The sequence below is a fragment of the Chryseobacterium herbae genome (genome assembly GCF_025154075.1).
GTDB classification, from domain to species: domain Bacteria; phylum Bacteroidota; class Bacteroidia; order Flavobacteriales; family Weeksellaceae; genus Chryseobacterium; species Chryseobacterium herbae.
Map to the genome: position 1 here is coordinate 114,872 of NZ_JAOAMU010000002.1, position 191,486 is coordinate 306,357.

Here is a 191,486-nt window from a genome sequence, read left to right on the forward strand (position 1 = left end):
AGAAAATATCATTCCGGTAACCCTTGAGTTAGGTGGGAAATCTCCAAACGTTTTCTTCAGCTCCGTAATGGATGCAGATGATGCATTCCTGGATAAAGCGATCGAAGGAGCCGTGTTTTTTGCCCTTAATCAGGGAGAAATCTGTACATGTCCTTCAAGGCTGTTGGTTCAGGAAGATATTGCAGATGCATTCATTGAAAAAGTAATTGAAAGGGTAAAAGCCATCAAAGTGGGAAATCCATTGGATAAAACGGTGATGATGGGTGCTCAGGCTTCCCAGATTCAGAAAGATAAAATCCTTTCCTACATCCAGCTTGGAAAAGAAGAAGGGGCTGAGGTTCTTGTAGGCGGAGAAGTAAATAACGTCGGAGATGACCTTGAGGACGGATTCTATATCCAGCCGACTATTTTCAAAGGTAACAACAGAATGAGAATCTTTCAGGAAGAGATCTTCGGACCTGTGTTGGCATTCACGACTTTCAAAGATGAGGAAGAAGCTATAAAAATTGCCAATGATACCATCTATGGACTTGGAGCGGGAGTTTGGACCAGAGATGCACACCAGTTATACAATGTTCCACGTCAGATTCAGGCGGGAAGAGTTTGGGTGAATCAGTACCACTCATATCCTGCAGGAGCTCCTTTCGGAGGATATAAGCAGTCGGGAATTGGTAGAGAAAACCACAAAATGATGCTTGACCACTACCGTCAGACCAAAAACATGCTGATCTCCTACAACAAGAACAAATTAGGTTTCTTTTAATTTTTAAATATTAGGGCGTGCCCGTTTGCCCCGGCTCTGCCGGGGCAAAACGGTCGGGCTATTCCAGGGCTTCACTGCGTTTCGGTGCTCCATTTCATTCCGCACCGGCTCGTTCCTCGCCGCCCTTCCTATCCCTCACGCGAAAAGACGTCCTTACCGGAAATATTTCGGGTAAGCAGGAATTCTGTTACCGTGATAGAAAGTAAAGTTTTAATGTGAAAAGTCAATTTTGCTTCGCAAGTGAAAAGTGAATGATAGACTGGTAGTAGATTCACAATTGACAATTCACCATTCGCAAAAACTTCAATGTGAAAAGTCAATTTTGCTACGCAAGTCAATAGTCAATGATGATGAGCCAGTAAAATTCACCATTGACAATTTACCATTCACAAAACTTCAATGTGAATTGTCAATTTTGCTACGCAAGTGAAAAGTCAATGATAGACTGATAGTAGATTCACCATTGACAATTCACCATTCGCAAAAACTTCAATGTGAAAAGTCAATTTTGCCATGCAAGTCAATAGTCAATTTACCATTGACCATTCACAATGATATTATTGCATACCTCAGAATAACAGCAGTATACAATTTTATCGCAGATAAAATTTTTGCGCCTTAAAACAGAATGAAAATAAAAAACTTTAGCGCCTTTGCGTTAAAAAACATACAGGCAGTAGAAAACAAATATTAATCAAAATCTTCGTATCTTAATACAAACAAACCTGTTTAATTAAAAGAAAAAATGGAAACCACAATATCCCGATTATCAGCAACAGAAAAAGCACTTGATGTCATTTATCAACTGGAAGATAAATATGGTGCATTGATGTTTTACCAGGCAGGTGGATGCTGTGAAGGTACCCAACCGCAATGCTTCGAGAAAGGCGGATTTTTTCCCCGGATGAATGATGCCATGATTGGTACCATCAACGGCTATGAATTCTGGATAGATCGCGATTTATTCGAATACTGGAAATATTCTCACTTTACACTGGATGTTACAGATGGTTTCGGACCGGGAGGATTTTCTCTGGAAACTCCACTAGGCAAAACATTCAAGGTCAATTACAGGCTCTTCACCAAAGAAGAATATGAAAACCTGGAACCTGTACAACGTAGCGAGTAAACAAACACAATCAGCATGATGCGTTTGATCTGCAGAAAATAATAAAAATTAAATCATTAAAGATTTTTAAGCTTTTAAGAATATTAAAGTTGAACTTATCTTTTAGGAGATACAGCTAAAAAAAATCATTTGATTTTCCTTAACTTTCCTTATCAACTTCATTGATCTTAATGGTTAAAGCAACGGTTTAAAATAGCAATTCGTCGATAATTGTCAGACTTTTACAAACCGGTTCACAAACATTGCTGCCACAATATCTCCTACAGCATTCAGAACAGTGGCCAGCGGATCTACCAGCGTTCCTATGATCATCACTGCCGGAATAGCTTCCTGTGGTAATTTATAGACCGAAATCATCAGCATCTCACCAATATATCCACCGTTTGGAATTCCACCGGCTACAATGCTTACAAACACTGTGATTCCCAGGGCAAGCAGTAAATTGGCCGGATCAAAAAAGTCTTTTCCAATAATCAGAAAAGCGACATATATCTTGATAATAGAGGACATGGAAGATCCGTTCTTATGCAATGTAGTTCCGATAGGGATCACCAGATTCGCAATGGAATTCGGAATACCAATCTTCGACGCAGCCTGAAGATTTGCCGGCATCGTAGCAAAGCTGCTACAGGTACTCAGAGCAGTTAGAGTAGGATAGACTGCATTCTTCCAGAAACTTTTAATCCCCTTTTGTCCGTCTGCCATAAAAGCATACAGTGAAAAGAAGACAAAGAAATAAATGATTCCCGCGATATAATAAAGTCCTAATGGTTTAGCATAAAATCCAAAAAGCTGAGGTCCCAATGTTGCCACCTGATAAGCAAAATAAGCCCCAAGACCAATAGGAGCAAGCTTCATAATCAATAAAAGAAGTTCCTTCATAACCTCATATCCGGAAGAAATAAAAAGCCTGAATGGCTGACCTTTTTCTCCAGACTTTCTGGCTGCAAATCCAGTCATAAAAGCGAAAATTAATAGAGCCAGCATATTTTGTCTTGAAAAAAGCTGAGTAAATTCTCCAACGGTGAAGAAACTTACGATCCTGTTTCCCCAGCTGTCCTCACTGGCAGCTTCAGAAATCATTTCCGAACTACCGGAAACTCCCGAAACAGGAAATACATAAACGGCACAAATCGTGAAAACTGCCGCCGTCAAAATAAAAAACAGAAAAGTGAAGGACATCACCAGAATGATTTTTCCAAACTTAGACTGCTGTTCCAGAGAAGCAATAGAATTGGAAACGGCAAAAAATACCAACGGGACTACACTCACAAAAAGCAGGTTCAGGAAGATATCACCCAATGGTTTAATATATTCCACAATACCCGGCGCAGTAATGCCTATAATGCTTCCTGCAACAATTCCTAAAAGTAAAAGTATAATTCCTGAGTAGTTATTCAGTACCTCTTTCATTCAACGCTTTTTATCAAAGATAGGTTTATTTTTAACATTGTCTTATATAATTTTCAGGCGCAAATTTCATAAATTTGAGTAAATATCGTTTCTATGGCTTATATAGATTACTATAAAATTTTAGGCGTAGATAAAAGCGCAACACAGGATGACATCAAAAAATCTTACCGAAAAATGGCGAGAAAGCTTCATCCTGATCTCAATCCGGACGACAAAGAATCCGAGAAAAAATTCAAGGAGCTGAATGAAGCCAATGAAGTGCTCAGTAATCCAGAAAACCGTGCCAAGTACGACAAATACGGAGAAAACTGGAAACATGGTGAAGAATATGAAAAGGCTCAACAACAGCAAAAGCAGTACCAGCAGCAGAATTACGGCGGTGGTGGCGGATTTTCCGGTGCGGATTTTGGCGAAGGTGAAGATTTTTCAGATTTTTTCCAGGGTATGTTTGGTGGTGCAGGTAGCGGTTTTGGAAAGAATTCAAGAGGAAGTTCTTCCGGGAAATTCAAAGGGCAGGATGTCAATGCTGAACTGAATCTAAACTTGAAAAATGCTGCGCAGACTCATCCGCAGACTTTTGAGATCAATGGTAAGAAAGTGAGAATTACGATTCCTGCGGGTGTATACGATGGCCAGCAGATCAAACTGAAAGGTCATGGAAGCCCCGGATTTAATGGAGGCCCCAATGGAGATCTGTACATCACATTCAACATTCCGGTAGATCCTGATTTTGAAAGAATCGGGGATGATCTGAAAACGAAAGTGTCCATTGATCTGTATACTGCACTTTTAGGAGGCGACGTAAAAGTGAATACATTGGACGGAAGTGTTAACCTTAAAGTAAAACCTGAAACACAGAGTGGAACAACGGTGAGGTTAAAAGGAAAAGGCTTTCCGGTGTATAAAAAAGAGGGACAGTCTGGAGATCTTTTCGTGACTTATGAGGTAAAGCTGCCAACGGATCTTACAGACCAGCAGAAAGAACTTTTTGAACAACTTAAAAATTCCTAAGCCATGAGTGAAAGAATATCGCGAGAAGAACTCGTAAAAATATACAATATAGAGATCACTTTTTTTGATGAACTGGTGGACGTTGGTTTACTGAACGTAGAAATGGAGAATGAAATCCGGTATTTATTATACGAAGATCTGCCTGTTTTCGAAAGATTTACCAACTGGCATTACGATCTGGAAATCAATCTTCCCGGGTTGGAAGTCATCAGTGATATGCTCCGGAAAATGGAGGATTTAAAACGCAGAAACCGTGATCTGATGAATAAACTTTCTGCAATAAATGATCAATATGAAGATATTTAATTTAGTTTTGTACATCTTTAAAACAAACTAAATATTTCTAAAAAATGAATGGAGAGAAAGTCATTAAATTAAATGTAAACAGAAAGGATTTTGAAGAAATTTATTTCAGTGGTAACCAGGGAAGTTTATTTTTTTCACAGACAACCAAAGGAAAAACGGTTACTACTGTAGTTGTAGGATTAATTCTATTGATTTTATTCTTTTTTAAAGGGGATCTAAGCAAAGAAAAGTTTGGGATCCTTTATTTTGTCAGCTTTTTATTTCTGCTGTGTACGGTGTATCTTTCTTTGAGCATCAATAAAGTTTCCCGTTGGAAAAAAGAAGTGAACAGGTATTTAAAGTCTCTGGAGGATTCTGAAATTTATGAGATCAGATTTAATGATGAAATTTTTAATGTGAATCTTAATCATCAGGAAGAGTTGAGTAAATGGGAAGATTTTAAGTACTTTGACGTCAATGATGAATTTCTTTCTTTAGAAGGAAAGTTCAATTATATGTTTCCAAAGAAATCCATGAGTAAAGCAGATTACGATACGCTCAAACAGGTAGCAAAGAAAAATATCAAACAATAAAAAAATCAGAGCAATTGCTCTGATTTTCTATTTATATAAAAGAAATTTACCTTTTCGTTTTGATTAATCTAACCAACCCATTTCTTTCATCCACTCATCATTGTAGATTTTTCCCACATATCTTGAACCGTGGTCATGAAAAAGAACTACGATCACATCATCTTTCGTGAACTGGTCTTTCATCTGGATCAGAGAAGCGATCGCACTTCCTGCAGAATATCCACAGAAAATTCCCTCTTCCTTAGCCAGTTTTCTTGCATAGATAGCACCATCTTTATCCGTTACTTTTTCGAAATGATCAATAACAGACATATCGTAGTTTTCAGGAATAATATCTTCCCCGATGCCTTCCGTAATGTATGTATAGGCATGATCATAATGAAGTTCACCCGTTTCATGGAATTCCTTCAGAATAGAACCATACGTATCAACACCGATTACTTTAATATTTGGATTTCTCTCCTTGAAGAATGTTCCGCAACCTGTCACTGTACCACCTGTTCCGGCACCTGCCACGAAATGGGTAAGCTTTCCTTCCGTCTGTTCCCATATTTCAGGAGCTGTAGATTCGTAGTGGGCAGTTCTGTTGGATAAGTTGTCATATTGGTTCACATACCATCCGTTTTCCGTTTCCTTAGCCAGTCTTTTAGACACTGAATAATAAGAACGCGGATCTGTAGGCTTCACATCGGTAGGGCAGACAATAACTTCTGCTCCTACAGCACGAAGGATATCACATTTCTCCTTAGACTGCTTGGAATTGGTTACAAAAATACATTTGTAGCCTTTGATGATGGCTGCAAGCGCCAGTCCCATTCCCGTATTTCCTGAAGTTCCCTCAATAATGGTCCCTCCGGGCTTTAATCTGCCGTCTTTTTCGGCATCTTCTATCATTTTAAGAGCCATTCTGTCCTTTACAGAATTTCCTGGGTTGAATGTCTCTACTTTGGCTAAAACTAAGGCAGGAAAGTCTTCTCCTAATACTTTGTTAAGTTTTACAAGAGGTGTATTCCCTATCGTTTCAAGAATATTTTTTGCGTATTTCATAAATGTTTTATAAGCGGTGCAAAGATAATGCTTTAAAATTTAGTTGCGTAAATTAAAGATTATGATTGATAAAGTCAATGGTGAAAGGTTAATGGTGAATTTTGTTAACGAAGATCCTTTTGAATATCATTGTGAATGGTGAAAAGTCAATAGTGAATTTTTTAACGACAATAAAATTAATTACTGTCATTCATCATTGACTATTCACAATTGACCATTGACAACTCATCATTCTTCCTAGTTGTACTTAATCGCCTTCACCGGAGAAATCTTACTAATCAGGTAACTCGGAATAATCAGAGCCAGCCCGGAAATAATAAGAATCCCTACTGAAATAGAAATAATGGCGACCGGATTTAAATCCACCGGAACCGTACTTACGTAGTAGTTTTCAGGATTAAGTTTAATAATACCGAAGAATTTCTGAAGTAAGATAAGGCCTAGACCGATGGCATTTCCGTACAGAAGTCCCGGGATCATAATGATCAGGGTATAGTTGATGAAAGTCGCTCGTATCTGTGAATTGCTGGCTCCAAGGGTTTTTAGAAGCCCGATTGAATTGGTCCTTTCGATGATCAAAATAAGAAGCACCATAATAATATTGATGACCACCACGATCAGCATAATAATGATGATCAGGGCGATATTGGTGTCAAAGATGCTTATCCAGTCATTGATTTGGGGAAATTTTTCCGTTGCTTTTTCAGCATAGTTTTTATAGCCAATCAGTTTTTCAATTTCCGGGAAATCTTTGTCGATGTCATTGACGTTTTTAAAGAATATATCGATGCCGCCTATTTCGTCCGGCTTCATTTCCTGAATTTTTCTTACATGATTGATTCCACCGATAACGAACTGTTCATCAATCATCTTGATGTCCGTTTTATAGATTCCTATAATTTTGAATTTACGGTAAATCGGTTTCTGGTCAGCCTTTGAAAATACGGTCACAATGCTGTCATTCACTTTAAGGTGAAGATCATTGGCGATCTTCTGTGAAACTGTCACATCGTTATTAAATCCTTTCTCCGTTACTTTTGGAGTGGTTCCTGCTACCAGAAATTTTTTGAATCTCAGGCTGTCGAAATCCTTTCCGATTCCTTTGAAAATAATCCCTGAAAAATTGTGCTCATTACGCATAATTCCGGTTACCGTAGCATATTTCTGAACGCTTTCTACATCCGGAATTTCTTTGATCTTTTGAATATTTAATCCCTGATTGTCAAGAACCGAGGTGTTGTAAGAAGAATTGGATCTTGTAGACCGTACGGTAATGTGTCCGCTGAAATCTGCCAGTCTCTCTTTGATGGCTTTCTTTGAACCGAAGCCTGTAGATACAGTAATCAGAGAAACAATGATCCCCAAAGCTACAGAAAGCCTGCCGATGAAGATGATAACTCTTGAAAGGTTATTTTTGTTATCTTTGGAAAACGCTATTTTTCTAGAAAAATATAAAGGAAATTTCAAGCTTATGAATTTAGATTTCAAAATTAAAAATTTACTTCTGATTTGCCTAATTTTTTTAGGAGTATTCAACCAATATTATTCTCAGGTTCAAGTAAAACCGGATTTTAAAACAGGAGCCGACCAATCCGAACTTTATCTGCCCCTGTTAAAAAATAAAACAATCGGGGTGGTCACGAACCAAACCGGGCTGATGAGTGATAAAAACCATGTCGTAGATTTTTTAGTTAAAAACAATATTAAAATCAAGGCGATATTCGCTCCCGAACATGGCTTCAGAGGAGATGCAGATGCCGGAGAAAAAGTGAAAAACGGAGTAGATACCAAAACAGGAATCCCGATTATTTCTTTATATGGAAACAATAAAAAGCCGAAACCTGAACAGTTAAAAGGAATTGATATTGTAGTTTTTGATATTCAGGATGTGGGGGTGAGATTCTATACTTATATTTCAACTTTGGCTTATTTAATGGAAGCCGGAGCCGAAAACAATGTTGAAATAATGGTGTTGGACCGTCCGAATCCACACGATGGCTACACAGACGGACCGGTTTTAAAAAAGAAATGGTCAAGTTTCGTAGGAATGCACGAAGTTCCTGTAGTCTACGGATTAACGATAGGAGAGTATGGGAAAATGGTGAATGGCGAAAAGTGGCTGAAAAATGGAGTTCAGGCAAAATATACGCTGATCCCTATGAAAAATTACCACAAAAAACAGCGTTATTCGATTTTAGATAAACCTTCGCCGAATCTGCCAAACGATAAATCAATCAATTTATATCCCAGTTTATGCTTCTTTGAGGGAACTCAGGTTTCTGTTGGAAGAGGAACAAATCTTCCGTTTCAGATCTATGGGTCTCCATGGACGCAGGGATTGCCTTATCAGTTTACACCAAAACCTAACTTTGGAGCAAAAGATCCTTTCTTAAATGGAAAACTGTGCTATGGCGAAGATCTTTCAGCTTATTCGAAAGACCTGAGAGACTTGAATCTTGAATGGTTGATTAAATCTTATAAAAGCTATAAAAACCCACAACAGGGATTCTTTCTTGAAAACCTGTTCTTTGATAAACTGGCTGGGACTGATGAGTTCAGAAAACAAATCATAGCCGGAAAATCTATCCAGGAGATCAGAACTTCATGGAAAAGCGATCTGGAAAAATTTGAAAAGATTCGTACCAGGTATGTTATGTATCAGGACTAATTTTTTGAAAGTCAATAGTCAATTTGGCTTCGCCGGTCAGTAATGAATCTATAATTCATAAAAAATTCACTGGCAAAGCCAAATTCACAATTAGCAATTCACTTTTTGATCAGTCGAAATTCTGTGGAGGATTCTTATCGTTCTTACCTTTATTAAGAATGAAAAGCCCCAGAGATAATCCTATAACCCCGGCAAAAGCTGTCATCAGCGCTCTTTCAAGCTTGTCAGGCAGATCATTTCCGATGTAGTTCATTAAAAAAAGGATCACAAAAGTGATCACTGAAATGATAATATGATTTTTTCCGAACAGTTTCATGCTGTTATTTTAGTTTATAAGAGATCATCACACCACCTCTGTATGGCAAAAACTCTCCACTTTTGTTAAATTTCTGAGCCGATTCGTAACGTTGCCCGGTAGTTTTGTCATATCCTTTATAGAAATCTTGGGATGTGCCTACTGTTGCATAAACATCAATATTCCATCGGTCTGATACTTTAAACTGGTAACCACCTGTAATACCTACGATCAATGAAACTCCTTTTTGATATAAATTTGATGAAACAAATACTTCGTCTTTGTCATTTATATAAGGAGCATCACTCCAGTAATTCCATTTTTGAAGGACAAATGCTGAAGCTGCGATGTTGGCTCCTATATACCAACGGCTAAATGCTTCATTGAAATAGTATCTTCCTTCCAAGGAAAGAGAATAATATTGAAGTTCATGTCCGGCAAAAGATTTCCATGGAGATACCAAAACGTCACCTTGTAATGTGTACTTCTGACTTATTTGTTTTTCCACACCTACATTAATTACTCCAAGCGGAGCCAAAAGTGCGTTTCCTTTAATGTACAGACTTTTTTCCTGTTCTTGTTCCTGAGCGGTTAAAGCTCCTACAGAAAGGAGTGCGATAGACGTCGTAAGAAATTTGTGTTTCAGCATTATTTTATTTGTTTCAGTAATTCTTCTGCGAGTTTGGAGTCTTTACCTGTCTGAGTAGCCATATTTTTGGACATTTCAGCGTAGTTTTGGGCCATTTCCTTGTTTCCGGTTAGGAAATAAAGCTTTGCAAGAATATAAGTGTTTTCCGGCGTTTCACCACGCATCACTGATTTCTCAGCCCATTCTGAGGCTTTCTTTAATGATGCAGGATTTTTAATGTGGTCACCGAATACCCATGCCGCTCTAAGCAGTTCATTAGGTTCGAATGCATCGGAGTTTTTGTAATATTCCAACGCCGCTTTTTCAAATTCAGGGAAATTGGCATTTTGCTCGTAGTAACTGAGTTTCGTCTGGTTTAGTTTAGATTGAGCGAGTTGTTTTCCTACTAATGGCTCAGCCGTTTTCAAGAAATACTCCTCGTTGATTCTCTTATTTTTATCATCAATAGATTGCTCTACGATTTTTGAAAGCTTAAGTTGATTATCAAATTCGTTATAGGTTTCTTCGGGTAAATATTTGATGATATTCGCTTTTCTGGAGGTAAATGTACCGTAGTTTTTGTCTTCCGTAGACTTTACAAAGAATAAAAGAAGGCCTATTTCTTCTTTAGAAATTTCTTCCGTTTTCTTTTTGTTTTCGAAATAGCGCTCTGAAGCTTTTTTGGCAAAATCATAATCTGAAGAAGAGTTCAGCTTCATAATATTGGTAAGGAATTCAGGATCTTTTTCTCCTTTGGCAAAACGCTCTTTTAAAGAACCTTTTGAATTCCCTGGTGAATTGATGTCTTGAGCCATAGCGACAAACATACTTTCCTCCATGTACCCGGTGTTTTGGGAAACAAGCTCACCTTCACCATTCAGGAAAAGGTAAGTAGGATAGGAGCGGACTCCATATTTGGCTGCTATTTCTCTTCCTTCGCCTTTCTCCATATCGAATCTGGCATTCACAAAATTCGCATTGAAATAATCCCCGACAGATTTTTTAGTAAATACGTTCTTTTCCATCATCTTGCATGGTCCGCACCATGTCGTATAAGCATCGACGAAAACCAGTTTTTTTTCTTTTTTTGCCTTTGCTATAACGTCTTTGAACGGTAATTCCTGAAACTGTATAGCTTCCTGAGCCATGATAACGGCAGAGCAGAAAACAAATACCCCGGAGATGATCTTCTTCATTTTCAAATTAGATTTGTAGGCGAAGATAGTTATTTTCCAAATTGTAGACGACGATTTTATGTCCGAAGGCTCTATATTAACGAATTTTAAGACAGCCGGGATGTCCTTAAAATAAAATAAACAGGCCGAAACCTGTTTATTATATTTTCTTACTTTTAAAATCAAAAGCTCATTAAGAAACAGCTTCCACCGCTTCTTTGATCAGTTCTGTGATTTCCTTTGGATGCGTAGCCAATGAAGCATGACTGGCATCAAGATGGATGATTTTCTTAGCGTTCATTCTTTCTGCCATTTCCTGTTCCGTAGCAGGTGGGATCATTCTGTCATTGTCAGAAACCTGGTACCAGCTTGGTTTTGTTTTCCATGCGGGTTCTCCGGCTTCAGCAGCGAAAATACTTCCGTGAATTGGTTTTTGAGATAAAGACATCACCACTGAGTCTTCAGGATTTAGGTCCTGAGCAAAACTTTCATGGAATTTGTCATATTTAATCCATAGAAATCCTTTTTCGTCTGGAACGATATTAGCTCCTCCAGCTGGCTGTTCTCTACGTCCAAAGATGCCTCCTAAACTTTCTCCTTTATCAGGTGCAAAAGCAGCAACATAAACCAATCCTACTACTTTATCATGATTTCCGGCTCCTGAAATAACAGCGCCACCATAAGAATGTCCTACCAAAAGAACTTTTCCTTCCTGTAAATCAATCAGGTCTTTTGTTTTCTGAATATCCTCATCCATAGAAGTCAATGGATTCTGAACACTTCGTACTTTGTAGCCTTCGCTGTGAAGATTTTCAATAACGTGTCTCCAGTGAGATCCGTCTCCCCAAGCTCCGTGAACTAAAATGATTGTTACATTTTTGTTTTCCATATTTTTATTCTTTACATTTTGTATCACAAATTTAGGAGTATACTTTCTAAAAAATGTTCACTTTAGTTAACGTTTTAAAGTTCTGTTTCGGATTCTGCTTAATGATTGAGGTTTTACTCCGAGATAACTTGCAATGTGCTTCTGGGCCACCAATTGAAAGATTTTTGGATTTTCAGTCAATAGATTGTTATACCGTCTTTCAGGAGAATAATAGAGGAGTTCTTCGATTCTTTTTTTCGCATTCAGATAAATCACTTCTGTCATTTTTCTTCCGAATTCCTGCCAGTACGCATCCTTTTTATAAAGCTTCTGAAGATCATCTTTATGCAGCAACAGAACTTCTGAATCTTTAACCGCTTTGATATTCATTTTGGATCTGGTATGACAAAGGATGCTTTCATAATCTGTGAAAAAATAATTGTCAAAATGAAAATTGAAGTTCACATCCTCGCCGGCTTCATTAATATAGAATGTTCTCATAAAACCGGTTTTGAGAAAGCCCAGATACTGGCATTCTTCACCTTCTTTCAGGAAAAAATCAGTTTTTCTGTAAACAGTTTCACGTAAATAGCTGCAGAATTCTTCATAGTGTTCTTCGTCCACCAGAAACAGCGGGCCGTATTTAGAATATTCGTTCAGAATGTTTTTCATATTGTAAAGGCATGGGTAATGATATGCTTAATGATTTTAATAAAAACCAACATACTTCAGAACTAAATTATTAAAAACTAAATAAAAATCAGGATAAATGGATGAATTAATAGAAAATAATAGAGTGATTGGTCAATGGTGAATTGTCAATGGTGAATTTTACTTGCGGTCCATCCTCCAATTGACTATTGACTTGCAAAGCAAAATTGACAATTCACATTAAAGTTTTTGTGAATGGTAAATCGTCAATGGTGAATTTTACTGGTAGTTGATCATTAACTATTGACTTGCGGAGCAAAATTGACAATTCACATTAAAATGTCCTGTGAATGAATTTGCTTTAAAATAATATCTATTTTTACCGTGACACTATTAATCATATTTCACTTAATAAAATATTGAAGCTTTCCTATGCTTTTCCTGTCCGGAGTTTTTCTAGCCTTCTTTTTAGCTTTTCTTTTAATCACCAAAAGAAATAAAAGTACTGCAGATTTTCTGCTGTCAGCATGGCTTTTGGCAATCGGACTGAATCTGGCAGGGCATTATATGCTTCTCACCAATCAGTATACGCTCTATCCGTCGTTTATATTTTTTGGATTTTCACTTCCCTTGGTGTATGGTCCGTTTTTATACCTCTATATCAAAAGACAGACCTCTCCCGACCCGTTTTCGTGGAAATACCTGCTGCATTTTGTGCCGCTTTTGGTATGTAATCTTTTATTTCTGTCATTTTACATGGCTCCCTTTGAAGAACGCGTGGAAATATTCGGACATCACGGAAGGGAATATAAGACGGAAATGTTTTTGAAACTGTATTCCATTTATCTTTCAGGGATTGTTTACGTCGTTCTTTCGTTCTCGGCTCTGTATCGATTCAGAAAAAATATGGTTCAGCACTTTTCCAACACGGAGAAAATCAATTTTAAGTGGCTGCTGTATCTGATTATTTGGATTGCAGTGATCTGGGGACTGGTTCTTTTTACTGAGCAGGTGAATGTTATTTATGGAGCAGTAACCATATTCATCCTTTGGCTGGGGTATTTTGGGATCAAGCAGGTTCAGGTGTTTAATCAGTCGACATCTGTTTTAGCAGGTAATCCTGTAAATTCAGACCTTATTTTTGAAAATAATAATGAAGAAGAACCGCTGGTTCTAGTTGAAAAGAAATATCAGAAATCAACCTTGACAGAAGAAAACATTGATGATATTCACTTAAGGTTAATGAATCTTCTGGATGATGAAAAACCATTTATTAATCCCAACCTTACATTGAATGAACTTTCCACAATGTTGAATATCCATCCGAATTATCTTTCACAAGTCATCAATTCTAAAGAAGGGAAAAACTTCTATGAACTGATCAATGAAAAAAGGATAGAGGAATTCTTAAACAGGATTTCAAAACCTGAAAGCAGGCAGTATACATTACTTTCCATCGCTTTTGAATGCGGGTTTAATTCCAAAACATCTTTCAACCGGAATTTCAAAAAATATACGGGAGTTACTCCCAGTGAGTATCAGAAAACTCCATGATCTCAGGTTTCAACTTTCAGGGGAAAGGTTTCATGTTTCATAAGTATTTTTAAATCAAAATCTTACATAGTTGTTTTAATGTGTCTCAACTTTCCTGTTGGGGCGATTGGCTGTGGGGAATGATGAATCTTTGCATCATAATTTTAAACCCTAAAGTATGACAGCTTTTAAGAAAAGGAACGCCGTTCTGGCAACCTTCACCATTTTTACTTTATTATTTTCCTGTACCGATGGACGTACCATTGACGGCCCTGGAAATCTGGTTCCCAAAACAGTGGATCAGGATTCTTCACTCCCATCAATATATGCTAATGGTGCGATGCTTCATTCCGAGGCTTTCGGCCCTGAAAACGGGACGATTGTTATTGCACTTCATGGCGGTCCCGGAGGAGATTATCGGTATCTTCTCAATGGAAAAGATCTCGCTGCGGAAGGTTTCCGTGTAGTATTTTATGATCAGAGAGGCTCAGGACTTTCCCAGCGGTTTTCCAAGAAGTCTTATACATCTCTGGGAGCGGGAGCAATGGATTTGATTTATAATGAATTGCACGCGGTCATTGCCCATTACCGCAAAACTCCCGGGCAGAAAGTGGTTCTTTTCGGGCATTCCTGGGGAGCGATACTGGCTTCCGGATACGCCGGGAAATATCCGGACGATATTCAGGGACTTATTTTATGCGAGCCAGGCGGACTTAAATGGAATGATATCGAAGATTATGTGAAAGAATCCAGATCGTTCAAGCTTTGGAGTGAGATTCTCAATGATGCAGCTTATATGGATCAGTTTATTTCAGGAAAAGAAGATCAGCATGAGATCCTGGATTATAAAATGTCAATGCTTGCCTCTAAAAATGATATTACGGGAGAAGGAGATTTTGATTCCAGTATGAGCTGGAGAAGCGGTGCTGTGATTATGGATGCGCTTTTTGATATCGGTGAGCAATATAATATTGATTTTTCCCAAGGGATTCAAAATTACAACGGACCTGTGTTGTTCTTTTACAGTGAAAGAAACAAAGCCTATCCGGATTCCTGGGCTCAAAAAATCACGGCAAGTTATCATAATCCTTCTGTTGTCAAAGTATCAGGAGTAGGTCATGACGGGATTGTTACTAATTCTACTGCCTGGAGCAATCAGACAAAACCGAAAATAATTAACATGATTAATGGTCTTTAATACAACACAAATGAAAAATACGATATATAAAACAGCCCTTTTTTTGGGATTGATGCTGAATACTGTAAATGCGCAGGTCATCAATTGGGGGAATACTGGCAAAGAAAAGCATATCCTCAATGCCAATATTGGAGCTGAATACGGAGTAGTTTTCGGTCTTGGTTATAGCTATAAACTGAATGATAAACTGTTTCCGATGACGGTCGGTGCTGAATTTTCCATTCCTTCCGGGAATACACTTTTGGATGATTATAAAGCAAAGGCCGGAGCCAATGTAAGATGGATCAAGGTTCACGACTTTCAGTTTTCCACAAGAGTTCAGGGTGTTTTCAGACGGTTTGAAAATGAAAATGCAGCCATAGCGAATTTCGGACTGGATATGGCCGGAGTCATAGGATATTACAGACCCAGATGGTTTGGTGGAGTGGAAGTGGGATTCGATAAAGCGATCGTTACTCATTTTAAGCATTCCGAGCATTACAAAGAAATTTATCCTGAAGTCAAAAACGGATGGTACGAACCGGCGACGGGTGGGAATTTTTACTACGGCGCCCAAGGAGGATATTCTTTCAGAAATCAGGATATCTATTTAAAATTCGGTAATATGGTTTCGCAGGATTTTAAAACCAAACCTTTGCTTCCTTTTTACGTTCAGATCGGATACAATTATAAACTATAGCACAAACTCACAAAAGGAGAACTGGGAAAAAATTGATGGACATGGCTTTTATTCAAAATATCAGACTTTATTTTGTGGGCATTTTTATGAGATAACCCGGAAGTGTAACAGTTAGTGAATGCGAAGACTTTCTCTGAAATTGCAATAGATAATTATTAATCCGGAGCCTTAGTCGAATTTGAGCATGGTTCATTTTTAAAATCATCAATCTAAAGCTACTTTGAGCTTGATTATCAGTCAATCGTAGTTTTACTACAATTTAAAAGATTTAATGAAAATTTAAAATAAGTAGTCTATTTTTTATCTAACTTAGGTGACATAATACCAAATAAAACGCACCAAATATTATGAAAAATACCTCAAATTCTGAGAAAGTTTCAGAAAACCATATTTCGGGGATCAACCGTGTGGTAAAACTGGAAATTGTGGTTGAGGGCAAGGCTGTCAATCACTTTAAGCACTTTCGTTTGCAACAGAGTGCAAGAAAGCACCATGATTTCGAACTGGTATTAGCTTATGACTCTTTAGGCGAAGCACAAAATCACAACCTTGAACAGGCCCAAAAGTTTTTAGGAAAAAGAATCACCGTTGTTTTTAGATATAAAGATGCTGAAAATGAAAGCCCCGAAAGAACATTTGTGGGTCTCATTACCAAAGTGGCATTCAGCCAGGAAAAAATGAGTCTGGGAAATATTGTCTTAAAAGGAAAAAGTCCCACTATTCTGATGGATTCTGCTCCACATACCCAAAGTTTCGGAGGAGATAAGGAGGTGAATACCAATATAATTGCCAACCGAATTATCAATGAGACATTAGGGTCAAACAAATTTGATTTCAGGATAGATACCCAAAACAAAAGTTATATCAGTTACAGTTCACAATACAACGAAACCCATTACAATTACCTTACGCGGATTGCGGAAGCCTACGGAGAACAGTTTTATTATGACGGTGAAATCCTTCATTTCGGAAAGCTCCCCACTTCTGAAAAACCTATCCTGCTGGTATATGGAAGCAATGTCAATGATGTGAATGTGGAGCTAAAAGCCGTTCACACCAAACCGGAATACTTTGGTTATAACAGCAGCAGCCATACTAAAATGGTTGGCGTTGATGATCGTATAGAGCATTTAGGAGCACTATCTTCCAAAGCTTATGAACTGAATGACACTATTTTTACAACCCGGTCATTGACGCCTACTCCTATCAATGCTAATATGTTCCGTGATGTGGATGATTCCCAAAAGAGTGCAAGGGGAAGCAAAGCGGTAGAGGTTTTCACCGTTTCGGGGCATACAACAGTTCCGTTTCTGTATATCGGCTGTGTTGCAGATTTAGCCATGAGAAAGACTGACAGCAATGACACCTCGCATTTTACAACGCTTATGATTACAGAGGTGAGTCACGAAGTGGATGCCAGAGGATATTATACAGGAAGCTTTGAAGCCATCGCTGAAGGGACCGGTTTTATGCCAAAACCTGATTTTGAAATGCCTAAAGCAGAGCCTCAGGTGGCCACCGTGATCTCCAATGTAGATCCATTGAATCAGGGCAGAATACAGGTCCGGTTTGACTGGCAGTTAAATGATACCACCCACTTTATCAGAATGATGAGCCCTGATGCAGGCGGAACAGATGCCATAACGCAAAACAGAGGTTTTGTAGCTGTTCCTGAGATTGGCGATCAGGTCATGGTGGGATTTGAATACCACAACCCCGATTTTCCATTTGCAATGGGTGGAATGTTTCATGGGCAGGTAGGTCTGGGCGGAGGAGTGAACAATCATTTGAAATCTATACAGACGAGAAGTGGTATTAAGGTTTTAATGAATGATGCAGATAAAAGTGTAACCATAAAAGATCCTAGTGGAAATACATATTTTATGGATGGTCAGGGTAATATTAATGTTACTGCGCCGAAGAATATGACTTTTACAGCAGGGGAAGATATGCACATTTCAGTGGGACGAAATATGACTACTAAGATTGGGAAGGACAGCACCATGCATATTGGAAATGACCATACTGAATCTATTACAAAGAGATATACCCAAACATCTGAAAATAAAATCATTACCGTTAAGAAAGATCAAACAGAAAGCACAGGTAATACATTTAAAAGTATTTCCGGAGAAGCCGATATACAGACATCTAAAGGCGATTTAAAACTAAGAGGATCATCATTGGCCGTATTCCAGGGAGGAAAAGATGTTAAAGTAAGTAAAGGCTAAATTTATCACAGGTGATGAAAGTACATTTTCATTTGTTGGCGACGAATGTGATTCCGATCTCAACAATTGAATCAAATCCAAATTATTAACACATGGAAGATCAAAATACTTCGGCGCATGATCAAAAACTCTCTGAAAAACGGGCAGAAAAGGAAAAAAAATCCAATGAGGATACCCCTGTAGAAAAAAGAGAAGTGGTGATGCATGGAGCAAAGTTGAATTGTCCCTATGCTCAGGCGGCTGGAGATCTAAAAGTTACCTCTAACGAAATAAAGCTTCAGGATCAGTTATGGGCAACAGATGGCGATGGAAACAATATGATAAACCTTCAGTTTAAAGGAAATTGCGGACACCCAAAATGGCCGGCAAGAAATATGTCTCCTCCTCCCTGTATGAGCGTTATAAAATTAAGTCCCTGGCAAAATCTTGGAACTTCTACTGTACAGGCACAAAAGGTTTTGGTGAAAGAATCTTTTATCACTTGTGATCCTGAGTTTAATGCTGCCGCTGCAAAACCAATTCCACAGGTGGAAAGTATAAAAAGTGAGATTCAAAATGATGAAGCTCCTAAAATTATTGACGCCTATTTTGTTAAATGGAGTTCAGAGAAAGGTGCTCCTGTTGAAAAGGAAGAGGAAGTGTACAACAAAAAACTGGGTAAGAAAGTTTCTGTAAAAAAGAAAATAGAGACCACGAAAATAGCTACAGAAAAAATATCAGAACGTGGATTAAGTTATCAGGTTGCTTTAATTGTTGAGACTGAAGGTCTTACAGGCAAAAAAGTAAAAGTAAAGATTAAAAGCGGAAAAAATAAAGTCTTAACAGATGTAGATGGTGAGCTGAGTTTAATTGATCTAAAGGATGTAGAAAAAGTTACAAATCCCACTAAATATGCGGATATAAAAGCAAAAAGTGAATTTGAAATAGATGTGGATAATTTTGCCAATGATCCCACCATAGAAAATTCAGCTCAGTTCAAAAACAAAGCTGTTGTCAAGCTGATGCTCAATCAACGGGCTGATGATCTATCATTTAATTTAGCAAAACTCATAGCAGCAAGCCCTGACAAAGAAGCATCGGTATATATTGAAGTGACTTCTGATGAACCCAAAATAGAATATCTGGGTACGGAAGGAAGCAGCAGCTTAAAAAACACCTTTTTAAATGGAAACTACTTTAAAATAAAATATTTTGAACAGCCATGGATTGTTAAGGCCCGTGAAGAACAGGAGTTGGGCGTTTCAGAAGCCACGCATTGTAAGAAAATAATAGATGAATATCATGCAGTAAATCGACAGAATAAACCAACGGCCTGCGCCAATACCGATAATAGTTCCTGGTGTGCATCCTTTGTGGGTTGGTGTTTAACAAACAGCGGATATTCTGCCCAATTAGATCCAGGTGCCTATACATATGGATATGAAAAAACCAGATACAGGGCAGGGATTAAGAAAAACCCAACAGATAAAAAACGTTTGGATAAAGAAGAATTCAGTGAGCCCATATGGGGAAAACTGATAGCGGGTAATCAGCCTTTATTAGGGTCGATATGCGTTTTATTAAATGGTCATCACGTCAGTATGGCTGTTGGAAAGAGTAATGACGGTAAAACAATATATTATCTGGGAGGAAATCAGGGAAACAAAGTTTGTGTGGGAACTTTTGGACAAAGAACCTCTACCATATATCCCACAGAATATACTAAAAAAACGGAAGATGATGAATTACCAATTTATTATACAAAAGATGAAAAACTTAGTAACTAGTTTTATATTATTTTTCTTTATTCCTGTTTGCGGGCAAAAGCCTGTTCCTGATAGTATGAAAATTTATTATCAGGATTCATTGATTGTCAATAAGAATTTTAAAGACGGAACCGTATCCAATAAACTTACCGTAAAAGTAATTAATCCCTGCAATGCTGAAAAAAACAGATTTGATGGGGCTGTAACCATCATCAGCGCCACTGTTAAAAATAAAAATTACAGTGATAGTATTGTTTACAATTACCCAAACGCACAATCCGGTTTAATTAATTTAAAGACCAGTAATATATCCAATTACGACATCAATAAGCATCAGGCAGTCTTAATACCCTTTACGTATTGCGGGAATTGGGATAATGATACAAAAGTCTCCTACATTATATTGTATAACCATAAAAAATATCTGTATCATATAAAATACCATTGTGGAGAAGACAGTACATGTAAAATAAATGATAATCTGAAGACAAAATTAAAAGACTTACCTCCAAAATTAAAATTAAAAGTTATTAAAGACTTGGAAACGAAATATAATAAGTCAAATGATTTTTACTAATGAGCTCAAAATAAAAAGTTATGAGTGAAGAACCGGAAAAAAAAGATTACTCTGCAAATCCCAATCAAAAGGTTTATGATATGCCTCACCAGGTGGATCATGAAGTGAATGTGGTGAAGATATATTTTGCTAAACAAGTTCCTAAAATGAGTTGGGAAAAGAAAGAAGAAACTTATCCTGTGAAAAGCGGAGGTCTGGTATCTGCTGTAAAAAAGAAGTTTGAAAAAAAAGGAAGAAGGAACATCGAGGCCGATAAAGAAGATTCTGTAAAATTAAAAGCAAAAGAAGAGGTGAAAATTACCTGGGAAGAGGAAGTACAGGAAATGAAAGAGGGTAAACCCGTTTTTGATTATGAAAAAATCGATAAAACAACCGTTAAAAAGAAAGTATGGGTTGTAGTCGATTGTCAGGGAACCAGCGGAAAACTCTCGGTTGAGATCCATGAAAACAAATTGCAAAATGCAGAAAACGTTTATGAAAATCCTGTCAAGTTTTTAGAGGGCGAGGAGGAGAAAAGCAAAATTGAATTCACTATCAATGGAACAATGGTTTATGCTAAAGAAATTACTTTAAGGCCTAAGAGTAATGACGATTTAAAGAAATTGGTAGAAAAATTTATTAAGAGGGAGAAGGCAAACGCCTTTTTATATTTCAAAGGTGAAGTCACAGGAACAGAAGATGTAGTGAAATTTCCGGATGATACACATGAGTTTTTAAATAAAGACAGCGAAAGGTTTGAGATTTCAGGAACTCCATGCTACTGTAACAGAGATATCACCGTTGATGAGATGATAGAACTAATCTACCATTTAAGGGATAAACAAAATTACAAATCAAAAAGAGATTCATTTTTTGACAGTGGCAAAGAAAAAATAATCGCTATTGGTATTACCAGCGGAAAGATCTCTGAAAATAGAGATAAAATAAAACTATTTACCGATGAGATGAATACGATGTTTAAGAAATTCAAAATTTTAACCTGCAAAAGAAAAATTCATTTCTTAGGTCAAATGTATCTGGAAACCATAAGTTTTACTTATACATTCGAAAGTAGAGACTCTGTACCTGATAATTATAAAGGTGGTGTAGATTTCCAGGGAAGAGGAATGAAACAAATAACTCATGATTATAATTATCTGGCCTATTACGACTATGTTAACACTACCACTCACTCAGAAACTTATATGAAATTCAGGTTGGGGTTTGAAAGCGTTGGCGAGTGTGCAAAAAACAGACCTAAAGCTAAGGAAAAAGGACTGAATGAAGCCTTTTATGAAGATTTAAAAACATTTGCTAAAAACATTTCAGAAAATTTATTCCATGCTTTTAATTCTGCCGGCTGGTTTTCCACTATTTATAAAACAGCGACTATTAATGCGATGGATGAAGGATTAGAGGATGCTAATGTTACCAAGGTAACAATTGCTATTAATGGAGGAGAAAACAATGTAGCTGAAAGAAAGAATTACACCAAATGGACCAGAGAATTTTTTAAATATGATACAGAATGCGTAAACAAATAATATACCTGTTTTTCATCCTTTTTTATTCTCTGCAAAGCTGCCAGAGTATGTCAGTGAGCAACGACATTCCGGTTTTACAGAATAAGAAAAAAGTAGGTCTTCTAAACCAAGTCACTGATTTTAAATGTGACAGTTGCTACACTTTAAAAACGATGAAAGTAGCTGACAAGAATCTTACCTTCAAGATCCCTGTTTCTTTGAATACTATTAATAGTAAGAACATTTTTCAGGAGGACTATGAACTTTTATCAGATCAGTCGAAAGACGGTTTGCTGATCAAGTATAATAGCATTTATAATTCTGCCTCATACATTTTCAAGATTGGAAAAAATAAAAATAATATTGTAATTACTAAAATAAGTAAAATCAGTTCTTCTGTCAATCATCATAAGATTGCTGAAAATGATTATGTTGATTATCCTGCAATTTCAATATGTGATAAAGAAGGTGGTAATGTATATCTTCAAAATCGGGAAATTAATCTGAATCAGTATTTTATAAATTCTGATAAGAACTGTTTTTTGTGTCCCTCCAATTACAGTGTGGAAGAATGTTTGGAAAAAAAGAAAACAAATGCAAAGTTTAATTGGCAATAGTAAGTTGTAAAATGAGTGAAAAATTATGGAGCCAGTGTTTCCCATAGATATTAAATTAAACCTTTTCCAAGGAAAGAAATTTTATCGCTATTCCTATAATGAATATACCACCATCCATGGAGAAACTCATAGAAGCGAACTCAATAAAAACTTTCATGTTACGCTGAAGCTTTTAGAAAAAGAAAGATTTGAATACCATATCGAAATTTTTGACAGAGTTCATAGAGATAAAGAACTGTCACTGTCCGAAAAGGATTTTTTAGCCAGAATTGCAGAGATCAATGATAATGTAGTGCTCATAACAGACGAATATGGTCGTTTGAAAAACGTACAGGGATTGTCAGTTCTTCAGCATAGAGCAGAAAAAACGGTAGAAAAGCTCTCCCGATCCTATGTTGGTAAACACGCAGAAGATTCTTACACGTTTTTAAAAGCATTTTATCAAAAGGAAAATGTAGTGTGTAAAGATTTTTTAAAAAATAATCATTTTGGAATGATCCTCCATAAATTTTATGGAAGGTATGCGCAGGACGATAAGACAAAGCATAGCGTACGCTACCGTAATTTTATGGCCAATACCGTAATAGATATAGACGAGAGTGTACAACCGGAAGCCATGCGTTGTGATGATGAATTATTATTGTTACAGTATGTTGGAAATATTCCTTCAGATAAAAACTGGGAGATGTTTTATGGAGAAATGAAAAGAAAAGAAATAGCTTATAACAGGGAAGTAGATTTTCCAAAACTGGACAAATATAAAGGGCAGATCTTATCAGATTTTAAAACTAAAGAAGTTTTGGAGCATAAACTGACCATAGAATTTTCCCTGGGAGAAAACTACCAAAAGAAAATCATCTATCATATAAAAGAAATAAGCTATGAAGAACTATAAGAAAATAGGATGGAGCTGCAGAACCAATTAGATGAAAAATTTAGCGGCGTGAGCCTTATTTAAAGAAAATAAAATCACGAATCATCCTCGTCAGGAAATATTAAAAACTCCCGTATTAAATAAAGAAAAATTTTAAAATGGCGACACGTATTACAATAACAGATTCCGGGCAAACACAAACTTTAAATGGGCCATTGGCTCCGGATACTCCCGATGACTCATTGCAGCGCATCAGTGACGTTTATTTTGCCAAAAAAACGACAACAGACAATGGAACAAGAGTCAATTTCACAAAAGTTGATTCTGCTCATGTGCAGCAGGATCACCTGAATCAAAATATTCCATACGATGCCATATTAGGAAAAACGGTGTATCTGATCATAGAGACCAGTAATATGACAAATTTGAGTATCGATGCGGTGATAAGACCTTCAGCAAATACCATGACAGAAAATACAGATACCCTACAATTAATGCGTTTTGTATCTCCTAACCGATATGAGGCACAGAGGTTGTTTACTGTACAGGTAGGAAATTTTGACGCTCTTAACAATAGGGAAGGTAGCCACGGACATTACACTAATTTACAAAGCGACCATATCAATAAAGCTATTATTAAGCTACAACTAAGGCCTGATTCAAGAGCTACTTTTGATGAATGGACCAGAAGATTGGCAGATGCCAGTATTAATTTAGAAGTGGCAGTAGAAAGAACAGATAATAATCCCTGTGCTTATAAAGATGGACAGGAAGAAGTAAATGGAGCCGGTATTTTCTTAAATGATGATACAGGGAGACTAAGAGTGGTCAATAAAAACATATATACCATCCATCATGGCAGTAATACATACAATACTTTAGCAGTGATTAGTACAAATCCGGAAAGGAGAAGAAGGATTCAAAAAGTTCGAAATACTCATTCTACTGAAGTTATCTTTTTTTATTATGACCAAAATGATAATGAACACAGGATCTGTGCCAGAACTAAAGAAACTGTAACAAGAAAAGCAAGAGTCAATACCATTCCAACGGTAGCCCAAAGAGGAACTCTTTTACAAACAATAGATTACACGGCGAATATAGCTGCGGGAGAACATATAGATGCTCGTCGTTTATTGATTTATTCTAATGGAACCCTCGGTGATGGTACAGCTGACAAGTGGTATGCCAATCAACAGGAAAATGTCGAGCTGGTCAATATGGATATTTTAGAGAATGCAGGTGTAGGACCGCAGATTTTTGAGGCATTCAATTATAATCAGAATGGAGTCAGAATCCGGTTTGGATTTCAGCATACCAGAAGAAGAAGCATTCAGCCGGATTTATTTGCCGGTTTCTTAGGGTCATTGGCGCAATTCAGACAGGAAGGGCACAATCATTATATCGTATCTCAGGGGTTTTCATATGCTGATGCCTCATGCTATCCTAGCATAGAACATGTGAACGGAGCAGCGGGAGATTTGAATTTATTGACAACTCAGCAAAATGGGACCAATACAATTCTTACGGCAGCGGATTTTGATTATGATAATGAGGTCATTCTTCGAAATATTCTTTTTGATTTTGGATTTGTATTAGGCCGGTCAGAAAACTTCTCCAATACCGGAAATGCCAGTACAGCAGACAATGCTAATACACGCTTACCACACACGACCCATACCGCCACCCCAAGACATAATAACCATTTGCATATTCACGGTTTTGCTCAAATATCAGATATATATGTTTAAAATTAATATAGCTTTTTTCACCAGTTTGTTTTTCCTTTTCTCCTGTTACAGTAAAGCTCAGACAGAAAATAAGGCAATAAAAACAGAAGCACATTCAACAGATAAAGGATCACCTATTTTTAACACCAATAAAGCGGATTGTATTACGCTGCCATTTGGATATTCAGATATTTCAAAACGAAAAACCGTTGATTCTATTCTGGCTGCTGTACAGGATGAAAATAAACTGAAAGAACTTAATGCACTACAATTTGAGAAATCAATCAAAAAAAATCTTGTATTACTTCCTGAAGAATACGATGTCTTTCTGCCATTCAGCAATAATGTCAATGAAAAATATGACCAAATTAAAATAGCCTCTCATTTTGTGTGTTACGAAGACTATTCACTATATTTTATGGCAGTTTATAATACCGTTCAGTACGCCCAACCTTTTATTGAAAAAATATATTTACTTTCAACCAAGGACGGGAAGCTCATCGATATGAAGAGAATCTATCTTAATCATCAGGGAGAAATGGGATTTACCAACTATACGCTATTTAATATCGATAAAAATTACATCATTTCTCTGCAGGATTATGAGTTGACTGAAAATCCTTTTCAATTAAAATCTTTACAGAAATACCAGATTCTGCCCTCCGGAAAATTTGCCAGATACTATGATCATGATGGTCTTTATAAAAATGATGAAGAACAGGGCATGGTGAAAAATCACCATAAAGAAGGAAAATGGATAGAATCCAAAGCAAATGGCTCTGTAGATTTACAAAAATATCCTGAATTTACAGATCCATACACTTATCTGGAAGCGGAGTATAAAAATGGGTTACCTGTTGGAACATGGAAATTTTATAAATTATTGCAAAAATATAATGACGAAACGGGCGAACCTCTATTCAATACAAGGAAAAAAGGACAATTGATCTATACTGAAATGTATAAAGAAGGAATATTAGGAAAATGAGAATTTCACTAGTTGATATAAAGCAAGGGAATTTACCTAAATCATACGGGAAATTAATTTTGGGAAAGACTATCCAGAAATACGACAAACTATCAGCTATAGACAATGAAAAAGCCCCTTAAATAGGGGCTTGAAGAGATTTTACTCTCAAATGAAGTGGTTTCTCCAGGAATCGAACCAGGGACACATGGATTTTCAATCCATTGCTCTACCAACTGAGCTAAGAAACCAATTGTTTTGTTGTTTAACGTGGGTGCAAAAGTATAATATTTTCCAATACCACGCAACTTTTTTTATTATTTATTTTAAAAAACCGCCTTAAGTAGAGCGGTTTTATATTTTAATACTTTGGTCATCAGTTATTTGGATTCACTTAAAATTTTCTTTGCATTTTCATTTTCAGGATTCAATTCTAATGATTTTTTATAATTTTCCAAAGCTTCCTTCTTTTGTCCGACTTGTAAAAGCGTTTCACCATAGCTGTCATACGTGTTCCAGGCATTCGGATAAAGCTGAATATTTAATTTAAAAATTTTCAGAGCATCATCTGTTTTTTTATCACTAATCAGCTGGTAACCGAAACTATTGATCCCGTTTTCGCTGACATTATATGCAGCCTGTATTCCTTTTTTATATTCAGCATTGATAAGGGTGATGAGTTTGTCAACAGATTTTTCAGAAGCGTATGCATCATTTAAAGATATCTGGTTCATTTCCCTTTCTTTTTGTTCCTGTTCCTTTAGGGTTTCTACACGGTAATATTTCCTCTGTTCATCGGTGATTTTTGAAGGATCCATCTTGTATCTGGCCCATTTGGCATTGGTGGTTTTATCTTTGATAAACTGTGTTCCGTAGATCTGGGGCTTTTTTCTGTACATAAGATCTCTGTCTGCGGCGGCGGCATACCACCATCTGTCCAGACTAGGATCCATTTTCAGTGCCTTTTCAAAGCTTTTGACCGCCATTCCGGAAGAAATGGTATCTCCGCCATGCTGGAAGACGATACCGGAGTTAAAATGGTCTTTTGCGGTCTTTACTTTGTCTTCCTTCAATAGCGTAAAAATTCTGACACGTCTCAGACTGTCTTCCTTGCTTAGGACTTTCCAGTTGATTGGGCTTGTTTTTCTTGCATTCTGGTCATCGTCTGCCATTTTTTGAAGTTCAGGATTGTCAGTGGCTTGTGAAAATGTTTTTACGGCAAATAGCAGCAAAAGAAAAGTCAGGAAGTGAATCTTTTTGTTCATATTTTGAATTTGATTATAGTTTGGTGAGGTCAAATCTATGAAAATATTTAAATTCGGAAGAACAGAATGTGTTAAAGATGAAAATCGTTGATTTTCAAAAAAACTTAGTGTACTTTTTTATGGAGATATTATGGACTTAAAAAACTGAAGTGTCCAAAAAGCATTTGCGTCTTTTGTAATGTTTCGTTTTTTTTTAAACATTAAGATAAATTAAGGATGCAATGTTAGTTAAGGAAAAATCAAATGATTTTTTAGGCTGGACGCCTTGAAGCAAAGCTAAAACTTAATATTCTTAAAAGCTTAACAGAATCTTAATGGTTTGAATTTTTGCTTCCACAGATGATAAAGCAGATTTGCAAAAGTAAGAATTTGCATCATCTCCATAATCTGAACGAAATATTAAAATTATATAATCTGTATCCATTTCCTTCATCAGAATCGATGAATTTGATTCCTCCTTTGCTTCCCTTTATAAATTGGATCCTCATTTTCTTTGCGTGGTAAAAACTTTATTTGCTCCCCCAAGTATTGCAGGTGATCCAAAAAAATAAAAAATGTCATAATTAATAAGCACAAAAAAACCTCTAAAATAAATTAGAGGTTTTAAAGTGGTTTCTCCAGGAATCGAACCAGGGACACATGGATTTTCAATCCATTGCTCTACCAACTGAGCTAAGAAACCATTATATTTTTGTTGACTTACTTCGTTGTTTTAAAGTGATGCAAAAGTAGTAAGTTTTCCCATATGAAGCAAGTATTCGCCGTACTTTTTTTCAATAAAAATAAAACTTACTGATTTTCAGCCGAATTATTTTCCTGTTCTTTTCTGATATGATCGCTCATCTCCTCCAATACAGGCTTGATCGTGCTTTCCGGAAGATCGCTGATCCGGATATACATCAATCCGTCGATAGCATCATTGAAGTTCGGGTCTACATTAAAAGCAATCACTTTAGCGTTCTGCTTGATGTATTTTTTGATCAGAACAGGCAGCCTTAATTCAGGCTCAAGGTCATCAATGATCTTGTCCAGCTTATTCAGATCAGATTCCATTTCCTCAAAGAAAATATTTTTATCCCTGTCGCGCAGCTTTACTTTATACTCATTTTTAGGTGTGATATATTGTGCTACTGCTGAATCGAAATAATTCGAACGCATGAACTCAATCATCAGAGATTTGGAGAATTCTGAGAACTTATTGGAAATACTTACACCGCCCATCAGGAATTTATGATCGGAATTTCTTAAGCATACATGCACAATTCCTCTCCATAAAAGGAAAAGTGGAAGTGGTTTCTGCTGATATTCCTCACAGATATAAGCACGGCCCATTTCGATCACTTTTTTGAAAAACGGGTGGATGTCCTGTTCAAACTCAAATAGAGAGCTTGTATAGAATCCTTTGATGCCGTACTTCTTCATGACCTCTTTACCCAAAGCCATTCTGTAAGCTCCGGCAAGTTTCTCAGCACTGCTGTCCCAAAGGAATAGGTGATGATAATGCTTGTCGTATTCATCCAGGTCAAATGGAAGGTTACTTCCTTCACCTACAGCACGGAAAGTGAGCTCTCTCTGGCGCCCGATTTCTCTCATAACCGAAGGGATTTCCTCATAAGTCGTGAAATAAATCTCGTAGTTTCCGTTACTGAAAAGCATTTTATCTGTTCCTTTCAGTCTGTTGATATCCTTAAGAATGTCTTCTTTAGGGGTTTCGTCAATGATATTCTGAACTATGTTTTCTTCTTTTAAAAGAGGAAATTTAACGGTTAAATTTTTAAGATTGATGCTCTGTGCCAGTGATTTTCTCTTTTCGTAGTAAGATTTCATCATATACACTTTACGCTTCAGAAACTCACCCAGCTCTTCAATGGTTTCGCTTTCATCCATAGCTTTCACAGTGATGGGTTTTCCAATCCTGATTCTGATAGGTTTTTCCCTGTCATTCATCATTTCGGCAGGAAGCATCAGCGTCTGTAAACTTGGATGAAGTTTGGCCACCTGATAAAAAAGGCGGCTGTTTTTAGCATGGAAATATAAAGGAACTACCGGTACTTTAGCCATTCTGATCAGCTTAAGGGCTGGTTTTTCCCATTCTCTGTCCAGGATTTCTCCGTAAGGATTATTTTTATTGGAAACTTCTCCGGCAGGGAAAATACCTACACAGCCTCCGTTCTGAAGGTGTTTCAGCGTTTCACGCATTCCAGAAGTACTGCTGTACGCATCTTTTCTGTTCTCAAAAGGGTTCACAGATATCACGTACGGTTCCATCGGTTTGATCTTTTCCAGAAGGAAATTTCCCATCACCTTAAAATCCGGACGTACTTCCGATAGGATTTTGCACATTAAAATTCCGTCGATGGCACCCAGCGGGTGATTCGAAACCAGAATAAACGGTCCCGTCTTGGGAACTTTTGCAAGATCTTCCTCAAAAGCGATATAACTTAAATTTCTTTCTCTTACAAATGAGTCGAAAAAGTCTTTGCCTTCTTTATCTTTTAGTTTATCGTATAATCTATTAACTTCATTTATTTTGGCAATGCTCATCACGGCAGATGCTACCGGGTTTTTCAGGAACCCGATTTTGCTTAAGCCGGAAGCTGTGATAAGATCGTTTTTCGAAATTAAACTCATATGTGTTTAGTCGCAGTTAAAATTATTGTGTTACCATTTGAACCGTATTTTTAGAAATCTGTTCCAATAATACATTTTTTTCTTGGTAAAATTTGTCAATATGATCCATTTTCGCATTTCTTACTGTGAATAAAGATACATTTTTAACCGCTTTGGTTTTAAATATTTTTTGAAGTTCTTCATTAAACTCATCTACATTGTCAAATTTATCTTCCAGACACAAAGCCAGTGAGATAGCGGAATTCTGCATCAGAGACACTTTTATTTTATATTTGGAAAGGTACCCGAAAATAAGACTCATATGATCTTCTGCAATGAATGAGAAGTCTCTGGTAGATATTTTTAGCAGGACCTGATTTTCTTTTAAAATATAAGATTCTTCGTGTTGATTATGATCTGAAGCTCCTACTTTAGTCCCTTCTTTTGTAGGATCTACGAAAGATTTCACATAAAAAGGAATTGCTTTCTGCTGAAGTGGCTGTAATGTTTTAGGGTGAATGACACTGGCTCCGTAATAAGCCAATTCAATCGCTTCCTCATAAGAAATATGGGAAAGAAGAGTCACATCACTGAACTTTCTCGGATCTCCTGTCATGACTCCCGGTACATCTTTCCAGATCGTCATGGCATCTGCATTCAGGCAGTAGGCGAAAATAGCTGCAGAATAGTCAGAACCTTCTCTTCCTAAAGTCACGGTGAAATTATTGTCATCAGAACCAATAAATCCCTGTGTTACATAACAGATTTCAGGATTTAAAGTCGCAATAAATCCCTCTGTTTTTGCCCAGTCTACAGCACCTTCCCGGTAAGAATTATCAGTTTTGATATAATCTCTGGCATCTAACCACTGATTGGTAAACTGAATTTCGTTCAGATATTCGCTTAAGATTTTTGTAGAGATCATTTCTCCACAGCTTACCACCTGGTCATAGACGAAGCTGTAATTGGGAGATTTGTTTCTTCGTAAAAAAGAATCGATGTCATCGAAAAATACATTGATCTCAGCAAAAACAGCATGGTTTTCAGGAAACAGACCATCTGCAATCTCAATGTGTTTTCGTTTTATCTTTTCAATCTCAGTTTGATAGTTATCCTTCTTGAAATAAAGTTCTACAACCTTTTCCAATTCATTCGTCGTCTTGCCCATTGCTGAAATAACCAGCAAACACTTAGCAAATCCCTGGCTTTGTAAAACCATAGACACATTTTTTACACTCTCGGCATCTTTCACAGATGCTCCACCAAACTTGAAAATTTTCATTAATTTGTTTAAAATAAAATTGTTAGATTAAAAATTACATGAGTTTTTTACGGAGGTCAAAATTATAAATTTACAACGAGATATGAAAGTATCCTGCGATTGGAAGAAATTAAGATTTTATTAAAATTGAGACTTGATGTGGATTATCAGAATTTTATTGATTTATTGTCATCAAATGGGGATTAATAATGCAATTAAAAATTTAAGCGTACCTCATAGATGTATTTGTATTGTGTTGGTATACAGTGATTAAGGTCTTTTGTAATAAAAGCTTTATTTCTCGGATAAATTTTCCGAAATTTGGGGAAAACGTAAAAAGAAAAATATGTCAAATCAACCATTACAGACTTTAGGAGAATTTCTTATAGATAAGCAGGACGATTTTCAGTATTCTACAGGTGAATTTTCCCGTCTTCTGAGCGCTATAAGATTGGCTTCGAAAGTGGTAAACAGAGAAGTAAATAAAGCCGGAATTGTAGATATTACAGGAGCTGCCGGCAACCAGAATATTCAGGGGGAAGAACAGCAGAAACTTGATGTAATTGCCAATGAAATTTTTATTACGGCTTTGTCTCAGAGAGAGGTGGTTTGTGGTATTGCTTCTGAGGAAAATGATGATTTTATTGACATTAAGTGTGGTGAAAACGGTCATTTAAGTAAATATGTAGTACTGATTGATCCTTTAGACGGATCTTCAAATATCGATGTAAACGTTTCCGTAGGAACTATTTTCTCTATTTACAGAAGGGTAACGGAACCCGGAACTCCGGTTCAGCTGGAAGATTTCCTTCAAAAAGGAATCAACCAGATCGCAGCAGGATATGTGATCTACGGTTCTTCTACTATGATCGTTTACACGACCGGAAATGGAGTGAACGGATTTACTTTGGATCCATCACTGGGAACCTATTATCTTTCTCACCCGAATATGACGTTTCCTGCCAGTGGAAAAATTTACTCCATCAACGAAGGAAACTATATCAAATTTCCTCAGGGCGTAAAAAACTACCTTAAGTATTGCCAGATGGAGGAAGGTGACCGTCCTTATACTTCAAGATATATCGGTTCTTTGGTGGCAGATTTTCACAGAAATATGCTGAAAGGGGGAATCTATATTTATCCTTCTTATTCTCAGGCTCCGAATGGAAAACTGAGATTGCTGTATGAATGTAATCCTATGGCGTTCCTTGCTGAACAGGCCGGAGGAAAAGCTACAGACGGATTCAGAAGAATTCTTGAAGTAGAGCCTACAGAACTTCACCAGAGAATTCCGTTTTTCTGCGGAAGCATCAATATGGTGGAAAAAGCTGAGGAATTTATGAGGATCGACAGTGTAAAATAATGACAGGAAAATATTCCAGATATTTATTAGAATTCAAACGCCCGAGCGGAACATCTCGCGGCGTTTTGCATGAAAAGGAGACCTTTATTCTCGAAGTTGAAGACAACGGGAGAAAAGGAACCGGAGAGTGCGCCGTGTTCAGAGGACTGAGTTTCGATGACCGGCCGGATTATGAAGAAAAATTGCAATGGCTTTGTGAAAACATCAATCAGGATGTTTTGTATTTAAAGGAAGAACTGAAAGCATTTCCATCCATTTGGTTCGGATATGAGCAGGCGGTTTTGAATTTGAAACATGGAGATCATCTTTATTTCCCAAGTGAATTTACGGAAGGAAAATCAGCTATTATGATCAACGGACTGATCTGGATGGGAGATGTTCACTATATGGAAGAGCAGATTCGAGAAAAGCTTGAAAGCGGTTTCCATTGCATCAAACTCAAGATCGGAGTAGATTGGGAATCTGAACATAAGGTTCTTCAGAAATTAAGAGAGAAATTTTCAAAAGATCAATTGGAACTTCGTGTAGACGCTAATGGTGGGTTCAATAGAGAAGAAGCAGAGGTTGTTTTGCAGCAGCTTGCTGAGCTTCATATTCATTCTATCGAGCAACCTATAAAAGCCGGGAATTGGGCTGATATGGCATCATTGTGCGTGATAACGCCAACTCCTATTGCTTTGGATGAGGAATTGATTGGGATTACGGATCTTGCTGAAAAGAAAAAGCTTTTGGAAACCATCAAGCCACAATATATTATTCTGAAGCCGGCTTTGGTTGGCGGTTTTACAGGTTCAGACGAATGGATTTCTCTTGCAGAAGAACATAATATCGGTTGGTGGATTACTTCCGCCCTGGAAAGCAATATTGGGCTTAACGCCATCGCACAGTATACTTTCACAAAAAAAAGTCCGATGCCACAAGGTTTGGGCACCGGATCTTTATTTGTAAATAATTTTGAATCTAGCTTAGAATTGAGCAATGAACTGCTCAGGTTTAAGACGATCTAAGAAAGAAAATGAATTAAAGCTCAGGGCATACAGGATTGTTCATGTGCTCGTCATCCCATGCTCTGCAGCATCTTTTTCTTGGGTCCCAGCTGCTGCAGCCGATCGGGATAATCCCTCCTTTGATGGTTTTTAATTCTCCCTTTTGAAGTTTTCTCATGTTGTCGGTTAGGTTTTTCATAATAAAGATTTTAATTGGATTGGTATCGTAAATATCAATCTCTTTTTCTTATTATACAAGAATTTAACTTAAATTAACTAAATTCACCTATCAGGGATATGCTAATTGTATAATGTTGCCTTCTTTATCAGAAAATCATAGATGATATAGTAAAAACAGATTTGGCTTCCATACATAAAACGGAAGTGAGACGGTATTCGAAGGTAAGGTAAAAGTAGTATTATGGTCGGATAGTTTTTTGTTTTTTTAAGGGTTAATGTTGTTCAATTAAATCACGTCTTTTACGAAAATTGCTTTCTTAATATAATTCAATAAATAAGAAAACTTGCTTTTTATTCTTTTCATGATGAAATTTATATTTCTCTGTTTAATGAAAATTTACAATCTTTATGCCAATTTAAACACAAGTTTAAAGTTTAACATATGATTCATCTCATGGGCTTTTTTTTAATATATTGTTAAGAAATAATTGTGAATGTATTCTCGTTATTCTTTGATCTACCGGTAATTAGATTCCGGTCTACACCATATAAATTCTGGTAAATATCCTTTTGTACCATTGAACTGGAAAGGTATCCCCAATGGTTTCCCACTTCATATTTAAAACTGTTCAGCACATCATCCTGTACAAAAGTGCAGTCGATGACGGAAACAATATCTTTGAATTTTTCAAGATCGCCGGGTCCGTTTTTACCCAATCTTGGAGTCAGAATATTTTTGGTGAACTGTGAAATTCCCAATATGGTATCTTTCCTGTTTAAATAGATGGAAACACGATTCGCCAGCAGTGGCAATTTATTGAAAGAATCTTCCGAATCTTCAAACACTTTATAGGTTACATCCGCATTCAGAAGAAGTACCTGATCAATCACCCGCAGGATATTTTCCTTTTTTAAGCTGTACAGCATACTTTGCAGGACTCTGTTTCCCATAGAATGAGCCATCAGGTGTATCCTTTGGTTGCAGGGAGCCAGATCACGGTTCGAAAAAATGTCCTTTAAAAACTGGGTGTAAAAATAAAATAGTCTCATCAGCGAAGATCCTGAATTGATGCTTGATGCCTTGTCATCAAAATAAGTCAGGGGAACGATACTGCTTGAAGCCGGCCAGCTTACGAACAGAATATGCTCTACCGGTGATGCCGGATTATCGATAAACAGTTTTTTAAGGTCAATCATGGCCTTTAATTCATCATCAAAATCATATGCATAACCATGGATAAAGATCAGAACATCGCTTCGGTCTTTTGTGGAAGACATATTTTTATAGAGTTCATAGAACATTCGCTGGGTTCCGCCGAGATTATTGGCTGTAAGAGCCGATTTTTTAATGCCTTTTTCGTTCTGTAAAACTTCCAGAACATCCTGGTAGCCTTGTTTTTCGGGCTCAGAGAATAATTTGTAGTTTAAAATGTTTCTGTTGGTGTAATCTTTCTTCTTTTTGGCCGCTGCGGTAGGCTCAATGTAAGTGTCAAAATCACATTTTGCGATCCTGAAATTGGGAATAGAGTATTCATCATTGGAAAATGAATCTGCTTTTTCGCCTTTATGACGGACGATCTTACGATTGCTTAGGATATAAACAGCCATAGTCAGTATTTTTTACAAACGGTTTTTAGTCTTCCCTAAATTAATAAAAAATATTGAATTATCATCAGTTTCGCTTTTAAATTATCATTTTCGTAAGCCCTAAATTTTCCTTAACTTTGTAAAACTTTTTTTGCATACAATAAAAGCTAATTTAATAATGGAAGAAGAAAAAAAATCACTCAATTTTATTGAGCAAATTATTGAAGATGATATGGCAAACGGTCTGAATAAAGACAAGATCCGTTTCCGTTTTCCCCCTGAACCCAATGGATACCTGCATATTGGCCATACAAAAGCTATCTGCATCAACTTTGGTCTGGGTGAAAAATACAACGCTCCCGTAAACCTTCGTTTCGACGATACGAACCCTGAAAAAGAAGAACAGGAATTCGTAGATTCTATCAAGAAAGACGTTGAATGGCTAGGTTTCAAATGGGACAAAGAGCTATATGCATCCGACTACTTCCAGCAGCTTTACGAATGGGCAGTACAGATGATCAAAGAGGGGAAAGCTTATGTAGATGAGCAGCCGTCTGAGGTGATCACTGAGCAGAGAAAGAATCCTACAGAACCGGGAATCGAGTCGCCGTTCAGAAACCGTCCGGTAGAAGAATCCCTTGATCTGTTTGAAAGAATGAAGAACGGAGAATTTGAAGAAGGTTCAATGTCTCTTCGTGCACAGATCGATATGGTTTCCCCGAATATGAACTTACGTGACCCCGTGATGTACAGAATCCTGAAAAGGCCTCACCACAGAACCGGTACAGCATGGAAAATTTATCCTATGTACGACTGGGCACATGGTGAATCCGATTATCTGGAGCAAGTGTCGCACTCATTATGTTCATTGGAATTTGAAAACCACAGACCACTTTATAACTGGTATCTGGAGCAGGTATACGACGAATCTAAAGTAGCCCCGAAGCAGAGAGAATTCGCAAGAATGAATGTATCTTATATGATCACGTCTAAAAGAAAATTACAGAGGCTTGTTGCTGAAAATGCCGTAACCGGTTGGGATGATCCAAGAATGCCTACCATCTCAGGAATGAGAAGAAAAGGATTCACGCCGACATCTATTAAAAACTTTATTGACAAAGTAGGTGTTGCGAAAAGAGAAAACCTGATCGAGATCCAATTGCTTGATTTCTGCGTACGTGAAGACCTGAATAAGGTAGCGAAACGTGTGATGGCAGTGGTAGATCCGGTAAAACTGGTCATTGAAAACTATCCTGAAGGCAAGGAAGAATGGCTTGAAACTGAAAATAATCCTGAACAGGAAAATGCAGGGACAAGAGAAGTTCCTTTCTCCAGAGAATTATATATCGAAAGAGAAGACTTTAAAGAAGAAGCTAATAATAAATTCTTCAGACTGAAACTAGGCGGAGAAGTTCGTTTAAAATCAGCATACATTATTAAAGCGGAAAGAGTAGAGAAGGATGAAAACGGTGAGATCACTACGATCTATGCTACTTATGACGAAAAGAGCAAGTCCGGAAGCGGAACGGAAGAAAGTTTGAGAAAAGTAAAAGGTACGCTTCACTGGGTGTCTGCTACTCATGCGATCCCGGTAGATGTGAGGATTTATGACAAACTCTTTACAGTAGAGCAACCAGACGCCGAGAAAGATGTAGATTTCCTTAATTTCATCAATCCGGAGTCTGTAACGACCATTAAAGGATTTGCTGAGCCAAGCTTAAAAGATGTAGCCATAGGAGAGCCACTTCAGTTCCAGAGAATCGGGTACTTTACAAAAGATCAGGATTCTACGGATTCTAATCTGGTATTTAACCGTACAGTAACGTTGAAAGATTCTTTCAAACCGGAATAATCTTACCATGATCAATATAAAAGCAGGACTTGAAAAAGTCCTGCTTTTTTGTTTTAAGCCTAAATTCGTCGAATAGTTAAAAATTGATGTCACGATCAGGCTGGAGCTAGAATATTATCGAGTGTAGTCAGATATCATATATTTTAATTTCTATTAATATAATTGATAAAAGAAGATCCTTTTAAAGGGCTTTCCGGACCAATTTGCCTAAATTTGCATCTTACTGGATTTTCTCCCCAAAAAATAATAGTGTGAAATTAATTAGCGTATATACGAGTTCTTTTAAAGAACTCTCAGAAGAGAGCTGGATGTTGGCGCTGGTCATGCTCATCAATCGTGCAGGTTCTATGGTGCTTCCTTTTTTAGGGGTGTACATGACGGGTCATCTGCATTTCAGTATAGAAAATTCGGGAATTATTCTGAGCTTTTTCGGGATAGGTTCCGTACTGGGTTCATGGATCGGTGGAATGATTACCGATAAGATCGGAGAATACCGTGTACAAAGTCTGAGTCTGCTGCTGAGCGTGCCTCTGTTCTGTCTGATTCCGCTTTTTAAGACAGAAGTGGGATTGGCTGCTATTATTCTTATTCAGAGTATTGTCAGTGAAACTTTCCGTCCTGCGAACTCTGTAGCGATCACTAAATATGCTAAACCTGAAAATATCACCAGAGCTTTCTCCCTCAACAGGATGGCTGTAAACCTTGGGTTTTCCATTGGTCCTGCACTGGGAGGAATATTATCTGCCATTTCTTATGAATTTTTATTCTTCAGTAATGCTTTAGCCGCACTGCTGGCCGGTTTAATGTATATCCGGTTCTTCGGAAAAAGAAATAAACGGACATCATTGAAACCGAAAAAAGTAAAAGAAGCTATTGCCGTTAAAAAAGAAAATTCTCCATACCGCGACGGAAAATTCTTGCTTTATAGCTTCTTTTGTATGCTGTTTTCTATTTGTTTTTTTCAGTTATTCAGCACACTGACTATATTCTATAAAGATACGGCACATTTAAGCCAACAGAATATCGGGTATATCCTCGGTTATAGCGGTTTCCTCATTGTTCTGCTTGAGATGGGCTTTGTACAAATCGCTGAGAAGTATTTCAGTCTGGCCTTTACGCTGCTCATAGGAACTGTTTTATGCGGTATTTCCTATGCCATGCTCGCCTTTGATTATTCCATCCTTACCCTTATTGTTTCCATGACATTGCTGTGTATCGGTGAGATCTGGACACTGCCTTTTATATCTACAATAACCGCCTTACGCTCCGGTGAAAACAACAAAGGCGCCTACATGGGAATGAACGGGATATCAGTTGCCTTAGCGTTTATTATTACACCTTATGTAGGAACTATGACTGCAGATAAACTTGGTTTCAGCACACTGTGGATAGCAACCGGTATATTGTCGATAGGTATTGCACTTGGGTTCTATTTTGTAATCCCGTGGATGCTGAAGAAGAGAGTTAGAGAGTCTTAGGGTTGTAGAGTTTTAGTGTCTTAAAGTTTGAGTGTCTTAGGGTTTTAGAGTATAAAGGGTTTTCGGATGAAAAAGAAAGATGGAAGTTATGAAAATTTGAGATCTTTGATCCAACACCGTGTCTAACATCTGAAATCTAACCTCTATTCTCTATTTTTTTTAAACGCAAAGACACAAAGTTTTACAATGATACTGCGTTAAGACGCAGGAAAATCAAAGACTTTCAGCAAGGCTAACCGTATAAATTTTGAACAGTAGTTTCCTTTCGATTAACCAATTTTGTATAGCTTAACTAGAATATCTGACGTCTAAAATCTTACATCCAAAACCTAAAATCTAACCGAGCTATCCTCAATCAATTTTATCGTAGATAAAATCCTTGCGCCTTAACAACGTAATATATTCAAATGTCTTGCGCCTTTGCGATTTAAACATTTTTTTTTTAAACGCAAAGACACAAATTTTTACAATGATACTGTATTAAGACGCAAAATCAAAGACTTTCAGCAAGGCTAACTGTATATATTTGAGTGGTAATATTCTTTTGATTAAACAGCTTTGTATAATATAACAAGAACGTCTGAAATCTGACGTCTGAAATCTGATATCTAAAATCTAGATTCTCTCTCCAAAACAATATTCCTCACAATCATCTCCGCATGAATACGCGAGTTCTCAATAAACCAAAGATGCGTATCCTTTCCTCCACAAACAACGCCTGCCAGGTATAGATTCGGGACATTGGTCTCCATGGTTTCGGGATGATAGAGTGGATTCAGGCAGTCGCCTTGCAATTCGATTCCTGAATTTTTGAGAAAATCAAAATCTGGAAGATAACCGGTCAGGGCGAGAACAAAATCATTTTCAATCTCTTTGATTTGTCCGTTTTCATCTTTAAAAATGACGGTGTTTTCAGTGATCTCTGCTATTTCTGAATTAAAATACGCTTTGATACTTCCTTCCGCAATCCGGTTTTCGATATCCGGTTTTACCCAATATTTAACGTTTTTTGAAACCTCAGAGTGGCGGATGATCATCGTTACATCGGCCCCTTTTCTATACGTTTCCAAAGCCGCATCCACCGCGGAATTGCTTGATCCTACCACAACCACTTTCTGTTTTGCGTAAGGATAAGGTTCCGTATAATAATGTCGAACTTTCGGAAGGTTTTCACCCGGAATATTCATCACATTCGGGATGTCATAAAATCCTGTGGAAATAACGACGTTCTTTGCTTGATAGGTTGATTTTGAGGTTTCAATATCAAAAATACCCCCGCTTTTGGAAACTTTCAGAACTCTTTCGTAGAGGTTAATATTGAGTTCCCTGTGTCTTGCAATCCCCTGATAATACTCCAAAGCTTCCTGTCGACCGGGTTTTGGCGCTGTAGAGATGAAAGGAATACCGTCTATCTCCAGTTTTTCAGCAGTGGAGAAAAAACGCATGTATAAAGGATAATTGTATAAGGAATTGACGATGGTTCCTTTTTCTATGATCAGATGGGTTAAATTATTTTTCTGGGCTTCAAGGGCACAGTTAAGACCAATGGGTCCGCCTCCGATGATGAGGATGTCTAAAATTTCCATAGAACAAATTTACTTAAAACCACGATATGAAGCGGAAAATAGGTAACAGAACTTATCTATGAAGACGATTGTATTGGCACCAGTTTTGGTGTTTCTTCAGCATTAAAAATTTGAAAAGATGAAAAACCTTATTATCCCAATATTCGCATTAGCTCTTTTGACAGGCTGTAAGAAAACCCCGGAAAAACCTGTTCCCAATGTGGTAGATTCTATGGCTCTGGCTAAGGAAAAGAATATTGAAAATACAGCACAAAAGAAAAAAACAGATGAGGCAGCTGTAAAAGTAGCTAATGATTTGATTCTACAGGCTTTAAAAAATAAAGATTATAAAACTTTTGCATCATTCATTCATCCTGAAAAAGGAATTAGTTTTTCAATGTATGGATTTGTAAACACTAAGGAAGACCAACATTTTTCCAAAGAAGATTTCGAAAAGTTTCAGCCGACAAAGACTTTATTTACATGGGGAGCTCAGGATGGTTCAGGAGATCCGTATAAAGCCAGCATCAATGATTATCTGACGAAATGGGTTTTCTCTAAAGATTTCACAGGATCACAATATTCATTAAATAAATTCCAGGCTGGCGGAAATTCACTTAATAATTTAAAGGAAATATACCCCGGCAAAGACTTCACCGAAAACTACATAAAAGGCACCGAAAAGAATGGTGAAATGGATTGGAAAACCATCCGTTTTGTATTTGAAGAATTTCAGGGTAAGCAGTATCTGGTAGCTGTTGTGAATGACCAGTGGACGATCTAGTAAATTACACAGAAGACTGTAATTTATCAGTATAGTTTATTTAAGAATGCTTCGACTTCGCTCAGCATGACATCTCTAATATGTAACGTAAAGTTTACTAAGTGTCATGCTGAGCGAAGTCGAAGCATCTATTATATTTTGCTCTTATTTGGTGCCGTATTAACCTAAAATCTCAGCAAGCTTTTTAGTCAGATTTCTTCTTGAGAACTGCTCTATATTCTGAGTGTTTTCAAGGAGATCTCCTTTTTTCCACAGTTCATATTTCTCAAGGATAAAATCTTTGACAGCTTTAGAATCTTCGTAGCTGAAGTGTTTTCCTGCTACTGTTTCATCCAGTATTCTCGATACATCCGCTTCATCCGGACCAAAAGAAATAATTTGTTTTCCGGTTGCCAGATATTCAAATATTTTCCCGGGAATAATTCCTTTCGAAGACTCATTCGGGAAATTGGTGATCAGTAACAGATTGGAGTTCGCCATCTCTTCCACAGCTTTGTCATGGGAGATATAGCCCAGATTCAGGATGTGGTTTTTCAGGCTTGAACTTTCTATGGACTGAAGAATTTTATCATCGACTCTTCCTGCAAATTTCAGGGTAAAATGGTCTGCAAAGTCTTTATTTTCCTTAACTAATTCATCAAGAATTTTCCAGAGATTTTCAGGATTTCTTAACTGCTCAAGAACTCCGATATAGCTTAATGTGAAAGATTCACTATTGGGTCCGTTCGCTGTTTCAATAGGTGAAGAAGAAGCATCACTTTCATCAAAACCATTCGTGATACAAACTGCATTTGCTCCCGCTTTTCTGAAGTTTTCAGCATCGGTATAGCTTGTCGCCAGAGTGATATCAGCAGTTTTAAAAACGGCACTTTCAAACTGACGGTGTTTATTATCGGAACTTTTGGTAAGTTTTAAATGTTTGTAATAGGAAATCTCTGTCCATGGATCACGGAAGTCGGCGATCCATTTCAGGGCTGGGAATTTCTTTTTCAGCCCGAGACCGATCATATGAAGAGAGTGGGGCGGCCCGGAAGTCACCACCACATCTATTTTATTTTCTTTTAAATACTGTTCTAAGAATTTAATGGAAGGCTTTACCCAAAAAACTCTGGCATCCGGAATGAAGAAATTTCCTCTCACCCAGATCGAAAGCCTGGATTTCCAGCTTTGGTTTTTACCGACATCAAACTGACCGGCTTTGAACTTTTTATTGCTTTTGTTCAGCTTTTCAGCCAGCTGGTAAGGTTCCCAGATTTTGGTTTTTACAATCTCTATATTTTGCGGAACGTCTTTTAAAAGACTTTCATCGAGTAGGGGATAACTTGGATTTTCGGGCGTGTAGATCACCGGACTCCAACCGGATTCGGGCAGATATTTTGCAAACTTCAGCCATCTTTGAACACCAGGACCTCCCGCAGGAGGCCAGTAATAGGTGATGATCAGTATTTTTTTTTGTTCCATTAACCTTGAACAATAACTTTTAAACGTTAAACAGTTTTCTCAACGAGCTGTTCTTTTTTCTTATTCTTATTCGTCCAGAAGATCCCGAATGCACTCAGCGCGATAAACAGTCCGAAGCATAATAGCGACAGCCATTTCCCTTTTTCAATTACTTCCGGTTCAAAGACCATTCTGATGTTGTGAGTTCCTGCAGGAACGTGTACGGCACGTAAAAGATAATCAGCCTTGATATAAGGAACTTCTTTTTCGTCTACAAACATTTTCCATCCGTGAGGATAGTAGATCTCAGAGAATACAGCCAGCTGAGGGGTTTTTGATTGAGATTTGAATTCCAGTTCGTTCGGCTGATACTTCGTTAAATTGATAAATGCCGTTGAATCTGCCTGCACTGTTTTCCCAGTGAAATAGGCTTTATCTTCTGCTGCCATCACAGCTGTTTTCTTACTGTCGATGACGCCGATAGACTTGATTTCTTCGTCAGGGGTGTTCACGAACTTAAGGTCGCTTACAAACCATGCATTTCCGTTGGCTTTGGCATTCGGCATGGCCTGAGGCTTGTCCGGACCGCCCATTACCCAGTATTTTGCGTTCAGAAGATTAAGGATATTCGGTACCTTTACAGAGTCCATAACCTGGAAATATTCATTGATCACGTCATCATATCTTCTCAGTTTTACGGCATGATAGCCTCCGATTGAAGATTTGAAATAAGAGGTATTCGTCTCGCTGAATGTCCCTAAAATATTATTGAAAACTCTGTAGTGTGTTTTGTCTTTTTCGGCAATGGTTTCAAGCGTTTTATTAACGTTCACATTGGCCACGATAGATTCTAAATTCGGATTTCCCTGAACTTTTTCCGCCAGAAGATCTGAACTTTCTGTCTGGAAAGGATTTTCAGCGAATACTTTGTCTACATAATTTTCATCATTCAGATAACGTTTGTTTACCGTCCAAAGATCAAATAAACTCACAGCTCCAATGATGATCAAAGCGATGTTCTGGCTCAGTTTCTTCTTCATGGTCATGAAAAGAACTGCGGCCGTTATAGCTACATAGAGCAATGCTTTTATAGCATCAATTCTGAATAACTTGAATCTTTCCTCAGCAAGATAATCTAACAGGAAAGGAGGGAAATAGGTTTTTTCACCGTCTGTATAAAAGCCCAGCAGTGATTTTCCAAAAATAAGAAGGATCAGAAGAAAACCCAAGGTTCCTCCACCTACATACATCAGGATTTTCTTTTTATATTCTTCCGTTAATTTTTCATCAGTAAAGAATCTGTAGATCCCGATAATAGCAATGAGAGGGAATAATAATTCCACAACAACCAAAATAGAAGATGGTGCTCTGAATTTGCTGTAGAAAGGAACGTAGTCGATAAAGAAGTCGGACAGCGGCATAAAGTTGCTTCCCCACGCCAGTAAAACAGTCAGAATAGACGCTCCCAGAATCCAGTAGCGGTATTTTTTCCATGCAAAGAAGAATCCTAATAAAGCAAGGAAACATACAACGGCTCCCTGATAGGCAGGTCCTGAAGTTCCCGGCTGGTCTCCCCAATAGGTCACCCCGTTGAACCCTTTTGAAATTCTGTCCATTTCAGCCTGTGAGCCTACGTTTTCCTGAATAAGTTCCTGAACTTTAGTCATCATTTCCTTAGCTTCTGGCTCCTGACTTCCGCCACCCATTAGCCTTGGAATGAAAAGATTTAAGGTTTCCAGTTTTCCGTAGCTCCACATCAGAATGCTGGTTTTATCCAGTCCTGATTCTCCTGAAGTGTGGCTGTCATTGGTAAGGATCTGCTTTCCACGTACCGTTTCTTTGATGTACTCGGAATTGGCCATAATCCTTTGAGAATTCATCCCGACACCTATCGCACATGAAGCAGCGATAATTCCGGATGAAATCAGAAAATGCTTCATCGGAATTTTTTTCTGAATCGCTCTTACCAGCTCGGAAAGGAATAAAAATCCTAAGGCCAGGAAGAGATAATACGTCATCTGCGGGTGATTGGCTGCAATCTGAAGTCCCATAAACAGGGTCGTTGCAATGAAGCCCCAGATATATTGTTTCCGGATATAAACCAATATGATTCCGGCAAGAAGCGGTGCAAAATACTCGATGGTATTCACTTTACCGTTGTGTCCTGCCGCAATAATGATATAAAAATAGGTAGATAAGCCAAAGAAAGTGGCACCCAGTAAGGCGTACTTCCAGTTTCTGACGGCTACCATTCCAAGGAAGAAAAATCCTGCGAAAAGGAGGAAGAGATAATTGACCGGTCTTGGCAGGAAGTTCAGGTTGCTGTCGATCTTTTTGATGATGTCACCTTTGAACTGGCTTCCCATCTGATAGGTGGGCATTCCGCCAAACATGGAGTCACTCCAGTAGGTTTCGTTTCCGGTATCGGCTCTGTAATCGAGGAGTTCTTTTGCGCCTCCTCTGTACTGTACGATATCATGCTGAAAAAGCTGTTTTCCTGAAAAAACAGGGGTGGAGTATAAAAATGCTAAAACTATAAATACAACGAGTGAAATTGCAATATAAATTAAGTTTTTATTTTTAGCCATGCTGGTTATTATCTTTTATTTCTTGGAATATTTACCTTTTATCTTTACTTTCTTTTACCTCTTCATAGTCAACTGTTTCTGCATCCCAGTTGAGGTTCTGTTTATTCTTATTCGAGTTGTCGAGATCCTGCTGCTTATTACTATCATTATTGTTATTGAATCTATAACTATAAAAAGCTTTGTGAAATACCCGTCTCAGGATATTCCAGACAAAGAAAATAACGATGGCTGAGAGTACTAACTCAAGAATGTACTTCATAATTTCTAATTTAAATTCAAGTGTATGGTTTAAAGCATAAAATTTAAAATTCAAGGGTATAAAATGATTCCGAAAGTAATTATCAACGATAAAAACCTCCTCTCACACTCTGATACCCTTTCACTATCAAACCTTCCGACTCTAAAACGTCTTTAATTCAATTATTTTGCAGAAGGATTGATCATCACAGAAGATTTTGAGATGCTTTTCATAGACTGTGACTGTTTTCCGTCTGAAATAGTCTCGGTCTGTGTTGTTTTTACATCAATATTCTGGTTCGAGATCCATCCTGTGCTTTGGTCAAACTTAATCACACCGTTCTGAGCAAGCTCGCTGCTAAGGCTGTGCGTGATAGGTCCCTGCGTTTTCTTTTCTGTTTTCTTAGGAATTCCTCCTGTTACAGAAATTTCTGCAGTTCCGTTTCCTACACTTTTCAGAATATAGTTTGAAGTTACCTTCATGGTTCCGCTTGCATCTGCATTTTCAGTAGTGGTCCATTTTTCTCCGATTTTTGCTCCCTTTTTAGGGATAATCGTTAAGTTTTTAGCAAGTTGCTCCTTCAGTATTTTTTCGTTGAAAGTTTCCTTAAGACTGGCTACAACACTTGCCTTTTGGTTGGCATCTTTAATAAGAGTTCCTACCGCAGTGGTCACTTTGGTATAAACTGCATCAAAACCTGTAATGGAGATCACATTTCCTTTCGTGTCCATTTTCATGTTAAGCTTGTTACCCGTAAGTGCTCTGTTGATATTCCAGATCATTTTCAGATCGTCTTCCTTAGGAATAGCCTGCTTGGTATCTACGATTACCGTTTTACCCTGTGCACTTTGTGAATTTCTTTTAGCTACAAGATTAAGTGTCATGTCATATACATTTCCCTTGATATCATTTACCGTGAAATTCATTTCGTCTGTAGACTCACTGGTTGCCGTGATTGATTTTCCCTGAGGATCTTCCATCGTTTTTACGTCTCTCTGGTAAGTCGTAAGAGGATAAGTCTTCCCTTTTTCCAGTTTGAACGTCTGAGTGAAAACTCCCGCAGAATCTTTGATCGCCGGGTTTTCCGCCACTTTAGCTACAGAATCGGCAGGAACTTCTATCGTAACTGTTTTTCCTGTTTTAGGATCTACTTTAGTGATGGTTGCCGTTTCTTTTTTACAAGATACAAGAGCTATAGATGAGATAAGCATTAATGCTGCTACGTTTTTCATTTGAAATTTTTTAAGTTTAAATTTTACTGATATTTCCGTTCTGTGTATCAATAACGATACCATAAAACATCATCATAAAACACTTCTGCCCCTACAGATTACAGATTGGGAGCCGCTACGATTTTCTGTCTTACCGCTTCATACAAAATCGCTCCGCATGCTACAGAAACGTTCAGTGACTGTGTTTTCCCTTCGATCGGAAGTTTTATTTTTTCGTCCGAATGATGCATCACTTCCTTAGAAATTCCTGTTTCTTCATTCCCCATCACGATAGCACAAGGCTCCGTGAAATTCACATCATAGATCAGTTTCTGAGCCTTCTCAGTCGCTGCAAATACAGAAATACCGCTCTGCTGAAGGAAATCTACCGCATGGGCAAGATTCGGTTCCTTACAGATTTTGATATTGTAAAGTGCTCCTGCAGACGTTTTGATGGCGTCAGAGTTAATCGGTGCTCCCCCTTTTTCAGGAATAATAATGGCATCTACCCCAACACATTCTGCTGTTCTGCAAATCGCCCCGAAGTTTCTCACATCTGTAAGTCTGTCAAGGATTAAAAGGAAAGGTGTTTTTCCTTCCTCAAACAATTGCGGAACAATATTTTCCACTCTATGAAACGGAACATCTGAAATAAAAGCAACTACACCCTGGTGATTTTTTCTTGTAAAACGGTTCAGTTTTTCAATCGGAACAAAGTTGGGACGAATTTTATGTTGGGCTAAAATAGTCTTTAGCTCAGCATAAATAGGACCCTGAAGTGCGTTCTGCACAAAGATCTTATCAATCGTTTTTCCCGCTTCAATAGCTTCTATTACAGGACGAAGTCCGAAAATGAAATCGTCTTTTTTGTTTTCGTTTGTCAAAATTTATTTTTTCTGTTGTTAAACTTAGTCAAGGCAGGGAGGTTCTTCTACTGTTTTGTACTTGCTTTCAAAGCCTGAATCTGTAGTCGTGATCTCCGTTAATTTTCTTACGTCATTATAAACACTCCATACTGCCTGGTTGTTATCCTTTATATCCAATGTATAATTTACATTTTCCTGCCCTTTTTCTGCATTTTCTTCATGCAGTTCAAAAAGGTATGTACTTCCTTTTTTGGTAATATTTTTGATCTCAAAATAATAAGCATCCTGCCCAATAATATGTTCCAGTGCATATTTTCCATCATGACTCAAAATTATCTTTTGATTTTGATAATCACATGGAATGTAGATGATGTATCCTGAGTCTTTTTTGGTAAGCATTGTCCATTCTTTTGGAACAGATTTGAAAATGTCTTTCCAGTTTTCAGGGCTTTTTATTTCCGGCTGATGAACCTCTGCAACTGTATCAGCTGATGGCTTGGATAGGCTGTCAGCAGACTGCGTTTTTACCGTATCATTTTTAGGGGAACAGCTCACCATACTGATGATGAGTACTCCTAAAAGGAAAAGCTGTAAAGAGAAAATTTTCTTCATCAAAATACTAATATTTTTCGCCTAATATTGCTCTTTTCTGCGCCATGATATAGCCATAATGCAAGCTTTCATGCATATTGTTAAAGATGATTGCATCCTGAATACTTTTCAGATCCATTCCGAAACTTGTGGTGTACGGTGTGTAGTCTGAAAAGAAATCGCTGTCATAATCTTTCATCAAAATCTTTGAAGTTTCAGTGAGTAAAAACTCAAGGTCTTCCACTTCAGATTTTTGTACATTCAGGTTCGGAAGAGTTCCTTTTTTATAGGTTTCGATCCAATATTTATCAATTCTGAAGGGGTTTCCGCTCAGATAATAATGCAGCAGCTGCTGGGTAGCAACGGTGTGTGCAATATTCCAGTACATATTGTTGTTGAAACCATCAGGAATCAACAGAAGATCTTCGTGTGAAGTGTTCTGTAAGATGCCTAAAAGGTTCTTTCTCACCTGTCTGTGTGCTTGAAAATGATAATTCATTTTACAAATTTTTTTAATCACCAAAAATAGTCTAATAAACTGGAAGTGACAATTTTTTGGTTAAAGGATTAAATTAAATGTTCTTAAATCGTGAAAAAAGATGTTATATGGGTTCCGAGTTTCGAGGTATGGGTTTGAGAGTCGGAGAGTTTTTAGGTTGTAGAGTTGAGTAGAAGTTTGATAGTGCCGGTTGGTTTAAACCTCGAACCAATAAACCCGCGTCCATAAACAAAAAAAACTCCCTTGAAAAATATTCAAAGGAGTTGATGTTGTTTCTCAGATTAGTAAATCTGAATATATTTTTAGCGTACTTATTTTTTAATGATCTTATGTTTGAATGTTATTCCATCCTTTAGAACAATATTCAGCAAATAGACTCCTGCAGGATACGTTGAAATATTAATTTTATTTTCTCCGCGGGTTTCGGCTAATTTTTTTCCTTCTATACTGAAAACACTTACCGAAGCTACATCCGACTTGGATCTTATGTTCACAAAATCTGAAGTAGGATTGGGGTAGATGCTTACATCCACGGTCTTGATATCCTTTACATCCAGTACTGCACTGCTTTTGCCCTGCATGTAAACAGATAAAAACACATCTCCCTGCTGTTGATTGAAAACAGCTGTCGGAATGGTATGCTTTAAAGTATGATTTCCTGCAGTTATGGTAGGCATAGTAAATCCTCTGATCGGAACTGAATTACCTGGACACCAGTTATTCCACGAAGTCCATTCTGCAAATGATTTCACCGCCGCCCCATATATTCCGTTACCCTGTGTATTGTATACTCTGAACGGTTCACAGGAAATTCCTCCGGGAGTATAAGTAAGCATTTGCACATCATCTATATAAGTGTAATTCTGTCTTCTTACATATTCTTCACCACCTGTATTAGCACCATGAGGAGTGGATATCACGTAAAAACGTGCGTTGGTAACGGCACTCGGAAGGTTGAAATTAACAATTCTAACGGTTTCACCAGGAACATCCGTGTTGTTATAGTTATTGAGTGTCTTATACGTTAATATAGGAACAATAGAATTCTGGTCTGTGATGGTAGCGCCTGTATCTGTTGAGAAGAACGTAAGATTTCCTGAGAAAACATCAATCCTCCCGGCGCATCCGGCAACCTGTGTCTGGGCCGCGTAAGGAACCCCGAAAACATCCAGTTCCATGTACATATCATAAGTTGTACGTAATGTAGCATCATGAAATACATTGTACATATTGCTTAAATCATACGTATAAGGAACCTCATTAGGAGTACGGTTTTTACTCATAAACGGGGTGATGTATCTGCCAACTTCAATTCTTTTTACATTCGCATCATTCATGGTATAGGTAGGCTGATTTTTTGGAACCATCGCTAAATAAACACTTCCCAAACGGTCATAGTTGTCACAAAGAGCTCCTATGCTCACCCTCATGGCAATTTTTGCTTTGAAAGAATTGAGTTCAGCATCTGTAAGTTTCCTTGCATATCTGGTGTTTCCCAGCCTGATAAGACCTGCAGGTACCGGATCGGATACCGTAGCAGCGTAACCGTCATAATAAACTGCATCTGAAATCAGATTCATCCGGTTGGTCTGTGATTGAAAAAGGCTCGCGAGAAAAAGGCTGGCAAAAAATAGCTTTTTATACATATGATTGGCATTTGTTACAAATATATTAAAATATCTATTTAAAGTTGTTTTCTGATTGATTAATTTTAAAATATACATTGCTTTTTTATTAATTGTGTAAATAGGTTGCAAATGATGGTGAATGGTTTTTATGAAATAAACAAAATGAATTATTTTTATACATCAATTAATTGACAATGGTTTAAATAATTCACTCAACAGGTTAAATGATCAGATTTATTATAAATATCAAAACTTTATTATTAAATTAGCAACATTGTTATTGATGACTTTATTAATTATGAAAAGAATTTTACTTTTATCTTTGTTATTGATAGTTTCACTGTCTAACGCTCAAATCAATTTAAATATCACAAGCACCAATGTCGGAACTGCACCTATAAGCAGTTTTTTTTCCTATTCATATGTTCAGCAGATCTATCCTAAACAGGAGTTGAATGCTACAGCGGCAGGAGATATTACAGGTCTTACCTTTTATGTGGATCCGTCAGCTACAATCAATGATTCATCGGACTGGACCGTTTATGTCGGACATACTGCAAAAACAGCATTTACTTCCGGTACAGACTGGATTCCGGCGGCACAGCTGACCCAGGTTTTTACAGGGACTGTGACCAAAGCTAATAATAAAGTAGAAGTGACTTTTACTACACCATTTGCCTATAATAACACGGATAATTTAGTGATCGCTGCCAGGGAAAATTCTCAGAGTATCGATATCAATAATTTTGACGAAGCTTTCCGTGTGTATCCTCATATTCCGTCTTCTACTCTTTATTACAAGGGAGACCGTGCGGTAGTTGATCCTGCAACGCCACCGGGAGGAATAAGAGCAGATTACAAGTCTGCAGTTACCATTTCAGGATTAACGCCTAAGCCGGGGCCTTCGTGTCCTTTTGTGAATTACCCCACAAACGATACTCAGTTTGTATCTCTACTTCCTAATATCAGATGGCTGGCAGTTGTCGGAGCGGATTCCTATAAAATTTCACTGGGAACTACGCCTGGTGGGACAGATATTATTAATCAGCAGTCTGTGACAGGGGTTAATTTTACTCTATTAACGGCCCTTAACCGAGATACAAACTACTATTTAAAAGTGATTGCAGTTTCAGCCGGCCTTGAGTCTTTAGGCTGTGCGGATATTGCATTTAAAACCATTCCTCCGATCCCTGCCAACGATGCCTGTTCAGGAGCTTTAGCAGCATCTGTTTTCCCTTATGAATACACGCAGAATGATGCAGTATCTGCCACTAATAACAATGGATTCATCACATCATGTACCGATGCAATGAATGACGGAACGTGGTTCAGATTTACAGGAGACGGTGGTCAGTTTAAGGTGGGAATAACAATGCCTGTGGGCAGTGCTTATGATCCGCAGATGGATATTTATAGCGGTACATGCAGTGGATTAACATGTGTAAAAGCAGTAGATGCCGGCGGTGGCGGTGCTGCGGAAACGTATACTTTCACCACTACGGCGGGAACTGAATATTTTATCAATGTCGGAGCTTATGAAGAAACAGTTGATATGCCGGAAAATGTATTTACCATTAAGATCATTAAACTTTAATAGAGGTGAATGATCAATGATGAATAGTGAATGGTCAATAGTGAATTTTTACCAGTAGTGAATCTTCACCATTCACGATTGACTTGCGAAGCAAAATTGACCATTGACATGAAAATATCGTGAATAGTGAATTGTCAATAGTGAATCTTTAGAGATAACCATTCACCATTGACTTGCGAAGCAAAATTGCCCTTTCACATACAAAATTCTTCATTTAACACTCTGTTTTATAAGAAAATATTACCGTAACTTTCACTGTATGAATTGATTTTATACAGTGAAAGTTGTTGTATATGGGTCTTATTGCTGTATAAATCCCGGAATATTTAACAAACTTTAACTCAAAAATGGCATTCATTATGTTGATTAATGCCAGTATTTATCAGAAATTTACCACCTATTTTAATTAAAGCTATGTCAGATACATATCAAGCCGAAGATATCCGCCAGTTGACGGAAAAAGTAAAAGAAAAAAACTACTTATTTTCTCTTCTGAGACAGGAAATCAACAAAGTGATTATTGGACAGGAATACATGATAGATCGCCTATTGGTGGGTCTTCTGGGGAATGGTCACGTTCTTTTGGAAGGGGTTCCCGGACTGGCAAAAACCCTAGCCATAAAAACCCTGGCAGAAGCTGTTCACGGTGAATTTTCAAGGATACAGTTTACTCCCGATCTACTTCCGGCCGATGTGGTGGGAACCATGATCTTCAATATCAAAGACAATGATTTTTCCATAAAAAAAGGTCCTGTTTTCGCAAATTTTGTACTGGCAGATGAGATCAACCGTGCGCCGGCAAAAGTTCAGTCGGCACTGCTGGAAGTGATGCAGGAAAAACAGGTGACCATTGGTGATGAAACGATGAAACTTCCTAAGCCGTTTCTGGTACTGGCTACTCAGAACCCGATTGATCAGGAAGGAACTTATCTGCTTCCAGAAGCTCAGAGTGACCGTTTTATGCTAAAATGTAAGATCGATTATCCTAATTTTGAAGACGAAAGAACCGTGATGAGAATGGTTTCAACCTCTCACCAGCCTGTTGTCAAGCCTGTGATCTCATTACAGGATATAGTAGATGCTAAAGAACTGATCAATCAGATTTATCTGGATGAAAAGATCGAAAAATATATTCTGGATATGGTTTTTGCAACCCGTTATCCTGAAAACTACGGACTTTCCGAACTTAAAAACTATATCGGATTCGGAGCTTCTCCAAGAGCATCCATCAACTTAGCGATTGCATCCAGAACCTATGCATTCCTAAAGGGGAGAGCTTTTGTTATTCCTGAAGATGTGAAAGCATTGGCACAGGATGTATTAAGACACAGAATTGGTCTTACGTTCGAAGCGGAGGCGGAAGAAATTACGTCGGAAGAGATCGTCAGCAGAATACTGGCTAAAATTCAGGCGCCGTAATGAGTGAAGTTGTTATCAGAAAAGCGATTCAGGAAGATTGTGGTCCCATGCTGGAGCTGATCCGTGAACTGGCAGAATATGAAAAAGCACTTCATGAAGTGACTTTAACTTTAGATGAATTTATCGAGGATGGCTTCGGAAAATCTCCGGTTTGGGGAGCTTTCGTTGCTGAACTCAATAATGAAATTGTTGGAATCTCGCTTTATTACGACAGATTTTCAACCTGGAAAGGAAGAAGACTGTACCTTGAAGATCTGGTAGTGACTGAAAAAATGAGAGGAAAACAGATCGGAAAACTTTTGTTTGATGCCACTTTGGAATACGGAAAATCAAACCAATACAGCGGAATGGTTTTTCAGGTATTGAACTGGAACGAACCAGCCATTAATTTTTATAAAAAATACAGTCCGAAATTTGACAATGAATGGCTTAATGTTTCGATTGAACTGAAGGATTAGAAGAAGGGAAGCTAGAAGCTAGAAGAATGAAGATGGAAGCGCGGCACAAACCACGTAACCCGAATCCCAAAAACCCGAAACTCGAAACTCGAAACCGCCCCCACATTATGGAAATAAAAGATATTGTAAAAAAAGTAAAGCAGATAGAAATCCGTACCCGAAAGAAGACGGAAGCTTCGCTTATGGGACAGTATCACAGTGCTTTTAAAGGCCAAGGAATGACTTTCTCGGAAGTACGTCCTTATCAGTTTGGAGACGAAATCAGAAGAATCGACTGGAACAAAACGGCCAGATTCCGTGAGCCTTTCGTTAAAGTAATGGAAGAGGAAAGAGAGCTTACCATGATGATCGTGGTAGATATTTCCGCTTCTATGGACTATGGAACCAAAAACCAGTTGAAAAGGGAGTATGTAGCTGAAATTGCTGCCAGCCTTGGATTTTCGGCGGCCGGAAACAATGATAAAGTAGGACTGATTCTGTTTGCTGATAAAGTATATAAAGTGATTCCGCCACAGAAAGGCAGAAAACATATTCTTTCGATCATCAGTAATATTCTGACGGCAGATTATGTGCCTGCTGTATCAAAGATTGATAAAGCGATGGAATATATGATGGGGATTTTCAAAAGGAAATCTCTGGTTTTTCTGTTCTCAGATTTTGAAGATACGTATGACTCTAAAATGTTGAGAGTAGCATCCAAGAAGCATCAGCTGCTCGGGATGAGGATTTTTGACGAAAAAGATAACGAAATTCCAGATGTTGGTTATGTCCTTCTGCATGATGCCGAAACCGGAAAAGAAGTTTGGGCCAATACGTCCAGCGCAAGGTGGAGGTATACTTTTGCCGAAGCCCAGAAACAAAAAGTCCGGGCTTTGGAAGAAGATTTTGCTAATAGTTCGGCCAGTTTTATGAATATGAGCACCGGTGCTGATTATTCTAAAATGCTGTATAATTATTTCCAGAAGAAGTAATTTTAATAACAAACTTTCTGCTATTGAATAAAAACACCTTTATACTATTGCTTTTGCCCGCTGTATTTTGTTTTGGACAAAACAAAACGGTAACTGCTGAAGTATCGGTAGTGGAGCCCGAGATCAGTAATAGTTTGAAAGTTCCGGTTACCCAGTGCAAATATGTAATGGAGCCGGTATATCTCCGTAATGAAAATAACGTGATTTATCACGATTGCAATACCAGAAAATACCTGCCGATAAAAGGAAAGGATCTCACCATTCCTAAAAACAATTCTGAAGGCTTTTTTGCATTAGATAAAGAAGGGGTTTATTACAAAGGAGATTATATTAAAATAGATACAGCCGGATTCAAAATAGTAGGACAGATCGGCAATCATCAGGAGGCTCTTTGGAAAGTAAAGGGAAAAGTTTATAAAAACTTTACACAGATTCAGGTTTCAGATCCGGATACTTTCATGCCGGCTTATTGCGGGAATGGTGATTATTATAAAGATAAAAACTTCATCTATTACCGGGATAAAAAGATGCCGGATGCAGATGTAAAGACTGCATTTGAGGCCTGCAGAGAATATTTTTATGACAAAAACTATTTGTACTTTAATGGAAAAATAGCCAGAGTGAATAATGAAGTATTGTTTTCTGTAAACGAAGCCCTGGCAAAAACTAAAACTAAAGTATATTCCAGAGATATGATGCCGCATCCGGAAATGGATGCAAAAACAATCCGGCCGCTTTCAAGAAGGTTTTCTGTGGATGCAAAAAATGTCTATTATAATCTGGAGAAACTACCGATAAAGGGAGATTTCAAAAACCTGAAAGCATGGGGTCAGGTTAATTCCTCCTATCTTTCAGACGGTCAGTCGATATGGACGGCGGATGGAAAACAGGATACTGATCTGGATGCGAAGACCTTCGGAATGCTTCCCCACTCAGATTTCTTTTATGACAAAAAAGGAGTGTACAAAAAAATATATTCAGAAAAACTGAAGAAGGCTGTGAATGAAAAATTCCCTTTTGATTATACAGATAATGTTTCAGAACAGAATCTTTTTATAACAGATAATTCCTGGTACATTGTCTATAAAAATCAAGCGTACGACCCATGGAATAATATTATTTATAAAAACCTTACAGATGAGCAGCTGGCTACGGCAAGACAAAATACCCTGAACTTGTCAAAAGAAATAGAAAACAGAAAAATAGAAAAACAGTTTAGCCAGAATCTTTATCTGGCAGACGGGAAGATATATTGTCATGGCGAAGAAACAGATGCAGATGCGGGAAGCTTTACCAGTGTAGGTGCTAATTGGAATTTTTATAAAGATTCAAAACATGTATACCGGTATATCGGATATGGCGAAAACAGTAAATTGACAACAATAAAAGGAATAGATCCGCAGACTGTGGAAACTTTCGGAAATTTTTTAAAGGATAAAGATTATATTTATAGTGGGAACTATAAAATGATAGACAATAAGAATGCTCAGCTCTTGGGCGTGTTTACAGGATACAGACCCGGATGTGGGTTGGACAAAAATCCTTCATCAAGCTATTATTTATTCAGAAATGATTCAGGATTTTGGCTTGTAATGATATCTGATAAAGTAGTAATACGGAGTTTAGGAATGGAACTTCCCGGAGGATGGCATGACGGAATTAAAGAATTTGAATTAAAGCCTGCTGTTTATTAGCAGTAAGGCAGTATTGATATAGAGAATGAAATTGCAGAACATATTTTTAATTATATTTTTTCTTATCGGTGGAAATGCATTTTCACAGATATTGTCCTCGAAGCTCGAAAAGAAGACCCTTGCTTTGGGTGAAGTGAATCGTTTAACGATTAAAATTGACAATGTGCATGACCTGCAGGTCGTTGCTGCGCCTAAAAATGAGCTCCTGCCTTTCCATTTTGAGGAGATTAAGGACAGTATCGGACAGAACCAGAGTTCATACGAAAGAAAAATTGAGTTTTCAGTGTATGACGAAGGTAAATTTACCATTCCCGAACTGGAATTCAATGTAGGAGGAAAGATTTTAAAAACCATTCCTTATGAAATTGATGTGATCAATACCGCTCAAAAGGCCGATCAGATTAATGATATCATGAATAATAAGGAAGTAAAGCTTGAAACCAAAGATTATTGGGAGCTCTATAAATTTTATATTCTCGCTGCCCTCGCAGTTATTGCGCTGATTGTTGCCGTTATTATGTTTATCAAATGGGGCAGAAAATCGAAAAGCTCACCTGCGGTTGCAACCAATCAGACATTGAAAGAGCTCGATTCCTTAAAAAAGAAAAAATACATTGAAGGCGGTAATTTCCGTTCCTTTTATGTTGAATTAATAGAGATATCAAGAACATTCATCGCCAAGCAATACCATCTTCCGGCAGATGTTCTTCTTACCGACGATCTTATTGATGTTATGAAAAAGAACAACACCATTTCTCAGGAAAACGAAAAGATTGTGGAAGATGTATTTTTAAGAGGAGATTTGGTGAAATTTGCCAAGACTTTCCCCGATCAGACTACCATGGAAAAAGATTTTGCAGATATCCGCGATTTTGTGAAGAGATCATCAAAAGATTTAGAATTTGAAAACTTAAGAAAGGATGCCTGATTTTGAATTTTACAGTCCGTGGTTCCTGCTGCTTTTTCTGCTCTTCATTCCCCTTTTTATTAAAGATGCAGGCGGAAAGCAAAGGAAAGGCATAAAAGTCCCTACCATTCAGAATATGGGCGAGAGTGGAGGAATCCGTGCGGTGCTTATTTTGCTTAAACTTTCGAAATATATCATTCTTTCTGCCCTGATTATTGCGATGGCCAGGCCAAGAACATTTACTGTCTCGCAGGACCGGGATGATACCAAAGGAGTAGACATTATGCTTTCGATAGACGTTTCGCTGAGTATGCTTGCCAAAGACCTTAGTCCGGACCGTATTACTGCATTAAAAGATATCGCCATCAAGTTTGTTCAGAAGCGCCCGAATGACAGAATAGGGGTGGTAGCTTATGCTGCAGAGGCATTTACCAAAGTACCGGTGACTTCAGATCATCAGGTGGTGATCGATGAAATTAAAAACCTTAATTCTGCAGGCCTTGAACCCGGAACAGCAATAGGGGAAGGACTTTCCGTAGCAGTCAATCACCTGACCAAAAGCAAAGCCAAAAGTAAGGTGGTGATTCTGATGACAGACGGGGTCAGCAATATTCAGAATGCGATACCTCCGCAAGTCGCTGCAGAGCTGGCCAAGAACAATAATATAAAAATATACTCCATAGGGATCGGAACCAATGGTTTTGCACTGATGCCTACTTCACAGGATATTTTCGGGGATCTGATCTTTACGGAAACGGAAGTGACGATTGATGAAAATACGTTGAGGGAAGTGGCGCAGACTACGGGAGGGAGGTATTTCAGAGCGACTTCCAACAGCAGTCTGGAGGAAATTTATGATGAGATTAATCAGTTGGAAAAATCTGATATCAAAGTTTCCAAGCTGTATAACTATGATGAATATTTTAAAATCTTCCTATGGATCGCGTTGGGAATGCTGTTTTTAGATGCATTGCTGCGATGGGTATTATATAAATTTTTAAGCTGATGAATTGGTCTTTAGGAAATTACTGGTATTTATTCTTGCTGCTGCTTTTGCCGCTGCTGTCTTTCTTTCTGGTCCGTTATCTGAAGTGGAAAAAGAAAAAGAGAGAGATTTTTGCAGACAGCAGGTTTCACGATAATTTATTTGAAAACAGATCGGGATTTACAAAGTTTTTCCCTGTTTTATATCTTTTGGGAACACTTTTTCTGATATTTTCCATTATCGATCTGTTGAATGGTTCTGAAGAAGTAAAAACCAATCAAAGGCTTAATAATGTGATATTTATGCTGGATGTTTCCAATTCTATGAATGCGGAAGATATTGATCCCAGCCGTCTCATGGAAGCAAAGAATCTGATGTTGAGTACCATGCAGAAGATGAAGAATGATAAGATCGGAATTGTGATTTTTGCAGGTGAAGCGGTTTCTATTATGCCACTTACGACAGATTACGGGACTGCGGAAACTTACATAAGTGCTTTAGAAACTAGTTCGATGAAGGTTCAGGGAACGGATTTTCTGAAAGGAATGCAGGCCGCAGCAGAAAAGTTTAAAAATGTAAGCAAAGGTTCAAGAAAGATCATCCTGCTGAGCGATGGTGAAGATAATGAAGGAAATGATAATGCAGCCATCCGACTGGCCAATAAAGAAGGAATCTCCATAACATCAGTAGGAATTGGAACAGACGAAGGTGCACCGGTACCGGAATATGTTTTCGGACAGCTGATGGGCTACAAAACAGACATGGATGGTGGAACCGTTATTTCCAAAAGACAGACAGAAGCTCTTAAAAAGATGGCAGAATCTACTGGAGGTGATTATATCGACGGAAATAACATCAATGAAGCGCCTAATAAGATCATCGATGCCATGAATAAAAAGGCTTCATCCGCACAGACTTTGGTGAGATCTCAGAACGCAAATCATTATTATCAATATTTTTTAATAGTATCCATTTTCTTCTTCTTTTTAATTTATATATTGAACCCGAAAAAAGATTTCAACGTATAATATTTTATTCTTTGTTTATCAAGATTTTAAATAAATACTTTAACCGAACTTTAACAAATAGAAGTCTGTTTATTAACATATAAACGAATAATTTTGCATTTGATGAATACTAAAATCATTTTTTTATCGTTTCTTATTGCTTTGGCGTTCTCAAACCTCATGTTTGGGCAGGAAAACTACCGTACACTGGTGTATGAAGGCAATCAGAAATTCAACGGTAAAGATTATGATGGCGCATCTTCCAAGTATATGGAGGCGGTAAAAAAGAATGAAAAAGATTTTACGGCTCACTATAACCTGGGGAATGCACTGTATAAAGGTAAGAAGTATGAAGAGGCCAAAGCAGAATTTGACAAAGCCCAAAAGCTTTCACAGACCCTGCCTGATAAAACAGCGGCTCTTCACAACCTTGGAAACACGTATATGCAGATGAACCAGCCGGAAAAAGCGGCTGATTATTATAAGCAGGCCCTGAAACAGGATCCTTATAATGAAGCAACGAGAAAGAACTTTGAAATTGCTAAGCTGAAAGAAAAAGAAAAACAGCAGCAAAAGAACGAGAAGAATAACTCAGGAAAAGGCGGTGGCGGCGGTGATGATCAGAACAAAGGGGATGATCAGAAAGGCGATAAAAAAGATCAGAAGCAGGATCAGGGCAATGGCCCGCAGAATGAAGGGAAAAGCGATCAGGGGAATACTCCTAAGCAGGACCAGAACAATGAAGGGAAGATCCCTAAAGACTTGGAAAATGCCATATTAGATAAAGTAAGCGAAAAAGAAAAAGAAACCGCCAGAAAAATCTTAAATAAGAACTCTTATTCGACGCCTCAGAGCAACGAAAAAGATTGGTGATGCAGCAGAAATTAATTTACATATTATTTATTTTTGCATCCGTAATTTCTTACGGACAGGTTAACCTGTTTATGGAATCTGATAAGGCAGATTATAATGGAAAGGATATTGTGAACCTTACGATTATTCTCGAACTTAATGGAGTAGACCTTGAACCACAGACCCGTTTTCAACTTCCAGATCTTTCAAAATTTACCATTATTGGAAGCGGATCAGTAACCAATACCGTGATCGACCCGGCTACGAATACGCTTATTACTCAAAAAGTGACCAGAATTGCTCTTGAGCCTAAGAAAAAAGGGAAGGTAAAAATTGGTTCCGTACTGGTAACGGTTAATAATAAGATTTACAAGACAGAACCTTTTGACGTCAATATAAAAGATATTATTGAAAAGAGATCTCTTGCCACTAATATCGCCAGCGAGATGTATCTGAATATGGAGATCGAAGACCGTGAGGTGTATCAGGATCAGCCAACCATAGCCGTTTTGAGAGTGTACTCTAAAAGTATGGACAATTTCAGAAAGGTGAAAGACGTCCATCTTCCGCATCAGGATAACATCAATGTACATGCAATAAGCATGAGTAAATCGGAGATTGATCCATCAGGTGCAGGAAATATGGCTTCGCAGACTTTGGCTGTATTCATGGTGTTTCCTAACGAAGCAGGCTATGTAGAAGTTCCTTCCGTATCAGCATCGGTAAGTTCTTATGCGAATAAAAATAAAATTGTTTCCAATAAAGTAAAGCTTAATGTAAAAAAGCTTCCGGAAGGATCCCCTGAATGCTTCAAAAATGCAGTAGGGAACTTCAGTGTGAATGTTTATAATGCATCAAAGGATAAGATAGAGGTTGAAAAGCCAATTAATGTGATTGTCAAAGTCTCGGGAGAAGGAAACCTTCCGGATATGTATCTTCCAAAGATCTTAGCGTCTCCGGACTATGAAGTTTTTACCCCAAAAATCACCTCTAAAGTAGCTCCGGGAACAACTGGAATGAAAGGGGAAATGTTTGCGAATTATGTGGTGATTCCTAAAAAAGCGGGGCCTATCTCCATTCAGACTGAGCAGTTTGCCTTCTTTGATCCGGCCAGCCGTGAATATGTAGATCTTGGACAGGAAACCCTGGCCTTGAGTGCATTTTCGCATGACCAGATCCTTGAATCCCGTACAACGGTTGAAAAGGTAAACGAATATACCAACACACTGTTAGAAACTGTAAATACGCCGGTTCTAAAGACAACTACATTTAAAGTAAAAGAGAAAAGTAAATTCCACTGGAACATTCTTTTAACCAATATTGCCATTCTTGTAGGATTATTTTTAATATATCTATTATTCAAGACTTGGCAAAAAAAACGAGCGTTAGTTAGAGAAACAGCATCTCCGAAACCACTTGGTTCTGTGGCAGAAACAGAAAAAGAAATCAGAGAAACACTGAAGACGGATATCAATGATTATTTCAGCTATCTTGAAAACCTTAAAGATAACGGAGATTATCCAAAGTTCTTTGATACGCTGGAAGAAATGGATCTTGAAGTAAGAAACCAGTATTTCAAGAGTTCTTCAGAGGAGTTCAGAACATTCCTGGAAAGTCATAAAGGGTCTTCCGTTGCAGAAGAGTACAGAAATCTGTTGCAAAGAATTCAAATGGAGAAATACTCACCTTTGAAATCTGCAGAGGGAATGGATGAACTTTTAAAAGCAGTTGTTAATTTGTATTCACGAATTAGCAAATAATCAATTTTTTTTCATATTTTTGCGAAATTATTAATTACAAATAGATGGAAATATTTAATGATTTCTCTATTAAAGAGATCGTTACCTGCTTTATGGTTCTTTTTGCCGTGATCGATATTATAGGCTCCGTTCCTATCGTGGTAAGCCTTCAGCAGAAGTTTGGCCAGATAGAAGCCGGAAAGGCATCCATAACCGCCGGAGTGATCATGATTGTTTTTCTTTTCGTGGGAAACAAAATTCTAAAACTTATCGGAGTAGACGTCAACTCATTTGCCATTGCAGGAGCTTTTGTGATTTTTATCATAGCGCTTGAAATGATTTTGGGAATCGAGATCAATAAAACCACTGAAGCAAAAGCGGCATCCATTGTCCCTATTGCGTTTCCGCTGGTTGCAGGTGCAGGAACCCTTACCACAACGCTGTCTCTGAGAGCTGAATTTCATGACATTAATATTATTTTAGGAATTGTTCTCAATACAATTTTCGTATATTTGGTGCTGAAATCAGCGAAGTGGCTGGAAAACAAAATGGGAGAAGCAACTCTGTCTATTCTTCAGAAAGTTTTCGGGATCATTCTTTTGGCGATTTCAATAAAATTATTCACCGCTAACTTTGCCCAATTGGTGCAGAACTATATTAATTTTTAAGAATCATGCAGAAGTTTTATAAAGTATTTCTAGTTGTGTTTATCGTTTTTATTGCCATCAATCTTTATGCATTAGACTGGCAGACGGATCTTTTATCAGAAGATAACCTGAAGTTTGTATTTTCAATCGCTTCAGCAGTTCTCGGTTTGATTTTGCTTTTCGTGTTAGATACATGGAGCAGAATTGGAGTGAAGAAATAATCTCAGAATCACATTATTCTATATAATAAAACCTCTTTCGCTTGAAAGAGGTTTTTTGTTTTTTCTTGCTGGTGGCTTCGAGGGCCTCAGCCACCAGTCTGTATGATATTGGTGAATGTGGCTTCGAGGGCCTCAGCCACCAGTCTGTATGATATTGGTGAATGTGGCTTCGAGGGCCTCAGCCACCAAGTGCGCTTTATAAAATTAAGTGTACATCCAGGAATAATAAGGCAAAAATCTCTGGGTGGCTGAGGCACTCGAAGCCACCTCTCACCCTAAGAAATCACAAGATTCTTTAATACAGCCTCCGATTTCAGCTCTGTTTCACGCCACTCTTTTTCCGCGTCGCTCTGTGCAGTGATACCGCCACCTACAAAAATGTGTACGGAATCTCTATAAAGCCTTGCGCATCTAAGATTGACAAAATACATGACATTTTCATCGGTTTCTACTTTAATGAAGCCGGCATAAAATTCACGTGGAAATTTTTCAAACTTCTGAATGTTTTGTTTGCAGAAATCTTTTGGAATTCCACACACTGCCGGAGTAGGATGGAGATCATGAATAAGGCTGTCGAGATCTTCAGGTTGTATACGGGCCTTGAAGTCTGTCCTGAGATGTTTGATATTTCCTGAGATATGATCGTAAGTTTCCGATACTTCTATGTTCTCCGAGTAATTTTCAAGAATATCCTTGATATAAGAAGTGACGGGTTTTTGCTCTTCAATTTCCTTTTCCGTCCATTCTTCAGATACCGGAAGTGTTCCGGCAAGACTCATGGTTTCAAACTGATGCGTTGTTTTATTGAATTTCCCCAGAGTCTCTGAAAAAGCACCCATCCAGGCATTCTGTCCGTCATTGAAGATATATCTGAATGCGTTGGGATAAGACGTACAGAGCTTTTTAAAACTTTCCTTAAAATCGATTCCGTTAAAGGCGATGAAGATTTTCCTTCTTGCGTAGACCAGTTTAGGAAGCTCATGGTCTTTAATGACCTCAATGACCTGATGAATAGTTTCTATATATTCGTCTTTGGTCTCTTCATTGAAATGGCTTTCATCTTTCAGCAGGGTTTCATTAGTAATGGTATCATGCTCAAACTGCCCGGAAGCATTGATGATATTACCTTCAAAAATAATCTGTCTCAAAAGATCAAAAGACTGAAAACCCACGGATTCTTTGTCTTGTTTCTGATCTGTTGAATATAATTTTTCGTCGAAAGGAAGTTTGAAATAAATCATTAATTATAGATAGATTTTGAAAATCACCAGCTGGAAATAGTATAGGAAATTCCCAGGTTGATTTTCCTTTCAGCAAAGGTATTATTAGTCTTAAAAATGTCAAAATTAAATGCAGAGTTTTTTAACGAAATATTCCTCATTTTATATTCCTGATACTCTAAAGACAGAAGAAATTCGCGCATGATCCGGTATTGTATTCCAAATGAATATCCGAAGTTGATTTCTTCAGACTTAAAATCATCAAGCTTGTTCAGAACATTGTTTTCAGGAACCATAAACTGCATCTTGTAGACATTCTGATTGGCCAAAATACCTATAAAAGGTCTGAATTTTTTCCATTCATAGAATAATTTCAGCTGTAATGCGTATTCCAGATGTTTATCATTAAATTTTTGGAACAGAAGCGGTTGTTTGTCTTCTGTAAAATAATAGCCGTCCAGCCAGGTTTCTGCTTTATTGGCATCGAGGTCAAAAGTAGAATTCCAGTAATAAACATGCGCGGAAAGCATCATTGAAAATCGTTTATAAATACTTCTTGAAATCCAGATTCCTGCATTGAATCCTGTTTGCTGGCTGTTTTCAGATGATTCTCTAGCCCAGCTGCTGTTTTTTAACCCGATTCCGGCCTCCACACCAAAATCGAATTTTAGTGTTTTAACGATTATTCCTTTTGTTGTGTCTGTAATTGTAATGTACTTATTATCTGCGGCAATGGGATCAATAATCGCAGAAGTTTTGGAATGGATGCCAACCGGTTTTACCTTTAGGGCTTTTTCTAAATAAATGGTGTCATAAACAATGACTTTTTCATACACATAAAGCGTATCTGTCTTTTTTCTCTGGGCATTAAGAGGATACAGAATAAGAAAAGAAATGATGAAGATTAATTTTTTTACAGGCATAATGGGTTTATCTCTCAACATAAATAGTGTCTCTCTGAATGATTTTTTTTACAACAATCACTTTATGAGAAGCGGAATCAGCGGAATCTTTTTTTATTATATTTTTTGAAGATACTATGTTTTTTGTCTTAATAGTAGAGGAATTATCTGTTTCTGCATCTTTCTTGGTTTCTGAATTTGATTTCTGAGAGATTGAGGTATGTTTTAAAGCTTCTTCCGGATCTGTTTTAGTTTCATTATCTGTTTTAGCTTCAGGGGGTGAGAAGTATCTTTCTTCTGATTTAGAATCTGAGATATTGGATTGAAGTGCTTTCACTAAAGAGTTTTTTGGACTAAATAATAAAACAGATCCAACGATAATAATGAAAAGAGTAGATCCGATAATCATTTTTTGTTTCCAAAAATTATTTGATGTCAATGAGATCGTATTAAGCGGAATATCAGAGGGGATTTCAAAACTTTTGGATGGCGAAATAGCAAAATCTGAAAACTTACTTTTAAAAGTCTGCGCCCACAATAGTCCTCCAAATCCCAAGAAAATTAAAAGCTGAGAAGTTTTGTTTTTTTGAGTTTCACTGCTGATAAAATGGGTCGTCAAATAATTTTGAACAAATTTTTTTGCCCTCATTAAATGTGACTTTGAGGTGTTGACAGGAATTTTCAATACGCTTGAAATCTCCGCATGTGAATAGTTTTCAATATAATATAAGTTGAAAACCGATTTGTGATGAGGAGGCAGGCTGTCTATAGATTTTAAGAGCTCTTCTCTTGTAAAATTGTAAGCTAAAATGTGGTTTGTTTCGTCAATTACAGAGGATGCAATCATTTCGGTAGAGGTATCTGAGATTTCTGATAGTTCGCTGGTAAGGAAAACTTCTTTACTGGATTTTCGGAGATATTGTAAAGCATTATTCACTACAATTTTTTTAAGCCATGCAAATAGAGTCTTTTCATCTTTAAGCTGATGATTTTTCTGTATGGCAGTAATGAAACTATCCTGCACAATATCTTCAGCCGTGCAAACATCCTGTACATATCTACGGCAAATCCCCAAAAGTTTTGGGGAATTTTCACGATATATTTTTTGCCAGTTGAATTGCATCAGTTTTGTACCACAAAAATAGATGTAAAAGCATTTCCCAAAGGAACGTTATTAGCTGTATGTACTATATGTTGTGTTTCTATTCCATTTATGAAAACCTTCTGGGCAATATTAATCGAACCTACTTGAGAAAGCATTTGACAAATCATATATGTATTACCTGCTAATACCTTTAAATCTGCTATATCATTATATCCATTAGGATTATTTATTGGAATTGTATTTCCATTCTTATAATAAGCCTGTCCAAAAAAAGAATAGATATCATTATTGTCTAACACTATATTTACCCGGCCTCCGGAAGATGTATAATGATTAGTATTAGTAAGCAGATTTCTATAATAAGAAGCATGGGCATTTGTATTATGGATAACCATAAATACACCGTTCGTATTAGATTCTATACCATGAGCTAATGAATTATTTTGTATAATGGATGTATAATTATTATTTTTATAGTAACCGATTTCTGAATTATTAGGAGCCGGATATTTTATGACAGGAACATAAACATCACTGTTATGGACCGTGATATCAGTAAGGTATCCACCGGTATTAGAGTTTGTCTCTGTGATTAATACATTTTTTACTCCATTTTTCCAATAACAATGTTCAATGGGATATATAGCTGTTCCTCTTATATTTCCTACTACATAAATATCATTATTTTTAACATAAAAATTTCTGATTTGTAATATACTATTAGATGGCACGCCTAAATAGGAGTATAAGTCATATTTTGTGTTATTCTTCCAGAAACTTCCATCTGCAAAAACGTACACATTGTTATTTTCAACAATTATTTTTTTTGGATCAATATTATTACCATTTACCAAATCTACTTTAACATTATTTTTCCAATAACAAGCTTTATTATTTTCTCTGCCTGCAATATAAACATCAAATGATGCCACATTTTTTTGCACGGGATCAGGATCAGTATCTTGGCACGAAATCAGAAAAGTAAGTAACAAGAGTAAAAATAAGTTTTTCATAATCTTTTTTTCTTATAAGATGACAAAAAAGAAAAAGGTTGCAGCAAGTATATAAAAAAAGACTCAAAAAAATTGAGTCTTCTATTTTTAATTGAATTTTTTCTACTTCAGAATGATATTATTCGTCATCGTAGTATGATTAATGAGTATTCCTTTTTCATCCCTGATTTCAATTTCGGAAACGTGCATCGTCTTACCTTTTCGGATAAAACGGGCTGTAGCCGTCACTATTCCGTCTTTTTTGCTTTTAAGGTGATTAGAATTGATATTCGTTCCTACGCCATAATATTTACTGCCGTCGATAAAAATATTAGACAGGCTTGATCCCAGTGTTTCTGCCAGCACACAGCTTGCTCCTCCGTGCAGAATCCCGAACGGCTGATGTACTTTTGGCTGTACCGGCATTGTAGCGGTCAGGGTTTCATTTTCAACGTCGATATCGATGAATTGTATTTCAAGTGTTTTGGCTAATGTTACCCCGTTTCCCCAACTGTTTAGGAAAACAAGGAGCTCTTCTTTAGTCTGACCTTTCATGAGTATAAATGATAAATAATGAATGATAATTGATAATCGGAAGATGCCTTTTGGCTTCTAGCTTTTGGCTTCATCTTCACTGCCTGTTCCCATAATATTCGGGTTCCAGTTAGCAGGGATTTTGGGTCCGATATCATTTTTAATGTAATAATTCTGGATCTCTTCCATAATCTCGGAAAATGGAACAGAAGCGATTCTTTCGTAAGGAATGGTATAGCCCAGATAAACAATATTTCTTTTGAAATCTCCTGCTGCCAGTACAATTGGGACTTTTGCCGCTAATGCCATATGGTAGAATCCTTTTCTCCATTTCGGAACCCAGCTTCTGGTTCCTTCCGGCGTAATTACAAGACTGAAGTCTTCTTTTTCAAACTGTTTGGCCACGAAATTCACCAGGTCATTTTTCTGACTTCTGTCGATTCCGATACCTCCAAGTCCTCTTACCACACTTCCGTACCAGGCTTTCGTATGGGAATCTTTGATGATGATTTTCAAAGGCCTTTCTAAAGACCAATAGGCAAGATTTCCCAATAAATATTCCATGTTGTGGGTATGTGGTGCCACCACGAGGATACATCGGTTCAGGCTATTTACATCGCCCTGCAGGACGACTTTCCAGCCCAGCATCTTTAACATTAATTTACCTATCAGTTTTCTCATATATCTTTAGATTAAAACAAAAAAGTATAACCAAACAGGTTATACTTTACAAATATATTGAAATATTATCGCTCTTAAAACAAACCGCTGATTAAATCTGCGATCTTCATTACAATTTCTAATGCAACTTGTACCATGGCTAAGGTGTTTTTTTAATGATTGGTTAATTTTTTTTAACTACACGAATGTATAACATTTTTTTAACATAGCGAACTAAATAATGATATTTTTTTTCAGGTTCTGAGAGAAGAAGAGTGTGAATTTCAAACGGTTGCCTTCCATTCACACCTCCTGCACTCTCTGAAGTTAATTATTTAGTTTGTATGGAGATTTCTTTCCCGTCTTTGATTTTGATGTCTACATTTTTATTCATCTTTTTGATGCTAGACTTCATAGAATCCATCACTTCATCAGCTTGGGAGCTGGGAACTTTTTTCCCGTTGATGATGATGCTGTCTTTATCGTCAGAGTTGTATTCAATAGTAGAACCGTTTACAGAAATCTTATTTTTTTCGATTCTGATGTGTCCGTCCTCGTCTCTGTCCTGATCGTCATCATTGATACCGTCTCCGTTAAGATCTCCGTCGAAATCAATTCCGTCTTTTTTCACTGGAATCACCACTGCACTTTGAGGAATGACAAGTTCGTAGTCTACTCTGTAATGTCTGAATCTGTGCTCGTAAGGATACTTGATGTAGTTAGGAAGCATTACCTTATTTCCTACGATTTCTACAGGTACGTTGATCTGAACAGGAACATTATAACCGTTTCCTTCTTTTTTAATGATCAGGTAAGGCGTTTTCACTTCAGGTTTTCTCGTTACTTCTACAGAGATATAATCTTCTTTGTAAACCGTTTTCTTATCAGAATAAATATCGTCGTCGTAAGCGGTGAAGTTTTGTGGAATATTGACTTGTTTCACATCTACATAAAGCGTGTCAGAAGTTGTGTTGATGGCAATATTTTCCGTGTCTTCTTTGCTTCCTTTGTAGATCAGGTTTTTCTTAGCCATACTTACTCCGAAATAAGTTCCAAGTCCGATAAGCAGAAGGAAAAGTCCTCCGATTACCCATCCGATATTTCTAAGCTTGGTTTTTGGTGAAAATATACGGATACTCAATAAGCTGAAGAGAATAGTAGGAATCAGACATCCGATGATCATAATAGCGACCAGCACTTTGTCCAGACCATTGTCATCCATATAGAATCTCATTTCATTGGCTCCTGGAAAATCTGCATCCATACCGAACAGTCCGAAGATCACAAATATACCGATGATGCTTCCTATCGCCATAAGTACAAAGATTGATCCTACAAAGTATTTCAGGATATTCCATACTCCGCTTCCTGCATTATCAATATAAGGCTTGGATTCAGTGTACATTTCTCCGACTCTCTGAGTAGATTCGTTCGCAAACTGAACCAGTTTGTTGGATTCACTTTTAAGATTGTCGAAGTTCATAGGCTTTCCCTTCATTTTCAAAAAATCTGCAGCTGTTTCTGCTCTTGGAAGTACAATCCAAAGAATCACGTACAGAAGGCCGATCAGTGAAGAAGAAATCGCTGCTGTGAAAATACCCAGTACGAAGATTCCCAGCCAGATAGCTCTCATTGCCGTAATATCCATTCCTACATAGTGAGCAAGTCCTGCGCATACTCCGGCGATTTTTTGTCTTTCCGGATCACGGAACAATTGTTTTTTGTCTGTATATTCAGCACCTGCCTGGTGTGTTCTTTTGGTATTCTTTTCAGAATAGTAAGCTTCTTCCTGTTCTTCGATTTTTTCAGGAGATCCGATCTGTGCGATTACTTTTTCTACGTCGGTATCGTTGATCACTTCACGTTTTCCTAAAGAATCTCTGAAGATTTCTACCATTCTTATTTCTATATCATGCATTACCTCCTCCTCCTCTGAAGCATCCAATGAGCTTCTCAGTGCATTCAGGTAATCGCTGAGCTTTATATATGCGTGTTCTTCTATAGTGAAAGAAAAACCTGCGAGTCCTATTGAGAGTGTCTTGTTCATAGCTTTGTTTTTTAAATTTTTTGAGTGATTTGGTTTACTGACGCTGTCAGTTCAGCCCATGTATTTTGAAGTTCGTCCAAGAAAAGCTTTCCTTTTTCTGTGATCTGGTAATATTTTCTTGGTGGTCCTCCTGTAGATTCTTCCCATCTGTAGGAAAGGAACTCGCCGTTTTTCAGTCTTGTAAGGAGAGGATAGAGGGTTCCTTCCACTACATCCAGTTTTCCTTTTTTAAGCTCATCGATTAAGTCGGAAACATACATTTCACGAAGGTTGATGAGACTTAAAATACAGAATTCCAGAATCCCTTTACGCATTTGCGCTTTGGTATTTTCAGTATTCATCTTTAATAAGTTTTGTTAATTAGTTATATTTTCAGAATAATGTTCCTAGCTAGATGAACCTATTCCGATTTTACATTACAAAGATATGTAATTAAAATGGTAATATGCAATACAAAGTAGTGAAATTTTTAAAAGAAATAGATTAAGTAATTGATTTTCAGTTAAATAAATTTTAAATCAAAATTTGGATAATTGAAGATCAGGTTAAAATCACCCAAAAAAATGACAAATTGTGGCTGGTGATTCGTATTTTTGTTCTTAATTTTCAGGAGATATTAAAATTAATGTTATACCAAATGACAAAAACCTCTTTACTTTACCTGCCTTTATCCGCATTACTGCTGTTGGGACCGCTGTGCTTCGGACAATACCGCTTTGCTGTTGAAGACGCCTCCAAAAAATACAACGCCGAAATTAATGTAGAAGAATGTCTTACCGATCAGTGCAGGCATAAAGCAAACGTTACCCTATTCAATAAAAACGGAGAAAAAATACAGACACTCGTTTCAAATGATATGGTTTTGTATTTTAAAGAAGATTTCAGACCTTCAAAAATAGAGGTAATGCCAATTACTTCCGGATTGATGCATGACGATCCCTTGGTGTTTGATGATTTCAATTTTGACGGGACGGAAGATTTCGCCCTGAGAAACGGCAGTGGAGGAAACTACGGAAGTGCTTCGTATGATGTTTACGTTTTTAATTCTACCAGAAATCAATTTGTCTTAAGTAAAGAACTTACCGAAATTGGCAGCTCCTACCAGGGAATGTTTGATGTAGATCCCAAACGTAAAAGATTAACCACTTACGCAAGATCCGGCGCTTCTTTACTGTACACCTACGAATATCAGGTGATCCCAAATAAAGGACTCGATCTGGTTTACGAAAAAATAAGAGATATGAGCGAGGAACCGGCTAAAGTCACTATAAAAGAGAAGATCAATAACAAATGGGTGGTTAAAAAAACAACCGAATAGTCTGAACTAGAGTTGGAGAGTCAGAGAGTTTTCGAGTTTCGAGTTGACCGGTTTTGAGAGTAGTCAGGTTTTAGTGTTGAAAATACAAATCACTGTTAATCTTTCTCTCAGCCTTTACCTCAGTCTCAACCTTATTAATTGAGGTTACCAAACTCTCTGATACCACATAAAACAAAATACTTTATCCCAATTCGGATTAAATAATAAAAAAGAAATGAAAATACAGAAGGAGATCGATTTTATCCTGGCAGTAGATGCCTTGAAAAACGTACAGCGAAGAAATTACAATGCCGATGATTCCAGAAGAGAAAATACAGCAGAACACTCATGGCAGATCATTATCCTGGCGCAGATTCTTTATCCATACGCTAAAAACCGCGCGGATATTGATCTTTTAAGGGTCATAAGAATGCTCTCCATCCATGATCTGGTAGAAATAGAAGCCGGAGATACTTTCCTTTTTGATGAAAAAGCCATGGTCGGGAAATTTGAAAGAGAAAAGATTTCAGCTCAGAAAATCTTTGGAATCCTGGATGAACCTTTACGTACAGAGTTCTTTGAATTGTGGCTGGAATTTGAGGAAGAAAACACGCCGGATGCTATTTTCGCGTGCTCTATTGACCGTATCATGCCATTCATCTTAAATTCCCACACTTCAGGAAAAAGCTGGACAGAAGCCGGTGTGACTGAAAAACAGATCAGAAATATGCTGGAAAATGCCATTACAAGAGCATCTGATGAGATGGGAGAGGCTTTTGAAACGCTGCTGAACAGAAGTTTGGATACAGATAAGGTAGTCAGATAGATTGATTGAAAAGCAAAATAAGGATTGTTAAATTGCTGTTTTTGCAGATTATAGAGTGTTTCAGGGCGGCCGCAGGCCGCCCTGAAACACTTAGACATCATTGAATTCTATTAATATAAAAGGTAGTCCATTTATTTGCAGACTCAAAACCGACCTAAGAAACTGTAGCGTTAAAAAAATGAATTCTGTGAACGTTAAGAAAACTCTTTTGTTTGAGTGCGGAACAAAATGTGATTCTTAATATAGATGGCTACCGCACGAGTTTAGAGTTTTTAGAGAACAGATTTCATTTTTAGTGCAAGTTTCTAGTCTTGAATTTTTGGTTCATTTTGCTTCAAGGCAAAAGAACAAATTAAAATGAATTTAATCTAGTAATGGTTTCAGGGTGGCCGCAGGCCGCCCTGAAACCCATCAATTATAGTATTCTGATTGGCTTCTTAGATTCATCAATCGCCACAAAAGTAAAATCCCCCACAATGGCTCTTTCTCTTTCATAAGAGTACATTTGCTCCGTGTAGATCTCTACATTCACCTTCATACTGGTTTTTCCAACGTAAGAAACCTTCCCGATCAGTTCTACAATAGTTCCTGCCGGAATGGGCTTTTTAAAGTCGATTTTATCGCTGCTTACGGTAACCACTCTTTTTCTGGCAAAACGGGTAGCTGTGATAAAAGCTACTTCATCCATCAGCTGCATGGCCGTACCTCCGAAAAGAGTATCGTAATGATTGGTTGTGTTTGGGAAAACCGCTTTAAAAATTCTGGTTTCGGATGCTGCAATTCTTTCTTCTGTAGTCATATTTCATTATTATATTAATGCGAAATGAAATAGATCAAAATAACAGAACAATGACAGGAATCATAGAAATTCCTGAAGCAGTCCATCAGATCAATAAACTTCAAATCGCGAAAGTTTTTTGTTTAAAGAAATAGGCAGGTCTCCTGACTTGTAACATCTTTTATCTCCTTCCCGTGCCCTGCACAGTGGATTCTTGATAAAGACTTCAGTTACTTACAGTTGCGCGACAGTCCGTGATTTTCACACGGTTCCCTTTTAATCTGCGTTAAGCAGAACCAGTTTCTGTGATGAATAAGCGTTAAACTTTTTCAGGGCAAAAATAAGAATATTACAGCGAAAAACAGTAATTATTCCGGACTATTGTAAATAATCTGGCTCATCACCCTTCCTTCCTTGATGGCCCAGAGCGTGACATACCTGTTCTCACCGGAACCATTGATCATATAAAGATAGATGTGATCATTGTCAAGAGCCGTTACCCCGACATTACTGAAATCCATAGTAGGCTGGAACATATTTTTAATAGCTTCCCTTACAAAAACAGAACCTCTTCCTGGCTGCTGAATTCGGATCGATTTAATCTCCGTCATTCCTTCAGGAAGCGTGTCCTTGATTCCCCACGGTTTTATTTTATCAATGGTAAGGATCTTTCCGTCCGTATCTTTTTCCTGCTTTCTGTAACCTGCATTAGAAGGATAAACATCGATCACCACTTTGGTTCTTTGAGATGTTGGTATTTTAGGATTGCTGTTATCGGTAAAAATAAGTGATTTTCCGTTCTTGGATTTCGAAGGCGTAAATTGAGGCAGCTGGTCAATAAAGGCAATACGCTCTTTATTAACCATCCCTTCCTTCTCAAGATTCTCATATCTCACGAAAGGTTTTTCTTCATCCTGTTTTTCCGGATATTTGATCCAGATCCATTCCGTTTCTCCCGGAGCAGGTTTTACATAAACAAATACATCCCCCTTACGCATACGGATCTTGTCTACGATTTTTCTGTAGTTATCCTTGTGGACACGCACATTGGCGTAGCCTTCCTCAGCTTTTACAACACCGAAAGGAACTTTATTCTGTCCTTTGACAAATGTTAAAGAAAAAAGACTGAAAGCGGAGAGGTACAATGCTCTGTTTACGGAAATCATCTGATGAAATTTTTTGATCCCTCAAATATATAAATTAAATGTTTTTTTGATCAGTAAAATATAACAGGATTTAATTAAAATTATCAATTTGCTCTGAAAAACTTATTTCCTGATCAAATAATACTTAGTTGTTTTTATGTAAATGCAATAAAAATGTAATGATATGTGAATAATTTGAATTATTTTTCAGAACAAAATCCATAAACAAAATAAAAATGATAAAAAATCTACTTTTTATACTTCTGCTTTTTTCAACAGCAGTACAATTTCAGGCAGCCGGCAGAATGGAAAATATTCGCACAAAATCTGCCTTCACTATACCGACGAACTTGGTGGCTTCCAACATTACTTTTACTTCTGCTGATATCACGTGGGATCCTATACCCGGAGCTACAGGGTATACCGTAAGATGGCGGGCTACAACATCCGGGGTTTGGCTAACGATGAATATTCCCGCCGGGATCAACTCTGTTAATCTGAACGGACTTACCCCCTGTACAGGACAAATAGTTCAGGTGATTGATAATGCGTCCGGAGATGTATCTTTTCCGTTAGGTTTTTATACCCATCTGAATTACTGCCAGTCCAGATCTTTAACTCTGGGAGCACTGTATTTATCGAACGTTACGGTAACTCCTTCCGGAGGACTTCCTGCGATGGTAAATCCCTCAGTGACTTCCAATTATACGGATTTTCGTATGAGCCCACCAACCCATATACAGCTTGGGGTGGGCTCGTTAAATAATATTTTATCCGTAACACCCACCTGGGCAGGTATACCGGAGACAGCTTATGTAAAAGCTTGGATAGATTTTAATGCGAATGCAATTTTTGAAGCTTCGGAAATGATAATTTCTACTACTGTAGACTCTACCAATCCTAAAGCCTTTACATTTAGTGTTCCTCCTTTGGCCAATATAACCGAATGCGGAACAGCAATGAGAGTTATACTCAGCCAAACAGTAGTGGCTGATCCATGCGGAACATTTGCGTATGGAGAAGTGGAAGACTATAAAGTAACTTTTGTGAACACGAATCTTGCTGTAAATGAAACTACGAAATCCAAAGACATCACCATCTATCCAAATCCTGCTTCAGAAAGTTTACATATTTCAGGGCTTTCATCAGACACGTGCTATGAGATTTTTTCAGCTTCAGGTCAAAAAACAGGAGAAGGCAGAACATCTGAGAATACGGTAGATATTCGTCATCTTGCTAAAGGAATTTACTTTATTCAGCTTAAAAATAAAGAAAATACAACCCGTCTGAAATTCATCAAAAAATAAAGAAAAAGTAAAAAAAATAAAATAGCGCTGAAAAATTCAGCGCTATTTTTTATAAAGTTAAAAGTCGTAAAATCCACAAAAAAGTAAATCCTCAACCTATCATTATCAAATCATCTTATTACCCCACATCATCACATCACCGAATCGTCGCATCAAATCCTCTCCAACTCATCCGCATTAATCGTCGTCTTAAAACTACCATAATTCACGGTCACCTTATTTTTGGAAATTTTCTCAATGGTTCCTACGCTAGTGCTTCCCGGAATACGGACACGCTGTCCTTCTTTCATCCATACCGCGCGGTCAGTTTTGCGTTTCTCTTCCAGTTTTTCATTGGTTTCAGCAATTTTTTCAATCACATCTTCCTTTTTAAGCTGTTGGGTGATTTTTCTTTTAACCACCTGAAGACGTTTTGACTCGTCTTTATCAGCTCCGGTTTTTCTGAATTTCTCCTGCTCAAGAATTTTTACAAAGTCTTTTACAACATCTTTTCTGGATCTCCCGTTGACATAACCGTCGATGAATGTTTCAATTTTATTTCCGAACTGAAGCTTACGGTGTTCCTCTTCATACAGTTTTTGGAAATTAAACAGTTTCTGTTGCAATTGGTCATTCAGTTTCTGAAGGTTGTCGCGTTTGTCTTCTACAGATTCTTTTCGTTCGGCAAGATCGGTTTTCAGTTTTTCAACTTCAAATTTTTCCTGCTGAAGTTTTACAATCGTTTTATCAAGATTGACGATATCATGTTCAACTTTCTTTTTAGCCGCATGAATAATAAATCTTGGAATTCTGTTTTTTTCTGCTACCTCAAAGGTGAACGAACTTCCTGCCTGTCCCACTTCCAGCTTATACATCGGTTCCAGTGTTTCTTCATCGAAAAGCATCGCTGCATTTTCAGCATTCGGAAGCTCTTCGATAACAATTTTGATATTCGTGTAGTGCGTTGTAATTATAGCAAAACTCTTTTTATCATAGAAATACTCCATGAAACTTTCTGCCAGTGCACCACCAAGCTCAGGATCTGATCCCGTTCCGAATTCATCGATAAGAAGCAGCGTATTAGCATCAGCTTCACGAATGATTCCTGCCATTTTCTTAAGCCTTGACGAATAGGTAGACAAATGGTTCTCAATAGACTGATTATCTCCGATATCTGTCATGACCTTTTCAAAAAAGAACATCTCAGATCTTGGATGCACAGGGACCAGAATTCCACTTTGGATCATCAGCTGAAGTAGTCCGACTGTTTTCAGAGTGATGGATTTTCCTCCTGCATTCGGTCCGGAAATACAGATGATTCTGTTGTGATCCGTCAATGACAGGCTCTGGGAGTGAATCGTTTTGTTTTCTGCTTTATTTCTGAGCCATAACAGTGGATGAAAAGCATCTTTCAGTTTTAAAGTTCTGTGACGGTTGATCTTTGGAAGAATTCCATTGACCAGTTCTGCAAATTTTGCTTTGGCTCTCGTCAGGTCAAGATCAAAAATATAAGCCTGGTATTGCCATAGCTGAGGTTGGAATTCTGCCAGTTCAGCAGTGAGTTTTCGTAGTATTTTATCTATTTCTTTTTTCTCTTCCTCTTCACTTTCCTTCAGCTTGAAGTAATGTTTTACAACACTATCCGGCTGCATGTAGGTAATAGAACCTGTTTTTGAAATTCCTAAAATCCTTCCGGCCACTCTTTTCTTAAACCCGGATTTTACAGCTAAAACCCTCATGTCTTCAATAATCGTTTCCCGGATATCATCCAGAAATTCGCTTTGTCCATAGTTGAATAGCGCACGGTTGAAATTTTCCTGAATCGCTTTTTTCGCGAGCTGGATTTCAGCCCTAAGTTCTTTCAGAACAGGAGAGGCATCACTTTTCACTTCTCCGAACCGGTTAAAGACCTTATCTACCTTATCAATGATTTCTTTTTTAAACTCCAGCTCAGAAACGTCGCCTAGCAAAGTAGGGAAGGTGTCCGGCATGGTTGGGAAAAATTTCTGTAGTTTTCCTATCTGCTCAGTTAAAGTTTTTATTTTGATGAAAGCACTGTTTTCCAGACGGTAATTTTCAATCAGCATCACTTTCAGCTCACTTTCGATATCTTCATACTCATCGAATGGAATTGCATTTGAACTTTCAAAACTCGAAAGATATTCCGACGTTTTTTTTAATAAAAGTTCCGCCTCGTCAATTTCCATGGGACGAAGTTGAAGAATTTTTTCTCTCGTTTTCGGAGAAAAGGCAAATGGAGAGATCTCCGCGAGCAATTGCGGAAACTCTAATTCGTTTAAATCTTCTTTATTTATATACACAGTGCAAATTTAGTGAGAAAATGTGAATGTTAATTTGAAAATCAATTAATTTGAGAATTTGGAACCAGGGTAATGCATTCATTTTAGTAAATTTGGAAGATGAAACTGGAAACCGAACGCTTAATTTTAAAAAACATCAACGAAACCCATGTTGAGGATATTCTGAGAATTCGCAGCAACGAAGTCACTAATCAGTTTGTGAAAAGGAATTCTCCCAAAAACAATTATGATGCTCTGCAGTTTATTTTAACGATAAAAGAGAGAACGCAGAATAATCAGACTGTTTATTTTGGAATTAGCTTTAAAGATCAGCTCAATCTTATTGGAACCATCTGTCTCTGGAATTTTTCAGAAGACAGGAAAACGGCTGAGGTAGGCTATGAATTATTACCCGATTATCACAGAAAAGGAATAATGTCTGAAGCCTTAAAAACGGTTTTGGCATATGGTTTTAATGAAATACACTTACAGGAAATTGTAGCCATTACCAGCAAATTCAATGAAAACTCGAAAGGTCTTTTGCTAAAGCATCATTTTGTTTTGGAAGAAGGAAAAGTAGATGAAGGTTTTCCGGATAATATCATTTTCAGTTTAAAGAAAAATAAATGATTTTTTATTCAGATCAATCAGAACTGCAGAACTTTTATTTTGTAACATGAGAAACGAAATAAAATCATTAACGGGGCTTAGAGGTATTGTAGCGCTTTGGGTCACGTTTTTCCATTTCACTTATTTTAAAAGTTTCTGGATCCAGTCTGTGATCGGGAAAGGCTATGTGGCTGTAGACATTTTTTTTGTACTCAGTGCTTTTCTGCTGGCTGTGTCCTATTCCGGAAAATTTCAGCAATTGACTTTTGACGGAGTGAAGACATTTTATAAAAAAAGAATCAACAGGATTTATCCGGTCTATTTTGTCTCTGTCGTTTTCATCGCCCTTTTTATCGCAAAAGATCCTTCCTGGTCTGAGTTTTTAATCAATGCAGGACTTTTGCAGTGTTTTTTCAATCCCAATTATTCATTTAATGAAGTCTATTGGTCATTAAGCACCGAGTGGATGTGTTATCTCATCTTTCCTTTTATGCTCCGGGCTATACTCCGGGATAGGATAAACAGCTGGTTTCTTATTGTGTCAGGATTGGTTTTGAGAGGCGTAATTTCTTATCTGCCGGATATGTATTTTGACCATTCACCGATTACCATCAACAGATCTTCGCAATATCTTGATGTCGTTTTTGGAGCAGGTTCTTTAATACGAACGATATCTTCCTATTTAATAGGAATCGGAATTGCATTTTTACCGGAATTGAAACTAAAGAAAACTAATCTTTTCGTGTATGGGATTGTTATTTTATTTTTATTGCTGCTGTACACGGGAAGAGGGGTATTCTTTATTCCGTTGCTGTCTGCAATGATCATAAAACATCTGTATTCGGAAAGAAAAAGCCTGGTCAAAACGTTTTTAGAAACAAAAGCGGTTTACTTTTTAGGCAATATTTCGTATTCACTGTATATCATTCATTATATCGTAAGAAAGCAGAATATTGTCATTGCAGATTCCTACTATTTTAATAATTTTCTTCTGATCGGCTTTTCCATATTGCTGTCCTATTTTTCTTACCTACTCATTGAAAAAAGAATAAAAATATTTAAAACATAGCGCACCCAGTCACATCAACACATTATCAAATCATCAAATCAACATATCGCCACATCATCACATCGGCAGATTTGGTCATCCAGTAATTAAAGGATATTTTTGTACTATTAACACATTTTCATATCAATCTCATGACCTGGACAGAAGTTTTAGCCCCGATAAAAAGTACAACCTATTTTACAAACCTTTGGGAAAAAGTAAAACAGGAATATGCCACCACCAAAGTATTTCCGCCTAAAAACCAAATCTTCAGAGCACTGGAAATAACACCTTTTGAAGATGTTGAGGTCGTGATTATCGGTCAGGATCCTTATCATAATGATTTTCAGGCTAACGGTTTGTGCTTTTCTGTTTCCGAGCAGGTAACAGCACCGCCTTCCCTTAAAAATATTTTTACTGAACTGAAAGATGACGTAGGGGTGGAAAGAACATCAAAAGAACTGGATGACTGGGGAAAACAGGGTGTTTTATTATTGAATGCTACGTTAACGGTTCGTGCCCATACACCGAACTCTCATAAAGACTTAGGTTGGGAAAAATTCACAGATTTTGTCATCAAGGAAATTTCAGATAAAAAAGAGAATGTGGTTTTTGTTCTTTGGGGAGCTTTTGCACAAAAAAAAGCCGAACTTATTGACCCGGCTAAGCATTTTATTTTAAAATCGGCGCACCCATCACCGTTTTCTGTGTACAGAGGATTTTATGGAAGCAAGCCCTTCTCAAAGATCAATGAATATCTGATCTCAAAAGGGAAGAAGCCTATTTCCTGGTAGGGTTCGGATTCGCAGCTCCGTCCGCTTTTTTGATGGTAAGGGCAACTTTATATTTTCCTTCCAAAGCTTTTACACCGCCCTCTGATTTTGGGAAAGGAGTGATCTCTTTCAGGGAAATGGTATATCCGTTGAATTCTTCAGACATATAATAATTCCTGCCTGCATTGTCTGATGAAGCCAGGAGCAGAACGACTGGTCTTGTATAGGTTCCCATCACTTCGATCTGTGCTACGGCAACTCCGGCCCAGATACAGTTGACGCCTTCAGGACATCGGCTGTCCTCAGAAACTCCTTTGAATGTGACATTCATTTCGTACTCTTTCAGGAATTTATTTTCGCCCTGATTAAGGTAGATGACGCCTTCTTTTTGTACCGAAGACTTGGGACCACTGGTATTAGCAGTTGTTCCGGAAGTTGAGTCCGGCGTTTTCGTTTTCTTTTGGGCATTGCATCCTGCTAAGGTTAGCATTCCCAGACTGAATATAATGGCTTTGTGAAACATAATTTATTTTTTATAGAGTTCGAAAATACCTTAGCTAAGATTTTAAAACTTGCCTAAGATACTGAGACGAGTAACTTCCATCCTCCCTCTTCCAATCTAAATAACATTAAGCATATCTAAAACTACTACCAAAAACATTGCCACACCTACCACAAGACTGAATCCAGTTCCGTAAATAAATCCGATAAATGCCCCTTTCGTTGATTGCAAAGCTTTGTTCATATCCTTGCTGTCATGAAGAAGTTCCCCGATAAATACCCCCGCAAACATTCCAATCAGAAAGCCTAAAGGAATAGGAATAAAAATTCCTACAATTGTTCCAATGATAGATCCGATGCTTCCCCAACGTGTTCCTCCGTATTTTCTGTTTGTTTTTGCCGGAATAACATAACTTAAGACAGCAGAAACTGCAGTGAGAATTCCAAATGCCCAGATATAAATCATAGGAAGATCCGCATCGGTCCCGAATTTATAAATCAGAAGTCCGCAGATGCTTAATAAAAGCCCTGGAAGGACGGGCAGGAACGTTCCCAGTATTCCCACAAACAGTAAAATAAGGCAGAGAATATTAATTAGCGTTGTATCCATTCTTTAAAATTATCAATGCAAGATAGGAAAAAAGAAGATTTACAGAAGCCTTTTGAATATTTGGGATGAAAATTGATTGTCAATAGTAACATCATCATTCTTAATTTTATAAATTTGCTGTAATGAAAGACGAGATACAGGATACTAAAAGTTTTTTACAGGAAATAAGTGATCAGCTTTACATCTATATCAGCCAGGTAACACCCGGCGGAATGGATTGGATTGTTCATATTATTGTCAAACTGGCACTGCTTTGTGCCGTGTTTTTAGTGGTAGATTTTGTGTTTAAATTTGCTATCAATTTTATCTTCAGATTTTTCCGGAATGATGAGAAATATCCAATCATCCGATCTATCTACCAGTCTAAGATCTCTAATTCCGTAGCTCATTTTGCCGCACTTTTGGTGGTAGGAGGAATACATCCTTCCATATTTCCTGCAACGGCACTCCCTAAAACCAATATTTTCATCAACAGATCCATCAATTTAGGCCTCGTGCTTATTCTTGCCGGAATGTTATACAGATCATTAACAGGTTTCAGGTATTATTTCACCATAAAACAGGACTTCTACAAGATCATGGCACTGAATGCGATTTCGGAAACCGTAAAGATCCTTGGGATTTTCATCTTTTCTGTGGTGGGACTTTGTGTGATATTTGGAATTAAAGGAACGACGATTGTAGGAAGTTTAGGAGCCATTACCGCAGTATTGGTGCTTGTTTTCAGAGATACGATTTTAGGTTTTGTAACCGGAATACACGTTGCAACCTCTAAAAATTTAAAAGTAGGAGACTGGGTAAGCATTCCGAAATACAGCATTGAAGGAAATATTACCGATATCAGCCTTCTGACAACGAAGATCACCAATTTCGATAAAACCGTTTCCACAATTCCCACCTACGATTTGCTGACAACAGAGATTAAAAACCTTCAGGTGATGTCTGAATCCAATACCAGAAGAATCAAGAAATCGGTCTATTTTAATATCAATTCTTTTAAATTTTTAAATGAAGAAGATATTGAACGGTTAAAAGATATCAACCTGATCTCAGATTATCTGGAAGAGAAAACACTGGAAATTGAAAAAGAAAAACAAAATCTGGAACATAACGATAAAACAATCAACGGAAGACAGTTGACCAATATCGGGGTTTTCAGATATTATGCTCAAAAATATATAGAAAACGATCCTGATATTGATCAGGAGGGAGTCAGAATGGTTCGTCAGCTCGATATTACGCCGCAGGGACTTCCTCTTGAAGTGTACTGTTTTGCAAATGATTCCAAATGGGATCACTTTGAACAGATTCAGGCTGATATTTTTGACCACTTGCTTGTAGCTTCCAAAGAATTTGATCTTCAGGTGATGCAGGTGAGTATTAAAGTGTAGAATAGAGAAGTTAGAAGCTAGAGACTAGAAGTTAGTAGGATTCGATTGCTTATTCTGATCTGGCTTTAGAGATATAGAAGTATACCCAAAACTAATTTCTAACCTCTACTATCTAATTTCTCGAAAAGTAATAATAATGTGATATAGAAGTACGCTCAAAAGCTAACATCTAACTTCTACTATCTAACATCTATAAATAAAGAAATGACAAAGCTAAGCGTAAACATTAATAAAATTGCGACATTAAGAAATGCCAGAGGAGGCGAAACGCCAAGTGTAACAGAGGCAGCCGTGAAGATCCAGGAATTTGGAGGACAGGGAATCACTATCCATCCGAGACCAGATGAGAGGCACATTACAAGAAAAGATGTCTACGATCTGAAGCCATTGGTAACCACTGAATTCAACATTGAAGGAAATCCGCACCGCTCTTTTATTGATATGGTTCTGGAAGTAAAGCCGGAGCAGGTAACGTTGGTCCCTGACGCAGACGATGCTATTACCTCCAATGCAGGATGGGATACCAAGAAACACTTGGACTTTCTGACAGAAATTATCGCAGAGTTTAAAAACGCAGGAATCCGCACTTCTATTTTTCTTGATCCTCTGCCAGAGCTGGTAGAGCACGCTGCAAAAACGGGCGCCGAAAGAATAGAACTGTATACCGAAGCCTACGCGAAAAATTACCTTACCAATAAAGAACAGGCTATAAAACCTTATTACGATACCGCCGTTGCTGCTACAGAATTCGGATTGGGAATTAATGCAGGTCATGACTTAAGCCTTGAAAATTTAAAATACTTTGCCGATAATATTCCAAATCTACTTGAAGTATCCATCGGTCATGCTTTGGTTTCTGAAGCACTGTATATGGGACTTGAAAATACGGTTCAGGCGTATTTGAAACGTTTGGCAAAATGGTAAAGGAGAAATTAGAAGTTAGAATTTAGAATTTAGTATGAAAGACGCACTTTAAATATTCAACCTCTAATTTCTAGCTTCTAACCTCTAACTTCTAGTTTCTAACCTCTATAATTAAAAAAAAATGGACATCTTAAACTCAAAAATATTTGGCGAAAATCTTACGGTTACGCCGCTTCTTGTATTTCACGGGCTGTTTGGAATGCTGGACAACTGGGGAAGTTTTGGAAAAGACTTGGGCGAATATCTTCCCGTACACTTAATCGACCTTAGAAATCATGGGCGAAGCTTTCATTCCGAAAGTATGTCGCATGATGATCTGGCAGATGATATTGCTGGATATATGGATCATTACGGAATTCAGAAAGCTCATGTTTTAGGACATTCTTTAGGTGGAAAGGCCGTGATGCAATTTGCTTTGAAATACCAGGAAAGGGTAGATAAGCTGATCGTAGTAGATATTTCACCAAAAGCTTATCCTCCGCATCATCAGGGAATCATCAAAGCTCTTGAAACGGTAGATTTAAATACTGTAGGTTCAAGAGGTGAGGTGGAAACGGTTTTGAGTCAGTACATTCCTGAAAAATCTACGATACAGTTTTTAGCAAAAAACCTATATTGGGATGACAACAAAAAGCTGAACTGGAGGTTTAATCTTAAAACTTTATCTGAAAAATATAACGAGTTTGTTTCGAATGCCGTAAAATTTGGTGTTTTCGAAGGTGATTCTTTATTTATTGCAGGCGCAAAATCAAATTATATCCTTCCACAGGATGAATACGGGATTAAGCAGCAGTTTCCAAAAGCAAAAATTGTCACTGTAAAAAATGCAGGACATTGGGTTCAGGCTGAAAATCCGGTTGATTTCGCGAATGTTGTAAAGGAATTTCTTGATTTACATTAATTAAATTCCGCCTATTCAATTATTTAGTTAAAATTTTCTTAAAATAAGATAATATTTCCCCACGTATTGAAATTTTTGTACTTTAGTTTTACAAAAAAGCTAAATATATTAACTTATGGAAAAGAAAAACTCAAAAAAACCTTTCTTTGCTTCATTTTTAGAGAAACAAATTAATGATCCTGAGAAAATTCAGGGCGGTGGAATTACGGCACCTACTGTAGATACTATTACTGTACCGACAAGAGATGTTGTCATTACATCACAACTTGTGGACAACGCGACATTGCCTTTAAGAGATCAGGTGGTAACAATGAAGTACCCGTCTGACAGTGATGAGGGTGGTGAATTAGAAATGTTGTAATCAGCATTACAACGAAATATTTTTTTAACCCAACTCAATAATCATGAAAGACGAAAATTCAAAAAAGAAGCCTTTTTTTGCTTCATTCCTGGAAAAACAGATCAAAGATCCGGAAACCATTCAAGGGGGTGGAATTATTACAAGCACTGACAACGACATCGTTACTGTTCCTTCAAAAGATAATGTTACAGCACAGATTTTTGATCATGTGACAAGTCCGAACAAGGATCTGTTGGTTACTATGAAGTATCCTTCAGACGGTGACGAAGATCTTGTTTAAATTTCTGTACACAAGAAATTACAAACATATTTTAACCAAAACTAAATTATTATGAAAGACAAAAATTCAAAAAAGAAGCCGTTTTTTGCGTCATTCTTAGAAAAACAACTGAAAGATCCTGAAACAGTAAAAGGAGGTGGTATCATCACAATTCCTGAAAGAGATGTGATCACGAAGCCAGTGGTAGATAACGTAACTTCTCCTCAGGACGACCTGATGGTGACAATGAAATATCCATCTGACGGAGATGACGATGCTCCAACAGTTCCATTAGATTAGGACGTACAATATTAATCGTATTAATACAATCATATCAAAGGAAACTTACCATTAAGTTTCCTTTTTTAATAAAAAGCGGCACATGATTCTCTGCATCACCCACTCAAAGGATTTTTACAATATCGATATCTTTTTTGAATATCTTACTTCCAAAAATATTCCATGGTTCAGACTGAATTCTGACCGTATGAACCATTTCCAGAAGATCAGTGTGAATGAAAATTCATTTGAACTCACCGATGAGTCCGGAAATACGATACATTCCAAAGATATTCAGGCAGTATGGCACAGAAAAGCCTGGGGAATAAACACGCCCGAAGAACTGGATGAAGAGTACAGAAAAATATTCCTGAGCGGATACGCGAGCCTTCGCTATAACCTGATCACCGTCCTGGAAAACATTCCATGGATCAATCCTTTTGAGAATGAAAGAAAGATAGACGGAAATAAAATGCTTCAGTTAAAACTGGCCAAAGAAAGCAGCCTCACGATTCCTGAAACTATTTTTTCTAACGATGAAGAAAAGATTACTGCCTTTTTTCATGAATTCTGCGGCGGAAAAGCAGTGGCTAAACTTCACAGCCTGACAGCAAAGACCATGAACGGAGAAAATCTGATCTCAACCATGATCATTGAAGAAGATACTCTGGAGAATATTTCAGACATCACGTATTGTCCGATGATCTTCCAGCCCTACATTGACAAAGCTTACGAATTGAGAATTGTTTATCTGGCCGGAGATTTCTTTACGGGAAAGATCAACAACAGCGAGAATGTCGACTGGAGACTGGCTAATGGAGATTATACCTGGTCAGCCTATGAACTTCCGGAACATATAAAGTCAGGTCTTACGTCTATGATGGAAGAAATGGGACTTTATATCGGAGCCATTGACATGATCCGAGGAAAAGACGGGGAATATTATTTCCTGGAAGTGAATCCACAGGGAGAATGGGGAATGCTTCAGAAAGAGCTGGATTTTCCCATTGCAGAAAAAATTGCCGATAACCTTATAAAAAGAATCAATACCCATGAATAAAATACTAATCATTACGCATACTGCTGATAATTTTTCAATTGAAAAAGTAACAGAATACATAGAGAAAAACGGTTGCGAGGTCATCCGTTTCGATGTAGACCTGTATCCTATAGAAAACAAACTGTCCACCATTTTTCAGGATGGAGAATGGGTAAGTATCCTTGAGACTAAAGATAAAAAGTACCGTCTGGATGATATTGCTGCTGTTTGGTACAGAAGAGCTTACAATATCGGAAACGGACTGCAGGAAGAATTGGAAAAAAAATTCTACGGGGCTGCCATGGGCGAGATCCGCAACACACTTTTCGGGTTTATAGAGTCTGTAGATGCTTATGCGTTGGGAAAACCGGGTGTTTACAGAAGACTGGATAGTAAAGAAGAACAGCTGAAAATTGCAGTTAAATTAGGACTTAAAATTCCTGAAACCTGCCTGACAAATAATCCTGAAGAAGCCAGACAGTTCATCCTTAAGCATCAGAACGTAGTGGCAAAAATGCAGACGGGTTTTGCAATTTATGAAGACGGTGTGGAAAGTGTTGTTTTCACAAATGTGGTGAATGAAGATAAGCTTGAAGAACTGGATTCATTAGTGTATTGCCCGATGCAGTTCCAGAAAAAGATAGAAAAGAAAAGAGAACTTCGTGTTACCATTGTAGGACAGGATGTTTATGCATTTGAAATAGATTCCCAGCAGTCTGAAGATGCTAAAGTGGACTGGAGAAAAGATGGTGTCAACCTATTAACGAAATGGGAGAGAACAGAACTGCCTGCAGATGTTGAATCAAAACTCCTTGAACTTTTAGATGTTTACAATGTGGATTACGGTGCGATAGACATCATTGTTTCCCCTGAAGACGAATATTATTTCATTGAGATCAATGCAGCAGGTGAATTTTTCTGGCTGGATAATTTAACGGAAGAAAATATGATTTCCAAAAGCATCGCAGACGTACTTTGCGACAAAGCTCCAAGAAGAAACAATATGGTTATGGCTTAAAAAAGGTCATCACTAATTCATACCCAAAAGCCCTTTTGTCAATCTGAAGGGCTTTTTTTGTCTTTTAGAATGAAAGTTTTTCATCAAAGTTTTCATAATTGACCATTCACATGCAAAGCAAAATTCACCATTGACTTTACACAAATCAAACAGATTTTTTATCACGACAAATAAAATCTTTGATTTTTTATTTAAAGCTTAAGTGTACTTTCTATGCGTAATGCATGAACTTAAAAAAATAACTTAAGTGTTTAAAAAACTTTTGTCTCTTTTGTAGTTTAAAAAAATATTCTATCAGCTTAACCAAAATTACATGTGAAGACCAAAATAATGATAATATTGGTTAAATTAAGCGGAATTCTGCTTTAAAAATCGCAAATTTGCATAAGGCGTTTTTCATAAAATCCTGACAGGAAAATGAAGAATTGCCGGATAGAAAATATTGTTATATTTTAGTCAGCAATCAAGTAAATAATTAATGATTTTTGTAACGGGTGCAACCGGAATCCTGGGAAGGGTGATCGTTTTGGAACTTCTTAAAAAAGGGAAAAACGTGCGTGCTTCCAAAAGACCGGGCAGCAATTTAAACGATGTAAGGCATTCTTACGGTTTCTATACAGAGAATCCTGATGATCTTTTCAGTAAGATTGAATGGGTAGACGTAGATTTCGATGATATTGATGCTCTGCAGAATGCATTAAAAGGGGTAGATGAGGTCTATCACTGTGCCGCCAAAGTAAGTTTCCATCCTCATGATGAAAAAGAAATGTACCATACCAATGTGAAGGGTACAGAAAATCTGCTGTTTGCCTGTGAAGGTTCGGATGTGAAAAAATTTCTTCACGTCAGTACCATTGCGGTTCTGGATATTTTTAACGAAAACGGAGAATTAGACGAAAGTTCTGAATTTAATCCTAAAGAAGAACATTCTGCTTACGCCATTTCAAAGCACCTTGCTGAGATGGAGGTGTGGAGAGCTTCTGCGGAAGGTTTGAATACCATCATCGTCAATCCGGGAATGATCATCGGAAGCGGAAACTGGGGCCAAAGTAGCGGAGATATTTTCCCAACGTTTGAAAAGAATGGCTTTACATTTTCCGGCGGAACCAGTTATATTGATGTAAGAGATGCAGCTCAGATTTCCATTGATCTGATGGAAAAGAATGCTTTCGGAGAACGTTTTATTCTGATATCCGAAAACAAAAGATATGCAGATCTTGGGAAACAGATCCGTTCACAACTTGGATTGAAGGAAGCAAAAATCCTTTCAAAATTCCAGTTAAATCTCGGAAGACTGGCTAATATCCTTTTCGGCTGGCTGATTCCGAAGCTGAGAATCATTACAAAATCCAATATTGAATCCATATCATCCCTTAACACCATTTCCAATCAGAAGATTAAAAAAGAGATCGATTATCAGTTGATTCCTGTAAAGGAAAGTGTTGATTTTCATCTTAAAAATTATATTAACGACAAAAAGCTGAATTCATGAATGTTGCAGCAGCAATTATCCTAAAAAATGTAGAAAAACATCCGGTGAAATCCGCGATAGGCTTTAAAAAGAAAGATGAGGCGTGGAAAGAACTGAGCTGGAAAAAATTCGGTGAAATTGTTTTTAAGACTGCTAATGCACTGAAAAATGCAGGAATTCAGGAAAATGATAAAGTAGCGATCTACTCAGACAATTCTTCGGAGTGGATGATCTTTGATCTGGCCTCAATGGCGATTGGCGCCATCAATGTACCTGTGTATTCAACCAATAATGCAGAACAGGCGGAATATATCATCAATGACTCTTCAGCAAAAGCTGTATTGGTGGGCAGTCAGGAGCAGTATGATGCATGTCTGGAAATTTTGAAGAAAGAAGAGAATCCATTGGAAACCATCATTGTTTCTAAAAAATCAATCTGGATCAAAAAAGAATTCAACAGTTTTTATCTTGAAGATTTCATCGCCAAATCGTCTTCTAAACTGGAGATCTGTCATAAAGAAAATGACGACACAGCCACGCTGATCTATACATCCGGAACCACTGGAACTCCAAAAGGGGTGATGCTTACTCACGGAAATTTCATCAAGGCTTTCGATTCTCACTTCGAGTTTTTTAAATTTAAAAACTTTGAGGAAGAGCTTTCCCTGGCATTTTTGCCGTTGAGCCACGTTTTCGAAAGAAGCTGGAGCCTGCTTTGTCTTTATGGTGGAGCAAGGGTATATTTCCTGGAAGATCCGAAGAATATTGCAAAAACGCTGGAAGAGGTGAAACCCACGATGATGTGTGCGGTACCGAGATTTTTCCAGAAAGTATATGCCGGAGTTTTAGAAAAAGCCGAAGAGGGTTCATCGCTGAAGAAGAAAATCTTCGATTGGGCGCTGGCAACAGGATGGCAGACTGCAGAACTGAGAAGAAATGAACAGGTGATTCCTTTTGGATTAAAATGCAAAGAATCAATCGCTGATATGCTCGTTTTCAGCAAAATTAAAGAGAAGATGGGCGGAAGATTGTGGTTCTTGCCTTGTGGTGGAGCATCACTGTCGCCGGAAGTGACAAAGTTCTTTGATTCCGTAGGCATTCACGTAACAGTTGGTTATGGACTGACAGAAACTACAGCCACACTGACACTTTTCCCATTGACCCATTTTGAACATGGAACCAGCGGAAAACCTTTACCGGGTGTAGAAATCCGTATCGGTGAAAATGACGAGATCCAGGCTAAAGGAAACGGAATCATGAAAGGCTATTACAACAAGCCGGAAGAAACCCAGAAAGTTTTCACGGAAGACGGATGGTTCAAAACCGGAGATGCCGGAAAATTTGACGATAAAGGAAATCTGATCATCACAGACCGGATCAAGGATCTGATGAAAACCTCCAACGGAAAATACGTCGCTCCACAGCAGATTGAAAATCTTCTGACCAATAATAATTTCATCCAGCAGATCATGCTGGTCGCAGAAGGAAGACAGTTTGTTTCCGCACTTATTGTTCCGAATTTTGAGTTTTTACAGGATTATATTAAAAAGAACAACATTCCTTTTACCAATTGGGAGACTGCTGTAAAAGACGACAGCATTGTTGCTTTGTATAAAGAGAAAATTAAAGAACTACAGGTTCATCTGGCAGATTATGAAAAAGTGAAGAAATTCACGCTGATGCCTGCTGAATTTGATATCAATACCGGTGAAATCACCCCTACATTGAAGGTTAAGAGAAATGTAGTGCTTAAAAAATATGCGGATATTATAGAGAAAATGTATTAGAAATAAAGCTTGATCAACCCAAGGAGTAAAGTTCCTTTTGTGGTTCAATAAAAGAGTTTTATTATTTTAAATCAGACTATGACAACACAAGAATTTCTAGGAAAACAAAATTTCACCATCCATACTCAGATAGTTTCAGACAGCTGTCCGTCCAATATTGCCCTGATCAAATACTGGGGTAAATATGAAAACCAGATCCCTGCCAACCCGAGCATCAGTTATACGCTGAATCATTGTAAAACCAATACTTCTATGGAATTTTTGGCGGATGAACCTTTCTCGGTACAGACTTTTTTAGCAGGAAATGAAGAGGTGAAATTTGCCGAAAAAATTGAAAAATACTTCAAAAATATCGAAGAGTATCTTCCATGGATTCTGAAAGGAAAATACATCATCAGAACAGAAAATACATTTCCGCACAGTTCCGGGATCGCGAGTTCTGCTTCAGGATTCGGAGCTATTGCAAAATGCCTGATGAAGCTGGATGGAATTTTTTCCAATGAACTTTCTGAAGAGGAATCATTAAGAAAAGCTTCGTTTCTGGCAAGATTAGGAAGCGGAAGCGCCTGCAGAAGCTTATACAACGGCTTGGTGGTCTGGGGAACTTCCGATGAGGTGGAAGGAAGTTCAGACTTATTTGCTGTACAATATCCGGATGCTGAAATTCACGATATCTTTAAAAATTTCAATGACTGGGTTTTACTGATTCATGAAGGGCAGAAAAGTGTCTCTTCTACGGTAGGACATGGTCTGATGAACACCAATCCTTATGCAGAAAGAAGATTTCAGGAAGCAAGAGAGAATTTTGTTCCGATGAAAGAGATCTTAAAAAACGGTGATATGGAACGTTTCATCAAATTGGTAGAACATGAGGCGCTTACACTCCACGCGATGATGATGATGAGTGATCCTGCCTTTATCCTGATGAAAACCGGAACCATGGAAGTCATCAATAAGGTCTGGGATTTCCGTAGAGAGGCTGGTCTTCCCTTATTCTTCACACTTGATGCCGGAGCCAATGTACATTTGCTGTTCCCGAACAACGGATCAGAAGATCAGATCAAAACTTTTATCGAAACCGAATTACTTCAGCATACTCAAAAGAATGGAGTCGTAAAGGATGTGATGACGTTCTAAAAAGAAAAAAACAGCAGTTCTTTACTGCAAATAAAATATAAACATCTGTGTAATTCGTGAAAATTGTGAGAAAAAACCTCCCGCAGATTTCACGGATTGCGCAGATTCTTTTTTTGTAAAACTTTAGGCTAAGCTAAGCTGATTTGACGGTTCTCTAACACGCTCACTTACTCGAATCAATGCCAATTGATTTCTCTTTGCAATCTTAAAATTTTACATTCAAAAAATCAACCTTTGTGTGGTAAATAGCAATAAAGAAATACACTTTAAATTTAGGATAAAATATTAATCTAAATAACAGGCAAAAAATAGGCTTTGTGCTGATACGTTGATATAGTTAAATGTTTAATAATCGCAAGGGTAGACAAAGTTCTTTTGAAATGAAACAATTTTAATAAAGATAAACAAAGGCATTTCATTTAAAAAAGTAAAACAAATAAATTGTGAAATCCTCAAAAATTTAGAGGTTCTTATTTTAATAAAAATCCTGTATTTCGGAAATAAGTGAAACGCCTTTGTCTACCTTATTTTAAAGAAATTAAAATCAATTCTTTGTTTTTCTTTGCGTGAAATAAAGCCTATATAGCACTTTTATTAGTGAATGTTTTAAATAAAAGGCGTATTCAGGAAATCATTGAAAGGCTTCATCAGTTTAAAAATCTTCGTTATATTTTTCGCTGCATTTTTATCCATAACTTCCTCATCTTTCAGGTTATAAACCACAATAAAGTTTTTCAGCTTTAAATAGTCTCCCATCGGATCTTCCTTTTCAAACCCCTGAGGAATTTTTTTCAGTTGATCATCCTGATCAAGCTCCGGGAAATGTTTCTTAAAGTCCTTCTGATTGATGATTTTCAGAAAATCGTCTCCATATAATGAGATTTCCTTTCTTACTTCTTTCAGAACGGAAGATTCAGGCATATAAATACCACCGGCAAGAAAAGATTTTCCAGGTTCCATATGAAGATAGTAGCCACCTTTCTGACTGCCTTTTCCCATCCCTAAAGAGGCTCCGAAATTGGTTTTATACGGGATCTTATCTTTTGAAAATCTAGTGTCCCTATAAATTCTGAACAATGCTTTTTTACCGTCAAGCTTACCTAATTCTTCATCGAATTCAGCCATTTCTTTGATCAGTTCATCGAGAAAAGAGATGACGTTTCCCTGAGATTCTGTGTAAAGGTTTTTATTTTCTGTAAACCACTCACGGTTGTTATTGTTGGTCAGGTCTTTTAAGAATGTAAAAGTTTCGGGCTTTATGATACTCATATTTTTGAAAGTTTAGTGTGGGGAAGGGTGTGATTTTATTTAACCAAGTTAAAAAATAAACTCAGGCTGACCAAGAATTAAGCGGGTGTATTTTTATTTTTGATCAACCAGAATGGCATGTTAAATCTTAAAAATACGAAAAAATAAAGCTGTAATCTGATGAAAAAAGGAATTTAGTGTAGAATCCGAGAAAAATAATTGTAACTTTGAATAAGGTTCAAAATGATAGTAAATCGAACATTCTTAAAGGATTAGAAAATCTCGGAATGCCACCATGGATACTGGAATATTTCGGCGATAACAAATCATGGTAATAAAAAGAAAAATTTACATTCGATGATCCTATTTTTGAAAATTCATAAATAATACAGAAAAAATCAATCCAATTTAATAAAAAAAAATAATGTTTAACATGTTTTTAACGCAAAGGCCATTTTTTTGGATTTAATTTTTTAAAAATTAAAAATATATTAAAGGATTCTGAATTAAACTTTACATATTTAGAACTTTATTCAAAAACAAGTCAAATATTTGTTGTATATTTGCAAAAATTTTAAAATATTTAATGAATTTATTTACGGAGTCCAATTTAAGTCCTGATATCCTTAAGGCAGTTGGCGAACTGGGTTACGAAAGCCCGACAGAAATCCAAAAACAGACTATCCCTTTCATTCTTTCAGATATTCGCGATTTGATCGCACTTGCGCAGACAGGGACAGGCAAAACAGCAGCGTTTTCGCTTCCGATTTTGGATATGATTGACGAAACGAGTCGCAAAATCCAATTTTTGGTGCTTTGTCCGACACGGGAATTATGTCTTCAGATTTCTAAAGACATAAAAAATTATTCCAAGTACATGAAAGACATCAAAACCACAGCGGTTTACGGTGGAAGCAGTATTATGGATCAGATTCGTTCTTTAAAGGACAAGCCACAGATTATTGTGGGTACTCCGGGAAGAGTAATCGACCTTATCAACAGAAAAGCACTTGATTTTTCTGCGATTCATTGGTTAGTTTTAGACGAAGCTGATGAAATGCTTTCTATGGGTTTCAAAGACGAGTTGGAAACAATTCTTAGAGAAACACCGGATACAAAGCAAACTTTCTTATTCTCGGCAACGATGAATAAAGAAGTGGAGAGAATTTCTAAAAATTATCTTACCAATCCTCACCGTATTTCTGTGGGTTCTATTAACGAGGTTAAGAAGAATATCAAACACGAATATTACGTAGTAGGATACCGTCAGAAAAAAGAAGCTCTTAAGCGATTGATTGATGCGAACCCGAACCAGTATTCTATTCTTTTCTGTAGAACAAGAATGGAAACTCAGGAGGTTGCTGATTTCTTAATGCAGAACGGTTATGCGGCAGATGCCCTTCACGGGGATCTTTCTCAGGCGCAGAGAGATACAGTAATGAAGAAATTCAGACTGAAAAACATCGATATTCTTGTAGCGACTGACGTTGCAGCAAGAGGATTGGATGTAGATTCATTGACTCACGTTATTCACTACTCTTTACCGGATGATCCTGAAGTTTTTGTACACAGAAGCGGAAGAACAGGTAGAGCAGGGAAAGATGGTATTTCAATCTCTTTGATCAAGCCTGAAGAAAGCAGAAAATTAAAGCAAATAAAATCTACAACGAAAATTGATATCGTTGAGAAATTTATTCCAACGGGTGATGATATTATCAAAGCTCAGGTGGGAGGTGTTTTTGAAAAATTATTTACAGAACACGAAGAAGATATCTTTGAATTCAATGATAGCTTAATCCCTGATTTGAGTGCGTTCACCAAAGAAGAGCTGGTACATAAATTACTACAGTTCCAATTGAAAGATCTTGCTCTTTACTACAAAGATAAGCATGACCTTGCTGAGCAGAAACTGAGCAGCAGAGATGATGACTATTCAAGAAGAGACAGAGGACGCGATAGAGATAGAGACAGCAGAGGAAGAGATCGTGACCGTGGAGATCGTGACGTAAGAGGAAGCAGAGATGGCGGAAGAGAACGTGGCGGAAAACCTAGAAGAAAGAATGAAAACATGGTAAGATTCTTCTTCAACCTAGGAAAAAAAGATCAATTGAAAAAACTTGATGTTTTGGATATTATTAATAAAGCGACTTCACCAGCTGGAGGTAGCAAGAAAAGAGCAGAAATTGGTGATATTGAAATTTTAGAGAAATTCTCTTTCTTTGAAATTGAAAAATCATTTAAAGGAGAGCTTTTGAATAATATTGCATCAATGAAATTCAAAGGAAAAGATATGAGAGCTGAAGAAGCAAATTAATACTCATTCTACACTATACAAACCGGCTTTTAGCCGGTTTTTTTGTTTGATAATCAGGTGTTAATCGTATGTTAACAAAACTTAATGTCATATAGTTTCAGGGCAAATCCTTTTTTAGGAAATTTGCAGCAAATTATAAATACATAAAAATGGGAATTGGTAATATTTTCCACGCTTTTCAACCAAAAGATAAAATCTTCTTTGTGCTTTTTGAAAAAGTAACGGAGAATTTAGTGGCAATGTCTGAAGACTTTAACAACGGGATCAGAGATTTCGATCTTAACGACGACACGATGTTAAAAAGAATGAGCGACTATGAACACAAAAATGATGAGCTTACACATGAAATTTTCATTGAACTAGGAAAAAACTTCATTACGCCGTTCGACCGTGAAGATATTCACACCCTGGCAACCGGCCTTGATGATATCGCTGATTACATCTACGCTTCCACAAAATACATCTTCTTATACAAATCGCCTGAGATGAAAGCATATTCAGATTTCTCACTCCTGATTAACAAGGCATGTCTTGAGATTCAGAATGCCATGAAAAATCTTAAAGGATTTAAGAATATGGATCAGGTAAAAGAAGCTTGTATCAAAGTAAATTCTATTGAAAACATCGCAGATGACCTGCTTTCCAATTCAATGGTAGATTTATTTGAGACCAATGATGCCATCAACATTATCAAAATCTCATCTGTACTTAATTATCTTGAAATAGTAACTGACAAAGCTGAGGATGTTGCCAACACGATTGAGAACATCATGATTAAATACGCTTAAACAATTATAACTAACAGAAATGGAATTTCCGATTTTACTTACGGTTATTATTGCCTTAGCTTTAATTTTCGATTATATTAATGGTTTTCATGATGCAGCCAACTCCATTGCCACCATTGTATCTACAAAGGTTTTAAGCCCTTTTCAGGCTGTACTTTGGGCGGCTCTTTGGAATTTTGCAGCTTTCTTTATCGCTGCTTATATTATTGGAGAATTTAAAATTGGTAATACAATTGCCAAAACGGTCAATGAGAACTTTATTACATTAGAAGTAATATTTTCCGGTCTTATCGCTGCGATAGCTTGGAATCTTTTAACATGGTGGTTTGGAATTCCATCATCATCATCACATACTTTGATCGGTGGATTTTTAGGAGCTGCCCTGATGCATGCTTTTATGATGGATTATCACGAAGTTGTGGCTACTCACCCTGATTTAGGAACATGGGAGACTATTAAAGCAGCCTGCTCTCAGGTTGCCCAGCAAAGTGTTGTTAAATTTGATAAAGTGATTCCTATTTTCCTGTTCATTTTTATGGCTCCGATTATTGGGATGATTATTTCAATTATTATCACTTTAATTATTGTTCATCTTTATAAAAGATCAAATCCGTATAAAGCAGATAAATCATTTAAGAGACTACAGTTGGTGTCTTCAGCTTTGTTCAGTTTAGGACATGGTTTGAATGATGCACAGAAAGTAATGGGTATTATTGGAGCAGCGATGATCTACTATCACGTCAATATGCTTAAGGATCCTGTTTATCTTAGTATTGAATCTGCAGCCCGTTTTGATTATTTTGCCCAGCATTATATTTGGGTTCCTTTGGTTTCTTTCATTGCCATTGCATTGGGTACTATGAGTGGTGGTTGGAAAATCATCAAAACAATGGGAACTAAGATTACAAAAGTAACTTCACTGGAAGGAGTAAGTGCTGAGACAGCAGGAGCAATCACTTTGTTCATTACTGACCATTTTGGTATTCCTGTATCTACAACGCATACCATCACCGGTTCTATCATCGGAGTAGGATTAACGAAGAGAATTTCTGCCGTGAGATGGGGAATTACCGTAAGTCTTCTTTGGGCTTGGGTATTAACAATTCCTATTTCGGCAATTGTTGCTGCGATTACTTATCTTGCTGTAACGTTTTTAACTTAATTTTAAAGTTGAAATATATAATATAAACTTTGTCCTTCGGGGCAAAGTTTTTTGTTTTATAAAGCCTCGAAAAATTGTATTTTTGTTCAAATTATAAGATTTTATGGAATTTTTAGACAGATACCAGCAGATCGTTGCTGAAGCCATTACGAAGTATACTTTTAAAGACAAGCCTGCAGAACTTTATGATCCGATGAACTACATCATTTCCCATGGCGGAAAACGTCTTCGTCCCATTATGGTACTAATGGCGTGCGACCTGTTCGGCGGAGATCTTAAACAGGCGATAAAACCGGCATTGGCAATCGAATTTTTCCATAATTTCACCCTGATCCATGATGATATTATGGATGAGGCACCCTTAAGAAGAAATAAACCTACCATCCATACCCTGCACGGAATTAATGTAGGGATTCTTTCCGGAGACGGACTGATGCTAAAAGCGTATAAATTTTTTGAAGATCTTGAACCTGAAATTTTCAAGGCATGCATCAGAATATTTACCCATACCGGACTTCTTCTTTGCGAAGGACAGCAGTATGACATCAATTTTGAAACTCAGGAGGACGTAACGTATGATGACTACATCAGAATGATTACGTACAAAACAGGAGTTCTGAGTGCATCTTCATTTGAAATAGGAGCGCTTATTGCAAGAGCTAATTTTAAAGATGCCAAAGCTATTTTCAATTTCGGAAAACATATCGGTATCGCATTCCAGATCATGGATGATTATCTTGATGTATTCGGAGACCAGGCTCAGTTTGGGAAGAAACATGCCGGAGATATTTACGAGAACAAAAAAACCATTCTGTACCTTTTAGCGAGAGAACATGGGACAGACGAAGAAAGAAAAGAATTGGATCACTGGTATGGTAAAAAGACCGATAATATTGATAAGGTATACGGCGTAGAAAAGATCTTCAGAAGAACGAAAGTTGATGAGAAAGCATTACGTCTGATCCAAAAACACAACGAGATCGGGCAGAGCTATCTGGAGAAGATCAATATCCCGGAAGACAAGAAAAAACCTTTTGCCGAACTGGCCAATTACCTGTTGAGAAGAGAAAGCTAATAAGATCGTAGGTGATAGGTAGCAGGTTGCAGGTCTCATAGTCCATGGATTATCACCTGCCACCTGCTATCTGCTATCTGCTACCTAATACAATGAAATTCAGAACCGAAGTAGACATTCCCCCATCGGAAAAAAAGATTGATGTTGAAGATAAAATATTTTCAATAGGATCATGTTTTGCTTCAGAAATGACAGATTTATTGGGCCAGGGACAGCTTCAGACAGTCAATAATCCTTTTGGAACTATCTTTAATCCTTTTTCGATCAGTAATGCGGTCAAAAGGCTTCATGATTCGGAGTTTTATACCGAAGATGAGCTGATCACATTTAACGATGAATTTATCTCTCTGGATCATCACAGCAGCTTCGACAGAAGATATATCCACCAGACGCTTGATAAAATCAATGCAGGGATAGAAGTGGGAAACCGCTTTCTGCAGGATGCAGGCTGGGTAATCATCACCTATGGAACTTCATTTATTTATGAATTCATTCCAAAGAAAAAACTGGCCGCCAATTGTCACAAAATTCCGCAGAAGTTCTTTGAAAAAAGACTGCTTTCGCATCAGGAACTTACAGATTCCATATATAATACGGTTTTAAACCTGAAAGATATCTGCCGCGACGATGTACAGATCCTGTTTACTGTTTCTCCGGTCCGCCACACCAAAGATGGAATGATTGAGAACCAACTGAGCAAATCCAAACTGATCACAGCCGTACATGAAGCGATTTTACAGCTTGAAAACTGCCATTATCTTCCCGTTTATGAGATCTTAATGGATGATCTGCGCGATTACCGTTTTTACAAGGAAGATCTGATTCATCCGACTTCACAGGCTGTCAATTACATCTTTGATAAGTTCGGGGAAGCCTGTTTTTCTGATATGACGAAAAGTTTTATCAAGGAAAGTTTTAAGATCAATAAAGCACTGGAACATAAAACAGAAGACGATAAGGACCCGAAATATATTGAATTCAGGGAAAAGCTTGATGCAAGAATTGAAGCTCAGCGCGAAAAAGTAAGACACAAAATATTTTTAAATGATTGATTTTACTAATATTGAATACCTGAAATCGGGCAATGAAAGACAGAAAAGAGCCTATGATGTCCTGAAAAAATATCAGGTTTTTGAAAAATTAAAAGACTATTCTCCAGTTCTGGCGGGAACAATTCCCATTGAAATTGATATCGAAAGCAGTGATCTGGATATTATTTGCGAAGTAGATCTTGAATGTGAAGAAGACTTTTTAGATGAAATCGCTATGAGGCGATTAATGCCGGGAGATACAGATGTAAAAGTTGAAAATATTGTGGTACGCGGAGAAAAAAGCATCGTCCTGAACTTTATGCTTGAAGAATTTCCCATAGAGATTTTCGGACAAAATACGCCTTCCATTGAACAGAATGCTTACCGTCATATGGTGGCAGAATACAGAATATTACAGGAAAAAGGAGAAGATTTTAAACATGAAATAATAGAACTGAAGAAACAGGGAATAAAGACAGAGCCGGCTTTCGGCCTGCTGATGGAACTGGAAAACCCTTATGAAGATCTGTTAAAATTTTAAAAAAATGATTGATACACATACCCATTTATACGCAGAAGAATTTGATGAAGACAGAAAAGAAGCCATTCAAAGGGCAGTAGACAAAGGAATCACGAAGTTTTATCTTCCTGCTATCGATTCCGAATCCCACGGAAAAATGCTTCAGCTGGAAACAGAATATCCAGGGCAGATCATTTCCATGATGGGGCTTCATCCATGTTATGTAAAGCCGGAATCCTGGGAAAAAGAACTTGAAACCGTTAAAAACTACCTGGACGAAAGAGATTTTCCTGCGATAGGAGAAATTGGGATCGACCTTTACTGGGACAAAACGACACTGGATATTCAGGTTAAAGCTTTTGAACAGCAAATCGACTGGGCCATCGAAAAAGACCTTCCGATCGTCATCCATACAAGAGAAAGCTTTGATGAAACATTCGAAGTGCTAGAAAGAAAGAAACATCCGAAACTTCGAGGTATTTTTCATTGTTTTTCAGGAGATCTGGAACAGGCGAAACACGCCATTGATCTCAATTTCATATTGGGAATAGGAGGTGTAGTGACCTTTAAAAACGGAAAAATTGATCAGTTTCTGAATGAAATTCCTTTGGATAAAATCGTTCTGGAAACGGATTCACCTTACCTTGCTCCGGTTCCACACAGAGGAAAAAGAAATGAAAGCTCTTACCTTGATCTGGTAGCCGGAAAACTGGTCAATATCTACGGCAAAGACTTTACAGAAATCGACAGAATTACGACGGAAAACGCAGTAAGAATTTTTGGAAACTAAGAATTTCAGATGGATAGAATTTTAACTTATACGAAAAACGGCGCGGCAAGCAGTTTCATGCTATTTGCAGTCTATTTTGTGATTAATTTTTTATTCCTGACCAAATACGGCATCCGGCAGTCAATTGTTCCGCTCAGTATTTTGGTTGTTGCCTTTGTTGCAGTCCATCTTTTTTTGTTTTTTCTGATAAAAAATGAACTGTTGTCCAAAAAAATCAATGTAAAATTCATCTATCTGTTAACGGGTATTTTAGGAGTGGGGTATATTGCTTTATGCCATATCTTAAAAGATCCGTTTCAGTTGAATATAGACCGATGGCAGACGCTGGATTTTTCGTTAGATTACTGGATTCACGGGAAATATATTTATGATACCCGTAATTTCATGGGGAATTTATCCTCTTATCTTCCCGGTCAGCTTTTGCTGGCTCTTCCTGCCTATCTTTTGGGAAATGTCGGCTATCTTCAGGTAGGTGCTTTTCTATTGTTTTCTTACGCTGTTATGTTGGAATTTAAAAGTAACCTGATCAGGTTCACAGCGATATTGATGTTGGGAATGTCCCTTTCCTACATTTATGAAGCAGTCTGCAAAAGTGATTTTATTTCTTCTTTTATTTTCGCAGCGGCATTTATCCTTTTCTGGCATAGTAAGTTTAAAGATAATTATTTTCAGAAACCGGTACTTTTGGGGATATGCCTCGGTATTTTATTTCTGACCCGTAGTGTAGCCGTTATTCCACTGATTATTTTCTTGTTGAAACCTTTTTTAGCAACAGATACAAAACGTAAAATAAAAACAGTGGCAGTCTTTCTGCTAACCGTAGCTATATTGTTATTGACCGTTTTTTTTCCAGCTAAAGATCTGGATTACATTATAAAGTACAACCCACTGACTCTTCAGGGGCAGAGCAATAAATTTGTTATGCTGGTTTTTCTTGCAGCAGCTGTGTTGGCATCGTTTTATGTCAGAAAAATAAATGATGTATTCTATTTTTCAGCATGCATTGTTTTTTTAACGATGGTAGGTTTTGTATTGGAAAAGTATCTGGTTTTTGGATTGGGCTTTCAGGATAACCTTTTTTCAACCACGTATCTGGCGGCATGCCTTCCTTTCAGCATTATTGCTTATTGCTTTTCAGTTCGGAAAGAAGTCGAAAAAGCTTAATTAATTCTAATTCACGAATAAATTTTCACGTAAAGTCAATGCCGGAAATGCAGTACAGCTTTCCAGGTATTTGGAGGCTGCTAAAACTTTAAAAACTCCGCTATTTCTTTACGTACTAAAAAAACTATCAAAACCGACTGTATTGATAGAAAATTCTACTATCCACCGCATTGAATAACGAATTTATATTATTTTGAATCCTGTTTCACTCCCAAACATGTCTTAATCTGGAATCTTCAGGTTGTATTCAAGAATCTTATTGAACTGCCAGCTTAGCATGAAAAATAATTTGTATAACAGCTGTTTTTAAATAGTAAACTCACATGGTTGAGATATTTTATTGTTAACTTTTTTATTTTCAACTATTTGGTATTCAGTTTTTTGATAATTAATTGTTGTTAATCGCTGTCAGGGAATCGCTGAAGATTTACTTTAAATAATATCTTTGAAACAGATCGAAAATAAAGCTTTACATAAAATAAAATCTGTTCAATGTGAAGTATAAGTAAACACAAACTATTCAACTTATTATGAAAAAAAGAATTATTTTGTTAGGTGCTGTCATGGCTGCCGGCGTTGCAGTCACGAATGCCCAAACCCGTGAAGAACTTGCCCTAATCGTGGAAAAAACCAATGTCTCCGAACTTGGAAGGATGGCAAAAGAGAGTGAAATACGGTTTAAAAGCGAAAAAAGGGAAGCTCTTCTATTCGCTAAGAAGAATAACATTCCTGTAATTATCGAGAACAAGGATGGCTCTATGTCTGAATTGATGAAAATAGTCAATGGGAACCCCATTTACTATACCAATAGCAATACGGCTGCTGCAAAATCAACAAGAGCCAATCATTTACATCAGGGAGGCAGCTTGGGCCTTAGTCTTGCCGGAGAAAATATGACTGCCAATGTCTGGGATGGCGGCGGTGTCAATATTGGCCATCAGGAATTTGGCGGTCGGGTAACCATTGGAGATAATGCAACGCAAAATAGCAATACAATGAATAATAGGCACGCTACCCACGTGTCAGGAACTATAGGGGCAGCCGGAGTAAAAGCGACGGCAAAGGGAATGGCTCCTAGGGTTACTATTAAAACATATGATTGGAATAATGACCTGTCTGAAATAAGTACAGCTGCTTCTCAGGGGCTTTTAATTTCCAATCATTCTTATGGGTACAGACCTGATCTTGTGGAGGACTGGAATTTCGGGGCTTATATTACGGAGTCAGCCAAAGTGGATGAAATTCTTTTTAATGCACCCTATTATGTAATATGTAAGGCGGCTGGAAATAGTGGTTCAAGCGGTTATAATGCCAGTGCACTAGGTGGATCTTCAACTGCTTTTGATAATCTTAGTGACACTGCCACATCAAAAAATGCAGTTGTAGTGGCTAATGCCCAGGATGCCTCGATCGATAGTAATGGAAAGTTAACATCAGTATCTATTAACTCTTCCAGTAGCCAGGGTCCTACTGACGATTTACGCATCAAACCGGATATTACCGGAAATGGAACAAGTGTTTATTCCTGCACAGCTTCTTCCCAAATAGCTTATGAATCAATGACTGGTACTTCAATGGCTTCTCCCAATGTTACCGGAACTTTAATTTTAGTTAATCAGCATTTCAAAAACGTAACCGGAAGTTATATGCTTGGAGCAGCATTAAAAGGTCTTGCCCTTCATACTGCAGATGATGCAGGAGCAGCTGGTCCGGATGTCAATTTCGGATGGGGACTGTTGAATGCGAAAACTATGGCTGAAACCATCAACAATCGTAATACAATCGCTCTAATTTCAGACAAAAGTCTGGCAGGTGGGGCTAAGGAAACAGTTTATATCAATTCTGATGGAGTTACTCCTATAAAGGCATCCATTTCATGGTATGATCGTGCCGGAGCTATACAAACCTCTGCTTCACATCTTAACAGTACCACAAAGAGACTGGTTAATGATCTTGATCTTCGTATTGTAAGCAGCTCTAATGCAAGTACCTATTATCCGTGGACTCTTACTTCAAGATCTGCCAATGCCAAGCAGGATAACAACAGTGATAACTTTGAACGTGTAGATGCCGGAGTACTTCCTGCAGGACAATATGCAGTGACTATTACACATAAAGGAACATTAACCGGAGGCTCGCAGAATTATACTTTGATTGTGACCGGTAAAGCTAATCCTGTTGCAGCGGTTTTAAAATCTTCTGAGATTAAAAATTCTTTAATAGAAGCAACTGCAGCTAATCTGATGAGTGTATATCCGAATCCCGCTAAAAACGAAATTAATGTACGTCTTAAAGCTAAAGGAGACCAATCATTAATGTTGAATGTTTTTGATGCTTCAGGAAAACAGGTTCTTACTCAGAAAGCAGCTGAAGGTGTTAATAAAATCGATATCTCACGTATCCCGGCAGGTGCTTATATCCTTTCTGTGGACGGCGGGAAAGAAAAACTTACCCATAAATTTATTAAACAATAGTAGTATATCATTTTATAGAAAAATAGGCTATCTGATTCAGATAGCCTATTTGTTATTTTGTTTCTACACCCAATACAGAATATTTGATCGTAAAATAACTTATGATTTATTTTTTTCTGGTGAAATTCTTATTCTTAGGTTTCTTGGTTCCTGTAGGAGCGCTGCCAGCTGGCTTATTATTGTTATTCTGGGGTTTCGGAGACCTTGGTCTTCTGTCACCACCAGCGGCCATAGGCTTGTTGTTGGAATCTCTTTTCTGTGCGATCAGATTTTCGGTATGGAAAGGATGATCCTTTACCACAGGAATTTTCTTCCCGATCAGTTTCTCTGTATTTCTTAAGTTTAAAAGATCCAGACTGTCTACAAAAGAGATAGAAGATCCTTCAGCACCGGCTCTTCCCGTTCTTCCGATTCTGTGAACATACGTTTCGGAAACGTCGGAAAGTTCGAAATTGATCACATATTTCAGTTCATCAATGTCAATACCTCTTGCAGCAATGTCTGTAGCGACCAGAATCCTTGTTTTTCCGGACTTAAAATTACTCAGGGCATTCTGTCTTGCATTCTGAGATTTATTCCCGTGAATGGCTTCTGCTGAGATATTATCTTTCTGAAGTTTTCTTGCAATTTTGTCGGCACCGTGTTTCGTTCTGGAAAATACCAGTACAGAATCAGCGATCTCGTTCTCCAGAATATGAGAAAGAAGGTTCAGTTTGTTATCTTTATCTACAAAATAAACTGCCTGCTTGATCGTTTCTGCAGTGGAAGAAACCGGAGTTACTTCTACTTTTACAGGATTATTCAGGATAGAGTCTGCCAGTTTCTGGATTTCAGAAGGCATGGTTGCAGAAAAGAATAATGTCTGTCTTCTCTGTGGAAGAAGTTTGATCACTCTTTTTACGTCATGCACAAAGCCCATGTCAAGCATTCTGTCAGCTTCGTCAAGAACAAAGATCTCAATGTTCTTTAAGCTGATGATCCCCTGAGCGATAAAATCGAGAAGTCTTCCGGGAGTTGCTACCAGAATATCGATGCCTTTTCTCAGGGCAGCTTCCTGATTTCCCTGCTTTACACCTCCGAAAATAACGAGTTGTTTTAGCGGAAGATATTTTCCGTATGCATTAATGTTTTCCTCGATCTGGATGGCAAGTTCTCTTGTCGGCGTTAAGATCAGGGCCTTTATATGATTATTTTTGGTCTTATTCTTTGATAAATTCTGTAGGATAGGAATAGCAAACGCCGCTGTTTTTCCTGTTCCTGTCTGTGCACACCCTAAAAAGTCGCTGCCTTTTAAGATTTCAGGGATAGATCTCTCCTGAATGGGCGTGGGATTCGTATATCCCTGTTCTTCAATTGCTTTAGCAATAGGTTCTATTAAGTTTAGGTCTGTAAAATTCAAATGAACTGTTTTTTTAATTTAAAATAAAATTCCCTCAATGTGAAGGAATTATATGGTACAAAGGTAGTCTAAATATTTTTAAGCGGATCATTTTAGTTTTGTCCACTGCTGGTTATGTCTCAGGTCTTCAATGAAGAGATAGACTTTTCTCAGCTTTTCACTTCCTCTTTTGCCGTAGTCTTCTACATTTTTGGAAGTTCCATCCGTAAAATTAATCCTCAGATATGAAGTGGAAAGATCTGTGATATTTCTTGATCCGTACTTATCCTGAAGGTTTTTAACATCAAGATCGTTCAGTAAAGAAACGAGTTTGTTGTAATCAGATTCTTTAATTACGGCTTTAAAAGTTCCTTCCCTTGGTTTTGAAAATTCACCTTTAGAAAAATCTTTAGAAAAATTAAAATGCTCGGCTTCCAGTATGGCCGTCCTGTCTGGATTGATGGTCATCGTGAAAATAGGGCAGGATCCAAAACATGCACCTGCCTGATATTCAATTTTGGAATATTTTGATTCCGTTTTTTGTGTCGTGCACGAAAATAAAAATATCAGTGCACAAAGGCTTAATACATATTTCATAGGGAATGGTTTCTCTGGGGTGTTTCAATAATTATTCCAAATAGAGTCTGCTTCAGTAGTGAACTTTACTCCAGAGATGAAACGCAGCAGCCTTTAGTGAATGATAATCGTAACAGTACCGGGTCAATATTCATTGATTCATAGTACTTTGTTCTCTTTTTAGCGGTGTTGTAATAAGAATAGCTCTTGATTTCCCCTTTGTCAAAGGATATTTTATTCTTGAAGAATAAAGGTTCCATATCAAACAGGATATTGTTATTGAAGTCCTTATCCGTATTGGCAATGTCGAGTTCAATCACTGCGACATTCGTTTTTCCTTTATGAATAAGGTTGTACTTATAATGAATCAGATCGTTTTCCGCTTTCTTTTCCACCAATTCCAATACCTGATCGGTTTTTGCCTTTTTTCTTTTCCTGATATCGGCAATTTCCGACTCCAAAGGAATATCACCCTTGAAATAATCGAAATTTCCGGGTTTAATCTCTTTGTTTTCGTCTTTGATCAGAACAGGAAGAACAGGATTGGTATCTTTTTTTAAATTATAAATGAAACCGTTTCTGCTGTTGTTAAAAGACAGAACAGACAGGTCAACGTCATTCGTGTAGTATTCGATCACCTCATCCACTTCATTACTTGTACCCTGATCAGCAATTTTATGGTATGTTAATCTTTTGTTGAATTCAAACCTGAAAAACGCTTTATCATTAAAAGGTGCAGGTTCATCCAATCTGGGTGCTTCCATGAATGAATCACCACCCTGAGCATGTGCTGAGGAAGGCAGAAGAAATGAAACAAAAATAACAGCGGGTGCTGTTATTTTCTTTAATGAGTGTATCATCTTTTATCCGTGAAGTTTTTTCCAGATTGCATCTTTCAGTTCTACAAGGCCTTCTCCCGTAACACCGGAGAAGAATAACGGTTTTCTGTTTTCCGGGAATTCAGCTGAGATTTCTTTTTTCAGCTCTTCATCAAGAAGGTCCGATTTAGAAATCGAAATGATGAAATCTTTATCCAGAAGTTCAGGATTGTATTCCGTTAATTCATTTTCCAGAATTTTAAACTCCTGAAAATGACTTTCAGAATCAGCCGGAATTAAGAATAATAAGATGGAATTTCTTTCAATATGTCTTAAGAATCTGTGTCCTAAACCTTTTCCTTCAGCAGCACCTTCAATGATCCCAGGGATATCAGCCATTACAAATGATTTGTAATTTCTGTAATCCACAATACCAAGATTGGGAGTCAATGTCGTAAATGCGTAATTAGCGATCTTTGGTTTGGCAGCTGATACAGAAGCAAGAAGGGTAGATTTTCCGGCATTTGGAAAACCAACTAAACCTACATCGGCCAAAATTTTAAGCTCGAAAACCACAAATCCTTCCTCACCATCCATTCCTGGCTGTGCATATCTTGGGGTTTGGTTGGTAGAAGATTTGAAGTGCTCATTTCCTTTTCCTCCTTTTCCTCCAAGCATCAAAGTGATTTCCTGTTTATCTTCAAGAATTTCGCCGATAATTTCTCCTTCTTCATTTTTAGCGATCGTCCCGATAGGAACATCGATATAAATATCAGCACCGTCAGCACCGGTCAGCTGGCTTTTCGCTCCGTTTTCACCACGTTCCGCTTTGATGTGGCGGGTGTATCGAAGTGGAAGTAAAGTCCATTCCTGAGCATTTCCTCTCATGATGACGTGTCCGCCACGACCTCCGTCGCCTCCATCCGGACCGCCTTTAGGAATATATTTTTCACGGCGAAGGTGGGCAGAACCTGCACCTCCGTGTCCGCTTTTACAATGGATCTTTACGTAATCTACAAAGTTAGACATATAGTTTGTGTTGCGGGTTGCGGTTTACGGGATTCGAATTTTTCCAATCCCGTACACCATATACCGATTATTTAATTTTTTCGACTTCAGCGAAAAGCTTTTGGGAAATTTCAGCAATTTCTCCTACGCCGTTTACTTCAACATATTTTCCCTGTTGCTTGTAAAGTTCGGCTACTTCTGCTGTTTTAGTATAATATTCTTTAATTCTGATTTCAATGATCTCTACATTGCTGTCGTCAGATCTTCCGCTGGTTTCACCTCTTTTCAGAAGTCTCTCCACTAAAGTTTTGTCTTCTACCACGAGGGATAGGCAGATATCAATCTTGTCGTTCAGTTCCTCTTTTACGATGGTTTCCAAAGCTTGCGTCTGAGCCGTAGTTCTTGGGTAGCCGTCAAAGATAAATCCGTTGGTATCGGTTGGCTTTCTAAGCTCGTCGATCAGCATATCCGTTGTTACCTGATCCGGAACCAGTTCTCCCTTATCGATGTAAGACTTAGCTAGTTTTCCAAGCTCGGTATCGTTTTTCATGTTGTATCTGAAAAGGTCACCTGTTGAAATTTGCTTTAAGTTGAATTTTTCGATCAGGTTTTGAGCTTGTGTTCCTTTTCCACTTCCTGGAGGGCCGAACAGAACAATGTTTATCATAATGTTAAAGGGCTTCTGGCGATGGGCAGCTAGCTTTTGGCTTTTACCATTAGTCTAACCTGCTTTTAGCCTCTAGCGTTTTTAAGTTATTATTAAATTAATTTCTTTATTTTACTTTTTTAGGCTAAAAGCTATCAGCTAATAGCCAACAGCGTTTAATGGTTGATTTGTCCCTCTTCCAGTTGATACAGATTGGCAAGGTTTCTTCCTATCTCATCATAATCAAGTCCATAACCAAGAACAAACTTATTTGGAATTTCTTTTCCGATATAATCCAGTTTGAAATCTTTCTTGTATACATCCGGTTTCAATAGGAATGAAGCCAGTTTTACAGACTTCGGACGTTGTGTTTCTGTGAAATATTTGAATAAGCTTTCAACCGTGTTTCCGGTATCTACGATATCTTCCACAAGAATGATGTGACGGTCTTTCACGTCTTTAGTCAGTTCCATTTTCTGGTAAACGATCCCTGTAGATTCAGTTCCTGCATAAGAACTCATTTGAATGAAAGCAATCTCGCATTCACCGGGATAATATTTTAAAAGATCTGAGAAGAACATGATCACCCCGTTCAGAACCCCGATGAAAACAGGAACTTCATCCTTGTAGTCTTCATAAATCTTTAAAGCTGTTTCTTTTACAATTTGCTGAATCTCGGCGTCCTTCAAATAAGGAACGAAAGTTTTGTCGTGAACTTTAATGCTTTCCATAAAAAATTTTAGTAGTTGGCAAAGTTACGGTTTTTTGATCAAAATCTTTTCTACTTTTGCACCCGATTTCATAATGCCCCGTTTAAAGAGGATGCATTAAAAATTTTAGCAATATAAAATCTGTGATTATATTCAATTGTCCCGTCAATTCTACGATTGGCCATCTTTCAGAAGGAGGGTAATTCTGATCTGACAAATTTTAGTCAATCTCAAAACAGGGTAAAAGTCATATGTTTTTTATCAGGAAAAAGAGGATTGGTAAGAATTTGTTATCTTTGCAGTTCCAAAACTCAATTATACAGACATGTAGGATTTAATTTCTTTTCAATGTTATCAAACAGTGACCGATGCGTTGCTGATGTTTAATTATTACTAAGAAATAAATCATGATTTTACTGCAAAATATGTCCTACGGGTTTCCGGGAGGAGACCTTCTGTTTAATTCTATCCATTTAACAATACCAGCTCATACAAAATCGGCGCTTGTCGGAAGTAATGGTGTAGGGAAATCTACATTGCTGAAGATGATGGCCGGGGAAATTCAGCCATCAGAAGGGAATATAACCGTTAAAGGCGATATATACTATGTTCCGCAGATGTTCGGGAACTTTGATCATCTTACCATTTCAGAATGTCTTAAAATTGACCAAAAACTGAATGCTCTCCAAAAGATTACCAGTGGTGAAGTGGACGAAGCGTATTTTGAAATATTAAATGACGACTGGGATATTGAAGAACGCTGTCAGACCGCTTTACATGACTGGAAACTTGAAGGTCTGAAATTGAACCAGAAACTGGAAAGTCTGAGCGGAGGTCAGAAAACAAAAGTTTTCCTGGCAGGAATTCAGATCAATAATTCTGACCTTATTTTACTGGATGAACCTACAAATCATCTCGACCTTGAAGGCAGAAAACTCTTATACAGTCTTATCGAAAAAATGGATGCTCAGGTCGTTATGGTGAGCCACGACCGCACACTGCTGAATCTTGCTGATACCATATTTGAATTAAGCAATCAGGGGATTTCAACGTATGGTGGCAACTACGATTTTTATGCTGAACAGAAAGAAATAGAGGAGGGAGCACTTCATAATGATATTCATGCGAAAGAACGGGCTTTAAAAAAAGCAAAGGAAAAAGAACGCGAAACCATAGAACGGAAGCAAAAGTTGGATGCAAGAGGAAAACAGAAGCAGGAAAAATCCGGAGTCGCAAGAATTATGATGAACACCCTCCGCAATAATGCTGAGAAAAATACATCCAGATTGAAAGGAGTTCATGCTGAAAAGATCAGTGGGATTTCCTGTGATCTTCGGGATTTGCGTTCCTCTTTGAAAAACTCTAATCAGATGAAAGTGAATTTCAATGATTCCAATCTGCATTCCGGAAAAATATTGATTAGTGCAGACGATATTAATTTCAATTATGGGACTGAAACTCTTTGGAAAAATAATATCAATCTTGAGATCCGTAGTGGAGAGAGAATTTCAATTAAAGGATCCAATGGTTCCGGGAAAACGACCTTGCTGAAAATGATGTTAGGTAATCTAGATCCGTCAGAAGGGAAAATTACGAGATCAGAGTTTAATACGATTTATGTTGATCAGGAATATTCTCTGATTGGCCAGGATATCAGTGTTTATGATTTTGTTCAGGAATTTAATGACAGTGCAATGCAGGAATCCGAGGTGAAAACACTGCTGTCCAGATTTCTGTTTGGAAAGAAAACCTGGGATAAAAAATGTGGAGTTCTAAGTGGAGGAGAACGGTTGGGGTTGCTTCTGTGTGGACTTTCTATCAGTAGTAAAGCCCCGGATATAATCATCCTGGATGAACCTACGAATAATCTTGATCTGCAGAACGTGGAAATATTGACGGCTTCTATTAAGGATTATAAAGGGACATTGCTGGTGATTTCCCATGATGAGATCTTTCTGGAGGAGATAGGAGTGGAAAGGGAGATTGTTTTGGATTAGATGGTGTTCTAGTGATGTTTTTTTGCTCCCGCTGATTCCGCTGATTTTGCAGATGTTTGTGTTTTATTGGCTATTGATTTCAACCTTATAGGTTTTTAAAACCTAGAAGGTTTGAGCGTGAAAAGTATTTACTGTTGGATTATCGCAAAGGCGCAAGGGATTATTAAAAGTGTATTTTTAAGGCGCAAGAAAATCGAAGATTTTCAGCATGGTTGAATATGTAGATAAGTATTCGGTAATAAATATTCAGTTAACGGTATTCAATTTTATCGGAGATGAAATTTTTACATTTTTGTCATTGTGAGGAGTGTAACGACGAATCAATCTCATGCTGTATATTTTGATGATCTGAATTAGATTGCTTCGCCTACGGCTCGCAATGACAAAGTTTTCTATGAACCAGACTATTTAAATAGAATAGGGGAATCCGACTATCTATTGGTAAAGATGGAGTAATGTTTAGTTTATAAATGCTTTGAAATCCACTGAAATATTTCATTGAAGACCTCTTGTCTGATTTCCTCATTTAATATTTCGTGGCGCATGTTGGGATAAATTTTGGCACTGATATCTTTAAACCCATCCTGCTTTAAATAATCAACGGTTTTCATGACTCCTTTGCTGAAATCTCCGATCGGATCATTCTGTCCACTGACAAACAGAAGAGGGAAAGATTTTGGAATAGAAACTGCCCAGTTTCTTGCCGTAGCTTTTTTATAAATACTGAACAGAGCATAAAATGCATTGTTTGTAAAAGGAACTCCGCAAAGTTCATCTTCAGCAAAAGCTTTTCTGTTGGCCAGATTCAGGCTCAGCCAGCTTGTATCGCTGAAGTCTTTATCTTTCTTAAAGGGCTTATTATTGACTGTATTAAAAAGGGTATTGAGATACGTAGGATAATGTGGTGCTATTTTATTGGCTAGTGAGAGATATCCATTGATTAAGTTGATACCCGCCAAAGGACCTCCGGTTCCAGTGATAATTGCTCCAGTAAATTTACCACCAGCTCTCTGAAGAAGACAGCGTGTCACAAATGATCCCATAGAATGGCCAAGCACAAAATGAGGAACATCCGGATATTGATGTATAAGATGGTCGCCCATTGCTTCAGCATCGGAAATAAGCTTTTCATCCGGTTGCTTCAGTTGAAAAAATCCGATGTCTTTTTTATCCTTCACCGATTTTCCGTGTCCCAGATGATCATAGGTAAGAACGGCTATTCCCTGATCTGCAAAATAGTTTGCGATTTCAGCATATCTTCCGCTGTGTTCCTGCATACCGTGGATGATCAGCAAAGTAGCTTTTACAGGAACTTGATTGGGCGTGAAAAGGGTGTGGAAGAGCTTTGTTTCGCTGGCGGGAGATGGGGAGAGGTAGGAAGATGTTTGTGATGATCTCATGGTGGGAGGAGCTTTGGTTATTTTGGTATACGACCAAAGATACTGAATAAATAAATTTCATTGAAGATCAGCGGAGGTTTTTATAATGATTGAAATTTTTAATCTATTCATCCAATCTCATTGAAATATCCATTTGCTGATGAAGAATTCTGATGATTTCAATTTCATCATCTTTTAAATTGATTTTATAAAATATAAAGTGTGATTTTACTCTGGATCGGAAATATCCTTTTCTGATTTTACTGTAATCTTTTCCGGATTTTGGATTTTTAGATAGGTATTCAATTTCATTGAGTAGCAAATCAAAATAATGGTCTGCTTGCTTTAAAGACCAATTCTCGAAAGTATATAGCCATATTTTTTCTAAATCATCTGATGCTTCCTTACTTATTCTGTAATTCATGATTCAGCAGAATGTTTTTGATGAAGATTCTTGAGAAATTCTTTGCGGTCAAAATTCTCAACAAATCCAGATTTTTCTCCTTTTTTTAATTCGTTGATCAATTCTTTTTTCCTAGATTCTTCATATTCAAACAATCTCAATGCATTTCTTATCACCTCACTTGCTGACGAGTATTTTCCAGATTTTATTTGTTCACTAATGAAATTATCAAAATAATCTCCTAATAATATGGATGTATTTTTTGCCATTGTGTTAATTTTTATCAAATGTACCAATTATTGGTATTTAATCAAAAAAAAATATATTAAGTTATTGAATAGTATTTCTTTGTATTGAACTAGAGAATAATTATGTTCTTTATCAAGTTCCATTAAAAAATCAATATAACTTTCATCATTAGTTGCTAAATAATTTGTTGACTGCTTTAATAAGATTAAATCTATTAAATGATGTAATTGATGATTGAATTTTTGGGTTAAATTTCTTTTCACAAAAATTCTATTTTTTGAAATAGGGAAAATATAATCATCTTCATATACTTTGATGTCATTACTTTTACTGAAAATTATTGGAGAATCAGAGCAAATTGAGGGTAATTCTTTTGGTCTACTAAATATGTGATATTGCGTGTTGCAATTAAATCCACGAATAGAATCTAATAAAGAATTATAAAGTTTATATGCTTTGTAAAATTGAGGTTCATTTTTAAATTCTTCACTTAATTCCTCATTGTGATTACCATTTTTATCAATGATTTTAAGACCTAATTCTTCAAGGTTATATTTTTTAATATAATCTTGAAGAATATTTCTATTAAATGGAGATCTCCAATAAATTTGGCTTACAAAATTATTAAGATAAGGCATATCTTTTTCACTAACACCAAATCTATTTCCAAAAGTGTTGGAATTAATGCGTTGAAAAATCTTGGCGGTACTGTTGTCAACTTTTTCATAAAATTTTTCCATGAAATCATTTTCTCCAAAATCTGTTACAATGGTATTATCTTTTAGTATATAAAAATGAGAAGAAGGAGAAAAAAGTTTTCCTTTTTGCTTGAATTTTTTTGTTTTTACGTTGAAGATTTTAAATTGTTCATTTTCATTTGTAAATCCTTTAAGATAAAAGACGGGTAAGAAATGATGTTTTTGAGATTGACTCATCTTTATAGTTATAAATAAATCAAATATAATGATGATGAAGTAAAATACTATTATAACTAAAAATTATAATTATGATTTCCACCCACCCCAAAATAAAATCCCCCCATAATTTGCCCACCCTATTTTTAAAAAGTAATTTTGCATGAATCTAAAATAAAAGAAAAATATGTCAACTTACGTAGTTGTAGGTCTTCAATATGGAGATGAAGGTAAAGGAAAAATCACGGATGTTTTATCAGCTAAATCGGATTATGTAGTTCGTTTCCAGGGTGGAGACAACGCTGGTCACACGGTTTATGTAGGTGAAGAGAAATTTGTTTTGCACCTTCTCCCTTCAGGAGTTCTACAGTGCAAAGGGAAGTGTATCATTGCGAACGGAGTAGTGGTAAACCCAAAATCTTTCATTAGAGAGGTTGGCCAGATTGAAAGCAAAGGCTTGAGAACTGACCACATTTTTATCAGCAGAAGAGCGCATGTGATCATGCCTTACCACATTCTTTTGGATACTTACCGTGAAGAAGAACACGGAGGAACACAAATCGGAACCACGAAAAAAGGAATCGGGCCATGTTATGAAGATAAGATCGCAAGAATCGGTATCAGAATGGTAGACCTTTTAAACCCGGAAATTTTAAGAGACAAAATTGAGAAAAACCTTAAGGTTAAAAACTCTCTTTTCGAAAAATATTATGGGAAACCGACTTTAGACGTTGAAGAAATTTACAACGAATTTTTAGAAATAGGAAAACAGCTTCAGGACAGAATCGTAGATACAGAAGTTGAACTGAATGAAGCCATCAGAGACGGTAAAAACGTTCTTTTTGAAGGAGCTCAGGCATTAATGCTTGATATCGACTTCGGAACATACCCGTACGTAACTTCATCTTCTCCATCTACAGGAGGAGTTTGTACAGGAGCGGGAGTTCCGCCAACATCGCTTCAAAACCTTATCGGGGTGGCAAAAGCATACTGTACAAGAGTTGGAAACGGACCTTTCCCATCTGAGCTTGATAATGAATTAGGAGAAAAGATCAGACAGATCGGTGGTGAATTTGGTGCTACAACCGGTAGACCGAGAAGAACAGGTTGGTTAGACCTTGTTTCTTTAAAGCACGCTTGTATGATCAACGGAATCAACAACCTTGTTATTACTAAATTAGACGTTCTTACAGGAATCGAAAACTTAAAGATCGTAACGCATTATAAAACAGAAGACGGAAAAATCATCGATTATTTCACTTCTTCAACTGAGAAATTATACAACTACGAACCGATTTATCAGGATCTGCCAGGTTGGAACGAAGATCTTACACAAGTAAGAAGCTACGACGAACTTCCTGACACGGCTCAGAAATATATCGAGTTCATTGAGAAATACCTTGGAATCAATGTATACTTAGTTTCTGTAGGCCCTGAAAGAAGCCAGAACATCATCAGAAAAGAATTATTCTAAGAATAATCCAACAATAGAAAAAGCCGTTTCATTATTTGTGAAACGGCTTTTTTATGTTTTTTAATAAAGATAAACAAAGGCTTTTCATTTAAAAAGGTAAACAAAAACGCTGGAAAAATCTCAAAAATTCAGAGGTTCCAGTTTTGAGTAAAGATCTTGTATTTCGGAAATAAGTGAAACGCCTTTGTTTATCTTAATTTAAGGAAACTAAAATTAATTCTTTGTTTTTCTTTGCGTGAAAAATATCGTCAAGGCTGGTTAAATTATCCCTCCGTTACTACGGCATCACGGTCTCCGTCCTCTTCTTTTCCTTCCTGGATCATTTCTTCTGCCTCCGCTTTTTCTTCCGAAGTGGCTTCTTCAACTTCCTCTTCCTGTTCGTCGTTGTGATGATCAATGAAAAATTCACAATACACTGGAAGGTGGTCTGATCCGAAATTTTCAAGAGTTTTAAGTTCTTTGATGAAAATATCTTCACTGTGGAACATTAAATCGATCGGAAATCTCAGCAAAAGATATTTGGCGTGAAAAGTAGATACAAAGGAACGCCCGATCCTCGGATCGATCAGATGACTGGTTTTTCTGAATAAAATAGATGATTTTGACCATGCCACATTATTAAAATCTCCGACAACAATGACAGGTTCTTTAATGTCTTTAACCCGTTTCGCAGCACTTAATAAATCACCGTCTCTTTCTTTTGAAGTTTCCTCTTCCGTAGGACTTGGCGGCGGCGGATGCACCCCAAAAAAGACAAATGAAAAACCGTCTTCCGTCTTCAGATGAACTTCAATACTCGGAATATCATCAGCCACAAAATAATGCGTCTGTGCACTTTTAATCTCAAGCTTTGAGTAGAAATGCATTCCGTACGTATTTTCAAGCGTCACCTTATGATGAAAAGGATAATCTTTTTCAAGAACGGTCATTGCTTTTTCCCAGTCGCCATTACTTTCCATCGTCATAAAGACCTCAGGTTTATGTTTCTCAATAAGTTGAATAAACCGATCATATTCCTTATTAAACTGGTAAACATTAGCAGAAATAAAATGCAGCTTTTTAGAAGACTGATGTTGCCGTTTATGCTTTTTAACAGGATAAAGCGGAGTGTATTTGACCAACGTTACACCATGATGAACAAACAGTAAAAGTAAAAGCCCCTGTCCGTACCAGAAATTTTGAGGATGATCTATCAGAAGTCCTACAATAAACGTAATCACAACAACATACGTAATCTGGATCTTACCAAATTCCGGAACTCTGAATACCCAATGCGCATTTTGAATTTTAGGTAATAGCGTTAACAAAACCAGTAATGCAATTAAAAACAAATAAATTCCCCACATAATGTCAAATAAACGGATAAAAATAATCTATTTCCAAATAATGGAGCGCAATTCACTTTTTAAACTTTGTTAATTTTAATTATTTCAAGGATTTTTTCCTAATTTTATTGAATCAGATTAATTGATAACCCTATGAATAAACTTGCTGCACTAGCTTTATTGTTTTGTACATTCTGTTTCGGACAACAGAATCAGGACATTGAAAAACCCATCCGTAGTCTTTTTCTGGGCATGAAAAATGCTGACCCGGAACTGATGAAATCTGCTTTTTCGGAAAACGCTGTTTTACAGACCATCACAAAAGATGGAACCGTAAAAAATGAAAACATACAGGAATTTATCGCTTCTGTTTCCAAGTTTTCAAAAGACGATCTGGATGAAAAAATAATCATCGATGCCATTCACATGGATGGCGGGCTTGCCAGTGTGTTTACGCCCTATTCTTTTTATCTCAAGGGAAAATTTTCACATTGTGGAGCGAACAGTTTTCAGTTGGTGAAACAACAGAACGACTGGAAAATTCAGTATATCATCGATACCAGAAGAAAAGAAAACTGCAGAGAAATAAAATAGCTCGATTTTAATGTCAGCATTGGAAAATGTATAAGAAATATTTAAAGATAAAATGAAGATCCATCACATCGCCATCATATGTTCAGATTATGAAGTTTCAAAGAAATTCTATACTGAAGTGATAGGGCTTAATATCATCCGTGAAGTGTACCGTGAAGAAAGACAATCCTACAAACTCGATCTGGCTATCGGAGACCACTATGTCATTGAGCTTTTTTCATTCCCCAATCCGCCGGAAAGACCTTCCCGCCCTGAATCTTGTGGTTTAAGACATCTGGCGTTTTCTGTAGACAATGTTGGAGCTAAAAGAGATGAACTCATAGCCAAAGGCCTTACCTGTGAAGACATCCGGATAGATGAATACACCGGAAAAAAGTTTTTCTTTACTCAGGATCCGGATAAGCTTCCGCTGGAATTTTATGAAATGTAAAAATTAGTGTGCGTAACCTGTAAAAAAGCTGATCGCCATAATCACGAGAACAATAGAAGAAATGACTACATACACGTAGTCTTTTTCTTTTAAATACCCGATCAAAGCGAAGATAATCCTTACCAGAGGCGTAAAAATCAGCAGTAAAATTCCCAGCTGAATAATGGCCATTCCTTCTCCTTTACACAAAGAATTCCAGAACATTCCCCATACTTTTTCGGAAGAGGAACCCATATCAAGGCTGGTGTATTTTTTTGGCATTTTAAAACCTTCCACGAAGAGTTTGATAAAGCCTACCAATGAGGTCACGACAGACAAAATAACGCCAAGTCTCAGAAGATTTCCTACCGAACGGTTCAGATCTACATCTGTAAAATTCTTTTTCATTATCTGAAGCTTTTATTGATACCGTTATACATCATATACACAGATAGAATAGTGATCACGATGGCAAAAAATACTTTTAATTTCTTTGTTTTCGAAACCATTAAAGTTTTTGAACCAATAAAACTTCCTACCACCACACCGATCAGTACCGGAGCTACAATCACAGGAATGATCTCACCTCTCTGGAAATAGATCAGGGCACTGGCCACTGCTGTTACACCAATCATAAAGTTACTAGTTGTTGTAGAAACTTTGAACGGCAGTTTCATCATATTGTCCATCGCCAATACCTTAAGCGCACCGGAACCGATTCCTAAAAGTCCGGACATCGCACCGGCAAACATCATCATTAAAAATCCCGGAACGGTATTTCTTGCAGAATAACTTTTTAAAACCCCTTTATCAGGAAAAGTTCCGTAAAGTTTCAGTTTTTCTTCAAGACTTCCTTTAATTAAAGGTTCCTGATGATCAGGTTTTCCTTTAAGATTTAAAATAACAGTCAATAAAAGGATACTGGCAAAGATAATCCCGATGGTATTGGGATTAAGCATTCCGGAAACGAGAGCTCCCATAATAGCGCCTGCCGTAGTTCCGATCTCCAGAAACATTCCTATGCGCATATTGGTAAAACCTTCTTTGACGAAAGCTACCGCCGCACCGGAGGAAGTTCCGATCACAGAAATTAAAGAAGCACCGATTGCATAATGCATAGGAACGCCGAAACCCAGCGTTAATAAAGGAATAATGATAACTCCTCCTCCCAAACCCGTAAGTGAACCTAAAAGACCGGCTGAAACCGCGCCGAGGAACAGAATAATGATTTCTGACATGCTACAAATATAAAACTATTGCCTTACTCTGCCAAACGTTTAAAAAAGATAAATTTGACGTATTTTTGTAGTTATGAAAAGTGAAATGAAATTATTTTATATCATTCTCGGTGCAACGCCCAAGGGCAGGAATATCGAGCAGCATGACGTGTTTTTCGGGATCGCAGAAAATCTTAAAGATCTCGTTCCTGATATGAAGGATTTCTGGAGAGAAGCCGAAGGAAAGATCCATTTAGACTGTCATCAGGAAGTAAAATTCGCAGATGGATATGAGGTGAAGATCGTTGAAAAAACAGATCAGCCTTCTGAAAATCAACTGTATTTTCTTAATTTGGGAGGGTACAAGAGAGGCTTTTTTGAAGAATTTCACGAGCAGCATCTGATGGTCGGACAATCGATGGGAGAGATCATCAAAAGGGCAAAAGCTACGGAATTTTATGCAACGATGGGGTTTGAAGGTGCTGTAAGCCATGTGGATGACAAACACGGTGTTGATATCGATGATATTTTTAATGTCAATGATATCCTTCCTGAAAAAATGAAAGAAAAATATTCCATCGTACTGACAAAATCTGATGTAGAAAATCAGGAAAACCCAATGGGATTGGGATATTTAAAGATTGATAAGGTTCAATAAAGCTTTCCATTAAGAAAATCTAATAGAAAAAATAAAAGTAAGAATGAAAATAGGAATTTTAGGAGGCGGACAGCTGGGAAGAATGCTGATACAAAGCGCACTGAAATACGACGACGAATTTTATACGCTGGATCCGGCATCTGATGCACCGTGCAACAATATTTCCCACTTTACCCAGGGAAATTTCAATGATTATGAAACGGTACTGAACTTCGGGAAAGATAAAGATGTGGTGACTATCGAAATAGAACATGTGAATGCGGATGCTTTGGCCGAGCTTGAAAAGCAAGGCGTAAAAGTCGTTCCGAATGCTGCTATCATCAAAACCATTCAGCAGAAGATCCTTCAGAAAGAATTCTACAAAACCTATGATATTCCAAGCCCTGAATTTCAGGTGGTGTGGAACAGTGATGAAAAGATTATGATGCCGCTGCCGTTTGTGCAGAAAATGAATACGGGAGGTTATGATGGTAAAGGGGTTCAGGTGATCAGAACAGAAGAGGATTATCAGGATTTATGGAAGGAAGCTTCAGTAATCGAAAGTCTGGTAGACATTGACAAAGAACTTTCCGTGATCGTTGCCAGAAATGAAAACGGCGAAACAAAAACGTTTCCTGTCACCGAAATGGTCGCTGATCCTAAGTTAAACCTGTTGGATTTTAATATCTGTCCAGTATTTTTAAGCGAAGATATTCAGAAACAGATTGATTCCATTACTGAGAAATTTCTGAATGCAGTCAATTCTCCGGGACTGTTCGCCATCGAATTATTCCTTGATAAAGAAGGAAAAATTTGGGTGAATGAAACCGCTCCGAGATTGCACAATTCCGGTCACCAAAGCCAGGAAGGAAATGCGAATTCCCAGTTTGAGCAAATGTACCGCGTTGTGAAAAACCTGCCTTTAGCTGACACGGATGCTTTCGGATACAGCGGAATGCTGAACCTTGTAGGCGCAGAAGGACACGCCGGAAAAGTGATCTACGAAGGAATGGATAATGTTCTGAAACTTCCAAAAACCTACATCCACTTATACGGAAAAACTGAAACGAAACCCGGAAGAAAAATGGGGCACATCAATGTGCTAGCTGATTCCAGAGAAGAGTTGATGGAAAAACTGGTGAAAGTGAAAGCAATGGTGAGAGTGATCGCTGAATAAGATTTAGACTTAAAATAAATATAAAAAGAGCTGTAATAATGATTGCCGCTCTTTTTTTATGTGGTTTTGTCAACGTTTTTCCATCCGCTTCATTGAATATTTACGTCTTCCAGTTTAATGTGTGATGTTTTAATCTTTCCAATTTCTGTTTCCATATCAAGACCATATTTATCTGTAAAAATCCAGAATTCTTTGGGATCATTTGAATCCTGTGCGATAAAAAAGTTGAAATTTCCTGCAGGCGAAATCACCTGAATTGCTTTTTTATCCATTGGATGACTATGGTTGGTGGAAATATCTTTGAGTTTCAAAAGTTCATTTTTTAATTCCTCTGTCTGCAACGATCCAAAATCTGCACTGTCAATTACTATTTTGGTTTTAGGATCCGCGAGTATGCCTATTACTTCATTCCGGATATTCTTTACGACCATGTTTTGAACAATGATTAATAAAAGTACTAAAATAAAAGTCTGAATAAATAAAGCGATACCAATGACTTTTGCCATATCATTTTTAAACAGGCGGGTCAACATGGCAATAATCAATCCAATCGCTGCAATAGCAAATGAGAACGGTAATAATGAGATTAAAAAAGAGTAGAATGTTTCAAGATTTTCGGTCATAAGGAAGTTTTAATAAAAGCAGAGTCAGAAATAATAAACCTTCTTGACAGTGAATTGATTTTAATCAGTAGCTATTATTTATAACGGGTCCTTAGTTTTCTCAATGGAATCTTTTTTATAATTGTACTTCATATAGATTCCCAGAGCTGGCGAATAAACAGAAAACTCTTCAAGTTTTGTTAAAGGAGCGTAAAGTTTAAACGTACAGATGTCCGTTGCGGAGATGAAAGGATTTGTTCTTAAGTGACTGTGGGTAGCCATGGTTAGAGTGCCATTCTCTCCCTGAGTAAATGCTGGAATAAGCCTTGAGTGAAATCTTTGATTGGAGGTAATCTTACCTTCTTTATCAGTAATAAACAGATAATCGTTCCCAAATGGAATTACCCCTGACTGAGAAGTCCCGGGAATCAGATATACTTTATAATTTTCGTTGATTGGAACTATGATAATATTAAGATTATAACCTTCCGGTACGCCCACTTCATATTTTGGATCTGATAACTGAGAAATAACCGTACTACGGATTTTATTTATATTCAGCTCTGTTTGATTGGGTTTTCTGTGTTGCATATTTTCTCTGACAGGCTTCCTTTGGCTGTTTTTGAATGAGTATTCAGCAACAACCAGATTCTGGTCTTTATTCAGAAAAACGGTTTTTACAGTATCATTACTCTTGTAGGTCAAATAACTTTGAGCGATCTCATGTAATTTTTTATTTGCAGCCATAAGATCACCGGAGTTCCATGATGCTATTTCATGAGAATATAATAGATTACCTTCTGCTTTAATGGAATCCAGTTTTTGCTGAAATTCCTTTTCTGAATATTTATTTTCCTGTGCAGAAATCATTAGAGACATAACGATAAAAAGGACTGCTGTAATTTGTTTCATAGATTATTTTTCTACGCTAAAATACAAAAAATGTTTGCTCAAACTCAATTGATTTATTGATTGAAAATATGTGATGATTTAATTCTAATCCAAAATATTATTTCCCAAAATACTATAGAACTTGCGGCATTGGTAAGAATTGCAGTCATGATACCATAGTCATCCCATTCCGGTGCAATTTTCAGCAGCCACGTCAGATTGGCCATAGCTAAAGAAAGGAATGCTACAGACAATCCACTTATGACGCTAAAAATGATTTTCCATTTTAAAACAATAAAAGCAAACAGTGAATTTAAAATTCCAAAGCCTAAACCCGTCACAAGTTCAAATTGATCGGTATTTAAAATATCGTCCAAAGCAGCAATCGGTACTGCAAGAAAACAATAAACTATAAAAAGAAGAATATAGGAGAGAAATCTCTTTTTCATTATAATGTAAGGCTAAATAGATGGAAATAAAACTCTGTTTGTAAAACTAAGCTTTTACTTAATATCTTTCTCCTCCACTTTTTCAAAATCCTTCTTTTCTTCATTCCAGACAAAAGCATGATAATACACATTCTCGTCTTCAGGAGACTCTTTGCAGATGCTGGCTATAAAAAGTCTGCTGTTCAGATCGAAGATCGCCCGGTCTTCTGCAAACATGCAGGAAGTTTCTTCGCCTAAAGGAAGTCCATAGATCTTCCCATCACGCACATCCATCATCATTCCCATGATACAACTTGTTCCGCATCCGAAAATTACGGTGATGTAGTAGCTGGCAAAATCAGGAGTGCCGGCAGCATAGGCATCCTTAATTCTTGTTCTGAAATTGTAAACACCTTCATCATTGGAGAAATCAAGTTTTGCTTTTTTGACGAATTTATAGTTCTTTGAGGGGAATTTATTGAAAGCAAATTGATAGGAAATTACAGTGTCTTTCGTTTCTGCTTCCTCAGACTTTATATGTTCAGGCTCTTTTATCGTGACTGAATCTGTTTTTATTTCCTGTGGAGGTGCTGCCACTACAGTATCAGCGACAGAAGGCTGTGTAGCTTCATTTTTGACGGGTTCTTTTTTTTCCTTGCACGAAAATAAAACGATAGCCAATAATGGGATGAGTAATGAGTTGATTTTCATGGATGTTTTTTTTTAGATGTTCTTGTTAGAAAGGCATGATGAGTGTTTTTCCTTTATACGCTCCGTTTTCTATTGTAAAAAGAACGGCATATCCTCCGGCTCCATCTGAGTTCACCATGTTGATGTACAAAGTTTCATGTTCTGAATCAAAATAGCACGCAGCAGATTCAGTATTGATATTGAATAGGTTTTCAATCTCCTTTGGGGGAATCTGAAGTGTTTTCCCACCTATTTTCACAGAGATCGATTGATAGTGAGTCTGTGGAATAGTTCCATCCGTTCCCCAGATCTGCTGGCCTTTAAATTTATCCTCAACTTTATAATCTTTGTAATCAGTGGTTGAAAAATACTTTTTGTTTTCCTTATAGTTGAAAGGCTCAGATTCAATAGTAACGGTGATATTTTTTGAATTAAAAACTGCTTTGTTTTCGTTAATAGAAACCGCAGGAACCGATTCGTAGGATTCTATAAACTTAACTCTTGAGCTGTGAATGTATCCTGACAGATTTTTCCCATTTTTATCGGTGTAATCAGCGTTAAGCCAGTTCTTGTTATCTTCAGGACTGAAAATATAAAGGATCTCATCCGAATTGATCTTTCCAACAATATCACTTTTTCCATCGGCCTCTTTCCTCAAATTCACATAACCGTCTTTATCAACGATCTTTGCAAATTGAGCCAACGAAAATTGGAAGCCTAAAGCAGCAGCCAGCAGGATTATTTTATTTGTTTTCAAATGCTGTTTTTATCAGTTAAAATTAATAATTTATTATTTATAAATTTAGATTAAGTGATTTAATATCAGTGCGAAATAAGCTGGATTTCCTCTTTTGAACTTCATTAACTTCCCTCTTCGAGCTTCAAACTTCCTTTCTTATTTAAATATCTTCTGAATCACATTTCCAATCTCCATAAAATCTCCATGGTTGCCTACAGAACGAATCTCCGGACTGTTTTCGTCAAATTCTGAGAACGGGAAGATCAGGAGATAATTGTTATCACTTAAATATCTGTTCAGTAATTCAGGAATAAGTCTCATTCGTGGAATATAGGACTGCATGCCGCGTTTGGCCATCAGAACAATCAAGGCTTCATCTTCTTTCAGCTTTGCAGCGGTTTTTTCACCGTCCTGCCAGGTGCTCATAATGATGAATTCTGCTTCTATATTGGCTTTTTTAACGATATTTTGAAGAATGTCCAGAATGTTTTCGGGAGCATAAAAAACAACTGTGGCGCCGGAATTTCGGGCTACATTCCACACTCTCAGAAGGGCATGGAAAAATCCTGCTTCCTTATGAGCATTTTCCGGGATCATCACTGCATATTTCTTAATCGTGGAAAGAGGCTGTGCTGCATGATAAACGAGTACATTCACATCATCATTCTGCAGATATCCGTTGTAGAGATTATACACAAAAGAAGGAGAGAAACCTTTTTCATCCTCAAGTCCGATGATAAGATCTGTGATATTCTGTTCTTTGATTACATTTTTAACTCCATTGATCACATCGTTGTCATATCTCTTAAGCGTCTGCATCTTAACATCCGCAGCAGAAGCTGCATCTGCGGCCTGATGAAGAAGTTTTTCCGCATTTTTCACTGAAGATTCATTTTTATCTTCATTAATGACATTTAAAGCAAAGAGATTTTCCGTATTTGAATGTGCTTTGATCAGGATTCCCAGATTTACCATTCTGTCTACCGTTTCCTCATGATTGATCGCCAGCAGGATATTTTCCTCTTCATGACTGTTGCCGGAAACCGTATCTTCATTGTCGCTTTCCGCAATCTTTTGGGCACTTGCCATTGAAATGAATGAAGAAATTGTACAGGAAATCAGGATCAATAGAATACTTCCGTTCAGGACGTGTTCATTCAATAGTCTTACCGGTTCGCCGGTTTCTGTTTCGGAAAGGATGATGTTGTATCCTACCATAACCGATGCTAATGTTGCAGCTGCAGAAGCGGAACTCAACCCGAAAATCAGTTTTCCTTCCTCTTTGGAAAGCCTGAACGTCTTTTGGGTCATGACCGCTGAAATATATTTTCCTCCGATGGAGGCAACAAGCATAATTCCTGCCACTTCAAGCGTTTCCCAGCTTTTAAAGAAAACCTTGAAATCGATCAGCATTCCTACACTGATCAGGAAGAACGGAATAAAAATGGCGTTTCCTACAAATTCCACCCGGTTCATAAGGGATGAGGTATGCGGAATCAGTCTGTTTAAAGCCAATCCGGCAAAGAACGCCCCTATAATGGCTTCTACACCGGCAAGTTCAGCCAGCATAGCCGCCAGATAAATCATCACCAGCACAAAAATATATTGCGAAATTTTATCATCCACCTTTTTGAAAAACCACCTTCCGATAATGGGAAATATGATCAGTACAATCAGGGCAAATACAATAAAGGAAACGGAAAGTTTTACCCAGAATTCTGTCCCTACATCACCTTGCGACATTCCCACAATCACGGCAAGCACTAAAAGGGCAAGAATATCAGTGATCATCGTTCCACCGACTGTAATATTGACCGCCTTATTTTTTGCAATGCCCAATTTACTGACCAAAGGATAGGCGATAAGGGTATGCGAAGAAAAAAGACTGGCAAAAAGAATAGACGTTAATACAGAAAAATGAAGGAGATAATAACCTCCCAGATATCCGAGGACGAAAGGAACAATAAAAGTATAAAGCCCAAACGTAAGGCTTTTCCATTTATTCTTTTTGAAATCTCCCATATCGATCTCTAATCCTGCCAGAAACATGATGTAGAGAAGTCCCGTAGTTCCGGTAACCACAATGCTGCTGTCTCTGGCCAGTACATTGAATCCATTTGGCCCTATCACCGCACCTGCAATGATCAGCCCCAAAAGATGAGGTACTTTTATTTTGTTCAAAAGGAGGGGAGCGGCAAGGATGATGACCAGGACCAACAGGAACTTTAATACCGGATCTTCTATAGGAAAACTCAGATTATGTATACTCAGTAAAATCATAGGTGTTTTTATTTGGTGGAACGTACTAATTCGACAGAAAATCTGGCGGTACAGCCATTGTCAGCCGTCACGGTTCTGGTTCCTTTTATTTTATTGGAAGAGATGTCATTCAGAAGGACGTTCATCTCAACACTTTTTTTAGCTGTGGAATCGGTTTTGAATGAAAGTCTGATTTCATTATTCTCATACTTTCCGGAGTACAGCCGTACGAGATTGTTATTGTTAACGATCTTGGTCACCAGTTGGGTAGAGTCGCTATCAAATTCCCAGGTATCAGTACGCTGGTCGCCTACTGCATAATCGCTGCAGTTGGATTCCGTGCAGATTACCTTTCCGTTCCAGGGGCCGGAAATACCTGAAGGCCATGCAGCAATCACTACAGAATCTTTCTTTGAAAAAATACTGTCTCTCATTTTGATGAGTGCCTGGTATTCGGATTCTTTTTTAGCGAATATTTTTTCTTTTTCGAGCAATTGTTTTTCTCGTTTCGTCAGACTTTTTTCTTTTTCCTTATAATCACAGCTGATCATTAGAAAAGAACCGACAAAAAGGATAAAAAATGTGTTTTTTAGCATATTGTAAATGTTGGCGTAAACAATATAAGAAAAAATCAGGAAAATATAAAATTCAGCGGCTCATATTGGCTTCAATACGGAAAAATTGACAAGACCATTTTAATACTCTATAGGAATAAGGACAATCCCTGAAACATCAAAACCATTCACATTAGTTTTCCATGTGGGTGATTTTTTAACGATTTCTATAAGTTTAGTTTTTATATTGTCTGCAATGCTGAGGTTTCTGATTTCTATAAAAGAAGCGGAGCCTTTAGGATCTATATCCAAGACCAAAACAGCATTTCCACTATCTTTCTTTTTAAATTTCTGATCCAAAACAGGATAGATGTTTTTTTCTACCCATTGATATAGCGCGGTTTCTCCACCTTCAAATTCCGGATGCGGAGGCTTGTTGTCTTTAAACTTGGGTGGAAGGTCATTGGGATAAGCGCTCAGACTAAGATTTTCTTTGATCAGTTTAAGACTTCCTTTTTTGTTTGGGCTGTATATTTTTTGATTGATCTTATTGGATTTAAGGTCAATATCTATAAAATGGATTTCCGTATCATTGATCCGGTAAAATCCCCGGTGAGTTTCTTCACTGGAGGCATTTTTTACCAATGCATTTTCCTTGATAGTATCCCCTTTATTTGGAATCAGGTACAGTTCTTTGGATGTTGACTGGTCTTTTTTGTTCTGAAGATAAATGTCGTAATTAAAGCTTTTCAGTTTTACATTTTCTCTGAGTTCAGTCTGCTGTGCAAAATAAAATAGCGGCGTCAAAAGTAATGAAATGGTAAATAATTGGTGTTTTGGCATGTGATCAGTGTTGGTGGAACCAAGATAGGGAATATAACGTAATCGGGAATGTTTTTAGGAAATCTTAAAATTTTTCAAAGTTTTTTTTGCTAATTATTTATTGACCACAGATTTCACAGAAGACCACAGATGATTGAGAATATTTTTACGGCTTTGTTATTATAAAAATCTAGGATTTTGAAAAACTTAAGTGTTCTTTTATGCAGTTTTATAGTCAACTTCAATTAACTAAAGTGCTTAAAAACTTTTGTGGTTATTATTTATTTCCCACAGATTTCACGGAGAAACACAGATGATTGAGAATATTTTCTACAGCTTTGTTATTATAAAAATCTAGGATTTTTTGAAAAACTTTTGTGCTCTTCTACGCGATTTTATAGTCAACTTCTATTAATCTAAAGTGCTTGAAAAAACTTTTGTGCCTTTTGTGGTTGAAATAAGCGCTGCCACATTTTGCAATTTCTTTTCTTAATCCACCTTCTGCCTTGTAAACATTCCTGGTTTGTAATTAATAATAAAAACACCACAGATAATCATGACCGCAGCAAGGATAAATTTAAGGGAAATGTTTTCATCCATGATCAACCAACCTAAAAATATGGCAATAATAGTATTCACGTAAGCAAGTATAGAAACCTGCACAGGAGATATTTTGGTTAAAGCATAATGGAACGCAAAAAATGCTGCGACAGAACCGAAAACAGACAGATAAATCATCGCTGAAATACTTTTTAAAGACCAGTTTCCGAAGTTATAGTTCTCTGAAAACACTAAGGCGAAAATAACCTGTACAACGCCTGCAAAGAGAAACTGATAAAACAGGTTCAGGGTAATATTGCCGCTTTGTATATTAAGTTTCTTGGTGAAAATAGTTCCTGAAGCCCATCCTGCAATGGCACAGAAAAGAAAAATCATTCCCATTCTGTAATCCGGATTGGCAAGGTCCTGAATACCGTCCCAGAAAATAAAAAGAATCCCGCTGAAACACAGCAAAACACCGGCCAGCGCTCTGAAACTGAATTTCTGCAAACCGACTGCCAGACTTCCCAGGAACACCAGAATTGGAGAACAGGCACTGATCAATGAAGCCAGACTGCTGGAGACGGTTTCCTCAGCTACGGTGGTCATTCCGTTGGCTACGATCAGCATCAGAGAAGCGAAAACAATCTGATAGCCTAAGTTTTTCCAACCTATCCATTTAAACTCTTTTCTTGAAAGAAGAACGACAAGCATTATAATTGCTGCCAGAAACTGGCGAATCCCCGCCACAAACCATGCAGGAATAGTTTCCACCGCAACGCGTATTGCCAAAAATGTAGTTCCCCAAACCATGGCAACGGTGAGAACGGCAAAAAGAAGTTTGTAATCTTTCAAGGTAAGTGAATCGTATAACACACAAATATACCTGTTCTGAAATGAATTTTATGGGTACAGTTTGTGGGATTTTCACTGATACAGATGAGGAAGCAGAATGGGAGAGGGAAGAGGGAGGCTGGAAGTTACTGATGGTCGTTTGATGACTACAGTTCTTATAAAGTAATTGAAAATAGAATGAGGCTATAGTTATCCTCTTAAACGTCATAACTTCCATCTTCCAGCCTCCCTCTTCCTTACTTTTCACAACAGATCACTATTTTCCCAGTTGCTTTTCCACTTTCCAGCAATGAATACGCATCATCTGCCTGTTCCAATGAATAGGATTGGGAATGGAGCTGAACTTTTACTTTTCCGGTTTCCATGAGAAGGGCTGCTTCTTTTAAAATATCTCCGTGGTGTTTTTTTCTTTCTCCGGACAAAAGAGGATAGAGGGTGAAAACTCCGGAGTACTTTGCATTCCGGAAAGACAGAGGAGCTAGGCTGTGTGTCCCCCATCCGAGAATACTTACCACATGTCCCGTATATTGTTTTACAGCACGAAAAGAATCATCCAGTACGCTGCCTCCAACCGTGTCAACAACGGCATCGAAGCCCAATCCGTTGGTGTATTGCTGCACATATTGATCAACGGATAAAGTGGTGTAATCAATAGGTTCCGCGCCATATTTTCTGATCTGATCTGAACTGTTTGGTTGTACCGTTGTATACACTTTTGCTCCTTTTGCCACAGCGATTTGTACTGCCATATGACCTACACCTCCGGCTCCTCCGTGAATCAATACCGTCTGGCCACTTTGAATATTGATCTGATCTGCGAGTGCTTCCCACGCGGTAATAAATATCAACGGTATTGCGGCAGCTTCCTGAAATGAAATGCTTTTTGGTTTTAAGCTAATGTGTTCCGCATCGGCTGTAATGTATTCCGCTAAAGTTCCCTGATGATCACCAATACCGCCTACCATACCGAAAACTTCGTCACCCATTTTAAAATCATGAACGTTTTTCCCTGTTTCTATGACAATTCCTGACATATCGATTCCCAATACTGCGGGAAGATTAACTTGAGCGTGAGCAGCCTGGCCGTTTTTAATTTTCAGGTCTAAAGGATTCAATCCGGCAGCTTTTATCCTGATTAAAACCTGATGGTCTTTGGGGATGGGCTGATCAATATCTTTCATGACGAAAGGTTTTCCAAACTCTTCTGTGATAAGAGCTTTCATTGTTTTGGTGTTAAGATCTGAATTCATTGTTTTCTTTTTTGATCATACAAATTTCTGAACTTTACCATCTTGAAATGTTGTATTTTTACATGATTAAAGGGTATAATATTGTCATGAAAAAAGATTTTATTCACGAACCGTTTGAACTGGATTTAAAAGAACCGGTGGATGTCTGTCCAAGAGGTGGACACAGCGTCAGTTTTTTTGAATTGGTTTATATTGTTTCAGGAACGGGAATACAGGAGATTAACGGGAATGAGTTTCCTTACCGCGAGGGAAATCTATTTCTGCTTGTCCCGGAAGATGCTCATCACTTTACTTTTAAAACAAAAACCCAGCTGTTTTTTATAAGATTCAATAAAGTGTTCCTTCAGACCAAGCCTATGACAGCGACTTTCCTGAAGCGGCTTGAACAGACGTTTTCCAATCATACTTTCCAGGGACCTGTGATCAAAGGGAGGGATAATGAAAGGTTGATGGGGAATCTAATGGAGAATCTGATGATGGCAATGAAAAGTAAGAATCTTTATACTGGTGAAATGATTCAGCTGCTGGTGCAGGCTGTTCTTACTGGGGTTGCTCAGAACCTGATGAAGGAAGATATGGTAGAAGTGAACGAAATGACTGATCACAAAGCTGCAACTATCATTCAGTATGTGCATGGGAATATTTATGATCCTAAAAAACTGACCGGGGAACATATCAGCAGTCTGTTTGGGATTTCCAAAACCTATGTTGGACGCTATTTTAAAAATAATACAGGAAAAACGTTAAATGAATATGCTACCCAATATAAAATACGCCTTATCGAAAACCGTTTAAAATACAGTGATATGCGCATCAGTGAAATAGCTGACGAATTCGGGTTTACAGATAAAAGTCATCTGAACCGCTTTTTCAAAAAGCTGAAAGGAGTGTCGCCGTCCGCATTCAGGAATGAATAGCGCTGTGATTTTAAAAAAAGACATTTATTCTTTATCTTTGAAGATCTAATAAAATTTGAAGATGGTAGGAATTATTATGGGCAGCCAGAGCGATCTGCCGATCATGGAACAGGCTGCTAATTTTTTGAAAAGCCTTGATATTCCATACGAACTGACGGTAGTTTCGGCGCACAGAACACCGGAAAGGATGTTTGATTATGCTAAAACAGCACAAGAAAGAGGCCTGAAAGTGATCATCGCAGGAGCAGGAGGAGCCGCACACCTTCCGGGTATGGTAGCGAGTTGTACAACTTTGCCGGTAATCGGAGTTCCGATTCTGTCAAGCAATTCTATTGACGGCTGGGATTCTGTACTGTCTATCCTTCAGATGCCGGGTGGAATTCCTGTGGCAACGGTTGCTTTAAACGGAGCGCTGAATGCCGGAATTCTGGCAGCTAAAATTTTAGGAACCGGAAACCAGAAGATTGCTGAAGATCTTCAGAAATATCAGGATGCTTTGAAAGATAAGGTCTTGGGAACGGTTGATGATATTAAAGCTCAACACCCCAATCCATACGATAAATAACATTAATAATAAATTACCCCGCTACATGTAACGGGGTAATTTATTTATTTCTTAATGAATTTGAGGATTTGTGATCCACGATCGGTAGTGAGTTGCAATATATAATTTCCACTTGTTAAGGAACCGACATCGATATAATCTCTGTCCAGTACGTTTTGAAGTGCTATTCTTCCCGAGCTGTCAAAGATTTTGTAACTGCGGCCTCCTTTTAGATTTTTGATGTAAATGATTTGGTCTGCAGGATTGGGAAATAAAGTGACAGAATGAGTAGACTGTACATCCGATACCCCTAAAAATCTACATTCTCCTGCAACATCTCCTAACAATCCCCACCCTTTGTTAATAAGCGTATCCCTAAATGCCGAAACATCAGAAGAATAGGCGAACGGAGTAAGTGCTCCCAGCATGATATTATTAGGTGTATTTGAATTGATAGCCCAACCTCTCAGTGTTCTGCTGTAGTTGCTACAGTCCATCCCGCTTTCAGAGATCATCCTAAATGCTGATGTTAAAGATGTTAGGTTCCAGACCTCGAGTGATTGATTGAAACTTGAAGCATTTGAAAATAAATAACTCATATTGGTTACATTATGAGTGTCCCATGTGTCCAGAGGCTGGTTGAAACTGCTGGCACTATCGAAAGAGGTATCCATATTGGTGACTTTACTCACATTCCATGTTTGCAAAGGCTGGTCAAAGGCTGTATTGCCATGAAATATATGTTCCATATTATTGACGTTTGAGGTGTCCCATGTAGCCAGAGATTGGTTAAATACTGGAATGAAATGAAACATATAAGCTATATTTTTTACTTTGGAAACATTCCATTGATCCACTGGCTGATTGAAGGATTCGCATGACGCAAACATATAGGACATGTCGGTTACATTGGAAACATTCCAGCTATTCAGATTTTGGTTGAATGCTTTTCTTACATTGAACATAAAACTCATGTTTTCTGCAGAAGAAGTATCCCAGGAGCCAATGGGTGGATTGAATAGATCCGTTGGCGTATTGATACCGACAGTAACAGAATATCCGAACATGGATCTGAAATTTTTAATTGTAGAGGTATTCCAGCTAGCCATAGAAGGATTTCCGAAGAACTTGTGTGCATTGTGAAACATATAGGAAGCATCGGTGACTCCGGAGAGATCCGGTGCATCCGTTGCAGTCATGTTCATATTTTTACATTCCACAAAAGCTGCATTCATAGAATCCCAGTGAATTTTTCCCCACTGTTCGATGTCAACCAGTTTTTCTGCGCTGCCAAAAAGCTTCCACGAGGTTACAATGTGTTGAAAGACATAGGTATTTGGGGTTCCAAATTGCAGCTGTCTGAATGTTCCGTTTCCATTGCTGACTTTTAGTCTGTAAAACGTCGTTGAGGGATCGGGGTTTAACGGTGTTCCGAAATCTATGAGAATCTGTAGGGCAGAGGTGACATTCTGCAGGGTACCGGAATGTTGCGGATATCCGACCTCTTCCCAGGTAATCGTGAAATTTTCTCCTTTCCCGGGAAACCATATTTGAGTGTTAGTTGCTGCAACCGGAGCATTAACGGGCGAGGAGACTGCATTAGGTTTCCAGATTGTAATAAATTCATCTTGGGCCTTAATACATTGAAATAATAATACTATTAGAATAAATGGTAGAATTTTTTTAATCATATGTTAATATTTATTTGATAAATATATAAAAATTAATAAAAATCTGCAAATAGTGAATTATTGATTCGTATCTCTTACTTTTTTTAAAGATGAAATGAAAAAACGCTCCGTATGTTGGAGCGTTTTAATTTTAATTTTATTCCTGGGTCATATTGTCCCGGGTGTTTTTCTGGACGGAAATAGCTCCGAAAAGGGCGAGGAGGAATGCAAATGCATAAAACCCTTTCTCACTCGGAAGTATAGTGGCATTCCAAAGTCCGATAGCCAATAATACAATAGAAGAAAGTGTTGCAAACCAACAGATCCCATAATAGATATCCGTCACCTGAATGTTTTCTAATTTGTCACGAACCGCTTTCTGTAGAGAGACTACAGCAAAAAGACCGTACAAAAGGATGGTAAAATAATATCCTTTTTCATTCAACAGCATTTCAGCCCTGGCAAGGCCTACGATGAAGCCTATCATTCCTGCTCCCAATGCTACCCAAGATGCGGCTACGAATGCATTCGATACTCTTTGTTTTTTCATGTATTTTCTGTTTTATTTGAGAGGGCTAATATATTCATTTTTTATAAATATAGATCTGCCAAAAGGGAAATATGGGAAAAACCCGGAACAGAGGTCTTATTTGACTTTAAGTTTTGGCTAAAGCCGGTTGATTTTGTTTTATATAAAAACGGACTAAAGTCCGTTCCTATTGAATACTTATAAGGATGATGATCCAAAACTCATAACTCATAATTCATCATTCAAAATTCCACATCTTTCCCCTAGCCCCGATAGTAGCGGTTACCCCACAGCAGGAATGGTTAAGCATTGGCGCGAGGAGTATGAGCGGATAGCGGGAAACAGCTCATAAAAAAACTCCCCAAATTGGAGAGCTTATTATTATTGAGTAATATATTCGTAATTATACTGAGCGGAAAGGCTTCCGTTGGCTTCTTTTGAGATCACCTGAACAGGTAAACCGTAGCTGTTGTACTGTATGGTGGAAGTTCTGGTTTGTGTTTGTTCCCAGGCACCATTGTTTTTGAAACTTATCTTTTCTGTCAGATAATTGTTTTTGCTTAAAACATAAGCGCCTCTCATCGTGATTCTCAGATATTTGTTGATATTGGTGTACGGGTTCAGCTTATCATCGTAAGAGAAAACAGTTTTGGTATTGAAAGAGAATCCTCCTTCTGAAGTTTCTGATGAAATATTGTTTCCATTATAAGCATAAGTATCAACAATAGGATTGGAACAGTCCGGTGATTGACAAAGGGTGGAAGAAATAACCTGTCCGCTATTATTATAATTGTAGGTAATCGTTCTGTTATAATCCGGGTTAGTGTAGATTGCTTTAACGTTGACCAGCTGATCTCCGTTATAAGTAAAAGCAGAATAGTATTCCAGAGTCTGGTTGGTATTGTAATAGTTTATTTTGACAGGTTTTCCGTTACTGTATTCAAATGTGGAAGTTCCTGAGGCAGACAATGTTTTTATAAGTTCACCCTGACTATTGTATTCCAGGGTTTGTGTGCTTGTCTGTGGCTGGGATGGATTGTCATAGTAAACGGTCGTGATTTTACTTAATAATACCTTTGGTTCGGAAGGAGTATTGGTTCCGTCATTATCATCATTGCTGCTGCAGCTGTTAAAGAACACAACAGAGCTCATTAATCCAAGAAATAAGTACTTTTTCATGCTATTTTTTTACCTGGCAAAAATAAGGAATGTACGATCTCTCTGCATAAAAAAATCCCACTATCTTGAAATAGTGGGATAATATCATATTGTATTGCTCTCTTAGTATCTGTAGTACTCAGGCTTGAATGGCCCTTTTGCGTCTACACCGATATATTCAGCTTGTTCCGGAGAAAGAGTTTCCAGTTCAACGCTTAATTTTTTAAGGTGTAAAGCAGCTACTTTTTCATCTAAATGCTTAGGAAGCATATATACTTCGTTTCCGTAAGCAGCAGAGTTCGTCCAAAGTTCGATCTGAGCCAGAGTCTGGTTAGAGAAAGAGTTAGACATTACAAAACTTGGGTGTCCTGTTGCACATCCAAGGTTCACCAATCTACCTTCAGCAAGGATGATTACCTCTTTACCTTCGATGGTATAGATGTCTACCTGTGGCTTCACTTCAGATTTAGTATGACCGTAGTTTTGGTTTAACCAAGCCATATCGATTTCATTATCGAAGTGACCGATGTTACAAACAACCGCTTTATCTTTCATTTTAAGGAAATGCTCTCCTCTTACAATGTTGAAGTTACCGGTAGTCGTGATCACGATATCAGCGTTGTCTACAACAGTATCTAATCTTTTTACTTCATAACCATCCATTGCAGCCTGAAGCGCACAGATAGGGTCAATTTCAGTAACGGTAACGATAGAACCTGCTCCTCTGAAAGATGCAGCAGTACCTTTACCTACGTCTCCGTATCCGCAAACTACCACTCTTTTTCCGGCAAGCATAAGGTCTGTAGCTCTTCTTACAGCATCTACTGCAGATTCCTTACATCCGTATTTGTTGTCGAATTTAGATTTAGTTACAGAATCATTTACGTTGATAGCAGGCATTACTAAAGTTCCGTTCTTCATTCTTTCGTACAGTCTGTGTACACCAGTAGTGGTTTCTTCAGAAAGTCCTTTGATATCTTTTGTGAATTCAGGGTATCTGTCGAAAACCATGTTCGTCAAATCTCCACCATCATCAAGGATCATGTTCAATGGCTTTCTGTCTTCACCAAAGAATAAAGTCTGCTCAATACACCAGTCGAATTCTTCTTCATTCAGACCTTTCCAGGCATAAACCGGAATTCCTGCAGCAGCAATAGCAGCAGCAGCGTGATCCTGTGTAGAGAAAATATTACAAGAAGACCATGTAACTTCAGCACCTAAAGCTACCAATGTCTCGATAAGCACAGCCGTTTGGATCGTCATGTGAAGACATCCGGCAATTCTTGCCCCTTTTAATGGCTGAGACGGTCCGTATTCTTCACGGATAGACATCAAACCTGGCATTTCTGCTTCTGCAAGGGTAATTTCTTTTCTTCCCCATTCTGCTAGGGATATGTCCTTCACTTTGTAAGGAACGTATTGTGTTGTAGTACTCATATGTAATGAATAAATTTAAATTCAGTTGATAACGAAACGCAAAATTACAATTAATAATTTAGATAAAAAAACGGCGCGTCAAGTCGGGGTTTATGAGATTATACATAGTTTTAAATTATTTAGTCTTAATCTAAATAACTATTTTTGTGGGATAAAATTTTATACTATGAATCATACAAATACCCAGGAAGAGGCGAACAGAAAAGCAAAACCGGTTGCTCCAAAAGTAAAGGAACTGATAGAACGTACCAAAAGTGTAATCTTGGCTACGGTAGATGCAGAAGGAACTCCTAATTCAAGTTATGCACCTTTTGTACAGGTAGACAATACCTTATATATCTTGGTTTCTTTCATGGCTAAACATACCAAAAACCTTGCTGACGGAAGAAAAACTTCAGTTATGTTCATTGAAGATGAATCTGCTACCAAACAGATCTATGCACGTGAACGTTTAACCATCGAAGCAGCAACTTCACAGATTGAAAGAGATTCTGAAACCTGGAATACGGTTGTGACTAAATTAAAAGAAACACACGGAAAAGTGGTGGATGTTATTGCTGAAATGCAGGATTTCATTCTGATCGCTTTAAAGCCGGTAAAAGGTTCTTACGTGAACGGATTCGGAAGTGCGTATTTTGTAGATGAAAATCTTGAAATTCTTGAGCACAGAAATGATGTGAATCATCAGTCGAAGTAATATATTAAGAATGGGAGAAGGAAGCGGGGAGATGGAAGTTTATAACGGTTAAGTAAAGAAGAATATTTATTAATAGATTCTTTGTAATCAAAACTTTAAAAGTTAATGGGCAAAACGAACACTAACTTCCATCTTCGTGCTACCTTCTCCCATCCTCTTTTATCTTCCACATCTTTTTACTACTTTTATCGAATAAAAAAATAATGCCTCTTTACCGCGATTTTTCAGATGATACTGCCACCATTCTTGTATGGAAATATGATGAAAGCGAAGAACTTGATATCCACGAGCTTCTGGAACCGGAAAATGCCGAAAAGGTAAAAGACTATCATCCGAAAAAACTACAAGAGGTACTGATGGTGCGCAAACTTCTGAAAAGTTTAAAACCGCATTCCAAAATTTTATACAAAGAAAGGGAGCCTTTCCTTTCGCCCAAAGATGCTGAAATTTCCATCACGCATTCCTTTCCTTTTGCTGCCATTGCCGTTTCCAAAAATAAAATAGGGATTGATATTGAGAAATTCAACCCCAAAATTTTAAGGGTTATCGATAAATTCACGTATGAAAACGAAAGAGGATTCATCCCTGAAGATAATGAAGTTGCTTTCTATACTATTATATGGAGTGTAAAGGAAAGCATGTACAAGATCCATCATTCGAAATACTGGTCCCTGAAAAAGAATTATGAAGTGAAGCCGTTTGAGCTTAAACATCTTTATAAAATAAGCTGCAGGGTATATGATGAACAGTTTTCAGACGAGTTCAAAGCGAGAGTTGAATTTTTTGACGACTACTGTTTTACGATTGTGGAGGAATAGGATCTGCTTCGCTTCTGTATTTTTCGATCACTTTTTTTTGTTCTTTAGCCACATCATAGATCAGCTCCAGGATATCATGAATATTCTTAAGCTCTGTTAAATGTGAAATTTTATCAGGATCTCTGCGGTCGATGAGGTCGTTTTCCTCGATTTCTGTTTTTCTTTTCGAAAGCATATCTTCAATGGAGGAATCTTCCGGTTCCAGACGGCTTTCCATTCTTAAGGCTTCATTGATTTCGTTTCCGTGTAATAAAACGGAGGTCTGCTGCATTTCTGCTTCTATCTTTCTGCTCCAGCTTTCGGCATCTATTTCAGGATACTTTTCGTCGTTTTTAGAATATTGGGAAAGCGAGGCAGTGTACGCTGTGATCAGATGGGATGTGGCCACAAACTGATGCACGACTTCCAGTTTCTTCTGTTGGTTTTTCGGTTCAGAGATCATTCTCTGGAAATTATCGGAAAGGTTGGCGAGAGAGATGATTGCGTTTTTTCTCTTCACTTTATAATCCTCAATGTCAAATGCTCCTTCCAGAAATTTTGAAATAACACTTTCGAAATAAATCAGGTTGTCTGCCGCAGACTTTTTCATCAGATCAAGGTTTTGAGTATGTTCCCATACCGGCAGGACAATATAAGATACGGCAAAAGCAATGACTCCGGCGATGAAGGTATCAATGATTCTGTCTTTGAATATCACGTTTACATTTCCGGGATTTAAAAAATTAAAACTCAAAAATATATAGATCGTCATAAACAGAACCGCCCAAAAATAACGGCCCTTCAGAAAACTGAAACACATAATCATACTTAATAGTAAGATAGTAAACAGAATTCCATTGATATGAATAAAATGAAGGATTGTATAGGCTATGACTGCGCCCGCAATAGTTCCGTATAAACGGAGAAGATTTCTCTTTTTTGTAATGGAGTAGGCGGGTTTTAATATCGCGACAACCGTGATCAGGATCCAATAGGTGTGTCCCAGCCCCAAAAGGTCAAACATAGAGAAGATATATCCCACCAGCAGGGCTGTGGTAATTCTTATCGCATGTCTGAAATGGGAAGAGGAAAGTGAAATATTATTCCTTAAAACCTTAAAATTGAGTTTCTCCTCATTAGGCATGAATTTTTTTAAATCCAGACCTGTGGAAAGACTTTTTGCCAGTTTTACATCCTGGGAAAATACTTTATAGATCTCGTTGATTTCTTTGGTGATCTCGTTGATGCGCATCAGAATCTGGCGGAGAATCATGAAATTCTCCAGATTGCCGGGAGTCATCTGCTTATTGCGGAGTTCGAAATAATGGTAATTAAGATTTTTCAGTTCCAGTTCCAGATCAAACATAGGTTTTGCCCTTGTTCCGCTTTGAAGTGCAATCCCGATATTGGTGATTTCTTCAGCAAGAAGGTTTAAATAATCATGGATGTTCACGAGAATCATGCTGTCTTCAAAACTCTGCTGCAGTTTTTGATAATCGCTTTCGGAGGTCATCAGTTTTTCATGAAGGTCCATAGAATTAAGGAACATCAGCATCAGCAGTCGGCTGGTGGTCGTAGATTCGTTGACGATGGTTCTGGTCTTGAAAACGGTTTCTCTGGTTTCTTCCTGAAGGTTTTTGATTCCGACCTGCTTCGCGATAACCTGAATGGTCAGTCTATCGAAGTCCGGATTTTTCTGATAATAATTGGCTTTAATCTTCAGAAATTCTGCAAGCTGGAGATAATTTTCCCCGATCATCTGTCCCGCCAGTTTATAAGGTTGAATGGTTGTAACTACAAGGAAAATCAATAAAAACCAGATACAGCCGCACGCGAAGATCAGGAGACTTTTGAAAATATTGCTTCCCGTAAGATGTCCGTCGATAAAGATCGCCAGCACAACCAGTGATAATGATCCCACAGCAGCAAGCCTTTGTCCGTAGACTCCGATAAGCGAGAAAAACATCCCGAATACAATAATCTCCAGGATGACCAGCACTTTAAAATTCATGACCATACTGGCAATAAGCGCCACAAAGACAAAACAAAAAATAGCAAATGTCAATGCATTTCTTCTTCTGATAAAAGGTCCGGGCTGATCACAAAGCGCTACAAAGCTGGTTCCAAGAGGGAAGAGGAAGTATTCTTTGAGAATCCCGAAGTGGGCGAGGACTAAACAGGGCAGAACAGTTGCCAGCGTAATTCTGATGGCAGAATATACATATTGGCTGGTAACGAATTTTTTGAGTTCTGCTGAATAGTTCATACTACAAAATTAATTATTGAAAACAAGAAAAGCCTTATAAAAATGAGACTTTTGCAAACTTATATATTATATTTCTGTAATCATTTGTCAATTGTCAATTTGGGGAGTGGGATTACGGGGTACGAAACATGAAGTGAGGGATTAAATATAGATGTGAATGGTGAATTTTGCTTCGCAAGTGAATGGTGAATGATAGAATCAAGATTTCAGATGTCAGATGTCAGACACCAGATACAAGACATCAGATTGAGATTATGAAATGGAAATGATGAATTTATAAAGGAAAGTAGAAAATTCACGGTGAAACAAATTGACAACGCAGCTGATTGACGGTTATTGTAAATGGTGAATTCTGCTTCGCAAGTGAATGGTGAATGATAGAATCAAGATTTCAGATTTCAGATGTCAGATGTCAGACACAAGATACAAGACATCAGATTGAGATTATGAAATGGAAATGATGAATTTTAAAGGAAAGTAGAAAATTCACGGTGAAGCCAATTGACAGCGCAGCTGATTGACAATTCACCCATTATTTTTTTACAAAAAAAAGCCCCATAAAAATGAGGCTTTTGATTTGAGGTATAAAATATCTTAATTCTCTACGTTAGATGTTTCATCACCGATGTTCCAGGTAAGACCGAAACGAATGGTGTTATCCAAAGCAGTATTGATTTTTGACATATTGATCAGATAAGAAATATCAAGTCCGAAAGAACGGTATTTCAATCCGATACCTGCTGTAGCGAACTGTCTTGCTCCCTGCTCTTCGCTTTCGTGGAAGTAACCTGTTCTTATTGCAAATGCATTGTCATAAGAATATTCCAAAGCACCACTCATCATGATAGAGTTTTTGTTTTTGAAAGATTTTCCGATACCGGCGATAGGGCCTACATTCGGAATTGCATATCTAGGCTGTCTTGTGTTAGGATCTATACCTACATATTCAGATCCCGGAACCAAAATCTTAGAACCTTCAACGCTAATACCGATCTTGTTCATGTCATCCAAATACATATCGTACCCAAGTCCCAATCTTGCCATGGTAGGCAGGTAAGATCTGGATTCTTCATTTCCGGTATAATCTAATTTCGGACCTAAGTTCTGAACCGCAAAACCTGCGTTCACTTTTCCGTCATATCCTCCGAAACTTGAAAATCTTGGAGAAGTATAGTATCCTGAAACGTCTACTGCAAAAGAGTTCGCAGCTTTAAGCGTAGTATCTGTGTTGAAACCTCCGGCTAAATCTGAACGAATAAATCTACCGGTAACGGCCATGGAGTATGAATCAGAAAGTTTCAGACCGTAAGCAACGTCAATGGAGAATTCGTTAGGCTTTGATGTACCCATAGAAGTTACCTCTGAACCTACTAATTGAGTAAGGTCTACTTCACCCATGTTGAAATAATAAATACTGGCAGAGATCGTAGATCTTTCTTCCTGTCCTAAAAATTTATGGAATGCACCGTATAGTAAAAATACATCATTGGTAAGTTTCCCCATGTATGGTGTATAGTTAAGACCTACGGAAGAACTTGTTCTGCTAAAAGGATATTTTGCCGCATTCCAGAATTGTGAAAATGCATCCGGTGAAGTTACCACCCCTTGGTCTCCCATACCTCCAGATCTTGCATCTGGTGCAATTCTTAGAAAAGGAGCTCCGGTCAATACTGGATTTATCTTACTTAAATCTTGCGAATAGCCTAAAAAACCAGCACTTAAACCAAATCCCAAAAGCAGTTTAGTAGTTAAATTCATATGTTGTCTTTTATATATTATCAGTTTTTTATAAATATTATTATCTATGTATTATTTAATTTATTTCAAAAGTACCATTTTTTCTACAGCTGTAGCACTTCCTTTGCATTTTTCTTGATTTTGACTTTTTGCAAATATCTTAAAAATATACGTACCTTTTGCAACAGTTGCCCCAAAATCGTCTCTTCCGTCCCATTCTATTGCCTGACGTGGCGTTCTAAAGCCCTGTAGGAACGGTTCTGCGACTACCGCCTGAGATAATGTTCTTACTAATTTTCCTGTAATTGTATAGATTTGAACATTCACATCCAAAATATCATCACAGTTATGTTCAAACTGCACGTACGTTTTATTGGTAAACGGATTCGGCCAGTTGAGCGGTCTGTTAATGATAAGGTGCTGATCAGCTTCATCCTTAACCTCAAAGTTTAACGTAGCACTTGTCGAATTATTGTTTATGTCCCAAACTTTAAATGTTAATTGATGTTGTCCTATTGCCAGGTTTCTGAAAGGGTAGGTTACATTTCCTTTCTGGTAGTCGGCAAGGCTTGGGCTCAGACATCCGTTTCCTTCACCGGAAGCAAAGAAGTCATTCAGAACAACGGTATTGATAATCTGCCCGTCCAGATAAACGGTAATATCATGACCTACACCGGATCCTGTAGAGTTGATCCCGGTATCATCTGTAACACATGCCAAAAGCATTGGGTTTTGATTAGTGATTCCACCGTCCGCAAAGTTTGTATTGTTCATATACAGTTTTACTTTTGGAGGCTCGCTGTCATTAATTCCGTTCGGGTTGATATCTCCCACCTGTACTGGCTGATTGTTAAATACATCCGTTCCTTTGTTGTCGGCATATCCAAGGATTCTTCCCTGTCCTACCGCGTAGTTGATATCCTTAGGAACATAGAATTCTACGGTAAATACTCCGTTTACAGCCATTCCGGAAGCTTTTACGATAGCACTTCCTTCTTCTGTGTAGTCCATTGTGGCAGGAACTAGAGTTCCGTCGTTATTCAGTGTCTTTTTATTTAATCTCTTATCAAAAATGTGGATGGAAACTCTTCCGTTGAAAGTAGTATTCACTGTTCCGTTAGGATTGTTGATGTGTCCTTTTACTTTAATAAAGTCCAATCCTCTGATCAGTCCCGGAACCGGAGATTCAATACCATCGATCACAAGATTTCTTTGAGGTCTGCTCAGCTTCATTGCCGGATCTCCAAGGAAATTTACTTTCAGGTGGTCAATATTGGCTCCCTTTTGTTTTTTAGCAATTAAATGAGCATATCCTAACGTTTCAAAATCATCATTGGTCAGTTTGAAAATACTCTTTGTATAGGTATCTGTAAAGAGACGTCCGTAATCTACCCCGATGGCACGGCTGGATGTGATCATCGCAGATGCGCCTCCCTGTTTTAGTTTAATGAATTGTTCTCCTGCAGAAGAAGTACCCGGCTCATCCCACAATGTAAATTCACAGGTAATGGTAGATACAAAAGGAAATCTGCTGTATACATTGGAGAAGTTGTTGGAATTTTGGATCTCCGTACTGGTCAGTACTCTTTCCTGTGCCCATCCGTTGATCCCTCCATGTCCGAAATAGAAAAGATAAAGACTGTTTCCGATATCATTGGAAATAGCCTGAGTCACCTGTGGATATCTCTGTCCTCCGGCAGTACTTTGCGCAGGGAAGGCATCTAAGTATAGTTTTCTTACGTTGTATTCTTTCAGTTCCAGTTGTCCCGGTTGTTCAAAAACACTGGCAAGGGTAGCATTCATCACATTATGGAAAGGACTTCCTCCATCCTGGTCATCATCCACTACGAAATCCAGCTTCATACGCCATTCGCCAAAAGGGGAAGACTGTCCCGGAAGTGCATTATAATAGGCTAGGGTTTTGTTCATCATATCTCCTGCTTCCGTCACATTGGCTGCAGGGATTCTTCCCACCGGAATATCCGGAAGGTTGTTTTCAATGAAAGCCGTAGTCTGAGGTTGCGTCATGACAATATAGTCATCCGTTACATAAGATCCTACAAAGTCTGCAGACTGCTCACTTTCGTAGCTGGTCACAATATTGGAATTCCCGGATATTCTATTTTTATAATCAAATGAAGCGTCTCCCAGAATAAATACATATTTAAGTCTTCCGCCGGTGTTGAGTTTGGTTACAAAATCTCTGATGGCAGTAAGATCCCTGCTTCCGCTTCCAAATTCATTGTAAATTTTAGTCGGATCTACGATTTCTACCGTATAATTGTTTTTCGTCTGGTGATAGCTGGCGAGTCTCTGTGCCTGTCCCATCATCTCGGGAACAGTAAGAATCAGGTAGTCTACATTCTGAAGAGCAGAAAGATTCTGATTGGCAATTCTTTCTACAAACTGAGGGTTAAAAGCCGCATCAGCCCGGAAAGCGACGAACTCATTATTAAAGCTAGGGTCAGCAGCAATATAACCGAAATTAAAACTTCCTGCACCTGCTTTATTTATTCTTCTGTTGGCATTGGTAATGTCAGTCACATCCCATACCTGTTCAAGGTTGGTTGCATTGGAAACACCAAATCCGTAATTTGTATTGGATCCGCTGGCGATAGAGAAATCCCTGAAGCTCATTTGAGAACCATTGAAGGCTAGATTATCCTTGTACTGCACTTCAGCGTAATCGAAGTAGAAAGCTCCGTTAGGATTTGTAGAAATATTGGGAGCATAATTAATGGTGATCTGATTTCCGTTCAGATTAGATATCGTACCGTCGTATTTCAGCTGGTAAAAATCATACACGTATGTTGATGTATTAGCAGGAACAGCCAACGGAGGTGTCGGGTTCAGGTTATTGATCTTAAATTGCACGCTGTTCTGCTGTGCTCTGTAGCCCACAACCTGAGTTCTGTACCTGATGACATCACCAGCCTGAATAGGTGATCCAGTAGTAAAGGTGACCGCTTTATCCGTTGTGAATGGCGCATCTTCCACCCAGATTCTTCCTACCTTTAAAAGGTTTTTCTGGTCGTTATTGACCACCTGGTAATTATCATATCTGGTAATTAAATTTCCTGCCGGAAGATTGGCATCTACAGGCTGTACTCTTTTACCGGGACCTTTATCGAAATTAATAAAGTAGTATGAAAAATCTTCGTAAATATTTTTAAGGTTGTTACTCGTATCCGTTCTGGTATCGGTTCTTTTATAACCGCTTCCGTTGGCATGATCGTACAGATTGTATCCGTTGGGACCCTGAGCATAAAACAATGCATAGTCTCCGTCATTCCACACATTATCTTCTTCTCCTACAACCTGGATTGCATTTTCCTGAAGCGCGCTGTATTTTGTATCCTGATTGTGTTCGGGAAGCATGACCCCTCCATTTCCGTAAATTCTGAAGTTTTTCGGATTTACAGAAGCAGGATTGATCCCGTTATCTTTTAAAAACTGTGCTGTAATTTTAAATATACCGGATCTGTCTACTTTTATTTTATAAAAACCGCCACTCGAAAGAGGGTTGTTTGTCGTTCCCACTTTGTTTCCATTTCCTGATCTATTGTTGGGAGCTGAAGTTTCAGAAATGTTAAATGAAGAAAGTCTAAGGACACGTCCTTTTACATTTTTAAATAAAGAGACGCTGATGCTCGCATACCTTTCTCCCTCCAGTGTATAATACGCAACATCCGCCACTTCAAATTCAGGCAGTCTTCCTTTGTCAAGATCATAGAGATCTTTATTCGAAACACTTTCCCAGGCGAGATCCGAAACTTTCAGTTGCTTTTCTCCTATTTTTTGTTTGGTGATGATAAAAACGTTATTTTGGCTGAACGAAAAACCTTCATTTTTGAAATTTGGAAGATTTAATTTTGTGTCACCAAAATCCAGGATTTTTGAGCCTTCCCATTCTATGGCTTTTCTCTGGGCCCAAAGTGTTGATACAAAAGAGAATAGTAATAAAAAGGTGATTTTTTGTTTCATGTCTGTTATTGAAATTTCCGAATTACAAATAAAATGAAAATTTTAGAATTAAATTGTGATACAATAAAATTAATTTGTTAACGTTTTTCAAAAAAATCAAATGTTTACTTGATTTATTGAATAATTTATTTTTTCTTTGTACTTTGAAAATATTTATATCGACTATGAAAAAACTAAAGTTGTTTTCATTAATAGCATTAAGTTCTACACTTGCATTAACCAGCTGTGGCGGATCCGGGACCAGCAAAGGAGGCGGTACTAAAAAATTTGTCAGCAAGACGGGTTGGAAACCAAACGAAAAACAAGGTTGGTTTTTTGCAGGAAAGCAACAAAAACAGAAGGGGTGGCCAGGAATGGTATATGTAGAAGGTGGAACTTTTACAATGGGATTAGTGAAAGATGATGTTATGCATGATTGGAATAACACACCGCGCAGAATGCAGGTGAGTTCATTCTTTATCGGAGAAACAGAAATTACTAACTACGAATACCGCGAATACCTTACATGGTTGAAGTACGTATTTCCACCTAGTGATCCTAGCTTCAAGGAGATCTATAACGGCGCTTTGCCAGATACTCTTTTATGGGATAATAAACTCGCTAGAAACGATTATAATGAAACATATCTGCGCTCGCCAGAATTCGATTACTACCCGGTAGTAGGAGTTTCCTGGACTCAGGCAAACAGATATTGTGAATGGCTTACAGACAGAGCAAATGAAAAAGCTTTGATGCAGGCCGGAGTTATTGCTAAAGATTTGTATATCAACGAATCCAATAACCAGGGAGGAACAGCATTCAACATGGATAAATTCAAAGCGAATGATCCGGAAATGCAGGGATATATCAACGAGAAAAGAATGCAGCAAAAATCTGGTATGAAAACAACCAACCAGAGACTTCTTTCTGCAAACAGAGCTCCAAACTCTTCAATGGTTCAGAAGTTCAGACTTCCTACCGAAGTAGAATGGGAATATGCAGCTCTTGGTATGGCTAAAAACAGAGAATATAACCAATACAAAGGTAAGAAACCTGAGATCGAAAGATTAAGAGGTACCAAAGGAAGAGACAAAGGAATGTTCCTTGAAAACTTCAAAATGGGTACAGGTGACTATTCAGGTATTGCAGGATGGAAAAACGACGGATCTGCTCAAACTGCAGATGTAAGACAATACCCATCTAACGATCTTGGAATCTACGGTATGTACGGAAACGTTTCTGAATGGACGGCTGATGTTTACAGACCTATCATCGATGAAGATTTCAGTGATTTCAATTACTACAGAGGGAACATGCCTCAGGCTGTTGTAAGAAACGGTGACGGAACTTACAAAATGATCGACGAAGGAACTATCAAGTATGATACGTTAGCCGACGGAAGATTAGTGTACAGAGGGCTTCCAGGACAGTTTGAAAGAGAAACTATCGCTGACTACAGAAACTACAGAGATGGAGACAGACAGTCTTCTTTAGAATACTACAGAGCTTCAGACTCAGCCGCTGCTTATGATATGTACAACTCTCCTCAAAAGAGATTTGTAGTAGATGCAGGAGGCAGAGTGAAAATGATGAAAGATACTAAAGACAGAACTTCAGCTATGTCGAACGACGTAAGAGTTGTAAAAGGTGGTTCTTGGCAGGATACAGCATATTGGCTGGATCCGGGACAAAGAAGATACAAAAACCAGGGCAAAGCTTACGGATGGATTGGCTTCCGTGTTGCACAGGATGCTAGAGCTAGCGACAAGAGCAGAACTAGAAGATAATATTATCAAAATACTTATAAAAAACCTTCCGGATTTCCGGAAGGTTTTTTTATTTTTGAACTATGAATATAGAACAGTTTTATCCTTTATTTTTAAAGTCAGATAAAGTAACGATCGACAGCAGAAAAGTCGGGAAGAATGATATTTTCTTTGCCTTTTCAGGTGATAATTTCAATGCTGCAACCCTAGCAGAAAAAGCCGCTGACGATGGTGCTCTGGCCTCGATCGTAGAGCAGCCGGAATTTGAAAATAAAGACCGAAACATTTTCTATGTTCCGTCTACCCTTGAATTTCTGCAGCAGCTTGCCGTTTACCACAGAAATAAGCTTAATATTCCAATCATTGGACTGACCGGCAGCAATGGAAAGACCACTACCAAAGAGATCGTCCATGCAGTACTTTCGGAGAAATTCAATGTACAATATACCTACGGAAATTTAAATAATCACATCGGAGTTCCACTCACGATTCTTTCCATTAAACCGGAACATGAAATGGCGGTTATCGAAATGGGCGCCAATCATCAGAAGGAAATAGAACTTCTCTGTACCATTTCCCAGCCTGATTTCGGATATATTACCAATTTTGGGAAAGCCCATCTGGAAGGCTTCGGAGGATTTGAAGGCGTGATAAAAGGTAAATCTGAATTGTATGATTATCTAAAAAGCAATAACAGAACTATTGTCGTCAATGAGAATGATCCAGTTCAGGCAGAGAAAACTCAAAAATATAGTCCAAAAATTACCTTTGGAAAAGAGAATTCAGATTATCAGTTCGGACTGTTCTCAGAAGAGCATTTTGTAGGCCTTGAATTTAAGGGAGTAAAAGCAGTGTCAAAACTGACCGGAGAATATAATTTTACCAATCTGTGTGCGGCAGCCAGCCTTGGTCTTCATTTTGGCATTAGCTTCGAAAAAATAAAACATGCCGTTGAAAACTATACGCCAACCAATATGCGTTCGCAGGTGGTGAAAAAAGAGGGGAGAACATTAGTACTCGATACCTACAATGCCAATCCAAGCTCGATGGCGGCTTCTCTGCATAACTTTGTTACGTTCGAAGGCAGCAAGACCATTATTATAGGAGATATGCTTGAATTGGGTACAGAGAGCGAGAAAGAACATCAGAACATCTTAGATCTTGCTCTTGAATTGAATTTTGACCAGATTATTACTGTAGGAAAACATTTTAAAACCGTCAATCCTTCAGCATTGTCTTTTGACAATACTGCAGAACTGATAGAATATCTTCAGCAGAATAAAATCCAGTCTGAAAATATCCTGTTAAAAGGGTCAAGAGGAATTGCTCTTGAAAAATCGATAGACTTTATTTAAGCTTCAGATTCCAGAAATCGTTTACAATAAGTTTGATATTCTGGAAAGTGCTTGGGAAAACTTCATCCTCAATCTGGGCGGTGTTTTTCCAGGCTACTTCAGTGATGCCCTCCTCGATTTGCGGTTTCGAGGTATCTTCACCATTGAAGTTCATTTCAAACCAATGCGTGCATTTAAGGATCTTTTCGCCGTTTCTTTCGATATAAATATGATAAGTCGTATTGATGAATTTTACAAGCTCAACGTCTTTGAGACCGGTTTCCTCCTCAATCTCTCTTATGGCAGATTCCTCGCGGGATTCCCCTTTTTCCATCTTACCTTTCGGCAGATCCCATTTGCCTAAACGTTTGATAAAAAGAAGCTCTCCCTGAGGATTGCTCACAAGGCCTCCCGCAGCTTCTATGATTCTGAAAAGTTTTTCAAACTCCTTCCAGATCTCTTCAATATTCTCACCGAAAACATTCAGTTCTTTTACAGAAGTGTTTTCCAAAATATCCAATGCCATCTCTAAAGTTGTGAAACTTTCGTACCTAAGTTCTTTTTCAAGATGCTCGGGATGCTTAGACACCAATAATTTTTTTTCGTTCACAAAAACTTTATACATATATTTGTAAGAATTAAGAATTTAAATACAAAAATAAAAAATGAATTTAGAAGGACGAAAGATTATTGTCAATAAATCATCTAAAGAATTGTCTGAAATATTGAAATCGCCTGAAAACTATAAAGATTTTATGCCGGACGGTCTTCAGAAATTCGAAACAAGAGACAACGGATTCAAATTCGGTCTTCAGGGAATGCCTGAAATTGCTTTGAAAATAGATGAAGTGACGGAGCAGAAAGCTGTTTTGAAGTCAGCAAGCTCAAGTCTGGATTTTACATTAACGGCCGCTTTAAACCCTGTTAATGATACTCAGACTGAAGTTCAGATGCTTTTTGAAGGAAAGTTTAATCCTTTTATCAAAATGATGGTAGAAAAGCCACTTCAAAACTTTATCAATACACTCACCGATAAGATCGAAGTTTACAAATAAATAGGAGTCCTGAATTTTCAGGACTTTTTTATTGCTGTATGGGATGTGGGTTTGAGAGTTTGAGAGTTTGAGAGTTTCGGGGTACGTGATGCGAGATACGGGTTGGAGAGTCGGAGAGTTTTGGGTTGGAGAGTTTGAGGGTTTGAGAGTATATGGGTGTGAAACCGGTTGGTGATAATTAAGCTAACGAGTTATTGTCTAATGTCTGATGTCTCATGTCTGAAATCTCATGTCTGAAATCTGATGTCTGATTTAAAATCAACAAATTAACCCCGAGCTATGATCTGCTGTGCTTCCGGTGGCAGAAGCCAGTACATTGATTTCATTATTAAACCTTAGAACACCCATAAAGGCGAAGATCAGTGCTTCTTTAAAATCAATGATCTCCTTTTCCGGAATAATGATTGCAGATTCTGTTTTTTCTCTGATTTTTTCAATCAGGAAAGTATTGTAAGTGCCTCCTCCAGTGAAGAGGATGTTTTGTAAATTGTTTTTATTAATGACCTCTGAAATCTGATGAGCGACATGTTCAGTAAAAGTCGCCATAGCATTTACTGTTTCAATGTTCTCCAATAACGGGAAAATATGTTCACAGCACCATTCAATGCCTAATGATTTGGGATGTGACCGGCTGTAGAACTCAATAGAATTAAGCTTTGTTAAAAGATCTTGATCAATCGCACCTTTTCTCGCCAGGTCACCATTTTCGTCAAAATTTTTATTGAATTTCTGCGCAAGCCTGTTCAGTACAATATTAACCGGGGCAATATCAAATGCTATTCTTTTACCATCCTGTTTTAAGGAGATATTGGAAAACCCACCTAAGTTGAGGCATGCATCATATTCAGAAAAGAGCAATTCATCTCCGATAGGGACTAAAGGCGCCCCGTTTCCTCCCATCAAAACATCCTGACTTCTGAAATCATAAATAACAGGAGAACCTGTCTGTACTTTTATGGCTCTTCCGTCTCCGATCTGTAGCGTAAACTTTCTTTGGGGCTGATGAAAAACCGTATGCCCATGGGAAGCAATCAGATCAATATGTTCAAGTTGATTGTTGTCAATGAATTCTCTGACCTTTTCACCAAGATAAAAGCCGTATTCAGCATGAAGTTCCAGTAATTCTTCTGGAGATAAATGAATGGAGTTTCTGAGCTTTTCTTCCCAGTTTTCAGGATAGGGAAGGGTTTCTGCTTTAAGGATCTGAAAATTCCAGTCGTTCTGTTTCTCAAAAGCGGCAAAACATATATCCAGACCGTCCAGACTGGTTCCGGACATCAGCCCAATAGCCTGAAACCTCATATTACTGTGGTGTTTTTTTTTCTTCTAGTCTTTTTGTACTGAAGTCTCCGGAATTATTGAAGAAAGTATATTCCGAGAAATCATCTTTAGCGGTCATTCCATTGGCGCCTACAAGGGTAGAGCCGTCTTCCATGGTAACGTATACCGTGTCTTTGGTGTAGATTCTGTTCTTTCTTTGATCCCAATAAATGCTTTGCATGGCAAAACGCTGTCCTTCATTGGTCGTGATCCTTACATCACCTTTTGCTTCGTAGAATTTTTTATATTCAAAAATACGGGCGTATTTGGCTGTAATTTTACCTGGGACTTTAGGTTTCTTTTTATCGAAAAACTCGATGTTGATTCCTTTTCTGGCCACTACATAAGGACTGTCGATCAATTCATATTTTTCAATGATCGGAGCTTTGGCCTTTAATGAGATAAACCCGGAATCCCTCTGGATAATATTGGCATTATTGATGATCTGTGAAGGGAAGTTCTTGCTTTTACTTCCGTTGGCCTTGGTAAGGTCCTCCTCGCAGGATGTCAGTATAAAAAATATAGCACAACTAAAAAGGCATGCTATATTTTTATATGATATTTTTATTGAAAAATTCATTTTAGTTGTAAAGAGTCTTTCTGAACCATCTGTCAGCAAAATTGAAACCGATTCTCAGGTTGATATAATTCTGATTGATCAGGTCGTTTTTAAGAGTTCCTCTTTTTCCTAGTTCTACACCTACTTCAAGACCACTCATTCTGGTGATACTGCTTGTTTTGAATGGAAGCATTACCCCGGCAGAGATTCCAAATTTATTGATGCTGTTGCCATCTATCTTAAGGTTTCCTCTTTCATAAAACGCTCCATATCTGTAGATCACTCTTGAGAAATAATTTCTGAAGTTGTTGTAATTCGGCAGGTACCATCCTCCGGCAGAGATTCTGTACGTATCCTGGAAGTCAAAAGTCTTTCCGAAATAAGAAATATCTTCTCCTTTTTTATAGTCAAGCTGTCCTGAAACAAACCATTGGTTTTCGCTTCCGTAACCTACCCCTAAGGATGCCTGTAATGGAAGAAGGTTTTTAGAACTCGTCGTTTTCTTTTCTATAACAGTTTCCATAGCCTTAACACTTTCAGCAGCATCAGAATATCTGTAGGTACTGTTGGTATAGTCAGTAGTCATGTTACTGGTATTTCCAAAGGTAGCAGTTGCCCCGATGGTCAATTTTTTGTCAGTACGTGTATTCAGACTCTGGTAGCTTCCACCCAGGGTGAAGTTAAAGTTTTTAATACTGTTTTTGGTTTCGTAACCGTTGATGTATTCAGCATTTGCAACACCGTTTTTATCATAAGATTTAAGCTCATTCAGGTCGTAAAGATTTCCAAAATATAAATTGGCTCTCAAACCTACAGCAAAATTCTGGTCGATTTTATAAGAAACGGCTGCCTGTGCAGTGTTTAGAGTTCCACTTCCTTTAAAACGATTGGTATAATATCCTCCCTCAGAGTTGTTGGGGTCGGTAGTATTATAGTTTTTGGAGTTTAGAATATCATAGCTTTTAGAGCTGTATGGCTGATAGGAAATCCCCATTTTTACCTTTGGCGACAAAGGAAAGGCTATTGCAATATTAGAAAGATACGTAGAATGTTTGGTAGACTTCGTATCGTTGTAATTAGTTTTGAAGTAATTGTTTTCGTTGGTAGCTTCCAGTCTGATACTTGTAAGCTCGAAATTAGAGTTATTCGCAGGGTTTGCGAAATTGAAGCTGCTCGTGAAATCACTGATATAAGCAGTAGATATACCACCCATAGAGGCAGTTTCAATAGTATTATCATATTTTACATCTCCAATTCCATAAGTTGCATACGGAGAGTTACTTATACTCTGTGCATTTAGGAAGTATCCAACTGATATGAATGATACCGCAAAGATTTTTTTCATTCTTTATTTTTAAAACAATGCGCAAATATCTTAAATATTAATGAATTGTAAAAATTATAAGTGGTTAAAGTTTGTTAAGGGCCTATCTTTAAAAGAAAAATGCAATTTTTCACGAATAAAAATAGCAATTCTATTATAAGGAAAAGACCATTCATATGCGGTGAATGGTCCTTTTTAAGTCTTAAATAGGTAAATTATTTTACCTGAAGTACAGATCTGCTGTGACTGAAATTTTCAAAACTGAACTTTCCGTGGTATTTTCCCATTCCGGAAGTTCCGACACCTCCAAATGGTAAATAATGAGATCCCACATGAATGATGGTACTGTTGATTTCTGCATCACCACTTGTTGTACGGTTCAGTACATCGTCTGCAAATTCCTGATTTTCCGAGAAAACATATAGAGCTAATGGTTTAGGTCTGCTGTTTATTTCTTCCAGAGCTGCATCAATATCGGTATATGTCAGTATCGGTAGGATAGGACCGAAAATCTCTTGTTGCATCACCTGATCATTCCAAGTCACCTGATCCATAAGAGTGGCTTCAAAATGACGGGTTTCAAGGTCGTAGTTTCCACCATAGATTACCTTTTCAGGAGCAGCTTCCAGATAACCTGCAAGATGTTTAATCTGATTCTGGTTGACAATTTTTCCTATTTTCCCTAATGACCCATCCTTATAAGTGGCATTTAAATAGGCTTTAAATTTTTCAACAAAGAGATCCTTGACAGACTCATGAATGTAAATATAATCCGGAGCAACGCAAGTTTGTCCGCAATTGATCCATTTTCCGTAGGAAATTCTAGCAACCGCCTTATCCAGATCTGCATCATGATGAACAATCGTAGGTGATTTTCCTCCCAGTTCCAGCGTTAATGGAATAAGTTGTTCAGCAGCAGCTTTCATAACGATTTTTCCAACATTTGGACTTCCAGTAAAGAAAATATAATCAAAAGGAAGGCTGAGCAATAAAGTATTCTCCTCAATGGCCCCCTGAACTACCGCAACATACGATTCGTCAAAGGATGCTTTAACAATATCTTCCAGAACTTTAGCTACGTGAGGCGTATTTTCAGATGGTTTAATGATGGCTGTATTCCCTGCAATCAATGCGCCGGTAAGTGGACTGAATGTCAGTTGAACCGGATAATTGAAAGGGCCTATGATATAATTCACGCCATAAGGTTCATATATTATTTTGCTCACCACTTCCGCACCGGATGGATGCGGTTTGGATTCTACCGGAGTGGGTTTTGCCCATTCGTCTATATTTTCCAGCAAATAGTCGAGTTCACTCATGACAATTTGAATTTCCACATATTCGGCTTCCTTTCTGCTTTTCCCTAAATCAATATCCAAAGCCTCACAAAGAGCATCGGTATGAGCTGAAAACACTTCACGGAATTTTCGTAGCTGTGCTTTTCTGAATTCAATATCTTTAGTCTGATGGGTTTTGAAAAACGCCTTCTGTTGCTGGAATACGTCTCTTATTTTTTGTTCCGATTCTTTATTCATTTTATTATTATTTAATGATTGAGATGTGTACTGAAATGATATCAGTAAGTTAATTAAAAATTGACCAATCAAATGTATTGCTAAAAATTATATTGTGTACGATTTAAAATCTGATTTCGTCTAATTGAATGATTGATGTTTCCTATTGGGAAAGTGAACCAAGAGCCAAGAATCAAGATTTTAGATGTCAGATGTCAGATATCAGACACAAGACATCAGACAATAACTCGTTAGCTTAATTATCACCAACCGGTTTCACACCCATATACTCTCAAACCCTCAAACTCTCCAACCTGTAAAACCTTTCTGCTATATTAAATATACTTAATCTTCTCAGTTGAGATAAGATTTTTTATCTTTGGAACATGAATTGGGAGAACATCGCCGGACAGGAAAATCTGAAAAAACTTCTTCAGGAAAGTATCACCGAAAACAGAGTAAGCCATGCACAGCTTTTTTTAGGAAAAGAAGGATATGGGACTTTCCCTATGGTTTTAGCCTATGCTAAGGAGGTTTTTAGCAGAGAAAACGAGCACGCAGCCTCAAAAGTGGAACATTTGAACCATCTGGATCTGCATTTTTGTTTCCCCGTTTTTACCGATAACAAAAATTCGTTAAGCAAAAATAAATTCGAAGACTTCAGAGAAATGATCATGGCTTCTCCGTATGCGAGCTATGACGATTGGACGGCTTTTCTTGAATCTGAAAATAAACAGCTTTTTATTTCTGCTGATGAAATAGATGACCAGAACCAGAAGTTTGCCCTGAAAAGTTTTGAGGGCGGAACCAAAATTCTGATCGTCTGGAGAGCTGATAAAATGAATGTTGCGGCAGCGAATAAATTTCTAAAGTTTTTAGAAGAACCGCCTGCAAAGACGCTTATTCTTTTGACCGCCGAAACAGCCAACGACATTCTTCCGACCATTCTTTCCAGAACACAGATTGTAGAAGTTCCGAGACTCAATGATGAAGACCTGGAAAATTACCTTAAAAAGAATGCCTCAGTTTCTGCTGAAAAAATAAGAGAGATTGTTCACGAAGCACAGGGAGATCTTAATGATGCTCTGAAAATTTTAAACTCCGGACATAAAAGCGACGAATTTGAAAAGCTTTTTATCCAGTGGGTGCGTGATGCATTTATGGTAAAAAAGAAACCTCAGTTCCTTAAAAGTATCATCTTCTGGGCCAGAGAAATTGCAGGATGGAACCGAGAAAAGCAGAAAAACTTCCTGAACTACTGTTCCGAAATCTTCAGACTTGCCCTTCTTCAGAACTACCAGTCTGAGAACCTGGTGTATAAAAAGATAGATGCAGACGGCTTCAACTGGGCCGGATTCTCGAAATTTATAAGTGGAGCCAATATTGAAAGTATTTTAGAAGAAATCAGTACCGCGGATCTTCATCTGACAAGAAATGGAAATCCTAAAATTGTCTGGACGGATCTTGGGATTAAATTATCACGCTACATTCATAAAAATTCTTAGAAAATAAAAGCACAAGGTTTTATTTGAACCTTAATAGCAAAAATATTCATAAAGCCCGATCTGTTTCGGGCTTTTATATTTGTGTTTTTTTACACTTATCTTCATATTGTTTCATTTACTGGTGAAATGTATACACTTGCTTATTGGTGGTCGGCAGAGCTTTAAGGTCGAAGTATATTTATGAAAGAAAAAAACAGATGTGTTTTTTACCCAACCTTAAACCAATATATTATGAGACCAATCAAGACTTCTTTATGTGTATTTTTATTATCCGGAGCTTTCTTCTCCATTTCTGCTCAAAGTGTTTGGACGGGAACTACGACTATGGGAAATGTAGGAATAGGTAATACAGCACCTGTTGCTAAACTGGATATAAACAGTGGCCCTGCCGTTTCGGCTTTGAAGATAAATCATGGATATACCAGAACCATTCCTAACGTGACGAATATTATTGAAGTGTATAACCAAAACTTTAGTCTGCTGAATCCGCCATCGGTTTTAATCAACTGGCTAAGCAAGGATGGAGTTTTTGGGCTTAGATCCTTGTCGAATACAACCAATGAGAACAGGATGGTGTACAACGACAATCTGGGGAATTTAAAATCCTCAGTCATTGAGCTTTATTCCAACCCATATTTTAATAACGGAACTGTAATAAACTCTATCAGACATGTTTCAAAATTGGACTTTGTTAATGCTTATACCGGCGATTCTTTTGGTGGTGTTGATTTAATGTCCAAAGGAAATAATGAGCTTTGGGTGGTTGGTGGTTTAGATGTCATGTTTAATGTAAAGGCTTCTTCTTTCATCACAACCTCAGACAGAAGACTAAAAGATAATATCCAACCCTTAAAAGATCTTTCTCCGAATTTACTCAATATCAAATCTTACTCCTATACGTTCAAAGAGAAGAAAGAAGGGGAAAAAAGAAATGATTCTCAAAAATTACATTACGGCTTCATCGCTCAGGAAGTGGAAAAAGAGTTCCCGAACCTTGTATCTATTGATGAAAAAGGAAACTATGCCCTTAATTATATTGAATTTATTCCTCTGCTGCTGAATGAGCTTAAAGAACAGAAAAGCGAAATCAAAGATCTCAAAGAAAGAATGGCCGCATTGGAAGCGAAGATCAACGGAGTTTCTGAAACAAGAAAAGCGCTAGTAGATAAACCTGCTGCTTCATCATCGTTTTCACTGGAACAGAACGTTCCGAATCCCTTTAATCAGGAAACTGTAATCCGGTTTAATGCTGCCGGAGAAAATGTATCCATCGTGGTTTTTGATATGGGTGGAAGACAGCTCCAATCTATTCCCGTAAAAAAAGGGGAGAAACAGATCAGTATCTCAGCCCGTGCGCTCACGCCCGGAACGTATATCTACAATCTCCAGGCTGACGGAAAATTAATTGATTCCAAAAAAATGATTGTTACCCAATAAAGATCCTGTTTTCATAACAGAAGATCCGGCATGTCAGCCGGATTTTTTTTGTAGTGGACTGAAGGATCTGTGTTCTCTGTCTGTTTTTGGATAAAATAAGATACCAGACTATGCTCATTATTAAAGGAATATAAATAATTTTCACAAATTATCCAAATTAAATGAGCTCCAACTATATTAATTCTCAGTTATTTATCTTGGCTAATATTAAAAGATCATTAAAAAACCAATCAATCGTTTGATTTTTTAAAAATCTTGTGTACATTTGCACCCTGAAAAATAGAATTACTATGGTTTCAAAAGAAGAAAATATATTATTTGCTGCTGAGAAGCTTTTTGCTGAAAAAGGTTTTGAAGGAACTTCCACCAGGGAAATTTCCAAGGCAGCGAATGTAAATATCTCTATGATTTCCTATTATTTCGGATCCAAGGAAAAACTGTATGAGAAATTGGTTGAGTACAGAATGAATGAAGGACAGTTCTTTGCCAAAGATATTCTGGAAAGAACGGATATCAATGATTGGCAGAAGATAGAGAAAGTGGTGGATCAGTTTTCCGGAAGAGTAAGACATCAAAAATGCTTTTACAGAATTATGCAGCGGGAACAGCTTTATACACAAAATCCGCAGATCGTGGAATTTCTCAAGCAGACTAAGATGGGCTTTATCTCCATGTATTCGCAGGTTCTTGAAAGCGGACTTAAAAAAGGAATTTTCACCAAAAATCCTCCCATCTATTTACTTCATGCTACGGTAAGCGGAACTTTATTTTATGCATCCAATGCCAAGGAAATGTACAAAGAGTTCCTGAACGATCCTGACGACGATGAAGTATTTGATGAAAAATATTACACAGAACTTAATAAACATATAAAATATTTACTAAAAGACCTTTTAGGTTATGAAGAGAATAAATAACTCGGTGTTCGCATTATCCCTGTTTATGGGAATTGCAGCCATTAATGCTCAGGAGAAAAAACAGCTCACTCTCGACGAAGCCGTGCAGCTGGGAATCCAGAACAGTAAAAACCTTAAGATCGATGCCGCCAAGATCGAAGAAGCTACGGCAGATCTTTTGGAAGCCAAAAACAGACAGCTTCCGGAACTGAAAGTGTCAGGAAGTTATATGTATCTTCCCATCAAACCCACAATTGATCTAAAGATTGGTGGTGGTTCAGGAGCAGCAGGAGCAAGTCCGGATGTACATCAGGTGGCTTACGGAACCGTTAATTTAAGTGTTCCAATCTACAGCGGTGGAAGAATTAAATATGGTATCCAGTCTGCAAAATATCTTGTGGAAGCTTCAAAACTAAGCACCGAGAATGATAAAATAGCGATTGCTTACAACGTTGCTCAGGCTTACAATAATTTATTTAAAGCTAATCAGTCCATCAAAGTTTTAGAGGAAAACCTTACCGCTTCTCAAAAGAGAGATGAGACTTTTCTTAAACTTGAAAACAACGGAGTGATCGCAAGAAACGACCGTTTAAAAGCAAACCTTCAGACTTCAAATATCGAATTGCAATTATTGGAAGCCAAAAACAACTACAATATTGCCAATATCAATATGGATCTTTTGTTAGGTATTTCTGAAACTACAGAAATTGAAGTGGATCAGAATTATATCGATGAAGGTTCCGAAGTAAAAGCTGTTGATTATTACGTCAATGAAGCCAGAGAAAACCGTAAAGACTTACAGGCTTTGGCTCAGCAGAGAAAAGCGGCCGAGCTTGGTTCAAAATCGGCAAAAGCTGAAAACCTTCCTTCAGTAGCATTTACCGGAGGATATGTAGCGGCAGACGTTCCGAAAGTTCTTACTGTTTACAATGCAGTGAATGTGGGAATAGGAATTTCTTATAATTTGTCCAATATCTGGAAAGAAAATTCTTCATTAAGACAGTCTCAGGCAAGAGAAAAGCAGTTAGCAGCAACGGATGAATTATTGAATGATAATATTAAGCTTGATGTAAACAGAGAATATCAGAATACAGATTACTCCAAAAAGAGAATATCAGTCTATGAAAAAGCTGCTGAACAAGCTAATGAAAACTACAGAATCACAAAAAATAAATATGACAACGGTTTGGCAACCATGACCGAACTTTTGGATGCCGACGCCGCTCAGATTGCATCAAATGTAGGAGTTATCAATGCAAAAGCAGATGCAGCACTGGCTTACAGAAAACTATTACAAACTACAGGAACTTTAACATTTAAATAAAGATTAAGACCAAAAATGGAAAATAATAATACACCAGTAATTGAACCTAAAAAGAAAAAAAGTTTAGTTTTCCCGATTATTTTAGCGGTTGTCGTTGTGGTAGGAGGAATTTACGGGTACAGAACATATTCTTACGGACAGCTTCACGAAGAAACGGATGATGCACAGATTGCTTCCAACATGAGCCCTGTCATTTCTAAAGTTTCAGGCTATGTGACGCAGGTAAAAGTAAAAGATAATCAGTTTGTAAAGAAAGGAGATACTTTGGTGATCCTGGACAACAGAGACCAGAAAATGGCTTTGGTACAGGCTGAAGCAGCATTAACGACTGCAAAAAGCAATATTTCAAACGCACAGGCTACTACTACAGCAACGTCTAAAAGTATCAATACTTCAGAAGCAGCTGTAACAACGGCCAATGCTCAGATAGAAGCAGCGAAGGTCAACGTTTGGAAAACCAATCAGGATCTGAAAAGATATTCCGTTCTGGTAAAAGACCACTCTATTACTGAGCAGCAATATGAGCAGGCTTTGGCAGCAAAACAATCTGCAGACAGACAATTGCAGGTTTTGGTAGATCAGAGAAATCAGATCGCTCAGCAAACGAATGTAGCGTCTTCCCAGACTGCTGCAAGTTCTCAGCAGATTAGCGTGGCAGGTTCCGTGGCTAAGCAGAGAGAAGTAGATGTGGAAAATGCAAGACTGAATCTTTCTTACACCATTATCCTTGCTTCGGAAGACGGATTTGTAGGAAAAGTTCCTATCCAGGCAGGACAGTATTTACAGGCGGGATCTCAGTTATTCAGCTTAGTGAAAAACGACCAGAAATGGGTAGTAGCCAACTTTAAAGAAACTCAGGTTGATAAAATGGTAGAAGGTCAGAAAGTGAAAATCGAGATCGATGCTTTCCCGGATACAGAATTTGACGGAGTGGTAAGTTCATTCTCTCCGGCTACAGGTTCTACGTTCTCTATTCTTCCTCCGGATAACGCGAGTGGTAACTTCGTGAAAGTAGTACAAAGACTTCCTGTAAAGATAGACTTCGTAAAACTGGACCCGAATATCGCTAAGAAGCTAAGAACGGGAATGAACGTGAAAGCAGAAGTTTCGCTTAAATAATATTAAAACTGTGAAATAAGTGAATTGTCAATTTTGCTGATGCAAGTCAATTGCTGAGGATAACATGAGATTGAAAATTGACAAATGAAGTTGATTAACCATTGACAATTCACCTTTTTACATCGTAAAAAACTATGCAAGATTCATTAGTAGAATACGGAGCCCGAAGAGTGATCATTACGATCACAGCTATTCTTTGTGCTTTGCTGGAAATTGTGGATTCCACGATTGTGAACGTTGCCCTGAACGAGATGAAGGGTAACCTGGGATCTACCCTTTCCGAAGTGGGCTGGGTAATTACAGCTTATGCCATTGGTAACGTGATTATCGTACCCATGACAAGCTGGCTTTCCCAACAGTTCGGACGACGAAATTACTTTGCAGCTTCTATTATCATTTTTACCGTATTCTCTTTTTTATGCGGTAATGCAGATAATATCTGGGAACTGGTATTTTTCAGACTCTGTCAGGGGATTGGAGGTGGAGCCTTACTGGTAACATCACAGACCATCATTACGGAATCATATCCTGTTGAAAAAAGAAGTATGGCTCAGGCTATTTATGGTTTGGGAGTCATTATTGGTCCTACATTGGGTCCGCCATTAGGAGGATATATTGTAGATAACTTTAGCTGGCCTTATATTTTCTATATCAACATTCCTATCGGGATTGCGGCCACTTTAATGACATTACAGTTTATAAAGAGCCCGAAATACGCTGAAAAACGTAAAGCTTCGGATGTAGACTGGTTAGGAATCGCTTTATTGGCCGTTACAGTAGGTTCATTACAGTATATCTTAGAAAGAGGACATGAGGAAGACTGGTTTGCGAGTGGATGGATTGTCTTATTTACAGTATCAGCAGTTTTAGGATTTATATTATTCCTCTGGAGAGAACTTACTTTCAAGTACCCGATTGTAGAGCTGAGAGTTTTAAAAAACAGTAATTTAAGGATTGGAACCGCCATGTCCTTTGTATTAGGATTTGGTTTATATGGTTCTACGTTTATCGTTCCGTTGTATACCCAGAGTATTTTAGGGTGGACGGCCTTAGAATCAGGAGCATTAATGATTCCTGCGGCATTAACAACCGCCTTCATGATGCCTATTATTGGAAAGTTACTTTCAAAAGGGGTAAAACAGCAGATCTTAGTATCTTTAGGATTATTTACCTTCTTCGTTTACAGTTTCTGGGGGTATAAAATTTTAACTCCGGACACTGGTAAAGAAGCATTCTTCTGGATGTTGATGGTGAGAGGAGCTGGATTAGGATTATTGTTTATTCCGATCACCTCATTATCATTGAGTACACTGAAAGGTCAGGAAATTGGTCAGGGAGCAGCATTTACAGGGATGATGAGACAGTTGGGCGGATCTTTCGGGATCGCAGCGATCACAACATTTATAGCCAATGCCAGCCAGAAGTACAGGGTGAATCTGATTTCACATTTAGACTCCAATGATTTTGATGTCCAGCAGAGATTGAATGGATTAAAAGCAAGCTTTATGGCGAAAGGAATGACTCCTGATGGTGCCATGAACGCAGCTTATAAAATGATGGATATGACGGTCACCAAACAGGCAACAGTACTGTCATACATGGATGTTTTCCTTTATTTAGGAATTGCCTTCTTAATTTGTATTCCGTTTATCTTACTAGTAAAAGAGCGAAAGAGCAAAGAAAAAATAGATTTGAGTGAAGCCATGCACTAAATCAGTTGAAATAGAAAACCTCCGGAATTTCCGGAGGTTTTTTTTTGTATAATTTTTATGGAAAGAAGATGCTTCGACTCCGCTCAGCATAACATTTCTAATACTAACTGGTTTTATGCGCTGTCATGCTGAGCATAAACAGAATGTTTACGAACGAAGTTCACGAAGCATTTAAACTTAATATTCTTAATCACTTAAAGAATCTTAATGTTTCAATTTTAAGTTTCTTACTTTACGCCCGCAGTCCATTCAATCCCACTGATATCGATCAGCTTTACCGTATGAATCTCTTCTTTTTTCACTTGAATATCATGGAGACTCACCGTCAGATCAGCCTTTGAACCCAGTGGAATAATCAAACTGTGTTTCCCCGGTTTTACTTTCGCTACATAATGATTTTTAATATTTTCTTTAGGAAACTTTGCAAGATCCTTGAGGTCTAATGCCTTTAAAACAGTTCCGTTTTTATCCAGAAACTGAATTCCGATCAGAAAAGAACCGTACACATCCACGCCCTGCGTCCTGTACACTTCAAATGTCAGATCCGAAGCAGTCACTGAAACGTTGGAAATTTCAATCTTAGGTTTTACCGATTTATTATGAAGCGTTCCCCAGACCCCGCCATGGAAATATTGGTTGGTATACAGCGTAAGCCCGAAAATAAAAGCAGATCCCGCCAGCACAAGCGTTTTCGGTTTCGATAAAGGAAGCACACCGGAACCCAGCCACAGAAACCATTTTTTGTGAGTGAAGGCCTTATTTTTTTTTATGAAATAATGATCCAGTGAGAAAGGACCGCTTCCGGTAAGGAATAAAACAAACCCGCCCGCGATTCCTAAAACGCCGATCTGCCATTCATCCAGACACGTCGTTCCGATCCAGCCCGAACCGAGAAGAATTCCCATAGCAAGACCGAAAATTCCGAGGCTCATTAATCTTGTAAATAAACCTAAAATAATGAACAGGCCTACAACAGCCTCAATAAGGGTAAAGGTAATCATTGATGTTTCCAAAGCATCGGGGTGGGTAACCAGATATTCAATAATTGGTTTTATTCCTAAGGCATTAGGCAGAAAATGATTGAATTTTTCACCGATATATCCGGCTTCATCGGGAATAAGTTTGTTTTCGAGGACGAGTCTGCGCCAGAATGCTGAAAAATAGGTCCATCCGATCACGAGACGGAGTGATAAAGTATAAAGTCCGGCCAGATCATAAGACTGGCTGTCTGAAGTATGTTTCATTGAAATTGTATTGTATTAAAAGACTGTTTATAGAAAATTTGATTCAGATAAAAATCTAAACCACATGTAATTTCAATCTTTTAAACAGGATGTATTTCGGTGGACTGTTTCCGGTGGTTGTTCCGGAATACTTGTTTTGAAAACGGATTATTGTTTCCTCAGGCAATCGAGTGGTGTCTGTAAAGTACTTTTTCTCCTTAGATTTTAAAACACTTTTTGAAGCAGAAGCTCTGCCTGAAAAACGTTCCGTTGCGCTGTCACAAGAATAGGATTGAACGGAGTCTGTAGTTTTTACTTTATTTAAACCACTGATATATTGAACATCAAAAATACCGAGAAGATCTCTTTTCACAGAACACGGCGATAATGAAAAAGCCAATATAAGCATCATGATGAGTGCTTTATAGTTTTTCATAGAGGTTCCCGTGGTTCGCATGTTTACAAAACTACATTTTATTTTAGATTTCCACCCATGAATTGTAAAAATTCATCCTGTTGGTCAACAAAGAGATAGTGGGAACAGTTATCAATACTCTTAAAATGATTTTTGCCGACGATGGTTTTCATATCGTTGAGCTGTTTCGTAGAAAATATGCCATCATCTTTTCCATAAACAGCAAAAATTGGGATTCCGTGTTTTTTAATTTCTTTCAAAACAGAAGTATTGTCCAGGTTGTTCTGAGATTCATTTTTATAAAACTTCAGCGGTGATTCCTGGTTTCTGAAATTAGTGGCATAAAATTCACCGGCTTCATATTCCTGTCTCAATTGCTTACTTTCCTGAGTAGGAGAAGGCATATTGAAGAAATTCATTTTACTGGCCATTTCATAGCATCTCTTCCTGTAAGCAGCCGAGTTTTTGCTTAAATTTTCAATCTCAGTAATCTCCTGAAGCTGTGAAGGATCATTTTTGAATTTCTCTTTAGCCTGTTTTAAAATATGATCATAGGTTTCCTGCTGAGAAAATAATGCACCGGCTAACGTCAGTGAACTTACTTTTCCAGGAAACTGTTTTGTGAACAGGGTTCCGATAATTCCTCCAAAACTGTGAGCAAGGATATTGGCTTTTTTAAGGTGGTACGTTGCATAGATTTGGTTGAGGTCTTCAAAACTTTCTTTAAAAGTCATGGTGGCATGGTCATCTTTTGATCTTCCTTCGCCGCGCCTATCATAAACAATCACATAAAACCCTATATCTGCAAGCTTTTGAGCGGTAGTTCCTTCAAACAGAGTAGCATTTCCGCTGGGTCCGCCATGGATGAAAATAACAGGTACGTCTTTTGGGTTGCCATAAGCTTTGGAATACAGATTCTGGGCCTCAACAGCACTGACAATCACTGAAAATAGAAGTAATAAAAGCTGTTTCATAGAGCCTGGTTTTTTATTTTTTCAAAAGTACCTATTTAACCTGAGTTCGAAATAGGATATTTATGTTTTTTAAGGAAAGGAAGATGAGGTGCCGAAATACGGGTTTGAGAGAGTTTATTAATTTTGGTTGCTAGTTGCTAGTTGCTAGTTGCTAGTTGCTAGTTGCTAGTTGCTAGTTGCTGGTTTATGAGTTGTTGGTTGGTAGTCTTAAGCTAATAAATGATTGTCTAATATCTGATGTCTGGTGTCTAACATCTAGCATTCCCCATTCACTTGCGAAGCAAAATTCACCATTGACGTCCTTTATTCCGGTTGAAAGTCTGATGTCTGATATCTAAAAAAATATCTTAATCCAACTTCCAACTATTTATTACCTTTCGTCAAAACAGCTACAATCAAACTCAGTTTGGTTACTTTTAAATCCTGAATTCTCAGGAATTTTGCAGTATAAAATTTACTATAATGCAAAAAACAATTTTTATTACAGGAGCATCATCAGGTTTAGGAAAAACAACGGCTAAACTATTTCAGAGCAAAGGCTGGAACGTTATTGCAACGATGAGAAACCCGGAAACTGAAACCGAGCTTACCCAACTTGAAAACGTAACGGTTCTGAAACTTGATGTCACCCATCCACAGGAGCTTAATGAAACCGTGAATTATATTCTTGGCAACTATAGCGTAGATGTAGTTCTGAACAATGCCGGATATGGATTAATAGGGCCTTTGGAAGCTTTTACTGATGAGCAGATTAAAATGCAGATCGAAACGAATCTGATGGGAGTGATCCGTATCACGAAAAGTTTTACGCCTTATTTCAGGGAGAAAAAGAACGGTGTTTTAATTAATATTACCTCAAGTTTTGGATTAATAGGTTTTCCTACGTGTTCTATTTACAGCGCAACAAAATTTGCCGTTGACGGATTCTCAGAATCTATGGGATATGAATTGGCACAATTCGGAATTAAGGTGAAAATTGTAGCTCCGGGAGGCATACAGACCGATTTTGCGGGACGGTCTTTGGATGGAGCCGCGCATGAAGCGTACGGACAGTTAGTGGCAAAAGTGAGTGAAGGATACAGCCCCGAACAGATTTCAAATTATTCAAAACCGGAAGATATTGCCAGGGTTATTTACGAAGCCGCCACGGATGGTAAAGATCAGCTGAGATATATTGCAGGAAAAGATGCCAATGCTTTGTACGATGAGAGAGCTGAAACGGGAGCTGAAGCTCAGGTGCAGAGAATAAAATCAGATTTTGTATTTTAGAAACAAATAGGTGAATGGTGAATAGTGAATAGTGAATAGTGAATTCGCTACGCTTGTGAATTTTATCATGATATTTTTAGAATTGACAATTAACCATTGACTTGCGAAGCAAAATTGACATTTTGAGTCAATCGTGAATCCGCTGTGCTTGTGAATTGTATCACACTATTTTTAGAATTGACAATTAACCATTGACTTGTGAAGCAAAATTGACATTTTGAGTCAATCGTGAATCCGCTGTGCTTTTGAATTTTATCAGCGTATTTTTAGAATTGACAATTAACCATTGACTTGCGGAGCAAAATTGACATTTCCCTCCTCCTGACAAACAGTTGTCACAATCTCAACTTATATTTGTATTATGAAAAATACCACATCTCCGGTTCATTTTCGTTCGCTGTCGGCTTTACATGAAGCGATGGGGATATCAGCACCACTGCATCCCTTAATCAGTATTATTGATTATGGAGAGACCCGTTTTGATCCTAAAATTTTTGAAAACGGGACAAAATCAGATTTCTATAAGATTTCGTTTAAAACAAAATTCAATGGTAAAATCAGATACGGACAGGGATATTATGACTTTGAAAATGGTGGAATGTCTTTCGTGTCGCCGGGTCAGGTTCTTAGAATGGATAATGAAGAAGCGGATTACAGCGGGATGTCTTTACATATTCATCCGGATTTTATCAGACCTTATTCCCTCCTGAAGAAAATTAAAGAATACAGTTTTTTTTCCTATTCGGCAGCGGAAGCATTGTATCTTTCGGAAAAAGAGAAGAAGACCATTAAGGATGTTTTTGACAATATTCAGAATGAGCTGAATGAACGAATAGACCAGTTCAGTCAGGATGTTATTATTTCCCAGATAGAATTATTGCTTACCTACAGCAATCGTTTTTACAACAGACAGTTTATCACCAGAAAATATGTGAATACTAATTTACTGTCTAAAATGGAAGATCTTCTCAATGAGTATTTCGACAATGAAAAAGGAGTAAATGCTCTTCCCACCGTAGAATATCTGGCGTCACAACTTAACCTTACTCCGAGATATTTAAGTGATATGCTTCGACATCATACCGGACAGAATGCGCAGCAGCATATTCATCATAAACTGATAGAAAAGGCTAAAGAATATCTTTCGGAATCTCAGTTTTCGGTTTCTGAAACGGCTTACCAACTGGGTTTTGAACATCCGCAGTCGTTCAGTAAATTGTTTAAAAAGAAAACAGAACTTACTCCCAACGAATACAAACAATCGTTAAAAAAATAAAATAATGGATCAAAATAATCTCGATGAAATCATTAAACGCTCTCTTGGAATCAGAGAAAGCTATCATGAATTGGAACGCCAGCACCACGGAACTGAATGGACTTTGGAAGAGGATGCGCTGGCTTATCTTACCGATGCAGGATTGGTGGGCAGAGATATTATGTCTCATCAGAAAAGATGGCTTAAAAAAGATTCCGATGCCGAATTAAAGCATAAATTGGGTGAAAATATCTGGTGGCTGATCGTTTTGGCAGATCGTACCGGAATTGATATTAAAGAAGCTTTAGACGAGTTTTTAACCAAAACAGAAAAATTATTTTAATGAGTTATTGTTTAGCTATAGAGGGAATGCAGCCCGAAAGCAGAAAAGAACTGCATAAAAACTACCACGATCATTATTACGGATTTCCAATCCACGATGACAATGAACTTTTTGGCAGGCTAATCCTTGAAATCAATCAGGCAGGTCTCAGCTGGGAAACCGTTTTAAAGAAAGAAGAGCGTTTCAGAAACGCTTACAACAATTTCGATATCCACACTATCGCAGCCTATACGGAAGAGGACAGAGAAAGATTGATGAACGACAGCGGAATCATCAGAAACCGCCTGAAAATAAATGCTGCTATTGAAAATGCAAAAACCATCATAGAACTGCAGAAAGAATTCGGATCTTTTGAAAAATGGCTGGAACATCATCACCCGAAAACGCTTCAGGAATGGATGAAATTGTTCAAGAAGACTTTTAAATTTACCGGCGGAGAAATCGTGAATGAATTTTTAATGAGCACAGGATATTTGAAAGGAGCCCACGCCGAAACTTGCCCTGTTTATCATCACGTGTTGGAACAGAAGCCCCTTTGGAAGGAGTAGATTTTGAGTTTGAGAGGTTTGGAGTCTGAGGGTTTTAGTGTTGGAGAGTTTGAGAGTGTGGCGTTTTCTTAAAGAATTTAGGAAAACACTGCTCTTTAATGCTGAGAATCCTGTACTGACACCTCCATCAACAAATTATCACATCATCACATCACCAAAGTTTTATGCATGAACGTGAATTGCTTTGTATTATGTAAAATGAGAAGTTTTTGAATAATGTGAAATTCTATTGGTAACCTCTGTTTCATCAATAGGAACGGGCTTTAGCCCGTTCAATGAATAAAATAAGATCAATTGGCTTTAGCCAAAACCTAAATTCGGCTCCATTTATACCTTCTGCGGTTCTGCCTCTTTATCCCGCATAATCTCCTTATGCTCCTTACCCCATTTTTCAAATTCAAGGATGATAGGTTTTAGCTTGTAACCAATCTCTGTCAGTTCATATTCCACGCGGGGCGGAACTTCAGCATAGACGGTTCTGGTGATGATTCTATCTTCTTCCAGTCTGCGGAGTTGAAGCGTAAGCATTCGTTCTGTGATAGTGTTCAGTTTTTTTCTGAGCTCTCCGAATCTTAATTTACCATTGATAAGGTAGCAGCAGATGGCAAGCGCCCATTGTCCGCCGATGGTATTGGAAGCATAGATCTCCGGACATTCGTCGGAAAGGGCTTTTTTATTGGCAAAATTGGTCGATGTTTCCTTGATTTTAGTCATTACTTACATTTTTTATAGTACCATACAATTGGGCACTACTATTTTAAATGTAAGTTACGTATATTATTTTTGCTGAAGAAATTCAAACAGAAAAATGAAAACATTAGTAATCGTAATTCACCCAGATATTGAAAAATCAGTGATCAATAAAAGATGGATGGATGAATTAAAAAAATCTCCTGAAAAATATACCATTCATTCCCTGTACGAAGCGTATCCGGATGAAAAGATCGATGTGGCAAAAGAACAGCAGTTGATAGAATCTTATGATAACATTGTCTTTCAGTTTCCGTTTTATTGGTTCAGCAGTCCGCCACTTTTGAAAAAATGGTTTGATGAAGTGCTCCTTTACGGTTGGGCCTACGGAAGCAAGAGCGGTTACAAAGCCGGAGGGAAGAAGATATCACTGGCCGTCACAGCAGGAATAGACGAAGAAGGCTACAGCGCATCCGGAAAGTACAAATACACCATGAATGAGCTTTTCCGTCCTTACGAACTGACTTTTGACTACATCAAAGCAGATTATAAAGAACCTTTTGTTTATTACGGAATCGAAAATGATCCTTCAGCAGAATGGATTGAGAGCAGTGTGCCGATGTATCTGGAATTTTTGGATTCACTGTAAACTAGTCACAGTGTTTTTCGTAAACAGGATCTTCGTAAGAGATATTATAATAGTAAATCCTATCGCTGTTTTCGGTACCGAAACTTTTATTGATGATGGCGATGTGCACTTTATGAAGGGTTGTATCAGAAAGTTGCTGGTACAGCCTTCTTGATCTTTTTGTTATCGGTTTTGTACAGTTCTATACATCCACTCACGTTTTAATATCTTTTCATTCCCATCCCGGGCCGTCTTTCTTATAACATTCCGTTACAACGCCCCAATGCGAATATTCCAGAGGCGGAGCTCCATCCTCAGAAAGCCTGTACATTTCATAAAACAAATCAAAATATTCAGGGTTTAAATCAGTATAATCTGGCAACTCCGGGTCATGCACCTTGATTCTTCCGTTTTCAATGGCTTTCCAGAAAAGCTTTTGGTTTTCTTCCGTCAGGCTTCTGGTATCCAGATGCCGGTTGATCCATTCATCGGTGCGGGCGCTGTAAAAGCCATAGCCACTTTCTGCTCTTTCATATTCGTCCTCATCTTCGGGAGGGATCTGAAGTTCCAGCCATTCTGCAAGGGGCTTCCCGTTTTCAAGAAAAGTAAGTTCCTCAATCGCAATCCGAATGATATAATCGTAGCCCGTCCATCTTCTGGAAAAGCATCTTCCGTCTTTAAATACAATAAAACAGCTGGCCATTATTCAGGTTTTAAAATTCTGTTAATTCTTTTTTCAGCTTCTTCCAGTGAAATTCCATTATAAAAATCATGAACGAAAGGATGATCATGGCTTTGATGAGGAAACACAAAAGGACGCCCCACATTGTTATTGACGACAACAGTGGTTGGAATACTTTCTTCAAAATCATAATCAGGAAGATAATTAGACATCCATCCGAAATATTCAGCTGTAAATTCCTTATTGTCATAGTTTTCGACGTATTCATCGAAGCTTTTTTCACTTAATGAAACCCAGATTCCATATTCCAGATCCTGGCAACTGTCTGTTACTTCCTGAACCATGACAGCACGAATGAAACGGTGTGTATATTCCGGATCTTCAATAATACACAAATCTGGTGTCAATTCTGCATTTTCAAGTTCTTCTTCGGTTAAATCGTGGTAAAAAACAGGAGCATTATAAGCGATGGCCGGCCAGTTTTCTTTTTCTTCGCCGCAGCATTCACAGATGTATTTCATAATGATTTGTATTTTTATTTATAATGCTGGTAAAATTTATTGTCAAAAATTTCCTGAGGATCATATTTCCTTTTCATAGCGAAGAAGGAATCAGCCTGAGGATATACTTTTCTCATCTTTATTCGATCGATATGGAGACGGTAGGGTAGATAAAACGTTCCTTCATTTTTAAGAGCAGCATCTACCAGTTTGTTGGTCAGGATCTTCATGGCGTCTTCCTGTTTTGCCGTTTTCTTTTGGTTAAATAGTAAGACAAACCCAAAAACATTTTCCCTTGCATAATTCATATAGCTGTCCTCATCTTTATCCACCGCCCGGATTGTTATATTAAGAAGATCCGGTTCGGAATTTTTGAGAACAGGTTTGATATCTTTGATGAATTGATTGAAATTTCTTTCCGGGATAAAATACTCCTGCAGAAGATCTGTAGAATTCGGATCTTTATTTTCAATAAGAGAAACATGGCCGTTCAGAAGCTCATTTCTAGTATAAACAATGTTCTGAGCTATTTTGCTGAGGTTAGTTTCCAGATCCCATCGAAGCCTTTTTCCATATTCACTGTTGACGGTGCTTCTGAAAACAAGACGTTTTGTTTCTTCACTTTTTGCGTTTTTAGCAGCAATCGATGACGGTTTGTCATCCGTTTTTTCAAAATAATTGATGGTGGCTTCTTCCAGAAAATGTTTGTCCGAAATCCTTAACCTTCCAAAAACCAAACTGACCTCCGGACGATCAGCAATAAGTCTTTTGTAATCACGGGTATAATCATCAGATTTTAAATGGACATACCGGTATTTGAGGTTTGTATTTTCAACCACTTTTAATTTAACATCCAAAATAATTCCGAACAGACCGTATCCTCCAATCACCAGTTTAAACAGCTCAGGATTCTCATCCCTGCTGCAGTTGAGAATTTCACCATTGTGATTCATTAGCGTAAATGAAACAACACTTGATGAAACCGGGGGAATGTTTTTCTGCCATCCGTGGCCGTTCACACTTACCGAACCGCCTATGGAAAAAGAACTGAATGCCTGCATGACGGTAATTGATTTTCCTTTTTTATCAAGATATTGTATCGCATCTTCCCAAAGAGCACCTGAGCCAATCGTAAGAATATTATTCTCAGCATCCAGTTCCATATGTTTATACGGAAGCATATTCAATAAAATACCGTTTGGGTAAATCGTGTGTCCACCCATGCTGTGTTGGGCTCCGGCAATGGATATTTTTAATTTCTTTTCCTTAGCATATTTCAGGATCTGGCGCAGCTGGTTTTCGATCTCTGTTTTTGAAGAAGGAACCTTTATTAAAGTGTCTATTTTGGTTAAATTCAGCTGACTGACATCATTCGCATAGCCTTTTGGCGTTTCAGTCTTAAGATCAGATTCATTCCACTTCGTTCTGAGAACGTGAATAATGGGGATAGAAATAAATACAAGGATGATTACAATTCCGATGGCAAAAAAATATCTTTTCTTCATTGACTATATTAAACATCTAAAATACTCAAAATTCCTTATCCCACCGTCGGGGTATCCTCTTCCTTCAGGATCTTTTTCTCCTTCATGGAAAGCATCATTCTTTCGTATTTGTATTTTTCCCAGTCGAACTGATTCAGAAAATCAAGAGCAGCTTGAAAACCTCTGTTGAAAAGATCTTCTTTTTCCTCTTTTTTCATGAAGAAATTCAGCCAGCTGCTCGTTCCGCAATTAACTGTCTGAATGCTGTAAAGACGGTAAAAACTATGTTTGGTCAAAAATGATTTGTCATTAAACCCTTTTAATGTACTGATGATATTTCCAGCGTAAGAAAAAGGAGTTTTGAGGATTTCTTCACTGGTTTTCCCTTTCTCAGACAGAATATCCGAATCGCTGGTAAGCTGTACCCCGAAAAGTGGCATTCTCGGATAAAATACATCGCTGGCATGAAAAATATCGATCGGGAAGTTGGAAATACTTCCACCATCAATGAAAATTCCGGCAGGGTAGATGTCCTCAGGTTTTGTATTCATCCAGAATTTCCAGGCGTATTTTACCGAGCCGTCATCCTTATTGATCTGTTTTTGGAAAGGTTCAAAAAAGAACGGAACAGACATGGAAGCTCTCACAAACTCGGCTGGACTTACGCGTTTCAGCTCTTCTTCAGACCAGTATAAATTGGCCATCGTAGGAAGCTCTACTTTGATCTTCGCATTGATATCTGTAGTAATAACGATATATTCTGAGCGGAGCTGGTAGAACGGATTGTTTTTATAATAATCATTGTTCAAGGCGCTTTCATAAAATATTCTGTAGCGTGTCTGATCGATATGCTCCAGGTTTTTATTCTTAATGGCTTCAATGCTTTTTAGAGCGATGGTATAATATTCCTGTGTATTTCCGTATCGGTAATTGAGATTAAGGCCCTGCTCTTTCTGAATAAACTTATCATTAAGTTCAGCCACCGTTTTGATCCCGAAACCGTCCAGAACACTTTGCATGGTTTGTAAAAAAGTATTCCCGGGATTGAACCCGCTGTTCTGTTTCCGGAAATCACTGTAAAACTTTTTGATACAGAAAAAAGCGAAAATCACAGGAATCAAAGGAATCAGGAAAAGCAGCTTTGCATTCAGCGTAGTTTCCGGTCTGGATGCAAAAGGAATGATCACGAGGATCACCATAATGACCGCCAAAATAATCGCATTGATTTTAAAGAAATCCTTGTTGTTCAGAATTGCATGAATGGTAGTTTTTACATAAGTTTTTCCATCCATAAAGTCTGCAAAATTCCAGCTAAAGAGAATATCTTTGATCACTTCACTTTTAGCTTCCTCTTTGGTCTTACAGGCCGCAATAAGCATGGTATTTATCGCACCGGCACTGGTTCCTGCCACTTTTAAAAACCGAACACCGAAAATTTCGAGACCATAAAGATACCCCACCAAAGCACTTCCCCAAACACCGCCTCCTTCCTGAACGAACTCCACATATTGGCTTCCTTGCGCATCCAGCAGATCGGAAAACTCCCTTAACGAAATATGCTCATGTAGGGCAGCAAGCTTGTCTTTAGATTCCTGGGAGAGTACATTTTCCTCAAGAATTTTATTTAGGATTTCAGTTTTCATGGTAGGTTGGTGTTTGGTATTTGTACGTGGTCTTTGCTTTAACCAACAAAAAAAGCTCATATGTCATTGCGAACCGCTAGGTGAAGCAATCTCAAATATAATTTAAAGTTAACAACAAATTCGTACTATAATTCAAGTGTTTTCACCCTTTATTTTACCACTGTTTTCGCCTCGCATAAATAAAGGTGCAGATCACGACCAAAGCCATAACACCAACCGTGATAAAGTATCCGTACTTGTGATGCAACTCAGGCATATTCTCGAAATTCATTCCGTAAAGACCGGCAATAAACGTAATCGGTAAAAAATACACTGAATAAATGGCCAGAACTTTCATGACCTGGTTCGCCTTCTGATCCGAAAGCGCGAGGAACATCGAAATAAGGTTGGTGATCTGAATATTTAAATGATCAAAATCCGCCACAACATCCTTATGCTTATCTTTTAAATCGACGATCTCGGAATCCTGAAGATTTAAGAACTTGAATTTATCTACCGCATCAGTTGAAATCGTCAGTACTCTGGAGTTCAGACCGGATTTTCTTTTCAGCTTGTACAGTCTTCTGATCTGGTTGGTATGGTTCGTGTTTTTGAGGAAAATCTCGTTTTCGATATTATCCATCGTTTCAAGAAGGCTAATCGATTCATCATCAAAGCTCTTCATAATCAAAAGTGCGATCATTAACGCGATTTTTGAAGGAGGAACTTCTGTCTGGATAGCAGAAATCTGTTTCTTCGTTTCCAGAATACTTTTCGTTTTCATCCTGTGGATGGTGATGATGGTATTTTCCAGCAGAAAGATGGCGATCTTCGTACTGATATCGCTTATGGTGTTGAGGTTTTTTCTTTCCAGCTCAGTACTTTCGCGGAGGAGAAAGAACTTTACACTGCCATCTTCTTCATATTTCGGAAGGTGGTTCGGATCCATGGTATCTTCCAGCAGAAGATTGTTGATCTCATATCTTTCGTGAAGAAATTTCAGGTCTTCCGCAGTGGGAGCCTCTACATCTACCCATTCACATTGGGAATCTCTGTATATCGTGTCGATTGGCATATAATAAAAATACTAATATTTTGAAAAACTATGTGTTAAATAATTTTATCTTTGCCAAAATTAAAAAAACTATATGATTAAAAGTACAATAAAAGGAATAGGATTTCATGTTCCGGATCATGTTGTTACGAATGATGATTTAGCCAAACTGATGACCACCAATGATGACTGGATTACGGAAAGAACGGGCATCAAAGAAAGAAGACACAGACAAAACAGAAACGACTCTCAGGAAACCACTGCGTATTTAGGATTTAAAGCTTCTGAAAAAGCGCTTGAAAAAGCAGGAATGACTGCTCAGGATATAGATTATATTGTTTTTGCGACGCTTTCTCCGGATTATTATTTCCCGGGTTGTGGCGTTTTGCTTCAGGACATGCTGGGATGCGATACGATTGGTGCTTTGGATGTAAGAAACCAATGCTCAGGATTTGTATACGCGGTAAGTGTTGCGAATGCTTTTATCAAATCAGGAACGTATAAAAATATTCTGGTAGTAGGGGCAGAGATCCATTCTTTCGGACTTGATTTTTCTGATGAAGGAAGAGGGGTTTCCGTGATCTTCGGAGACGGGGCAGGAGCCATTATACTTTCAGCGACGGAAGATGAGAATGCAGGAGATATTTTAGCGGTAAATATGCATTCTGAAGGGAAATATGCCGACGAATTGTGTACGCAGTTCCCTGGTTCTAAATTCGGATGGAGCGACAGAATGAGAAAAGAACCTGAAAATGTAACCGATAAAGAAGTCTATCCGATCATGAACGGAAATTTTGTGTTCAAACATGCGGTAACCAGATTCCCTGAAACCATGCAGGAAGCTTTGGACAAGGCAGGAAAAACCATCGAAGATCTGGATATGTTCATTCCACACCAGGCCAATCTTAGAATTGCCCAGTTTGTACAGCAGAAATTTGGACTTCCGGATGAGAAAATTCACAATAATATTCAGAAATACGGAAATACAACGGCGGCTTCTATTCCTATCGCTTTAAGTGAAGCTATTGAAGAAGGAAAGATCAAAAGGGGAGACCTGGTACTGCTTTCAGCATTCGGTAGCGGATTTACGTGGGGAAGTGTTCTGTTTCAATATTAATCAGACGAAAGAAAAAAAGACAAAATAGCAAGTACACATGATGTGCTGCTTAAACATAAAAATCCGCAGAGCAAAGCTCTGCGGATTTCTTTTTTGTTATACTTTATTGCTTAAAGGCTTTTCAGTAACTTTTCTGTCTCTGCAGAATCCTGTCCTGTACTTTTAGCAAGCTGAACAGATTTTTCTGCCCAAATCTTGGCATTTTTCTTATCTCCGATTTTGTTGTAAAGATTAGCTAGCGTATCGGTATTCGCATAGTTTTCGTCTTTTTTTACAGATTCCTGAGCCCATGCTACCGCTTTTTCAAGAGAAGCTTTATTACTTACATTTTCAAAGAAATTCCAGGCTAAAGAGTTTAATTCTTCAGAGCCTGCTGCAGAATAATCCTTATACAATTCTATCGTTAATTTCTCATAAGTAGGAATATCTTTATTCTTCAACGCTCTGCTGGCTTTTACTTTTTTCAGAAACTTTTCAGATTCCTCTTTCGTCATGAATTTTTGAGTTTCCGTCAGAAAATAGCTGTCATTCCAGGTTTTTGTATCTGCGTTATACGATTTTTTAACAACAGTATTCAGCTTTATATTTTTATCAAATTTCGCATACTTCTCTTCCGGGAAAATAACGATGATATCCGCCTTTTTGCTCTGGAAAATCTTATATAAAGGACTATCCGTACTCTGCATTCCTGAAAGAAGCAACTGTAAATCTTCCTGATCAAGCGTTGTTTTCTGCTGGAAATAACGGTCCAATACTCTTCCTGCCAGTTCAGAATCATTGTAGATGGTCAATCCGGCCAGGTTTTTTAGAAATTCAGGATTTTTTTCTCCGTTTTCAAACTTCTTTTTTAATGCGGTAAGTCTTTTATTCGGATCTTCAGCATCCTTTGCAAACTGGATGAAGTCTTTTTCCTCCACATAACCTAATGTTCTGTGTACTTCCTCTCCGTCACCGTTGATGAAAAGATAGGTAGGGAATGCTTTTACATTGTATTTTTTGGCAATACCTATTCCTTCCCCTTTTTCCATGTCTATCTTAGCATTCACGAAGTGGGAATTGTAAAAATCTCCAACGGCCTGAAGCGGAAAAATATTCTTTGACATCAGTTTACACGGTCCACACCATGTAGTATAGGCGTCTACAAATACAAGTTTGTTTTCTTTTTTTGCCTTCGCCAGAATAGCAGCGAAATTGTTGTCTTCAAATTTAATGCCCTGTGCCATTGCCAGTGCTGCTATAAATAAAGAAGAAAATATTGCTAATTTTTTCATAAAACTTTTTATTGATTACAAATGTAATAATTATGCGATTATATAAGTAGCTGTAAACCGAAAATAGTTACGAGGAATTTTATTTTTAATATATAATAATTCTATTTAATGTGAAAATTGTTGTCAACGTGTTATTAAATTAAATAATATTCTGCTTTTTAGTTAAAAAAATTAAATAATAGAAGAATATTTTAATAAAAAATAAAATATTAGTAGCTTTGTAAAAAACAAAAAGACACCCATGAAAATGATGAATTATTATAAAATCCAAATAATAATTTATTTTTTTATGCCTAAAAGTCTGCTAAAACTTTTGTTTTTGTTCATCACTGCTGTCCCCATCTCGGCACAGAAAAAATATGGCTTTGACCAGATCTGTGAAAGAACGTCTGTTCAGATGGTGCAAAAGGATATTCCGAAGGCCCTGAAAACAGCAGATTCTTTATACATGACTGCACAAAAGCCTTTGGATAAGGTAAAAAGTCTCTTACTTTCCGCCGAAGTATATCATTACGCTGGGGAATTCAAAAAATCTATATGCTATGGCGAAAATGCCCACTCACTTCTACATCAGATCGATGATGCGGAATGGTTCTCGCGTGTAAATGAATTTTTGGCTAAAGAATACCGCCTCGTGGGGCTTCATGAAAGATCCAAAAAATATACCCTGCAGGGTCTGGAAGCGGCTCAAGGCATAACGGATGCTCAGCAAAGAGGCAAAGTGCTGGGGCTTCTGAACCAGGAAATGGCGTATTATGAAATGGAGCAGGGCAGCTATTCCGATGCCGTTAAATACATTGAAACTTCATTAAATTCCTTTGGGAAAGATAATATAGAGGGTAATGAAAGGGCGGTGGCAGCCTCTTATCAGATTCTTGGGGATGTCTATTTTAGGCTTAAAGATTATGTACTCTCTGAAAACTATTACCGGAAAGCAGAATCAATGCTTAAAAGTAAATGTTGCATTCTCGGGCTGGTATATAACGGAATCGGCGGGATACGTCTGAAACAGAAAAACTGGAAAGACGCAGAAAGCTACCTTAAAAAAGCTGAAAATATAGCAGACAGTTCCAGAAGTCTTAAGCTCAAAAAAGCAGTTTATTCCAATATCAATGATTATTATGAAGGAACAGGAGACAATGTCAAAGCATCGCTATATGCTGTAAAATATGTAAGAGCCTACGATAGTCTTATCGCCAGAAGCCGTGCCGTGTCACTTAATGGCCCGGAAGTTTTGGTAAGACCCAATAAAAAAAGTGCACAGATCAGTATTGTAAAAAATGCTGCGATTGTAGTACTGCTTATTACTCTGATTGGAATCGTTATCTTTTTTAAAACAAAGCAGAAGAAACAGCGCTCAAAATTCAGAAATATTATAAGAACTCAGCTTCAAATGATCAGTTCCCGCGGTGAATCTGTCCCATTAAAAACAGAAAATTCTGATTTTTCCAATATTTCCGTAGAAGAAGTGGACGATCGGGCAGGTGGATCTGACAAACGAAGAAATGAATCCCTGATGACCTCCGAAACAGAGACAAAACTCCTCGAACTTCTGGAAGAATTTGAAAAGGGAGACCTGTATAACAACAAGAATATGTCGCTGTCATTTCTGGCAGCTGAACTCAATACAAATACGAAGTATCTTTCCTATGTGATCAATCAGCATAAGAATGCCGATGTTAAAACCTATGTCAACCGTCTGAGGATTAACTATATCGTAGATAAATTGATCAATGATGAAAAATACAGACAGTATAAGATCAGCATCCTCGCAGATGAATGTGGCTTTTCTTCGCACAGTAAATTTGCGTCCATATTTAAAGCGGTAACTGATTTTTCTCCATCGTCTTATATTAAATATCTGGATGCTGAAAATCAGTCAGATAAAAATGTTCATATTCGCGAAAACAATTAGTAATCAGACTGTTTTTATAAATTGTGTCTTTTCATTTTCATGAAAACAGACAACCTATTGTTTTATCTAAGGCTTTCACATCTATATCTTTGCGCCAGCTTTATGGGAATGAGAATGCTGCATTTTGTCACTCATTTTTTAATCTACTTATTCCCATTAAAGCAGAACAGCGCTCCACAATCTAAACATTAAAACTAAAAATTACTAGACGGTATAAAATATCTGCCAACTTTTTATACAAAAAAACCATGAAAACTTTTTAACTAGTAAATTAAACAATGAAGACAACTTTAACTGTCGTGTTGGCATCTGTATTCGGTAATGCTGCTTTTGGGCAGATAGGAATCAATACAGCTGTGCCGATTGCGAGTCTGGATATTGTCGCGAAAAGAAGCGACGGGTCCACAGCTGAAGGGGTATTGCCCCCAAGGCTTTCAGGGGATGAGATCAAGGCAGGTGATTCCCAATACAAAGAGAGTCATGCAGGAACTATTATTTATGCTTCGGCAGCAGTAAGGGTACCAAGCAGCAAAACGGTCAATATAACCGCCGCCGGACTCTATTATTATGATGGAAAAATGTGGCAGAGAATGCTGCAGGGAGATCCCAGAAAACTGAGTCCCCAGTCTGCAGGAGATATCAAAAACTCTGTGCAGCCGTCAGATCATAGCGGATGGTATCTGCTTAATGGAAGGTCTGTTTCCTCTCTTCCAGTACCGGCACAGACTTCAGCGGCAGGCTTAGGCTTTACGACGAGTCTTCCGGACGCAGCAGACAGGATTCTAAAAACAAGAAATGGTGCAGAACTATTGGGAAGCCCAGGCGGGAATAATAATATGACGATTACCCGTTCGAATCTTCCGGATATTAATCTGACAGGCGTGGTAAGCGGAACTGCAGAAAGTGCAGGAGCGCATATTCACACATCGGGAGAAGGCGGTTTTCTGCTTGGCGGAACCGATGTAGGGAATAATGGATCAGGCCACTATCAGGGCAATAATGATTCTTCCTCATGGGGAGGAGTCGGGTTGATGAGCAGTACAGCAACGTCCGGAGCTCATATCCATTCACTGTCGGGGATTGCAACGATTCCTACAGGAGGTATAGGGGCTTCTATGGATAACAGATCTGCCTATCTGGTCGTAAATACCTTTATTTATCTGGGTGAATAATCTGGTGCGATAAAAGATTTTATAATACAATCGGGGTTGATTGCCCGGTTTTTTTCAGTCAAGTTTTTTTAAGTGCAAATCCGCAGCGTAGCTGCGGATTTGTTATTTTATTTAGTCTTTAAACTGTCGGTTTTCACTTTGGAGGTATCCTTAGAAACTGGGGCCGGCTCAGAATTAGCAACAGCGGAATCTCCCATTTTGTTTCTCAGAGAATCTTTATTGTGCTCGTCTTTGAACTCTTCTCTTTTTTCCTTGTTCTGGGCGCAGCTTCCTAAAAACATAACGCCAAGAATAGCTCCTATCCATAATTTTTTCATAATAATTAATTTTGATGTTTAATACAATCAAATATAGAAAAATATTAAGAGTTTTCTGAGAGCAGGTCTTATATTCCGGGAAAATTTTGTTTTGATGTAGTGAATAAAGAATTTCTCCGGCTTATTGGGTGAAGCCCGTTCAATGAAATTATAAAAACAAAAAATCCACAGAGCTTTCATCTGCGGATTTTCCATATTTAGATTAAACATCTGTTTGTATCTATTTAGCCGGAACTACTGTTGCCGTTGAATCTACTTTAGTGGTAGCAGGGTCAGGATTCATCTTTTTTGAAGATGCCGTATCCGTTGCTGCCGGCTGTATGGTCTGTGTATTCACTGCTGTCGAATCCGAATTCTTCGTCGACATGGTAGATTCCTTGGTTCCGCAGCTCACAACGACTATTCCTAAACCAAAGGCTGCTAACAATAACTTTTTCATAATATTTTATTTTTAGTGTACCCTGTCAAGTTCAATAACCATTCCTAAGCGGTAGGCTAAAGTATTAAAACATAGATAAAGTTTGTTAAAAGGTGTTAGAGGTAGCAGATGATAGGTAGCAGGTTGCAGGTAATAGTAGAGTTATGAATTTACAGTATTACTCATTATTCATTACCCATTACTCATAAAAAGGCCCCGGAAGAAATTCCAGGGCCCATATTACTCATTGCTCATCAGCAATAGCTTTTATCCCAGGTATGGGTATTTGTAGTCTTTTGGAGAAACGAAAGTTTCTTTGATACTTCTTACAGACGTCCATCTCAGTAAGTTCATTTTAGAACCTGCTTTGTCGTTGGTACCTGAAGCTCTACCACCACCGAAAGGTTGCTGTCCTACAACGGCACCTGTTGGTTTGTCATTGATATAGAAGTTTCCTGAAGCATTCTCTAAAGCTTTGAAAGCTTCGTTGATTGCGTAACGGTCTTGTGCGAATACAGAACCTGTCAGTGAATAAGGAGACGTAGAATCTACCAGTTTCAATGTTTCCTTCCAGTCCTGATCTTCGTATACATAAACAGATAGGATAGGTCCGAAGATCTCTTCTACCATACTTTCGTAATGAGGATTTGTAGTTTCGATTACTGTAGGGTGTACAAACCATCCTTTAGAATCATCAACTTTTCCACCGATTGCTATTTCAGCCTCACCGGAAGCCGTTGCTCTGTCGATGAATCCTTTACATTTTTCGAAAGAATTTTTGTCGATAACTGCGTTAACGAAGTTCGACGGATCTTCAGGAGAACCCACTTTAATTGAGTTGATCTGAGTTTCCATTACTTTTTTCACATCAGCCCAAAGAGATTTAGGTACGTAAGCTCTTGAAGCTGCAGAACATTTCTGTCCCTGATATTCAAAAGAACCTCTTACCAAAGCAGTAGCTACAGCCTCTACATTAGAAGAAGGGTGAGCGATTACGAAATCTTTTCCACCTGTTTCTCCAACGATTCTTGGATATGTTCTGTAGTTATGAATATTATCACCGATCATTTTCCACATTCCCTGGAATACTTTCGTAGATCCTGTGAAGTGAAGACCTGCAAAATCAGGATGTGCCAAGACTTTCTCAGCCGTTTCTTTTCCATCTGTGAAAACCATGTTGATTACCCCTGCAGGAAGACCCGCTTCGATTAATACATCCATGATTACTTTTGCAGAGTAAATCTGCTTGTCAGAAGGCTTCCAAACCACTACGTTTCCAAGCATAGCCATACACGTAGGTAAGTTTCCTGAAATTGCTGTAAAGTTGAATGGCGTTACTGCAAAACAGAAACCTTCCAACGGTCTGTACTCTACACGGTTCCAGATTCCGCTGTCGGAAACTGGCTGCTCAGAATACATCTCCGTCATGAATTCTACGTTGAATCTTAAGAAATCGATAAACTCACACGCAGCATCAATTTCAGCCTGGTGCACGTTCTTAGACTGTCCGATCATCGTTGCCGCGTTGATCACGTCTCTGTAAGGTCCTGCTAAAAGATCAGCCGCCTTTAAGAAAATAGCTGCACGGTGTTCCCAGCCCAGCTCGTTCCATTCTTTTTTAGCTGCCAATGCCGCGTTGATGGCGTCATCTACATGCTGCATGGTACCTTTGTAGTAAAACCCGAAATCATGAGCATGATCCTGAGGAGACTGAAGCTGAACTTTCTCGTCCGTTTTCACCTCTTTTCCATTGATAAACATTGGAATTTCTATCTTCTCAGCCCACATTTTTTTGTAAGTGGCGATAAGGCTTTTAACTTCTGGAGATCCCGGTACATAAGAATTTACCGGCTCGTTTACTGCAAATGGTACTTGCGAAATTGCTTTTGACATATTATGTTGTATTATTTTAAAATTATCAATATGTTGGTATACAAATTTACAATAATTAACGCAAAGAAAAAAAATCACGTCTCTTTATACAATGAAATTTGTCATGGGCTTATAGTTGAAAAATATCTTTTTTAATCAACAGAAAATGACAGGTTTCAGCATTTTATTAACCTGATTTTTTAGAGTTATTGTGAAGATGTATCGGTTTAGAACACTTATATAAATGAAAACACCAAAATACTTGTCACAGTTAGGTAATTTCGGTGAATGGCTGTAATAAAGGAGTTTATGTCTGAACTGCCCATTTGAAGGAATTGGATTTGTCTCGATTTTGAACATTTTAAATGACCTTTTTGATAGCTGCAGGATAGCGGATTGTCTAATTTTACACCATCAATGACTGATATGAAAACCAGAGTCTTATTATTCTCTTTCGTAATGTTCTTTTCCGCTTTATGTGCAGGTCTTTTTGCAGGTACGGGGAAGACACAGTCATATCTTGATGCTTCCTCAAAAATACAGCTCGTTAAGCATGCAGACCAGCAGGGTCAGCCTGAGATTTACAGTGTGTCGGATGATCAGGATGCACAGGATTCCAATGATGTTGAAAAAGTAAAATTTGATTATTCCATCATCACCCAGCAGTGGCTGAACTTTTTCTTCACCGGTTATTCTTCCGAAACCAAAGCGGTGGCCATTCAAAACCGCGTCCATATTACAGCACCAAGGTACATTCTATATCATGCCTTGCAGATCGCAGGCTGCTAATCTTTTCCGGACTTTTTATGAATTCTGTGATGTGTATTTGAATACAGATCCATAAGAATCATACCCTGTTTTCAATGGGTTTAAAACCCTCTATTTGTCTTTTCCAAAAGGCAGACAGGATTTCCCTATATCCAATTTAAAATCCAATACTATGCACTTAACACCGAGAGAATCGGAGAAGCTGATGCTGTTTCTGGCAGGAGAGCTTGCTCTGAAAAGAAGGGCCAGAGGTCTTAAACTTAACTATCCGGAATCTATCGCACTCATCAGCCATTTTCTGCTGGAAGGCGCCAGAGACGGCAAAAAAGTAGCCGAGCTGATGCAGGAAGGCGCTCATCTTCTTACCAAAGATGATGTGATGCCCGGAGTTCCGGAAATGATCCATGATGTACAGATCGAAGCCACTTTTCCGGACGGAACCAAACTGGTCACCGTACACAATCCAATCCGTTAATACAAATCTCTATTATGATACCAGGAGAAATTTTTGTAAAAGAAGGAACTATTATCTGCAATGAAGGCAGAGAAACAGTTAAAATAAAAGTAGTCAATACAGGTGACCGTCCCATTCAGGTAGGTTCCCATTTTCATTTTTTTGAAGTGAATAAAGCCATGAGCTTCAGCCGTGAAAAAGCCTTTGGAAAGAGACTGAATATCGTGGCAAGTACCGCCGTACGTTTCGAACCGGGAGAAGAAAAAGAAGTAGAGTTGGTAGAAATTGGAGGCACCAAAAAAGCGATGGGCTTCAATAATCTGGTAGATGGCCAGGTAGATTCCGAAGATCAGAAAAAAGCCAGTCTTGCCAAAGCGGAAGCATTAAACTTTAAAAATCAATAACATGAGCTTACCCATAGACAGAAAGCAGTATGCCAATATATTAGGACCTACAGCCGGCGACCGGATCAGACTGGGAGATACTGAAATCATCATTGAAATAGAAAAAGATTTTACCCATTACGGAGACGAAGCCGTTTTCGGAGGTGGAAAAACTGTTCGTGACGGAATGGGACAAAACGTGACCGCAAAAAGAGACGAAGGCGTTCTCGATCTGTGCATTACTGGAGCTGTGATCATCGACCACTGGGGAATTGTCAAAGCTGATATCGGAATCAAAGACGGAAAAATCATCGGCATCGGAAAAGCTGGAAATCCTGATACCATGGATGGTGTGTCTCCGAATATGATCATCGGAGCTTCAACGGAAGTGCATGGCGGAAAAGGCTATATCGTAACTGCAGGAGGAATAGATACTCACATCCATTACATCTGTCCGCAACAGATCGAAACCTCTTTATACAGCGGAATCACTACCATGATCGGAGGAGGAACAGGTCCGAACGACGGAACCAATGCCACAACAGTGACTCCCGGAAAATTCAATATGCAGAAAATGCTTGAGGCAGCTGAAGAATATCCTATGAATCTTGGCTTCTTCGGAAAAGGAAACTGTTCAGCAGAAGAACCGATTGAAGAACAGGTGGAGGCAGGTGCATTAGGCGTAAAGATCCATGAAGACTGGGGTGCAACGCCGGCAACCATCGATGCTGCCCTGAAAGTGGCTGATAAATATGATGTGCAGGTTGCTATTCACACTGACACATTGAATGAAGGAGGTTTTCTTGAAGATACGATGAGAGCGATCAACGGAAGAGTGATTCATACCTTCCACACAGAAGGTGCAGGAGGAGGTCATGCTCCGGATATCATTAAAGCAGCGATGTACCCGAACGTTTTACCCGCTTCTACCAATCCCACACGTCCTTATACGATCAATACGATCGATGAACATCTGGATATGCTGATGGTATGTCATCATTTAAGTAAAAATATCCCTGAAGATGTAGCTTTTGCAGATTCAAGAATCCGTCCTGAGACCATTGCAGCGGAAGATATCCTTCATGATATGGGTGTTTTCAGCATTATGAGTTCAGATTCCCAGGCGATGGGAAGACCGGGTGAAGTGATCACAAGAACATGGCAGACGGCGAGTAAAATGAAGGAGCAGAGAGGAAATTTAGAAGAGGATAAAGATTCCGAAAATGATAACTACAGAGCCAAAAGATATGTAGCGAAATATACCATCAATCCTGCCATTGCTCACGGTATTTCTGAATATGTGGGGTCTCTTGAAGTAGGAAAACTGGCTGATCTTGTGATCTGGAAACCTGCATTATTCGGGGTAAAACCTGAGATGATTTTAAAAGGAGGATTTGTGATCGCTGCTAAAATGGGAGATCCGAATGCTTCTATTCCTACGCCGCAGCCTGTTATTTACAGAAATATGTTCGGGGCGCATGGAAAGGCAAAATTCGGAACCTGTGCGAATTTTGTTTCCCAGATTTCTATCGACAACGGAACGATTGCATCCTATAAACTGGAAAAAATGATTCTGCCAGTGAAAAACTGCAGAAATATTTCTAAAAAGGATTTGATCCATAACGATAAAACACCTGTCATTGAAGTGAATCCTGAAAACTACAAAGTAACCGTAGACGGTGAATACATTACTTGTGAACCGGCGGAGAAACTTCCTTTGACACAGTTGTATTACTTGTTTTAATCTTGAGTTTTTTAAGGCTCGGTAACTGCCGGGCCTTTTCTTAAACTGAATGACAAAACTAACATTGAACAGATTAAAATGAAAAACTTAAATAAAACTGCTTTTTCCCTTGCAGTGGCCGGAATGTCTGTGTTTTCCGGACAGATGAAAGCCCAGTTTCTGGGAGGAAGAAGACTGAAAAACGACGAAGAAGGCCCCAAAGGACAATTCATGATCTACGGCTCCTTCGATTATTCCAAAACCAATAGCCCTTCTGGAAGCAACAGCTCCACAGGAACGAGTAACAATGCAGGAATTCCGCTGGGTGTGGGATATTTCATCAATAATAATGACGTGATCGGGGTGAATTATGCCTATGCTCAGAACGTGACAGATCACAAAACGATATACAAACAGAATGAAGCAGGGATTTGGTACAGCCCGTCAGTCACATTAGGTAAATATTTTGCTTTGATCGCTCAGGTGGATGCTCATTACGTTTGGGGACAAAAATTGTCGGATGCGTCGGCTTCCATGGATCATTTTAACGGCTATCGTCTTCGGGCTTATCCTTTATTCGCCATATTCATGGGCGGCGGCTGGGCATTGAAGTTCAAATTTGCTGAATTATCGATGCTGCAAACCAAAACAAAACAGGAAGACTGGACCAAAACCTATGTGGCCGGAATCAGTGCTTCTACATTCGGGGTGGGAATTTCTAAAAATATTGATTTCAGAAAAAAAGCAGATAGCAATGATCATTAACCAAACGATAGGGAATCTCGCGGAGAATCCATCAGCAAAACATATAGATTATCTGGATTTGGAATGGTTTGAAACCACGAAAAGAATTCAGCGTAAAAAAACGAGGCTGGGAACGGATATCGCGATTAAATTTCTCCGTGAAGGCCAACGTCTGCGGGAAGGAGATATCCTTTTTGAAGACGAGGAAAACATCATTGCAGTGAATGTTCTGGAAACAGAAGCCATCATGATGTCACCGGATTCTCTTCTGGAAATGGGAACGGTTTGCTATGAGATCGGGAACAAGCATATTCCGCTTTTTATTCAGGAGGATAAAGTGCTGCTTCCTTTTGAAATGCCGATGTTCAGATGGCTGGAAGCAAGCGGATTTAAACCGGAAAAACAGACCGTAAAACTGCTGAATCTCCTTAAATCCAACGTAGAACCCCACGGACACGGAAGTCTGGGCTCTTCAATTTTTAACAAGATCTTAAAAATGGCCGCTCCAAAAGATGAATAAAACGAATTTAAACTTTCTGTCAGGACTGCTTCACCTCGCAGATCCTACGCTTCCGATCGGCGGCTACACCCATTCCAACGGCCTTGAAACCTACGTGCAGGAAAGAATCGTTGACAATCTGCAAACCGCTAAAGAGTTTGTGGAAAATATGCTTCAGTACAATCTTAAATACAATGACGGCGCTTTTGTAAAACTGGCTTATGAAGCTGCAGAAAACAGTGATCTGGAACTTTTAATAAGCCTCGACAACGAGTGTAATGCCATCAAGTGTCCGCGTGAAATCCGCCAGGCCAGTCAGAAATTAGGATTGAGGCTGATTAAGATTTTCAAAAGAAGAGAAAGCTTTCCTTTTATGGAAGCCTTTGAAAAGACCGTTCAAAACCGGGAGGCCAATTCACATTACTGCATTGTATTCGGAGTGTATGCTTACCTGATGAAGATTCCTTTGTATGAAGCATTGCTGGGATTTTATCACACTTCTGTAGCAGGAATGATCACCAATGCGGTAAAATTGGTTCCTCTCGGACAGCTCGATGGTCAGGATATCCTGTTCTCTCTTTATCCGGTGATGGAAAAAACAGTCCATGAAACCATAGCACTGGACAGAGATATGGTAGGACTTTGCAATACGGCTTTTGACATCAGATGTATGCAGCACGAAAGGCTTTATTCGAGGCTTTATATGTCTTAACGATTAAAATAAAAAAACAAAAATTAGAAAAAATGGACAATAGAAAATATATAAAAGTAGGAGTGGCCGGGCCTGTAGGTTCAGGAAAAACGGCTTTACTGGAACGTTTAAGCAGAAAATTATTTGGAAAATATGATCTTGGAGTGATCACGAATGATATTTATACCAAAGAAGATGCTGAATTTATGGCTAAAAACAGCCTTCTGCCACACGACAGAATTATCGGGGTAGAAACAGGAGGTTGTCCACACACGGCGATCCGTGAAGATGCAAGTATGAATCTGGAAGCGGTAGATGAGCTTGCGGCCCGTTTTCCGGATATCGAACTGGTACTGATTGAAAGTGGCGGTGATAATTTATCCGCTACTTTCAGCCCCGACCTTGCTGACGTGACGATCTTCATCATTGATGTTGCGGAAGGAGAAAAAATTCCAAGAAAAGGAGGTCCCGGTATTACAAGATCAGATTTACTGATCATTAATAAAATTGACCTTGCCCCGCACGTAGGAGCAAGCCTTGAGGTGATGGAAAGAGATGCCAGAAGAATGAGAAACGGAAATCCTTTTGTGTTCACCAACCTTAAAACAGATGAAGGTCTGGACAAAGTCATTGGATGGATCAAAAAATATGCGCTTCTGGAAGAGTGTGAAGAACCGAACCTGGTAAGATAGATGGACAGCCGTTTACATATCATTGCAGGATTCAAGGATGGTGGTTCTTACGTGAAAGACCTCTATGTTTCACTTCCGTTCAGAGTCGTTTCGGTAGGACAGCGAAAAAGTGACAATAAACTCTATCAAATGGTGATGAGCTCCTCTCCCGGAATTCTGGACGGAGACCATTATCACCTGAATATTGAGCTGGAAAAAGGCGCTTCACTGCAGCTGCAATCACAGTCGTATCAGCGGTTGTTCAATATGAAGGATAAAGCGGTTCAGGAGCTTCATGTAAAAATGGAGGACTACACTTCATTTGCTTATGTTCCACACCCGGTGGTTCCGCACCAAGATTCAAATTTTCAGAGTAAGGCCAATATCCATATCGGAAAGAATAGCCAGATCATCATTAGTGAGATCATCACTTGCGGAAGAAAACATTATGGTGAAGTTTTTAAGCTGAAACGGTTCCAGAATCTGATGCAGATCTATCATGAGAACAAGTTAGTGATTAGGGATAATGTTGTGATTCAGCCGGATCTCATCCCAATCAACTGCATTGGAAATCTGGAACAGTACACCCACCAGGGAACGCTTATTTTCTACAGTACGAAAGAAAATGTTGACAAAAACGGTCTAATAGAAACCATCGTAGAATTGGCAGAGCAGTATAAAGAAGAAATGGAAGCAGGTGTTTCCGCTATGGAAGATAATGGATTTGTGGTAAGAGCTTTAGGACATGGAGGAGAACTGATGTATAATTTTTTTCTCCAAATCCAGGAAATCCTTTGGTCTTTAGAATAAATAATTGATGACTATTATTTTGGATTAAACCATACAATGATTCAATGAATAGGAGCTGGCTTTAGCCCGGTCTTAGCCGATGATCAGATCATTTATAAGGAACAACCATTAAAAGATTTCAATTAAATCAAAAGACCTCATTATTCAATAGAATCGGGCTTTAGCCCGATTAAAAAAATAGAAAATTAATCAGAGGCTTTAGCCAGAAGCAGGATCATGATTGAAGAGGATCAATTACGAGATTTCAATTAAATCAAAAGACCACATTATTCAATAGGATCGGGCTTTAGCCCGATTAAAAAAATAGAAAATCAATCAGAGGTTTTAGCCAGAAGTAGGATCATGATTGAAGAGGATCAATTACGAGATTTCAATTAAATCAAAAGACCACATTATTCAATAGGATCGGGCTTTAGCCCGAT

General features: G+C 37.9%; 180 protein-coding genes, 2 tRNA genes and 1 riboswitch (1 of these 183 cut by a window edge). Of the genes, 96 read left to right on the top strand and 86 right to left on the bottom strand.

Features of this window, described 5'->3' with window-relative positions; all coding sequences use genetic code 11:
- Together N0B48_RS06705 and N0B48_RS06710 are read left to right on the top strand one after the other, a co-directional pair.
- Positions 1-763: the final stretch of an aldehyde dehydrogenase family protein gene (locus N0B48_RS06705; RefSeq protein ID WP_259837733.1), read on the top strand. 767 nt of this gene lie to the left of the window's left edge; 763 of the gene's 1,530 nt are visible here — the last part of the coding sequence; the start codon falls outside the window, past its left edge; its stop codon occupies positions 761-763.
- 745 nt (positions 764-1,508) lie between these two features.
- On the top strand, positions 1,509-1,892 hold the full coding sequence (locus tag N0B48_RS06710; protein WP_259837734.1) for a DUF779 domain-containing protein: 384 nt from the start codon (positions 1,509-1,511) through the stop codon (positions 1,890-1,892).
- A 213-nt stretch (positions 1,893-2,105) separates the two neighbouring features.
- Here the strand turns inward: N0B48_RS06710 and N0B48_RS06715 are convergent, their stop codons facing one another.
- A complete protein-coding gene (locus N0B48_RS06715) occupies positions 2,106-3,305 on the bottom strand; it encodes a dicarboxylate/amino acid:cation symporter (protein WP_259837735.1) in 1,200 nt (399 codons plus the stop codon).
- A gap of 93 nt (positions 3,306-3,398) precedes the next feature.
- Here N0B48_RS06715 and N0B48_RS06720 point away from each other — a divergent pair, with 93 nt between their 5' ends.
- Genes N0B48_RS06720 through N0B48_RS06730 form a run of 3 tightly spaced genes read left to right on the top strand, consistent with a single transcriptional unit; the run spans position 3,399 to position 5,194 of the window.
- Complete coding sequence (locus N0B48_RS06720; protein ID WP_259837736.1) at positions 3,399-4,316, top strand: DnaJ C-terminal domain-containing protein; 918 nt, start codon at positions 3,399-3,401, stop codon at positions 4,314-4,316.
- A gap of 3 nt (positions 4,317-4,319) precedes the next feature.
- Positions 4,320-4,622 (top strand): chaperone modulator CbpM, encoded by a 303-nt coding sequence (locus N0B48_RS06725; RefSeq protein ID WP_259837737.1) that lies wholly within the window; start codon positions 4,320-4,322, stop codon positions 4,620-4,622.
- Between the two features lie 44 nt (positions 4,623-4,666).
- Positions 4,667-5,194, top strand: a complete 528-nt coding sequence (locus N0B48_RS06730; protein ID WP_259837738.1) for a hypothetical protein — start codon at positions 4,667-4,669, stop codon at positions 5,192-5,194.
- A 63-nt stretch (positions 5,195-5,257) separates the two neighbouring features.
- Here the strand turns inward: N0B48_RS06730 and N0B48_RS06735 are convergent, their stop codons facing one another.
- Together N0B48_RS06735 and N0B48_RS06740 are read right to left on the bottom strand one after the other, a co-directional pair.
- The gene (locus N0B48_RS06735; RefSeq protein ID WP_259837739.1) at positions 5,258-6,241 is read right to left on the bottom strand and encodes a PLP-dependent cysteine synthase family protein; all 984 of its coding nucleotides are present in this window, start codon (positions 6,239-6,241) and stop codon (positions 5,258-5,260) included.
- Between the two features lie 237 nt (positions 6,242-6,478).
- The gene (locus N0B48_RS06740) at positions 6,479-7,708 is read right to left on the bottom strand and encodes an ABC transporter permease (protein ID WP_259837741.1); all 1,230 of its coding nucleotides are present in this window, start codon (positions 7,706-7,708) and stop codon (positions 6,479-6,481) included.
- 4 nt (positions 7,709-7,712) lie between these two features.
- On the opposite strand from N0B48_RS06740, the gene N0B48_RS06745 reads away from it, so the two are divergent.
- The gene (locus N0B48_RS06745; RefSeq protein WP_259837743.1) at positions 7,713-8,909 is read left to right on the top strand and encodes an exo-beta-N-acetylmuramidase NamZ family protein; all 1,197 of its coding nucleotides are present in this window, start codon (positions 7,713-7,715) and stop codon (positions 8,907-8,909) included.
- Between the two features lie 109 nt (positions 8,910-9,018).
- Here N0B48_RS06745 and N0B48_RS06750 read toward each other — a convergent pair whose 3' ends face one another.
- The 5 genes from N0B48_RS06750 to N0B48_RS06770 form a co-directional block, all read right to left on the bottom strand.
- The gene (locus tag N0B48_RS06750) at positions 9,019-9,225 is read right to left on the bottom strand and encodes a hypothetical protein (RefSeq protein WP_072921985.1); all 207 of its coding nucleotides are present in this window, start codon (positions 9,223-9,225) and stop codon (positions 9,019-9,021) included.
- A gap of 4 nt (positions 9,226-9,229) precedes the next feature.
- A complete protein-coding gene (locus tag N0B48_RS06755) occupies positions 9,230-9,853 on the bottom strand; it encodes a DUF3575 domain-containing protein (protein WP_259837746.1) in 624 nt (207 codons plus the stop codon).
- The gene (locus N0B48_RS06760; RefSeq protein WP_259837748.1) at positions 9,853-11,028 is read right to left on the bottom strand and encodes a thioredoxin family protein; all 1,176 of its coding nucleotides are present in this window, start codon (positions 11,026-11,028) and stop codon (positions 9,853-9,855) included. Before N0B48_RS06760 ends, N0B48_RS06755 begins: the two co-directional genes overlap by 1 nt.
- A 172-nt stretch (positions 11,029-11,200) precedes the next feature.
- Positions 11,201-11,896, bottom strand: coding sequence for an alpha/beta hydrolase (locus tag N0B48_RS06765; protein ID WP_259837750.1), 696 nt, complete (start codon positions 11,894-11,896; stop codon positions 11,201-11,203).
- 66 nt (positions 11,897-11,962) lie between these two features.
- Complete coding sequence (locus N0B48_RS06770; RefSeq protein ID WP_259837752.1) at positions 11,963-12,547, bottom strand: Crp/Fnr family transcriptional regulator; 585 nt, start codon at positions 12,545-12,547, stop codon at positions 11,963-11,965.
- Positions 12,548-12,958: 411 nt separating this feature from the next.
- Between N0B48_RS06770 and N0B48_RS06775 the strand changes: the two genes are divergently transcribed.
- The 11 genes from N0B48_RS06775 to N0B48_RS06825 all read left to right on the top strand — a co-directional run bounded on the left by N0B48_RS06775 (position 12,959) and on the right by N0B48_RS06825 (position 26,200).
- Positions 12,959-14,080 carry a helix-turn-helix domain-containing protein gene (locus N0B48_RS06775; protein WP_259837753.1) on the top strand — a complete coding sequence of 374 codons (1,122 nt, stop codon included), beginning with the start codon at positions 12,959-12,961 and terminating at the stop codon, positions 14,078-14,080.
- A 157-nt stretch (positions 14,081-14,237) separates the two neighbouring features.
- Positions 14,238-15,257, top strand: a complete 1,020-nt coding sequence (locus tag N0B48_RS06780; protein WP_259837754.1) for an alpha/beta hydrolase — start codon at positions 14,238-14,240, stop codon at positions 15,255-15,257.
- Positions 15,258-15,267: 10 nt separating this feature from the next.
- Positions 15,268-15,936 carry a hypothetical protein gene (locus N0B48_RS06785; protein WP_259837755.1) on the top strand — a complete coding sequence of 223 codons (669 nt, stop codon included), beginning with the start codon at positions 15,268-15,270 and terminating at the stop codon, positions 15,934-15,936.
- A 347-nt stretch (positions 15,937-16,283) separates the two neighbouring features.
- On the top strand, positions 16,284-18,167 hold the full coding sequence (locus tag N0B48_RS06790) for a type VI secretion system Vgr family protein (protein WP_259837756.1): 1,884 nt from the start codon (positions 16,284-16,286) through the stop codon (positions 18,165-18,167).
- Between the two features lie 92 nt (positions 18,168-18,259).
- On the top strand, positions 18,260-19,933 hold the full coding sequence (locus N0B48_RS06795) for a PAAR-like protein (protein WP_259837757.1): 1,674 nt from the start codon (positions 18,260-18,262) through the stop codon (positions 19,931-19,933).
- Complete coding sequence (locus N0B48_RS06800; protein WP_259837758.1) at positions 19,914-20,489, top strand: hypothetical protein; 576 nt, start codon at positions 19,914-19,916, stop codon at positions 20,487-20,489. Before N0B48_RS06795 ends, N0B48_RS06800 begins: the two co-directional genes overlap by 20 nt.
- A gap of 20 nt (positions 20,490-20,509) precedes the next feature.
- Complete coding sequence (locus N0B48_RS06805; RefSeq protein WP_259837759.1) at positions 20,510-22,012, top strand: hypothetical protein; 1,503 nt, start codon at positions 20,510-20,512, stop codon at positions 22,010-22,012.
- Positions 21,997-22,608, top strand: coding sequence for a hypothetical protein (locus N0B48_RS06810; RefSeq protein ID WP_259837760.1), 612 nt, complete (start codon positions 21,997-21,999; stop codon positions 22,606-22,608). The genes N0B48_RS06805 and N0B48_RS06810 overlap by 16 nt, the downstream gene beginning before the upstream one ends.
- A 25-nt stretch (positions 22,609-22,633) precedes the next feature.
- Entirely contained in the window at positions 22,634-23,503 is an 870-nt protein-coding gene (locus tag N0B48_RS06815) for a hypothetical protein (protein WP_259837761.1), read from the top strand.
- A gap of 137 nt (positions 23,504-23,640) precedes the next feature.
- Positions 23,641-25,233 (top strand): hypothetical protein, encoded by a 1,593-nt coding sequence (locus N0B48_RS06820; protein ID WP_259837763.1) that lies wholly within the window; start codon positions 23,641-23,643, stop codon positions 25,231-25,233.
- The gene (locus tag N0B48_RS06825; protein WP_259837765.1) at positions 25,226-26,200 is read left to right on the top strand and encodes a hypothetical protein; all 975 of its coding nucleotides are present in this window, start codon (positions 25,226-25,228) and stop codon (positions 26,198-26,200) included. The genes N0B48_RS06820 and N0B48_RS06825 overlap by 8 nt, the downstream gene beginning before the upstream one ends.
- 157 nt (positions 26,201-26,357) lie before the next feature.
- Here N0B48_RS06825 and N0B48_RS06830 read toward each other — a convergent pair.
- From N0B48_RS06830 to N0B48_RS06850, 5 genes are all read right to left on the bottom strand, one after another.
- Positions 26,358-26,430, bottom strand: a tRNA-Phe gene (locus N0B48_RS06830).
- Positions 26,431-26,559: 129 nt separating this feature from the next.
- Positions 26,560-27,444 (bottom strand): tetratricopeptide repeat protein, encoded by an 885-nt coding sequence (locus N0B48_RS06835; RefSeq protein ID WP_259837767.1) that lies wholly within the window; start codon positions 27,442-27,444, stop codon positions 26,560-26,562.
- A gap of 609 nt (positions 27,445-28,053) precedes the next feature.
- A tRNA-Phe gene (locus N0B48_RS06840) sits at positions 28,054-28,126 on the bottom strand.
- Positions 28,127-28,233: 107 nt separating this feature from the next.
- Positions 28,234-30,075 carry a bifunctional lysophospholipid acyltransferase family protein/GNAT family N-acetyltransferase gene (locus N0B48_RS06845; protein WP_259837769.1) on the bottom strand — a complete coding sequence of 614 codons (1,842 nt, stop codon included), beginning with the start codon at positions 30,073-30,075 and terminating at the stop codon, positions 28,234-28,236.
- A gap of 22 nt (positions 30,076-30,097) precedes the next feature.
- The gene (locus N0B48_RS06850) at positions 30,098-31,336 is read right to left on the bottom strand and encodes an aspartate kinase (RefSeq protein ID WP_259837772.1); all 1,239 of its coding nucleotides are present in this window, start codon (positions 31,334-31,336) and stop codon (positions 30,098-30,100) included.
- Between the two features lie 325 nt (positions 31,337-31,661).
- Between N0B48_RS06850 and fbp the strand changes: the two genes are divergently transcribed.
- Positions 31,662-32,678 (top strand): class 1 fructose-bisphosphatase, encoded by a 1,017-nt coding sequence (fbp, locus tag N0B48_RS06855; RefSeq protein WP_259837774.1) that lies wholly within the window; start codon positions 31,662-31,664, stop codon positions 32,676-32,678.
- Positions 32,678-33,685 carry an o-succinylbenzoate synthase gene (locus N0B48_RS06860; protein ID WP_259837776.1) on the top strand — a complete coding sequence of 336 codons (1,008 nt, stop codon included), beginning with the start codon at positions 32,678-32,680 and terminating at the stop codon, positions 33,683-33,685. The genes fbp and N0B48_RS06860 overlap by 1 nt, the downstream gene beginning before the upstream one ends.
- 13 nt (positions 33,686-33,698) lie before the next feature.
- On the opposite strand, the gene N0B48_RS06865 is transcribed toward N0B48_RS06860, so the two are convergent.
- Positions 33,699-33,863, bottom strand: a complete 165-nt coding sequence (locus N0B48_RS06865; protein ID WP_259837778.1) for a hypothetical protein — start codon at positions 33,861-33,863, stop codon at positions 33,699-33,701.
- A gap of 458 nt (positions 33,864-34,321) precedes the next feature.
- A complete protein-coding gene (locus N0B48_RS06870; RefSeq protein ID WP_259837780.1) occupies positions 34,322-35,452 on the bottom strand; it encodes an alpha/beta hydrolase in 1,131 nt (376 codons plus the stop codon).
- Positions 35,453-35,609: 157 nt separating this feature from the next.
- Here N0B48_RS06870 and N0B48_RS06875 point away from each other — a divergent pair, with 157 nt between their 5' ends.
- Both N0B48_RS06875 and N0B48_RS06880 read left to right on the top strand, forming a co-directional pair.
- Positions 35,610-37,283 carry a glutamine--tRNA ligase/YqeY domain fusion protein gene (locus N0B48_RS06875; RefSeq protein ID WP_259837782.1) on the top strand — a complete coding sequence of 558 codons (1,674 nt, stop codon included), beginning with the start codon at positions 35,610-35,612 and terminating at the stop codon, positions 37,281-37,283.
- A gap of 308 nt (positions 37,284-37,591) precedes the next feature.
- A complete protein-coding gene (locus N0B48_RS06880) occupies positions 37,592-38,761 on the top strand; it encodes an MFS transporter (RefSeq protein WP_259838676.1) in 1,170 nt (389 codons plus the stop codon).
- 608 nt (positions 38,762-39,369) lie between these two features.
- Here N0B48_RS06880 and N0B48_RS06885 read toward each other — a convergent pair.
- Positions 39,370-40,347 carry a YpdA family putative bacillithiol disulfide reductase gene (locus N0B48_RS06885; RefSeq protein WP_259837784.1) on the bottom strand — a complete coding sequence of 326 codons (978 nt, stop codon included), beginning with the start codon at positions 40,345-40,347 and terminating at the stop codon, positions 39,370-39,372.
- A gap of 118 nt (positions 40,348-40,465) precedes the next feature.
- On the opposite strand from N0B48_RS06885, the gene N0B48_RS06890 reads away from it, so the two are divergent.
- A complete protein-coding gene (locus tag N0B48_RS06890) occupies positions 40,466-41,110 on the top strand; it encodes a hypothetical protein (protein WP_259837786.1) in 645 nt (214 codons plus the stop codon).
- Positions 41,111-41,269: 159 nt separating this feature from the next.
- Here the strand turns inward: N0B48_RS06890 and N0B48_RS06895 are convergent, their stop codons facing one another.
- The 8 genes from N0B48_RS06895 to N0B48_RS06930 all read right to left on the bottom strand — a co-directional run bounded on the left by N0B48_RS06895 (position 41,270) and on the right by N0B48_RS06930 (position 50,189).
- The gene (locus tag N0B48_RS06895) at positions 41,270-42,571 is read right to left on the bottom strand and encodes a glycosyltransferase family protein (protein ID WP_259837788.1); all 1,302 of its coding nucleotides are present in this window, start codon (positions 42,569-42,571) and stop codon (positions 41,270-41,272) included.
- Between the two features lie 26 nt (positions 42,572-42,597).
- Positions 42,598-45,138, bottom strand: a complete 2,541-nt coding sequence (locus N0B48_RS06900; protein WP_259837790.1) for a YfhO family protein — start codon at positions 45,136-45,138, stop codon at positions 42,598-42,600.
- A 31-nt stretch (positions 45,139-45,169) separates the two neighbouring features.
- Complete coding sequence (locus N0B48_RS06905; RefSeq protein ID WP_259837791.1) at positions 45,170-45,397, bottom strand: hypothetical protein; 228 nt, start codon at positions 45,395-45,397, stop codon at positions 45,170-45,172.
- A gap of 161 nt (positions 45,398-45,558) precedes the next feature.
- Positions 45,559-46,608 carry a DUF6263 family protein gene (locus tag N0B48_RS06910; protein WP_259837793.1) on the bottom strand — a complete coding sequence of 350 codons (1,050 nt, stop codon included), beginning with the start codon at positions 46,606-46,608 and terminating at the stop codon, positions 45,559-45,561.
- A gap of 98 nt (positions 46,609-46,706) precedes the next feature.
- The gene (gene rlmB, locus N0B48_RS06915; protein ID WP_283950698.1) at positions 46,707-47,471 is read right to left on the bottom strand and encodes a 23S rRNA (guanosine(2251)-2'-O)-methyltransferase RlmB; all 765 of its coding nucleotides are present in this window, start codon (positions 47,469-47,471) and stop codon (positions 46,707-46,709) included.
- A 24-nt stretch (positions 47,472-47,495) separates the two neighbouring features.
- The gene (locus tag N0B48_RS06920) at positions 47,496-48,065 is read right to left on the bottom strand and encodes a hypothetical protein (RefSeq protein ID WP_259837795.1); all 570 of its coding nucleotides are present in this window, start codon (positions 48,063-48,065) and stop codon (positions 47,496-47,498) included.
- 7 nt (positions 48,066-48,072) lie between these two features.
- Entirely contained in the window at positions 48,073-48,543 is a 471-nt protein-coding gene (locus N0B48_RS06925; protein ID WP_034728833.1) for a DinB family protein, read from the bottom strand.
- 311 nt (positions 48,544-48,854) lie between these two features.
- Complete coding sequence (locus tag N0B48_RS06930) at positions 48,855-50,189, bottom strand: peptide-N-glycosidase F-related protein (RefSeq protein ID WP_259837797.1); 1,335 nt, start codon at positions 50,187-50,189, stop codon at positions 48,855-48,857.
- A 280-nt stretch (positions 50,190-50,469) separates the two neighbouring features.
- Between N0B48_RS06930 and N0B48_RS06935 the strand changes: the two genes are divergently transcribed.
- The 12 genes from N0B48_RS06935 to N0B48_RS06990 all read left to right on the top strand — a co-directional run bounded on the left by N0B48_RS06935 (position 50,470) and on the right by N0B48_RS06990 (position 62,665).
- Complete coding sequence (locus N0B48_RS06935; protein WP_259837799.1) at positions 50,470-51,765, top strand: hypothetical protein; 1,296 nt, start codon at positions 50,470-50,472, stop codon at positions 51,763-51,765.
- A 414-nt stretch (positions 51,766-52,179) separates the two neighbouring features.
- The gene (locus N0B48_RS06940; protein ID WP_259837801.1) at positions 52,180-53,184 is read left to right on the top strand and encodes an AAA family ATPase; all 1,005 of its coding nucleotides are present in this window, start codon (positions 52,180-52,182) and stop codon (positions 53,182-53,184) included.
- Positions 53,184-53,642, top strand: coding sequence for a GNAT family N-acetyltransferase (locus N0B48_RS06945; protein ID WP_259837802.1), 459 nt, complete (start codon positions 53,184-53,186; stop codon positions 53,640-53,642). The genes N0B48_RS06940 and N0B48_RS06945 overlap by 1 nt, the downstream gene beginning before the upstream one ends.
- Positions 53,643-53,749: 107 nt before the next feature.
- On the top strand, positions 53,750-54,613 hold the full coding sequence (locus N0B48_RS06950; RefSeq protein ID WP_259837803.1) for a DUF58 domain-containing protein: 864 nt from the start codon (positions 53,750-53,752) through the stop codon (positions 54,611-54,613).
- 23 nt (positions 54,614-54,636) lie between these two features.
- Positions 54,637-56,307 (top strand): DKNYY domain-containing protein, encoded by a 1,671-nt coding sequence (locus tag N0B48_RS06955; RefSeq protein ID WP_259837804.1) that lies wholly within the window; start codon positions 54,637-54,639, stop codon positions 56,305-56,307.
- Positions 56,308-56,338: 31 nt separating this feature from the next.
- Positions 56,339-57,235 carry a BatD family protein gene (locus N0B48_RS06960; protein WP_442867481.1) on the top strand — a complete coding sequence of 299 codons (897 nt, stop codon included), beginning with the start codon at positions 56,339-56,341 and terminating at the stop codon, positions 57,233-57,235.
- On the top strand, positions 57,228-58,220 hold the full coding sequence (locus N0B48_RS06965; protein ID WP_259837806.1) for a VWA domain-containing protein: 993 nt from the start codon (positions 57,228-57,230) through the stop codon (positions 58,218-58,220). The genes N0B48_RS06960 and N0B48_RS06965 overlap by 8 nt, the downstream gene beginning before the upstream one ends.
- Positions 58,220-59,227, top strand: a complete 1,008-nt coding sequence (locus N0B48_RS06970) for a vWA domain-containing protein (protein WP_259837807.1) — start codon at positions 58,220-58,222, stop codon at positions 59,225-59,227. Before N0B48_RS06965 ends, N0B48_RS06970 begins: the two co-directional genes overlap by 1 nt.
- Before the next feature lie 102 nt (positions 59,228-59,329).
- Positions 59,330-60,079, top strand: a complete 750-nt coding sequence (locus N0B48_RS06975; RefSeq protein ID WP_259837808.1) for a tetratricopeptide repeat protein — start codon at positions 59,330-59,332, stop codon at positions 60,077-60,079.
- A complete protein-coding gene (locus N0B48_RS06980; RefSeq protein WP_259837810.1) occupies positions 60,079-61,818 on the top strand; it encodes a BatD family protein in 1,740 nt (579 codons plus the stop codon). Before N0B48_RS06975 ends, N0B48_RS06980 begins: the two co-directional genes overlap by 1 nt.
- Positions 61,819-61,862: 44 nt before the next feature.
- On the top strand, positions 61,863-62,465 hold the full coding sequence (locus tag N0B48_RS06985; RefSeq protein ID WP_047449212.1) for a MarC family protein: 603 nt from the start codon (positions 61,863-61,865) through the stop codon (positions 62,463-62,465).
- 5 nt (positions 62,466-62,470) lie between these two features.
- Complete coding sequence (locus N0B48_RS06990) at positions 62,471-62,665, top strand: hypothetical protein (protein WP_034728849.1); 195 nt, start codon at positions 62,471-62,473, stop codon at positions 62,663-62,665.
- 275 nt (positions 62,666-62,940) lie between these two features.
- On the opposite strand, the gene N0B48_RS06995 is transcribed toward N0B48_RS06990, so the two are convergent.
- The 8 genes from N0B48_RS06995 to N0B48_RS07030 all read right to left on the bottom strand — a co-directional run bounded on the left by N0B48_RS06995 (position 62,941) and on the right by N0B48_RS07030 (position 70,466).
- Complete coding sequence (locus N0B48_RS06995) at positions 62,941-63,906, bottom strand: chorismate-binding protein (RefSeq protein ID WP_259837812.1); 966 nt, start codon at positions 63,904-63,906, stop codon at positions 62,941-62,943.
- Between the two features lie 23 nt (positions 63,907-63,929).
- The gene (locus N0B48_RS07000; RefSeq protein WP_259837814.1) at positions 63,930-64,829 is read right to left on the bottom strand and encodes a hypothetical protein; all 900 of its coding nucleotides are present in this window, start codon (positions 64,827-64,829) and stop codon (positions 63,930-63,932) included.
- Entirely contained in the window at positions 64,816-65,910 is a 1,095-nt protein-coding gene (locus N0B48_RS07005) for an RNA polymerase sigma factor (RefSeq protein ID WP_259837815.1), read from the bottom strand. Before N0B48_RS07005 ends, N0B48_RS07000 begins: the two co-directional genes overlap by 14 nt.
- Positions 65,910-66,905, bottom strand: coding sequence for a hypothetical protein (locus N0B48_RS07010; protein ID WP_259837818.1), 996 nt, complete (start codon positions 66,903-66,905; stop codon positions 65,910-65,912). The genes N0B48_RS07005 and N0B48_RS07010 overlap by 1 nt, the downstream gene beginning before the upstream one ends.
- 102 nt (positions 66,906-67,007) lie before the next feature.
- On the bottom strand, positions 67,008-67,439 hold the full coding sequence (locus N0B48_RS07015; RefSeq protein WP_034728852.1) for a PaaI family thioesterase: 432 nt from the start codon (positions 67,437-67,439) through the stop codon (positions 67,008-67,010).
- A gap of 57 nt (positions 67,440-67,496) precedes the next feature.
- Complete coding sequence (locus tag N0B48_RS07020) at positions 67,497-68,099, bottom strand: 1-acyl-sn-glycerol-3-phosphate acyltransferase (RefSeq protein WP_259837822.1); 603 nt, start codon at positions 68,097-68,099, stop codon at positions 67,497-67,499.
- Positions 68,100-68,409: 310 nt separating this feature from the next.
- Entirely contained in the window at positions 68,410-70,125 is a 1,716-nt protein-coding gene (locus tag N0B48_RS07025; RefSeq protein ID WP_259837823.1) for a PspC domain-containing protein, read from the bottom strand.
- 11 nt (positions 70,126-70,136) lie between these two features.
- Entirely contained in the window at positions 70,137-70,466 is a 330-nt protein-coding gene (locus N0B48_RS07030; RefSeq protein WP_259837825.1) for a PadR family transcriptional regulator, read from the bottom strand.
- A gap of 296 nt (positions 70,467-70,762) precedes the next feature.
- On the opposite strand from N0B48_RS07030, the gene N0B48_RS07035 reads away from it, so the two are divergent.
- Positions 70,763-71,443 carry an XAC2610-related protein gene (locus N0B48_RS07035; RefSeq protein WP_259837826.1) on the top strand — a complete coding sequence of 227 codons (681 nt, stop codon included), beginning with the start codon at positions 70,763-70,765 and terminating at the stop codon, positions 71,441-71,443.
- A 214-nt stretch (positions 71,444-71,657) separates the two neighbouring features.
- Positions 71,658-72,248 carry an HD domain-containing protein gene (locus N0B48_RS07040; RefSeq protein ID WP_259837827.1) on the top strand — a complete coding sequence of 197 codons (591 nt, stop codon included), beginning with the start codon at positions 71,658-71,660 and terminating at the stop codon, positions 72,246-72,248.
- A 415-nt stretch (positions 72,249-72,663) separates the two neighbouring features.
- On the opposite strand, the gene N0B48_RS07045 is transcribed toward N0B48_RS07040, so the two are convergent.
- Entirely contained in the window at positions 72,664-73,047 is a 384-nt protein-coding gene (locus N0B48_RS07045) for an acyl-CoA thioesterase (protein WP_034728864.1), read from the bottom strand.
- Between the two features lie 116 nt (positions 73,048-73,163).
- Positions 73,164-73,342, bottom strand: a riboswitch (cobalamin riboswitch).
- Positions 73,343-73,394: 52 nt separating this feature from the next.
- Complete coding sequence (locus N0B48_RS07050; RefSeq protein WP_259837829.1) at positions 73,395-74,192, bottom strand: hypothetical protein; 798 nt, start codon at positions 74,190-74,192, stop codon at positions 73,395-73,397.
- Between the two features lie 215 nt (positions 74,193-74,407).
- Here N0B48_RS07050 and N0B48_RS07055 point away from each other — a divergent pair, with 215 nt between their 5' ends.
- Complete coding sequence (locus N0B48_RS07055) at positions 74,408-75,478, top strand: GEVED domain-containing protein (protein ID WP_259837830.1); 1,071 nt, start codon at positions 74,408-74,410, stop codon at positions 75,476-75,478.
- A gap of 152 nt (positions 75,479-75,630) precedes the next feature.
- Here N0B48_RS07055 and N0B48_RS07060 read toward each other — a convergent pair whose 3' ends face one another.
- Positions 75,631-77,778, bottom strand: a complete 2,148-nt coding sequence (locus tag N0B48_RS07060) for an endonuclease MutS2 (protein WP_259837831.1) — start codon at positions 77,776-77,778, stop codon at positions 75,631-75,633.
- 99 nt (positions 77,779-77,877) lie between these two features.
- Between N0B48_RS07060 and N0B48_RS07065 the strand changes: the two genes are divergently transcribed.
- From N0B48_RS07065 to N0B48_RS07075, 3 genes are all read left to right on the top strand, one after another.
- On the top strand, positions 77,878-78,387 hold the full coding sequence (locus N0B48_RS07065) for a GNAT family N-acetyltransferase (protein WP_259837832.1): 510 nt from the start codon (positions 77,878-77,880) through the stop codon (positions 78,385-78,387).
- A 46-nt stretch (positions 78,388-78,433) separates the two neighbouring features.
- The gene (locus N0B48_RS07070; RefSeq protein WP_259837834.1) at positions 78,434-79,435 is read left to right on the top strand and encodes an acyltransferase family protein; all 1,002 of its coding nucleotides are present in this window, start codon (positions 78,434-78,436) and stop codon (positions 79,433-79,435) included.
- Between the two features lie 131 nt (positions 79,436-79,566).
- On the top strand, positions 79,567-80,208 hold the full coding sequence (locus N0B48_RS07075; RefSeq protein ID WP_259837836.1) for a uracil-DNA glycosylase: 642 nt from the start codon (positions 79,567-79,569) through the stop codon (positions 80,206-80,208).
- Here N0B48_RS07075 and N0B48_RS07080 read toward each other — a convergent pair.
- Together N0B48_RS07080 and N0B48_RS07085 are read right to left on the bottom strand one after the other, a co-directional pair.
- On the bottom strand, positions 80,195-80,710 hold the full coding sequence (locus N0B48_RS07080; protein WP_259837838.1) for a hypothetical protein: 516 nt from the start codon (positions 80,708-80,710) through the stop codon (positions 80,195-80,197). The two genes, N0B48_RS07075 and N0B48_RS07080, sit on opposite strands and share 14 nt — an antisense overlap.
- Before the next feature lie 96 nt (positions 80,711-80,806).
- Positions 80,807-81,298 carry a DUF456 domain-containing protein gene (locus N0B48_RS07085; protein WP_259837840.1) on the bottom strand — a complete coding sequence of 164 codons (492 nt, stop codon included), beginning with the start codon at positions 81,296-81,298 and terminating at the stop codon, positions 80,807-80,809.
- A 122-nt stretch (positions 81,299-81,420) separates the two neighbouring features.
- On the opposite strand from N0B48_RS07085, the gene N0B48_RS07090 reads away from it, so the two are divergent.
- From N0B48_RS07090 to N0B48_RS07140, 11 genes are all read left to right on the top strand, one after another.
- Complete coding sequence (locus N0B48_RS07090; RefSeq protein WP_259837842.1) at positions 81,421-82,689, top strand: mechanosensitive ion channel family protein; 1,269 nt, start codon at positions 81,421-81,423, stop codon at positions 82,687-82,689.
- A 204-nt stretch (positions 82,690-82,893) separates the two neighbouring features.
- Positions 82,894-83,613 (top strand): pyridoxine 5'-phosphate synthase, encoded by a 720-nt coding sequence (locus N0B48_RS07095; protein ID WP_259837844.1) that lies wholly within the window; start codon positions 82,894-82,896, stop codon positions 83,611-83,613.
- 121 nt (positions 83,614-83,734) lie between these two features.
- On the top strand, positions 83,735-84,514 hold the full coding sequence (locus tag N0B48_RS07100) for an alpha/beta fold hydrolase (protein WP_259837846.1): 780 nt from the start codon (positions 83,735-83,737) through the stop codon (positions 84,512-84,514).
- A gap of 115 nt (positions 84,515-84,629) precedes the next feature.
- On the top strand, positions 84,630-84,875 hold the full coding sequence (locus N0B48_RS07105) for a microviridin/marinostatin family tricyclic proteinase inhibitor (RefSeq protein WP_259837849.1): 246 nt from the start codon (positions 84,630-84,632) through the stop codon (positions 84,873-84,875).
- 43 nt (positions 84,876-84,918) lie between these two features.
- Positions 84,919-85,155, top strand: coding sequence for a microviridin/marinostatin family tricyclic proteinase inhibitor (locus tag N0B48_RS07110; protein ID WP_259837851.1), 237 nt, complete (start codon positions 84,919-84,921; stop codon positions 85,153-85,155).
- A gap of 51 nt (positions 85,156-85,206) precedes the next feature.
- Positions 85,207-85,434: a microviridin/marinostatin family tricyclic proteinase inhibitor gene (locus N0B48_RS07115; RefSeq protein WP_090023257.1), complete on the top strand. Its 228-nt coding sequence runs from the start codon at positions 85,207-85,209 to the stop codon at positions 85,432-85,434.
- 82 nt (positions 85,435-85,516) lie between these two features.
- Positions 85,517-86,473 (top strand): MvdC/MvdD family ATP grasp protein, encoded by a 957-nt coding sequence (locus N0B48_RS07120; RefSeq protein WP_259837855.1) that lies wholly within the window; start codon positions 85,517-85,519, stop codon positions 86,471-86,473.
- Positions 86,466-87,470, top strand: coding sequence for an MvdD family ATP-grasp ribosomal peptide maturase (locus tag N0B48_RS07125; RefSeq protein ID WP_259837856.1), 1,005 nt, complete (start codon positions 86,466-86,468; stop codon positions 87,468-87,470). The genes N0B48_RS07120 and N0B48_RS07125 overlap by 8 nt, the downstream gene beginning before the upstream one ends.
- 478 nt (positions 87,471-87,948) lie before the next feature.
- Positions 87,949-88,962 carry an NAD-dependent epimerase/dehydratase family protein gene (locus N0B48_RS07130; RefSeq protein WP_259837857.1) on the top strand — a complete coding sequence of 338 codons (1,014 nt, stop codon included), beginning with the start codon at positions 87,949-87,951 and terminating at the stop codon, positions 88,960-88,962.
- Positions 88,959-90,728, top strand: a complete 1,770-nt coding sequence (locus tag N0B48_RS07135; RefSeq protein WP_259837858.1) for an AMP-dependent synthetase/ligase — start codon at positions 88,959-88,961, stop codon at positions 90,726-90,728. Before N0B48_RS07130 ends, N0B48_RS07135 begins: the two co-directional genes overlap by 4 nt.
- Before the next feature lie 78 nt (positions 90,729-90,806).
- The gene (locus N0B48_RS07140) at positions 90,807-91,865 is read left to right on the top strand and encodes a diphosphomevalonate decarboxylase (RefSeq protein ID WP_259837859.1); all 1,059 of its coding nucleotides are present in this window, start codon (positions 90,807-90,809) and stop codon (positions 91,863-91,865) included.
- Between the two features lie 606 nt (positions 91,866-92,471).
- Here N0B48_RS07140 and N0B48_RS07145 read toward each other — a convergent pair.
- Complete coding sequence (locus N0B48_RS07145) at positions 92,472-93,134, bottom strand: DUF2461 domain-containing protein (RefSeq protein WP_259837860.1); 663 nt, start codon at positions 93,132-93,134, stop codon at positions 92,472-92,474.
- Positions 93,135-93,699: 565 nt separating this feature from the next.
- On the opposite strand from N0B48_RS07145, the gene N0B48_RS07150 reads away from it, so the two are divergent.
- From N0B48_RS07150 to N0B48_RS07190, 9 genes are all read left to right on the top strand, one after another.
- Entirely contained in the window at positions 93,700-95,427 is a 1,728-nt protein-coding gene (locus N0B48_RS07150) for a DEAD/DEAH box helicase (RefSeq protein WP_259837861.1), read from the top strand.
- 149 nt (positions 95,428-95,576) lie between these two features.
- Positions 95,577-96,215, top strand: a complete 639-nt coding sequence (locus N0B48_RS07155; protein ID WP_259837862.1) for a DUF47 domain-containing protein — start codon at positions 95,577-95,579, stop codon at positions 96,213-96,215.
- A gap of 19 nt (positions 96,216-96,234) precedes the next feature.
- Positions 96,235-97,377, top strand: coding sequence for an inorganic phosphate transporter (locus N0B48_RS07160; protein WP_259837863.1), 1,143 nt, complete (start codon positions 96,235-96,237; stop codon positions 97,375-97,377).
- Positions 97,378-97,480: 103 nt separating this feature from the next.
- Positions 97,481-98,452 carry a polyprenyl synthetase family protein gene (locus N0B48_RS07165; protein ID WP_259837864.1) on the top strand — a complete coding sequence of 324 codons (972 nt, stop codon included), beginning with the start codon at positions 97,481-97,483 and terminating at the stop codon, positions 98,450-98,452.
- Between the two features lie 92 nt (positions 98,453-98,544).
- On the top strand, positions 98,545-99,504 hold the full coding sequence (locus tag N0B48_RS07170; RefSeq protein WP_259837865.1) for a GSCFA domain-containing protein: 960 nt from the start codon (positions 98,545-98,547) through the stop codon (positions 99,502-99,504).
- Positions 99,497-100,024 carry a DUF4269 domain-containing protein gene (locus N0B48_RS07175; RefSeq protein WP_259837866.1) on the top strand — a complete coding sequence of 176 codons (528 nt, stop codon included), beginning with the start codon at positions 99,497-99,499 and terminating at the stop codon, positions 100,022-100,024. The genes N0B48_RS07170 and N0B48_RS07175 overlap by 8 nt, the downstream gene beginning before the upstream one ends.
- Before the next feature lie 4 nt (positions 100,025-100,028).
- On the top strand, positions 100,029-100,793 hold the full coding sequence (locus N0B48_RS07180) for a TatD family hydrolase (protein ID WP_047453653.1): 765 nt from the start codon (positions 100,029-100,031) through the stop codon (positions 100,791-100,793).
- 9 nt (positions 100,794-100,802) lie between these two features.
- A complete protein-coding gene (locus N0B48_RS07185; protein WP_259837867.1) occupies positions 100,803-101,957 on the top strand; it encodes a hypothetical protein in 1,155 nt (384 codons plus the stop codon).
- A gap of 530 nt (positions 101,958-102,487) precedes the next feature.
- Positions 102,488-104,431: a S8 family serine peptidase gene (locus tag N0B48_RS07190; RefSeq protein ID WP_259837868.1), complete on the top strand. Its 1,944-nt coding sequence runs from the start codon at positions 102,488-102,490 to the stop codon at positions 104,429-104,431.
- Between the two features lie 106 nt (positions 104,432-104,537).
- Here N0B48_RS07190 and N0B48_RS07195 read toward each other — a convergent pair whose 3' ends face one another.
- From N0B48_RS07195 to N0B48_RS07220, 6 genes are all read right to left on the bottom strand, one after another.
- Positions 104,538-105,830: a DEAD/DEAH box helicase gene (locus tag N0B48_RS07195; protein ID WP_259837869.1), complete on the bottom strand. Its 1,293-nt coding sequence runs from the start codon at positions 105,828-105,830 to the stop codon at positions 104,538-104,540.
- Positions 105,831-105,917: 87 nt separating this feature from the next.
- A complete protein-coding gene (locus N0B48_RS07200) occupies positions 105,918-106,406 on the bottom strand; it encodes a DUF6438 domain-containing protein (RefSeq protein ID WP_259837870.1) in 489 nt (162 codons plus the stop codon).
- 65 nt (positions 106,407-106,471) lie between these two features.
- Positions 106,472-107,245, bottom strand: coding sequence for a hypothetical protein (locus tag N0B48_RS07205; RefSeq protein ID WP_259837871.1), 774 nt, complete (start codon positions 107,243-107,245; stop codon positions 106,472-106,474).
- A gap of 3 nt (positions 107,246-107,248) precedes the next feature.
- Positions 107,249-108,232 (bottom strand): GTPase ObgE, encoded by a 984-nt coding sequence (obgE, locus tag N0B48_RS07210; protein ID WP_223605871.1) that lies wholly within the window; start codon positions 108,230-108,232, stop codon positions 107,249-107,251.
- A gap of 67 nt (positions 108,233-108,299) precedes the next feature.
- Positions 108,300-108,878, bottom strand: a complete 579-nt coding sequence (locus N0B48_RS07215) for an adenylate kinase (protein WP_034728921.1) — start codon at positions 108,876-108,878, stop codon at positions 108,300-108,302.
- A 155-nt stretch (positions 108,879-109,033) separates the two neighbouring features.
- Positions 109,034-109,588 (bottom strand): phosphoribosyltransferase, encoded by a 555-nt coding sequence (locus N0B48_RS07220; RefSeq protein ID WP_034728922.1) that lies wholly within the window; start codon positions 109,586-109,588, stop codon positions 109,034-109,036.
- A gap of 386 nt (positions 109,589-109,974) precedes the next feature.
- On the opposite strand from N0B48_RS07220, the gene N0B48_RS07225 reads away from it, so the two are divergent.
- Positions 109,975-111,564, top strand: a complete 1,590-nt coding sequence (locus tag N0B48_RS07225) for an ABC-F family ATP-binding cassette domain-containing protein (protein ID WP_259837872.1) — start codon at positions 109,975-109,977, stop codon at positions 111,562-111,564.
- A gap of 464 nt (positions 111,565-112,028) precedes the next feature.
- Here N0B48_RS07225 and N0B48_RS07230 read toward each other — a convergent pair whose 3' ends face one another.
- From N0B48_RS07230 to N0B48_RS07245, 4 genes are all read right to left on the bottom strand, one after another.
- Entirely contained in the window at positions 112,029-112,964 is a 936-nt protein-coding gene (locus tag N0B48_RS07230; RefSeq protein WP_259837873.1) for an alpha/beta fold hydrolase, read from the bottom strand.
- 103 nt (positions 112,965-113,067) lie between these two features.
- Positions 113,068-113,367 (bottom strand): type II toxin-antitoxin system RelE/ParE family toxin, encoded by a 300-nt coding sequence (locus tag N0B48_RS07235; protein WP_259837874.1) that lies wholly within the window; start codon positions 113,365-113,367, stop codon positions 113,068-113,070.
- Entirely contained in the window at positions 113,364-113,615 is a 252-nt protein-coding gene (locus N0B48_RS07240; RefSeq protein ID WP_259837875.1) for a type II toxin-antitoxin system ParD family antitoxin, read from the bottom strand. Before N0B48_RS07240 ends, N0B48_RS07235 begins: the two co-directional genes overlap by 4 nt.
- Positions 113,616-113,642: 27 nt before the next feature.
- Positions 113,643-114,530 carry a DUF4238 domain-containing protein gene (locus N0B48_RS07245; RefSeq protein WP_259837876.1) on the bottom strand — a complete coding sequence of 296 codons (888 nt, stop codon included), beginning with the start codon at positions 114,528-114,530 and terminating at the stop codon, positions 113,643-113,645.
- A gap of 166 nt (positions 114,531-114,696) precedes the next feature.
- On the opposite strand from N0B48_RS07245, the gene N0B48_RS07250 reads away from it, so the two are divergent.
- Positions 114,697-115,983 carry an adenylosuccinate synthase gene (locus tag N0B48_RS07250; RefSeq protein WP_259837877.1) on the top strand — a complete coding sequence of 429 codons (1,287 nt, stop codon included), beginning with the start codon at positions 114,697-114,699 and terminating at the stop codon, positions 115,981-115,983.
- Between the two features lie 263 nt (positions 115,984-116,246).
- Here N0B48_RS07250 and N0B48_RS07255 read toward each other — a convergent pair whose 3' ends face one another.
- Positions 116,247-117,290, bottom strand: coding sequence for an endonuclease/exonuclease/phosphatase family protein (locus N0B48_RS07255; protein ID WP_259837878.1), 1,044 nt, complete (start codon positions 117,288-117,290; stop codon positions 116,247-116,249).
- Between the two features lie 171 nt (positions 117,291-117,461).
- Between N0B48_RS07255 and N0B48_RS07260 the strand changes: the two genes are divergently transcribed.
- Both N0B48_RS07260 and gloA2 read left to right on the top strand, forming a co-directional pair.
- A complete protein-coding gene (locus N0B48_RS07260) occupies positions 117,462-117,902 on the top strand; it encodes a nuclear transport factor 2 family protein (protein WP_259837879.1) in 441 nt (146 codons plus the stop codon).
- Between the two features lie 52 nt (positions 117,903-117,954).
- A complete protein-coding gene (gene gloA2, locus N0B48_RS07265) occupies positions 117,955-118,332 on the top strand; it encodes an SMU1112c/YaeR family gloxylase I-like metalloprotein (protein WP_259837880.1) in 378 nt (125 codons plus the stop codon).
- 3 nt (positions 118,333-118,335) lie between these two features.
- On the opposite strand, the gene N0B48_RS07270 is transcribed toward gloA2, so the two are convergent.
- Together N0B48_RS07270 and N0B48_RS07275 are read right to left on the bottom strand one after the other, a co-directional pair.
- Positions 118,336-118,719 carry a DUF1634 domain-containing protein gene (locus N0B48_RS07270; protein WP_223605860.1) on the bottom strand — a complete coding sequence of 128 codons (384 nt, stop codon included), beginning with the start codon at positions 118,717-118,719 and terminating at the stop codon, positions 118,336-118,338.
- The gene (locus tag N0B48_RS07275) at positions 118,719-119,549 is read right to left on the bottom strand and encodes a sulfite exporter TauE/SafE family protein (RefSeq protein WP_062648753.1); all 831 of its coding nucleotides are present in this window, start codon (positions 119,547-119,549) and stop codon (positions 118,719-118,721) included. The genes N0B48_RS07270 and N0B48_RS07275 overlap by 1 nt, the downstream gene beginning before the upstream one ends.
- Positions 119,550-119,634: 85 nt before the next feature.
- Between N0B48_RS07275 and N0B48_RS07280 the strand changes: the two genes are divergently transcribed.
- Together N0B48_RS07280 and N0B48_RS07285 are read left to right on the top strand one after the other, a co-directional pair.
- Positions 119,635-120,186 carry a DUF1543 domain-containing protein gene (locus N0B48_RS07280; RefSeq protein WP_259837882.1) on the top strand — a complete coding sequence of 184 codons (552 nt, stop codon included), beginning with the start codon at positions 119,635-119,637 and terminating at the stop codon, positions 120,184-120,186.
- Positions 120,187-120,229: 43 nt separating this feature from the next.
- Positions 120,230-121,342, top strand: a complete 1,113-nt coding sequence (locus N0B48_RS07285; protein WP_259837884.1) for a 5-(carboxyamino)imidazole ribonucleotide synthase — start codon at positions 120,230-120,232, stop codon at positions 121,340-121,342.
- A gap of 89 nt (positions 121,343-121,431) precedes the next feature.
- On the opposite strand, the gene N0B48_RS07290 is transcribed toward N0B48_RS07285, so the two are convergent.
- From N0B48_RS07290 to N0B48_RS07335, 10 genes are all read right to left on the bottom strand, one after another.
- Positions 121,432-121,965: a hypothetical protein gene (locus N0B48_RS07290; protein ID WP_259837885.1), complete on the bottom strand. Its 534-nt coding sequence runs from the start codon at positions 121,963-121,965 to the stop codon at positions 121,432-121,434.
- Between the two features lie 78 nt (positions 121,966-122,043).
- Positions 122,044-122,856 (bottom strand): hypothetical protein, encoded by an 813-nt coding sequence (locus N0B48_RS07295; RefSeq protein WP_259837887.1) that lies wholly within the window; start codon positions 122,854-122,856, stop codon positions 122,044-122,046.
- Between the two features lie 53 nt (positions 122,857-122,909).
- A complete protein-coding gene (locus N0B48_RS07300) occupies positions 122,910-123,284 on the bottom strand; it encodes a hypothetical protein (RefSeq protein WP_259837889.1) in 375 nt (124 codons plus the stop codon).
- Positions 123,285-123,338: 54 nt separating this feature from the next.
- On the bottom strand, positions 123,339-123,974 hold the full coding sequence (locus N0B48_RS07305; RefSeq protein ID WP_259837891.1) for a hypothetical protein: 636 nt from the start codon (positions 123,972-123,974) through the stop codon (positions 123,339-123,341).
- 25 nt (positions 123,975-123,999) lie between these two features.
- The gene (locus N0B48_RS07310) at positions 124,000-124,710 is read right to left on the bottom strand and encodes an SH3 domain-containing protein (protein ID WP_259837893.1); all 711 of its coding nucleotides are present in this window, start codon (positions 124,708-124,710) and stop codon (positions 124,000-124,002) included.
- A gap of 138 nt (positions 124,711-124,848) precedes the next feature.
- Positions 124,849-126,972: a cation:proton antiporter gene (locus N0B48_RS07315; protein WP_259837895.1), complete on the bottom strand. Its 2,124-nt coding sequence runs from the start codon at positions 126,970-126,972 to the stop codon at positions 124,849-124,851.
- 8 nt (positions 126,973-126,980) lie between these two features.
- Positions 126,981-127,547: a hypothetical protein gene (locus N0B48_RS07320; protein WP_259837897.1), complete on the bottom strand. Its 567-nt coding sequence runs from the start codon at positions 127,545-127,547 to the stop codon at positions 126,981-126,983.
- A gap of 99 nt (positions 127,548-127,646) precedes the next feature.
- Complete coding sequence (locus tag N0B48_RS07325; RefSeq protein ID WP_259837899.1) at positions 127,647-128,348, bottom strand: hypothetical protein; 702 nt, start codon at positions 128,346-128,348, stop codon at positions 127,647-127,649.
- Positions 128,349-128,816: 468 nt separating this feature from the next.
- Positions 128,817-129,722 carry a DMT family transporter gene (locus N0B48_RS07330; RefSeq protein WP_259838678.1) on the bottom strand — a complete coding sequence of 302 codons (906 nt, stop codon included), beginning with the start codon at positions 129,720-129,722 and terminating at the stop codon, positions 128,817-128,819.
- A 236-nt stretch (positions 129,723-129,958) separates the two neighbouring features.
- Positions 129,959-130,972, bottom strand: coding sequence for a zinc-dependent alcohol dehydrogenase family protein (locus tag N0B48_RS07335; RefSeq protein WP_259837901.1), 1,014 nt, complete (start codon positions 130,970-130,972; stop codon positions 129,959-129,961).
- A gap of 86 nt (positions 130,973-131,058) precedes the next feature.
- Between N0B48_RS07335 and N0B48_RS07340 the strand changes: the two genes are divergently transcribed.
- Positions 131,059-131,889 carry an AraC family transcriptional regulator gene (locus N0B48_RS07340; protein ID WP_259837902.1) on the top strand — a complete coding sequence of 277 codons (831 nt, stop codon included), beginning with the start codon at positions 131,059-131,061 and terminating at the stop codon, positions 131,887-131,889.
- A gap of 61 nt (positions 131,890-131,950) precedes the next feature.
- Entirely contained in the window at positions 131,951-132,454 is a 504-nt protein-coding gene (purE, locus tag N0B48_RS07345; protein ID WP_259837903.1) for a 5-(carboxyamino)imidazole ribonucleotide mutase, read from the top strand.
- Positions 132,455-132,498: 44 nt separating this feature from the next.
- Here purE and N0B48_RS07350 read toward each other — a convergent pair whose 3' ends face one another.
- The 4 genes from N0B48_RS07350 to ahcY form a co-directional block, all read right to left on the bottom strand.
- A complete protein-coding gene (locus N0B48_RS07350; RefSeq protein ID WP_259837904.1) occupies positions 132,499-134,124 on the bottom strand; it encodes a BspA family leucine-rich repeat surface protein in 1,626 nt (541 codons plus the stop codon).
- A 136-nt stretch (positions 134,125-134,260) separates the two neighbouring features.
- The gene (gene yiaA, locus N0B48_RS07355; RefSeq protein WP_259837905.1) at positions 134,261-134,653 is read right to left on the bottom strand and encodes an inner membrane protein YiaA; all 393 of its coding nucleotides are present in this window, start codon (positions 134,651-134,653) and stop codon (positions 134,261-134,263) included.
- Positions 134,654-135,013: 360 nt separating this feature from the next.
- Positions 135,014-135,811, bottom strand: coding sequence for a hypothetical protein (locus tag N0B48_RS07360; protein ID WP_259837906.1), 798 nt, complete (start codon positions 135,809-135,811; stop codon positions 135,014-135,016).
- Between the two features lie 102 nt (positions 135,812-135,913).
- Positions 135,914-137,227, bottom strand: a complete 1,314-nt coding sequence (ahcY, locus tag N0B48_RS07365) for an adenosylhomocysteinase (protein WP_259837907.1) — start codon at positions 137,225-137,227, stop codon at positions 135,914-135,916.
- A 166-nt stretch (positions 137,228-137,393) separates the two neighbouring features.
- On the opposite strand from ahcY, the gene N0B48_RS07370 reads away from it, so the two are divergent.
- Entirely contained in the window at positions 137,394-137,924 is a 531-nt protein-coding gene (locus N0B48_RS07370) for a HugZ family pyridoxamine 5'-phosphate oxidase (RefSeq protein ID WP_259837908.1), read from the top strand.
- Positions 137,925-138,127: 203 nt separating this feature from the next.
- Complete coding sequence (locus tag N0B48_RS07375) at positions 138,128-138,742, top strand: 4'-phosphopantetheinyl transferase family protein (protein WP_259837909.1); 615 nt, start codon at positions 138,128-138,130, stop codon at positions 138,740-138,742.
- Here the strand turns inward: N0B48_RS07375 and N0B48_RS07380 are convergent.
- The 3 genes from N0B48_RS07380 to porU all read right to left on the bottom strand — a co-directional run bounded on the left by N0B48_RS07380 (position 138,723) and on the right by porU (position 146,708).
- Positions 138,723-140,987: an FUSC family protein gene (locus tag N0B48_RS07380; protein ID WP_259837910.1), complete on the bottom strand. Its 2,265-nt coding sequence runs from the start codon at positions 140,985-140,987 to the stop codon at positions 138,723-138,725. The genes N0B48_RS07375 and N0B48_RS07380 overlap by 20 nt on opposite strands.
- A 594-nt stretch (positions 140,988-141,581) precedes the next feature.
- Complete coding sequence (porV, locus tag N0B48_RS07385; RefSeq protein ID WP_259837911.1) at positions 141,582-142,745, bottom strand: type IX secretion system outer membrane channel protein PorV; 1,164 nt, start codon at positions 142,743-142,745, stop codon at positions 141,582-141,584.
- A 60-nt stretch (positions 142,746-142,805) separates the two neighbouring features.
- The gene (gene porU, locus N0B48_RS07390; RefSeq protein WP_259837912.1) at positions 142,806-146,708 is read right to left on the bottom strand and encodes a type IX secretion system sortase PorU; all 3,903 of its coding nucleotides are present in this window, start codon (positions 146,706-146,708) and stop codon (positions 142,806-142,808) included.
- A 164-nt stretch (positions 146,709-146,872) separates the two neighbouring features.
- Between porU and gldJ the strand changes: the two genes are divergently transcribed.
- Both gldJ and N0B48_RS07400 read left to right on the top strand, forming a co-directional pair.
- Positions 146,873-148,474, top strand: a complete 1,602-nt coding sequence (gldJ, locus tag N0B48_RS07395; RefSeq protein WP_259837913.1) for a gliding motility lipoprotein GldJ — start codon at positions 146,873-146,875, stop codon at positions 148,472-148,474.
- Between the two features lie 62 nt (positions 148,475-148,536).
- Positions 148,537-149,808: a UDP-N-acetylmuramoyl-tripeptide--D-alanyl-D-alanine ligase gene (locus tag N0B48_RS07400; RefSeq protein ID WP_259837914.1), complete on the top strand. Its 1,272-nt coding sequence runs from the start codon at positions 148,537-148,539 to the stop codon at positions 149,806-149,808.
- Here the strand turns inward: N0B48_RS07400 and N0B48_RS07405 are convergent.
- Positions 149,801-150,412: an NUDIX hydrolase gene (locus tag N0B48_RS07405; RefSeq protein WP_259837915.1), complete on the bottom strand. Its 612-nt coding sequence runs from the start codon at positions 150,410-150,412 to the stop codon at positions 149,801-149,803. The genes N0B48_RS07400 and N0B48_RS07405 overlap by 8 nt on opposite strands.
- A 40-nt stretch (positions 150,413-150,452) precedes the next feature.
- Here N0B48_RS07405 and N0B48_RS07410 point away from each other — a divergent pair, with 40 nt between their 5' ends.
- Positions 150,453-150,842 carry an SRPBCC family protein gene (locus N0B48_RS07410; protein ID WP_259837916.1) on the top strand — a complete coding sequence of 130 codons (390 nt, stop codon included), beginning with the start codon at positions 150,453-150,455 and terminating at the stop codon, positions 150,840-150,842.
- 258 nt (positions 150,843-151,100) lie between these two features.
- On the opposite strand, the gene N0B48_RS07415 is transcribed toward N0B48_RS07410, so the two are convergent.
- The 4 genes from N0B48_RS07415 to mdlD all read right to left on the bottom strand — a co-directional run bounded on the left by N0B48_RS07415 (position 151,101) and on the right by mdlD (position 155,580).
- Positions 151,101-152,144, bottom strand: coding sequence for an anhydro-N-acetylmuramic acid kinase (locus tag N0B48_RS07415; protein WP_259837917.1), 1,044 nt, complete (start codon positions 152,142-152,144; stop codon positions 151,101-151,103).
- Between the two features lies 1 nt (position 152,145).
- Positions 152,146-152,742: an LPS export ABC transporter periplasmic protein LptC gene (lptC, locus tag N0B48_RS07420; protein WP_259837919.1), complete on the bottom strand. Its 597-nt coding sequence runs from the start codon at positions 152,740-152,742 to the stop codon at positions 152,146-152,148.
- 1 nt (position 152,743) lies between these two features.
- Positions 152,744-154,066, bottom strand: a complete 1,323-nt coding sequence (gene bamG, locus N0B48_RS07425; protein ID WP_259837921.1) for a BamG family beta-barrel-assembly machinery protein — start codon at positions 154,064-154,066, stop codon at positions 152,744-152,746.
- A 194-nt stretch (positions 154,067-154,260) separates the two neighbouring features.
- A complete protein-coding gene (gene mdlD, locus N0B48_RS07430; protein WP_259837922.1) occupies positions 154,261-155,580 on the bottom strand; it encodes an NAD(P)-dependent benzaldehyde dehydrogenase MdlD in 1,320 nt (439 codons plus the stop codon).
- Between the two features lie 365 nt (positions 155,581-155,945).
- Here mdlD and N0B48_RS07435 point away from each other — a divergent pair, with 365 nt between their 5' ends.
- The 6 genes from N0B48_RS07435 to N0B48_RS07460 all read left to right on the top strand — a co-directional run bounded on the left by N0B48_RS07435 (position 155,946) and on the right by N0B48_RS07460 (position 163,552).
- On the top strand, positions 155,946-157,064 hold the full coding sequence (locus tag N0B48_RS07435) for a DNA polymerase III subunit (protein WP_259837923.1): 1,119 nt from the start codon (positions 155,946-155,948) through the stop codon (positions 157,062-157,064).
- A 231-nt stretch (positions 157,065-157,295) separates the two neighbouring features.
- Positions 157,296-158,501, top strand: a complete 1,206-nt coding sequence (locus tag N0B48_RS07440; protein WP_259837924.1) for a tail fiber domain-containing protein — start codon at positions 157,296-157,298, stop codon at positions 158,499-158,501.
- Positions 158,502-158,791: 290 nt separating this feature from the next.
- A complete protein-coding gene (locus N0B48_RS07445; RefSeq protein WP_259837925.1) occupies positions 158,792-159,418 on the top strand; it encodes a TetR/AcrR family transcriptional regulator in 627 nt (208 codons plus the stop codon).
- Positions 159,402-160,721, top strand: coding sequence for a TolC family protein (locus tag N0B48_RS07450; RefSeq protein ID WP_259837926.1), 1,320 nt, complete (start codon positions 159,402-159,404; stop codon positions 160,719-160,721). The genes N0B48_RS07445 and N0B48_RS07450 overlap by 17 nt, the downstream gene beginning before the upstream one ends.
- A gap of 15 nt (positions 160,722-160,736) precedes the next feature.
- Entirely contained in the window at positions 160,737-161,840 is a 1,104-nt protein-coding gene (locus tag N0B48_RS07455) for an HlyD family secretion protein (protein ID WP_259837927.1), read from the top strand.
- 134 nt (positions 161,841-161,974) lie between these two features.
- Positions 161,975-163,552: a DHA2 family efflux MFS transporter permease subunit gene (locus tag N0B48_RS07460; protein WP_072922062.1), complete on the top strand. Its 1,578-nt coding sequence runs from the start codon at positions 161,975-161,977 to the stop codon at positions 163,550-163,552.
- A 227-nt stretch (positions 163,553-163,779) separates the two neighbouring features.
- Here N0B48_RS07460 and N0B48_RS07465 read toward each other — a convergent pair whose 3' ends face one another.
- The 3 genes from N0B48_RS07465 to N0B48_RS07475 are packed head-to-tail and all read right to left on the bottom strand — an operon-like array spanning position 163,780 to position 166,164.
- Positions 163,780-164,796, bottom strand: a complete 1,017-nt coding sequence (locus tag N0B48_RS07465; protein ID WP_259837931.1) for a TQO small subunit DoxD — start codon at positions 164,794-164,796, stop codon at positions 163,780-163,782.
- A 55-nt stretch (positions 164,797-164,851) separates the two neighbouring features.
- On the bottom strand, positions 164,852-165,232 hold the full coding sequence (locus tag N0B48_RS07470; RefSeq protein ID WP_259837932.1) for a hypothetical protein: 381 nt from the start codon (positions 165,230-165,232) through the stop codon (positions 164,852-164,854).
- Positions 165,233-165,249: 17 nt separating this feature from the next.
- Positions 165,250-166,164 (bottom strand): alpha/beta fold hydrolase, encoded by a 915-nt coding sequence (locus N0B48_RS07475; RefSeq protein WP_259837934.1) that lies wholly within the window; start codon positions 166,162-166,164, stop codon positions 165,250-165,252.
- Between the two features lie 462 nt (positions 166,165-166,626).
- On the opposite strand from N0B48_RS07475, the gene N0B48_RS07480 reads away from it, so the two are divergent.
- From N0B48_RS07480 to N0B48_RS07495, 4 genes are all read left to right on the top strand, one after another.
- The gene (locus tag N0B48_RS07480; RefSeq protein WP_259837936.1) at positions 166,627-167,433 is read left to right on the top strand and encodes an SDR family oxidoreductase; all 807 of its coding nucleotides are present in this window, start codon (positions 166,627-166,629) and stop codon (positions 167,431-167,433) included.
- A gap of 361 nt (positions 167,434-167,794) precedes the next feature.
- Positions 167,795-168,709, top strand: a complete 915-nt coding sequence (locus N0B48_RS07485; RefSeq protein WP_259837938.1) for a helix-turn-helix domain-containing protein — start codon at positions 167,795-167,797, stop codon at positions 168,707-168,709.
- Between the two features lie 4 nt (positions 168,710-168,713).
- Positions 168,714-169,031: a nucleoside triphosphate pyrophosphohydrolase family protein gene (locus N0B48_RS07490; protein ID WP_259837940.1), complete on the top strand. Its 318-nt coding sequence runs from the start codon at positions 168,714-168,716 to the stop codon at positions 169,029-169,031.
- On the top strand, positions 169,031-169,579 hold the full coding sequence (locus N0B48_RS07495; protein WP_259837941.1) for a DNA-3-methyladenine glycosylase I: 549 nt from the start codon (positions 169,031-169,033) through the stop codon (positions 169,577-169,579). Before N0B48_RS07490 ends, N0B48_RS07495 begins: the two co-directional genes overlap by 1 nt.
- 327 nt (positions 169,580-169,906) lie before the next feature.
- On the opposite strand, the gene N0B48_RS07500 is transcribed toward N0B48_RS07495, so the two are convergent.
- Positions 169,907-170,293: a winged helix-turn-helix transcriptional regulator gene (locus tag N0B48_RS07500; RefSeq protein ID WP_259837942.1), complete on the bottom strand. Its 387-nt coding sequence runs from the start codon at positions 170,291-170,293 to the stop codon at positions 169,907-169,909.
- 94 nt (positions 170,294-170,387) lie between these two features.
- Here N0B48_RS07500 and N0B48_RS07505 point away from each other — a divergent pair, with 94 nt between their 5' ends.
- Positions 170,388-170,918, top strand: coding sequence for an NAD(P)H-dependent oxidoreductase (locus tag N0B48_RS07505; RefSeq protein ID WP_259837943.1), 531 nt, complete (start codon positions 170,388-170,390; stop codon positions 170,916-170,918).
- 211 nt (positions 170,919-171,129) lie between these two features.
- On the opposite strand, the gene N0B48_RS07510 is transcribed toward N0B48_RS07505, so the two are convergent.
- From N0B48_RS07510 to N0B48_RS07530, 5 genes are all read right to left on the bottom strand, one after another.
- Positions 171,130-171,600, bottom strand: a complete 471-nt coding sequence (locus N0B48_RS07510; RefSeq protein WP_259837944.1) for a hypothetical protein — start codon at positions 171,598-171,600, stop codon at positions 171,130-171,132.
- Entirely contained in the window at positions 171,600-172,100 is a 501-nt protein-coding gene (locus N0B48_RS07515) for a DUF2199 domain-containing protein (protein ID WP_259837945.1), read from the bottom strand. Before N0B48_RS07515 ends, N0B48_RS07510 begins: the two co-directional genes overlap by 1 nt.
- Before the next feature lie 14 nt (positions 172,101-172,114).
- Positions 172,115-173,584 (bottom strand): FAD-binding oxidoreductase, encoded by a 1,470-nt coding sequence (locus N0B48_RS07520; RefSeq protein WP_259837946.1) that lies wholly within the window; start codon positions 173,582-173,584, stop codon positions 172,115-172,117.
- A 35-nt stretch (positions 173,585-173,619) separates the two neighbouring features.
- Positions 173,620-175,206 (bottom strand): patatin-like phospholipase family protein, encoded by a 1,587-nt coding sequence (locus N0B48_RS07525; RefSeq protein WP_259837947.1) that lies wholly within the window; start codon positions 175,204-175,206, stop codon positions 173,620-173,622.
- Positions 175,207-175,360: 154 nt separating this feature from the next.
- Positions 175,361-176,260, bottom strand: a complete 900-nt coding sequence (locus N0B48_RS07530; RefSeq protein WP_259837949.1) for a magnesium transporter CorA family protein — start codon at positions 176,258-176,260, stop codon at positions 175,361-175,363.
- Positions 176,261-176,333: 73 nt separating this feature from the next.
- On the opposite strand from N0B48_RS07530, the gene N0B48_RS07535 reads away from it, so the two are divergent.
- Entirely contained in the window at positions 176,334-177,356 is a 1,023-nt protein-coding gene (locus N0B48_RS07535) for a 3-oxoacyl-ACP synthase III family protein (protein WP_259837950.1), read from the top strand.
- Between the two features lie 110 nt (positions 177,357-177,466).
- On the opposite strand, the gene N0B48_RS07540 is transcribed toward N0B48_RS07535, so the two are convergent.
- Complete coding sequence (locus tag N0B48_RS07540; protein ID WP_259837951.1) at positions 177,467-178,627, bottom strand: thioredoxin family protein; 1,161 nt, start codon at positions 178,625-178,627, stop codon at positions 177,467-177,469.
- 289 nt (positions 178,628-178,916) lie between these two features.
- On the opposite strand from N0B48_RS07540, the gene N0B48_RS07545 reads away from it, so the two are divergent.
- Complete coding sequence (locus N0B48_RS07545) at positions 178,917-180,542, top strand: AraC family transcriptional regulator (RefSeq protein ID WP_259837952.1); 1,626 nt, start codon at positions 178,917-178,919, stop codon at positions 180,540-180,542.
- Between the two features lie 278 nt (positions 180,543-180,820).
- Positions 180,821-181,714, top strand: coding sequence for a phage tail-like protein (locus N0B48_RS07550; RefSeq protein ID WP_259837953.1), 894 nt, complete (start codon positions 180,821-180,823; stop codon positions 181,712-181,714).
- A 107-nt stretch (positions 181,715-181,821) separates the two neighbouring features.
- On the opposite strand, the gene N0B48_RS07555 is transcribed toward N0B48_RS07550, so the two are convergent.
- The 3 genes from N0B48_RS07555 to pruA form a co-directional block, all read right to left on the bottom strand.
- Entirely contained in the window at positions 181,822-182,031 is a 210-nt protein-coding gene (locus tag N0B48_RS07555; protein WP_259837954.1) for a hypothetical protein, read from the bottom strand.
- Positions 182,032-182,251: 220 nt separating this feature from the next.
- Positions 182,252-182,470 (bottom strand): cytochrome C551, encoded by a 219-nt coding sequence (locus N0B48_RS07560; protein ID WP_259837955.1) that lies wholly within the window; start codon positions 182,468-182,470, stop codon positions 182,252-182,254.
- 246 nt (positions 182,471-182,716) lie between these two features.
- Positions 182,717-184,342, bottom strand: coding sequence for an L-glutamate gamma-semialdehyde dehydrogenase (gene pruA / locus N0B48_RS07565; protein ID WP_259837956.1), 1,626 nt, complete (start codon positions 184,340-184,342; stop codon positions 182,717-182,719).
- A gap of 405 nt (positions 184,343-184,747) precedes the next feature.
- Between pruA and N0B48_RS07570 the strand changes: the two genes are divergently transcribed.
- The 9 genes from N0B48_RS07570 to N0B48_RS07610 all read left to right on the top strand — a co-directional run bounded on the left by N0B48_RS07570 (position 184,748) and on the right by N0B48_RS07610 (position 191,064).
- On the top strand, positions 184,748-185,110 hold the full coding sequence (locus tag N0B48_RS07570) for a hypothetical protein (RefSeq protein WP_259837958.1): 363 nt from the start codon (positions 184,748-184,750) through the stop codon (positions 185,108-185,110).
- Between the two features lie 151 nt (positions 185,111-185,261).
- Entirely contained in the window at positions 185,262-185,564 is a 303-nt protein-coding gene (gene ureA, locus N0B48_RS07575; protein WP_259837960.1) for an urease subunit gamma, read from the top strand.
- Positions 185,565-185,578: 14 nt separating this feature from the next.
- Positions 185,579-185,947 carry an urease subunit beta gene (gene ureB, locus N0B48_RS07580; RefSeq protein ID WP_259837961.1) on the top strand — a complete coding sequence of 123 codons (369 nt, stop codon included), beginning with the start codon at positions 185,579-185,581 and terminating at the stop codon, positions 185,945-185,947.
- Position 185,948: 1 nt separating this feature from the next.
- Positions 185,949-187,670, top strand: a complete 1,722-nt coding sequence (ureC, locus tag N0B48_RS07585; RefSeq protein WP_047453788.1) for an urease subunit alpha — start codon at positions 185,949-185,951, stop codon at positions 187,668-187,670.
- Positions 187,671-187,748: 78 nt separating this feature from the next.
- A complete protein-coding gene (locus tag N0B48_RS07590; protein ID WP_259837963.1) occupies positions 187,749-188,414 on the top strand; it encodes a hypothetical protein in 666 nt (221 codons plus the stop codon).
- Positions 188,404-188,913, top strand: a complete 510-nt coding sequence (ureE, locus tag N0B48_RS07595; protein WP_259837964.1) for an urease accessory protein UreE — start codon at positions 188,404-188,406, stop codon at positions 188,911-188,913. Before N0B48_RS07590 ends, ureE begins: the two co-directional genes overlap by 11 nt.
- Positions 188,906-189,604 carry an urease accessory protein UreF gene (locus N0B48_RS07600; RefSeq protein WP_259837965.1) on the top strand — a complete coding sequence of 233 codons (699 nt, stop codon included), beginning with the start codon at positions 188,906-188,908 and terminating at the stop codon, positions 189,602-189,604. Before ureE ends, N0B48_RS07600 begins: the two co-directional genes overlap by 8 nt.
- A 32-nt stretch (positions 189,605-189,636) precedes the next feature.
- A complete protein-coding gene (gene ureG / locus N0B48_RS07605; protein WP_034728326.1) occupies positions 189,637-190,275 on the top strand; it encodes an urease accessory protein UreG in 639 nt (212 codons plus the stop codon).
- On the top strand, positions 190,276-191,064 hold the full coding sequence (locus N0B48_RS07610) for an urease accessory protein UreD (protein WP_259837966.1): 789 nt from the start codon (positions 190,276-190,278) through the stop codon (positions 191,062-191,064). It begins immediately after the preceding gene.
- The last annotated feature ends 422 nt before the right edge of the window (positions 191,065-191,486 follow it).

Bases quoted from the DNA above. Each gene is read 5' to 3' on its own strand.
- N0B48_RS07005 (WP_259837815.1), bottom strand. From the start codon at position 65,910: ATGCAATTCAACTGGCAAAAAATATATCGTGAAAATTCCCCAAAACTT.
- N0B48_RS06945 (WP_259837802.1), top strand. From the start codon at position 53,184: ATGAGTGAAGTTGTTATCAGAAAAGCGATTCAGGAAGATTGTGGTCCC.
- N0B48_RS07120 (WP_259837855.1), top strand. From the start codon at position 85,517: ATGATTCTCTGCATCACCCACTCAAAGGATTTTTACAATATCGATATC.
- N0B48_RS07480 (WP_259837936.1), top strand. From the start codon at position 166,627: ATGCAAAAAACAATTTTTATTACAGGAGCATCATCAGGTTTAGGAAAA.
- N0B48_RS07165 (WP_259837864.1), top strand. From the start codon at position 97,481: ATGGAATTTTTAGACAGATACCAGCAGATCGTTGCTGAAGCCATTACG.
- N0B48_RS07020 (WP_259837822.1), bottom strand. From the start codon at position 68,099: ATGAGAAAACTGATAGGTAAATTAATGTTAAAGATGCTGGGCTGGAAA.
- N0B48_RS07155 (WP_259837862.1), top strand. From the start codon at position 95,577: ATGGGAATTGGTAATATTTTCCACGCTTTTCAACCAAAAGATAAAATC.
- N0B48_RS07590 (WP_259837963.1), top strand. From the start codon at position 187,749: ATGAAAAACTTAAATAAAACTGCTTTTTCCCTTGCAGTGGCCGGAATG.
- N0B48_RS06805 (WP_259837759.1), top strand. From the start codon at position 20,510: ATGAGTGAAGAACCGGAAAAAAAAGATTACTCTGCAAATCCCAATCAA.
- N0B48_RS07335 (WP_259837901.1), bottom strand. From the start codon at position 130,972: ATGAATTCAGATCTTAACACCAAAACAATGAAAGCTCTTATCACAGAA.
- N0B48_RS06765 (WP_259837750.1), bottom strand. From the start codon at position 11,896: ATGGAAAACAAAAATGTAACAATCATTTTAGTTCACGGAGCTTGGGGA.
- ureA (WP_259837960.1), top strand. From the start codon at position 185,262: ATGCACTTAACACCGAGAGAATCGGAGAAGCTGATGCTGTTTCTGGCA.
- N0B48_RS06975 (WP_259837808.1), top strand. From the start codon at position 59,330: ATGAATACTAAAATCATTTTTTTATCGTTTCTTATTGCTTTGGCGTTC.
- N0B48_RS06925 (WP_034728833.1), bottom strand. From the start codon at position 48,543: ATGAATTATCATTTTCAAGCACACAGACAGGTGAGAAAGAACCTTTTA.
- N0B48_RS07295 (WP_259837887.1), bottom strand. From the start codon at position 122,856: ATGAAACAAATTACAGCAGTCCTTTTTATCGTTATGTCTCTAATGATT.
- N0B48_RS06835 (WP_259837767.1), bottom strand. From the start codon at position 27,444: ATGAACAAAAAGATTCACTTCCTGACTTTTCTTTTGCTGCTATTTGCC.
- N0B48_RS07215 (WP_034728921.1), bottom strand. From the start codon at position 108,878: ATGATAAACATTGTTCTGTTCGGCCCTCCAGGAAGTGGAAAAGGAACA.
- N0B48_RS07285 (WP_259837884.1), top strand. From the start codon at position 120,230: ATGAAAATAGGAATTTTAGGAGGCGGACAGCTGGGAAGAATGCTGATA.
- N0B48_RS07465 (WP_259837931.1), bottom strand. From the start codon at position 164,796: ATGAAACATACTTCAGACAGCCAGTCTTATGATCTGGCCGGACTTTAT.
- N0B48_RS07150 (WP_259837861.1), top strand. From the start codon at position 93,700: ATGAATTTATTTACGGAGTCCAATTTAAGTCCTGATATCCTTAAGGCA.
- N0B48_RS06720 (WP_259837736.1), top strand. From the start codon at position 3,399: ATGGCTTATATAGATTACTATAAAATTTTAGGCGTAGATAAAAGCGCA.
- N0B48_RS07400 (WP_259837914.1), top strand. From the start codon at position 148,537: ATGAATATAGAACAGTTTTATCCTTTATTTTTAAAGTCAGATAAAGTA.
- N0B48_RS07510 (WP_259837944.1), bottom strand. From the start codon at position 171,600: ATGGCCAGCTGTTTTATTGTATTTAAAGACGGAAGATGCTTTTCCAGA.
- N0B48_RS07030 (WP_259837825.1), bottom strand. From the start codon at position 70,466: ATGAATACTGAAAATACCAAAGCGCAAATGCGTAAAGGGATTCTGGAA.
- N0B48_RS06990 (WP_034728849.1), top strand. From the start codon at position 62,471: ATGCAGAAGTTTTATAAAGTATTTCTAGTTGTGTTTATCGTTTTTATT.
- N0B48_RS06985 (WP_047449212.1), top strand. From the start codon at position 61,863: ATGGAAATATTTAATGATTTCTCTATTAAAGAGATCGTTACCTGCTTT.
- N0B48_RS07110 (WP_259837851.1), top strand. From the start codon at position 84,919: ATGAAAGACGAAAATTCAAAAAAGAAGCCTTTTTTTGCTTCATTCCTG.
- N0B48_RS07140 (WP_259837859.1), top strand. From the start codon at position 90,807: ATGACAACACAAGAATTTCTAGGAAAACAAAATTTCACCATCCATACT.
- N0B48_RS06725 (WP_259837737.1), top strand. From the start codon at position 4,320: ATGAGTGAAAGAATATCGCGAGAAGAACTCGTAAAAATATACAATATA.
- N0B48_RS06790 (WP_259837756.1), top strand. From the start codon at position 16,284: ATGAAAAATACCTCAAATTCTGAGAAAGTTTCAGAAAACCATATTTCG.
- N0B48_RS06780 (WP_259837754.1), top strand. From the start codon at position 14,238: ATGACAGCTTTTAAGAAAAGGAACGCCGTTCTGGCAACCTTCACCATT.
- N0B48_RS07260 (WP_259837879.1), top strand. From the start codon at position 117,462: ATGAATAAACTTGCTGCACTAGCTTTATTGTTTTGTACATTCTGTTTC.
- N0B48_RS07415 (WP_259837917.1), bottom strand. From the start codon at position 152,144: ATGAGGTTTCAGGCTATTGGGCTGATGTCCGGAACCAGTCTGGACGGT.
- lptC (WP_259837919.1), bottom strand. From the start codon at position 152,742: ATGAATTTTTCAATAAAAATATCATATAAAAATATAGCATGCCTTTTT.
- ureB (WP_259837961.1), top strand. From the start codon at position 185,579: ATGATACCAGGAGAAATTTTTGTAAAAGAAGGAACTATTATCTGCAAT.
- N0B48_RS06775 (WP_259837753.1), top strand. From the start codon at position 12,959: ATGCTTTTCCTGTCCGGAGTTTTTCTAGCCTTCTTTTTAGCTTTTCTT.
- porV (WP_259837911.1), bottom strand. From the start codon at position 142,745: ATGAATTTAACTACTAAACTGCTTTTGGGATTTGGTTTAAGTGCTGGT.
- N0B48_RS07205 (WP_259837871.1), bottom strand. From the start codon at position 107,245: ATGATACACTCATTAAAGAAAATAACAGCACCCGCTGTTATTTTTGTT.
- purE (WP_259837903.1), top strand. From the start codon at position 131,951: ATGGTAGGAATTATTATGGGCAGCCAGAGCGATCTGCCGATCATGGAA.
- N0B48_RS07035 (WP_259837826.1), top strand. From the start codon at position 70,763: ATGACAAAAACCTCTTTACTTTACCTGCCTTTATCCGCATTACTGCTG.
- N0B48_RS07545 (WP_259837952.1), top strand. From the start codon at position 178,917: ATGCCTAAAAGTCTGCTAAAACTTTTGTTTTTGTTCATCACTGCTGTC.
- N0B48_RS07600 (WP_259837965.1), top strand. From the start codon at position 188,906: ATGAATAAAACGAATTTAAACTTTCTGTCAGGACTGCTTCACCTCGCA.
- N0B48_RS07230 (WP_259837873.1), bottom strand. From the start codon at position 112,964: ATGAGATCATCACAAACATCTTCCTACCTCTCCCCATCTCCCGCCAGC.
- N0B48_RS07300 (WP_259837889.1), bottom strand. From the start codon at position 123,284: ATGAAAAAGAGATTTCTCTCCTATATTCTTCTTTTTATAGTTTATTGT.
- N0B48_RS07080 (WP_259837838.1), bottom strand. From the start codon at position 80,710: ATGTTTCACAAAGCCATTATATTCAGTCTGGGAATGCTAACCTTAGCA.
- N0B48_RS07350 (WP_259837904.1), bottom strand. From the start codon at position 134,124: ATGATTAAAAAAATTCTACCATTTATTCTAATAGTATTATTATTTCAA.
- N0B48_RS07065 (WP_259837832.1), top strand. From the start codon at position 77,878: ATGAAACTGGAAACCGAACGCTTAATTTTAAAAAACATCAACGAAACC.
- N0B48_RS07320 (WP_259837897.1), bottom strand. From the start codon at position 127,547: ATGCTAAAAAACACATTTTTTATCCTTTTTGTCGGTTCTTTTCTAATG.
- N0B48_RS07090 (WP_259837842.1), top strand. From the start codon at position 81,421: ATGAAAGACGAGATACAGGATACTAAAAGTTTTTTACAGGAAATAAGT.
- N0B48_RS06800 (WP_259837758.1), top strand. From the start codon at position 19,914: ATGAAAAACTTAGTAACTAGTTTTATATTATTTTTCTTTATTCCTGTT.
- fbp (WP_259837774.1), top strand. From the start codon at position 31,662: ATGTCAAATCAACCATTACAGACTTTAGGAGAATTTCTTATAGATAAG.
- ureG (WP_034728326.1), top strand. From the start codon at position 189,637: ATGGACAATAGAAAATATATAAAAGTAGGAGTGGCCGGGCCTGTAGGT.
- N0B48_RS06755 (WP_259837746.1), bottom strand. From the start codon at position 9,853: ATGCTGAAACACAAATTTCTTACGACGTCTATCGCACTCCTTTCTGTA.
- ureE (WP_259837964.1), top strand. From the start codon at position 188,404: ATGATCATTAACCAAACGATAGGGAATCTCGCGGAGAATCCATCAGCA.
- N0B48_RS06875 (WP_259837782.1), top strand. From the start codon at position 35,610: ATGGAAGAAGAAAAAAAATCACTCAATTTTATTGAGCAAATTATTGAA.
- yiaA (WP_259837905.1), bottom strand. From the start codon at position 134,653: ATGAAAAAACAAAGAGTATCGAATGCATTCGTAGCCGCATCTTGGGTA.
- N0B48_RS07550 (WP_259837953.1), top strand. From the start codon at position 180,821: ATGAAGACAACTTTAACTGTCGTGTTGGCATCTGTATTCGGTAATGCT.
- N0B48_RS07040 (WP_259837827.1), top strand. From the start codon at position 71,658: ATGAAAATACAGAAGGAGATCGATTTTATCCTGGCAGTAGATGCCTTG.
- N0B48_RS06995 (WP_259837812.1), bottom strand. From the start codon at position 63,906: ATGATTTATTTCAAACTTCCTTTCGACGAAAAATTATATTCAACAGAT.
- N0B48_RS06980 (WP_259837810.1), top strand. From the start codon at position 60,079: ATGCAGCAGAAATTAATTTACATATTATTTATTTTTGCATCCGTAATT.
- N0B48_RS07190 (WP_259837868.1), top strand. From the start codon at position 102,488: ATGAAAAAAAGAATTATTTTGTTAGGTGCTGTCATGGCTGCCGGCGTT.
- N0B48_RS07380 (WP_259837910.1), bottom strand. From the start codon at position 140,987: ATGAACTATTCAGCAGAACTCAAAAAATTCGTTACCAGCCAATATGTA.
- N0B48_RS07240 (WP_259837875.1), bottom strand. From the start codon at position 113,615: ATGGCAAAAAATACATCCATATTATTAGGAGATTATTTTGATAATTTC.
- N0B48_RS06815 (WP_259837761.1), top strand. From the start codon at position 22,634: ATGGAGCCAGTGTTTCCCATAGATATTAAATTAAACCTTTTCCAAGGA.
- N0B48_RS07200 (WP_259837870.1), bottom strand. From the start codon at position 106,406: ATGAAATATGTATTAAGCCTTTGTGCACTGATATTTTTATTTTCGTGC.
- N0B48_RS07175 (WP_259837866.1), top strand. From the start codon at position 99,497: ATGATTGATTTTACTAATATTGAATACCTGAAATCGGGCAATGAAAGA.
- N0B48_RS07315 (WP_259837895.1), bottom strand. From the start codon at position 126,972: ATGATTTTACTGAGTATACATAATCTGAGTTTTCCTATAGAAGATCCG.
- N0B48_RS06820 (WP_259837763.1), top strand. From the start codon at position 23,641: ATGGCGACACGTATTACAATAACAGATTCCGGGCAAACACAAACTTTA.
- N0B48_RS06940 (WP_259837801.1), top strand. From the start codon at position 52,180: ATGTCAGATACATATCAAGCCGAAGATATCCGCCAGTTGACGGAAAAA.
- N0B48_RS07450 (WP_259837926.1), top strand. From the start codon at position 159,402: ATGAAGAGAATAAATAACTCGGTGTTCGCATTATCCCTGTTTATGGGA.
- N0B48_RS06895 (WP_259837788.1), bottom strand. From the start codon at position 42,571: ATGGAACAAAAAAAAATACTGATCATCACCTATTACTGGCCTCCTGCG.
- N0B48_RS07555 (WP_259837954.1), bottom strand. From the start codon at position 182,031: ATGAAAAAATTATGGATAGGAGCTATTCTTGGCGTTATGTTTTTAGGA.
- gldJ (WP_259837913.1), top strand. From the start codon at position 146,873: ATGAAAAAACTAAAGTTGTTTTCATTAATAGCATTAAGTTCTACACTT.
- N0B48_RS07100 (WP_259837846.1), top strand. From the start codon at position 83,735: ATGGACATCTTAAACTCAAAAATATTTGGCGAAAATCTTACGGTTACG.
- N0B48_RS07145 (WP_259837860.1), bottom strand. From the start codon at position 93,134: ATGAGTATCATAAAGCCCGAAACTTTTACATTCTTAAAAGACCTGACC.
- N0B48_RS07000 (WP_259837814.1), bottom strand. From the start codon at position 64,829: ATGTTGAGAGATAAACCCATTATGCCTGTAAAAAAATTAATCTTCATC.
- N0B48_RS07075 (WP_259837836.1), top strand. From the start codon at position 79,567: ATGACCTGGACAGAAGTTTTAGCCCCGATAAAAAGTACAACCTATTTT.
- N0B48_RS07275 (WP_062648753.1), bottom strand. From the start codon at position 119,549: ATGTCAGAAATCATTATTCTGTTCCTCGGCGCGGTTTCAGCCGGTCTT.
- N0B48_RS06890 (WP_259837786.1), top strand. From the start codon at position 40,466: ATGAAAAACCTTATTATCCCAATATTCGCATTAGCTCTTTTGACAGGC.
- N0B48_RS06850 (WP_259837772.1), bottom strand. From the start codon at position 31,336: ATGAAAATTTTCAAGTTTGGTGGAGCATCTGTGAAAGATGCCGAGAGT.
- N0B48_RS06870 (WP_259837780.1), bottom strand. From the start codon at position 35,452: ATGGCTGTTTATATCCTAAGCAATCGTAAGATCGTCCGTCATAAAGGC.
- N0B48_RS06760 (WP_259837748.1), bottom strand. From the start codon at position 11,028: ATGAAGAAGATCATCTCCGGGGTATTTGTTTTCTGCTCTGCCGTTATC.
- N0B48_RS07045 (WP_034728864.1), bottom strand. From the start codon at position 73,047: ATGACTACAGAAGAAAGAATTGCAGCATCCGAAACCAGAATTTTTAAA.
- N0B48_RS06710 (WP_259837734.1), top strand. From the start codon at position 1,509: ATGGAAACCACAATATCCCGATTATCAGCAACAGAAAAAGCACTTGAT.
- N0B48_RS07235 (WP_259837874.1), bottom strand. From the start codon at position 113,367: ATGAATTACAGAATAAGTAAGGAAGCATCAGATGATTTAGAAAAAATA.
- pruA (WP_259837956.1), bottom strand. From the start codon at position 184,342: ATGTCAAAAGCAATTTCGCAAGTACCATTTGCAGTAAACGAGCCGGTA.
- N0B48_RS07125 (WP_259837856.1), top strand. From the start codon at position 86,466: ATGAATAAAATACTAATCATTACGCATACTGCTGATAATTTTTCAATT.
- bamG (WP_259837921.1), bottom strand. From the start codon at position 154,066: ATGAAAAAAATCTTTGCGGTATCATTCATATCAGTTGGATACTTCCTA.
- N0B48_RS07445 (WP_259837925.1), top strand. From the start codon at position 158,792: ATGGTTTCAAAAGAAGAAAATATATTATTTGCTGCTGAGAAGCTTTTT.
- N0B48_RS07530 (WP_259837949.1), bottom strand. From the start codon at position 176,260: ATGCCAATCGACACGATATACAGAGATTCCCAATGTGAATGGGTAGAT.
- N0B48_RS07475 (WP_259837934.1), bottom strand. From the start codon at position 166,164: ATGAAACAGCTTTTATTACTTCTATTTTCAGTGATTGTCAGTGCTGTT.
- N0B48_RS07460 (WP_072922062.1), top strand. From the start codon at position 161,975: ATGCAAGATTCATTAGTAGAATACGGAGCCCGAAGAGTGATCATTACG.
- N0B48_RS07245 (WP_259837876.1), bottom strand. From the start codon at position 114,530: ATGAGTCAATCTCAAAAACATCATTTCTTACCCGTCTTTTATCTTAAA.
- N0B48_RS07115 (WP_090023257.1), top strand. From the start codon at position 85,207: ATGAAAGACAAAAATTCAAAAAAGAAGCCGTTTTTTGCGTCATTCTTA.
- N0B48_RS07455 (WP_259837927.1), top strand. From the start codon at position 160,737: ATGGAAAATAATAATACACCAGTAATTGAACCTAAAAAGAAAAAAAGT.
- N0B48_RS07095 (WP_259837844.1), top strand. From the start codon at position 82,894: ATGACAAAGCTAAGCGTAAACATTAATAAAATTGCGACATTAAGAAAT.
- N0B48_RS06880 (WP_259838676.1), top strand. From the start codon at position 37,592: ATGTTGGCGCTGGTCATGCTCATCAATCGTGCAGGTTCTATGGTGCTT.
- N0B48_RS06965 (WP_259837806.1), top strand. From the start codon at position 57,228: ATGCCTGATTTTGAATTTTACAGTCCGTGGTTCCTGCTGCTTTTTCTG.
- N0B48_RS07505 (WP_259837943.1), top strand. From the start codon at position 170,388: ATGAAAACATTAGTAATCGTAATTCACCCAGATATTGAAAAATCAGTG.
- N0B48_RS07180 (WP_047453653.1), top strand. From the start codon at position 100,029: ATGATTGATACACATACCCATTTATACGCAGAAGAATTTGATGAAGAC.
- N0B48_RS06920 (WP_259837795.1), bottom strand. From the start codon at position 48,065: ATGAAGAAAATTTTCTCTTTACAGCTTTTCCTTTTAGGAGTACTCATC.
- N0B48_RS06785 (WP_259837755.1), top strand. From the start codon at position 15,268: ATGAAAAATACGATATATAAAACAGCCCTTTTTTTGGGATTGATGCTG.
- N0B48_RS07325 (WP_259837899.1), bottom strand. From the start codon at position 128,348: ATGCCAAAACACCAATTATTTACCATTTCATTACTTTTGACGCCGCTA.
- porU (WP_259837912.1), bottom strand. From the start codon at position 146,708: ATGAAACAAAAAATCACCTTTTTATTACTATTCTCTTTTGTATCAACA.
- N0B48_RS07280 (WP_259837882.1), top strand. From the start codon at position 119,635: ATGAAATTATTTTATATCATTCTCGGTGCAACGCCCAAGGGCAGGAAT.
- N0B48_RS06900 (WP_259837790.1), bottom strand. From the start codon at position 45,138: ATGGCTAAAAATAAAAACTTAATTTATATTGCAATTTCACTCGTTGTA.
- mdlD (WP_259837922.1), bottom strand. From the start codon at position 155,580: ATGAATAAAGAATCGGAACAAAAAATAAGAGACGTATTCCAGCAACAG.
- N0B48_RS07405 (WP_259837915.1), bottom strand. From the start codon at position 150,412: ATGTATAAAGTTTTTGTGAACGAAAAAAAATTATTGGTGTCTAAGCAT.
- N0B48_RS07375 (WP_259837909.1), top strand. From the start codon at position 138,128: ATGCCTCTTTACCGCGATTTTTCAGATGATACTGCCACCATTCTTGTA.
- N0B48_RS07170 (WP_259837865.1), top strand. From the start codon at position 98,545: ATGAAATTCAGAACCGAAGTAGACATTCCCCCATCGGAAAAAAAGATT.
- N0B48_RS07495 (WP_259837941.1), top strand. From the start codon at position 169,031: ATGAGTTATTGTTTAGCTATAGAGGGAATGCAGCCCGAAAGCAGAAAA.
- N0B48_RS07010 (WP_259837818.1), bottom strand. From the start codon at position 66,905: ATGAAAAACTTATTTTTACTCTTGTTACTTACTTTTCTGATTTCGTGC.
- N0B48_RS06935 (WP_259837799.1), top strand. From the start codon at position 50,470: ATGAAAAGAATTTTACTTTTATCTTTGTTATTGATAGTTTCACTGTCT.
- N0B48_RS07025 (WP_259837823.1), bottom strand. From the start codon at position 70,125: ATGAACAAGACACTCTCAATAGGACTCGCAGGTTTTTCTTTCACTATA.
- N0B48_RS07135 (WP_259837858.1), top strand. From the start codon at position 88,959: ATGAATGTTGCAGCAGCAATTATCCTAAAAAATGTAGAAAAACATCCG.
- N0B48_RS07440 (WP_259837924.1), top strand. From the start codon at position 157,296: ATGAGACCAATCAAGACTTCTTTATGTGTATTTTTATTATCCGGAGCT.
- N0B48_RS07560 (WP_259837955.1), bottom strand. From the start codon at position 182,470: ATGAAAAAGTTATTGTTAGCAGCCTTTGGTTTAGGAATAGTCGTTGTG.
- N0B48_RS06930 (WP_259837797.1), bottom strand. From the start codon at position 50,189: ATGTATAAAAAGCTATTTTTTGCCAGCCTTTTTCTCGCGAGCCTTTTT.
- N0B48_RS07490 (WP_259837940.1), top strand. From the start codon at position 168,714: ATGGATCAAAATAATCTCGATGAAATCATTAAACGCTCTCTTGGAATC.
- N0B48_RS07370 (WP_259837908.1), top strand. From the start codon at position 137,394: ATGAATCATACAAATACCCAGGAAGAGGCGAACAGAAAAGCAAAACCG.
- N0B48_RS06905 (WP_259837791.1), bottom strand. From the start codon at position 45,397: ATGAAGTACATTCTTGAGTTAGTACTCTCAGCCATCGTTATTTTCTTT.
- N0B48_RS06950 (WP_259837803.1), top strand. From the start codon at position 53,750: ATGGAAATAAAAGATATTGTAAAAAAAGTAAAGCAGATAGAAATCCGT.
- N0B48_RS07500 (WP_259837942.1), bottom strand. From the start codon at position 170,293: ATGACTAAAATCAAGGAAACATCGACCAATTTTGCCAATAAAAAAGCC.
- N0B48_RS06770 (WP_259837752.1), bottom strand. From the start codon at position 12,547: ATGAAAAACATTCTGAACGAATATTCTAAATACGGCCCGCTGTTTCTG.
- N0B48_RS06750 (WP_072921985.1), bottom strand. From the start codon at position 9,225: ATGAAACTGTTCGGAAAAAATCATATTATCATTTCAGTGATCACTTTT.
- N0B48_RS06795 (WP_259837757.1), top strand. From the start codon at position 18,260: ATGGAAGATCAAAATACTTCGGCGCATGATCAAAAACTCTCTGAAAAA.
- N0B48_RS07015 (WP_034728852.1), bottom strand. From the start codon at position 67,439: ATGAAAGGTCAGACTAAAGAAGAGCTCCTTGTTTTCCTAAACAGTTGG.
- N0B48_RS06970 (WP_259837807.1), top strand. From the start codon at position 58,220: ATGAATTGGTCTTTAGGAAATTACTGGTATTTATTCTTGCTGCTGCTT.
- N0B48_RS07305 (WP_259837891.1), bottom strand. From the start codon at position 123,974: ATGAAAATCAACTCATTACTCATCCCATTATTGGCTATCGTTTTATTT.
- N0B48_RS07185 (WP_259837867.1), top strand. From the start codon at position 100,803: ATGGATAGAATTTTAACTTATACGAAAAACGGCGCGGCAAGCAGTTTC.
- N0B48_RS07520 (WP_259837946.1), bottom strand. From the start codon at position 173,584: ATGAAGAAAAGATATTTTTTTGCCATCGGAATTGTAATCATCCTTGTA.
- N0B48_RS07340 (WP_259837902.1), top strand. From the start codon at position 131,059: ATGAAAAAAGATTTTATTCACGAACCGTTTGAACTGGATTTAAAAGAA.
- N0B48_RS07160 (WP_259837863.1), top strand. From the start codon at position 96,235: ATGGAATTTCCGATTTTACTTACGGTTATTATTGCCTTAGCTTTAATT.
- N0B48_RS07410 (WP_259837916.1), top strand. From the start codon at position 150,453: ATGAATTTAGAAGGACGAAAGATTATTGTCAATAAATCATCTAAAGAA.
- N0B48_RS06825 (WP_259837765.1), top strand. From the start codon at position 25,226: ATGTTTAAAATTAATATAGCTTTTTTCACCAGTTTGTTTTTCCTTTTC.
- gloA2 (WP_259837880.1), top strand. From the start codon at position 117,955: ATGAAGATCCATCACATCGCCATCATATGTTCAGATTATGAAGTTTCA.
- N0B48_RS07290 (WP_259837885.1), bottom strand. From the start codon at position 121,965: ATGACCGAAAATCTTGAAACATTCTACTCTTTTTTAATCTCATTATTA.
- N0B48_RS06910 (WP_259837793.1), bottom strand. From the start codon at position 46,608: ATGAAAAACGTAGCAGCATTAATGCTTATCTCATCTATAGCTCTTGTA.
- N0B48_RS06885 (WP_259837784.1), bottom strand. From the start codon at position 40,347: ATGGAAATTTTAGACATCCTCATCATCGGAGGCGGACCCATTGGTCTT.
- N0B48_RS07470 (WP_259837932.1), bottom strand. From the start codon at position 165,232: ATGCGAACCACGGGAACCTCTATGAAAAACTATAAAGCACTCATCATG.
- N0B48_RS07055 (WP_259837830.1), top strand. From the start codon at position 74,408: ATGATAAAAAATCTACTTTTTATACTTCTGCTTTTTTCAACAGCAGTA.
- ahcY (WP_259837907.1), bottom strand. From the start codon at position 137,227: ATGAGTACTACAACACAATACGTTCCTTACAAAGTGAAGGACATATCC.
- N0B48_RS07360 (WP_259837906.1), bottom strand. From the start codon at position 135,811: ATGAAAAAGTACTTATTTCTTGGATTAATGAGCTCTGTTGTGTTCTTT.
- N0B48_RS06860 (WP_259837776.1), top strand. From the start codon at position 32,678: ATGACAGGAAAATATTCCAGATATTTATTAGAATTCAAACGCCCGAGC.
- N0B48_RS07535 (WP_259837950.1), top strand. From the start codon at position 176,334: ATGATTAAAAGTACAATAAAAGGAATAGGATTTCATGTTCCGGATCAT.
- N0B48_RS07130 (WP_259837857.1), top strand. From the start codon at position 87,949: ATGATTTTTGTAACGGGTGCAACCGGAATCCTGGGAAGGGTGATCGTT.
- ureC (WP_047453788.1), top strand. From the start codon at position 185,949: ATGAGCTTACCCATAGACAGAAAGCAGTATGCCAATATATTAGGACCT.
- N0B48_RS07050 (WP_259837829.1), bottom strand. From the start codon at position 74,192: ATGATTTCCGTAAACAGAGCATTGTACCTCTCCGCTTTCAGTCTTTTT.
- N0B48_RS07485 (WP_259837938.1), top strand. From the start codon at position 167,795: ATGAAAAATACCACATCTCCGGTTCATTTTCGTTCGCTGTCGGCTTTA.
- N0B48_RS07225 (WP_259837872.1), top strand. From the start codon at position 109,975: ATGATTTTACTGCAAAATATGTCCTACGGGTTTCCGGGAGGAGACCTT.
- obgE (WP_223605871.1), bottom strand. From the start codon at position 108,232: ATGTCTAACTTTGTAGATTACGTAAAGATCCATTGTAAAAGCGGACAC.
- N0B48_RS07070 (WP_259837834.1), top strand. From the start codon at position 78,434: ATGAGAAACGAAATAAAATCATTAACGGGGCTTAGAGGTATTGTAGCG.
- N0B48_RS07270 (WP_223605860.1), bottom strand. From the start codon at position 118,719: ATGAAAAAGAATTTTACAGATGTAGATCTGAACCGTTCGGTAGGAAAT.
- N0B48_RS07610 (WP_259837966.1), top strand. From the start codon at position 190,276: ATGGACAGCCGTTTACATATCATTGCAGGATTCAAGGATGGTGGTTCT.
- N0B48_RS07570 (WP_259837958.1), top strand. From the start codon at position 184,748: ATGAAAACCAGAGTCTTATTATTCTCTTTCGTAATGTTCTTTTCCGCT.
- N0B48_RS06715 (WP_259837735.1), bottom strand. From the start codon at position 3,305: ATGAAAGAGGTACTGAATAACTACTCAGGAATTATACTTTTACTTTTA.
- N0B48_RS07525 (WP_259837947.1), bottom strand. From the start codon at position 175,206: ATGAAAACTGAAATCCTAAATAAAATTCTTGAGGAAAATGTACTCTCC.
- N0B48_RS07085 (WP_259837840.1), bottom strand. From the start codon at position 81,298: ATGGATACAACGCTAATTAATATTCTCTGCCTTATTTTACTGTTTGTG.
- N0B48_RS06810 (WP_259837760.1), top strand. From the start codon at position 21,997: ATGCGTAAACAAATAATATACCTGTTTTTCATCCTTTTTTATTCTCTG.
- N0B48_RS07250 (WP_259837877.1), top strand. From the start codon at position 114,697: ATGTCAACTTACGTAGTTGTAGGTCTTCAATATGGAGATGAAGGTAAA.
- N0B48_RS06845 (WP_259837769.1), bottom strand. From the start codon at position 30,075: ATGAGTTTAATTTCGAAAAACGATCTTATCACAGCTTCCGGCTTAAGC.
- N0B48_RS06735 (WP_259837739.1), bottom strand. From the start codon at position 6,241: ATGAAATACGCAAAAAATATTCTTGAAACGATAGGGAATACACCTCTT.
- N0B48_RS07220 (WP_034728922.1), bottom strand. From the start codon at position 109,588: ATGGAAAGCATTAAAGTTCACGACAAAACTTTCGTTCCTTATTTGAAG.
- N0B48_RS07515 (WP_259837945.1), bottom strand. From the start codon at position 172,100: ATGAAATACATCTGTGAATGCTGCGGCGAAGAAAAAGAAAACTGGCCG.
- N0B48_RS07435 (WP_259837923.1), top strand. From the start codon at position 155,946: ATGAATTGGGAGAACATCGCCGGACAGGAAAATCTGAAAAAACTTCTT.
- N0B48_RS06865 (WP_259837778.1), bottom strand. From the start codon at position 33,863: ATGAAAAACCTAACCGACAACATGAGAAAACTTCAAAAGGGAGAATTA.
- N0B48_RS06745 (WP_259837743.1), top strand. From the start codon at position 7,713: ATGAATTTAGATTTCAAAATTAAAAATTTACTTCTGATTTGCCTAATT.
- N0B48_RS07105 (WP_259837849.1), top strand. From the start codon at position 84,630: ATGGAAAAGAAAAACTCAAAAAAACCTTTCTTTGCTTCATTTTTAGAG.
- N0B48_RS06730 (WP_259837738.1), top strand. From the start codon at position 4,667: ATGAATGGAGAGAAAGTCATTAAATTAAATGTAAACAGAAAGGATTTT.
- N0B48_RS07540 (WP_259837951.1), bottom strand. From the start codon at position 178,627: ATGAAAAAATTAGCAATATTTTCTTCTTTATTTATAGCAGCACTGGCA.